This window comes from Bradyrhizobium sp. UFLA06-06 (assembly GCF_054820065.1).
This window is the reverse complement of record NZ_JADFUD010000002.1, coordinates 1-226,570: the sequence shown is the minus strand read 5'-3', so window position 1 is coordinate 226,570 and position 226,570 is coordinate 1. Positions and strand designations below refer to the sequence as shown.

213 protein-coding genes, 1 tRNA gene and 2 pseudogenes are annotated in these 226,570 nt (G+C 65.0%); 129 read left to right on the top strand and 87 right to left on the bottom strand.

The features are described from left to right. Positions 1-510: 510 nt before the first annotated feature. Positions 511-1,491, bottom strand: coding sequence for an NADPH:quinone oxidoreductase family protein (locus IF803_RS02875; RefSeq protein WP_461191198.1), 981 nt, complete (start codon positions 1,489-1,491; stop codon positions 511-513). A 374-nt stretch (positions 1,492-1,865) separates the two neighbouring features. Here IF803_RS02875 and IF803_RS02870 point away from each other — a divergent pair, with 374 nt between their 5' ends. The 7 genes from IF803_RS02870 to IF803_RS02840 all read left to right on the top strand — a co-directional run bounded on the left by IF803_RS02870 (position 1,866) and on the right by IF803_RS02840 (position 10,347). After that, entirely contained in the window at positions 1,866-2,639 is a 774-nt protein-coding gene (locus IF803_RS02870; RefSeq protein WP_016848416.1) for a motility protein A, read from the top strand. 28 nt (positions 2,640-2,667) lie between these two features. Continuing rightward, a complete protein-coding gene (locus tag IF803_RS02865) occupies positions 2,668-3,498 on the top strand; it encodes an OmpA/MotB family protein (RefSeq protein ID WP_016848417.1) in 831 nt (276 codons plus the stop codon). 112 nt (positions 3,499-3,610) lie between these two features. Then, positions 3,611-5,509 (top strand): potassium transporter Kup, encoded by a 1,899-nt coding sequence (locus IF803_RS02860; RefSeq protein ID WP_304499742.1) that lies wholly within the window; start codon positions 3,611-3,613, stop codon positions 5,507-5,509. A gap of 151 nt (positions 5,510-5,660) precedes the next feature. Beyond that, on the top strand, positions 5,661-7,586 hold the full coding sequence (locus IF803_RS02855) for a potassium transporter Kup (RefSeq protein ID WP_461191197.1): 1,926 nt from the start codon (positions 5,661-5,663) through the stop codon (positions 7,584-7,586). Positions 7,587-7,722: 136 nt separating this feature from the next. Next, positions 7,723-8,052: a rhodanese-like domain-containing protein gene (locus IF803_RS02850; protein ID WP_016848419.1), complete on the top strand. Its 330-nt coding sequence runs from the start codon at positions 7,723-7,725 to the stop codon at positions 8,050-8,052. 9 nt (positions 8,053-8,061) lie between these two features. After that, complete coding sequence (locus IF803_RS02845) at positions 8,062-9,231, top strand: aminotransferase (protein WP_461191196.1); 1,170 nt, start codon at positions 8,062-8,064, stop codon at positions 9,229-9,231. A gap of 6 nt (positions 9,232-9,237) precedes the next feature. Next, positions 9,238-10,347 carry a polyamine ABC transporter substrate-binding protein gene (locus tag IF803_RS02840; RefSeq protein WP_461191195.1) on the top strand — a complete coding sequence of 370 codons (1,110 nt, stop codon included), beginning with the start codon at positions 9,238-9,240 and terminating at the stop codon, positions 10,345-10,347. A 144-nt stretch (positions 10,348-10,491) separates the two neighbouring features. Here IF803_RS02840 and IF803_RS02835 read toward each other — a convergent pair whose 3' ends face one another. The 6 genes from IF803_RS02835 to IF803_RS02810 all read right to left on the bottom strand — a co-directional run bounded on the left by IF803_RS02835 (position 10,492) and on the right by IF803_RS02810 (position 15,235). Beyond that, a complete protein-coding gene (locus IF803_RS02835) occupies positions 10,492-11,427 on the bottom strand; it encodes a lipid A biosynthesis lauroyl acyltransferase (protein ID WP_304499746.1) in 936 nt (311 codons plus the stop codon). A 17-nt stretch (positions 11,428-11,444) separates the two neighbouring features. Continuing rightward, positions 11,445-12,722, bottom strand: a complete 1,278-nt coding sequence (locus IF803_RS02830; RefSeq protein ID WP_028344597.1) for a beta-ketoacyl-ACP synthase — start codon at positions 12,720-12,722, stop codon at positions 11,445-11,447. 27 nt (positions 12,723-12,749) lie between these two features. Continuing rightward, positions 12,750-13,934, bottom strand: a complete 1,185-nt coding sequence (locus tag IF803_RS02825) for a beta-ketoacyl-ACP synthase (protein WP_461191194.1) — start codon at positions 13,932-13,934, stop codon at positions 12,750-12,752. Beyond that, positions 13,927-14,403: a 3-hydroxyacyl-ACP dehydratase FabZ family protein gene (locus IF803_RS02820; protein WP_016848425.1), complete on the bottom strand. Its 477-nt coding sequence runs from the start codon at positions 14,401-14,403 to the stop codon at positions 13,927-13,929. The genes IF803_RS02825 and IF803_RS02820 overlap by 8 nt, the downstream gene beginning before the upstream one ends. Before the next feature lie 9 nt (positions 14,404-14,412). Further along, a complete protein-coding gene (locus tag IF803_RS02815) occupies positions 14,413-14,712 on the bottom strand; it encodes an acyl carrier protein (RefSeq protein ID WP_024582229.1) in 300 nt (99 codons plus the stop codon). Positions 14,713-14,893: 181 nt separating this feature from the next. After that, complete coding sequence (locus tag IF803_RS02810) at positions 14,894-15,235, bottom strand: hypothetical protein (protein WP_028334297.1); 342 nt, start codon at positions 15,233-15,235, stop codon at positions 14,894-14,896. A 435-nt stretch (positions 15,236-15,670) separates the two neighbouring features. On the opposite strand from IF803_RS02810, the gene IF803_RS02805 reads away from it, so the two are divergent. Next, complete coding sequence (locus tag IF803_RS02805; protein WP_028344600.1) at positions 15,671-16,297, top strand: ParB-like protein; 627 nt, start codon at positions 15,671-15,673, stop codon at positions 16,295-16,297. On the opposite strand, the gene IF803_RS02800 is transcribed toward IF803_RS02805, so the two are convergent. The 3 genes from IF803_RS02800 to IF803_RS02790 all read right to left on the bottom strand — a co-directional run bounded on the left by IF803_RS02800 (position 16,258) and on the right by IF803_RS02790 (position 19,204). Continuing rightward, positions 16,258-16,770 carry an MgtC/SapB family protein gene (locus tag IF803_RS02800; RefSeq protein ID WP_028344601.1) on the bottom strand — a complete coding sequence of 171 codons (513 nt, stop codon included), beginning with the start codon at positions 16,768-16,770 and terminating at the stop codon, positions 16,258-16,260. The two genes, IF803_RS02805 and IF803_RS02800, sit on opposite strands and share 40 nt — an antisense overlap. 8 nt (positions 16,771-16,778) lie before the next feature. Continuing rightward, positions 16,779-17,357, bottom strand: a complete 579-nt coding sequence (locus IF803_RS02795; protein WP_461191193.1) for a peroxidase-related enzyme — start codon at positions 17,355-17,357, stop codon at positions 16,779-16,781. Positions 17,358-17,455: 98 nt separating this feature from the next. Next, positions 17,456-19,204: an ATP-binding protein gene (locus IF803_RS02790; protein WP_028344602.1), complete on the bottom strand. Its 1,749-nt coding sequence runs from the start codon at positions 19,202-19,204 to the stop codon at positions 17,456-17,458. 493 nt (positions 19,205-19,697) lie between these two features. On the opposite strand from IF803_RS02790, the pseudogene IF803_RS02785 reads away from it, so the two are divergent. The 8 genes and pseudogenes from IF803_RS02785 to ggt form a co-directional block, all read left to right on the top strand. Beyond that, positions 19,698-21,488 (top strand): annotated as a pseudogene (locus tag IF803_RS02785) (putative bifunctional diguanylate cyclase/phosphodiesterase); the annotation flags it as partial. 183 nt (positions 21,489-21,671) lie between these two features. After that, positions 21,672-22,628 carry a catechol 2,3-dioxygenase gene (locus IF803_RS02780; protein WP_411779694.1) on the top strand — a complete coding sequence of 319 codons (957 nt, stop codon included), beginning with the start codon at positions 21,672-21,674 and terminating at the stop codon, positions 22,626-22,628. 149 nt (positions 22,629-22,777) lie between these two features. Beyond that, a complete protein-coding gene (locus tag IF803_RS02775) occupies positions 22,778-23,263 on the top strand; it encodes a DUF1801 domain-containing protein (protein WP_411779695.1) in 486 nt (161 codons plus the stop codon). Positions 23,264-23,478: 215 nt separating this feature from the next. Then, entirely contained in the window at positions 23,479-24,756 is a 1,278-nt protein-coding gene (soxC, locus tag IF803_RS02770) for a sulfite dehydrogenase (protein WP_461191192.1), read from the top strand. Between the two features lie 25 nt (positions 24,757-24,781). Beyond that, positions 24,782-25,288 (top strand): c-type cytochrome, encoded by a 507-nt coding sequence (locus tag IF803_RS02765; RefSeq protein WP_461191232.1) that lies wholly within the window; start codon positions 24,782-24,784, stop codon positions 25,286-25,288. Positions 25,289-25,426: 138 nt separating this feature from the next. Continuing rightward, positions 25,427-25,735 carry a BA14K family protein gene (locus tag IF803_RS02760; protein ID WP_461191191.1) on the top strand — a complete coding sequence of 103 codons (309 nt, stop codon included), beginning with the start codon at positions 25,427-25,429 and terminating at the stop codon, positions 25,733-25,735. A 134-nt stretch (positions 25,736-25,869) separates the two neighbouring features. Continuing rightward, positions 25,870-27,381, top strand: coding sequence for an amino acid permease (locus IF803_RS02755; protein WP_461191190.1), 1,512 nt, complete (start codon positions 25,870-25,872; stop codon positions 27,379-27,381). A gap of 83 nt (positions 27,382-27,464) precedes the next feature. Continuing rightward, positions 27,465-29,201, top strand: coding sequence for a gamma-glutamyltransferase (gene ggt, locus IF803_RS02750; RefSeq protein WP_461191189.1), 1,737 nt, complete (start codon positions 27,465-27,467; stop codon positions 29,199-29,201). A 118-nt stretch (positions 29,202-29,319) separates the two neighbouring features. On the opposite strand, the gene IF803_RS02745 is transcribed toward ggt, so the two are convergent. Then, positions 29,320-29,655: a hypothetical protein gene (locus IF803_RS02745; RefSeq protein WP_244435761.1), complete on the bottom strand. Its 336-nt coding sequence runs from the start codon at positions 29,653-29,655 to the stop codon at positions 29,320-29,322. A 558-nt stretch (positions 29,656-30,213) separates the two neighbouring features. Here IF803_RS02745 and IF803_RS02740 point away from each other — a divergent pair. The 3 genes from IF803_RS02740 (at position 30,214) to IF803_RS02730 (ending at position 33,531) form a co-directional block, all read left to right on the top strand. Beyond that, entirely contained in the window at positions 30,214-32,694 is a 2,481-nt protein-coding gene (locus IF803_RS02740) for a penicillin-binding protein 1A (protein ID WP_461191188.1), read from the top strand. 182 nt (positions 32,695-32,876) lie between these two features. Next, positions 32,877-32,950 (top strand) — tRNA-Gln (locus tag IF803_RS02735). Between the two features lie 173 nt (positions 32,951-33,123). Next, on the top strand, positions 33,124-33,531 hold the full coding sequence (locus IF803_RS02730; RefSeq protein WP_461191231.1) for a GNAT family N-acetyltransferase: 408 nt from the start codon (positions 33,124-33,126) through the stop codon (positions 33,529-33,531). A 10-nt stretch (positions 33,532-33,541) separates the two neighbouring features. Here IF803_RS02730 and IF803_RS02725 read toward each other — a convergent pair whose 3' ends face one another. The 3 genes from IF803_RS02725 to IF803_RS02715 all read right to left on the bottom strand — a co-directional run bounded on the left by IF803_RS02725 (position 33,542) and on the right by IF803_RS02715 (position 38,466). Then, positions 33,542-34,048: an invasion associated locus B family protein gene (locus tag IF803_RS02725; protein WP_461191230.1), complete on the bottom strand. Its 507-nt coding sequence runs from the start codon at positions 34,046-34,048 to the stop codon at positions 33,542-33,544. Positions 34,049-34,153: 105 nt separating this feature from the next. Continuing rightward, the gene (locus IF803_RS02720) at positions 34,154-37,300 is read right to left on the bottom strand and encodes an efflux RND transporter permease subunit (protein ID WP_461191187.1); all 3,147 of its coding nucleotides are present in this window, start codon (positions 37,298-37,300) and stop codon (positions 34,154-34,156) included. After that, positions 37,297-38,466: an efflux RND transporter periplasmic adaptor subunit gene (locus IF803_RS02715; protein WP_461191186.1), complete on the bottom strand. Its 1,170-nt coding sequence runs from the start codon at positions 38,464-38,466 to the stop codon at positions 37,297-37,299. Before IF803_RS02715 ends, IF803_RS02720 begins: the two co-directional genes overlap by 4 nt. A 182-nt stretch (positions 38,467-38,648) precedes the next feature. Here IF803_RS02715 and IF803_RS02710 point away from each other — a divergent pair, with 182 nt between their 5' ends. The 7 genes from IF803_RS02710 to IF803_RS02680 all read left to right on the top strand — a co-directional run bounded on the left by IF803_RS02710 (position 38,649) and on the right by IF803_RS02680 (position 45,332). Continuing rightward, positions 38,649-39,110 carry a MarR family winged helix-turn-helix transcriptional regulator gene (locus tag IF803_RS02710; RefSeq protein ID WP_016841339.1) on the top strand — a complete coding sequence of 154 codons (462 nt, stop codon included), beginning with the start codon at positions 38,649-38,651 and terminating at the stop codon, positions 39,108-39,110. A 126-nt stretch (positions 39,111-39,236) separates the two neighbouring features. Then, complete coding sequence (locus tag IF803_RS02705; RefSeq protein WP_028344615.1) at positions 39,237-39,476, top strand: hypothetical protein; 240 nt, start codon at positions 39,237-39,239, stop codon at positions 39,474-39,476. Between the two features lie 260 nt (positions 39,477-39,736). Continuing rightward, positions 39,737-42,304: a TonB-dependent receptor gene (locus IF803_RS02700; protein WP_461191185.1), complete on the top strand. Its 2,568-nt coding sequence runs from the start codon at positions 39,737-39,739 to the stop codon at positions 42,302-42,304. Positions 42,305-42,324: 20 nt separating this feature from the next. Further along, positions 42,325-43,014, top strand: coding sequence for a Fe2+-dependent dioxygenase (locus IF803_RS02695; protein ID WP_028334318.1), 690 nt, complete (start codon positions 42,325-42,327; stop codon positions 43,012-43,014). A gap of 3 nt (positions 43,015-43,017) precedes the next feature. Then, positions 43,018-44,058 (top strand): tonB-system energizer ExbB, encoded by a 1,041-nt coding sequence (exbB, locus tag IF803_RS02690; protein WP_461191184.1) that lies wholly within the window; start codon positions 43,018-43,020, stop codon positions 44,056-44,058. A 3-nt stretch (positions 44,059-44,061) separates the two neighbouring features. Next, complete coding sequence (gene exbD / locus IF803_RS02685) at positions 44,062-44,526, top strand: TonB system transport protein ExbD (protein WP_016847206.1); 465 nt, start codon at positions 44,062-44,064, stop codon at positions 44,524-44,526. A gap of 11 nt (positions 44,527-44,537) precedes the next feature. Next, on the top strand, positions 44,538-45,332 hold the full coding sequence (locus tag IF803_RS02680) for a cell envelope integrity TolA family protein (protein ID WP_069277763.1): 795 nt from the start codon (positions 44,538-44,540) through the stop codon (positions 45,330-45,332). Between the two features lie 52 nt (positions 45,333-45,384). On the opposite strand, the gene IF803_RS02675 is transcribed toward IF803_RS02680, so the two are convergent. The 4 genes from IF803_RS02675 to IF803_RS02660 form a co-directional block, all read right to left on the bottom strand. Then, positions 45,385-46,620: an ABC transporter substrate-binding protein gene (locus IF803_RS02675; protein ID WP_038384091.1), complete on the bottom strand. Its 1,236-nt coding sequence runs from the start codon at positions 46,618-46,620 to the stop codon at positions 45,385-45,387. Positions 46,621-46,816: 196 nt separating this feature from the next. Further along, entirely contained in the window at positions 46,817-47,224 is a 408-nt protein-coding gene (locus tag IF803_RS02670; RefSeq protein WP_461191229.1) for a hypothetical protein, read from the bottom strand. 103 nt (positions 47,225-47,327) lie between these two features. Next, complete coding sequence (locus tag IF803_RS02665) at positions 47,328-48,008, bottom strand: site-2 protease family protein (protein ID WP_461191183.1); 681 nt, start codon at positions 48,006-48,008, stop codon at positions 47,328-47,330. Positions 48,009-48,092: 84 nt separating this feature from the next. Next, positions 48,093-48,995, bottom strand: coding sequence for a DMT family transporter (locus IF803_RS02660; protein WP_461191182.1), 903 nt, complete (start codon positions 48,993-48,995; stop codon positions 48,093-48,095). Positions 48,996-49,087: 92 nt separating this feature from the next. Here IF803_RS02660 and IF803_RS02655 point away from each other — a divergent pair, with 92 nt between their 5' ends. Further along, the gene (locus IF803_RS02655; RefSeq protein WP_461191181.1) at positions 49,088-49,960 is read left to right on the top strand and encodes a LysR substrate-binding domain-containing protein; all 873 of its coding nucleotides are present in this window, start codon (positions 49,088-49,090) and stop codon (positions 49,958-49,960) included. Here IF803_RS02655 and IF803_RS02650 read toward each other — a convergent pair. The 4 genes from IF803_RS02650 to gntR all read right to left on the bottom strand — a co-directional run bounded on the left by IF803_RS02650 (position 49,957) and on the right by gntR (position 54,714). Then, entirely contained in the window at positions 49,957-50,703 is a 747-nt protein-coding gene (locus tag IF803_RS02650; RefSeq protein ID WP_304499760.1) for an SDR family NAD(P)-dependent oxidoreductase, read from the bottom strand. The two genes, IF803_RS02655 and IF803_RS02650, sit on opposite strands and share 4 nt — an antisense overlap. 83 nt (positions 50,704-50,786) lie before the next feature. Beyond that, complete coding sequence (locus IF803_RS02645; protein WP_461191180.1) at positions 50,787-51,521, bottom strand: SDR family oxidoreductase; 735 nt, start codon at positions 51,519-51,521, stop codon at positions 50,787-50,789. Positions 51,522-51,634: 113 nt separating this feature from the next. Next, on the bottom strand, positions 51,635-53,473 hold the full coding sequence (locus IF803_RS02640; protein ID WP_461191179.1) for an IlvD/Edd family dehydratase: 1,839 nt from the start codon (positions 53,471-53,473) through the stop codon (positions 51,635-51,637). 212 nt (positions 53,474-53,685) lie between these two features. Beyond that, positions 53,686-54,714, bottom strand: coding sequence for an HTH-type transcriptional regulator GntR (gene gntR, locus IF803_RS02635; protein WP_461191178.1), 1,029 nt, complete (start codon positions 54,712-54,714; stop codon positions 53,686-53,688). A gap of 206 nt (positions 54,715-54,920) precedes the next feature. On the opposite strand from gntR, the gene IF803_RS02630 reads away from it, so the two are divergent. The 15 genes from IF803_RS02630 to IF803_RS02560 all read left to right on the top strand — a co-directional run bounded on the left by IF803_RS02630 (position 54,921) and on the right by IF803_RS02560 (position 70,597). Next, entirely contained in the window at positions 54,921-55,988 is a 1,068-nt protein-coding gene (locus IF803_RS02630) for an ABC transporter ATP-binding protein (protein ID WP_028334988.1), read from the top strand. 76 nt (positions 55,989-56,064) lie between these two features. Next, on the top strand, positions 56,065-57,384 hold the full coding sequence (locus IF803_RS02625; RefSeq protein WP_057019733.1) for an ABC transporter substrate-binding protein: 1,320 nt from the start codon (positions 56,065-56,067) through the stop codon (positions 57,382-57,384). Positions 57,385-57,493: 109 nt separating this feature from the next. Further along, positions 57,494-58,453 (top strand): carbohydrate ABC transporter permease, encoded by a 960-nt coding sequence (locus IF803_RS02620; RefSeq protein ID WP_018271134.1) that lies wholly within the window; start codon positions 57,494-57,496, stop codon positions 58,451-58,453. Further along, complete coding sequence (locus IF803_RS02615; RefSeq protein WP_016847193.1) at positions 58,446-59,369, top strand: carbohydrate ABC transporter permease; 924 nt, start codon at positions 58,446-58,448, stop codon at positions 59,367-59,369. The genes IF803_RS02620 and IF803_RS02615 overlap by 8 nt, the downstream gene beginning before the upstream one ends. A gap of 55 nt (positions 59,370-59,424) precedes the next feature. Then, positions 59,425-60,411 (top strand): D-erythronate dehydrogenase, encoded by a 987-nt coding sequence (denD, locus tag IF803_RS02610; RefSeq protein ID WP_411779713.1) that lies wholly within the window; start codon positions 59,425-59,427, stop codon positions 60,409-60,411. Positions 60,412-60,541: 130 nt separating this feature from the next. After that, a complete protein-coding gene (locus IF803_RS02605; RefSeq protein WP_304499766.1) occupies positions 60,542-61,498 on the top strand; it encodes a sugar kinase in 957 nt (318 codons plus the stop codon). Next, positions 61,495-62,145, top strand: a complete 651-nt coding sequence (gene eda, locus IF803_RS02600; RefSeq protein ID WP_461191177.1) for a bifunctional 4-hydroxy-2-oxoglutarate aldolase/2-dehydro-3-deoxy-phosphogluconate aldolase — start codon at positions 61,495-61,497, stop codon at positions 62,143-62,145. Before IF803_RS02605 ends, eda begins: the two co-directional genes overlap by 4 nt. Before the next feature lie 138 nt (positions 62,146-62,283). Continuing rightward, positions 62,284-63,453, top strand: a complete 1,170-nt coding sequence (locus tag IF803_RS02595; RefSeq protein WP_304499767.1) for an acetyl-CoA acetyltransferase — start codon at positions 62,284-62,286, stop codon at positions 63,451-63,453. Position 63,454: 1 nt separating this feature from the next. Next, entirely contained in the window at positions 63,455-64,993 is a 1,539-nt protein-coding gene (locus IF803_RS02590) for a class I adenylate-forming enzyme family protein (RefSeq protein ID WP_461191176.1), read from the top strand. Positions 64,994-65,135: 142 nt separating this feature from the next. Next, positions 65,136-65,345: a hypothetical protein gene (locus tag IF803_RS02585; RefSeq protein ID WP_016847187.1), complete on the top strand. Its 210-nt coding sequence runs from the start codon at positions 65,136-65,138 to the stop codon at positions 65,343-65,345. 162 nt (positions 65,346-65,507) lie between these two features. Further along, a complete protein-coding gene (locus IF803_RS02580) occupies positions 65,508-66,707 on the top strand; it encodes a CaiB/BaiF CoA transferase family protein (RefSeq protein ID WP_461191175.1) in 1,200 nt (399 codons plus the stop codon). A gap of 11 nt (positions 66,708-66,718) precedes the next feature. Beyond that, entirely contained in the window at positions 66,719-67,885 is a 1,167-nt protein-coding gene (locus IF803_RS02575; RefSeq protein WP_028344637.1) for an acyl-CoA dehydrogenase family protein, read from the top strand. A gap of 111 nt (positions 67,886-67,996) precedes the next feature. Continuing rightward, complete coding sequence (locus tag IF803_RS02570; RefSeq protein WP_461191174.1) at positions 67,997-69,133, top strand: thiolase family protein; 1,137 nt, start codon at positions 67,997-67,999, stop codon at positions 69,131-69,133. After that, positions 69,130-69,489, top strand: coding sequence for a Zn-ribbon domain-containing OB-fold protein (locus IF803_RS02565; protein WP_461191173.1), 360 nt, complete (start codon positions 69,130-69,132; stop codon positions 69,487-69,489). The genes IF803_RS02570 and IF803_RS02565 overlap by 4 nt, the downstream gene beginning before the upstream one ends. A 580-nt stretch (positions 69,490-70,069) precedes the next feature. Further along, a complete protein-coding gene (locus IF803_RS02560; RefSeq protein WP_461191172.1) occupies positions 70,070-70,597 on the top strand; it encodes a carboxymuconolactone decarboxylase family protein in 528 nt (175 codons plus the stop codon). Between the two features lie 197 nt (positions 70,598-70,794). Here IF803_RS02560 and glsA read toward each other — a convergent pair whose 3' ends face one another. The 4 genes from glsA to IF803_RS02540 all read right to left on the bottom strand — a co-directional run bounded on the left by glsA (position 70,795) and on the right by IF803_RS02540 (position 76,411). Further along, complete coding sequence (glsA, locus tag IF803_RS02555) at positions 70,795-72,654, bottom strand: glutaminase A (protein WP_461191171.1); 1,860 nt, start codon at positions 72,652-72,654, stop codon at positions 70,795-70,797. A 22-nt stretch (positions 72,655-72,676) separates the two neighbouring features. Beyond that, positions 72,677-74,740 (bottom strand): TRAP transporter permease, encoded by a 2,064-nt coding sequence (locus IF803_RS02550; RefSeq protein ID WP_461191170.1) that lies wholly within the window; start codon positions 74,738-74,740, stop codon positions 72,677-72,679. Positions 74,741-74,872: 132 nt separating this feature from the next. Next, positions 74,873-76,036: a TAXI family TRAP transporter solute-binding subunit gene (locus tag IF803_RS02545; RefSeq protein WP_461191169.1), complete on the bottom strand. Its 1,164-nt coding sequence runs from the start codon at positions 76,034-76,036 to the stop codon at positions 74,873-74,875. A 153-nt stretch (positions 76,037-76,189) separates the two neighbouring features. Then, positions 76,190-76,411, bottom strand: coding sequence for an acyl-CoA carboxylase biotin carboxyl carrier protein subunit (locus IF803_RS02540; RefSeq protein ID WP_461191168.1), 222 nt, complete (start codon positions 76,409-76,411; stop codon positions 76,190-76,192). 129 nt (positions 76,412-76,540) lie between these two features. Here IF803_RS02540 and IF803_RS02535 point away from each other — a divergent pair, with 129 nt between their 5' ends. Together IF803_RS02535 and IF803_RS02530 are read left to right on the top strand one after the other, a co-directional pair. Continuing rightward, entirely contained in the window at positions 76,541-77,515 is a 975-nt protein-coding gene (locus IF803_RS02535; protein WP_028344644.1) for an IclR family transcriptional regulator, read from the top strand. After that, positions 77,445-79,004: an acyl-CoA carboxylase subunit beta gene (locus IF803_RS02530; RefSeq protein ID WP_461191167.1), complete on the top strand. Its 1,560-nt coding sequence runs from the start codon at positions 77,445-77,447 to the stop codon at positions 79,002-79,004. Before IF803_RS02535 ends, IF803_RS02530 begins: the two co-directional genes overlap by 71 nt. 116 nt (positions 79,005-79,120) lie before the next feature. Here the strand turns inward: IF803_RS02530 and IF803_RS02525 are convergent, their stop codons facing one another. Beyond that, the gene (locus IF803_RS02525; protein ID WP_461191166.1) at positions 79,121-80,284 is read right to left on the bottom strand and encodes a patatin-like phospholipase family protein; all 1,164 of its coding nucleotides are present in this window, start codon (positions 80,282-80,284) and stop codon (positions 79,121-79,123) included. A gap of 241 nt (positions 80,285-80,525) precedes the next feature. Between IF803_RS02525 and IF803_RS02520 the strand changes: the two genes are divergently transcribed. From IF803_RS02520 to IF803_RS02510, 3 genes are all read left to right on the top strand, one after another. After that, positions 80,526-81,311, top strand: coding sequence for an acetoacetate decarboxylase (locus tag IF803_RS02520; protein WP_461191165.1), 786 nt, complete (start codon positions 80,526-80,528; stop codon positions 81,309-81,311). A 142-nt stretch (positions 81,312-81,453) separates the two neighbouring features. Further along, on the top strand, positions 81,454-82,473 hold the full coding sequence (locus tag IF803_RS02515; protein WP_461191164.1) for a transporter: 1,020 nt from the start codon (positions 81,454-81,456) through the stop codon (positions 82,471-82,473). A gap of 48 nt (positions 82,474-82,521) precedes the next feature. Next, on the top strand, positions 82,522-83,838 hold the full coding sequence (locus tag IF803_RS02510) for a carbohydrate porin (protein ID WP_461191228.1): 1,317 nt from the start codon (positions 82,522-82,524) through the stop codon (positions 83,836-83,838). Positions 83,839-83,858: 20 nt separating this feature from the next. Here IF803_RS02510 and IF803_RS02505 read toward each other — a convergent pair whose 3' ends face one another. The 3 genes from IF803_RS02505 to IF803_RS02495 form a co-directional block, all read right to left on the bottom strand. Then, a complete protein-coding gene (locus IF803_RS02505; protein WP_461191163.1) occupies positions 83,859-85,163 on the bottom strand; it encodes an MFS transporter in 1,305 nt (434 codons plus the stop codon). A gap of 216 nt (positions 85,164-85,379) precedes the next feature. Further along, on the bottom strand, positions 85,380-86,576 hold the full coding sequence (locus IF803_RS02500; protein WP_461191162.1) for an acetyl-CoA C-acyltransferase: 1,197 nt from the start codon (positions 86,574-86,576) through the stop codon (positions 85,380-85,382). A 617-nt stretch (positions 86,577-87,193) separates the two neighbouring features. After that, positions 87,194-87,361: a hypothetical protein gene (locus IF803_RS02495; protein WP_162832415.1), complete on the bottom strand. Its 168-nt coding sequence runs from the start codon at positions 87,359-87,361 to the stop codon at positions 87,194-87,196. A 176-nt stretch (positions 87,362-87,537) separates the two neighbouring features. Between IF803_RS02495 and IF803_RS02490 the strand changes: the two genes are divergently transcribed. The 3 genes from IF803_RS02490 to IF803_RS02480 all read left to right on the top strand — a co-directional run bounded on the left by IF803_RS02490 (position 87,538) and on the right by IF803_RS02480 (position 91,218). Beyond that, entirely contained in the window at positions 87,538-88,200 is a 663-nt protein-coding gene (locus IF803_RS02490) for a hypothetical protein (protein WP_461191161.1), read from the top strand. Positions 88,201-88,419: 219 nt separating this feature from the next. Continuing rightward, a complete protein-coding gene (locus tag IF803_RS02485; RefSeq protein WP_461191160.1) occupies positions 88,420-89,676 on the top strand; it encodes an MFS transporter in 1,257 nt (418 codons plus the stop codon). A gap of 141 nt (positions 89,677-89,817) precedes the next feature. Further along, complete coding sequence (locus IF803_RS02480) at positions 89,818-91,218, top strand: sensor histidine kinase (RefSeq protein ID WP_461191159.1); 1,401 nt, start codon at positions 89,818-89,820, stop codon at positions 91,216-91,218. 10 nt (positions 91,219-91,228) lie between these two features. Here the strand turns inward: IF803_RS02480 and IF803_RS02475 are convergent, their stop codons facing one another. Then, a complete protein-coding gene (locus IF803_RS02475; RefSeq protein ID WP_028344655.1) occupies positions 91,229-91,999 on the bottom strand; it encodes an enoyl-CoA hydratase in 771 nt (256 codons plus the stop codon). Between the two features lie 242 nt (positions 92,000-92,241). Between IF803_RS02475 and IF803_RS02470 the strand changes: the two genes are divergently transcribed. After that, positions 92,242-92,793, top strand: a complete 552-nt coding sequence (locus tag IF803_RS02470) for a PaaI family thioesterase (protein WP_461191158.1) — start codon at positions 92,242-92,244, stop codon at positions 92,791-92,793. A 60-nt stretch (positions 92,794-92,853) separates the two neighbouring features. After that, positions 92,854-93,468: a TetR/AcrR family transcriptional regulator gene (locus tag IF803_RS02465; RefSeq protein ID WP_461191157.1), complete on the top strand. Its 615-nt coding sequence runs from the start codon at positions 92,854-92,856 to the stop codon at positions 93,466-93,468. 148 nt (positions 93,469-93,616) lie between these two features. On the opposite strand, the gene IF803_RS02460 is transcribed toward IF803_RS02465, so the two are convergent. Continuing rightward, complete coding sequence (locus tag IF803_RS02460) at positions 93,617-94,531, bottom strand: LysR family transcriptional regulator (RefSeq protein WP_028344657.1); 915 nt, start codon at positions 94,529-94,531, stop codon at positions 93,617-93,619. 121 nt (positions 94,532-94,652) lie between these two features. On the opposite strand from IF803_RS02460, the gene IF803_RS02455 reads away from it, so the two are divergent. The 9 genes from IF803_RS02455 (at position 94,653) to IF803_RS02415 (ending at position 104,400) form a co-directional block, all read left to right on the top strand. Then, positions 94,653-96,149, top strand: a complete 1,497-nt coding sequence (locus tag IF803_RS02455; RefSeq protein WP_461191156.1) for a CoA-acylating methylmalonate-semialdehyde dehydrogenase — start codon at positions 94,653-94,655, stop codon at positions 96,147-96,149. Between the two features lie 21 nt (positions 96,150-96,170). Then, on the top strand, positions 96,171-97,316 hold the full coding sequence (locus IF803_RS02450) for an isobutyryl-CoA dehydrogenase (RefSeq protein WP_461191155.1): 1,146 nt from the start codon (positions 96,171-96,173) through the stop codon (positions 97,314-97,316). After that, complete coding sequence (locus IF803_RS02445; RefSeq protein WP_461191154.1) at positions 97,313-98,395, top strand: enoyl-CoA hydratase/isomerase family protein; 1,083 nt, start codon at positions 97,313-97,315, stop codon at positions 98,393-98,395. Before IF803_RS02450 ends, IF803_RS02445 begins: the two co-directional genes overlap by 4 nt. 25 nt (positions 98,396-98,420) lie before the next feature. Then, positions 98,421-99,308, top strand: a complete 888-nt coding sequence (gene mmsB / locus IF803_RS02440; protein ID WP_461191153.1) for a 3-hydroxyisobutyrate dehydrogenase — start codon at positions 98,421-98,423, stop codon at positions 99,306-99,308. Between the two features lie 122 nt (positions 99,309-99,430). Next, complete coding sequence (locus IF803_RS02435; protein ID WP_461191152.1) at positions 99,431-101,155, top strand: AMP-binding protein; 1,725 nt, start codon at positions 99,431-99,433, stop codon at positions 101,153-101,155. A gap of 13 nt (positions 101,156-101,168) precedes the next feature. Beyond that, positions 101,169-101,648 (top strand): MaoC family dehydratase, encoded by a 480-nt coding sequence (locus IF803_RS02430; protein WP_016846543.1) that lies wholly within the window; start codon positions 101,169-101,171, stop codon positions 101,646-101,648. Between the two features lie 202 nt (positions 101,649-101,850). Then, positions 101,851-101,997 (top strand): hypothetical protein, encoded by a 147-nt coding sequence (locus tag IF803_RS02425; RefSeq protein ID WP_225159189.1) that lies wholly within the window; start codon positions 101,851-101,853, stop codon positions 101,995-101,997. Positions 101,998-102,265: 268 nt separating this feature from the next. Beyond that, a complete protein-coding gene (locus tag IF803_RS02420; RefSeq protein ID WP_461191151.1) occupies positions 102,266-103,183 on the top strand; it encodes an SDR family NAD(P)-dependent oxidoreductase in 918 nt (305 codons plus the stop codon). 2 nt (positions 103,184-103,185) lie between these two features. Further along, positions 103,186-104,400 carry a BaiN/RdsA family NAD(P)/FAD-dependent oxidoreductase gene (locus IF803_RS02415; RefSeq protein WP_461191150.1) on the top strand — a complete coding sequence of 405 codons (1,215 nt, stop codon included), beginning with the start codon at positions 103,186-103,188 and terminating at the stop codon, positions 104,398-104,400. 127 nt (positions 104,401-104,527) lie between these two features. On the opposite strand, the gene IF803_RS02410 is transcribed toward IF803_RS02415, so the two are convergent. Next, entirely contained in the window at positions 104,528-105,745 is a 1,218-nt protein-coding gene (locus IF803_RS02410; RefSeq protein ID WP_461191149.1) for an MFS transporter, read from the bottom strand. Between the two features lie 94 nt (positions 105,746-105,839). On the opposite strand from IF803_RS02410, the gene IF803_RS02405 reads away from it, so the two are divergent. Further along, entirely contained in the window at positions 105,840-106,742 is a 903-nt protein-coding gene (locus tag IF803_RS02405) for a LysR family transcriptional regulator (protein ID WP_461191148.1), read from the top strand. A 102-nt stretch (positions 106,743-106,844) separates the two neighbouring features. Here the strand turns inward: IF803_RS02405 and IF803_RS02400 are convergent, their stop codons facing one another. The 3 genes from IF803_RS02400 to IF803_RS02390 all read right to left on the bottom strand — a co-directional run bounded on the left by IF803_RS02400 (position 106,845) and on the right by IF803_RS02390 (position 110,374). Further along, entirely contained in the window at positions 106,845-107,924 is a 1,080-nt protein-coding gene (locus IF803_RS02400) for a D-TA family PLP-dependent enzyme (protein WP_461191147.1), read from the bottom strand. A gap of 127 nt (positions 107,925-108,051) precedes the next feature. Then, the gene (locus tag IF803_RS02395) at positions 108,052-109,869 is read right to left on the bottom strand and encodes an ABC-F family ATP-binding cassette domain-containing protein (RefSeq protein WP_461191146.1); all 1,818 of its coding nucleotides are present in this window, start codon (positions 109,867-109,869) and stop codon (positions 108,052-108,054) included. Positions 109,870-109,873: 4 nt separating this feature from the next. Further along, positions 109,874-110,374: a YaiI/YqxD family protein gene (locus IF803_RS02390; protein WP_461191145.1), complete on the bottom strand. Its 501-nt coding sequence runs from the start codon at positions 110,372-110,374 to the stop codon at positions 109,874-109,876. A gap of 135 nt (positions 110,375-110,509) precedes the next feature. Between IF803_RS02390 and IF803_RS02385 the strand changes: the two genes are divergently transcribed. Continuing rightward, positions 110,510-111,313, top strand: coding sequence for a hypothetical protein (locus IF803_RS02385; RefSeq protein ID WP_461191144.1), 804 nt, complete (start codon positions 110,510-110,512; stop codon positions 111,311-111,313). A gap of 157 nt (positions 111,314-111,470) precedes the next feature. On the opposite strand, the gene IF803_RS02380 is transcribed toward IF803_RS02385, so the two are convergent. Beyond that, on the bottom strand, positions 111,471-113,843 hold the full coding sequence (locus tag IF803_RS02380; RefSeq protein WP_461191143.1) for a xanthine dehydrogenase family protein molybdopterin-binding subunit: 2,373 nt from the start codon (positions 113,841-113,843) through the stop codon (positions 111,471-111,473). Between the two features lie 218 nt (positions 113,844-114,061). Here IF803_RS02380 and IF803_RS02375 point away from each other — a divergent pair, with 218 nt between their 5' ends. The 3 genes from IF803_RS02375 to IF803_RS02365 all read left to right on the top strand — a co-directional run bounded on the left by IF803_RS02375 (position 114,062) and on the right by IF803_RS02365 (position 117,037). Beyond that, the gene (locus IF803_RS02375; protein ID WP_461191142.1) at positions 114,062-115,105 is read left to right on the top strand and encodes a Ppx/GppA phosphatase family protein; all 1,044 of its coding nucleotides are present in this window, start codon (positions 114,062-114,064) and stop codon (positions 115,103-115,105) included. A gap of 165 nt (positions 115,106-115,270) precedes the next feature. After that, on the top strand, positions 115,271-115,972 hold the full coding sequence (locus IF803_RS02370; RefSeq protein ID WP_016840279.1) for an RlmE family RNA methyltransferase: 702 nt from the start codon (positions 115,271-115,273) through the stop codon (positions 115,970-115,972). Between the two features lie 246 nt (positions 115,973-116,218). Continuing rightward, the gene (locus IF803_RS02365) at positions 116,219-117,037 is read left to right on the top strand and encodes a Crp/Fnr family transcriptional regulator (RefSeq protein WP_461191141.1); all 819 of its coding nucleotides are present in this window, start codon (positions 116,219-116,221) and stop codon (positions 117,035-117,037) included. Positions 117,038-117,063: 26 nt separating this feature from the next. Here the strand turns inward: IF803_RS02365 and IF803_RS02360 are convergent, their stop codons facing one another. The 3 genes from IF803_RS02360 to IF803_RS02350 all read right to left on the bottom strand — a co-directional run bounded on the left by IF803_RS02360 (position 117,064) and on the right by IF803_RS02350 (position 120,086). Then, entirely contained in the window at positions 117,064-117,261 is a 198-nt protein-coding gene (locus IF803_RS02360; protein ID WP_028344673.1) for a hypothetical protein, read from the bottom strand. A gap of 118 nt (positions 117,262-117,379) precedes the next feature. Then, entirely contained in the window at positions 117,380-117,871 is a 492-nt protein-coding gene (locus IF803_RS02355) for a phasin family protein (protein ID WP_461191140.1), read from the bottom strand. 727 nt (positions 117,872-118,598) lie between these two features. After that, positions 118,599-120,086, bottom strand: a complete 1,488-nt coding sequence (locus tag IF803_RS02350) for a DHA2 family efflux MFS transporter permease subunit (protein WP_028344675.1) — start codon at positions 120,084-120,086, stop codon at positions 118,599-118,601. Between the two features lie 139 nt (positions 120,087-120,225). Between IF803_RS02350 and IF803_RS02345 the strand changes: the two genes are divergently transcribed. After that, positions 120,226-120,477, top strand: coding sequence for a hypothetical protein (locus tag IF803_RS02345; protein ID WP_461191139.1), 252 nt, complete (start codon positions 120,226-120,228; stop codon positions 120,475-120,477). A gap of 182 nt (positions 120,478-120,659) precedes the next feature. After that, positions 120,660-122,150, top strand: a complete 1,491-nt coding sequence (guaB, locus tag IF803_RS02340) for an IMP dehydrogenase (RefSeq protein WP_028344677.1) — start codon at positions 120,660-120,662, stop codon at positions 122,148-122,150. 178 nt (positions 122,151-122,328) lie between these two features. On the opposite strand, the gene IF803_RS02335 is transcribed toward guaB, so the two are convergent. From IF803_RS02335 to IF803_RS02310, 6 genes are all read right to left on the bottom strand, one after another. Then, complete coding sequence (locus tag IF803_RS02335) at positions 122,329-123,171, bottom strand: ABC transporter ATP-binding protein (protein ID WP_461191138.1); 843 nt, start codon at positions 123,169-123,171, stop codon at positions 122,329-122,331. Between the two features lie 75 nt (positions 123,172-123,246). Beyond that, complete coding sequence (locus IF803_RS02330; protein WP_461191137.1) at positions 123,247-124,590, bottom strand: ABC transporter substrate-binding protein; 1,344 nt, start codon at positions 124,588-124,590, stop codon at positions 123,247-123,249. A gap of 79 nt (positions 124,591-124,669) precedes the next feature. Continuing rightward, positions 124,670-125,797 (bottom strand): branched-chain amino acid ABC transporter permease, encoded by a 1,128-nt coding sequence (locus tag IF803_RS02325; RefSeq protein ID WP_028344680.1) that lies wholly within the window; start codon positions 125,795-125,797, stop codon positions 124,670-124,672. Between the two features lie 15 nt (positions 125,798-125,812). Then, on the bottom strand, positions 125,813-126,742 hold the full coding sequence (locus IF803_RS02320) for a branched-chain amino acid ABC transporter permease (protein ID WP_080687025.1): 930 nt from the start codon (positions 126,740-126,742) through the stop codon (positions 125,813-125,815). Positions 126,743-126,751: 9 nt separating this feature from the next. Beyond that, positions 126,752-127,537: an ABC transporter ATP-binding protein gene (locus IF803_RS02315; protein WP_461191136.1), complete on the bottom strand. Its 786-nt coding sequence runs from the start codon at positions 127,535-127,537 to the stop codon at positions 126,752-126,754. Beyond that, complete coding sequence (locus IF803_RS02310) at positions 127,534-129,504, bottom strand: AMP-binding protein (protein ID WP_461191135.1); 1,971 nt, start codon at positions 129,502-129,504, stop codon at positions 127,534-127,536. Before IF803_RS02310 ends, IF803_RS02315 begins: the two co-directional genes overlap by 4 nt. Before the next feature lie 697 nt (positions 129,505-130,201). Here IF803_RS02310 and IF803_RS02305 point away from each other — a divergent pair. Together IF803_RS02305 and IF803_RS02300 are read left to right on the top strand one after the other, a co-directional pair. After that, on the top strand, positions 130,202-131,224 hold the full coding sequence (locus IF803_RS02305; protein WP_461191134.1) for an NADP-dependent oxidoreductase: 1,023 nt from the start codon (positions 130,202-130,204) through the stop codon (positions 131,222-131,224). A 144-nt stretch (positions 131,225-131,368) separates the two neighbouring features. Continuing rightward, a complete protein-coding gene (locus IF803_RS02300) occupies positions 131,369-131,626 on the top strand; it encodes a hypothetical protein (protein ID WP_304500275.1) in 258 nt (85 codons plus the stop codon). 6 nt (positions 131,627-131,632) lie between these two features. On the opposite strand, the gene IF803_RS02295 is transcribed toward IF803_RS02300, so the two are convergent. Both IF803_RS02295 and IF803_RS02290 read right to left on the bottom strand, forming a co-directional pair. After that, complete coding sequence (locus IF803_RS02295) at positions 131,633-132,472, bottom strand: metallophosphoesterase family protein (protein ID WP_461191133.1); 840 nt, start codon at positions 132,470-132,472, stop codon at positions 131,633-131,635. Then, positions 132,454-132,756 (bottom strand): hypothetical protein, encoded by a 303-nt coding sequence (locus tag IF803_RS02290; RefSeq protein WP_461191132.1) that lies wholly within the window; start codon positions 132,754-132,756, stop codon positions 132,454-132,456. The genes IF803_RS02295 and IF803_RS02290 overlap by 19 nt, the downstream gene beginning before the upstream one ends. Positions 132,757-132,863: 107 nt before the next feature. Here IF803_RS02290 and IF803_RS02285 point away from each other — a divergent pair, with 107 nt between their 5' ends. Both IF803_RS02285 and IF803_RS02280 read left to right on the top strand, forming a co-directional pair. Beyond that, a complete protein-coding gene (locus IF803_RS02285) occupies positions 132,864-133,286 on the top strand; it encodes an MAPEG family protein (protein ID WP_411782176.1) in 423 nt (140 codons plus the stop codon). 22 nt (positions 133,287-133,308) lie between these two features. Beyond that, positions 133,309-134,607, top strand: a complete 1,299-nt coding sequence (locus IF803_RS02280; RefSeq protein ID WP_461191131.1) for an RsmB/NOP family class I SAM-dependent RNA methyltransferase — start codon at positions 133,309-133,311, stop codon at positions 134,605-134,607. A 116-nt stretch (positions 134,608-134,723) separates the two neighbouring features. Here IF803_RS02280 and IF803_RS02275 read toward each other — a convergent pair whose 3' ends face one another. Continuing rightward, positions 134,724-135,998, bottom strand: a complete 1,275-nt coding sequence (locus IF803_RS02275) for an MFS transporter (RefSeq protein WP_461191130.1) — start codon at positions 135,996-135,998, stop codon at positions 134,724-134,726. 114 nt (positions 135,999-136,112) lie between these two features. Here IF803_RS02275 and IF803_RS02270 point away from each other — a divergent pair, with 114 nt between their 5' ends. Continuing rightward, complete coding sequence (locus IF803_RS02270) at positions 136,113-136,565, top strand: winged helix-turn-helix transcriptional regulator (RefSeq protein WP_461191129.1); 453 nt, start codon at positions 136,113-136,115, stop codon at positions 136,563-136,565. A gap of 197 nt (positions 136,566-136,762) precedes the next feature. On the opposite strand, the gene IF803_RS02265 is transcribed toward IF803_RS02270, so the two are convergent. After that, the gene (locus IF803_RS02265; protein ID WP_461191128.1) at positions 136,763-137,095 is read right to left on the bottom strand and encodes a DHCW motif cupin fold protein; all 333 of its coding nucleotides are present in this window, start codon (positions 137,093-137,095) and stop codon (positions 136,763-136,765) included. A 189-nt stretch (positions 137,096-137,284) separates the two neighbouring features. Next, the gene (locus IF803_RS02260) at positions 137,285-137,656 is read right to left on the bottom strand and encodes a nuclear transport factor 2 family protein (RefSeq protein WP_461191127.1); all 372 of its coding nucleotides are present in this window, start codon (positions 137,654-137,656) and stop codon (positions 137,285-137,287) included. A gap of 137 nt (positions 137,657-137,793) precedes the next feature. Here IF803_RS02260 and guaA point away from each other — a divergent pair, with 137 nt between their 5' ends. From guaA to IF803_RS02245, 3 genes are all read left to right on the top strand, one after another. Further along, positions 137,794-139,404 carry a glutamine-hydrolyzing GMP synthase gene (guaA, locus tag IF803_RS02255; RefSeq protein ID WP_461191126.1) on the top strand — a complete coding sequence of 537 codons (1,611 nt, stop codon included), beginning with the start codon at positions 137,794-137,796 and terminating at the stop codon, positions 139,402-139,404. A 67-nt stretch (positions 139,405-139,471) separates the two neighbouring features. Continuing rightward, on the top strand, positions 139,472-140,107 hold the full coding sequence (locus tag IF803_RS02250) for a DUF6915 family protein (RefSeq protein ID WP_461191125.1): 636 nt from the start codon (positions 139,472-139,474) through the stop codon (positions 140,105-140,107). Next, positions 140,104-140,712, top strand: a complete 609-nt coding sequence (locus IF803_RS02245) for a hypothetical protein (RefSeq protein WP_461191124.1) — start codon at positions 140,104-140,106, stop codon at positions 140,710-140,712. Before IF803_RS02250 ends, IF803_RS02245 begins: the two co-directional genes overlap by 4 nt. Positions 140,713-141,660: 948 nt before the next feature. Here IF803_RS02245 and IF803_RS02240 read toward each other — a convergent pair. Continuing rightward, the gene (locus tag IF803_RS02240; protein WP_461191123.1) at positions 141,661-142,224 is read right to left on the bottom strand and encodes a TetR/AcrR family transcriptional regulator; all 564 of its coding nucleotides are present in this window, start codon (positions 142,222-142,224) and stop codon (positions 141,661-141,663) included. Between the two features lie 107 nt (positions 142,225-142,331). On the opposite strand from IF803_RS02240, the gene IF803_RS02235 reads away from it, so the two are divergent. After that, complete coding sequence (locus IF803_RS02235; protein WP_461191122.1) at positions 142,332-142,985, top strand: glutathione S-transferase; 654 nt, start codon at positions 142,332-142,334, stop codon at positions 142,983-142,985. 171 nt (positions 142,986-143,156) lie between these two features. Here the strand turns inward: IF803_RS02235 and IF803_RS02230 are convergent, their stop codons facing one another. Next, positions 143,157-143,756: an NADPH-dependent F420 reductase gene (locus IF803_RS02230; RefSeq protein WP_461191121.1), complete on the bottom strand. Its 600-nt coding sequence runs from the start codon at positions 143,754-143,756 to the stop codon at positions 143,157-143,159. A 41-nt stretch (positions 143,757-143,797) separates the two neighbouring features. Further along, positions 143,798-144,532, bottom strand: coding sequence for an SDR family NAD(P)-dependent oxidoreductase (locus tag IF803_RS02225; RefSeq protein WP_461191120.1), 735 nt, complete (start codon positions 144,530-144,532; stop codon positions 143,798-143,800). 315 nt (positions 144,533-144,847) lie between these two features. Here IF803_RS02225 and IF803_RS02220 point away from each other — a divergent pair, with 315 nt between their 5' ends. Beyond that, positions 144,848-145,744 (top strand): LysR family transcriptional regulator, encoded by an 897-nt coding sequence (locus IF803_RS02220; RefSeq protein ID WP_461191119.1) that lies wholly within the window; start codon positions 144,848-144,850, stop codon positions 145,742-145,744. 256 nt (positions 145,745-146,000) lie between these two features. On the opposite strand, the gene IF803_RS02215 is transcribed toward IF803_RS02220, so the two are convergent. Further along, the gene (locus IF803_RS02215; protein ID WP_461191118.1) at positions 146,001-146,237 is read right to left on the bottom strand and encodes a hypothetical protein; all 237 of its coding nucleotides are present in this window, start codon (positions 146,235-146,237) and stop codon (positions 146,001-146,003) included. A 395-nt stretch (positions 146,238-146,632) separates the two neighbouring features. Further along, a complete protein-coding gene (locus tag IF803_RS02210; RefSeq protein ID WP_461191117.1) occupies positions 146,633-147,778 on the bottom strand; it encodes an NAD(P)/FAD-dependent oxidoreductase in 1,146 nt (381 codons plus the stop codon). Positions 147,779-148,096: 318 nt separating this feature from the next. Here IF803_RS02210 and IF803_RS02205 point away from each other — a divergent pair, with 318 nt between their 5' ends. Next, entirely contained in the window at positions 148,097-149,335 is a 1,239-nt protein-coding gene (locus IF803_RS02205; protein WP_461191116.1) for a serine hydrolase domain-containing protein, read from the top strand. Positions 149,336-149,413: 78 nt separating this feature from the next. On the opposite strand, the gene IF803_RS02200 is transcribed toward IF803_RS02205, so the two are convergent. Next, positions 149,414-150,067, bottom strand: coding sequence for a glutathione S-transferase family protein (locus tag IF803_RS02200; protein ID WP_461191115.1), 654 nt, complete (start codon positions 150,065-150,067; stop codon positions 149,414-149,416). 662 nt (positions 150,068-150,729) lie between these two features. On the opposite strand from IF803_RS02200, the gene IF803_RS02195 reads away from it, so the two are divergent. From IF803_RS02195 to IF803_RS02175, 5 genes are all read left to right on the top strand, one after another. Continuing rightward, positions 150,730-151,266: a helix-turn-helix domain-containing protein gene (locus IF803_RS02195; protein WP_461191227.1), complete on the top strand. Its 537-nt coding sequence runs from the start codon at positions 150,730-150,732 to the stop codon at positions 151,264-151,266. Positions 151,267-151,442: 176 nt separating this feature from the next. Continuing rightward, the gene (locus tag IF803_RS02190; RefSeq protein WP_461191114.1) at positions 151,443-152,471 is read left to right on the top strand and encodes an adenosine deaminase; all 1,029 of its coding nucleotides are present in this window, start codon (positions 151,443-151,445) and stop codon (positions 152,469-152,471) included. After that, positions 152,468-153,637, top strand: coding sequence for an MFS transporter (locus IF803_RS02185; protein ID WP_461191113.1), 1,170 nt, complete (start codon positions 152,468-152,470; stop codon positions 153,635-153,637). The genes IF803_RS02190 and IF803_RS02185 overlap by 4 nt, the downstream gene beginning before the upstream one ends. A gap of 114 nt (positions 153,638-153,751) precedes the next feature. Further along, positions 153,752-154,225, top strand: a complete 474-nt coding sequence (locus IF803_RS02180) for a VOC family protein (protein WP_057019799.1) — start codon at positions 153,752-153,754, stop codon at positions 154,223-154,225. Between the two features lie 188 nt (positions 154,226-154,413). After that, positions 154,414-155,679, top strand: coding sequence for a serine hydrolase domain-containing protein (locus IF803_RS02175; protein WP_304499877.1), 1,266 nt, complete (start codon positions 154,414-154,416; stop codon positions 155,677-155,679). A 125-nt stretch (positions 155,680-155,804) separates the two neighbouring features. On the opposite strand, the gene IF803_RS02170 is transcribed toward IF803_RS02175, so the two are convergent. The 5 genes from IF803_RS02170 to IF803_RS02150 form a co-directional block, all read right to left on the bottom strand. After that, entirely contained in the window at positions 155,805-156,302 is a 498-nt protein-coding gene (locus tag IF803_RS02170; RefSeq protein WP_461191112.1) for a peptide deformylase, read from the bottom strand. A gap of 70 nt (positions 156,303-156,372) precedes the next feature. Then, positions 156,373-157,245 carry a bifunctional helix-turn-helix transcriptional regulator/GNAT family N-acetyltransferase gene (locus IF803_RS02165; protein WP_461191111.1) on the bottom strand — a complete coding sequence of 291 codons (873 nt, stop codon included), beginning with the start codon at positions 157,243-157,245 and terminating at the stop codon, positions 156,373-156,375. Between the two features lie 157 nt (positions 157,246-157,402). Beyond that, positions 157,403-157,870, bottom strand: a complete 468-nt coding sequence (locus tag IF803_RS02160; protein ID WP_304499880.1) for a carboxymuconolactone decarboxylase family protein — start codon at positions 157,868-157,870, stop codon at positions 157,403-157,405. A 241-nt stretch (positions 157,871-158,111) separates the two neighbouring features. Then, positions 158,112-160,208, bottom strand: coding sequence for a hypothetical protein (locus IF803_RS02155; RefSeq protein ID WP_461191110.1), 2,097 nt, complete (start codon positions 160,206-160,208; stop codon positions 158,112-158,114). A gap of 228 nt (positions 160,209-160,436) precedes the next feature. Beyond that, positions 160,437-161,378, bottom strand: a complete 942-nt coding sequence (locus IF803_RS02150) for a LysR family transcriptional regulator (protein ID WP_051448180.1) — start codon at positions 161,376-161,378, stop codon at positions 160,437-160,439. 69 nt (positions 161,379-161,447) lie between these two features. On the opposite strand from IF803_RS02150, the gene IF803_RS02145 reads away from it, so the two are divergent. Next, on the top strand, positions 161,448-162,698 hold the full coding sequence (locus IF803_RS02145; RefSeq protein WP_028344713.1) for an MFS transporter: 1,251 nt from the start codon (positions 161,448-161,450) through the stop codon (positions 162,696-162,698). A 32-nt stretch (positions 162,699-162,730) separates the two neighbouring features. On the opposite strand, the gene IF803_RS02140 is transcribed toward IF803_RS02145, so the two are convergent. Further along, the gene (locus IF803_RS02140; protein WP_461191109.1) at positions 162,731-163,591 is read right to left on the bottom strand and encodes a DMT family transporter; all 861 of its coding nucleotides are present in this window, start codon (positions 163,589-163,591) and stop codon (positions 162,731-162,733) included. Next, entirely contained in the window at positions 163,588-164,094 is a 507-nt protein-coding gene (locus IF803_RS02135; protein WP_411781864.1) for a MarR family winged helix-turn-helix transcriptional regulator, read from the bottom strand. The genes IF803_RS02140 and IF803_RS02135 overlap by 4 nt, the downstream gene beginning before the upstream one ends. A gap of 217 nt (positions 164,095-164,311) precedes the next feature. Between IF803_RS02135 and IF803_RS02130 the strand changes: the two genes are divergently transcribed. Further along, positions 164,312-165,109: a DUF899 domain-containing protein gene (locus IF803_RS02130; RefSeq protein ID WP_461191108.1), complete on the top strand. Its 798-nt coding sequence runs from the start codon at positions 164,312-164,314 to the stop codon at positions 165,107-165,109. Between the two features lie 33 nt (positions 165,110-165,142). On the opposite strand, the gene IF803_RS02125 is transcribed toward IF803_RS02130, so the two are convergent. Beyond that, positions 165,143-166,045: a LysR family transcriptional regulator gene (locus IF803_RS02125; RefSeq protein ID WP_461191107.1), complete on the bottom strand. Its 903-nt coding sequence runs from the start codon at positions 166,043-166,045 to the stop codon at positions 165,143-165,145. A gap of 103 nt (positions 166,046-166,148) precedes the next feature. Here IF803_RS02125 and IF803_RS02120 point away from each other — a divergent pair, with 103 nt between their 5' ends. Further along, positions 166,149-166,931, top strand: coding sequence for a GNAT family N-acetyltransferase (locus IF803_RS02120; RefSeq protein WP_461191106.1), 783 nt, complete (start codon positions 166,149-166,151; stop codon positions 166,929-166,931). After that, a complete protein-coding gene (locus IF803_RS02115; protein WP_461191105.1) occupies positions 166,928-168,118 on the top strand; it encodes an MFS transporter in 1,191 nt (396 codons plus the stop codon). The genes IF803_RS02120 and IF803_RS02115 overlap by 4 nt, the downstream gene beginning before the upstream one ends. A 20-nt stretch (positions 168,119-168,138) precedes the next feature. Here the strand turns inward: IF803_RS02115 and IF803_RS02110 are convergent, their stop codons facing one another. Further along, positions 168,139-169,578: an MFS transporter gene (locus IF803_RS02110; protein ID WP_461191104.1), complete on the bottom strand. Its 1,440-nt coding sequence runs from the start codon at positions 169,576-169,578 to the stop codon at positions 168,139-168,141. 125 nt (positions 169,579-169,703) lie between these two features. Here IF803_RS02110 and IF803_RS02105 point away from each other — a divergent pair, with 125 nt between their 5' ends. Continuing rightward, positions 169,704-170,645, top strand: a complete 942-nt coding sequence (locus IF803_RS02105) for a LysR family transcriptional regulator (RefSeq protein ID WP_461191103.1) — start codon at positions 169,704-169,706, stop codon at positions 170,643-170,645. Here the strand turns inward: IF803_RS02105 and IF803_RS02100 are convergent. Beyond that, entirely contained in the window at positions 170,623-171,531 is a 909-nt protein-coding gene (locus IF803_RS02100; RefSeq protein WP_461191102.1) for a LysR family transcriptional regulator, read from the bottom strand. The two genes, IF803_RS02105 and IF803_RS02100, sit on opposite strands and share 23 nt — an antisense overlap. Before the next feature lie 214 nt (positions 171,532-171,745). Here IF803_RS02100 and IF803_RS02095 point away from each other — a divergent pair, with 214 nt between their 5' ends. Beyond that, entirely contained in the window at positions 171,746-173,263 is a 1,518-nt protein-coding gene (locus IF803_RS02095) for an MFS transporter (RefSeq protein ID WP_461191101.1), read from the top strand. A 53-nt stretch (positions 173,264-173,316) separates the two neighbouring features. On the opposite strand, the gene IF803_RS02090 is transcribed toward IF803_RS02095, so the two are convergent. Together IF803_RS02090 and IF803_RS02085 are read right to left on the bottom strand one after the other, a co-directional pair. Continuing rightward, a complete protein-coding gene (locus IF803_RS02090) occupies positions 173,317-173,721 on the bottom strand; it encodes a cupin domain-containing protein (RefSeq protein WP_461191226.1) in 405 nt (134 codons plus the stop codon). 101 nt (positions 173,722-173,822) lie between these two features. Beyond that, positions 173,823-174,224, bottom strand: coding sequence for an Ohr family peroxiredoxin (locus tag IF803_RS02085; RefSeq protein WP_461191100.1), 402 nt, complete (start codon positions 174,222-174,224; stop codon positions 173,823-173,825). A gap of 148 nt (positions 174,225-174,372) precedes the next feature. On the opposite strand from IF803_RS02085, the gene IF803_RS02080 reads away from it, so the two are divergent. Then, positions 174,373-174,840: a MarR family winged helix-turn-helix transcriptional regulator gene (locus tag IF803_RS02080; RefSeq protein ID WP_028344726.1), complete on the top strand. Its 468-nt coding sequence runs from the start codon at positions 174,373-174,375 to the stop codon at positions 174,838-174,840. Positions 174,841-174,992: 152 nt separating this feature from the next. After that, positions 174,993-175,445: an EF-hand domain-containing protein gene (locus tag IF803_RS02075; RefSeq protein WP_461191099.1), complete on the top strand. Its 453-nt coding sequence runs from the start codon at positions 174,993-174,995 to the stop codon at positions 175,443-175,445. A 19-nt stretch (positions 175,446-175,464) separates the two neighbouring features. On the opposite strand, the gene IF803_RS02070 is transcribed toward IF803_RS02075, so the two are convergent. From IF803_RS02070 to IF803_RS02060, 3 genes are read right to left on the bottom strand one after another with little or no spacing between them, the layout of a single operon-like run. Continuing rightward, entirely contained in the window at positions 175,465-176,805 is a 1,341-nt protein-coding gene (locus IF803_RS02070) for an ATP-binding protein (protein WP_461191098.1), read from the bottom strand. After that, on the bottom strand, positions 176,802-177,524 hold the full coding sequence (locus IF803_RS02065) for a response regulator (protein ID WP_026192667.1): 723 nt from the start codon (positions 177,522-177,524) through the stop codon (positions 176,802-176,804). Before IF803_RS02065 ends, IF803_RS02070 begins: the two co-directional genes overlap by 4 nt. A gap of 20 nt (positions 177,525-177,544) precedes the next feature. Beyond that, positions 177,545-177,766 (bottom strand): hypothetical protein, encoded by a 222-nt coding sequence (locus tag IF803_RS02060; protein WP_461191097.1) that lies wholly within the window; start codon positions 177,764-177,766, stop codon positions 177,545-177,547. Between the two features lie 42 nt (positions 177,767-177,808). Between IF803_RS02060 and bamA the strand changes: the two are divergent. Together bamA and IF803_RS02050 are read left to right on the top strand one after the other, a co-directional pair. Further along, positions 177,809-180,224 (top strand): annotated as a pseudogene (gene bamA, locus IF803_RS02055) (outer membrane protein assembly factor BamA). A gap of 138 nt (positions 180,225-180,362) precedes the next feature. Then, positions 180,363-180,914: a carboxymuconolactone decarboxylase family protein gene (locus IF803_RS02050; RefSeq protein ID WP_028344729.1), complete on the top strand. Its 552-nt coding sequence runs from the start codon at positions 180,363-180,365 to the stop codon at positions 180,912-180,914. 8 nt (positions 180,915-180,922) lie between these two features. Here the strand turns inward: IF803_RS02050 and IF803_RS02045 are convergent, their stop codons facing one another. Next, the gene (locus tag IF803_RS02045) at positions 180,923-181,474 is read right to left on the bottom strand and encodes an AAA family ATPase (protein ID WP_461191096.1); all 552 of its coding nucleotides are present in this window, start codon (positions 181,472-181,474) and stop codon (positions 180,923-180,925) included. A gap of 228 nt (positions 181,475-181,702) precedes the next feature. Here IF803_RS02045 and IF803_RS02040 point away from each other — a divergent pair, with 228 nt between their 5' ends. From IF803_RS02040 to IF803_RS02030, 3 genes are all read left to right on the top strand, one after another. After that, positions 181,703-182,869 (top strand): ABC transporter substrate-binding protein, encoded by a 1,167-nt coding sequence (locus IF803_RS02040; protein WP_461191095.1) that lies wholly within the window; start codon positions 181,703-181,705, stop codon positions 182,867-182,869. A gap of 126 nt (positions 182,870-182,995) precedes the next feature. Continuing rightward, the gene (locus IF803_RS02035; RefSeq protein ID WP_461191094.1) at positions 182,996-184,213 is read left to right on the top strand and encodes an MFS transporter; all 1,218 of its coding nucleotides are present in this window, start codon (positions 182,996-182,998) and stop codon (positions 184,211-184,213) included. A 157-nt stretch (positions 184,214-184,370) separates the two neighbouring features. After that, positions 184,371-184,703 (top strand): hypothetical protein, encoded by a 333-nt coding sequence (locus tag IF803_RS02030; protein ID WP_461191093.1) that lies wholly within the window; start codon positions 184,371-184,373, stop codon positions 184,701-184,703. A 12-nt stretch (positions 184,704-184,715) separates the two neighbouring features. Here IF803_RS02030 and IF803_RS02025 read toward each other — a convergent pair whose 3' ends face one another. Then, the gene (locus IF803_RS02025) at positions 184,716-185,363 is read right to left on the bottom strand and encodes a Vgb family protein (RefSeq protein WP_461191092.1); all 648 of its coding nucleotides are present in this window, start codon (positions 185,361-185,363) and stop codon (positions 184,716-184,718) included. 134 nt (positions 185,364-185,497) lie between these two features. Beyond that, positions 185,498-186,718, bottom strand: coding sequence for a helix-turn-helix domain-containing protein (locus IF803_RS02020; protein ID WP_461191091.1), 1,221 nt, complete (start codon positions 186,716-186,718; stop codon positions 185,498-185,500). Between the two features lie 92 nt (positions 186,719-186,810). Here IF803_RS02020 and IF803_RS02015 point away from each other — a divergent pair, with 92 nt between their 5' ends. After that, a complete protein-coding gene (locus tag IF803_RS02015; RefSeq protein WP_461191090.1) occupies positions 186,811-187,059 on the top strand; it encodes a hypothetical protein in 249 nt (82 codons plus the stop codon). 5 nt (positions 187,060-187,064) lie between these two features. Here IF803_RS02015 and IF803_RS02010 read toward each other — a convergent pair whose 3' ends face one another. Then, complete coding sequence (locus IF803_RS02010) at positions 187,065-188,156, bottom strand: adenylate/guanylate cyclase domain-containing protein (protein ID WP_461191225.1); 1,092 nt, start codon at positions 188,154-188,156, stop codon at positions 187,065-187,067. A gap of 77 nt (positions 188,157-188,233) precedes the next feature. On the opposite strand from IF803_RS02010, the gene IF803_RS02005 reads away from it, so the two are divergent. Then, the gene (locus IF803_RS02005) at positions 188,234-188,692 is read left to right on the top strand and encodes an SRPBCC family protein (RefSeq protein WP_028344737.1); all 459 of its coding nucleotides are present in this window, start codon (positions 188,234-188,236) and stop codon (positions 188,690-188,692) included. 7 nt (positions 188,693-188,699) lie between these two features. Here IF803_RS02005 and IF803_RS02000 read toward each other — a convergent pair whose 3' ends face one another. Then, positions 188,700-189,341, bottom strand: a complete 642-nt coding sequence (locus IF803_RS02000) for an HD domain-containing protein (RefSeq protein WP_304499910.1) — start codon at positions 189,339-189,341, stop codon at positions 188,700-188,702. 205 nt (positions 189,342-189,546) lie between these two features. On the opposite strand from IF803_RS02000, the gene IF803_RS01995 reads away from it, so the two are divergent. Both IF803_RS01995 and IF803_RS01990 read left to right on the top strand, forming a co-directional pair. Then, positions 189,547-190,512 (top strand): GlxA family transcriptional regulator, encoded by a 966-nt coding sequence (locus IF803_RS01995; protein ID WP_461191089.1) that lies wholly within the window; start codon positions 189,547-189,549, stop codon positions 190,510-190,512. 86 nt (positions 190,513-190,598) lie between these two features. Further along, complete coding sequence (locus IF803_RS01990) at positions 190,599-191,165, top strand: histidine phosphatase family protein (protein ID WP_461191088.1); 567 nt, start codon at positions 190,599-190,601, stop codon at positions 191,163-191,165. Positions 191,166-191,186: 21 nt separating this feature from the next. On the opposite strand, the gene IF803_RS01985 is transcribed toward IF803_RS01990, so the two are convergent. After that, positions 191,187-191,540, bottom strand: coding sequence for an MmcQ/YjbR family DNA-binding protein (locus IF803_RS01985; RefSeq protein WP_461191224.1), 354 nt, complete (start codon positions 191,538-191,540; stop codon positions 191,187-191,189). A gap of 191 nt (positions 191,541-191,731) precedes the next feature. Between IF803_RS01985 and IF803_RS01980 the strand changes: the two genes are divergently transcribed. The 6 genes from IF803_RS01980 to IF803_RS01955 all read left to right on the top strand — a co-directional run bounded on the left by IF803_RS01980 (position 191,732) and on the right by IF803_RS01955 (position 195,659). Beyond that, entirely contained in the window at positions 191,732-192,364 is a 633-nt protein-coding gene (locus IF803_RS01980) for a PadR family transcriptional regulator (RefSeq protein WP_461191087.1), read from the top strand. A 26-nt stretch (positions 192,365-192,390) separates the two neighbouring features. Next, positions 192,391-193,035 carry an O-methyltransferase gene (locus IF803_RS01975; RefSeq protein ID WP_461191086.1) on the top strand — a complete coding sequence of 215 codons (645 nt, stop codon included), beginning with the start codon at positions 192,391-192,393 and terminating at the stop codon, positions 193,033-193,035. Positions 193,036-193,144: 109 nt separating this feature from the next. Continuing rightward, complete coding sequence (locus tag IF803_RS01970) at positions 193,145-193,840, top strand: GNAT family N-acetyltransferase (protein WP_461191085.1); 696 nt, start codon at positions 193,145-193,147, stop codon at positions 193,838-193,840. A gap of 100 nt (positions 193,841-193,940) precedes the next feature. Continuing rightward, a complete protein-coding gene (gene hchA / locus IF803_RS01965) occupies positions 193,941-194,816 on the top strand; it encodes a glyoxalase III HchA (protein WP_461191084.1) in 876 nt (291 codons plus the stop codon). 154 nt (positions 194,817-194,970) lie between these two features. Next, positions 194,971-195,435 carry an autoinducer binding domain-containing protein gene (locus IF803_RS01960; protein ID WP_461191083.1) on the top strand — a complete coding sequence of 155 codons (465 nt, stop codon included), beginning with the start codon at positions 194,971-194,973 and terminating at the stop codon, positions 195,433-195,435. Further along, a complete protein-coding gene (locus IF803_RS01955) occupies positions 195,435-195,659 on the top strand; it encodes a response regulator transcription factor (protein ID WP_461191082.1) in 225 nt (74 codons plus the stop codon). Before IF803_RS01960 ends, IF803_RS01955 begins: the two co-directional genes overlap by 1 nt. Positions 195,660-195,707: 48 nt before the next feature. On the opposite strand, the gene IF803_RS01950 is transcribed toward IF803_RS01955, so the two are convergent. Next, positions 195,708-196,649 carry a LysR family transcriptional regulator gene (locus tag IF803_RS01950; protein ID WP_259243987.1) on the bottom strand — a complete coding sequence of 314 codons (942 nt, stop codon included), beginning with the start codon at positions 196,647-196,649 and terminating at the stop codon, positions 195,708-195,710. 97 nt (positions 196,650-196,746) lie between these two features. Here IF803_RS01950 and IF803_RS01945 point away from each other — a divergent pair, with 97 nt between their 5' ends. Further along, complete coding sequence (locus IF803_RS01945; RefSeq protein ID WP_461191081.1) at positions 196,747-197,970, top strand: MFS transporter; 1,224 nt, start codon at positions 196,747-196,749, stop codon at positions 197,968-197,970. 62 nt (positions 197,971-198,032) lie between these two features. Continuing rightward, on the top strand, positions 198,033-198,377 hold the full coding sequence (locus IF803_RS01940) for a Lin0512 family protein (protein WP_038375046.1): 345 nt from the start codon (positions 198,033-198,035) through the stop codon (positions 198,375-198,377). A gap of 32 nt (positions 198,378-198,409) precedes the next feature. Here IF803_RS01940 and IF803_RS01935 read toward each other — a convergent pair whose 3' ends face one another. Continuing rightward, entirely contained in the window at positions 198,410-199,291 is an 882-nt protein-coding gene (locus tag IF803_RS01935; RefSeq protein ID WP_461191080.1) for an SDR family oxidoreductase, read from the bottom strand. Between the two features lie 79 nt (positions 199,292-199,370). On the opposite strand from IF803_RS01935, the gene IF803_RS01930 reads away from it, so the two are divergent. Then, a complete protein-coding gene (locus tag IF803_RS01930) occupies positions 199,371-200,075 on the top strand; it encodes a glutathione S-transferase family protein (protein ID WP_461191079.1) in 705 nt (234 codons plus the stop codon). On the opposite strand, the gene IF803_RS01925 is transcribed toward IF803_RS01930, so the two are convergent. Beyond that, on the bottom strand, positions 200,072-200,626 hold the full coding sequence (locus IF803_RS01925) for a disulfide bond formation protein B (RefSeq protein ID WP_461191078.1): 555 nt from the start codon (positions 200,624-200,626) through the stop codon (positions 200,072-200,074). The genes IF803_RS01930 and IF803_RS01925 overlap by 4 nt on opposite strands. Before the next feature lie 8 nt (positions 200,627-200,634). After that, the gene (locus IF803_RS01920; protein WP_196238255.1) at positions 200,635-200,793 is read right to left on the bottom strand and encodes a DUF5993 family protein; all 159 of its coding nucleotides are present in this window, start codon (positions 200,791-200,793) and stop codon (positions 200,635-200,637) included. A 140-nt stretch (positions 200,794-200,933) separates the two neighbouring features. Here IF803_RS01920 and IF803_RS01915 point away from each other — a divergent pair, with 140 nt between their 5' ends. The 4 genes from IF803_RS01915 (at position 200,934) to IF803_RS01900 (ending at position 205,403) form a co-directional block, all read left to right on the top strand. Beyond that, positions 200,934-202,262 (top strand): dicarboxylate/amino acid:cation symporter, encoded by a 1,329-nt coding sequence (locus IF803_RS01915; RefSeq protein ID WP_028344753.1) that lies wholly within the window; start codon positions 200,934-200,936, stop codon positions 202,260-202,262. A 416-nt stretch (positions 202,263-202,678) separates the two neighbouring features. Beyond that, entirely contained in the window at positions 202,679-203,323 is a 645-nt protein-coding gene (locus tag IF803_RS01910) for a glutathione S-transferase family protein (protein ID WP_461191077.1), read from the top strand. Between the two features lie 284 nt (positions 203,324-203,607). Then, on the top strand, positions 203,608-204,417 hold the full coding sequence (locus tag IF803_RS01905) for a phosphotransferase (protein WP_461191076.1): 810 nt from the start codon (positions 203,608-203,610) through the stop codon (positions 204,415-204,417). 173 nt (positions 204,418-204,590) lie between these two features. Further along, positions 204,591-205,403 (top strand): aminoglycoside phosphotransferase family protein, encoded by an 813-nt coding sequence (locus tag IF803_RS01900; RefSeq protein ID WP_461191075.1) that lies wholly within the window; start codon positions 204,591-204,593, stop codon positions 205,401-205,403. Positions 205,404-205,529: 126 nt separating this feature from the next. Here the strand turns inward: IF803_RS01900 and IF803_RS01895 are convergent, their stop codons facing one another. Further along, entirely contained in the window at positions 205,530-207,083 is a 1,554-nt protein-coding gene (locus IF803_RS01895) for a winged helix-turn-helix domain-containing tetratricopeptide repeat protein (RefSeq protein ID WP_461191074.1), read from the bottom strand. Positions 207,084-207,246: 163 nt separating this feature from the next. On the opposite strand from IF803_RS01895, the gene IF803_RS01890 reads away from it, so the two are divergent. From IF803_RS01890 to IF803_RS01880, 3 genes are all read left to right on the top strand, one after another. Further along, a complete protein-coding gene (locus IF803_RS01890; protein WP_461191073.1) occupies positions 207,247-208,287 on the top strand; it encodes an alpha/beta fold hydrolase in 1,041 nt (346 codons plus the stop codon). Positions 208,288-208,307: 20 nt separating this feature from the next. After that, on the top strand, positions 208,308-208,817 hold the full coding sequence (locus IF803_RS01885; RefSeq protein ID WP_461191072.1) for a cytochrome P460 family protein: 510 nt from the start codon (positions 208,308-208,310) through the stop codon (positions 208,815-208,817). Between the two features lie 333 nt (positions 208,818-209,150). After that, the gene (locus IF803_RS01880; RefSeq protein WP_225641127.1) at positions 209,151-209,519 is read left to right on the top strand and encodes an ArsC family reductase; all 369 of its coding nucleotides are present in this window, start codon (positions 209,151-209,153) and stop codon (positions 209,517-209,519) included. A 154-nt stretch (positions 209,520-209,673) separates the two neighbouring features. On the opposite strand, the gene IF803_RS01875 is transcribed toward IF803_RS01880, so the two are convergent. Both IF803_RS01875 and IF803_RS01870 read right to left on the bottom strand, forming a co-directional pair. Continuing rightward, positions 209,674-211,464: an adenylate/guanylate cyclase domain-containing protein gene (locus tag IF803_RS01875; protein WP_461191071.1), complete on the bottom strand. Its 1,791-nt coding sequence runs from the start codon at positions 211,462-211,464 to the stop codon at positions 209,674-209,676. Between the two features lie 250 nt (positions 211,465-211,714). Further along, entirely contained in the window at positions 211,715-212,332 is a 618-nt protein-coding gene (locus tag IF803_RS01870; protein ID WP_461191070.1) for a hypothetical protein, read from the bottom strand. Between the two features lie 504 nt (positions 212,333-212,836). Between IF803_RS01870 and IF803_RS01865 the strand changes: the two genes are divergently transcribed. The 7 genes from IF803_RS01865 (at position 212,837) to IF803_RS01835 (ending at position 219,304) form a co-directional block, all read left to right on the top strand. Then, entirely contained in the window at positions 212,837-213,592 is a 756-nt protein-coding gene (locus IF803_RS01865) for an ABC transporter ATP-binding protein (RefSeq protein ID WP_016839877.1), read from the top strand. Next, the gene (locus tag IF803_RS01860; protein ID WP_018271255.1) at positions 213,585-214,328 is read left to right on the top strand and encodes an ABC transporter ATP-binding protein; all 744 of its coding nucleotides are present in this window, start codon (positions 213,585-213,587) and stop codon (positions 214,326-214,328) included. Before IF803_RS01865 ends, IF803_RS01860 begins: the two co-directional genes overlap by 8 nt. A 40-nt stretch (positions 214,329-214,368) precedes the next feature. Beyond that, a complete protein-coding gene (locus IF803_RS01855; RefSeq protein WP_461191069.1) occupies positions 214,369-215,598 on the top strand; it encodes an ABC transporter substrate-binding protein in 1,230 nt (409 codons plus the stop codon). A gap of 64 nt (positions 215,599-215,662) precedes the next feature. Beyond that, positions 215,663-216,526: a branched-chain amino acid ABC transporter permease gene (locus tag IF803_RS01850; RefSeq protein ID WP_016839880.1), complete on the top strand. Its 864-nt coding sequence runs from the start codon at positions 215,663-215,665 to the stop codon at positions 216,524-216,526. A gap of 1 nt (position 216,527) precedes the next feature. Next, positions 216,528-217,496, top strand: a complete 969-nt coding sequence (locus tag IF803_RS01845) for a branched-chain amino acid ABC transporter permease (RefSeq protein WP_304499932.1) — start codon at positions 216,528-216,530, stop codon at positions 217,494-217,496. 145 nt (positions 217,497-217,641) lie between these two features. Then, positions 217,642-218,286 (top strand): DUF47 domain-containing protein, encoded by a 645-nt coding sequence (locus IF803_RS01840; RefSeq protein WP_461191068.1) that lies wholly within the window; start codon positions 217,642-217,644, stop codon positions 218,284-218,286. A gap of 13 nt (positions 218,287-218,299) precedes the next feature. Beyond that, positions 218,300-219,304, top strand: a complete 1,005-nt coding sequence (locus IF803_RS01835; protein WP_461191067.1) for an inorganic phosphate transporter — start codon at positions 218,300-218,302, stop codon at positions 219,302-219,304. 58 nt (positions 219,305-219,362) lie between these two features. On the opposite strand, the gene sugE is transcribed toward IF803_RS01835, so the two are convergent. Further along, positions 219,363-219,677 carry a quaternary ammonium compound efflux SMR transporter SugE gene (gene sugE / locus IF803_RS01830; protein WP_016839884.1) on the bottom strand — a complete coding sequence of 105 codons (315 nt, stop codon included), beginning with the start codon at positions 219,675-219,677 and terminating at the stop codon, positions 219,363-219,365. 153 nt (positions 219,678-219,830) lie between these two features. Between sugE and IF803_RS01825 the strand changes: the two genes are divergently transcribed. From IF803_RS01825 to IF803_RS01805, 5 genes are all read left to right on the top strand, one after another. After that, on the top strand, positions 219,831-221,450 hold the full coding sequence (locus tag IF803_RS01825; protein WP_028344765.1) for a peptide chain release factor 3: 1,620 nt from the start codon (positions 219,831-219,833) through the stop codon (positions 221,448-221,450). A gap of 238 nt (positions 221,451-221,688) precedes the next feature. Next, positions 221,689-222,300 (top strand): hypothetical protein, encoded by a 612-nt coding sequence (locus IF803_RS01820; RefSeq protein WP_461191066.1) that lies wholly within the window; start codon positions 221,689-221,691, stop codon positions 222,298-222,300. 193 nt (positions 222,301-222,493) lie between these two features. After that, positions 222,494-223,078, top strand: a complete 585-nt coding sequence (locus IF803_RS01815; RefSeq protein WP_028344769.1) for an NnrU family protein — start codon at positions 222,494-222,496, stop codon at positions 223,076-223,078. Positions 223,079-223,080: 2 nt separating this feature from the next. After that, the gene (gene panB, locus IF803_RS01810; RefSeq protein ID WP_028344770.1) at positions 223,081-223,902 is read left to right on the top strand and encodes a 3-methyl-2-oxobutanoate hydroxymethyltransferase; all 822 of its coding nucleotides are present in this window, start codon (positions 223,081-223,083) and stop codon (positions 223,900-223,902) included. Positions 223,903-223,912: 10 nt separating this feature from the next. Beyond that, a complete protein-coding gene (locus IF803_RS01805) occupies positions 223,913-225,511 on the top strand; it encodes a class I adenylate-forming enzyme family protein (RefSeq protein ID WP_461191065.1) in 1,599 nt (532 codons plus the stop codon). 289 nt (positions 225,512-225,800) lie between these two features. Here the strand turns inward: IF803_RS01805 and IF803_RS01800 are convergent. Continuing rightward, the coding region (locus tag IF803_RS01800) for an IS5 family transposase (protein ID WP_461191064.1) at positions 225,801-226,570 on the bottom strand (770 nt) is incomplete at its 5' end.

The window sequence follows — 226,570 nt, the reverse complement described above, 5'->3', positions numbered from 1 at the left end:
GCGCGACGACATGCATGTGAGGCGGACGGCGAAATCGTGTGGTCCTGACGCCCTAGCGGCAGGTGTCTTTTCGCATTGCGCGGTGCGCGTTGTGAAGACGGTGACAAACAAGCCCAGTCTCACCGGGGAGAGCACGTATAAGCCGTAACCCATCGCGCAGGGAAAGCCGGGTTGTTTCCGGTTACACCTGTGGTCCTACCTCCCGCGTTTTTTATTACGCGGGACCCATGGGTGCGATCGGCACCCGGCTTTCCCTGCGCCCTCTGCTTCCAGAGCGGCGAAACGAAAAGCAAAGCTCGGACGGTTCATGTCGCGAGAATGCGGTTGTTTGACTAACAGACCGCGCCACACATTCAGTGTCGTCCCTGCGAAAGCAGGGACCCATACGCCGCGGCGGATGTCGTGAACAGAGCTCGTCATTCCAGCGAAGCACACCAATCAGCGCTTGTGGTTATGGGTCCCTGCTTTCGCCGGGACGACAGCGAGGATGAGGCGATAGCGCTGCCTCTCTCACGATCCGATCCGCACCACCATCTTGCCGAGCGCGGCGCGGGTCTGCATCGTGGTGAAGGCCGCGCGAAAGTCCTCGAACGCGAACACCTTGCCGACCACGGGCGTCAGCCGGCCATCGTTCAGCCATGCCGACAATTGCGTCATCACGCGCGCCTGCGCTTCGGGCTCGCGGCGCGCGATCTGGGCGGCGTCGACGCCGATCAGGAGGCCGCCCTTCAGGAGCGGCAGATTGAACGGCAAAGCGGGGATGCTGCCGGCCGCGAAGCCGACCACGACATGGCGGCCGTTCCAGGCGATCGAGCGGAACGCCTGCAGCGAGACCTCGCCGCCGACCGGATCGAAGATCACGTCGGGGCCATGGCCGCCGGTCGCGTCCTTCAGCGCGTCGCGCCAGTCGGGCCTCGTGTAGTCGACGACCGCGTCGGCACCGAAGCTTGCGGCGAAGTGGCGCTTCTCCTCCGTCGAGGCCGCAGCGACGACACGCGCGCCGAGCAGCTTGCCGACTTGAATGGCGGCGATGCCGGTGCCGCCGGCGGCGCCGAGCACCAGCAGTTGCTCGCCGGCCTTGAGCGAGCCGCGTTCGCCGAGTGCATAGAGCGCGGTGAGGTAATTGGTGCGAAAGGCCGCGGCGGCCTCCATCGACAGTCCGTCGGGCATGATCTCGACGGCGTCGGGCGGCACCACGATATGCTCGGCCAGCGCGCCCGAGCGCGCCGCGCCCATCACCCGCATGCCCGGCGCGATGTCGGCGACGTCGCCCGCGACCGCATCGACCACACCGGCGAATTCCGCGCCCGGCGTGAAGGGCAGCGCATCCTTGGTCTGATAGCGGCCCCCGACCTTCAGCCCATCGACGAAGCCGATGCTCGCGGCGTGGACCCGGACGCGGATCTGTCCGGGGCCGGGTTCGGGGGTGCCGATCTCCCTCAGCCCGATCTGATCGATGGGTGCGTATTGCTCGACGACGACCGCCTTCATCCTGTCCTGCTCATTGGTTGGTTTCCTCGCGGGCCTTTTCCGTTCCGATTGAATCGGAACGGGGCCCTGGTTTCTTGTGTTGACGCGTTCTCTTCACGCGAGCCGGTAGCCAGCTTGTGCGAAAACGCTTCCGGCAATCCTATCCCATGTCCGTTGTTCTACGGGGAGGGGTTTTGTGCATGCGACGGCAGGCTCGCTTGCGGAAAGCCAGCATCTTCAACGACATCGCGAAAAGACCGGCGTTTACCCGTTGTTATCCCTACCAAATTCGGTAACGCGTCCTTAATCGCGTTAACGTTAGGGTTTTCCACGCGGCCCGCCTTGGGCTGCGCGCCGTCCAGGACGGGCAGGTTGCGTACGCGTTGGAGTCTCCTATGGATATCATGACTGGCGCCGGGCTGTTGGCTGGCATCATCGTCATCGCGGTGATGATGTTCATGGGCGGCGACCTGCACATGTTCATCTCCGAACACGCCATGATCATCATCTTCGGCGGCTCGATCGCAGCGACGATGATCCGTTTTCCGCTCGGCGTGATGCTGCACGGCCTGCCGCTCGGCGCCAAATTCGCCTTCACCATGAGCCGGCTGTCGGCCCGCGACCTCGTCGACGAACTCGCCCGCATCGCCGAGATCGCCCGCAAGCAGGGGCCGGTCGGCCTGGAAAAAGTCGAGACCGATGAGCCGTTCCTCGCCAAGGGCATCCGCTACGTCGCCGACGGTTACGACCTCGAATTCATCCGCGACAACATGGAACGCGACCGCGACAACTTCCTGATGCACCTCGACGAGGGCAGCAAGATCTATCGCGCGATCGGCGACTGCGCGCCGGCGTTCGGCATGATCGGCACGCTGATCGGCATGGTGCAGATGTTCGCCAACATGACCGACCCCTCCAAGCTCGGCCCGTTCATGGCGACCGCGCTGCTCGCGACGCTGTACGGCGCGCTGGTCGCCAATTTGTTCTGCCTGCCGATCGCCGACAAGCTGCATGGCAAGCTGCTCGACGAGGAGACCAACCGCACGCTGATCATCGACGGCATCCTGATGATCCGCGACTCCAAGAGCCCCGCGCTGGTGCGCGAGATGCTGCTGGCCTATCTGCCGGAGAAGCATCGCCAGGAGGAAGGCGAGCCGGTTCCGGCCTGACCGGACCGCGCTTTCGGGAAACGCAGCGATGGCCAAGAAAAAGCGCGGCGACGCCCATACCGGAGGTCACGGCTGGTTCGTGACCTTCGCCGACCTGATGGGCCTGATGATGAGCTTCTTCGTGATGCTCGTCGCGTTCTCCACCATGGACAACAACAAGCTGAAGATCGTCGCCGGCTCGATGCGCGATGCCTTCGGTGTGCAGACCAATGTGCGCTATTCCGGCATCGTCGAATCCGACGGCCTGCCGACCCGGCCGAAGCTGAAGAACGTCGAGCACATTTCGCCGGAGGACTCTTCGGCCAATCCGACGCCGGACGAGAAGGAGCGCAGCCAGATCAACGGCGCGCGGCTGAAGATCGACCGCGAATTCGCGCTCGCCTCGGCCTCGCTCCGCCAGGCGCTGCAGGACATGCCGGAGCTGACCGAGATCTCCAAGAACATCATGTTCGAGGAGACCAAGGAGGGGCTCAACCTCGAGATCGTCGACCAGGACGGCCGCTCGATGTTCGCCGACGGTTCAAGGGAGCCGTATGACCGCACCCGCCGGCTGATCCAGAAGCTGGCCGCGCCGCTGAAGGCGACGCCGCTGCGGGTCGCGATCGTGGGGCATACGGCCGCAGGCTTCGTGCCGGCGCGCAGCGATTATGACGGCTTCGACCTGTCCGCGGACCGCGCCAACGCGGTGCGGCAGATCCTGGAGCGGGAAGGGCTGCCGCCGTCGCATATTTTCGCGGTTTCCGGCAAGGCCGACGGCCAGCCGCTGTTTCCCGACGATCCGACGCTGCCGGCCAACCGTCGCGTGACCATCACCTTGATGCGCGAAAATCCGCCACTGCCGCCGGATCTGAAGCCGTAGCTCTGGGTTACCATACTACCGTCAACTACCATTGTTGCGCGGTTGACACGCGGAGCGGAAGCGTCGATAGCCGCGCGGATCAAATCAACCGATCGGGCGTTCCAACCTCGCCATGGCTGTCAGCGTCTCATCTACCGAAGCTCAGGAAGGGCAACCCACCTCCAGCTTCTGGGCCCTGACACTCGGCAGCATCGGGGTGGTGTTCGGCGACATCGGAACTTCGCCGCTCTACGCATTCCGCGAGGCGGTCGGCGGCGCCGCGCACGGCCAGCCGGTCACCCGCATCATGGTGCTGGGCGTGCTCAGCCTGATCCTGTGGGCGCTGTTCACCGTCGTCACCGCGAAATACGTGCTGCTGCTGCTGCGCGCCGACAACAATGGCGAGGGCGGCACGCTCTCGCTGATGGCGCTCGGCCAGCGCGCGATCGGTCGGCGCAGCTGGCCGCTGCTCGCGCTCGGCGTGGTCGGCGCCTCGATGTTCATCGGCGATTCCATGATCACGCCGGCGATCTCGGTGCTGTCGGCGGTCGAAGGCCTCAAGCTCGCCACCCCGCATCTCGAGCACTATGTGGTGCCGCTGACGATCCTGATCCTGGTCGTGCTGTTCTCGGTGCAGAGTTCTGGTACCGCGCGCGTCGCTTCCGCCTTCGGTCCGGTGATGGTGGTGTGGTTCGCCTCGCTGGCGGTGATGGGGCTCGTCCACATCATGGACGACCCGTCGGTGCTGGCGGCGATCAATCCCTATTACGCGCTCCAGTTCATGCTGACCCACGGCACCATCGGCCTGGTGACGTTGGGCGCGGTGTTCCTCGCGGTGACCGGCGGCGAGGCGCTGTATGCCGATCTCGGGCATTTCGGCCGCAAGCCGATCCAGTCCGGCTGGCTGTTCTTCGTGCTGCCCTCACTGCTGCTGAACTATTTCGGGCAGGGCGCGCTGGTGCTGTCCGATCCCAGCGCGATCGAGAACTCGTTCTACCGCATGGTGCCCGACGTGCTGCTGCTGCCGCTGGTCGGGCTCGCCACCGCCGCGACGGTGATCGCGAGCCAGGCGGTCATCACCGGCGCCTATTCGCTGATCAGCCAGGCGGTGCAGCTCGGGCTCTTGCCGCGCTTCGAGGTCCGCTACACCTCGGAGACTCATGCCGGCCAGATCTATCTGCCGCGGGTCAACCGGCTGCTGTTGATCGGCGTACTGCTGCTGGTGCTGCTGTTCCGCACCTCGAGCGGGCTTGCGTCGGCCTATGGCATCGCCGTCTCCACCACCATGGTCGCCGACGGCATCATGGGCTTCATCGTGATCTGGAAGCTGTGGAACTGGCGCGTGGCGTCGGCGGCGGCGTTGATCCTGCCGTTCGTGATCGTCGACATGACCTTCTTCAGCGCCAATCTCCTGAAGCTGTTCGAGGGCGCCTGGGTGCCGCTGCTGTTCGGCGCCGTCATGGCGACGATGATCTGGACCTGGCGCCGCGGCGCCGCCATCCTGGTCGCCAAGACCCGACGCATCGAGGTGCCGCTGCGCGACCTGATCCACAGTCTGGAGAAGCGGCCGCCGCATATCGTCAAGGGCACCGCGGTGTTCCTGACCAGCGATCCCAGTTTCGTGCCGACCGCGCTGCTGCACAATCTCAAGCACAACAAGGTGCTGCACGAGCACAATGTGATCCTGACCATCGAGACCGCACCGACGCCGCGCGTCGATCTGTCCGAGCGCGTCACCATGGAGAAGGTGAGCGACAAGTTCACCGCGGTGCGCCTGCGCTTCGGCTACATGGAATCGCCGAACGTGCCGAAGGCGCTGGCGGTCGCGCGCAAGCTCGGCTGGCAGTTCGACATCATGGCGACCTCGTTCTTCGTGTCGCGCCGCTCGCTGAAGCCGTCGGCCCAGTCCGGGATGCCGCAATGGCAGGACCATCTGTTCATCGCGATGAGCCGGTCCGCCAATGATGCCACCGACTATTTCCAGATCCCGACCGGCCGGGTGGTTGAAGTGGGTACCCAGGTAACTATCTGATCGGGCGCAGGATTCTGATATCAACCGTGATCCATGCGTGATGTGCATGGCGGAGGCCTGAATCCGGGCTAACCTATGCATTCCTGCCGGGAGTATAGCCCTGCGACCCGGCATTGTGCGGTGCGGCAGAAGACAGAGGCACAGCTTCCCCATGTCATCCGAGAGTGCGATCACCGCGGCGGAAACGCCGGCGGCAAACGGCAATGGCGAGGCGCATTCCACCGCCACCTTCAAGGCCCTGATGCTCGGCAGCATCGGTGTCGTCTATGGCGACATCGGCACCAGCCCGCTCTACGCGCTGCGCGAAGCCGTCGCGGCGGCCGCCGGCGGCGAGGGCGCGGTGACGGCGCATGCGGTGCTCGGCGTGCTCTCGCTGATCCTCTGGGCGCTGATCATCGTCGTCACGCTGAAATACGTCGTGATCCTGCTGCGCGCCGACAACAATGGCGAGGGCGGCACGCTGGCGCTGATGGCGCTGGCGCAGCGCGCGGCGACCAAGGGCGGCGCCGCGATCGTGCTGCTCGGCATCATCAGTGGCGCGCTGTTCTATGGCGACGCCGTCATCACGCCGGCGCTCTCGGTGCTGTCGGCAATCGAAGGCATTAAGCTCGTCACCTCGACATTCGATCCCTATGTCGTCCCGCTCACGGTGGTGATCCTGGTCGTGCTGTTCGCGGTGCAGTCGCGCGGCACCGCGCGCGTCGCGGCCTTCTTCGGGCCGGTGATGTGCGTGTGGTTCGCCCTGATCGCGGTCGCGGCGCTGCCGCAGATCGTGCGGCATCCCGAAGTGCTGTACGCGCTCAATCCGATCCTCGCGGTGTCGTTCATGCTGCATCACGGCGTGATCGGCTTCATCACGCTCGGTGCGGTCTTCCTCGCCGTGACCGGCGCCGAGGCGCTCTATGCCGACCTCGGCCATTTCGGCAAACGCCCGATCCAGACCGCGTGGCTGTTCATCGTGCTGCCGTCGCTGGCGCTGAACTATCTGGGGCAGGGCGCGCTCTTGATCGGCAATCCCAAGGGCATCGAGAACCCGTTCTTCCTGATGTTCCCGGACTGGGCCCTGATCCCCATGGTCGCGCTGGCGACCATGGCGACCGTGATCGCGAGCCAGGCCGTCATCACCGGCGCGTATTCGCTGACGCGGCAGGCGATCCAGCTCGGCCTGTTGCCCCGGTTCGAGATCCGCCACACCTCGGAAGCGCATTCCGGGCAGATCTACATGCCGCGTATCAACCGCTTCCTGTTCATCGCGGTCATCGTGCTGGTGCTGATGTTCCGCTCGTCGAGCGCGCTGGCCTCGGCCTACGGCATCTCGGTGACCGGCACCATGGTGGTGACGGCGATGATGGGTTTTGTCGTGATCTGGAAGGTCTGGCGCTGGTCGCCGATTGCGGCCGCCGCGCTGGTCGCGCCGTTCCTGTTCCTGGACATCACCTTCCTTGCCGCCAACCTGCTCAAGGTGTTCGAGGGCGGCTGGGTGCCGCTCGCGCTTGGCGGCGCGATGATCGTGGTGATGTACACTTGGCGGCGCGGCAGCCGGCTGTTGTTCGAGAAGTCGCGCAAGCTGGAATTCCCGCTCGCCGATCTCGTCGCGATGCTGGAGAAGCGGCCGCCGCAGCGCGTCACCGGCACCGCGGTGTTCCTGACCAGCGACCCCGTCAGCGCGCCGACCGCGCTGATGCACAGCCTCAAGCACTACAAGGTGCTGCACGAGAAGAACGTCATCCTGACCATCGAGACGGCGCCGACGCCGCGCATCGATCCGTCCGAGCGGGTGCGGATGGAGCAGCTGAGCGAGACCTTCTCCAAGGTGACGCTGAAGTTCGGCTTCATGGAGCAACCTAACGTGCCGAAGACGCTGGCGATCGCCCGCAAGCTCGGTTGGCAGTTCGACATCATGTCGACCTCGTTCTTCCTGTCCCGCCGTGCGCTGAAGCCGGCGGCGCATTCGGGCATGCCGAGCTGGCAGGACCATCTGTTCATCGCGCTGAGCCGCTCCTCGAACGACGCCACCGACTATTTCCAGATCCCGACAGGGCGGGTGGTCGAGGTCGGCACGCAGGTCACGATTTAGGGTCTGCGAACCAGCGTTTCGGCGTGGCATCTAACCCGTTTCGGACGCTTGATTTTCTCCGCGCAAGAGGCGACTTTGCGGCCCGGAACGGCGGGCCGCGCGACGCTCGCCAAGCTGATATCGGGAGGATATTTCCGTGGCGGACCACAAGGTGGAAGATTTGTTTCCGGACGAGGTGTCGAAGGGCATAGCGGAAGGCCGCTATCTGCTGGTCGACGTCCGTGAGCCGAACGAGGTCGCCGTCGAGGCCTATCCCGATGGCGTCGTGGTGCCGCTGTCGACGTTCGACCCGGCGGCGATTCCCGATCCGCAGGGCAAGCAGGTGGTGTTCGCCTGCCGCTCCGGCAAGCGCTCCGTGACGGCCTCGCTGGCCGCCCAGGCCGCGGGCCTGCCCTATGACAAGCACCTGGCGGGCGGCATCATCGGCTGGAAGGCGGCGGGACTGCCGACCAAGACCGGCGGCTGATCCCCTGACATGACCTCCATGAACAAGGTCTTCGCGGACCTTCCCGTCACCATCTTCGAGGCGATGTCGCAGGCCGCGCGCGACAACAACGCCATCAATCTCGGCCAGGGCTTTCCCGACGATCCCGGTCCGGAGGACATCCGCCGCGCCGCCGCGGACGCCTCGATCAACGGCTATAATCAATATCCGTCGATGATGGGCATCCCGGAGCTCCGTCAGGCGATCGCATCGCATTACGGCCACTGGCACGGGCTCAAGCTCGATCCGATGACCGAGGTGATGGTCACCTCCGGCGGCACCGAGGCGCTGACCTCCTCGATCCTCTCCGTGGTCGAGCCCGGTGACGAGGTGGTGTGCTTCCAGCCGGTCTATGATTCCTATCTGCCGATCATCCGCCAGGCCGGCGGCATTCCGCGGCTGCTGCGGCTCGAACCGCCGGAGTGGCGGCTGAGCGAGGAGATGCTGCGCAGCGTCTTCAACCACAAGACCAAGGCGGTGCTGTTCAACAATCCGCTCAATCCGGCGGCGGTGGTCTATCCGCGCGAGGACCTCGAACTGCTGGCGCGGTTCTGCCAGGAATTCGACGTGGTCGCGATCTGCGACGAGGTCTGGGAACACGTGGTGTTCGACGGCCGCGAGCACATCCCGCTGATCACGATCCCGGGCATGCGCGACCGCACCATCAAGGTCGGCAGCGCCGGCAAGATCTTCTCGCTGACCGGATGGAAGATCGGCTTCGTCTGCGCCGCGCCGCCGCTGCTGCGCGTCGCTGCGAAGGTGCACCAGTTCCTCACCTTCACGACGGCCCCCAATTTGCAGGCGGCGGTGGCATATGGCCTCGGCAAGCCCGACGACTATTTCCTCGACATGCGCAAGGACATGGCGCGGAGCCGTGACCGCCTGACCAAGGGATTGGAGAGCATCGGCTTTCCGGTGCTGAAGTCGCAGGGGACCTACTTCCTCACCGTGGACCTGTCGCCGCTCGGGCTCAACGAGACCGATGCCGAGTTCTGCTGGCGGATCGTGCAGGACTACAAGGTTGCGGCGATCCCGGTCTCGGCGTTCTACGAGCAGGATGCGGTGACGTCGGTCGTGCGTTTTTGCTTCGCCAAGAAAGACGCGACGCTCGATGCCGCGTTGGAGCGGTTGTCGGACGCCGTCCACCGCCGCAAGAGGTAGGCCAGAATGCGAGAGCAGAACCGTCGTCTCGTCAGCTTCGTCGGCGTGGTCGCGACGGTCCTGCTGCTCTCGGCCTCCGCCGACGCCGAGGAGCGCACGGTCAACTTCTACAACTGGTCGAACTACATGGCGCCGGGAGTCCTCGAGGACTTCACCAAGGAAACCGGCATCAAGGTCGTCTACGATACGTTCGACGCCAACGAGACGCTGGAGACGCGGCTGCTCGCCGGCAAGTCGGGCTATGACGTCGTGGTGCCGACCGGCTACTTCCTGCAGCGCCAGATCACCGCGAAGGTGTTCCTCAAGCTCGACAAGTCGAAGCTGCCGAACCTCGCCAATGCATGGCCCGTGGTGACGGAGCAGCTTGCGACTTACGATCCCGGCAATAGCTACGGCGCCAACTACATGTGGGGCACCACCGGCATCGGCTACAACGTCAAGATCGCGGAGAAGATTCTCGGTCCCGACGCGAAGATCGACAGCTGGGACATGGTGTTCAAGCCGGAGAACCTCGCCAAGTTCAAGGATTGCGGCATCCACATGCTGGATTCCGCGGACGACATCCTGCCGGCGGCGCTGAGCTATCTCGGCCTCGATCCGAACTCGACCAAGCAGGCTGACCTCGAGAAGGCCGCCGATCTCGTCATCAAGATCCGGCCCTATGTGCGCAAATTCCACTCGTCCGAATATCTCAGCGCGCTGGCCTCGGGCGAAATCTGCTTCGTGGTCGGATGGTCGGGCGACATCATGCAGGCGCGCAGCCGGGCGGCGGAAGCCAACACCGGCGTCGAGATCGGTTACACGATCCCGAAGGAGGGCGCGCAGATGTTCTTCGACAATCTGGCGATTCCGTCGGATGCGAAGAACGTCGCCGAGGCCTATGAGCTGATCAACTACTTGTACCGTCCCGAGGTCGCGGCGAAGAACTCGAACTTCCTGTCCTACGCCAACGGCAATCTGGCGAGCCAGAAGCTGATCGATCCGAAGATCTTCGCCGACAAGAACATCTATCCCGACGAAGCGATGCAGAAGAAGCTGTTCGTGATCACCGCGCGCGATCCGGCGACGCAGCGGATCATCAACCGGCTGTGGACGAGGGTGAAGACCGGGAAATAGGTTTATCAGTCATTGCGAGCCAACGGGTCGCGCGAACGCGCGCCCGACGACAGGCTCCGCGAAGCAATCCATCGCGTCGCACCTGCTGAAGCATGGATTGCTTCGTCGCTTCGCTCCTCGCAATGACGAGGTAGGGCTGCCAGCCTACCGCCAGCGCCGGTGCAGCCAGAGCCACTGATCCGGATATTCGCGGACCCAGCCCTCGACGACGTCGGTGATCGCCTGCATCGTGCCCTGGATATCGATCTGGCCGGATGCGTCGAACACCGGCTTGATTTCCTCGGTGACCTCGCCGCGGAAGCGGCCGTCGGGCAGGCGGATGATCCGCGTGCCGTGGATCGGGCAATCGATCTGCCGGCGCAGGCGCGCCAGCAGCGGATTCGCCGTGGTCTTGCGGCCGAAGAAGGTGACGGGAACGCCGTTGGTCAAATACTGATCGACCAGCATCGCGACGTGCTGGCCGTTCTTCAGCGCCTGCGCCAGCTTGAGCGGCGCGTCGCGGCCGGCCGGGACCAATGTGCCCAGGTTGACTGCGCGGATGCGCTCGATGGCGCGGTCGGCGGCTTCGATGTTCGGCCGCCGAAACAGGATGGTGGCGTCGAGCCCATGCGCTGCGGCGGCAATTGGAGAGAGCTCCCAGTTGCCGAGATGTGCGGCGAAGAACAGTGCCGGCTTGCCGTCGTCGCGCAACTGGTCGAACAGCTGCTTGCTGCGCGCCGAGAATTCGACGCGACCCGGCTTGTCGGGATTCTGGGGATCGTGGTCCCAGATGCGGTCGATGTGCGCGAATTCAGCGCCGATGCGTCCGAGGTTGTGCCAGACGCCCGTCAGGATCTCCTCGATCTCCTCCGGTGACTTTTCCGGGAAGGCGGCCTTGAGGTTCTCGCGGCCGATGCGATCCTCGCGCAGCCGGCGGCCGATGAAATGGGCGGCGCGGCCGAAGAACCTTGCGGTCTTCTCGGGATCGAAATAGCGCGTTGTACGCAGCAGGCCGATCGTCAGCCCGCCGATCGCCGCGTCGGTCACGGGCTTCGCGGCGTCACGCAGGTGCGCCCTGGTGCGAAGGAGCAGGCGTTTCATCTGATGACGCGAGGGCGCTAGGCCGGCTCGCGCGTCAGGATCAGTGAGGCGTTCTGCCCGCCGAACCCGAACGAGTTCGACATCACGGCGGTCACCTTGGCATCGCGCGCCTTGTTGCCGACTACGTCGAACGGGATCGCGGGATCAGGCACCTCGTAGTTGATCGTCGGCGGAATCCGCTGATGCTCGAGCGTGAGCAGCGAGAAGATCGCCTCGACTGCACCGGCGGCCGAGATGGTGTGGCCGACCATCGACTTGTTCGACGACACCGGAATGTTTTTGGTGTGTTCGCCAAACACGGCCGACGTCGCAAGATACTCCATCTTGTCGTTTTCCGGCGTCGAGGTCCCGTGCGCGTTGATGTGATCGATTTGCTCGGGCTCCATTCCAGCATCGGCGAGTGTCTTGCGCACGCAGCCGATCGCCGGCTTGCCGTCCGGGGCCGAGCGGGTGCGATGGAAGGAATCGGTGAGCTCGCCGCAGCCGGCGACGACGCCGAGGATGCGCGCGCCGCGGGCCATCGCGGCCTCGTAGCTCTCGAGCACCAGCGCGCCGGCGCCTTCGGCCATCACGAAGCCGTCGCGGTTCTTCGAGAACGGTTTCGAGGCGGCCTGCGGCGGATCGTTCTGGGTGGAGAGAGCCGACAGCAGCGAGAAGCGCACCATGGCTTCCGGGTTCACCGAGCCGTCGGTTGCGACGCACAGCGTCGCATCGGTTTCGCCGCGGCGGATCGCCTCGACGCCAAGCTGGATCGCGGTCGCACCGGACGCGCAAGCCGTCGACAGCGAAATCGGGGACCCTTTGGTGCCGAAGGTCTCGGCGAGGTTGAGCGCGACGGAGCCGAAGGTGAAGCGCCGGTGAAAGTGCGCGAACTTCCCGCCGCTGCAGGTCGCCAGGTATTCGATGATTCCAAAGTCCTTGGTTGGAACCTCGCGCGCGACTTCGAGCCGCTGCGGCCACTCGGTCTCGATCGGGGCGACTGCCAGAAACAGCGGGCCGGGAAAGTCGCCCTTGCTGCCGATGCCGGCTTGCTCGAGCGCTTCCTCGGTCGCGATCTCTGCCAGACGCTGCGACAGGCTGGTCGAGGAGAACGGGTCGACGGTGACGAAATCGACGGCGCCGGCCATCGTCGTCTTCATACTGTCGAGCGGGAAGCGTGTCACGGTCTTGATGCCGGACTCACCCGCGGTGAGGCGCTTCCAATTGTCGGTCTTGCCGCCGCCGAGCGACGTCACGATTCCCATGCCGGTCACGACGACGATCGGTCGGCCGAATTTATCGCGTGGTGCTGTCATGGTGTCCCCGTCGGTGCTTGCGCCGAATTACTTGACGGCCTCGACCAGTGCCATGCCTTCGCCCTGCCAGTGGCCGACCCCCAATACGACAATCTGGGTTGGCGCTTCGGTCTTTTCAACCTCCAGCCCGGTCGGGTCGTTGGCCGGATAGAGCGCGCCGCGCGAGATCGACAGCGCGGCCAGCGCGAGCCCGAGCGGGAACTGCGCCTCCATGGTGTGGCCAAAGGTCGTTCCGGTGGCGCGGACGGCAAAGCCGGCATGCTGGCTGAGGAATGCGCGCTCTTCGGCGGTCGCAGGCTCGGCGCCGGTCGCACCCGTGATCAGGATACCGCTGTCGCCGCTGACGCCGAGTTGCGGCCACAATGCTTGCAGCGATTTCGTCACGGCGCCCGGCTCCTTGCGTCGGGCAAGGTCGGCGACCACCTTGGTCAGCTTGGCGTACGGCTTTGCGCCGCGGGCCTCGGCATGTTCGCGCGATTCCATCACGAGGAAGGCGCCGGCGGAGCCAATGGCAAAGCCCGGGTTGTTCCTGCGGGCCCAGACCGAGCTATGCTGGTCCTTGAGGGCGAGATCGCCGAATGCATAAAGCATCAAGAGGTCGCCGCGATCGCCGTTATGAGCGGCACCGACCAAGGCGATGTCACTCTGGCCGGCTCCAATGCGCGCGACCGCGATCCGTGCCGCGTCGATGCTCGAGGCTTCCTCGCCCATGAAGGTGCGGGAGGTCCCGCACACGCCGTGAACGATCGCGATGTTGCCGGCGAGCAGGTTGGAGAGCTGCGCCAGGAACAGCGTCGGGCGCAGCTCGTTCATCAGCTTCTCGTTGAGCAGGGCGGGCGGCAGCTTGCCCTGCGCATCGGCGTTCATGATCGCCAGGTCGACATTGAGGTCACGCTCGCCGCCACCGGCTGCGATGATCATGTCCATCCGCGACAGGATTTCCTGATTGCCTTTGACGCCAGCGGAATCGAGCGCCAGCCCGGCGGCATAGGTACCGATCCGCTGCCACGTCTCCATCTGACGCTGATCGCCCTTCTTCGGGATCTGGGCGTCGAAGCTGACGGGGGCGATCGGATGGATCACGTATGGCGCGAGCCGCTTCTCGTCGGCATTGACGCGCCGGGCGCCGAGCGCCTCCCAATGCGCATCCAGCCCTTCGCCAAGCGAGGAGAGCAGGCCTACGCCGGTGATCCAGACTTCCTTCTCAGCCATGACTCATTGCCTGCTGCGGAAACCCGATCTTGGTGGCCATGGCATCCATGTGCACGCGCAAGTCCGGGCTGGGGAAGGGGATGTGACGGAAGGTCAGCTCGGCATTGCACTTGAGCTCCTTGCCGACGCGAACCTTCGCCGAGGTCACGGCGAAGCCTGAACCTTCGTGCTCGATCTTGGCCTCGATGGTCAGGAGCGAACCGGGGCTGACGAAGCCGCGCATCTTGGCTTCCTTGACCATGGCGAGGAAGGGCATGCGCTCGAACTTGGTCAGACCGAGGATCAGCCAGCCTGAGCTCTGGGCCATTGCTTCGGTCAGCAGCACGCCGGGCATGATCGGATAGCCCGGGAAGTGCCCCGCGAACACCGAATGGCTGTCGGGCGGGACATCCGCCTCGACGACAATGGTCCTTGCGTCGAGGTTGAGGTCGACGATCCGATCGATCAGCTGAAAGATCTCGAGCTGCATGATGGGCGATTACGAGCCCGTGCCCGTGCCCGCGTTCTTGGCTGCAACCAGCTCGTCGATGCGGTCGGCGAGATTCTTCAACACGAAATACTGCTCCGTCGTGGCCTTGCCGTCGTTGACCTCCTGGGTCCACTTTTCGAGCGGCATCTTGATCCCAAAGGCCTTGTCGATGGCAAACGCGATGTCGAGGAAGTCGAGGCTGTCGATCCCCAGATCGTCGATCGCGTGGCTCTCCGGCTTGATCGTGTCGCGCGGGATGTCGCAGGTCTCCGCGATAATGTTGGCGATCTGCTCGAATGTGGAGGACATCATTAAGCCTTTGATATATTGAAGGTAATTCCGGGTCGGCTCAGAGGAGGCGGGCGCGTTGCCCCGGAATGCCCGATTGCTGGTGCCGGAGTCGTGTGCCCGTATATCGGAGCAGGGCCGTTAGTTCAATGGAGCTTGGCCGGCCTCGCAAGGACGGTTTTTGGGTAGGGTTCCGGCCAGCCTAGCTGCGCGGCATCACCGTAATCTTCGCGCAATCCCGGCGGCCCATCAGCACGCAATCCTGGGTCTTGCGCAAATCGGCGATGCTCATGGCAAGCCAGATGCCGATCGCGGTGAGCGCCACCGTGAAGGCGAAGGCGGCGATGTTGGCGAGCATGCGCTGGCGGAAATCGTCCGGCTCCTCGCGCGGCTTCTCATAGCGAGAGAGATCGTTGGCAACGGAAGCCGGGCGAGTCGATCGGAGCGGCTCCTCGCGCTTGCCGGGCGGCTGCGCCGAGGTACGCGGCCGGAATTTGAGCACCACGTGCTCCGCATCCGAGGAAATTGGCCGCTGCGTCTTCACTGTTGTCAGTCCGGTCGCGTCGCCGGTTATGTTTAGCATGTTCGCTGCACTTCACACCTAAAATCTTGGTGCGCGCAGAGGTGGTATTCATGCTTCGATCACCTCCAGGAACTGGCTTGCCGTCGAGGTGACTGCTGCGGTGCGCGGGATGCTCGGCATTGCGATGACGAGGCCGATGTCGACACACGCGTTCGACCTTCGCGCACGCACAGTTTGCGCTGCAACGCCGTCATTGAGGTTGAGGCTGCGCGCCCCGGCATTGGCATCCTACGCATTGACGGCCGGGGGCATCGACAGCCCCGAGGCCGGACCATCCGGCCGTCGGCCCCACCGCTTCGTGAAGCCATTCCGGCACACCGGACTCTTTCACCCGCCTGCGGGCTCATGACATAGTGGAACCCGTTCCGGAGTGCCGGTCAAAAGGGAGCATAAATCATGGCCCACACGCGCGAGCCTTACGTCAAACCGGTCCCGATCATGTCGCTGCGGCCGACCCAGATGACGGTCGGCATGCAGGAGGTGACGGAGAAGCGGAAGCGCTGGCGCGAGCACAAGTCGGACAAGAAGCGCGCCGAACTGCTGGGCAAGCACATGATCCCGGTCGTCCATGGTCCCGACGATCGCTACTACGTGGTCGATCACCATCACATGGCGCGGGCGCTGCACGAGGAGGGCGTCAAGGACATCCTGGTCACGGTAATCGGCGATCTCACGATGGTCGAGCGTGACGTGTTCTGGGGCGTGATGGACAACAAGCGCTGGGTCTATCCCTACGATTCCAAGGGCGAGCGCCGCCACTTCAAGGACATTCCGAAATCGATCAAGGATCTCAGGGACGATCCTTTCCGCAGCCTCGCCGGCGAGATGCGCCGGGCGGGCGGTTTCGCCAAGGACACGACGCCGTTCAGCGAATTCCTGTGGGCCGATTTCCTGCGCCGCCACATCCCGCGCAAGACGGTGGAGAACAATTTCGCCAAGGCGCTGGAGAAGGGACTGGCGCTCGGTCGCAGCAAGGACGCGGTCTATTTGCCCGGCTGGTGCGGGCCGGCATCCGACGACTGATCTGCCGCGGCCTCCGGCCTGTGCTGATCCTCCTTGCCACCGAGCGCGTGGTGCAGCCACCGCTCGGTCCGCTTGCCGAAGGTCAACAGCAGGAACGCCAGCGCGACGGCGGTGACGACGATCGGCCAATGTCCGGCGCCGCAGACGATGCCGACGCAAGCGGCGAAGAATGCGCATGCGGCGCTGGTCAGGCCGCGGACCTGGAAGCGGTCGCCCTGCCGCACGATCACGCCGGCGCCGAGAAATCCGATGCCGGTCAGCACGCCCTGGATCACGCGGCTCACCGCGTCGGTGAACTTGCCGGGCTCGACGGCCTGCAATGCCAACAGCACGACCATGGCCGTCGAAAGGCTGACGAGACCCAGCGTCTTCAGGCCGATCGGCTTGCCGCGCAGGTCGCGGTCGAGCCCGATCGCGCAGCCGGCAAGGGTGGCCGCGCCGAGACGCAGGATGATCTCGCTCCAGTCCGCCAAGGCGTCCTCTATTTCGGCTGCCGGCCGAGCATGTAGAACTCGCCGTTCGGCCGCATGCCGGTGACGTTGGCGAGCCGGTTCGACAGCGCGAAGAACGCCGCAACCGCCGCGATGTCCCAGACGTCGTCGTCGCTGAAGCCGTGGGCGGCAAGCGCGGCGAAGTCCGCCTCCGAGACTTCCTCGGCCGCGCGGCTCACCTTCATGGCGAAGTCGAGCATCGCGCGCTGCCGTGGCGTGATATCGGCCTTGCGGTAGTTGACCGCGATCTGGTCGGCGATCTCGGGATTCTTGGCGCGGATGCGCAGGATCGCGCCGTGGGCGATCACGCAATACTGGCACTGATTGGCGGCGCTGGTCGCCACCACGATCATCTCGCGCTCGGCCTTCGAGAGGCCGGAGTCCTTTTCCATCAGCGCGTCGTGATAGGCGAAGAAGGCGCGAAACTCGTCCGGGCGGTAGGCCAAGGTGAGGAAGACGTTCGGCACGAAGCCGGATTTCTCCTGCACGGTCAGGATGCGGGCGCGAATGTCCTGGGGGAGCTTGTCGAGAGCGGGCGTCGGGAAGCGTTTTGCGGTCGGCTGCGTCATGAGATGGTTCCGGCGTGCCGCCTGGATGCGGCGTCACGCGAGACCATAGTGGATGACGCCTCGGGCGCAAGGCGCATCGGCACCCTGCGGCACTGACGTCAGCGCAGCGGCTTCTTCAGCAGCGAGAAACGGTCCGGATCGAGGCCGAGCGAGGGCTGCAGCATCGGCGCCTCGGCCGGCGCCATGGTGCGCGCCGGCGCCGGAGAGTTGAAGTTGGCGTCGCCGCTCGGGCTGTCGCGATGCGAGGTGGCGCCGCGCCAGCGCTCCAGCACGGCGCTGACGAAATGCATGTCATGGCCGGCGGCGACCGACGGCACCGTGGCGATGGTGGCCTCGCCGCGCGGCAGCTGGTGCGGCGGCACCTCCTTGAAGCGCAGCCGGGTCGGCAGCGCCACGCCTTCGCCGAACGCCAGCACCTCGCGGGTGCCGAGCGAGGGCACGAAGGACAGCAGGTTGGCAGCGGCGTCCGAGACGGCGGAGCGCAGCAGCGCCTGGTCGCGGTCGTTGGCGAGGCGCATCGTGAACAGCGTGTTGCACTGGGAGATGATGGTCGCGTCGAGCTCGGCCGGACGCTGGGTGATCAGACCGAGATAGACGCCGTATTTGCGGCCTTCCTTGGCAATGCGCGACACCGCCTTGCGGGTCGGCCCGAAGCCGATATTGCGGTCGGCGGACGCGTAGCGGTGCGCTTCCTCGCAGACGAACAGCATCGGCGAGACGCCGTCGCTCCACAGCCCGAAATCGAACGCCATGCGGCACAGCACCGACACCACGGAATCGACGACTTCGGCGGGGAAGCCGGCGAGCTGCATGATGGTCATCGGCTTGCCGTTGGCCGGCAGGCGGAACAGATGGCTGATCACCTCGGCCATGGTATCGCCGCCGACATTGGCATTGTCGAACATGAAGGCGTAGCGCGGATCGTTGCGCACCGCGTCGATGCGCGAGATCAGTTTGTGATAGATGATGCGCGAGGAGCGGTTCTCCAGCTTGCCCATGCGCTCGTCGATCAGCGAGATCAGGTCGACGAGGCGATAGGGCACCGGCGTATCGACGGTGTAGCCGACCTGCTTGGGGTCGATGCGCTTCAGCCCGAGACCGACCCGGTCGGAGTTCTGGTACTGGGTGTAGATGCCCTTCGCCATCGGAATCACTTCGGCGAGGATGTCGAGCTCCTCGGGCACGCCGGGCCGGCCGCCGAACAGCACGTCGACGATCTCTTCGAAGTTGAACAGCCAGAACGGCAGCTTCAGGTTTCGCGGGTTGAGCACCTGCGCGCGCTCGCCGAAGCAGCGGCCATATTCGTTGTGCACGTCGAGCAGGAAGATGCGCAGGTTCGGCCGCGACTTCAGGATCTCGTTGAGCAGCAGCGACACGCCGGTGGATTTGCCGACGCCGGTCGAGCCGAGCACCGCGAAGTGCTTGGAGAGCATCTCCTCGACGTCGACATAGGCGATCACAGAACGATCCTGCTGCAGCGTGCCGACATTGATCTGATCCGAGCCGCTCGGCGCATAGACCGTGCGCAGCTCCTGGTTCGTGATCAGATCGGTGCTGTCGCCGATGGTCGGATAATGGGTGACGCCGCGCTGGAATTTCGGGCGGTCGCCGCCCAGGATCTCGCCGAGCAGGTCGACCGAGGCGGTCGCCATGTATTCGTCGGATGCCGGCAGGTTCTCGCACGTCACTTCGGTGATCATGGCGACGATGACCGAACTCGCGCAGCGGATACTGACGAACCGGCCGACCGTTGCTCGCATCTCTGAAAGTTGCATCTGGCCGCCCGCCAGCAGCCCAACCCGGGCCTGCGAGCCGCGCACAGAGATCACACGTCCGAAGGGTGTCACAGTTCCAGCCTGGCTCGTTCTCAAAATCTAAATGTCCGGACCAATATGCCCGCCCGGGATTGGAAAAACCGTTAAATCGCCGGGGTTCTGCATCGGCTAAATCTACACCTTCCCGGTGACGATTTGTTTCTATCGTGCCGCGAGATGACGCCCCGTCATGTGCATCGGCGGCGGATTCGTCGCTTTCCGGCACAGCCGCGTTTGTTTCCCGGTTTTTCCGTTAACGCGGGATTCACCATCTCCGAGGAGTGCATCGGCAGCTCCGTAGGTTTGCGGGGAATTGGGCTCGATTTGTCATGCGCTGTGGCCCGGTATCGCGTAACCGATTGCTAACTGCGAGTTGTAACGACCTTTCCATTTGTGCTGCGTAACGATGCCGCGCCCGGGAGAGATCAGCGTGCGCATCGAACATCGCAATTCAGGAAATGCCGATGCTGGCTCGACCAAGGGGCTGGCGTTCTGTGCCGGCCTGTTGGTCGGCAGCCTGCTCGGAAGCGCCACCGCGCAATGGAGCGAGCGCGAAGGCCTGCTGATGGCGGCATTCGCGATCATGGCCGTGATCGTCTTCCTGTTGCTCAAGCGGCACGAAATCTCCGACGAGCGGCTCGCCACCGAACGTCGCAATCTCATGACCGCCGTGAACAACATTCCGCAGGGCCTCGTGCTCTACGACGCGTCGGCGCGCATCATCATCTGCAACCGTCCCTACATCGAGATGTTCGGGCTTTCGCCCGACGTCGCCAAGCCCGGCTGCACCATGCACCGGCTGATCGCGCACAGGCAGGAGACCGGCTCGTTCGACGGCGATGTCGACGACTTCTGCGACGCCATCATGGGCAACGTGAAGCTTGGCCGCGCCACGCGTCAGCTGACGCAGGCGCCGGGCGGGCGCGCGATCGAGATCGTCAACAAGCCGCTGCCGGAAGGCGGCTGGGTGGCGACCATCCAGGATATCACGGAGCGCACGCGCACCGAGAACAGGATCGCCCACATGGCGCACTATGATGCGCTGACCGACCTGCCGAACCGCGTGCTGTTCCGCGAGCGCCTGGAGCGGGCGCTGAAGGCGATCCGGCCGGATCAGCAGCTCGCGGTCATGTATATCGACATCGACGAGTTCAAGGCCGTCAACGACGCGCTCGGCCATCAGATCGGCGACGAATTGCTCAGGGCGATCGCCGACCGCCTGCGCACCTGCGTTGGGGACACCGACGTCGCGGCGCGGCTCGGCGGTGACGAGTTTGCCGTGATCCAGACCGTCGTCCGCGATCAGACCGAGACCATGCAGCTCCTTGCTGCGATCTATCAGGCGATCCGCCGGCCGATCGAGTGCAGCGGGCATTTGATCACCACCGACGCCAGCATCGGCATCGCCGTTGCGCCCGCCGACGGCCTCGACATCGATCAATTGCTGCGCAATGCCGACCTCGCGCTCTACGGAGCCAAGAGCGACGGCCGCCGCACCTACCGGTTCTTCGAGACCGGCATGGACGCACGTGCCAAGGCGCGGCGCAGCCTCGAGCTCGAGCTGCGCCAGGCGATCGCCGACGGCAGCTTCGAGCTGCATTATCAGCCGCTGCTCCATCTCGAGGAGGGCCAGGTCAGTTGCTGCGAGGCGCTGGTGCGCTGGCGTCATCCGGAACGCGGCACCATCTCGCCGGCGGATTTCATCCCGATCGCCGAGGACACCGGCCTGATCAACGATCTCGGTCACTGGGTGCTCAACACCGCGTGCCGCGAGGCGATGAACTGGCCGGAGCATGTTCATGTCGCGGTCAACGTGTCTCCGATCCAGTTCAAGAGCCAGACACTGGCACTCAACGTCGCCGCCGCGCTCGCCGCGACAGGTCTTGCACCTTCGCGACTTGAGCTCGAGATCACCGAGGCGGTGCTGATCCGCGACGACGAGGCTGCGCTCGATATCCTGCATCAGCTGCGCGAACTCGGCGTCCGTATCGCGCTCGACGATTTCGGCACCGGCTATTCCTCGCTGAGCTACCTGCAGCGCTTCCCGTTCGACAAGATCAAGATCGATCGCGCCTTCATCAAGGATCTCGCCGGGACCGGCGCGTCGTCCACGATCGTCCAGGCCGTCGTCAACATCGCCGCTGCCAGCGACATGACCACGACCGCGGAGGGCGTCGAGACCGAGCAGCAGCGCAACCTGCTGCGCATCCTCGGCTGCACCGAGATGCAGGGCTATCTGTTCAGCCGGCCGGTGTCATCGGCTGAAATCCGCAAGCTGCTCTCGTCGCATCGCGAGACCGCCGTCTCGGTCGCCTGACCGCCTGCCTCGACCGCTTTCACGAGGTGATTCCGGCGACGGAATGCCGTGCGAGCGCAATTGCCGTTGCCAGTAATTTTGTTGACGGGACCTAATCATTTGTACACTAGTACAAATCGACGCGCCGCTCACCTGTCCAACCGCAAGTCGTCGATCCGGCGTCGTCGCGGAGGGAGACCGCCCATGCAGCCGGAACCGATCTTCGATCTCGCGCATCTCGGGCACATGGAGCTTTTGACGCCGAAGCCGGACGAGAGCCTGAAATTCTTCGTCGACGTCATGGGCATGACCGTCAGCGGCCGCAAGGGCGAGTCGGTATATCTGCGCGGCTGGGACGATTACGAGCGCTATTCGCTGAAGCTGACGGCCTCGAAGACTTCAGGGATGGAGCACATGGCGCTGCGGGCGCGCAGCCCGCAGGCGCTCGAACGTCGCGTCGCCGCGCTGAAGGGCTCGGGCTTCGATATCGGCTGGATCGACGATGACATGGGGCAGGGGCCGGCATTCCGCTGCCGCGATCCCGATGGCCATGTCATCGAGCTCTATTACGAGACCGAGTGGTACGAGGCGCCGTCCGAGCTGAAGCCCGCGCTGAAAAATCAGGCGCAGCGCTTTCCGGCGCGCGGCGTCAATGTCCGCCGGCTCGACCATCTCAATTGCCTCGCGGTCGACATCAAGGCCAACCGTCTGTTCTTCGAAGACTACCTCGGCTGCCGCACCACCGAGCAGATCGTGCTCAACGACGGCACGGAAGCCGCGATGTGGATGACGATGTCGAACAAGAGCTACGACTTCGCCTATACGCGCGACCATTACGGCAAGCGCGGCCGGTTTCACCATGTCACCTACGCGCTCGACAGCCGTGAGGAGATCCTGCGGGCCGCGGATATTTTTCTCGAGCACGGGGTGCATATCGAGACCGGGCCGCACAAGCACGCGATCCAGCAGACCTTCTTCCTCTATGTCTATGAACCCGGCGGCAACCGCGTCGAGGTCGCCAACGCCGGCGCACGTCTGATCCTTGCGCCGGACTGGAAGCCGATCGTGTGGACCGAGGAAGAGCGCAAGAGGGGACAGGCGTGGGGGTTGAAGACGATCGAGTCGTTCCACACCCACGGTACGCCACCCGTGATCGACTAGATGCCGGATCGCCACACGAAAGCCGCCCGAGCGCGTCGATACGCCGCCGCGAACACGCGCGCTCGCTGACGACAACACCGACGCGCAGCCGATATGATCCGGCTCGCGAGGACGGACGCTGCGCAGCGCTGCGCGCGAGACGTGAACGGGTGAGAACGAGCACAAAGGCTGGCAAGACGCCAAAGACGTCGGCGAAGGGTGCGAAAAAGAGCGCCGTGAAGCGTGACACTGCAAAGCCGCGTCTGCTCGCAGGCGGCAATCCGCAGATCGCCAAGGGATATGGTGACGCTCCGGTGCAAGCCTATATCGCCGCGATGCCGGGGTGGAAGCGCGACGTCGGACGCAAGCTTGACGCGCTCATCGTGCGTACCGTCCCCGGCGTGCAGAAGGCGGTGAAGTGGAACTCGCCGCTCTACGGCATGGAAGGGGAAGGCTGGTTCCTCGGCATCCATGTCTTCACGCGCTACGTCAAGGTGGCGTTCTTTCGCGGCGCGTCGCTGCATCCGGTGCCGCCGGGCGAGTCCAGGCAGCAGCACACGCGCTATCTCGACATTCACGAGAACGACGAGCTCGACGAAGCCCAGCTCACCGCGTGGGTGAAGCAAGCCAGTCTATTGCCCGGCGAACGGATGTGAACGCAAGCAAAGACTGTCGAACAACGGCCATCACGCGCTGTCGATGCAGCTCTGCGCGATGAAGCATTGCCTCGCCTCAGCTGTTTGGTGTTAGGCTGCACCAGAGCACGATGAATCGTCATCGCGCTTTAGATTGTTGTCCTGGCATGATCTCTTCGGAAAACCGCTTCGCACTTTTCCGGATCATGCCCCGGTAACGTCAGAGGAAAACGTCGATGATCGAACACACGACGGACAAGCGCGTGCGAGAGGCGTCTCGCAGGCGATTCCTTCAGGCCGGTGCAGCACTGGCCGGTGGCACCGCGATATCGGGAGTTGCCGGTTCTACCGCGCTTGCCGAACAGGGGAATAATCTTCCGCCCAATGTGCCGGAATGGATGAAAGCGCCCGGTGACCCGATGGGTAGCCAGCCCTATGGCACGCCGTCGGCTCACGAGAAGGCCGTCGTCAAGAACATCTCGAAGACACTGCCGCAGTATATTTCCGCTTCGGGCCGCACGCCGTTGCAGGAGCTCGACGGCATCATCACGCCGAACGGTTTGTTCTACGAACGCCACCACGGCGGCGTGCCGACCATCGACCCGGCCGAGCACCGGCTGGTGCTGCATGGCATGGTCGATCGCCCGCTGGTGTTCACGATGGAGGACATCCGCCGCTTTCCGTCGCAGTCGCGCATCCACTTCCTCGAGTGCTCCGGCAATCCGGTCTACACCAAGCCCTACGGCAAGACGGCCTCCGACCTCGTCGGCCTCCTGAGCTGCGCGGAATGGACCGGCGTGCCGCTCAAGACGGTGCTGGACGAGGCGGGCCTGCAGGCGGGTGCCAAATGGATCGTGGCCGAAGGCGCCGACGCCGCTGCGTTGACGCGCTCGATCCCGATCGAGAAATGCCTCGACGACGCCATGCTGGTCTACAGCCAGAATGGCGAGCGGCTGCGCCCGCAGCAGGGCTATCCGCTACGCCTGTTGCTGCCCGGCTTCGAGGGCAACATGAATGTGAAGTGGCTGCGCCGGCTCAAGGTCGTCGCCGAGCCGGCCTATTCGCGCGAGGAGACCTCGAAATACACCGACCCGATGCCCGACGGCACGTCGCGCGAATTCACCTTCTATATGGAAGCCAAGTCGATCATCACGCGGCCGTCCGGCGGGCAGAAGCTGACGACGCAGGGCTTTCACGAGATTACCGGCATCGCCTGGAGCGGTCACGGCAAGGTCAAGAGCGTCGAGGTCTCGCTCGACGAGGGCAAAAGCTGGCAGCAGGCCGAATTGCAGGAGCCGGTGTTGACGCGCGCGCTCACGCGCTTCCGCTTGCCCTGGCATTGGGACGGCAAGCCCGCCGTGATTCAGAGCCGTGCCATCGACGAGACCGGCTACGTCCAGCCGACGCTGGCGGAATTGGTCAAGGTGCGCGGTCTCAACTCGTTCTACCACAACAACGCGATCTGGCCCTGGCGCATCGATGCGAATGGTGAGGTGACCAATGGCCAGGCGTGAGCTCAAGGCGGCGTTCCTTGCGAGTATGGTCGCGATGCTCGCCACTGCCGGGCAGGCCGAGGATCGCTTTGGCATCGGGCGTGCGGCAACGCCTGCCGAGATCGCCGGCTGGAACATCGATATCGGCCGTGACGGCTCCAACCTGCCGCCGGGCAGCGGCAGCGTCGAGCGCGGCCGCACGGTGTTCAGCGAGCAATGCGCGGCGTGCCATGGCGACAGCGGGCAGGGCGGCGTCGGCGACCGCCTGGTCGGCGGACAGGGCACGCTGGCGAGTCCCAAACCGATCCGCACCGTCGGCAGCTATTGGCCCTATGCGCCGACGCTGTTCGACTACATCCGCCGCGCGATGCCGCAGAACGCGCCGCAGTCGCTGAGCAATGAGGACGTCTACGCGGTGTCCGCCTACATCCTCAGCCTGAACGGCATCGTGCCGGCCAATGCGGTGCTCGACGCCAGGTCGCTCGCCACGATCAAGATGCCGAACCGCGACGGGTTCGTCTCCGACCCGCGGCCGGACGTGCATAACCATTGAGCGGCGGGCCACGGCCGGCTTGCTCGCAGCATCGTGAGGCCGTGGCCCCTGTGCCCGGAGGATTGCCGTCCCTATCTCCGCTTGGGGGCGGCTCGGCCGTCATCCGGCACACGTTTATTGATCGATAGGAGAGGCCGCATGACCAGGTCATGGGCAGTCGCAGCCGCCATGCTGCTCGTGGGAATGACGTTCACGCCGGTCGCGGCCCAGATGTCGGAGCCGGCATATTTCGACGCGCAAAATCCCGGGCGCAGCGCGATCAACGGCGGCGCCCTGACGCCATGGGGTGAGGCCCAGGAGGCCGCGCAGCGCGGGCGCAATCCGGCGAACGCCTACGGTGCCATGTCCGCGGCGGAGCCATCTTCCGCCTGCGCGCGTTACCGTTCATTCGATCCGGCGTCCGGCACCTTCCTTGGCCGCGACGGCCGCCGCCATCCCTGCCGATAAGGCCCTGCACCGCGCTTGGCGGTGGATAACGGCGCCGGCATTCGCCCGGCGCGCGAACGACTGGACGTTAGCCGCGTTATAGTCTGCCGATCGTGTTGGGTCCCGCCGGACCCGAGCGGCGGAGGACACCCGGCGTGACAGACGCTCTGGCCGGTTTCTGGGACCGAAAGTCGACCTCGGACCTGTTGCGGGAGGCGGCGCGGGCCGACGGCGACGCGGAGACGCCGGTCTTCAGGCGGTCGCTGTCGGCGTTGCAACTGGTCACGCTCGGCATCGGCGGCATCATCGGCGCCGGCATCTTCGTGCTGACGGGCCACGCGGCCGCCGCCAATGCCGGTCCCGCGGTCACGCTCTCCTTCATGATTGGTGCGGTGGCCTGCGCCTTCGCCGGCCTGTGCTACGCCGAGATGTCGTCGACGGTGCCGATCTGCGGCAGCGCCTACACCTATGCCTATGCCACGCTCGGCGAACTGATCGCCTGGATCATCGGCTGGGACCTGATCCTCGAATACGCGGTCGGCGCGATCGCGGTCTCGGTCGGGTGGTCCGGCTATTTCGTCAGTCTGATGCGCGATTTCGGCGTCAACCTGCCGCAGCAATTCACCTCGGCGCCGCTCGCCTACGACGTCAACACCGGCGCATGGTCGTCGACCGGTGCGGTCATCAACATCCCGGCGATGGCGATCATCGCCTTCGTGACCACGCTGCTGGTGGTCGGCATTCGCGAGTCCGCGCGCTTCACCAGCTTCGTCGTTGTGGTCAAGCTCGTCGTGATCGCGCTGTTTCTCGCCACCGCGGCTTCCTCGGTGACGCTGGCGAACTGGGTGACGGCGAGCAACCCGGAGGGCGCGCTGATCCCGCCGAATGCTGGTCCTGGCGTGTTCGGCTGGTCCGGCGTGGTCCGCGGCGCGGCGGTGGTGTTCTTCGCCTATATCGGCTTCGATGCGATCTCGACCGCGGCGCAGGAGGCGAAGACGCCGGAGCGCGACATGCCGATCGGTATTCTCGGCTCGCTCATGATCTGCGCCGCGCTCTATGTCGCGGTCGGATTCGTGCTGACCGGCATCGTGCCCTATGACCGGCTCAGCGTGCCCGATCCGATCGCCGTCGGCATCGATGCGGTCGGCATCGGCGGGCTCGGTCCGTTCATCAAGCTCGGCATCCTGTTCGGATTGACATCGGTGATCCTCATCATGCTGCTGGCGCAACCGCGGATCTTTCGCGCCATGGCGCATGACGGATTGCTGCCGGGCTTTGCCGCCAAAATCCACCCGCGCTTCCAGACACCCTATGTCTCGACCATCTTCGCCGGCACCATCGCCGCTGTTCTCGGCGGGCTGTTGCCGATCGGGCTGGTCGGCGAATTGGTCTCGATCGGCACGCTGTTCGCATTCACGGTGGTCTCGATCGGCACGCTGGTGCTGCGCGTGCGCGATCCGGAATTGCCGCGTCCGTTCAAGGCGCCGGCGATCTGGCTGGTGGCCCCGGCTGCCGCTGCAACCTCGCTGTTCCTGATGTTCGGCCTGCCGCTCGACACCTGGATCAGGCTCGCGGTGTGGCTACTGATCGGGCTTGTGATCTATGCGGCCTATGGCAGACGGCATAGCCGGCTGCGGGCGAGCGGTGGAGACCGCGCGGGCCTATAGTGCGCGCGCGTGCGGCCTGCTAGATGTACGCGTTGAGATAGCGCTGCAAGCCGCGACAGTCGGCGCAGGTCCCGGGAGGCTTCATGAAAAATCCAAATGCATGCGCGCGATGGATGGTCGCCGCGCTCGTCTCGGTCGGCATCGTGTCGGCAGCTCCCGGCCATGCGGCGTCGGTTGCGCCGGTCGCGGCCGAGAACGGCATGGTGGTTTCCGCGCAACATCTTGCCACGCAGGTCGGCGTCGAGGTGTTGAAGCGGGGCGGCAATGCGGTCGATGCGGCGGTCGCCGTCGGTTATGCGCTTGCAGTGGCCTATCCCGCCGCCGGCAATCTCGGTGGAGGCGGATTCATGACCATCCAGTTCGCCGACGGCCGCAAGACCTTCCTGGATTTCCGGGAGACCGCGCCGAAGGGCGCCACCGCCGACATGTATCTCGACAAGGAAGGCAAGATTGTCGCCGGCCTCTCCACCAAGGGCCATCTCGCCGTCGGCGTGCCCGGTTCGGTCGCGGGCATGGAATATGCGCGCGAGAAGTACGGCACCATGAAGCGCGCCGACGTGATCGCGCCGGCGCTGCAACTCGCAGAGGACGGTTTCGTGCTCGACCGCGGCGACATTCAGATGTTGGATTCTGCGGTCGACGATCTTCGCCAGGATCCGCCCTCGGCCGCGATCTTTCTCAACAACGGCAAGCCGTTCCAGGTCGGCGAACGGCTGGTGCAACACGAACTTGCCGAGACGCTGCGCGAGATCAGCAAGCGCGGCACGGACGGCTTCTACAAGGGCTGGGTCGGTGCGGCGATCGTCGCCGCGAGCCAGGCCGGCAAGGGCCTGCTGACGCAGGAGGATCTGGACAACTACAGGGTTCGCGAGCTGGCGCCGGTCGAATGTGACTATCGCGGTTACCACGTGGTCTCGGCGCCGCCGCCTAGTTCGGGCGGTGTGGTGATCTGCGAGATGCTCAACATCCTCGAAGGCTATCCGCTGAAGGAGCTCGGCTACCATTCGGCGCAGGCGGTGCACTACCAGATCGAGGCGATGCGCCACGCCTATGTCGATCGCAACAGCTACCTCGGCGATCCGGACTTCGTGAAGAATCCGCTCGAGCGGCTGCTCGACAAGACCTACGCCGCGAAGATCCGTGCCGCGATCGACCCGGCAAAGGCCGGCGTCTCCAGGGACATCAGGCCCGGCGTTCCGCCGCATGAGGGCAGCAACACCACGCATTATTCGATCGCCGACAAGGACGGCAATGCGGTGTCGGTCACCTACACGCTGAACGACTGGTTCGGCGCCAAGGTGACGGCGGCCAAGACCGGCGTGCTGCTCAATGACGAGATGGACGACTTCACCGCCAAGGTCGGCGTGCCGAACCTGTATGGGCTGGTGCAGGGGGAGGCCAACGCGATCGTCCCCGGCAAGCGTCCGCTGTCCTCGATGAGCCCGACCATCGTCTCCAAGGACGGCAAGCCGGTCATCGTGATGGGCACCCCGGGCGGCAGCCGCATCATCACTGCCGTGCTGCTGACGATGATCAATGCCATCGACTACGGCATGAACGCGCAGGAAGCCGTGGACATGCCGCGCTTCCACCAGCAATGGCTGCCGGAGGCGACCAACCTCGAGGACTTCACGCTGTCGCCGGACACGCGGAAGATCCTGGAGGGCATGGGCCACAAATTCGGGCCGCCGCAGCCGGCCAATCACCTCGCGGTCATCATCATCGGGGCGCCATCGCTGGACGGCAAGCCGGTCGGCAACAACCGCTTCTATGGCGCGAACGATCCGCGCCGCAATTCGGGGCTCGCTGCGGGGTATTGAGCGTGACGCCCAACGACAACCCGTAGCCCGGATGAGCGAAGCGATATCCGGGTCTTGTTGAGCTCCCGCATGTCGCTCCGCTCATGCGGGCTACCGCTCCAATTGATCCGCGCTGCGGTCAGGCGACGGCGGTCGACCTGCCGTCGTCGTGCCCGCTGGTCAGCAGCAGGCGCCGGCGGATCGCGTCTTCGACCAGGGCCAGGGATTGTTTGGCTTCGCGCGCCTCGGCTTCGGCGGCCTGGGCCCGGAATTCGGCCGCATCGAGCTGCTCCTGTTGGGACTCGATGCGCCGTCGGGCTTCCTCAAGCGCCCGCGACGCATCCCTCAATTTGCGCTCGGTGGCGGCGATGATTTCGAGCTGCGCCTGTTCGGCGGCCTCGGCGCGGGCCTCGCCGGCGCGGGCCCTGTCCTCGATGCTGCGGAACAAATCCGCCGCCTGATAGACGAGGTCCAAGGCTTCTGTGCCCATCGCCGATGTGGGTGGTCTTGGAAATCCAAGGACATTCGGATCGGCCGTAAAAGGCCGTCTAAATCCGCGCAGTGCCATCCAAATCAGCCCGTCGCGAGTCGGTGTATGCCAACAACTTGCGGTAGTTATAGTTAACAAATCCTTAATGTGGCCGGCGCGCCGGCGCTGTCCACCGGTTTCTGATGTCGCAGCACCCAAATCGGCGGGCGGATAGGGGAATCGATCCGTCCGGCCCGCGCTTTTCTTTCGTAACGTGCTCTCCGCGCAAGCGTAGCGAGACCGCAGCGCTATCAGGCGCGGCGCGCGAATCGCGCAGCGCTGCAGCGGAGATCGATGCAGCCTCCACGGGCACCGCCAGTCGGCGAGGTCTGCCGATTTGGCTGCGGGTGCGAACCGGGCTCTATGGCATAAGTTTGACGCCTGGCTTGCTTTAATTCTCCGGTGTTGAATTGCAGGTCCATGGAGCGACCGATATACCGGGCGGCCTAAGTGGCACGCAGCGCGCTCAGAACGAGCGACGTATTCGCCACGGAAATCTGGTCGATGAAATTTCTGTTGCGGTTCTTCGGGTTCCTGTTCACCGCAGGCACCATCCTGTTCCTGGCTGGTCTGGCCGCAGTCGCAGGGCTGTTCTGGCATTTCTCCAAGGACCTGCCCGACTATTCGCAGCTCCAGAACTACGAGCCGCCGGTGATGACCCGCGTGCATGCGGCCGACGGCTCGCTGCTCGGCGAATACGCCAAGGAGCGCAGGCTCTATCTGCCGATCCAGGCGGTGCCGAAGCTCGTGATCAACGCGTTCCTCGCCGCCGAGGACAAGAATTTCTACGAGCATGGCGGCATCGACTATACCGGCATGGCGCGCGCCGGCGTCTCCTACATCCAGAACTTCGGTTCCAACCGGCGGCCGCAGGGCGCCTCGACCATCACCCAGCAGGTCGCCAAGAACTTCCTTTTGACCAACGAGGTCTCGTTCACCCGCAAGATCAAGGAAGCCTTGCTGGCGATGCGAATCGAGCGGGCTTACTCCAAGGACAAGATCCTCGAGCTCTATCTCAACGAAATCTATCTCGGCCTTGGCGCCTACGGCATCGCGGCGGCCTCGCTGGTGTATTTCGACAAGTCCGTCAATGAACTGACGGTCGCGGAAGCGGCCTATCTGGCGGCGCTGCCGAAAATGCCGGCGAGCCTGCATCCGGTGCGCAACCGCGCGCGCGCGGTCGAACGCCGCAACTACGTGATCGACCGCCTGCAGGAGAACGGCTGGATCACCGCGGCCGACGCCGACAAGGCGCGCAAGGAGCCGCTGACCGTCACCAACCGCAGCAATGGCGCGCACACCTTCGCCGGCGAATATTTCTCGGAAGAAGTCCGCCGCGACATCTTCGAGCGCTATGGCGAGAAGAAGCTCTATGAAGGCGGCCTTTCGGTGCGCACCACGCTCGACCCCAAGGTCCAGGTGATGGCGCGCAAGGCCATGGTGGCTGGGCTCGTCAACTATGACGAGCAGCAGGGCTATCGCGGCGCGATCCAGAAGCTCGACCTGACCAGCGACTGGGGCGTGCCGCTCGCCGAGATCAAGTCGCTGTCCGACATCTCGCCGTGGCGGATGGCGGTGGTGCTGGAGAGCAACGATCAGTCGGCACGGATCGGTTTCCAGCCGGGCCGCGAACTCGGCGGCGCCATCAGCAAGCAGCGCGAGACCGGCATCGTCACGATGGACGGCGTGCGCTGGGCCAAGAGCAGGGGCAAGACGCCGACATCGGTGGCGCAGGTGCTGCAGCCCGGCGACGTGATCTACGCCGACCCGCTCTTCAGCAAGGACGGCCAGCGCGTCGAAGGCCAGTACCGGCTGCGTCAGATCCCCGAATTGTCGGGTGCGATGGTGGCGATGGATCCGCACACCGGCCGCGTGCTGGCGATGGTCGGCGGCTTCTCGTTCGACCAGAGCCAGTTTAACCGCGCGACCCAGGCCTATCGGCAGCCCGGCTCGACCTTCAAGCCGATCGTCTATTCGTCGGCGCTCGACAATGGTTACACCGGATCGACCATGATGATCGACGCCCCGATCGAGATCGACCAGGGGCAGGGCAACATCTGGCGGCCCGAAAACTTCTCCACCGGCAAGTATCAGGGCCAGGTGACGCTGCGCAACGCGCTGCGGCTGTCGCTCAACACGGTGACCGTCCGGCTGGCGCAGGAAATCGGCATGCCGCTGATCGGCGAGTATGCAAAGCGCTTCGGCGTCTATGACGAGTTGCCGAACTATCTTGCCTATGCGCTCGGCGCCGGCGAAACCACGGTGATGCGGATGGCCACGGCCTATTCGATGATCGCCAATGGCGGCGTCCGCGTGAAGCCGACCTTGATCGACCGCATCCAGGACCGCTACGGCCACACCATCTTCAAGCACGATCAGCGCGAATGCCGCGGCTGCGACGCGCCGGAGGGCTGGAAGAGCCAGCCGGAGCCGCAGCTCGTCGACCGCCGCGAGCGGGTGCTCGACGCGATGTCCGCCTACCAGATCACCTCGCTGATGGAGGGCGTGATTCAGGCCGGTACCGGCACCGCGCTGAAAGACGTCGGCAAGCCGCTCGCCGGCAAGACCGGCACCTCGAACGAGGCGAAGGATCTCTGGTTCGTCGGCTTCTCGCCGGACCTCGTGGTCGGTCTCTATGTCGGCTACGACAAGCCGCGCTCGCTCGGCCGCAACGCGCAGGCCGGCCACACCGCAGCGCCGATCGCGCGCGACTTCCTGAAGCTCGCGCTGGCCGACAAGCCCGCCACCCCGTTCAAGCAGCCGGTCGGCATCCGGCTGGTCCTGGTCGATGCCAAGACCGGCCAGCGCGCTGCGCCTGGCCAGAACAGGGGCGTGGTGCTCGAAGCCTTCAAGCCGGGTCAGGCGCCGCCGTTCAATGATCCCGGGATGGTCGCTGGCACCGATGTGATCGACGGCACCCAGCAGGGCATTTCGCCGGACGCCGATCGAGCCGTGATGCGGTCAGGGACGGGCGGGCTTTACTGAGGCTTGGTGGGCAAGGCCTTCTGGCCGCGATTTTCACGCCCATTCCCCGCCAACAATGCTTGCCAAGCGTGGGACCAAGCGGGTAGAAGGTCGCACTCGCGCGGGCGCTGATTTGGCAGGCGAACCCGCTGCACCGAGATGTCCAGTCATCCAGCTAAGCTGTTGATACCACGGGCAATTCTTGGGGAATGGTGTAACGGTAGCACAACAGACTCTGACTCTGTTTGTCTTGGTTCGAATCCAGGTTCCCCAGCCAATCTGCCTCGGTGGCGCGGTCATCCTTTGAAATCCCGACGAGATTGCCGGCGCGGCCCGCGCCTGATGCAGGACGCGGTGTGTGCCATCACGGCATGAGGGTGGATCAGTCCAGCGTAATCGCCCATGGTCCCGCACGTGTGGTCCGGCTCGTTGCGACAGAGGTTTAAGGTGATGGACGAAATTCTCTATGCCCGCGAAGCGTCGATCGGCGTCGACGAGTTCATCGAGGTGCTGCGCCAGTCGGGCCTCGGCGAGCGGCGACCGCTGGCGGATACCGACCGGATGGAGCGCATGATCGCCAATGCGAATCTGATCGTGACGGCGCGGAAGGCGGGCAAGTTGGTCGGCGTGTCGCGCGCGCTGACCGATTTCGCCTATTGCTGCTATTTGTCGGACCTTGCAGTCGATCGCCAGTACCAGGGACATGGCATCGGCAAGCGCCTGATCGCGGAAACGCGGCGTCTCGCCGGACCTGAATCGATGTGCCTGCTGTTGTCGGCGCCTGACTCGATCGGGTTCTACAAGACCATAGGCATGCCGCAGCCGGACAACGCGTTCCTCTACAAGCGGGAGCGATAACTGCGCGGGCCTACTTGATCTTGTCGTAGACCGTCGCGAAGTCGGCGAGCGGCATCGGGATAGAGATGGTTTCCTTGCCGAGATTCTGGAACGACACCTTGAGCTGCTTGCCCGATTTCAGCTGGGTCAGGACATCGGCGGCGATCGGCGTGTTGATGTAGCAGCCGCGCGCTTCGCAGGTCTGGATCGGCACGTCGACGGCCTTGCCGTCGTCGACCTGCAGCTTGGCGCCGACAGGCAGGTTCAGTCCGAGCGGAAGCTGGATCAGCGCAACCGGCGTGCGGGTGTCGCCGGGCACGCGGATATTGACCAGCACGATCAGCTGGCCGGTCTTGGTGAGCACCGCGGTCTGTTCCATCGCGCATTCGAGCGGGGCGTCGCGGCTCGCACTGGTGCAGCGCGCGACCCAGCCGGAATTGTTGGGGGCTGCTGCATCACCCTGAGGCGCGGCGGGAGCAGCTGCCGGAGCGGGCGCGTTCTTGTTCTTGGCCGTCTGGGCATGGCCAGCGTGGCCCATGCCGAACAAGGTCAACAGGACGAAGAGCGACTTTGCGACAATCTTCACGATACCGGCTCCGAAATGGACATCTTTCGGATGTGCCGGGATGCCGGCAAAGTCAAGTCACTCGGCGGCCTCCTTGACCGATCCATGCTCGCCGTCGTCAGCGTCGTGGTCGGCGGGCGGCGAGCGGCCCCAGTTTGCAAACGCGTTGGAGAGCTTGTCGAGATAGAGATAGACGACCGGCGTCGTGAACAGGGTCAGCGCCTGGCTGACGATCAGGCCGCCGACCATGGCATAGCCGAGCGGCTGGCGGATTTCCGAGCCGGTGCCGGTCCCGAGCATCAGCGGCACGCCGCCGAGCAAGGCGGCCATCGTCGTCATCATGATCGGGCGGAAACGGAGCAGGGCGGCCTGGCGGATCGCCGCCACCGGCTCCATGTGCTGGTCGCGCTCGGCCGCGATCGCGAAGTCGACCATCATGATGCCGTTCTTCTTCACGATGCCGATCAACAGGATGATGCCGATCAGCGCGATCAGCGAGAAGTCGAAGCCGGCCGCCATCAGGATCGCGAGCGCGCCGACGCCGGCCGACGGCAGCGTCGACAGAATCGTGATCGGGTGGATGTAGCTTTCGTAGAGAATGCCGAGGATCAGGTAGACGACCACGAGCGCCGCGAGGATCAACAGCGGCACGGTCGACAGCGATTGCTGGAACGCCTGCGCCGTGCCCTGGAAGCTCGAGCTCAGGGTCGGCGGCGCGCCAAGGTCGACCATCGCCTTCTGTACAGCTTCCGTCGCCTGGCCGAGCGCAACACCCTGCGCCAGGTTGAACGAGATGGTGATCGCCGGGAACTGGCCCTGGTGGCTGATCGAGAGCGGCCGGACCGGCACGCTGGTCCAGGTCGCGAATGTCGAGATCGGCACCTGTTCGCCGGTCAGCGGTGACTTGATGTAGATATTGTTCAGCGTGTCGATCGCGCCCTGCAGCTCCGGCAGCACCTCGAGGATCACGTGGTAGCTGTTGAGCTGGGTGAAGTACTGCGTCACCTGGCGCTGGCCGAACGCATCATAGAGCGTGTCGTCGATCAGCTGCGGCTGGATGCCGTAGCGCGAGGCGGTGTCGCGGTTGATCTTCAATTCGAGCGTGGTGCCGTTGGTCTGCTGGTCGGTGGCGACGTCGCGCAGCTGCGGCAGCGTCTGCATCTTGCCGAGAATCTTCGGCGCCCATTCGTTCAATTCGGCGAGGTTGGCATCCTGCAGCGTGAATTCGAACTGGGTGCGGGTCGGGCGGCCGCCGAGGCGGACGTCCTGCGCCGCCTGCATGAACAGCCGGGCACCCTCAACCTTCTCCAGCTTCGGCCGCAGCCGGGCGATGACCTGCTGTGCGTTGGCGTCGCGATCCTTCAGCGCCTTCAGCGTGATGTACATCGCGCCGTTATTGCCGGCACGGCCACTACCGCCGATCGCCATCGCCACCGTCGCCACTGCGGGATCCTGCATGACGATCTTGCCGAGCTCCTCCTGCTTGCGCTTCATGTCGGCAAAGGAGATGTCCTGGTTGGCTTCCGAGGTCGCGGTGATCAGGCCGACGTCCTGCTGCGGGAAGAAGCCCTTCGGGATGATGACGAACAGGTAGACCGACAGCGCCAGCGTCCCGAAGAAGATCATCAGCGTCGTGAACTTCCAGCGCAAGGCGAGGTCGAGCACGCTCTGATAGCCGCGCAGCATGGCGTCGAAGCCGCGCTCGCTGAGCTGGTAGAACCGACCGTGCTTCTCGTCATTGTGGGCGCGCAGGAAGCGCGAGGCCATCATCGGGGTCAGCGTCAGCGATACGAACATCGAGACGAAGATCGTCATCGCGAGCACGACCGCGAATTCGCGGAACAGGCGGCCGATGATGCCGCCCATCAGGAGCAGCGGGATCAGCACCGCGACCAGCGAGATGCTGATCGAAACGATGGTGAAGCCGATTTCCTGCGAGCCCTTGAAGGCGGCCGCCATCGGCTTCTCGCCCTCTTCGATGTAGCGGCTGATGTTCTCCAGCATCACGATGGCGTCGTCGACCACGAAACCGACCGCGATCGTCAGCGCCATCAGCGACAGATTGTCGAGCGTGTAGCCAAACACCCACATCAGCGCGCAGGCGCCGAGCAGCGCCAATGGCACCGTGACCGTCGGGATCACGGTCGCCCAGAAACTGCGCAGGAAGACGAAGATCACCATCACGACCAGGAAGATGGTCAGGAGCAGGGTGAACTGGACGTCCTCGACCGCCGCGCGGATCGTGGTGGTGCGGTCGCTGATCACGTCGATCTTGATCGCCGGCGGGATCGCAGCGACCAGCCGGGGCAGCGTCGCCTTGATCTTGTCGACGGTGTCGATGACGTTGGCGCCGGGCTGCTTGAAGATGACGAGGAACACGCCGCGCTTGCCGTTGGCCCAGGCGGCCTGCTTGGCGTCCTCAGGCCCGGTGACGGCCTGGCCGATGTCACGGATCCGCAGCGGCCCGCCATTGCGGTAGGCGATGATGACGTCGTTCCACGGGCTCGCCGTGAGCAACTGGTCGTTGGCGTAGATGGTATAGGCGCGGGTGGCGCCGTCGATATTGCCCTTCGGACTGTCGACGGTGGCGATGTTGATCGCGGCTCGGACGTCCTCCAGCGACAGGCCCTTGGCGACGAGCTTGGCAGGGTCGATCTGGACGCGAACCGACGGCTTCTGCTGGCCGCCGATGATGACCTGCGCAACGCCCGAGATCTGACTGATCTGCTGCGCCAGCTGGGCGTCGACGGCGTCGCTGACCGTCGTCAGCGGCAGCGTGTCCGATGTCGCCGACAGCAGCATGATCGGCGAGTCGGCCGGGTTGACTTTGCGATAGGTCGGCGGCGAGGGAAGGGTTTTCGGCAACTGGCCGCTGGCCGCGTTGATGGCGGCCTGCACGTCATTGGCGGCGCCGTCGATGCTGCGGTTGAGGTCGAACTGAATGGTGACCGCCGCCGTGCCGAGATAGCTTGTCGAGGTCATCTGCGCGATGCCGGGGATCTGCGCGAACTGGCGCTCCAGCGGCTGGGCGACCGAGGTCGCCATCGTTTCGGGGCTGGCGCCGGGCAGGGTCGCGGTGATCTGGATGGTGGGGAAGTCGACCTGCGGCAGCGGCGCGACCGGCAGCAGCGGATAGGCGACGAGGCCGACGAAGAGGATGCCCGCCATCAGCAGCGAGGTGCCGATGGGGAAGCGAATGAATGGTGCGGAAATTCCGGCGCTCATTCCTGCGTAACCTTCGACTGGGACGGATCCGAGCTCGCCACCGCCGTCGTCACCAGGGTTCCCGGCGAGACCTTGTACTGGCCCGCGGTGATCACCTGCTGTCCGGGCGACAGGCCCTCGTCGATCACCGACTTGCCGTCGATCGACTGGCTGACCTTGATCTTGCGAAGCTCGGCCTTGTTCTCCTGATTGACTGAATACGCGTAGAGGCCTTCGGTGCCATGCTGCACCGCGTCATCCGGGACGATGGTGGCATCCTTCAAGGTTCTGACCAGAAGCCGGGTCGAGACCGACTGGCCCGGCCACAGCGCGTGGTCCTTGTTATCAAACACCGCCTTCAGCCGGACAGTCCCGCTGGTGGTGTCGACCTGATTGTTGATCAGCGCCAGGGTTCCGGTGGACAGCACCCGCTTGCCGTCGGTGGTCAGGGCAATGGTCTTGGGCGGCGCCACGGCCAGCGCCGCCTTGATATCCGGCAGCTGGTCTTCCGGCGCGGTGAAGATCACGGTGATCGGCTCGATCTGGGTGATCGTGACAATGCCGGTCTGCGCCGAGGCATTGACGATGTTGCCGATATCGACCAGTCGCAGGCCGACAATCCCGTCGATCGGGGACTTGACGGTGGTGTAGTCCACCTGGGTCTGGGCGTTGAAGATGGCGGCCTCGTCAGCGGAGATCTGGGCGGTCAGCTGGGCCACCGTGGAGCGCTGGGTGTCGAGCTGCTGGCGCGTCGCGAACTCGCCGAGCTTGGTGTAACGCTGCAGGTCGAGATTGGCGTTGGCGAGATTGGCTTCGTCCTGGGCCTTCTTGGCCTTGGCCTGGTCGAGCGTCGCCTGATAGGGCCGCGGATCGATCTCGACCAGCGTGTCACCCGCCTTGACGAACTGGCCTTCCTTGAAGGCGATCCTGGTGATCTGGCCGTCGACCCGGGTGCGGACCTGGACGGTGTTGAATGCCTGCACGGTGCCGAGGCCGGTGAGATAGACCGGGAAGTCGGCCTTCTCGACCGGCGAAATCTTGACTGGAACGGCCGGGCGTTGAGCGGAGCGCTTCTGCGCGGCTTCGGCAGCCTGCTGGTTGCTCGTGTGTTTCTGCCAGCCGAAATAACCGGCGGCGCCGACCGCAGCGATCACTAAAACCCAACCGATGGTGCGTGACTTCGACATGCGGACTCTTGGGTTCGACGTAACAATAAAGGGTGATCGAAACGGTTCACAGAGCTTGCGGATATAATATGCGTGCACTTAATGTGTAAACACACCAAGGCTTGAGAATCCTAAACATTTGGAAAGGTTTAGGTCAGAAACGAGCAGAAACATTTCGTCTGGGAAACGCACCGAGGACCCCTATGTCGCTCGATCTCAAACGCCAGTTTATTGCGCAGCTCGTCGAGAGTTCCCGGCTGCTGCGCAATTATATCGATCATCGCGCCAAGGCGCGAGGCACCACGCGCGCGCAATGGATCGTGCTCTTCCGCCTGCGCGAGCAGGAGGGACTGTCTCAGGTCGATCTCGCCGACGTCCTCGAATTGCAGCCGATCTCGCTGGTGCGGCTGCTCGACCGCCTCGTCGAGCATGGCCTGCTCGAACGCCGTCCCGATCCCAGGGATCGCCGTGCCAATCGCCTGTTCCTGACCAGGAGCGGGCGCCGCCTCGTCGACGATCTCGACAGTCTGCGCGACGCGATCGCCGGCGACGTGTTGCGCGACGTCTCGGACAAGCATGTCGAAAGTGGCCTCGCCACGCTGCGCGAGGTCAAGGATCGCATCAAGGCGCTCGGCGAGGAGGCGGAGCGCATCGCCGCGAAATAGCGCGCCTCATCGCGCGCAGATCCTGCTCTCCATCGGTTCATCTGTTGCAGCTTGCGCGAGCCGGTTGAAACGTCGCGGGATGTCGTTCATATCGCGCAGCGACGATGCGAGAGGATGAGGGCCGCGATGGATGAGTTGAACGGGCGCATGATGGCATGCCAGATCCTGGTCACCGGATTGATCGCGCGCGTCGCCAACGAGCAGCGGGACCCGCTGCGTTTTCTCACCGACTTCCGCGACGAGATCAAAGCGGTCGTCAACGGCGTCAATATAGCCGGCCTCGAAAACAGCGACCGCGTGCGGCAGGTCGCGCAGCGGACGATCGACGAGCTGTTTTCGCTGATGAAGCCACCAAGCGCCGAGTGATCGGGCAGACGCAAGGACAGCGCCCCGCAAGCGGCCGCCAATGACGGGCAGTACCGATTTAGAACGATTATTAGAACGCTTAAAAACTACAGTTTAGAACGATTTCAAACCGTAGATTAGAATCGCTTTGAATTGGGGCGATTCAAGCCAACTGTTGCGCTCGTCGCATTGATAAAAAAAGTCACGCTCGATAACCGAAAGAGACAGTTCGTCGCAGCTTCATTTCGCGAGCGGGCTGACTTTTCTGGGGCGAGCAAGACATGAGCAATATGAAGGCGCCGAGATCGCTGCGCTTTGATGCAGCGATCGGTACGGCTGATGACACCGGTTATTCCGCCACGAAGGTCTCCGCAGTCGCGAGCCTGATCGCGGTGGCGTCGTTTTCGGGGGCCGAGGCGCAGCAATCCAACCTGCCGCCGGTGAATGTCGATGCGCCGGTCGCTCGCCCGCGGCCCGTGACGTCAAAGCCCACGTCGGACCAGGTCCGCGCCCGCAACGCGCTGCGCCGCGCCGCGCGCCGCAACAACCAGCAGGCACAGCAGGCGCCGGTGCCGTTTCCCAACGCCGGCGGTCTTCCCGCCGACCGCGATCCCTATGCGGATCCGGCCGCGCCGTACAAGGGCGACCGTCTGCAGTCGTCCGGGAAATATCCCGAGCCGATCCTGAACACGCCGAAATCGGTCACGGTGCTGACCAAGGACGTGCTCGAAGACAAGAACGCCACATCGCTGAAGTCGGCGATCCTGTCGACCGCCGGCGTCACGCTCGGCACGGGCGAGGGCGGCAATGCCTTCGGCGACCGTTTCTTCATCCGCGGCTTCGACGCGCGCAACGACATCTTCATCGACGGCGTGCGCGACTCCGGCGTCAGCGTCCGCGAGAACTTCTTCACCGAGCAGGTCGAGATCCTGCGCGGCCCGGGCTCGTCCTTTGCAGGCCGCGGCACCACCGGCGGCGCGATCAACATCGTCACCAAGCAGGCGACGACGCAGAACAGCTTCTACAACATGGACACCACGTTCGGCACCGATCGCACCAAGCGCGTGACGCTCGACGTCAACCAGGTGATCAGCCCGACGCTGGCGATCCGCGCCGGCGGCCTGTTCCAGGATGCCGGCGTCGCCGGCCGCAGCTATGTCACCGACGACCGCAACGGCGCGTTCGTCGCCGGCACGTGGAAGCCAGTCGACGCGGTGAAGATCACCGGCAACTACATCCACACCGAGCTCACCGGCATCCCGGATTTCGGCGTGCCGTACTACCGGCCGAGCACCGCGAGCACGGCCGGCGGTCCGTTCCCGGATTTCGGCGTCAACCGCAACAATTTCTACGGCTTCGTCAACCGCGACTTCTTCAGGACCGGGCAGGACATCGGCACCATCAACGCCGAGGTGCAGATCACGCCGGACCTCGTGGTCAGCAACAAGATCCGGGAATCTCGCTCGACCCAGAACTACATCGGCACGCTGCCGGAAGCGCCGACGCTGGCCGCCGGCGCCCCGTTCACGGCGTATACGCTGAGCGCCAATCCGCAAAGCCGCTACCAGGTCACCGACGTGTTCGCCAACCAGACCGAGGCGACCTACAAGTCGGTCGACGGCCTCGGCTTCAAGCACACGACGACGGCCGGCGTCGAATACGACAACGAGCGGTCCTCGATCGACAGATATCTCGGCCTGAGCTCGGAAATAACGACCGGCACATCGGCTTTCACGGGAAGCGGATCGCTCTCCGGCGTCAGCGTGTTCAATCCGCAATACACCAACATTCCGTTCCCGATTCCGTCGGGGCTGTCCGGGATGCCGACCAAGATCGGGATCGACACCACCAGCGGCTACATCATGGATACCGCGAACTATAATGACTTCGTGATCCTCAATGGCGGCATCCGCTATGACGACTACAAGATCAACACGTCCGGATATCTGACGTCGGGCAACAGGACGACGTTCGGCAGTCAGTCGGCCGACTTCGGGATGCCGAACTTCAATCTCGGCCTCACCTTGAAGCCGTTGCCAAACGGCAGCGTCTATGCGGCCTATGCGACCTCGTCCAACCCTGTCGGCGCCGAGTTCGACGGCACCAGCACTGCGTATGGCGGCTTGTCTCCCGTGCTGAACGGCGGCAATACCCAGATCTTCGGACCGGAAAAGAACAAGGCGATCGAAGTCGGCACCAAGTGGGAATTGTTCGATCGTCATCTGCTGGTGACGGCGGCGCTGTTCCAGACCGAGAAGGAAAATGCGCGCGAATCGCAGAACGTGAACAACGCAACCGCGGCCGCAGCGCTCGGCTGCTCCTATCCGACCGGGACGACCGGCAACATCTCCTGCATCACCGCGGGCGCGGCTTACCGCATCCGCGGCATCGATCTCGGCGTCGGCGGCAAGATCACCGACAAATGGAGCGTGTTCGGCGGTCTCGTGCTGATGCAGTCGGCAGTGACGAGGTCGCTCGCGCCGCCGGCCAACACCATCCTGTATTCCAGCAATGTCGGACTGCCGCTCGCCAACGTCGCGCACCAGTCGTTCAGCATGCTGACCAAGTACCAGCTCACCGACATGTGGGAGCTTGGCGGGCAGGCGGTGTACCGCTCGAAGGTCTATGGCGGCACGCTGCTCGCGGCCAACCAGGGCACCTCGATCCCGAGCTACTGGCGCTTCGACGCCTTTGCCGAAGCAAAGATCGACAAGCACTGGACGATGAAGCTGTTCGTCAACAACATCTTCGACAAGCGCTACTACGACGCGCTGTACCAGAGCGCAGCGCCATTCGTGCTCGAAGCGCCGGGACGCGCCGCGTATCTGGTTGTTTCTGCGCGTTACTGACGGAGGCTTCGCGGCGACAGATGCTGGTCTGTGTTCCCAACGTATTGAGCAAAGCTGATGTGGCGGACTTCCGCCGCATCATGGCGCAAGCCGAATGGGAGGACGGCCGCTCGACCGCCGGCGCCGCGTCCGCGATGGTCAAGCGCAACGAGCAGCTGCCGCCCGACAGCGAGGTCGCGCGGCAGCTCGGCAACCGCATCCTGTCGGCGCTGTCGGCGAGCCCGCGCTTCATCTCGGCGGCGATCCCGCTTAGAATCTTTCCACCCTTGTTCAACCGCTATGCCGCCAGCGACGGGCACCATTTCGGCCTGCACGTCGACAATGCGGTGCGCGGCGACAGGCTGACCGGGATGAGGATCCGCACCGACCTCTCGGTCACGCTGTTTTTATCGGAGCCGGAGGACTACGACGGCGGCGAGCTCGTCATCGAAGACCTCTACGGATCCCATGAAATCAAGCTGCCGGCAGGGGATCTCGTAGTTTATCCTGCTTCCAGTTTGCATCTGGTCACGCCGGTTACGCGGGGGACGCGGGTAGCGTCTTTTTTCTGGCTGCAGAGCATGGTACGGGATGCACACGCGCGCAGCCTGATCTTTGATCTCGATACAGCGATCCAGGCTCTGGTGGAGCGGCTGGGGCGCGATGACCCCGAAACGGTCAAATTGACCGGGATTTATCACAACCTGATCCGTCACTGGGCTGAAGTGTAACTGATGATGACATTCAAGTTCCCCGCTGCATCCGCCATGATCGCCTCGCTGGCGATGCTGATGCTGGCCGCGCCGTCTTCGGCGCAGCAGCAAACGGCGCCTGTAGCGCAGCCCGCGCCCGTGACCCGGCCTCAGCCCGCACCCGCGGCCCAGCCGGCGGCAGCCCAGCCTGCGGCGGCTGCCCAAGCCGCACCGGTGGCCGCCCAGCCGGCACAAGCGACGCCGCAGGCTCAGGCCGCGCCGGCCCCTGCCGCGGCGGCTCCGACGGCGAACGAGGCCTCCCTGGCTGCGCCCGCGAGCGGCGACGGCAAGTCGCTGAAGTCGACCTCGACCGGCCTGCACGAATTGTCGCCGTGGAATATGTTCTTGAACGCCGACATCATCGTGAAGGCGGTGATGCTCGGTCTCGCTTTCGCCTCGCTCGTGACCTGGACCGTGTTCATCGCCAAGATGGTCGAGCTGACGGTCGCGCAGCGCAAGCTGCGTGGCGCGCTGGCCAAGATCGCTGAATCGCGGTCGCTGGCCGAAGCGCAGTTCGCGCTCGGCGCCAAGGGCAGCGTGCTGTCGTCGTTCATCGCGGCTGCGATGCGCGAGGGGCGCCTGTCGGCGGGCATCTCGAGCGACAGCGGCATCAAGGAGCGCGCGGCGTCGAGCTTCGCCGAGATCGTACGCGCCGAAGCCCGCAAGATCCGCATCGGCATGGGCCTGCTCGCGACCATCGGCGCGACGTCGCCTTTCGTCGGTCTGTTCGGCACGGTCTGGGGCATCATGAACAGCTTCATCGGCATTTCGAAGTCGCAGACCACGAACCTTGCCGTGGTGGCGCCGGGCATCGCGGAAGCGCTGCTCGCGACCGCGATCGGCCTCGTCGCGGCGATCCCGGCCGTGATCATCTACAACCACTTCTCGCGGGTCACGAAGGTCTATCTCGAGCTCGTCAACCGCGCCTCGGGCGCCGCGGGACGGCTGTTGTCGCGCGACCTCGACCGCACCCATGGCGACGTTCCGCGCAGCGCGCATGCGCGCGCCGCGGCGGCGGAGTAGGCGATGGCGGTCTCGATCTCCGAAAACGATGGCGACGACGATTTCGCGGAATCCCACGAGATCAACGTCACGCCGTTCATCGACGTCATGCTGGTGCTGCTGATCATCTTCATGGTGGCGGCACCGCTTTCGACCGTCGATCTTCCGATCGATCTGCCGACCTCCAGCGCGACGCCGCAGAAGAAGCCGGACAAGCCGACCTATCTCAGCATCAAGCCGGATCTCACGCTGGCGATCGGGGAGAACGCGGTGAAGCGCGTCGACCTGGTCAATTCGCTGGATGCCATACCCGACATGAGCCGGGACAAATACGTGTTCCTGCGGGCCGATCGGATGGTACCCTATGGCGAGCTGATGGGCGTGATGGAGCTGCTGCGCGCCGGCGGCTACACGCATGTGAAGCTGGTCGCGCTCGAGGGCGTTCCGGGAGCGCCTGCGGCCGCGCAGGCCGATCCGGCCAAACCCTGACGGCGAACGCGATGTCCACCAACCCCGATCTCGACCTGCGGACCTCGAAGCGGCTCTGGGTGATCGCTGCCGTGACGGCGGTCGGGCTTCATCTGGGCGGTGCCGCACTGGCGCTGACCAATTTGCGCGGCGACGACGGCGACGAGGGGCTTGGCGCGGCCGGCGCGGAGTACGCCGTCGAGCTGGCTTCCGCGGATGCGACCGAAGAGGCCTTACCGCCCGGACCGCTGGCTGACGAGCAGCAGGCTGTGCAGGAAATGGCGCAGCAGAAGGCCGAGGTGAAGGACACCGACCTGCCTCAGGAAAAGCCGGTGGAGTCCGACGACCCCGATCGCATCGTGACGGAAGACACCGCCAAGAAGCAGAAGGAGGAGGAGGCCAAGGTCGCCAAGGTCGAGACCAACGCGCAGGAAGCGCAGCAGGCTTCGGAGGCGGCCGCGCCGACCAAGCTGGAGGACGCACGACAGTCGGAGACCACCAAGGCGCCCAACCCAGGCATCGGCAAGGACAAGCTGCTGCTGACCGCCAAGTGGGGCAAGAAGATCAGCGCTTATCTCGACCTGCACAAGAAATTCCCGGAGAAGGGCAAGGCCAAGGAGGCCAAGGTGAAGGTCGCCCTGGTGCTGAATCGCCTGGGCAAGGTGCTGTCGGTTGCCGTGCTGGAATCGTCCGGAGATGCCGCCTTTGACGATGCGGCGATCTCGATGGTCCACCGGTCCGATCCGGTCCCGGCGCCGCCGGCCGACCTGACCGACGATCAGTTCTCCTTCAGCCTCGACGTCAACTACAACAAGCCGAAGAAGTAGTTGTTGTCCCTCCGGGGCGCGACGAAGTCGCGAGCCCCGGAATGACGCTGTCTCAGCTCTTCTTCACCAGCGGGCAAACGCTCTTCTCGAGCGGCAGCCAGGCCTCATCCGCGGGGATGGTGGCGACCAGCTTGTAATAGTCCCACGGATATTTCGAGTCCGACGGCTTCTTCACCTCGAACAGATAGGCCGGGTGAATCTTGCGGCCGTCGACGCGGATCGAGCCCTTGCCGAACAGGGGATCGTCGGTTGGCAGCTCCTTCATCTTGGCGACCACGGCGCGGCCGTCATGCGGATTGCCGCCGAGCGCTTCCAGCGCCTTGAAATAGTGGATCAGCGACGAATAGACGCCGGCCTGCACCATGGTCGGCGGGTTCTTCTTGAAGCGCTCCATGAAGCGCTTGGTGAAGGCGCGGGTCTGGTCGTTCATGTCCCAGTAGAATGTCTCGGTGAAGTTTAGCCCCTGCGCGACGTTGAGGCCGAGCGCGTTGATGTCGGTGATGAACAGCAGCATGCCGGCGAGCCGCTGGCCGCCCGAGACGATACCGAATTCGGCCGCCTGCTTGATCGCGTTGGTGGTGTCGCCGCCGGCATTGGCGAGACCGACGATCTTGGCCTTCGAGCTCTGCGCCTGCAGCAGGAAGGACGAGAAGTCGGCATTGTTCAGCGGATGCTTGACGCTGCCGAGCACCTTGCCGCCATTCGCAGTGACCACCGCCGAGGTGTCGCGCTCGAGCGCCTGGCCGAATGCATAGTCCGCGGTGAGGAAGAACCAGGTGTCGCCGCCGGATTTCACCAGCGCCTTGCCGGTGCCGTTGGCGAGCATGTAGGTGTCATAGACCCAGTGCACCGTGTTCGGCGAGCACTGCGCGCCCGTGAGGTCGGACGAGGCGGAGCCCGAGTTCAGGTTGACGACGTTCTTCTCCTTCGAGAGGTTGGCAATCGCGAGCCCGACATTGGAGGCCGCGAGATCGACGAACACGTCGACCTTCTCGACATCGATCCACTGCTTGCCGATGTTGACCGCGACATCGGGCTTGTTCTGGTGATCAGCCGAGATCAGATCGATCTTCCAGCCCTTCGCCAGCAGCCCGGAATCCTCGATCGCCATCTGCGCCGCCACCGTCGAGCCGGGACCGCCGATATCCTGATAGAGGCCGGACTGATCGCCGAGCGCGCCGACCTTGGCGACCTTGTCCATCGTCTGCGCCGACGCACCGCCGCAGAACGCAAGACTCGTGGTCATGACCAAGGCCGTCGTGACCGAGGCTGCAATGGAACGCTTCATCTTCCCTCCAGTATGATTTTGTTTTTTTGAGTTCCGCATTATGCCCGGCATCGGGCGCATCGCCTAGAGCGCCGGCGCGATCGCTCGTGCGCGATATTCCACGCCACGGCGATTGCGCAACCGGTGACGCGCGACGGGATGCCGCGGTGTGCGGAGGTCGATCATCCAACGCGGATAGGGTGAAGCGCGGACGGCGCTATTTCCAGTAGTACCGGATCGCGACGTAGACCACGACGAGGCAGGCGAAGATCAGCGCCACCGGCATCGGGCGCCTGGCGTTCGGGTCGGAGGCGCTCGTCTTCTTGGCGGGCAGGCGGCGGAACGCCGTGACATTGCCGCTGTCAGCCACCGGCTCACGCGCGCGCGCCGGAACCTCCGGCGCTTTGCCCGCGCCGCCCATCTCGACATAGTAGGTGCGATACATTTGCTGGATGGTCGCCTCGCCGGCGTCGGCTTCGCTCATCTGTCCCAGCAGCTTGTTGTAAATGGCCAGGAAATTCTGCGCTTCGGGCGGCAAGGCGGAGGCGCCGTTCAGCTTGGCCATCATCTTCCAGGTCGCAAAGTCGGCCCGCGCGCGGGTGTCGGCGCGTCGTGCAATCAGCATATCGGCAGCTTTGATCACCATGGCCTCGAAGCGTTCCCGTCCTCAACGCACGACCCGGAAGAAAGGCTACCGGTTTTCCGGTCGGATCATACGCAGATCAAGGCTATGTGTTTCCGGTAATGAGGAGAAGGGCGTTGATTACATAGCCGGTCAGAGTTCGCAGTATCGTTGAAATAACATCAAGATTTAGGCCGACTTGCTGGCCGATCACCGGCAGCAGGATCAACAGCCCGATCAGGATCAGCATGCCGTAGGGCTCCAGCCGGGCGAGCGGGATCGCCAGCGGCCTTGGCAGCAGCCCGACCGCGACCCGGCCGCCGTCCAGCGGCGGGATCGGCATCATGTTGAAGATCGCGAGCACGATGTTGATCAGGAAGGCGTTTTTCAGGTTGTCCGCGGTCCATTTTGCGGCATCGGCCGGCACCAATGGCAGCGCGTGGAATGCCAGCGCCGCGGCGATCGCCAGGATGATGTTGGTGGCCGGACCGGCGAGCGCCACCCACACCATGTCGAGCTTGGGATGTTTGAGCTTGCGGAAGTTCACCGGCACCGGCTTGGCATAGCCGAACAGGAACGGCGAATGCGCGAACAGCAGCACCGCAGGCAGGATCAGCGTGCCGAATGGATCGATGTGCTTCAGCGGGTTGAAGCTGACGCGGCCGAGCTGCCAGGCGGTGTCGTCGCCGAGCCGATGCGCGACGAAGCCGTGCGCGGCTTCGTGAAACGTGATCGCAATGACCACCGGCAATACCCAGACGGAGATGTCATAGAGGGAAATGTTCAATGGCGTGCCGCCTCGGGTTCGCTGGGACCGGACCTCAGGCTAGCACGGATTCGCTGAAGGCCTTGCGGGCGAGCGTTGCCGCAGTCAGCGCATGTCGGGAGCGACCGCGTGCGCCAGGGGCGGCTGGGTGGTCGCGATCCAGATGCCAACGAAAACGGTGACGATGCCGGCCACCAGATTCCAGCTCAGCGGCTCGCCGAGCAGCGCTGCGCCGACCAGCGATGCCGCGATCGGATTGACGGTGACCGAGATCGCCACCCGGGTCGGCGTCGTCCGCTCCAGCGCGAGAGCCCAGAGATAGAAGGTGAGTGCGGCGCCGAACGCGCCAAGATAGATCGCGCCGAACCATTGCGGCGCGCCGAAATCGGCGACCGGCGCAAAACTGCCGCGCAGCAGCGACGCTGTCATGAGGACAACAGCCCCGGCGGCCATCGCGAGCGTGGTGAAGGGGATCGGGCCGGAGCGGCGGATATAGGGTTTTGACCAGATGCTGTAGAGCGCCATGCACAGCGCGGCCGCGACCATCAAGAGGTCGCCGCGCCAGGCGCCAGGTGGCGCCGTGGCGAGGCCGGAGAGCAGCGCCATCGAGACGCCAAGGATGGTGATCAGCACGCCTGCGGTTTTGCGCGCGGTGAGCGCTTCGGCGCCCAGCACCGCGCCGACCAGCATGGTCAGCAGCGGCAGCGTCGACAGCGCGAGTGCGCCGCGCGCGGCGGTGGTGAAGATCAGCGAGGCGTTGAACAGGACCGGAAATGCCGCAAAGAACAGCAGGCCGAGGCCGGCAACGCCGGGCCAGTCGTGCCGTGGCGGCCAGCTCCGGCGTTGCAGCAGTGCCAGCGGCAGCAGCAGCAAGACGCCGATGCCGAAGCGGAACGCGCCGATCGCCAGGGGATCGATGGCGCCGACCAGAAACCGCGTCGCCCCGATCGAAGTGCCGCCCAGCGCGCTCGATGCCACCGCCGCCAACACGCCCCAGATCTCGCCCATTCCGTTCGCCCCTTGGTTTTGCTTGCGCAATCTAGGGATGAGGACATAATCAGGGAATGGAATAGATTTGATCGACTAAATCACAGATCGTTATGAGTGCGCCCATCCTGGACCCGGATCTCCTGCAGGCCTTCGTCGCGGTGGCGGAGCATCGCTCCTTCACCCGCGCGGCCTCGGCGCTGAACCGGACCCAATCGGCCGTCAGCATGCAGGTGAAGCGGCTGGAAGAGCGGCTGCAGGCCGAACTGTTTCACCGCAGCACGTCAAGCGTCGATCTCAGTGCGGCAGGCGAGGGATTGCTCGGCTATGCCCGCCGCATTCTGAGCCTCAACGCGGAGGCGGTTGGCCGGGTGCGCGCGCATGGCACGGATGGACGGGTTCGCCTTGGCGTGATGGACGACTATGGGACGATGATCGTCCCGCCGCTGCTCAAGGAGTTCATCGCCAGCTATCCGCTGATCCATGTCGAGATGGAGACGGGGCTGACGTCGACGATGACCGATCGGCTCGGCGAACCCTATGACCTCGTGATCGCGATGCACCCCGAGGGACGCGGCGAGGGCGAGTTGCTGCGTACCGAGCAGGCGGTGTGGGCTGCGAGCGCCGCGCATCGCATCGAGGAGCTCGATCCGCTGCCGGTCGCGCTCTATCCGCAGGGCTGCCTGTTCCGGAGCTGGGCGATGCAGGCGCTGGACGAGGCGAACCGGCCGTGGCGGCTCGCCTTTGTCAGCCACAGCCTGTCCGCGGTCGAGGCGATCGCGGCGCAGGGCCTCGCCGTGACCGTGGTTAAGTCGGGGACGTTTCCGCAGACTCTGCGTCGGCTGACCGCGCGCGACGGCATGCCGAGGTTGCCGCGGGCCGAGATACGGCTGCATCGCGCGCAAAACCTGTCGCACGCGGCGTCACTCCTGGCCGATCATCTCGTCGCGGCGCTGCGGCAGCCGGCGAGGCGAGCGGCGATTTAATAGGTCGCGCGTCCGCCGGAGATGTCGAACACCGCGCCGGTGGAGAACGCGCAGTCCTCTGATGCCAGCCACGCCACCATCGAGGCGAGCTCCTCGACCTGCACGAAGCGGGCTTTCGGGATCTTCGACAGCATGAAGTCGATGTGCTGCTGGGTCATCTGGTCGAAGATCGCGGTCTTCGCCGCGGCCGGCGTCACCGCATTGACCAGGATGTCGTGCTGCGCGAGCTCCTTGCCGAGCGATTTGGTGAGCGCGATCAGGCCCGCCTTGGACGACGAATAATGCGCGGCGTTCGGATTGCCTTCCTTGCCGGCGATCGAGGCGATGTTGACGATGCGGCCGTATTTCTGGCCGATCATGGTCGGCACGATCGCCTTGCAGCAGATGAAGGGACCCTCGAGATTGATCCGCATCACCCTGCGCCAGTCGTCGAGATCGGTTTCCCATACCGGCTTGTTGGCTCCGGTGATACCGGCATTGTTGACGAGAATGTCGATCTTGCCGAACGCCCGCAGCGTTTGATCGCGCGCGGCGTCGACCGCGTCGGGATCGGTGACGTCGGTCTTGATCGCGATCACGTTCTCGCCGATCGCCCGCGCGGTCTTTTCGGCCAGCGGCTGGTCGAAATCCCAGATCGCGACCTTGGCGCCCGACGCGACAAAGCGCTCGGTGATGGCGCGGCCAAATCCCTGCGCGCCGCCGGTGACGACGGCGCAGCGGCCGTTGAGATCGATCTTGTTCATTGCTTTGTCCTTTGACGTTTCCTCAGATGCTGCCGCGGCGGAAGTCGGCTCCCTCGCGCCGCTCTTGCGGGGAGAGGTTAGAGCTAAAGCGTCCAGCCGCCGTCGATGACATGCGCGACACCTGTGGTGAACGAGCTTTCGTCGCTGGCAAGATAGACGGCGAGCGCGGCGATTTCCTCGGCGGTGCCGAGCCGGCCCATCGGCTGGCGCGCAACGAACATCTCGCGTCCCTGCGGGCCGGCAGCCGCCGCACGCTCAAGCATCGAAGGCGTCTCGATGGTGCCGGGGCAGATGCAGTTGCAGCGGATGCCCTTGGTGATGAAGTCGGCCGCGACCGAGCGCGTCAGTGCTGCGACCGCGGCCTTGGTGGCACTATAGACGTAGCGGTTCGGCGCCGCCTTCACCGCGCCGGCGGCGGAGGCGATGTTGACGATGGCGGCGCCGCCCTGCGCCAGCATGCCGGGCAGGAAAGCGCGCGTGGTGCGGTGCATCGACTTGACGTTGAGGTCGAAGGAGAAGTCCCAATCGTCGTCCGAGCATTCCAGCACCGTGCCGTGATGCACGAAGCCCGCGGCATTGAGCAGGATGTCGGTCTTGCCGGCGCGTTTTGCGATTGCCTCGACCGCTGCGGTGTCGCGCACGTCGAGCTTCGCAACCTCGGCGACGCCTTCCTGCTTGAGCAGCGCAAGCTTGCCTTCGTCGATATCGGTCGCGAACACGCTCGCGCCCTCGCGGGCAAAAGCCAGCGCGCAGGCGCGGCCGATGCCGACGGCCGCTGCGGTTACGAATGCGCGTTTGCCCTTCAGGCGGTCTGACATGCGTTTCTTCCTTCTTTGGCGATTTGCAGTGTCATGCGCGGGCTTGACCCGCGCATCCATCTTTCGAAGAACGATGGATTGCCGGGTCGAGCCCGGCAATGACGGTTTGCGTCCTAGTGATTGTCGCGCGCCACGCCGACCTTGCCGGCGATATCGTGGTAGCGCGTCGCGAGCTCGAGGCAGGCGCCGGTCGCGTGCTGGCCGACGGTCTGCCGGTAGAGCTCCTGCCACGGCGTCTGGTTGGCCGGATGCGGGAAGCCGCCCTTGGCCTTCAGCTCGGCGCGGCGGGTGCGCAGCTCATCCTCCGAGATCATGATGTTGGCGCTGCCCTTGTTGAGGTCGATGCGCACCTTGTCGCCGGTCCTCAGGATCGCGAGCCCGCCATCGGCGGCAGCCTCGGGCGAAGCGTTGAGGATCGAGGGCGAGCCCGAGGTGCCGGACTGCCTTCCGTCGCCGATGCAGGGCAGGGACAGGATGCCGCGTTTGATCAGCGCTGCCGGCGGCTGCATGTTCACGACCTCGGCGCCGCCGGGATAGCCGATCGGGCCGGTGCCGCGGACGAACAGGACGCAGTGCTCGTCGATGTCGAGCGCGGGATCCTCGATCCGCGCGTGATAATCCTCCGGCCCCTCGAACACGATGGCGCGGCCCTCGAAGGCATTGAGGTCCTTCGGGTTGGACAGATAGCGGTCGCGGAATTCCTTCGAGATCACGCTGGTCTTCATGATCGCGGAATCGAACAGATTGCCGCGCAGCACGATGAAGCCGGCGTCCTTCACCAGTGGCTTGTCGTAGCCCCAGATCACGTCGCCGTCGGGCTGCGGCGCTTCCTTGCAGTTCTCGCCCATGGTGCGGCCGTTGACGGTGAGGGCGCCTTCGTGGATGCGCTTGTGCTTGATCAGCTCGCGCACCACCGAGGGCACGCCGCCGGCGCGGTGATATTCCTCGCCGAGATAGAAGCCGGCCGGCTGCATGTTCACCAGCAGCGGAACGTCATGGCCGTATTTCTGCCAGTCGTCGATCGACAGCTCGACGCCGACATGGCGCGCCAGCGCGTTGATATGGATCGGTGCATTGGTCGAGCCGCCGATCGCGGAGTTGACCACGATGCAGTTCTCGAACGCCTCGCGCGTCAGGAAGTCCGACGGCTTGAGGTCCTCCCAGACCATGTCGACGATGCGTTTTCCCGTCTCGTAGGCGATCTGGCCGCGCTCGCGATACGGCGCCGGGATCGCCGCGCAGCCCGGCAGCGAGAAGCCGAGCGCTTCCGCGAGCGAATTCATGGTGGAGGCGGTGCCCATCGTGTTGCAGTGACCGACCGAGGGGGCCGAGGAGGCCACGATCTCGATGAATTGCTCATAGTCGATCTCGCCGGCGGCGAGCCGCTCGCGCGCCTTCCACACCACGGTGCCGGAGCCGGTGCGCTGGCCTTCGTGCCAGCCGTTCAGCATCGGGCCGCCCGATAGCACGATCGCCGGCAGGTTGACGGTCGCCGCCGCCATCATGCAGGCCGGCGTGGTCTTGTCGCAACCGGTGGTCAGCACCACGCCGTCGAGTGGATAGCCGAACAGCACCTCGACCAGGCCGAGATAGGCGAGGTTGCGGTCGAGCGCCGCGGTCGGGCGCTTGCCGGTCTCCTGGATCGGATGGGTGGGAAACTCCATGGCGATGCCGCCGGCGGCGCGGATGCCCTCGCGGACGCGGTGTGCGAGTTCGAGGTGATGCCGATTGCAGGGCGACAGGTCGTTGCCGGTCTGCGCGATGCCGATGATCGGCTTGCCCGACTGCAATTCCTCGCGCGTCAGGCCGTAATTGAGATAGCGCTCGAGATAGAGCGCGGTCATGCCCGGATTGTGCGGGTTGTCGAACCATTCCTGGGAGCGGAGCCTGCGGCCCTTGCCCTTGCTGGTCGCGCCTGCGGCGTCGTGCCCGTTGGTGGGGGGTTTTGTCATTGGTTTCTCCCGCAATGCAAACTCTGGTGGGCCCATTCAAGGGCTCTGGTTCAACGTCGTTGCTACCTTGCGCAAATCGTCGTGCATTACAAACCCGACCGATCACGCACAGGTGTTTCGTGTGATGGATTGGACCTTAGTTGAAGGGTCTTGGTTGCGCTATCATTTTATCATTTTTCGCGTCCGTTGTGACGGGCAGGTAGCGAGCGAAGTCAATTGCGTCGCGCCGAGCTTTGCCGTTCCATGACACTGTAGCCGAGATCGACGACGGGTTCGGCGGGTCGGTGCCCTTCCAGCGTTTCGATCACCATCACGGCAGCGTTTCTGCCCATTTCGTAGCGATTGGTGCGCACGCTGCTCAGCGTCGGCTCGCTCGACGCCATGAATTCGAGGTCGTTGAAGCCGACGATCGCCATCTGCTCCGGCACCGCCATGTGCCGGCGCTTGCATTCGAACAGCGCGCCGAGCGCAAGGTCGTCATTGACGCAGAACACGGCGTCGATGTCCGGGGCTTTGGCGAGCAGGTCGGCAAACAGCGTGCCGCCAAGCGTGACCGAGGTCGGGATCGCCGTTGTCACAATAAGCTGTGGATCGAACAGCGCGGCTTCCGTCATTGCGAAGCGATAGCCGTCGAGCCGCCGCTGCACCCGCGGGTCCATCCGCGCGCCGAGGAAGCCGATCCGCCGGTAGCCCTGCGCGAGCAGGTGGGCGATGGCCGCTTTTGCGGCGTCAAAATGCGAGAATCCGATCATCATGTCGATCGGGGAGGGACCGACCTCCATGATCTGGACGATCGGACAATCGACCGTCTCCATGATGCGGCGGGAATCGGCGGTCTGGTTGATGCCGGTAATGATCAGCCCGGCGGGCTTCTGTGCCAAAAACAGACGCAGCAGGCGCTCTTCCTGCAGGATGCTGTAGCGGGTGTTGGCGAGCTGAATGCTGTAGCGACTGCCGTCGAGCGCGTCATAGATGCCGCGCAGCACGTCGGAGAACACGTTGTTGGTCAGCGACGGGATCAGGACACCGATCACCTCGGTGCGCTGCGACGCAAGCGCGCGTGCCGCGAGATTGGGCACGTAACCGAGTTCTTTTGCCGCACTTTCGACCCGCGCGCGCTTGCCGGCCGAAAGTGCTTCCGGATTCCTGAAGAAACGTGAGGCCGTGATCGGACTGACACCGGCGAGCTTCGCGACTTCGGCGAGCCGGATCTTGCCTGGCGTGATGCGCTTTCGGGCCATTTGCCGCTCATATCACGACGTTCGTCGCAGACAAACTGATATTGACAGCGCTACCAAGCGGTTGCTAATCGAACGATTGCCAAAACCGGATAAACTGCGGACAATAACGCCAGTCCAACAGCGCCGCGCACCCAGCGCGGCCGGAACAAAACAGAGCGGTGGCGGCACTCGTCGTACGTCGTCGGGAACTTGAGGGAGGGAAGTGGATGTCGTCGGTCCAGATTCGCGACGTGCGGAAATCGTTCGGCAATTTCGAGGTCCTGCACGGCGTGTCGATCCCGATCGAGGACGGCGAGTTCGTCGTTCTGGTCGGCCCTTCCGGCTGCGGCAAGTCGACCCTGCTTCGCATGCTGGCGGGGCTTGAGAACATCACTTCGGGAACGATCTCGATCGGCGACCGCGTCGTCAACAATGTCCAGCCAAAAGAGCGCGACATTGCGATGGTGTTCCAGAACTACGCGCTCTACCCGCACATGACGGTCGCCGACAACATGGGCTTCTCGCTCAAGCTGCGCGGCGCCAAGCCCGAGGAGATCTCGACCGGCGTCAAGCGCGCTGCGGAAATCCTTGCGCTGACGCCGCTGCTCGAGCGCTATCCCCGCCAGCTCTCCGGCGGCCAGCGCCAGCGCGTCGCCATGGGCCGTGCCATCGTGCGCGATCCCCAGGTGTTCCTGTTCGACGAGCCGCTGTCGAACCTCGACGCCAAGCTGCGTGTTGCGATGCGCACCGAGATCAAGGAGCTGCACCAGCGGCTGAAGACCACGACCGTCTACGTCACCCACGACCAGATCGAGGCCATGACCATGGCCGACAAGATCGTCGTGATGCATGACGGCATCGTCGAGCAGATGGGCTCGCCGCTCGAGCTCTACGACACGCCGGCGAACCAGTTCGTGGCCGGTTTCATCGGCTCGCCGGCGATGAATTTCCTCAAGGGCAATGTGAAGGTGAACGGCGCCGCCTATTTCGAGGGACCGAACGGCGTCAAGCTGCCGCTGAAATCGGCGCCGGCCAATTCCGACGGCCAACCCGCGGTCTACGGCGTGCGGCCCGAGCATTTCACCATCGCCGATGACGGCGCCGAGGCCGAGATCGTGGTGGTCGAGCCGACCGGCTCGGAGACCCAGGTGTTCGCCAAGCTCGGCGGCGAGCAGGTCGTCGCCGTGTTCCGCGAGCGCCATCTGTTCAACCCGGGCGACAAGGTTCGGCTCAAGCCGGATCCGTCGCTGGTCCATCTGTTCGACGATTCGACGGGGAAACGACTGAACAGCTGACGGAGCGATCGATCTCAATGGCCGACCAACAGGCCAGATCAAAAACAACAAAAACACAATCATAGGGAGAAGGACGATGCACGATTTTACTCGCCGCTCGCTGCTTCAGGGCGGCACGGCGCTGGCTGCAACCGGCATGCTCACCGGGCCGGCGCTGTTCGACTTCGCCAAGGCCTGGGCGCAGAGCGCGCCCTGGAAGGCGGAGCCCGGCGCCAAGCTCACCGTGATGCGCTGGAAGCGCTTCGTGCCCGCGGAAGACGATGCATTCAACGCCATGGTCGCGGCCTTCAAGTCGGCAACCGGCACCGAGATGAACGTATTCAGCGAGTCCTTCGAGGACGTGCAGCCGAAGGCCTCGGTCGCCGCCAACACCGGCTCGGGTCTCGACCTCGCCTGGGGCCTGCACACGCTGCCGCAGCTGTTCCCGACCAAGGTTCTCAAGATGAACGACGTTGCCGACTATCTCGGCAACAAATATGGCGGCTGGACCGAAGCCGCGGCCAAGACCTGCAAGCAGGGCAATGACTGGCTCGGCATTCCCGTCGCGACCATCGGCGGCTATTTGACCTATCGCAAGTCGGCGGTCGAGAAGGCCGGCTTCAAGCAGGTGCCGTCCGATTTCCCGGCCTATCTCGAACTGTGCAAGGCGCTGAAGAAGAACAACACGCCGGCCGGCTTCGCGCTCGGCCACGCCACCGGCGACGCCAATGCCTGGGTGCACAACATCCTCTGGGGCCACAACGCCTGGACCGTCGACAAGGACGACAAGGTCATCATCAACTCGCCGGAGACGATGAAGGCGCTGGAATATGCCAAGGCGCTGTCGGAGACCTTCATTCCGGGTGTCGCGTCCTGGAACGACTCCTCCAACAACAAGGCCTTCCTGTCCGGCGAGCTGTTCCTGACCTCGAACGGCATCTCGATCTACGTCGCCGCCAAGGACGATCCGAGCAAGAAGGAGCTCGCCGAGGACATCGACCACGCATTGTGGCCGGTCGGCTCGATCGGCAAGCCGACCGAGTTGCAGCTCGCGGTTCCGATCCTCGCCTTCAACTTCTGCAAATATCCGAACGCGGCGAAGGCCTTCATCGCCTTCATGCTGGAGAAGGAGAATTTCGAGAAGTGGCTGTCGGGCGCGCGGGGTTATCTCACCCACACGCTCAATGCCTACGACTCGGCTCCGGTGTGGACCGCCGATCCGAAGAACGCGGTGTTCGGCCAGGCCTCGAAGCGCGCGCTGCCGGCCTCCGGCATCGGCACGCCCGGCGAGAAGGCCGCGACCGCGATCGCCGACTTCATCGTGGTCGACATGTTCGCGAACTACTGCACCGGTGCCAAGGACGGCAAGGCCGCGATGGCGGAAGCCGAACGGCAGCTGAAGCGCATCTATCGCTGATGTGATGGACGCGGGCGGTGGAGCGCCGCCGCCCGCGCCATCATTGGAATGCCATCATTGGAATATTGCGTAGTCATGCTCAATCCGTTGAGCAATCGGGACATCGCCTATGGCTGACATCGCCCTTGCGCCGCGACGTGCGAAGACCGAAATCCGCGAAGCGACCGCGTGGGATCAGCTCCGCCACAACAAGAACTGGCTCGGCTTCTGGTTCATGTTGCCGGCGATGGCGTTCCTGATCTTCTTCCTGGCCTATCCGCTGGGGCTCGGCATCTGGCTGTCCTTCACCGACACCCGCATCGGCCGCGTCGGTCATTTCATCGGCACCGAGAACTATGAATGGTTGTGGGACGACGCCATCTTCTGGCTGTCGGTATTCAACACGCTGCTCTACACCTTCATCGCGAGCGCCGTGAAGTTCGCGGTCGGGCTCTATCTGGCGCTGCTGCTCAACGAGCGCATGCCGTTCAAGGCGCTGTTGCGTGCCGCGGTGCTGATCCCCTTCATCGTGCCGACCGTGCTGTCGGCGCTGGCGTTCTGGTGGATCTTCGATTCCCAGTTCTCGATCATCTCCTGGTCGCTGAAGCATCTCGGCCTGATCACCCAGAACATCAATTTCCTCGGCGACACCACCTGGGCCCGGATCTGCGTGATCTTCGCCAATATCTGGCGCGGCGTGCCGTTCGTCGCGATCACGCTGCTGGCGGGCCTGCAGACCGTGCAGCCGTCGCTGTATGAGGCGGCGACGTTGGATGGCGCCTCGCGCTGGCAGATGTTCCGCTACATCACCTATCCCTTGCTGACGCCGATCATCGCCGTCGTGATGACGTTCTCGGTGCTGTTCACCTTCACCGACTTCCAGCTGATCTGGGCGATGACCCGCGGCGGCCCGGTCAACGCCACTCATTTGATGGCGACGCTGTCGTATCAGCGCGCGATCATCGCGGGGCAGCTGGGCGAGGGCGCCGCGATCTCGAGCGCGATGATCCCGTTCCTGCTCGCCGCGATCATGGTGTCATGGTTCGGCCTGCAACGCAGGAAGTGGCAGCAGGGAGAGAGCAATGACTGATCTTCCCGCCTCCAAGGTCGACCTCAAGAGCATCCTGTCGACGCCTTCGCGCGTCGACAACAGCGAGGGCATGAGCTACCTGCAGTCGGTGCCGCGGCGGATCGTGACGCTCTACATCCCGCTGTCGATCATCGTGATCATCCTGCTGTTCCCGTTCTATTGGATGGGGCTGACGGCGATCAAGCCGGATGAGCAGCTGCTCGATCTCGACAAGTACAATCCGTTCTGGACCTGGAATCCGACCTTCAAGCACATCCACAAGCTGCTGTTCGAGAGCTACTATCCGCACTGGCTCTGGAACACGATGTATGTGGCGGTGGGCGCCACCGTGCTGTCGATCATCGCGAGCGTGCTCGCGGCCTATGCGATCGTGCGACTGCGCTACAAGGGTGCCAACGTCGTCGGCGGCCTGATCTTCCTGGCCTATCTGGTGCCGCCGTCGATCCTGTTCATCCCGCTCGCGACCGTCGTGTTTCAGTACGGCCTGTTCGACTCGCCCCTGGCGCTGATCCTGACCTATCCGACGATCCTGATCCCGTTCTCGACCTGGCTGTTGATGGGCTATTTCAAGACCATCCCATTCGAGCTCGAGGAATGCGCGTTGATCGACGGTGCCAGCCGCTGGCAGATCCTGATCAAGATCGTGCTGCCGCTCGCCGTCCCCGGACTGATCTCGGCCTTCATCTTCTGCTTCACGCTGTGCTGGAACGAGTTCATTTATGCGCTGACGTTTCTGCAATCGACCCCCAACAAGACCGTGCCGGTCGCCATCGTCAACGAATTCGTTGACGGTGACATCTATCGCTGGGGGTCCCTGATGGCAGGGGCGCTATGCGGCTCGCTGCCGCTGGTTATTCTTTACGCGTTCTTCGTAGAGCATTATGTCTCGGCGATGACGGGTGCCGTGAAGGAATGAGCGCGCAAGGCCCGCAGCTGAATTCGAACAACAAGACAAGAAAAGGAGCAGGGTCGTGCACATTCTGATTCTGGGCGCCGCCGGCATGGTCGGCCGCAAGCTGACCGAGCGTCTCTTGCGCGAGGGCCGCCTCGGCAAGCAGGAGATCACCCGGATGACGCTGCAGGACGTGGTCGCTCCGGCCAAGCCCGCGAATGCCTCGATCCCGGTCAATGTGGTCGCATCCGATTTCGCCGACGCCGGCGCCGCGGCGCCCTTGATCGCCGAGCGTCCCGAGGTGATCTTCCATCTCGCCGCGATCGTCTCGGGCGAGGCCGAGGCCGAGTTCGACAAGGGCTACCGGATCAACCTCGACGGCACTCGCTATCTGATCGACGCGATCCGTGCCGTCGGCGGCGGCTACAAGCCGCGGCTGGTGTTCACGTCCTCGATCGCGGTGTTTGGCGCGCCGTTCCCCGAGAAGATCGGCGACGAATTCTTCCATACGCCGCTGACGAGCTACGGTACCCAGAAGTCGATTTGCGAGCTCCTGATCAACGATTACACCCGCAAGGGTCTGCTCGACGGGATCTCGATCCGCCTGCCGACAATTTGCGTGCGTCCGGGCAAGCCGAACAAGGCGGCGTCCGGCTTCTTCTCGAACATCATCCGCGAGCCGCTGGCGGGCGAGGAGGCGGTGCTGCCGGTCTCCGAGGACGTCCGGCACTGGCACGCCTCGCCGAAATCGGCGGTCGGCTTTCTGATCCACGCCGGCACGATGGATCTCAATGCGATGGGGCCGCGGCGCAATCTCAGCATGCCCGGGATGTCCGTCACCGTCGGCGAGCAGATCGCGTCGCTGGAGCGCGTCGCCGGCAAGAACGTCACCGCGCGGATCAAGCGGGTGCCCGATCCGACCATCATCAGCATCGTCTCGGGCTGGCCGCGCGATTTCGCCACCGACCGCGCGCTGAAGCTCGGCTTCACCACGGCCGAGAAGACGTTCGACGACATCATCCGGATCCATATCGAGGACGAACTCGGCGGCAAGTTCGCCGCCTGAGCGGCGTCCGGGCTAAAGCATGATCCGGAGAAGTGCGAAGCGGTTTTCCGAGAAGATCATGCTCAGACAAGGGGCTAAGGCGCGATGATGATGCAACCATGCTTCATCGCGCTTTAGCGCGGCGCTTGAGATGACCAGAGTTGCCAGCATCGGCGAATGCATGATCGAGCTGCGCCAGGCCCCTGGCGGCCAGCTCGGCGGGTTGTATTCGCGCTCCTTTGGCGGCGACACGCTCAACACCGCGGTCTATCTGTCCCGGCTCGGCATCCACGTCGATTACTTCACGGCGCTCGGCGATGATGCGCTGAGCGATGAGATGATCGCGGGCTGGGCGAGTGAAGGCATCGGCACCAAGCATGTCGCGCGATCGGCGGGCAAGCTGCCCGGCCTCTATCTGATCCAGACCGACGACAAGGGCGAGCGGCGCTTCTTCCACTGGCGTGACAGCGCCGCCGCCCGCGACCTGATGGATCTGCCCGAAACGGAAGACATCCTGAACTCGCTCGCGACCTATGACGTCGTCTATCTCTCGGCGATCACGCTCTCGATCCTGCGCGAGGATGGGCGGGAGCGATTGCTGGCGGCGCTGAAGCGGGCGCGGCTGCTGGGGACGCGGTTTGCGTTCGACACCAATTTCCGCGCCCGCGGCTGGCCGGACCTGAACGTCGCGCGGAAGGTCTTCAGCAGCGCGTTTGAGACGGCCGATATCGTGCTTGCCTCGACCGAGGATCTGGCGCCGCTTTACCCCGGCGAGAGCAACACGGCGCTGCTGGCGGGCATCTCGAGCCCCGAGGTGGTGCTGAAGCTCGCCGAGCCGGCCTGCATCGTGCGCTCGGCCGGCGGAACGCGCGAGGTGAAGGCGGAGCAGCTCACCAAGCCGGTGGTCGATACCACCGCGGCCGGCGACAGCTTTGCCGCCGCCTATCTTGCCGCGCGGCTCGGCGGCGCCGAGCCGGAGGAGGCCGCGCGTGCCGGCCATCGGCTGGCCGGTGTCGTGGTGTGCTATCCCGGCGCGATCATTCCGCGCTACGCCATGCCGCCGAAAAAGGCGCTTCGTCTCCCATCATCCCGCAAGGCCTCGCAATGACAACGACATCGAAGCAGGACCAGATCGCCGAGCTGATCCGCCAGGCCACCGTGATCCCGGTGCTGACCATCGAGCGGCTCGAGGACGCGGTGCCGCTGGCGAAGGCGCTGGTCGCCGGCGGCGTGCGGACGCTCGAGGTGACGCTGCGGACGGCGGTCGCCGTCGATGCGGCCAAGGCCATCATCGCCGGTGTGCCGGAGGCGATCGTCGGGATCGGCACGATCCTTAGTGGTGACGACCTGGCGCGCGCCGAGGCGCTGGGCGCCAAATTCGGCATCAGCCCGGGTGCGACACCCGAGCTGTTGACGGCGGCAGCCGTCAGCCGGCTGCCCTTCGCGCCGGGGATCGCGACCGCCTCCGAGCTGATGCAGGCGCTGGCCCACGGCTTCGACGTCGTCAAATTCTTTCCGGCCGAGCAGGCGGGCGGTATCAAGGCACTGCGGGCTCTGGCCGGGCCATTTCCGCAGGTCAGGGTGTGCCCGACCGGCGGGGTCAGTGCGGCCAATGCGGCGACCTGGCTGGCCGAGCCCAATGTGCTGGCGGTCGGCGGTTCCTGGCTGTGCCCGGCGGCCGATATCCGCGCCGGCAATTGGGCCGGCATAACCGCCATGTGCGCGACGGCGATGAAAACGCTGAAAGCCGGCTAGAACTCCGCTCCGATAGAAACGGGGTTCTAGATTCTGGTTTTGACGCGTTTTCTTCACGCGAACCGGTGTCCACTTCGCTCGAAAACGCTCTCGAGATACGCTACATAACTCCCCGAACAGGAACAGGGAGATACAGCCATGACCGCCAGCATCGTGGGTTGGGCGCACACGCCATTCGGAAAGTTCGACGCGGAGACCGTCGAGGGTCTCGTGGTCAAGGTTGCCAACGAGGCGCTGGCTGACGCCGGCATCGCCGCGTCCGATGTCGACGAGATCATGCTCGGCCATTTCAACGCCGGCTTCTCGCCCCAGGATTTCACGGCCTCGCTGGTGCTGCAGGCCAATCCGGCGCTGCGCTTCAAGCCGACCACCCGCGTCGAGAATGCCTGCGCCACCGGATCGGCCGCCGTGCATCAGGGCATCCGCGCCATCGAAGCCGGCGCCGCGAAGATCGTGCTGGTGGTCGGCGTCGAGCAGATGACGAAGACGCCGGGCCCGGAGATCGGCAAGAACCTGCTCAAGGCGTCATATCTGCCCGAGGACGGCGACACGGTCGGCGGCTTCGCCGGCGTGTTCGGCAAGATCGCGCAGGCCTACTTCCAGAAATACGGCGACCAGTCGGATGCGCTCGCGATGATCGCCGCCAAGAACCACAAGAACGGCGTCGCCAATCCCTATGCGCAGATGCGCAAGGATTTCGGCTTCGAGTTCTGCCGCGCCGAGAGCGACAAGAACCCGTTCGTCGCCGGACCCTTGAAGCGTACCGACTGCTCGCTGGTCTCGGACGGCGCCGCAGCGCTGGTGCTGACCGACGCCGAGACGGCCAGGACCATGGGCAAGGCGGTGAACATTCGCGCCACCGCGCATGCGCAGGATTTCCTGCCGATGTCCAAGCGCGACATCCTGCAGTTCGAAGGCTGCACCACCGCCTGGCAGCGCGCGCTGCAGAAGGCCGGCCTGCAGCTCTCCGACCTGTCCTTCGTCGAGACCCATGACTGCTTCACCGTCGCCGAGCTGATCGAATATGAAGCGATGGGCCTGACGCCGAAGGGACAGGGCGCGCGCGCGATCATGGAAGGCTGGACCCAGAAGGACGGCAAGCTGCCGGTCAATCCGTCCGGCGGCCTCAAGGCCAAGGGCCACCCGATCGGCGCGACCGGCGTCTCCATGCATGTGATGAGCGCGATGCAGCTCACGGGGCAAGCGCCCGAGGGCATGCAGCTCAAGAACCCGCAGATCGGCGGCATCTTCAACATGGGCGGCGCCGCGGTCGCCAACTACGTCTCGATCCTCGAGCCGGCGAAGTAGCTTGAACATCGCCGAATGGCTGGCGGCGACGGCACGGGCGCGTCCCGACGCGCCGGCGCTGCTGACCGGCTTCGATCTCGACGCCGACTACGCCACCTTTGCCCGCCGCGCCGCCTCGATCGGGGCGGCGCTGGCGCGTGATCACGGCATTGCCGCCGACGACCGCGTCGCGCTGTTTGCGTCGAACTGCACGCAATATCTCGAATGCCTCTACGGCATCTGGTGGATCGGCGCGGCCGCGATCCCGATCAACGCCAAGCTGCACGGCCGCGAGGCGGCGTGGATCTGCGGCAATGGCGGCGCCAAGCTCGCCTTCGTCTCCGACGACACGATGGGCGCGTTGAACGAGGCGAAGGACGACTGCCCCGCCGGCATGACCACGCTTTCGGTCGACAGCGACGCCTACAAGGCGATGCGAAGCGGCGAGGGGCCACCCGCGCCGCTGCCGCGCGAAAACAACGATCTCGCCTGGCTGTTCTACACATCGGGCACCACCGGTCGCCCGAAGGGCGTGATGCTCAGCCACGGCAATCTGGTCGCGATGTCGCTGTGCTATCTCGCCGACGTCGATCCGGCGACGCCGCACGATGCCTCGCTCTATGCCGCGCCGATTTCGCATGGCGCCGGCCTCTACAATTTCCCGCACGTCCGGATGGGCGGCCGCCACGTCGTGCCGGAGTCCGGCGGCTTCGATCCGGACGAGGTGCTCAACCTCGGCCGCCAGCTCGACAATGTCGTGATGTTCGCGGCCCCCACGATGGTGCGCCGCCTGGTCGATGCCGCCAAGAAGCGCGGCGAGAACGGCGCGGGGCTGCGCACCATCATCTATGGCGGCGGTCCGATGTACACGGCCGACATCATCGATGCGATCGCGACGATGGGCCAGCGCTTCGTGCAGATCTACGGCCAGGGCGAGTCGCCGATGACCATCACGGCGCTGTCGCGCGACTGGCACCGCGCGAGCGACCATCCGCGCTATCTCGAACGGCTGGCTTCGGTCGGGCTGGCGCAGAGCGTCGTCACCGTGCGCATCACCGACAAGGACGGCAACCCGCTGCAAGCCGGGGAGACCGGCGAGATCGAGGTCAAGGGCGCGACCGTGATGCTCGGCTACTGGAACAATCCGAAGGCCAATGCCGAGACGCTGAAGGACGGCTGGCTGCGCACCGGCGATGTCGGCCGGCTCGACGCCGACGGTTTCCTCACGCTGTCGGACCGCTCCAAGGACGTGATCATCTCCGGCGGCACCAACATCTATCCGCGTGAGGTCGAGGAAGCCCTGCTGACCCATCCCGATATCCGCGAGGTCTCGGCCGTCGGCGTGCCGGATCCGGAGTGGGGCGAGATCGTCGTCGCCTGCGTCGTGCTGGCGGACGGCGCTACCGCCGACGACGGCACGCTCGACGCGCATTGCCTTGCCTCGATCGCCCGCTTCAAGCGGCCGAAGCGTTATGTCTATCTCGATGCACTGCCGAAGAACAATTATGGCAAGGTGCTGAAGACCGCGCTGCGGGAGATGCTGGCCAAAGGCATGGGCTAAATCGCGGCGAGGCTGGGTTGAATCGAAAATATCGAAAACAACCCCATGCACAGTAGGGATTGGGTCACTAGAGCGGTTAAGGGATAGGCCGGGACCTCCCGCCGCGCTAAGCTGCCCGTGCTTGTCACCGGGAGAACGGACCATGGGAATCGAGACGTCTCTGTCGCTGTCGGAAGTGAACGATCGTATCGCGATCCTCCGGGACAATATCAGGCAGCTGATCGAGCAGGCCGCGGGCGCAGCCGGCGCCGAAGTCGAGGAGCGCATCGCCGAGCGGCTCGAGCAGCAGAATGCGGAACTGGAAAGGCTCCTGAAGGCGCGCGAGGTGATGACGGGGCAGTCGCCGGCATAAGGGCGGCGGCGAATACGCTTCGTTTAGCCCATCCGCGTTCCGCCGTACGGAAGCGTTCCGGCCGCCGCCATGCATACGCCCATACGCCCGGCGCAGCTTGATCTCTTTGAAAAGCTCCCGTTACTAGCTCCATAACCACGACATCCGGGAGCGAACAGGACGATGGGACCACTGCAGGGTATCAAGGTCGTCGACATGACGACCGTGCTGATGGGACCCTACGCCACGCAGATGCTTGGCGATTACGGCGCCGACGTCATCAAGGTGGAATCGCCCGATGGCGACGTGACGCGGCAGATCGGTCCGACGCGGCATCCCGGCATGGGACCGGTGTTCCTCAACACCAACCGCAGCAAGCGCTCGGTTTGCCTCGATCTGAAGAAGCCGGCGGGGCGCGAAGCGGTGCTGCGGCTGATCGCGCAGGCCGACGTGCTGGTCTACAATGTGCGCCCGCAGGCGATGGCGCGGCTGCAGCTCGGCTATGACGTCGTTTCCAAGGTCAATCCGCGGCTGATCTATGCCGGCGTGTTCGGCTTTGGCCAGGAGGGACCTTATGCCGCCAAGCCCGCCTATGACGACCTGATCCAGGGCGCGACCGCGCTGCCGGCGCTGATGGCGCAAACCTCGGACGGCGTGCCGCGCTATGTGCCAAACGCGCTGGTCGATCGCATCGTCGGCCTCACTGCGGTCGGCGCGATCTGCGCGAGCCTCGTGCATCGCGACCGCACCGGGCAGGGCCAGCGCGTCGACATTCCGATGTTCGAGACCATGGCCGGCTTCGTCATGGGCGACCACATGGGCGGCTTGACCTACGACCCACCGCTCGACAAGGGCGGCTATGCGCGCCATCTGTCGCCGGACCGGCGGCCGTACAAGACGCTCGACGGCTATATCTGCGTCATCGTCTACAACGACAAGCAGTGGGAGAATTTCTTCAAGGCGACCGGCCGCGACGATCTGCGCAGCGATCCGAAATTCGCGACCTTCGCCGGCCGTGCCACCAATATCGATGTCGTCTACGCCGAGCTCGCGCGTATTCTCCAGACCAAGACCACAGCCGAGTGGAACGAAATCCTCGAAAAGGCCGACGTGCCCGTGATGCCGATGCACGATCTCGAGAGCCTGCTCGAGGACCCGCATATGGTCGCGACCGGCGTCTTCCCCGTGGTCGATCACCCGACCGAGGGCCGGATCCGCAGCATGACGCCGTCGGCGCGCTGGTCGGAGACCAGGGTTGAGCCAAGCCGGCTGGCGCCGCGGCTCGGCGAGCACAGTGCGGAGATTTTGCAGGAGGCAGGTTTCTCCACCGAGGAGATCGCGGCGATGGTGCGCGACGGCGCGGCCAAAGCGGTGCAGGCATAGGAGCACGACAGATGGATTTCGCACTCTCCGCCAACCAGGAATCGATCCGCGATGCCGTCGCCAAGATCTGCTCGCGCTTTGACGAGGCCTACTGGCTGAAGAAGGACAAGGAGGGCGGCTATCCGGCCGACTTCCACCGCGCGCTGGCCGATGCCGGCTGGCTCGGCATCTGCATTCCCGAGGAGTATGGCGGCTCCGGGCTCGGCATCACCGATGCCGCGATCATGATGCGCACGATCTCCGAATCCGGCGCCGGCATGTCCGGCGCGTCCGCGGTGCATATGAACGTGTTCGGGCTCAATCCGGTGGTGGTGTTCGGCACCAAGGAACAGTGCCAGCGCATGCTGCCGCCGATCATCGACGGCCGCGACAAGTCCTGCTTCGCGGTGACCGAGCCCAATACCGGCCTCAACACCACGCAGCTCAAGACCCGCGCGGTGCGCCAGGGCGACAAATACATCGTCAACGGCCAGAAGGTGTGGATCTCGACCGCGCAGGTCGCCAACAAGATCCTGCTGCTCGCGCGCACCACGCCGCTGGAGGAGGTGCGCAGCCCGACCCATGGCCTCAGCCTGTTCTACACCGATTTCGACCGCAAGCGCGTCACCGTGCACGAGATCGAGAAGATGGGCCGCAAGCCGGTCGATTCCAACGAGCTGTTCTTCGAGAATTTCGAGATCCCGGTCGAGGACCGCATCGGCGAGGAGGGCCGCGGCTTCGAATACATCCTGCACGGCATGAATCCCGAACGCATCCTGATCGCGGCCGAAGCGGTCGGTCTCGGCCAGATCGCGCTGAAGCGGGCGTCGGAATATGCCAAGGGCCGCATCGTGTTCAACCGGCCGATCGGCATGAACCAGGCGATCCAGCACCCGCTGGCGAAGTGCTGGATGGAGCTGGAGGCTGCCTGGCTGATGGTGTTGCGCGCCGGCTGGCAGTATGACCAGAACCTGCCCTGCGGCCCCGCGGCGAACTCCGCAAAGTATCTCGCGGCGGAAGCCGGCTTCCATGCCTGCGAACAGGCGGTGATGACCCATGGCGGCTTCGGCTACGCCAAGGAGTATCACGTCGAGCGCTACTTGCGGGAATCGCTGATCCCGCGCATCGCGCCGATCAGCCCGCAGCTGATCCTCAGCTTCATCGGCGAGAAGGTGCTCGGCCTTCCGAAGTCGTATTGATGTTAACCCGTCATTCCGGGGCGCATCAAAGATGCGAACCCGGAATCTCGAGATTCCGGGTCTGGTCCTTCGGACCATCCCGGAATGACGCTCTGAAAGAGGTACGCTGACATGAGCTTCGTCACCGGCGTCGGCCTCACGTCCTACGGCAAGCATCAGGGCCTGTCCTCGCTCGACCTGATGAGCAACGCTGCCGAGCTTGCGATCTCGGATGCCGGGCTGAAGCGCTCCGACATCGACGGCATCCTGTGCGGCTACTCCACGGTCTCGCCGCACATCATGCTGGCCACGGTATTCGCCGAGCACTTCGGCATTCGCCCGTCTTACGCGCACGCCGTGCAGGTCGGCGGCGCCACCGGGCTTGCGATGACCATGCTGGCGCATCACCTGGTCGACGCCGGCGTCGCAAAGCACGTGCTGGTGGTCGGCGGCGAGAACCGGCTGACCGGGCAGAGCCGCGACGCCTCAATCCAGGCGCTGGCGCAGGTCGGGCATCCCGATTACGAGGTGACGCTGGGGCCGACGATCCCGGCCTATTACGGCCTGGTCGCGACGCGCTACATGCATGAATACGCCCTCACGCAGGAAGACCTTGCCGAGTTCGCGGTGCTGATGCGCAAGCACGCGCTGACGCATCCCGGCGCGCAATTCCACGACCCAATCACGGTTGCCGACGTGATGGCCTCCAAGCCGGTGGCGATGCCGCTCAAGCTGCTCGATTGCTGTCCGGTGTCGGACGGCGGCGCGGCGTGCGTGATCAGCCGCGAGCCGACCGGCGAGCGGCGGGTCCGCGTCCGCGGCTGTGCGCAGGCGCATACCCATCAGCATATCACCGCCGCGCCCGCGCTCAGCGAGCTCGGCGCCGAGATTTCGATCGCGAAGGCGAAAGACGTGTCGGGCATCGCGATCTCGGACGTGCGCTACGCTGCGGTCTATGACAGCTTCACGATCACGCTCGCGATGCTGCTGGAGGATCTCGGCCTCGCCGGACGCGGCGAGGCGGCGGCGCGGGTGCGCGCCGGCTACTTCAATCAGGATGGCGAAATGCCGCTCAACACCCATGGTGGCCTGCTCAGCTATGGCCATTGCGGCGTCGGCGGCGCGATGGCGCATCTGGTCGAAACCCATCTGCAGATGACCGGCAGGGCCGAAAATCGTCAGGTGCGCGACGCCTCGGTGGCGCTGCTGCACGGCGATGGCGGGGTGCTGTCGTCGCATGTCAGCATGTTCCTGGAGCGCGTGCGATGAACGGACTGATCGCGGACTGGACCCAGGGCACTGAAGCCATCGTCTACCAGACCTGCAACGCTTGCGCCGCGCGGCAATATTTCCGCCGCAGCTTTTGCGCCGCCTGCGGTTCGCCCGATCTTGCCGAGCATCGCGCGAGCGGGGCAGGGATCGTGTATGCGACCTCGCTGGTCTGCCGCGCCGCGACGCCGGAGACGCGGGCGCATGTGCCGTACAACATCGTGCTTGTCGATGCCGACGAGGGCTTTCGCATGATGGCCCATGGCGACAACGACCTCGCCATCGGCGACAAGGTCGCGGCGCGCTTCACGCAATTCGCGGGACGGCTGGTTCCGTATTTCGCAAAGGCGAAATGAGGGGCTGAACGATCCAGTCAGAACGCAAGACCAAGCTGAACTGGTTCGCTCTTGCCCCTCATAGTTTGCGGATAACTTGTTTGGGCATGATCTTTCGGAAAACCGCTACACACTTTTCCGGATCATGCCTCAGTGCCAATAAAAGATGAAGCTGGCGATGACGAGCATCGCCGTCACCGCCAGCATTTGCGCAAGCGCTTCCGAGGCCGCCCTCTTGGTGGCTTCCTTCATGCGTTTGCCCTAGACTTGGGCGTGACTCATCGTTGCGCGAATTGCGCGCAAGACGGCCAGATTTTTTACTCGGAACACCCCGCGTCGAGCATTCGCTTTTGACGAGTCCCCACTCAGCGAATATCGACTGTGACAAGGTTGTCTGGGAATGCGGCGGCAATTTGACTCGCGCGTGTTGCTCCTGCGACAGCAGCCCGTACAGAGCGTTTTCGAGCGAAGTGGATACCGGTTCGCGTGAAGAAAACGCGTCAAAACAGGGATCTAGAGCCCCGTTCCGATTTCATCGGAACGGAAAAGGCTCTAGTGTTTCGGAACCCGACAGAAACGACAGCAAGATCAAGGTTAGGAAATGGCCCGTATCGATTACTCCGATCCCGCGAAGGCAAGCCCGCGTACCCGCGAGATCCTCGACAAGAACCGCAACGCCAACATCTTTCGCATGATGGCGCATTCGCCAAGCTACTTTGAACAGTACTGCCGGCTCGGCGGCGCGATCCGCCACAAGGGCGAACTCGATCCCGTCGTCCGCGAGCTTGCGATCACGCGCACCGGCATTCTCTGCGAGGCGCCCTACGAGATCGTCGCGCACAAGCGCATCGGCAAGAATGTCGGCGTCACCGACGAGCAGAACGCTGCGCTCGAGGACTGGCAGTCCGCGACCTGCTTCAACGAGGTGCAGCGCACGGCGCTCGCCTTCACCGACGAGATCGTCAAGCTGAAGAAGCCGACCGACGCGACCTTCAAGACGATCGCGGCGAAGCTGACGCCGGCCGCGCTGATCGAGCTGCAGCTCTCGGTCGGATTCTACATCATGACGTCGAAATTTCTCGAAACCTTCGAGATCGACATGCAGCCGGTGACGGAAGTGGTGAGCTAGGCGCGAGCACTCGAGCCTGTCTCCACTTGCATTGTTGCCAGCTTTGCTGGACTAGGGCTTACCATACGTCATGGCCGGGCTTGACCCGGCCATCCACGTCTTTCGTCAATGGGAGACCAAGACGTGGATGCCCGGGTCAAGCCCGGGCATGACGGGTTGCGAGAGCGAGACGAGCTCACAACCTCCGACGACAAGACCTACCCCGACGTCAGCAGATCGACCTTGGCATTCGCGAGAATCAGCCGTTCGGCGAGGATTTGCGCGAGGTTGCGCATGATCCGCTCGCCGGCGCGCGGATGTTGCTCGCGGAAGCGCTCGAAATCCTCGATCGTCACTTCGTAGGTGGTCGCCGACATGTCGGCGACCACGTCCGCGATCCGCTTCGGCTCCAACAGCGCCATCTCGCCGAACGCCATGCCGGCTGTCAGCGTCGCGAGCCGGATGCCGTCGGGCAGGGTGACGTGGACCACTCCGCTGCGCAAAAAGTACAGTGAGGTCGCCTCACTGCCCGCGGCGATGATCTGCTCATTGGGCTGGTAGGTCCTGACAGTGCAGAGCGGGGTGAGGTCGGCGATCTCCTGTTCGCTCAATCCGGCGAGCAGCGGCTGCTCGGAAAGTTCTGTCGTCTCGAGGAAGTCGATCGAGCCGCCATAGCGGTAGACGATCTGGTCCTCGGCCCACTCGATCGCAGTGTCGAGCAGGTAGAAATCCCTGATATTGCCGAGCCGCCTGGTCCACTCGCTGATCGTCGCCCATGCGCGCGAGGTCCGCTTGATGCCGGACAGGATCACGGTGACGCCGAGTTCGGCGAGCTCCTGGAACGCTTCGGCCACCAGCCTTGCGCCCGCGCGGGTCGTCGCGGTGACGCGGCGCAAATCGAAGATCACGAATTCCGGCCGCGGGCTGCCGGCGAGGCGGCGCGAGACATAGTCGACATTGGAGAGCGACAGCGTGCCGACCAGCTCGATCACGCGCACCTCCTGGAAGTGCTTTGCCAGGATCTCCTGCTCCTGCGGCCGGCGCACCCGCCGCGACGGGTTCTTGCCGATATTGTAGTCGGCGATGATGCTGTGGCGCGCGTCGTCGCTGCGGTTCAGCATATGCAGGTCGTAATGCGCCGACAGTGTCTCGCACACCTTGATGCCGCGCACGCTGTTGCCGTGCTTGTCGAGTTTTGGCGAATAGCTGCCGAGCCCGAGCCGCGCGGGCAGCGCCGCCAGAATGCCGCCGCCGACGCCGCTCTTGGCGGGGATGCCGACGCGGTAGATCCATTCGCCGGCGTAGTCGTACATGCCCGACGAGGTCATCACCGACAGCGTGCGCGCGATGGCGTAGGGCGTCACCACCTGCTCCTCGGTCAACGGGTTGATGCCGCGATTGGCGAGCGTCGCCGCCATCACGGCGGTGTCGCGCGCGGTGACCAGGATGGAGCATTGCCGGAAATAGACGTCGAGCACCGCTGGTACGTTCTCGGTGATCACGCTGTTGGTGCGCAGGAGATAACCGATCGCCCGGTTGCGGTCGCCGGTGGCGCTCTCGGAGGCGTAGACCGCCTCGTCGACGTCGAGCTCACGGCCGGCGAAGCGGCCGAGCGCATGGCGGATATAGTCGAACGCGCCGTCGCCCTTGTCGGCGTGGAGCAGGCCGGAGCAGGCGATCGCGCCGGCATTGACCATCGCATTGAAGGGATGGTTCTCGGCATTGAGCCGGATCGAATTGAAGGGGTCGCCGGACGGCTCGACGCCAATCACGCTTTCCACCCGCTCGGCACCCAGCGTGTCCAGCGCCAGCGCGAACACGAACGGCTTCGACATCGACTGGATGGTGAACGGCACCCTGGTGTCGCCGACCTCGTAGACGTGGCCGTCGAGCGTCGCCAGGCTGATGCCAAAATGGGCAGGGTCGGCCTTGCCGAGCTCGGGGATGTAGTCGGCAACCGCGCCGGCGGCCTCCGGCAGGAAGTCTGCGTAACACGTGTGCAGAAACCGCAGCAGCGGCGGCTTCGAGCTGGACCAGGCCGTGGTGGTGGCGGTGACGGGAGGAGGCGATCGTTTCATCGCCTCCTGTTGTGCAACGCAATCAGGGCGCGCGCAACTGGTTCGGAACCAGCGCCTGACGGCGGACCAGCAGCAAGGCGACCAGCACCGTCGGGGCGAGGATCGCGAGCCCTAACAGCGACACCTGCAGCTGCGACAGCGGGTTGATGCCGCCGCCGGGCGTCGCGAGCACGAAGCCGCCGATCACCAGCAGCACCCGGAGCGGCCATTCCAGGGCACCGGCGCCGCGGAGGTCGCCGACGAAGGCCTGGTAGCCCTGGATGCCGCCGCAGATGAACAGGGTGCCGCACGCCGCGAGCGCCATCAGGCCGAGGCCAGCGAGATAGGGGCTCGGCCCCTGCATCACCAGCGCCGGGTTCAGCACGAAGAAGAACGGGATGAAATAGATGATGCTGCCGACCCACATCGATTCCCACCCGGTCTTCATCGCGGGTGAGCCGGCAATGCCGGCCGCGGCGAAGGAGGCGATCGCGACCGGCGGCGTGATCGACGACAGCATGCCCCAATAGAAGATGAACATGTGCACCGCCATCCGGTTGAGCCCGAGCTTCTCCAGCGCGGGCGCGACCAGGATGGCGAGGAAGATGTAGCAGGCGGTGGTGGTCAGCCCGAGGCCGAGGATCAGGCTGGTGAAGGCGCACATCGCGAGCAGCAGGAACGCGTTGTCGCCGGCAAGCGTCAACAGATCGTTGGCAAGGCTCGAGACCACGCCGGTCATCGAGAACGCCCCGATCAGGAGACCGCAACCGGCGAGGATGCCGACCAGCTCGACGAAGGTGCGGCCGTTGACCTCGAGGAATTTTCCGATCGTCCCGAGCGTCCAGCGGGTCTCCTTGGAGAAGATCTGATTCAGCACCAGCAGCAGCGCGGTGGCGTAGAACGGCGCGTGGCTTTCGCGCTTGAAATACAGCAGCATCACGATCAATAGCGCGATCACGAAGACGTAATACCAGCCGTTCTTGATCGTATCCATCACGCGCGGCAGCTCGGCGCGCGGAATGCCCTTCAGCCCGTGGCGCGCGGCGTAGGAGTCCACCTGCATGAACAGGCCGACATAGTAGAGCGCCGCAGGGATGATCGCGGCCACCGCGACCTCCGCGTAGCTGATATTGAGGAACTGCGCGATCACGAACGCGGTGGCTCCCATGACCGGCGGCGCCAGCACGGCGCCGGTGGAGGCGCAGGCCTCGATCGCGCCGGCATAGGAGGCGCGGAAGCCGCTCTTCTTCATGACCGGGATCGTCATGGTGCCGGCGGTCAGCACGTTGGAGACGATCGAGCCCGACATCATGCCGAGCAGGCCGGAGGCGAAGATGCAGACCTTGGCGGCGCCGCCGCGGAACGTGCCGCACAGCGCGAAGGCGAGGTTGATGAAGAATTTTCCGGCGCCGGTCATCATCAGCGCGGTGCCGAACACCAAAAAGCCGATCACGGTGTCGGCGAAGGCCTGGATCGGAATGCCGAGCAGGCTCTCGCCCGACAGCACGTGGTAGGCCGTGGTCTGGTCGAGCGTGAGCTGCGAGCCGCGGAACGGCCCGAGCCAGCTGGCCTCGGCGAACAGCGGATAGACAGTGAAGGGCAGCACGCTGAGCAAGAGGCTCCAGCCGCCGGTTCGGCGCAGCGCCTCCATCAGCATCACCCACATCACGAGGCCGGCGATGATGACGTTCCGCGGGGCGCCGTCGGACTCCCAGCCATATTGCGCCGCCTTGCGCACGTTCAGCATCAGCCAGATCGAGGCGGCGAAGGTCGCGACGGCAAGCGCGAGATCATACCAGGGAATGCGGTTCAGCGGCGCGCGCTCCGATCCGGGGAAGATCAGGAACGTGAAGGGCAGCATCAGCGCGATCAGGAGATAGAAATACTCGGTATTGAGCTGGGTGTAGTCGATGAAGAAGCGCAGCGAGAATTGCTGGTTGATGCAGAGCAGGATGGTCGCGGCAGTTGCGACCACCAGCGCCCAGCGCCACACGCCGCGCAAGGTGCGCACGCGCGTGACCTCGGCCTCCTGCAGATTGTCGAGGCCGGCATGCGGATCTTCAAACTCGATTCTTTTCGCAGGCGCAGCCGCGGCGTTCTCGGGCATTACGCATCCCCCAAATGTTGTCCGTTTTTGCCCGTAGCCTAGAGCATGATCCGCAAAAGTGCGAAGCGGTTTTGCTCAAACGAGCTGAAGCGCGATGACGACTAACCCGATCTCATCGCGCGTTGGCGGGTCTCACTCAAAGCCGTTGGGCATATTGGCTTTCGCAAGCGCGGCCGCGCGTGCCTTCATCCAACCATCGAGGAAGGCCTTGTCATCCGACGGCGGATTCGACTTGCCGTAATCCGTCCATGCGGCGGCGAGCACCTCCTGGCGCTTGTAGAGCGCGTTGTTGTGCGCCTCCTGATCGTCGCTCCAGTGGCCGGCTTCCTTGAGCGCCTTCACCGCGCCGGGATGCACGGGGACGACCCAGTTCTTGGTCTGCCGGTCGGCGCCGAGCCCGGCGGCGCCGGGCGCCGAATCCTTATAGGCGTCGTAGTTGACGATCATCGCCTTGGTGATCGCATAGATCTGGTCGGCCGGCTGCGCGGCATAGGCGACGAAGATCGGATAGGGGTAATTGCCGAGCTGGATCGGCTTGTCCGGCGAGATGCCGGCGCCGCATGTTGCAGTTTGCGGGAAGAAGAACGAGCCGACCTTTTTCACCCGTGCCCAGCCTTCCTTGTCGTCGGCGGGCAGCGGCGGCCACATCAGGCCGCGCGGCGAGGTCTCGGCTTCCTTGGCCGGGCCGGTGATCGTGGTGCCGAAGGCGGCATCGGTGTCGTTGTTGATCAGGCCTTTCCACATCGCGCCGTAGCTTGCGAACTCGACGATCTTGACGTCCTTCTGGGTGAGGCCGCCGAACGCGAGCATCGCGAGCGAGTTCTGGTTCAGCGCCGGCGAGCCGACCACGAAGCCGACGCGCTTGCCGCGAAGGTCCTTCATTTCCTTGACGCCGGCATCGGCTGCCACGCCGAGCGCGCCGCAATTGCAGTCCACCGACGACAGCATGAGCTGCAGCGGCTGCGGGCCCCATTCCTTGGCGCCGAACTCGAACACGCCTTCCTGCGCGAAATAGGTACCCGATCCCATCGCCGAGGAGACCGCGCGCTTGGCGCGCAACGGCGCGAGCCGCGCGACGTCGTTGCCGGCCGGCAGCACGCGGACGTCGGTGCCGTATTTGTCCTTCATCATCTTGCCGACGCCGACCGCGATGTTGAAGCCGGCGGTGCCGGTGTCGTAGGCGGTCACCGCCATGGTCGGCGGCAGCTTGATGTCCTCGGCCGAGGCGGGCAGGGCAGCGAAGATCGAAATGCCGGCAAGAGCGGCAGGCGCGAGCGCCATCAGCCGATGGATCATAATTCCTCCCTTTGTTTCGCTGTGCGAAACTTTTCCGGGCGGGATGATTGCATCGTGATCCGGCGATGGCAACGCTACCTCCGGCGCAAGCCGGCGATTTCGGCCGCTGCATCACCGGACAGATTGTCGCGGCCGGACGGCAAGGACGGGATCTCAGGTCTCGACGATCGCGACCGCCTGGCCTTCGGCGATAACATCGTCGACCTTGACCAGAATCGACTTGATTTTGCCTGCTGCCGTCGACGTGACCGGTATTTCCATCTTCATCGCTTCGACGAACGCAATCTCGTCGCCATTGCCGATGCTGCTGCCGGTCTCGACAGGAAGCGCGCAAACGCGCCCGGCAACTTCGGTCACAACCTTGATCTCTGGCATTCCACTCTCCGATACCGTCTTGCGGAAATTTCATCCGGCGAACGGCTTTTTGTTGTGGCGGCAGATTGCCTGAGGTAGCTTCTTCTGCAAGTGGAATTTTATTCCGCAGGACGGAATGGAGCCAAACAGATGGGAAGGCGCTCGGAACGGCTTAGCAGGCAGGGAATGCTCGCCAGCGAGACAGGCGATGGCGATGTCATCCAGGTGGTGTCGCGCGCCTTTGACGTGTTGCGGTGCTTCGAGGGACACGAGGCCCGGCTCGGCAATCTCGAGATCTCGAACCGCTGCGGCCTGCCGCGTTCGACGGTGTCGCGATTGACGCACACGCTGACGCGGATGGGACAGCTGGTCTATCTGCCGCGCGACCAGAAGTACCGCATCGGCCCGAGCGCGGTCGCGATGAGCACCACGATGATGAAGGGGCTACAGCTGCGCAATCTGATCCGGCTGCGCCTGCAGGATGTCGCCGATCAGTTGCCCGGCACGGTGGGCTTCGTCATCCCCGACCGCTTTCATCTGGTCTATCTGGAGTTCGCCCGCGCGGCCAACGCGCTCGGCCTGCATGAGGCCACCGGCAGCCGGATCTCGATGGCGACCACCGCGGCCGGCCACGCCTACACGGCCGCGCTCGATCCCGCGATCGGCGACGCGCTGATCGCGGAGATGGAAGGCGAATTGCCCGAAAGCGCCAAGATGCTGACGCCGCGCATCGAGGCCAACCGCCGGCATTTGCAGGAGCATGGCTACGTCGTCGCCTGCGGCCTGTGGAGCCCGCACATCAACGGCGTCGCGGTGCCGCTGTGGTCGCCGCAGTATCAGACCTATGTGGTCACCACGATCGGCCTGCTCTCGGCGATGTATGACGAGGCGCGGCTGCACCGCGAGGTCGCGCCGCAAATGGTCGAACTCGCCGCCGCGCTCGGCAGCCTGCTCGAAGGCGCCGACGGCGACATCTTCAGCAATCGGATCGAGCGCAAGACGCTTCCGGTGACCGCCCATAACAACAACAAAATCCTCAAGACGGGAGCAGTGAATGAACTGGAAGCCGGAACTCGACGACCTCGCCCGCCGCGAAGCGTTCGCGCGGGAGATGGGAGGCGTTGACAAGGTCAAGCGGCAACGCGACCAGGGCCGGCTCACGGTTCGTGAGCGTATCGACAAGCTCGTCGACCAGAACAGCTTCCACGAGGTCGGTGCCATCTCCGGCATCGCCGAATATGACGAGAGCAACGAACTCAAGCATCTGACGCCGGCGAACTGCGTGTTCGGCCGCGCCAGGGTCGACAGCCGCACCGTGGTCGTGGTCGGCGACGACTTCACCGTGCGCGGCGGCTCGGCGGATGCATCGATTTCCGCCAAGCCGTTGATGGCGGAGGAGATGGCGCACGACTTCCGCCTGCCGATCGTTCGCGTGATCGAGGGCTCCGGCGGCGGCGGCTCGGTGAAGACGATCGAGACCAGGGGCGCGGCCAATCTGCCCGGCGGCGTCGGCGGTACGCGCTGGTACTGGTACACGACCGCCAATTTGGCACGCGTGCCGGTGGTCGGTCTCGGGCTCGGCTCGGTCGCGGGCCTTGGTGCCGCGCGGCTCGCCGCCACGCATTACTCTGTCATGACCAAGAGCTCCGCGATGTTCGTCGCCGGCCCGCCGGTGGTGAAGCGCCTGGGGCAGGATCTGACCAAGCAAGAGCTCGGCGGCGCCGACATCCAGACTCGCGCCGGCGCGATCGATCAGGCCGTCGAGACCGAAGAGGAGGCGTTCGACTACGCACGGCGCTTCCTGTCCTATCTGCCGTCGTCGGTCTACGACCTGCCGCCGACCGTTCCCTGCACCGACGATCCGGAGCGTGCCGAGGAGTCGCTGCTCACCGCCGTGCCGCGCAACCGCCGGCAGGTCTACAAGATGCGGCCGATCATCGATGCCGTCGTCGACAAGGGCTCGTTCTTCGAGGTCGCCAGCAATTTCGGCCGCCCGATCATCACCGGATTGGCGCGGATCGAGGGCCGGGCGGTGCTGCTGCTCGCCAGCGATCCCTTCCACTATGGCGGCTCGTGGACCGCGGACGCCTGCCAGAAGGTGGTGCGCTGGGTCGACTTCGCCGAGACCTTCCATCTGCCGGTGGTCTATCTGATGGACTGCCCCGGCTTCATGATCGGGCTCGAGGCGGAGAAGACGGCGACCATCCGCCACGGCGTGCGGGCGATGGCGGCGGTCAACCAGAGCACGGTGCCGTGGTGCACCATCATCATCCGCAACGCCTTTGGCGTCGCCGGCGTGGTGCATCAGCCGGCCAACCGCTTCTCGATGCGCTATGCGTGGCCGTCGGCCTATTGGGGCTCGCTGCCGCTCGAGGGCGGCATCGAGGCGGCCTATCGCGCCGAGATCGATGCGGCCGCTGATCCCGCCGCCAAGCTGCGCGAGATCGAGGATCGCCTCAACAAGCTGCGCTCACCGTTCCGCTCGGCGGAGAAGTTCTGGGTCGAGGAGGTGATCGACCCGCGCAAGACGCGCTCGCTGCTCTGCGAGTTCGCGCGCCTCGCCGAACCGATCCGCAAGGCCGGGCCGCCGAGCAACATGTCGACGCGGCCGTAAGGGCTCTCCAGCCGTCATTGCGAGGAGCGTAGCGACGAAGCAATCCACACCTCCGCAAGCGGTGACATGGATTGCTTCGCTTCGCTCGCAATGACGGTGAAGGAGCGACCGCGCCTCTACTCGGCTTCCCGATGCACGTCGTGGATCACGATGCCCATGCCGCTCTCGGGCATCTTGATCCATTCGCGCCGCTTCAGCGAGCGCTTGGTGTCCTCGTGCCCGCTTACCCAGTGCTCGCGCATCGAGGTGCCGGAGAATTCGTGGTCCTTGGCGTCGCCTTCATAGGCCTTCTGCTGATAGATCAGCTGCAATAGCGTGATGCCGGGCAGCCGGGCGTTTGCCTTCTTGAGCTGGCGCTCCTCGTCCGAGAGCTGATCGTCGGGGATTTTTCCCAGCGCGTTGTGCAGGGCGGTGCGCAGATTGTAGGTCTTGCGATAGACGTCGGTGTTGTAGCGGGTACGCGACGAATACATGATGTCCTTGTGCCGGGCCATCACGTCCTGGATGTCGCGCGGCAGCGCGCCGCGCGCCGAGAACAGGTCGACCTGGAACACCAGCGAGTTCATGTTGTCTTCCTGGTCGAGCAGATGCTGCAGCGGCGTGTTGGAGACGATGCCGCCGTCCCAGAAATGATCGGTGCCGACCTTCACCATCGGCAGCGCCGGCGGCAACGCGCCGCTCGCCATGATGTGCTCGGGAATGATCTCGTCATGGGCATTGTCGAAATAGATGAAGTTGCCGGACAGCACGTTCACCGCACCGACCGCGAAGCGCATTGTCTTGGAATTGATGCGGTCGAAATCGACCAGCTCGAGCAGGGACTCGCGCAGCGGCGTGGTGTCGTAGTAGCTGGTGGCGGTACGCGCGCCGGCCAGGCTGAACCACGGATTGGTCTGATGCGGGGTGAAGAAGCCGGGCTGCCCGAGCGTCGTCGTCAGCCATGAGCTGGTGAGATTGCGTGCCTTGCGGAAGATGTCGCCGTCCGGCGTGTAGTGCCAGATCTTGCGGCTGGTGATGCGGTCCCAGAATGTGTGCAGCCGCTCCAGCCGCTTTTCGGGCGGATTGCCGGCGATGATCGCCGAGTTGATTGCGCCGATCGAGACGCCGCACACCCAGTCGGGCTCGATGTTGGATTCATGCAGCGCCTGATAGACGCCGGCCTGATAGGCGCCGAGTGCGCCGCCGCCCTGCAGAACCAGGGCCACACGATCGCAGCCTTCGGGACGCCAGCCCGGCGTCGCGTGATCGATATCGTCGAAATGCGGGGTTCGCGCGTCCATATCAGACACTCCAAAAATTCGCGGCGAGAATTCAGCGCGCCGATGACGCGGTGATGACAATTGCGGCGCCCACGCTCGGCGCATCCGGCATGCCTGCCTGCATGGTTAGCATTGGCCTCGGCAGCGCGACGCGGGTCACGCAAGCGCAACCGCGGTCACGCACCTGACGGAAATCCCTCACATCGCTGTCAATCTCGGCCGTTAGCTTCCGGCCAAATTTTTCAAACGGGGGGTTATTGCGATGCGCAGGGAAGATCTGCTCAAGCTTCCGTCCATGCCGGCCGCCGGCCCGAGCTATCCTGCCGGTCCTTATCGCTTCATCGATCGCGAATTCCTCGTCATCACTTATGAGACCGATCCGGAGTTGATCCGCGCCGGTCTGCCCGAGCCGCTGGAGCCGATCGAGCAGGCGATCGTGCACTACGAATGGATCAAGATGCCCGACAGCTCCGGCTTCGGCAGCTACACCGAGTCCGGCCTCGTGATCCCCGCGCGCCTGCGTGGCGAAGAGGTCAACTTCGTCTGTCAGATGTATCTCGACGATGATCCGCCGATCGCGGCCGGCCGCGAGATCTGGGGCTTTCCGAAGAAATACGCCCATCCCAAGCTCGAGATCGTCAAGGACACGCTGACCGGTACGCTGGAATATGCCGGCCAGCTCGTCGCGATGGGCACGATGGGCTACAAGCACGAGAGCATGGCGGGCAATGGCGACGTCACGCGCGCCACGCTTTCGAAGACGCAAGTTAATCTGAAGATGATCCCCGGCGTCGACGGCCATCTCGAGGTCTGCCAGCTGGTCGCGATCAACCTGACCGACATCGTCGTCAAGGGCTCCTGGATCGGACCGGGCCGGCTGCATTTGGTGCCGCATGTCAATGCACCGGTCGCCGATTTCCCGGTCAAGCGTGTCGTCGGCGCGCATCACTTCCTCGCCGATCTGACGCTGCCGTTCGGCCGCGTCGTGCACGACTACAACAAGGAGGCCTCGGAGTTGGCGGCGCCGACAGGCCTGGCCGCGGAGTAGGGCGGTCGCTGACATAAAACTGTAACAGGCGCGTCCTCCTATGTTGCGACGAAGGGACGCGCTTGCTCGGCGTTGCGCGTGGGCGAGGTCTTGAACATGTCATTTCGCGCGGTTGCGTTATCGATTGCCTTGGGGGCCGGCCATGCTGGCTGATCCACCTCCCGCTCCGGTCGGGTCGCTGCTGACCCGCGAGGCGGTCCCCGGTCTGGTCTGGGCGTTTCGCCTGCATCACGACGGCCGCGCCGAGTCGCTTCCGATCGATGCGCCGATCGAGCCGAGCCACGACGGAAGGCTGTGGCTGCACTTCAACCTGACCGACGTCCGGACCCGGGCATGGCTCGCCAACATGCACATCCCGCAGCTCGCGCGGGACCTCTTGCTGTCGAACGACAATTTCCAGCAGATCCACGTCGTCGACAATTGCGTCTACGGCGTCTTTTCCGACCTGGTGCGGGATGTCGAAGCCGCCACCCGCGAGACCGGCTTCCTGCGCTTTGCGATGACCGAGCGTCTCCTGATCAGCGGCCGCCATCAGGCGCTGTGTTCCGCCGATGCGACGCGCCGCGTGCTCGAGGGCGGCCATCGCGTCGGCAGCGTCGCGGCGCTGCTGGAGAAGATCGTTGACGAGATCGCCGACACCATGGACCGCATGGCGGACAAGATCGGCACCGATATCGATGCGATCGAGGAGCGGGTGCTGGCCGAGGATACCGGATCGGAGCTGCGCAAGAATCTGAGCCGGATGCGCCGCACCTGCGTGCGCCTGCATCGCCAGCTCGCGGGCCTGCGTGTGCTGTTCCACCGGCTCGAGCAGAAGAACACCGACGATCTCAGCCCGGCGCTGCGGCTGCAGGCCGGCAAGCTCGCGCAGCGGCTCGACGGTCTCGACCACGACATCGTCGAACTGCACGAGCGCAGCCGCCTGCTGGAGGAGGAGCTGCGCTTCAAGCTCGAGGAGGAGAGCAACAAGCATCTCCACGCGTTGTCCGTCGTCACCATGATGCTGCTGCCGCCGACGCTCGTCACCGGCATCTTCGGCATGAACACCAAGGGATTGCCGCTGACCGATGTCGATAGCGGATTTTTGGTGGCCGCAGGCCTGCTGGTCGGGTCGGCGCTGCTGGCCTATCTGCTGATGCGGCGGCTCGGCATCGTCAAATAGCGCGAGCGCACCGCGGCATTCCCGATGTGCAGAGTTCTTTCCCGCGCGATGTTGGTGGCCGCGGCCCTCGCGCTCGGCGCGCCGGCGCATGCGGAAGACAAGGCCGTGGCCGATCGGATCGCGGATACCCGCGCTGCGCTCGAGGAGGCCGGCTACCAGTTCAGCCTGACCTATATCGGTGAGGGGTTTTCCAACGTCTCCGGCGGTGTCAGCAACGGCGCGGCCTATACCGGCCGTCTCGATCTCGGCACCACCATCGACCTCGAGAAGGCGATGGGCTGGAACGGCGCGACCTTCCACGCCAACATGTACCAGATCCACGGCGACGGGCTGTCGCGGAGCTATGTCGGCAACCTGTTCCTGGTGTCCGGCGTCGAGTCGCTGCCGGCGACGCGGCTCTATGAATTCTGGATCGAGCAGAAGCTGCTCGGCGGCAAACTTTCGGTGCGCGTCGGCCAGCAGGGCTCGGACGTCGAGTTCATCGACAGCCAGTACGACGACATCTTCATCAATTCGGCGCTGGGCTGGCCCGGCATTGTCGGCACCATTCTGCCGGCCGGCGGACCGTCGCCGCCACTTGCCGTGCCCGGCATCCGGTTCAAGGCCAATCTGTCCGACCGCATCACCGCCTATCTCGCACTGTTCGACGGTTCGGCTTCGCCGCCGCAGGGGACGGACGATCCGCAGATCTTGAACGCCCACGGGTTGAATTTCCGCGTCAACGATCCGCCGTGGTGGATCGGCCAGCTGAAATACAAGTTCGAGATCGGCGAGAGCAGGCTGCCGGCGACCATCACCGGCGGCACCTGGTATCACATGGGCTCGTTCGCCGACCAGCGCTTCTCGGCTGACGGGCTGTCGCTCGCCGATCCCGACAGCTCCGGCGACACGCGATGGCTGCGGCGGGACAACGGCATCTTCATGGTCTATGAGCAGCTGCTTGCGCGCGCCAGGCCGGACGCGGACAAGGGCGTCGCGTTCTTCATGCGCGCCTCGGTCAGCCCGTCGGACCGCAACCTGATCAGCACCTATGTCGACGGCGGCTTCCTGTTCACCGGCTTCAGCGAGACGTATCCGGACGATCGGTTCGGCATCGCCGCGATCTATGCCAGGATTTCGGACGCCGCGCGCGCGCTCGACCGCGACACCCAGATCTTCACGGGCACGCCGTATCCGATCCGCGACTACGAGGCGATCCTCGAGATCACCTACCAGCACGTGGTGAACCCGAATTTCACCATGCAGCCGATGTTTCAATACATCGCCCATCCCAGCGGCGGCGCCGTCGATCCCAACGATCCGACGCAAACGCATCGGATCAAGGACAGCGTGGTGTTCGGGATGCGCACCATCCTGTCGTACTGACCATCGCGCGGGAAGCGGCCTCAGGCCGCGACCGGCTTCGGCTCCGCCACCGATTTCGGCTGCGGCCGCGCGATCGCGAGCGCGATCAGTGCGGCAAAGATGCACAGCGCACCGGCAATGAAGAACGCCGGCAGGTAGCTCTGATAGATCGTGCGCGACAGTCCGGCGCCGAACGCGGCGGCACCTGCGCCGAGCTGGTGGCCGGCAAAGATCCATCCGAACACCAGATTGGCGCGCTCGGCGCCGAAGCGCTGCGCGGTGAGGCGCACCGTCGGCGGCACCGTCGCGATCCAGTCGAGGCCATAGAACATCGCGAACAGCGACAACCCGTAGAACGTGAAGTCGGAGAACGGCAGGAACAGCAGCGACAGCCCGCGCAGGCCGTAATACCAGAACAGCAGATAGCGGTTGTCGTAGCGGTCCGACAGCCAGCCCGAGACGATGGTGCCGAAGAAATCGAAGATCCCCATCGCGGCAAGCAGGCTTGCCGCCTGCACCTGCGGGATGCCGTAGTCGAGGCACATCGGGATCAAATGAACCTGGACCAGGCCGTTGGTCGAGGCGCCGCAGACGAAGAAGGTCGCGAACAAGATCCAGAACACCGACGACTTCGCTGAGTCGCGCAGCGTGCCGAGCGCTGCGGCCACGATCGGCGCATTGGCCGGCGGCGGCGCGGGAAGCGGCGCGGTGCCCTCGTCGCCGAACGGACGCAGGCCGACGTCGCTCGGCCGGTCGCGCATCACCATCAGCACGGCAAAGGCGGCGACGCCGAGCATGACGCAGACCAGCCCAAGCGCGACACGCCAGCCGTAGCGCTCGGTCAGCGTCGCGAGCAGGGGCAGGAAGGCGAGCTGTCCCGTCGCGACGCTTGCGGTGAGGATACCGACCACGAGGCCGCGTCGCGCCACGAACCAGCGCGCCGCGATGGTTGCGCCGAGCACCAGCGCGGTCATCCCGGTGCCGATGCCGATCACGACACCCCACAGCAGGATGAGCTGCCAGACCTGGGTCATGGCGAGCGAGGCCAATAGCCCGGAGACCACGATCAGCTGCGCCGCCAGCGTCACGTTGCGCAGGCCGTAGCGGTTCATCAGCGCGGCGGCGAACGGCGCCATCAGCCCGAACAGGATGAAGCGGATCGACAGCGCCAAGGAAATCTCGGCGGTGGACCAGCCGAATTCCTTCTGCAGCGGCACGATGAACACGCCGGGCGCGCCGACGGTGCCGGCCGAGATCAGCGCGGCCAGGAAGGTGACGGCGACCATCACCCAGCCGTAATGGATGTTGCGGCGGGCGAGGGTGGAAGCAAGCCAGTTCGAGATCATTGTGTTCCAGATCGATTGCGGTGAAAGCTTTGCGTGATGCGCAATATGGCACGGGGGCGCCATGGCTAAAATGCCATAGTTCCCTCGTTTTCGGACTCTGTATAACCTCATCCTGAGGAGCCCGCAGAGCGGGCGTCTCGAAGGATGCAGGCCGGGAACCGGGCCTCATGGTTCGAGACGTGCTTCGCACTCCTCACCATGAGGGCAGGCAGTGGATCAGCGCGCGACCCGCTCCACGGCGATCGCGGTGGCTTCGCCGCCGCCGATGCACAGCGCGGCAACGCCGCGCTTCAGGTTCTGCGCCTCCAGCGCGTGCAGCAGCGTCACGATCAGCCGTGCGCCGGTGGCGCCGATCGGATGGCCGAGCGCGCAGGCGCCGCCGTTGATGTTCAGCCTGTCCCTGGGAATGCCGAGGTCGCGCTGCGCCGCCATCGCGACTACCGCAAACGCCTCGTTGATCTCGAACAGGTCGACATCGCCGACGCTCCAGCCGACCTTGTCGAGCAGTTTTCTGATCGCCGGGATCGGCGCTGTCGTGAACCACTGCGGCTCCTGGCTGTGGGTGGCGTGGCCCTTGATCTCGGCCAGAACCGGCAGTCCATCGCGATCGGCGAGCGAGCGCCGGCTGAGGATCAGCGCCGCGGCGCCGTCGGCATTGGCGGAGGAGGCGGCCGGCGTGATGGTGCCGCCCGCTCGGAACGCCGGCTTCAGGCCGGGGATTTTCGCCGGATCGACCTTCAGCGGGTGCTCGTCATTGGCGACGATGCGCGGGCCGGCCTTCTCGGCGAGCGTGATCGGCGCGATCTCGGCCTTGAAGGCGCCGCCCTCGACCGCCTTGCGGGCACGGCTCAGCGTCTCTATCGCGAACGCGTCCTGGTCGGCGCGGGTGAACTGATAGGCCTCCGCGGTTGCCTCGCCGAAATCGCCCATCGAGCGGCCGGTCTCGTAGGCGTCCTCGAGCCCGTCCATCATCATGTGGTCGATGATGCGATCGTGGCCGGCGCGATAGCCGCCGCGCGCCTTCTGCAACAGATACGGCGCATTGCTCATGCTCTCCATGCCGCCGGACAGCACGATCTCGGCCGAGCCGGCCTTGATTATGTCGTGGGCCAGCATGGTCGCCTTCATGCCGGAACCGCAGACCTTGTTGACGGTCGTGGCGCCGGTGGCATCCGGCAGTTTGGCGCCGCGCGCGGCCTGGCGGGCAGGGGCCTGGCCCTGGCCGGCGGGCAGCACATTGCCCATGAACACCTCGTCGATGCGCTCGGGCGCGAGTTTTGCGCGCTCCAGCGCAGCCCCGATCACATGCGAGCCGAGCTTGTGTGCCGGCAGCGGCGAGAGCTCGCCCATGAAGCGGCCGAGCGGGGTGCGGGCGGCGGAGAGGATGACGACGGGATCGGTGCTGGTTGCCATGGCAAAAGTCCCTTTTTATGTCGGGGATTTGATTGAATTATCGTCATCATATGATGCGATGCAAAAAATGCAACTGCGGCTCTCATGACAAAATGTCGTGTTCGCATGAGTTGGGGGCTGGAATCGTTCCGCAATCACGAATGTCGTCCTGGCGAAAGCCAGGACCCATACCCACCGCATTCAGTGATGAACCGGATCGTGGCCCCAAGGTCGCGCAACAATGGAGATTGGGGCAATGGGTGCTGGCTTTCGCCAGGATGACGGCGATGGATGGCCCTCGATTCATGATGACTCCGGGGAGAATGGGAGCACGCGAGTCTCCACCGGTGTCGTCGCTGCGAAAGCAGGGACCCATACGCCGCGGCGGAGGTCGTTGAAGGGACTCGTCGTTCCAACATCGCGCAACGATCAACATCGGTGGTTATGGGTCCCTGCTTTCGCAGGGACGACACCGAGTGTTTGGCGCCCCTTGTGAGTCACACGTCCGCATTCTCGCGGCATGAATCGCCCGAACGTACACCGAGTTTCTCTTCTCGCGAGGCCTTGCGCCGTCGGGCAAATCAATGATTGAGAATTTCGCCGGGCGGCGGCGCGTCCGAGCTTGTCTGCGACCTGATCTAATCCGACCGCCAGGCGCCGAGCAGAAATCGTCGCTTCGGCGCGGAGCCCGCTTGTTTCTGCACGTCCGGCAGGTCGACGGCATGGCGCTTCATCAGCAGCCGGATTGCGATCGCGATGATCACAAAGGGCGTGAGGTAGATCGCGAAAACTTCGAAGGCGTTCATGTCGTCCTCCGCGGCTTCGGAACAGGCATGCTAGCACGATCATCGCGCGCGCGGGCAGCTAAAACTGTACCGGCGCCGCTGAGTTGGCGTTAACCGAATTCCGAACGCCGATCAATTCAAGGTTGCGGAATACGGGTCTGTTTACCGATCCGGCGCTAGGGCTGGCGGATCGTGCAATGGAAAGTCCCGCCGCAATGTCCGTGATCGCCGTCGAGCAGCCGTCCGTCCGCATTCCGCTCTCCGTCAAGATCGGCTTCAGCGCCTTCATGGCCGTCCTGGTGCCGGTGTACACCTACTGCTACGGGCCGACCAACTTCCTGTATTTCTGCGACGTCTGCCTGATCCTCACCTTGATCGGGGTCTGGACCGAGAGCGCGCTGTTGATTTCGATGTGCGCCGTCGGACTCCTTGTGCCGCAAACATTTTGGGTGATCGATTTTCTCGCCCATGTCGCCGGCTACTCGCTCACCGGAATGACCGACTACATGTTCGACCAGAATCTCTCGCTGTTCCTGCGGTTCCTGTCGGGCTTCCACGGCTGGCTGCCGTTCCTGCTCCTGTTCCTGATCTGGCGGCTCGGCTATGACCAGCGCGCGCTGATCGCCTGGAGCGTGCTGGCGTGGGCGGTGCTGCTGATCTGCTACTTTGTGATGCCGGGACCGCGGCCGGACCCGGGCATGACTCCGGTCAACATCAACTACGTCTTCGGCACCAGCGACAGGGCGGCGCAAGGCTTCGTGCCGCCGCTGGTATGGCTGGCTGGCCTGATGATCGGCCTGCCGCTGCTCGCTTTCATACCCACCCATTTCATGCTGCGGCGCGCCGTGCCGCCGGTGTAGGGCCTGCGACTCGCGAGGCTGCGCCATCCCGTCGCTGCGGATACCATCGCGCATGGCCGCATGCGGCGGCTTCGATTGACACCCATCGCCTCGGCGCTACGCTGCCGGAACAGGGCATTTTCCCAAGCGACTCAAGACAGATTCAAAGCGCCGCAAGCACGACCAAGAACCAAGACCCAGAAGAACAACGAAAAAGGGCAGGACACGCGTCATCGCGTCTTGAGCGGGACCCCGCGGACCTCCGCGCTCGCGCCATTTCGCATCCGCAGCTATCGCTTTCAATGGCCGTCCGATCTGCTCACCTCCTGGGCGTTCGAGGTCGAGACGCTGGTGCTCGGCTGGTACATCATGGTCGAGACCGGCTCGGTGCTGCTGCTGACCGTGCTGGCGTCGCTGCAATATGTCGGCACGCTGGTCGCGCCGGTCGTCGGTATGATCGGCGACCGCATGGGGCACCGCGATCTCCTCGCCGTGATGCGCTTTGCCTATACGGCGCTCGCCGGCACCATCATGACGCTGGCGCTGACCGAGCATCTCGCCCCGCTGAACGTCATGATCATCGTCGCGATCATGGGCGTGATCCGCCCGTCGGATCTCGGCGTGCGCGGCGCGCTGCTCGCCGACATCATGCCGCCGGAGCAGCTGGTCGGCGCTATCAGCCTGGCGCGCACCACGCAGGACTCGGCGCGTATCGCAGGAGCCCTGACCGGGGCCGGATTGTTCGCGGCGCTCGGCATCGGCTATGTCTATGTCGGGATCGCCGGCTTCTATTTCGTCGCCGCCATCCTGATGCTCTGCATGAGCCGCCCGAAGTCGCATGGCGCGACCGATCTCGCGGCCGACGCGCCGGGTTCAAAGCTGCTGCGCGACCTCAAGGAGGGCATTGTCTATGCCTGGAGCGGCCCGGGCATGCGCGCCGCGCTCTGCGTCGCGTTCCTCGCCAACCTCACCGCGTTTCCGCTCACCAACGGGCTCTTGCCCTATGTCGCGCGCGACATCTTCCATACCGACCAGACCGGGCTCGGCTATCTCTCGGCAAGCTTTGCGGTGGGCTCGCTGATCGGCTCGATCACGCTTAGCATGGCCGGCGGGGTACGCATCGCACGGCTTCTGATCGGCGCGACGCTCGCCTGGTACGCCATGCTCCTGGTGTTCGTCGAGCTCCGGACCATGCCGGTCGCGATGGCCTGCCTGCTGCTCGCCGGCATCGCGCAGAGCATGTCGATGATCTCGGCCGCCGTGATGCTGATGCGCAATGCCAGCGCGCATCTGCGCGGCCGCGTCATGGGCGTGCGCATGATGGTGATCTACGGCCTGCCGCTCGGGCTGCTCGCCGCCGGCAGCCTGATCGACCTGATCGGCTACACCGCGACCGGCACGCTGCTCGCCGCAGCCGGATTCATCGCCATGCTGGCGATCGCGCTGCACTGGCGCGCCGACCTCTGGCCGACCCACGCCCCGGCGAACGCGCGGTGAGGGGCGCGGCGCGATGCCGCGCCGCGGTCGGCGATGCGCCAAAAGGACGCGACAGCGCAGGCAAGCTGTCGTAGATCATTTTCCACGCTCCCATTCCAGCACCAAGACCTTTCATACTTTAGTACCGTAATGCTCCGTCTTTTGACCCGCCTTGGACTGCGCTTCGACGACACCGTCGAGGAGCGCCGATTTGTCGACCAGTACGTGAGGGGCAATATCGGCTGGACCCAGGTCGCGATGCTGCTCGGCGCCTTCACCTATGCCGGATATGCGTTCTGGGATTGGGTGCTCTATCCCGACGTCGTGGCGACCACGCTGGCGATCCGCGGCGGGGTCGCCGTGCTGGTCTTGCTGCCGCTCACCGCCTTGCTCTCGGTGCCCGCGATGAAGCCGTGGGCCGAGACGATCTTTCTGGTCTATTGCGTCGTTCCAGGCTGCGTGCTGCCGAGCGTCTACCTCGTGCTGCCCTCGGGATTCACCTATGCGGCGCCCGGCGTGATGATGGTGATCCTGTTCGTCTCGACCATGCTGCCGCTGCGGATCGGGCCGCTGGCGGTGTTCTGTCTCACGACATGGATTGCCCTGTGCATCGCTGAATCGCTCGGGCCCGCGCTGCCGCCGGGCTTGCGCTTCATCAATCATTCCCTTGTCATCAACGCCTATGCGTTGTCGCTTTACGCCGTCGCCGCCCGCGAGTTCCGGGCGCGCCAGCAATTTCGAACGGCGCAGGCGCTGAAGCAGGAGAAGGAGCGCTCGGAAGCCTCGTTGCGCGATTTGCACGCGACGCAATCGCACCTCGTGCAGGCCGAGAAGCTGGCCTCGCTCGGGCAGCTCGTCGCCGGTGTCGCGCATGAGGTCAGCACGCCGCTTGGCCTCGCGCTGACCACGTCAACGACCATGGAGGCGGACCTTCGCGCGATGAGCGAGGTGCTGAACGGCACCGCCGTCCGCCGCTCCGACCTGACAAGGGGCATTGCACGGATCGAGAACGGGCTTCGACTGACCTCGGAAAACCTGCATCGTGCATCCGAGATGGTGCACAGCTTCAAGCAGGTCGCCATCCATCAAGCCGACGAGGAGCGTCACACGTTCGAGCTCGGCGGATGGCTCTCTGATCTGATCTCAAAGCTCGGGCCGCTGCTGTCCCGTCAGGGATTGGTCGTCGAAGTCACGTGCCCGCAGGGCATCATCCTCAACAGCTATCCCGGCGCGCTGGCGCAGGTGATCAGCAACCTGGCGTTCAACGCGGCGGCGCATGCCTATCCTGATGGCCGCGGCGGATGCTTCACCATGACGGTGACGCAGCCGGATCAGGCGCTCGCCCGGATCGCTTGCGCCGACCAAGGCGTCGGCATCCGCGAGGATTTGCAGGCAAGGGTGTTCGATCCGTTTTTCACCACCGGGCGGGAGCGGGGCAATATCGGGCTCGGTTTGCACATCGCCTTCAATACCGTGGTGTCGTCGCTCAGCGGCCGGATCGCGCTGGAGAGCGAGCCGGGCCGCGGCACGCTGGTCCTGATCGAGATCCCCGTCTCGAGCTGAGCGCGGCGGCCTACCGCTTGCGGTCCAAAAATCCCTGCAGCAGCCGCTGCGGCTCGCCGGTCAGGAACGATTTTCCGAACACGCCGACGCTGAGGTTGACCGACTCGGTCAGCGGCAGCTCTTCCCACTGCCGCAGCAGGTCCTTCTGGATCCGTAGCGCCTCGGGGCCGCATTCCAGCAGCGCCTTGACGGTGTGCTCGACGGCGTCGTCGAGGCCGCCGGGCTTTGCCACGGTGTCGACCAGACCCCAGGCGAGCGCGGTTTGAGCGTCGATGTTCTCCGCGGTCATCATCAGCCAGCGGGCGCGGCCCCAGCCGATCAGGCGCGGCAGCAGCGCGGCGTGGATCACCGAGGGGATGCCGACGCGCACCTCGGGCATGCCGAACATCGCGTCATGTGCGGCGACGCGGACGTCGCAGGCGGCAGCGACCTCGAGGCCGCCGCCGAGGCACCAGCCGGGCAGGCGGGCGATCACCGGCGCCGGGAATTTGCGCACGGCCTCGCAGAGGTCGCGCAGCCGGCTGATGAATGCTTCGGCGGATGTCTGGTCGAGCGTCGCCATTTCCTTGATGTCGGCGCCGCCGATCATGCTGCGCTCGCTTTCGCCGGCGAGGATCACGACGCGGATGCCGCGGTCGGCGGCCAGCTGCTCAAAGCCCTCGCGCACGCCGTTGGTGACGGCTGAACTCACGATGTTCAGCTTGCCGGCGTTGCAGATCGTGAGGCGGACGACGCCTCTGGAGTCGCGGTCGATGCCGCAGTGGGGATTGAGCATGTCCATGGAAAAAGTCCCGGCGTAGGAATGGATCGACAAGTCATTCCGGGAAGGTGCGCAAGCACCAGACCCGAAATCTCGAGATTCCACAATTCGCAATTGCGAATTGGGGTTCGACGCTTGCGTCGCCCCGGAATGACTTGGGCCATGTCCCGGACAAAGCGTGGCTCTGTCAAGGGACCGGCGCGGCGGTTGCGCCGAGGGATGCGGATCTATAGAATTATATTAATCATATAAATGGAGCCGTTATGACCGCCGCCGAGAGCATCGATCTTCATTCGCCCGATCTGCTGCGAGCCCGCGTGGTGGAATGGCAGGCGCCCGGACCGGTGGCGAAGGCGGCGGCGCCGATGTCCGGAATCGAGGCGATGCGCGCGATCCGCGACGGCCGGTTGCCGCCGCCGCCGATGGCCAAGCTGATCGGCTTCCGCATGGCGGTGGTCGACGAGGGCCGTATCGTGATGGATCTCGAGCCGCATGAGAGCCTCGAGAACACCATCGGCCTGCTGCACGGCGCGACCGCCGCGGCGCTGCTCGATACCGCGATGGGCTGCGCGATCTCGACCATGCTGCCGGCGGGGCAGACCTCGGTGACCCTCGACCTCAAGCTGACCTATCTGCGGCCGCTGTCGGCACGTTCGGGCACCATCAGCGCCGAAGGCAAGGTGATCAAGCTCGGCCGCCAGACCAGCTACACCGAGGGCTTCGTCCGCGACGGCAGGGGCAATCTTGCGGTGCACGCGACCGCGACATTTTCGATGCTCGGCGGGGAACCCAAAATGGCTGACAAGGCGAAATAACTGCAGCATTCCGGCCGCAAATCTGCTATTATATGATTAGAAACATTCCATGAGACCGGCATGCGCTACTCGAAAGAACACAAGCAGGAGACCCACGCGCGGATCGTGAAGAAGGCCGCGACGCGGCTGCGCGAGCGGGGCGCCCACGGCATCGGCGTCGCCGACCTGATGAAGGACGCCGGCCTGACCCATGGTGGCTTCTACGCGCATTTCGACTCGCGCGAGGCGCTGGTGATCGAGGCCTTCAGCTACGCGATGGACCGCGCCATCGAGCGCTGGCGCAAGGTGGCCGCGGACACGCCGCCGGAGAAGCGGCTTTCAACCATCATCGACGGCTATCTTTCGGCGGTGCACCGCGACGATCCCGGCCAGGGCTGCGCGATCCCGGCGCTCGGCGCCGAGATCGCCCGCGAGAGCCCAAAGACCCGCAAGGCGTTTGCCCTCAAGCTCGACCAGATGATCGACATGATGGCCGACCAGATCATCGACGTGCCGCGCAAGGCCGCCCGCAAGCAGGCGATGGCAACGCTGGCGACCATGATGGGCACCATCGTGATGTCGCGCATCGCCGGAAGCGGCGAAATGTCCGACGAGATCCTGGGCGCGGGCCGCGAGGCGGTGCTGGGGCGCGCCGCCGCGGCCAGGGCGCCGGCGAAGAAAGCCAAGGTGAATTAGCCGCGATCTTTCCCCATCGTCGTCCCGGCGAAGGCCGGGACCCCATTACCCCAAATGGTCGTGGTGGCGCGGCGCTGGGGCCGCAGCGCGGTTCAACAACGCAATGCTGTGGTTATGGGTCCCGGCCTTCGCCGGGACGACGGAGAGATTACACCCCGCTGAACAGCGCGCGCTCGGCTTCCACCGTCTCGTAGATGTAATCCGCCACGGCGCGGATGCGGGCGAGGTCCTTGCTGTCGGCGTGCATCAAAAGCCAGAAGGTGCGGGAGATCCGCACCTCGTCCGGCAGCACCGGCTGCAACTCGGGGTGGGCGGTCGCCATGAAGTGCGGCAGCACGGCGATGCCGAAGCCGGCGATGGTGGCGTTGAGCTGGGCGATCAGATTGGCGCTGCGGAATTTCGCGGAGATCTTTGGCGAGACCTGCGGCAGATAGTCGAGCTCCGGCGTGAACAGGAGCTCCTCGATGTAGCCGACGAAACGATGTCGCGGCAGGTCGGCGCGTGCGGCGATGGTCGGCGCCTGGGCGAGATAGGCGGGTGCGGCATAAAGCCCGAGCGTGTAGTCCAGGAGCTTGCGGCCGACGATGCGGCCTTCCTTCGGCATCGTCAGGCTGATCGCGATGTCGGCCTCGCGCTTGGAGAGCGAGAACAGCCGCGCGGTGGCGACGAGCTGCAGATCGAGATCGGGATACCGCTCGGTGAACTTGACCAGCCGCGAGGCCAGAAAGTGACTGCCGAAGCCGTCGGGCGCGCCGATCCGCACCGTGCCGGTGAGATGGGCGCGCGAGCCGCCGACCGCCTCCTGATTGGCGACGATGGTGGATTCCATCGCTTCCGCGCTGTCGGCGACGCGCTGGCCGGCCTCGGTGAGGAGATAGCCGGTCTTGCGCCGATCAAACAGTTTTGCGGAAAGGTGGCGCTCCAGCCGGTCGACACGGCGGATCACTGTGGCATGATCGACGCCGAGCTGCTTGGCGGCAGCCGAAACCGACCCGCCGCGCACGATAGCGAGCACGAAACGGAAGTCGTCCCAGTCGATTGTGCCGCCGCCTTGATCCAGCATTTCCGCACATCTATGGTGCAATTTATCGGACTTGAATCCCATAAAATGCAGGGTCAATAGGGTTTGTAAAGCGATCCCGCCGCGAGGAGCGGCGATTCAGGTGCTTCAGGGAGGTTTTTCCATGCGCTCAATCGGACATTTCATCGGTGGCAAGGAGGTCAAGGGCACGTCGGGCCGCACGGCTGACGTCTTCGAGCCGATGACCGGCGAGGTCCAGGCCAAGGTGGCGCTGGCCTCCAAGGCCGAGCTCCGCGCCGCGGTCGAGAACGCCAAGGCCGCGCAGCCGGAATGGGCCGCCACCAACCCGCAGCGCCGCGCCCGCGTCATGATGCGGTTCCTCGAGTTGGTGCAGCGCGACTACGACAAGCTCGCGGAGCTATTGGCGCGCGAGCACGGCAAGACCGTTCCCGACGCCAAGGGCGACATCCAGCGCGGCCTCGAGGTCGCCGAGTTCGCCTGCGGCATCCCGCATTTGATGAAAGGCGAATACACCGAGGGCGCCGGCCCCGGCATCGACATCTATTCGATGCGCCAGCCGCTCGGCGTGGTCGCCGGCATCACGCCGTTCAATTTCCCGGCGATGATCCCGATGTGGAAGTTCGCGCCGGCGATCGCCTGCGGCAACGCGTTCATCCTCAAGCCGTCGGAGCGCGATCCTGGCGTGCCGATGGCGCTGGCCCAGCTGATGATCGAAGCCGGGCTGCCGGCCGGCATCCTCAACGTCGTCAACGGCGACAAGGAGGCGGTCGACGCCATCCTCGACGATCCCGATATCAAGGCGATCGGCTTCGTCGGCTCGACCCCGATCGCGCAATACATCTACGAGCGCGCCGCGCAGACCGGCAAGCGCTGCCAGTGCTTCGGCGGCGCCAAGAACCACGCCATCATCATGCCTGACGCCGACATGGACCAGACCGTCGATGCGCTGATCGGCGCCGGCTACGGCTCCGCCGGCGAGCGCTGCATGGCCGTGTCGGTCGCGGTGCCGGTCGGCAAGACCGCCGCCGACCGCCTGATGGAGAAGCTGATCCCGCGCGTCGAGTCGCTCAAGATCGGCACCTCGGTCGATCCGTCGGCCGATTACGGCCCGCTGGTGACCCGCGAGGCGGTCGAGAAGGTCAAGAGCTACATCGACATCGGCATCAAGGAAGGCGCGACGCTCGCGGTCGACGGCCGCGGCTTCAAGATGCAGGGCTACGAAAAGGGCTTCTATCTCGGCGGTTCGCTGTTCGACAACGTCACCAAGGACATGCGGATCTACAAGGAAGAGATCTTCGGCCCGGTGCTCTCGGTGGTGCGCGCCCACGACTATCACGAGGCGCTGGCGCTGCCGTCCGACCATGACTACGGCAACGGTGTCGCGATCTTCACCCGCGACGGCGACGCCGCGCGCGACTTCGCCGCCAAGGTCAATGTCGGCATGGTCGGCATCAACGTGCCGATCCCGGTGCCGATCGCCTACTACACCTTCGGCGGCTGGAAGAAGTCCGGCTTCGGCGACCTCAACCAGCACGGTCCGGACTCGATCCGCTTCTACACCAAGACCAAGACGGTGACCTCGCGTTGGCCGTCCGGCGTCAAGGAAGGCGCGGAGTTCTCGATCCCGACGATGAAGTAAACTCGTCCCGAGAGGCGAAGCATGCAGTTCGCTCTCAACGAGGACCAGATCGCGGTTCGCGACATGGCGCGGGCGTTTGCGGCGGAGAAGATCGCGCCGCACGCGCTCGAATGGGACGAGAAGAAGCACTTTCCGGTCGACGTGATGCGCGAGGCGGCAGGCCTCGGCATCGGCGGCATCTATATCAAGGACGATGTCGGCGGCTCGGCGATGACGCGGTTCGACGCCGCGCTGATCTTCGAGGCGCTGGCGACGGGCTGCCCGACCACGTCGGCCTTCATCTCGATCCACAACATGGCGTCCTGGATGATCGATGCCTACGGCAACGACACCCAGCGCCACACATGGCTGCCGAAGCTCTGCACCATGGAGCTGATCGCCAGCTACTGCCTGACCGAGCCGGGCGCCGGCTCCGACGCCGCTGCGCTGCGCACCCGCGCGGTGCTCGACGGCGATCACTATGTGCTCAATGGCCAGAAGCAGTTCATCTCCGGTGCCGGCAGCACCGACCTGCTGGTGGCGATGGTGCGCACCGGCGGCGACGGTCCCGGCGGCGTCTCGACGCTTGTCGTCGACGGCAACACGCCGGGCGTGTCGTTCGGCAACAATGAGCGCAAGATGGGCTGGAATGCGCAGCCGACCCGCGCTGTCATGTTCGAGAATGCGCGCGTGCCGGTCGCGAACCGGCTCGGCGAGGAGGGCATTGGCTTCAAGATCGCGATGGCCGGGCTCGACGGCGGCCGGCTCAACATCGCGGCGTGCTCGCTCGGCGGCGCGCAGGCGGCGCTCGACAAGGCGCTGGCCTACATGAAGGACCGCAAGGCGTTTGGCAAACGGCTCGACGAATTCCAGGCGCTGCAGTTCAAGATCGCCGACATGGCGACCGAGCTCGAGGCCGCGCGCACCTTCCTGTGGCGCGCGGCCGCCGCGCTCGACCGCAAGGATTCTGACGCTTCCATGCTGTGCGCGATGGCAAAACGGTTCGGCACCGATGTCGGCTTCGAGGTCGCCAACCAGGCGCTGCAGCTGCACGGCGGCTACGGCTATCTCAGCGAGTACGGCGTCGAGAAGATCGTGCGCGATCTGCGTGTCCACCAGATCCTCGAAGGCACCAATGAAATCATGCGGCTGATCGTGTCGCGCAAGTTGATCGAGGGCGCGCGATGAACGATGCGGCGGCAGCCGAGGGCGATCTGATCGCGCGCAAGGAAGGTTCTGCCGGCATCATCCGGCTCAACCGGCCGAAGGCGATCAATGCCGTGACGCTGGAGATGTTCCATGACATCGACAGGGCGCTCGACCTGTTCGAAGCCGATCGCGATGTCGCTGTCGTCGTGCTGGAGGGCGCCGGCGACCGCGGCCTGTGCGCCGGCGGCGATATCCGCGCGCTCTGGGAAAGCTCCAAGGCCAAGGGCGATCTCGGCAAGATCCTGTGGCGCGACGAATACATCCTCAACGCGCGGATCAAGAAATTCCCAAAACCTTATGTCGCCTTCATGGACGGCATCGTGATGGGCGGCGGCGTCGGGCTGTCGGCGCATGGCCGCCACCGCGTGGTGACGGAGCGGACCAAGCTCGCGATGCCCGAGGTCGGGCTCGGCTTTTTCCCTGACGTCGGCGGCACCTATCTGCTGTCGCGTTCGCCCGGCGAGATCGGCACATATTTCGGGCTCACCGGCACCACGATGAACGGTCCCGATGCGATCTACGCCAAATTCGCCGACGCCGTGGTGCCGAGCGCGAATCTGCCGGCGTTGCGCGAGGCGCTGACCAAGGTTCCGCCGGGCACGAATTCGGCCGAGATCGACCGGCTGATCGGAGGCTTCGCCACCGGCGAGACGGCTGGCCCTGTCGCCGCGATGCAGGCCAGGATCGACGGCTGGTTCGCACGCGGCCGGATGGAGGACGTCGTCGCCGCGCTGACGGCCGACGGATCCGACATGGCACAGGACACGCTGAAGATGCTCGGCGAGAAGTCGCCGCGCGGCATGGTGGTGACGCTGAAACTGCTGCGGCTGGCGCGCGCGACCGCGACGCTGGAAGAGTGCCTGGTGCGCGAATATCGCGCGGCGCTCGAAGTGTTCGCCAGCGACGATTTCCGCGAGGGCGTGCGTGCCGCCGTGATCGACAAGGATCGCAATCCGACATGGTCGCCGACCCGGATCGAACAGGTGACGCCGGAGATGCTCGCGCCTTACTTCGCCGAGATCGGCGCCGACGAACTGAAATTTCCCGACAGCAAATAGAAACGTCGCAAGCGGAGGACTTCCCATGGCAAACGTAGCATTCATCGGGCTCGGCAATATGGGCGGGCCGATGGCGGCCAATCTGGTCAAGGCCGGCCACAAGGTGACCGCGTTCGATCTGGTCGCGGCATCCCGCGATCAGGCCAAGAGCGACGGTGCCGCGATCGCCGAGAGCGGCGTCGGCGCGGTGAAGGGCGCCGATGTCGTCATCACCATGCTGCCGGCCGGCAAGCATGTGCTCGGCGTCTGGAACGAGGTGCTTCCGGCGATGGCCAAGGGCGCGCTGATCATCGACTGCTCGACCATCGACGTCGAAAGCGCCAAGCAGGCGCATGCGCTGGCCGCCAAGCACGGCATGGCCTCGGTCGATGCCCCGGTCTCCGGCGGCACCGGCGGCGCCAAGGGCGCGACGCTGACCTTCATGTGCGGCGGTGAGGACAAAGCCTTCGCGGCGGCCCAGCCGATGCTCGCCAACATGGGCAAGAAGATCGTGCATTGCGGCGCGGGCGGTGCGGGGCAGGCGGCCAAGATCTGCAACAACATGATCCTCGGCATTTCCATGATCGCGGTCGGCGAGGCCTTCGTGCTCGCTGAGAAGCTCGGCCTGTCGCACCAGGCGCTGTTCGACGTCGCCTCGACCTCGTCGGGGCAGTGCTGGTCGCTGACCACCTATTGCCCGGTTCCCGGCCCGGTGCCGACGTCGCCGGCCAACAACGACTACAAGCCGGGCTTTGCTTCCAACCTGATGGTCAAGGACCTGACCTTGGCGCAGGACGCCGCCAATGCGGCCGGCGCGGTTACGCCGCTCGGCAAGCACGCGCAGGAGATCTATAAAACCTTCGACGCGTCGGGCCACGGCGGGGTCGACTTTTCCGGAATTATCCAGCACGTTAGGGCCCTTGCCCCGAAGTAAATCGCCGTCATCCTGAGGTGCGAGCGGAGCGAGCCTCGAAGGATGGAAAGACGGTGTCTATGGCCATCCTTCGAGACGCCGCGCTTCGCGCGGCTCCTCAGGATGACGTCAGGTGAAGCCGGATGACCACATTTCAGGACGCACGCGCCTTTCTGCTCGAGCACCGCACCGACTACGATGCCGCGGTGAAGGGATTTCGCTGGCCCGATCCGGTGCCGTTCAACTGGGCACTCGACTGGTTCGACGCCGAACTGGCTGATAATGCCGACAGCCGCGACCGGCCGGCGCTGTGGATCGTCGATGCCGCCAGCGGCAACGAGACCAAGCTTTCCTTCGCCGAGCTGTCGCGCCGCTCAAACCAGGTTGCAAATTTCCTGCGCGCGCAGGGGCTGAAGCGTGGCGATCATCTGTTGCTGCTGCTCGGCAATGTGGTGCCGCTGTGGGAGACCATGCTGGCGGCGATGAAGCTCGGCGTGGTCGTGATCCCCGCGACCACGCTCTTGACTGCGGATGAACTGCGCGACCGGCTCGACCGCGGCAAGGCGAGGGCGGTGGTTGCCACGCAGGATCAGGTCGCGAAGTTCGCAGGCCTCGGCAGCGACAAGCTCGTCCGCATCGTGGTCGGCGCGACGCAGGTGCAGGACGGCTGGCTGCCGTTCGAGGATGCCGCCAAGCAGTCCGACGCATTCGCGCCCGATGGCCCGACCAAGGCCGACGACCCGATGCTACTCTATTTCACCTCGGGCACCACGGCAAAGCCGAAGCTGGTGCGGCACAGCCAGCGCAGCTATCCGGTCGGCCATCTCTCGACCATGTACTGGATCGGCCTGCAGCCCGGCGACATCCATCTCAACATCTCCTCGCCCGGCTGGGCCAAGCATGCCTGGAGCTGCTTCTTCGCGCCGTGGAATGCCGGCGCAACGATCTTTATCGCGAACCAGCCACGCTTCGAGGCGAAAGGATTGCTCTCGATCATCGGCCGCTGCGGCGTCACCACGCTGTGTGCGCCGCCGACGGTGTGGCGGATGTTCATTCAGGAAGATCTCGCGAGCTTCAAGGTCTCGCTGCGCGAGGTGTGCGGCGCCGGCGAGCCGCTCAATCCCGAGATCATCGACCAGGTCAAATCGGCCTGGGGGCTGACTATCCGCGACGGCTACGGCCAGACCGAAACCACCGCGCTGGCCGGCAACTCGCCGGGACAGAAGGTGAAGGTCGGCTCGATGGGCCGGCCGCTGCCGGGCTATCGCGTGCAGGTCACCGACAATGACGGCCACGCCGCGAAGGAAGGCGAGGTGACCTTGCTGCTCGGTGCTGCCCGGCCGGCGGGCCTGATGCAGGGCTATCAGGGCGACGACGGCAAGCTCATCGGCACCGACGGCAAGATCTATCGCAGCGGCGACGTCGTGTTCACCGATGACGAGGGCTATCTCACCTTCGTCGGCCGCACCGACGACGTGTTCAAATCCTCCGACTACCGCATCTCGCCGTTCGAGCTGGAAAGCGTGCTGCTGGAACATGATGCGGTGGCCGAGGCCGCGGTGGTGCCGAGCCCGGACCCGATCCGGCTCGCGGTCCCCAAGGCCTATGTGCTGCTGGTGTCGGGTGTCGAGCGCACGCCGGAGACCGCGCTGTCGATCTTCCAACATTTGCACACGCGGCTCGCACCGTTTAAACGCATCCGCAAGATCGAGCTGGTCACCGAATTGCCCAAGACGATTTCTGGAAAAATCCGTCGCGTGCAGTTGCGCCGGCTCGAACATGAAGATGTCAGAAGCGATGCGTTGCGCGGGGTCGAGTTCCGCGAGGAAGAATTTCCGGAGCTGCAGAAGGTGCGGACCTCCGGTTAGCAGAGGTTAGTTAATGAACGAAGTCTGGAAGAAGCCGCCGGTGTCGCTGGAAACCTACCAGGGCATGGTCGGCAAGGAGATCGGCGTGTCCTCGTGGCACCTGCTGGATCAGGGCCGCATCGACACCTATGCCGACGTGATCGAGGATCACCAGTTCATCCATGTCGATCCTGAGCGCGCCAGGAAGGAGACCGCCTTCGGCACCACGATCGCCCATGGCTTCCTCACGATGTCGCTGATGTCGATCATGTCCTACGAGGTGATGCCGGTGCTCGAGGGCACCGCGATGGGCGTCAATTACGGCTTCGACAAGCTGCGCTTCATCTCGCCGGTGCGCTCCGGAAAACGCGTTCGCGGCCGCTTCGTGCTGGCCGAAGCCACGCTACGCAAGCCGAAGGAGTTGTTGTCGCGCACCAACGTCACGGTCGAGATCGAAGGCGAGGAAAAGCCCGCGCTGGTCGCCGACTGGCTCGGCCTGATCTATTTCAGCTAACGGTCACGAGACGCGGTTGTGTTGCAACCGCGAAGGGTTGCGCCACCTCTCCCGCAAGCAAGCGGGGGGGGGAGGTGGAGCGAGCCACCCCGATCGGTTTTTTATGCGATGCGCTGCTCTGGCCTATGTAGCGCATTGACGGCTGTGTTCCCTGGTGTCCATGATGCCCGCTTTAGGCGGTGCGGTCCCGGGAGTGGCAGCCATGGTGCAAAACATCGTCGCCGGAATTGTCGTAGTCGCCTTGATTGTGATTGGCGCGATTAGCTACGCTCAAGAGCATCACGAGTGCTGGAGCGGGCATCTGCTCAAAAGCCTGAAACCCTGCGGGTCGATGACCCCTTCGGTCTAGCGCGCCCGCTGGCCGTGCCTGGCTGCCCGGCCGGGCTTGACCCGGCCATTCATCGCTGCTCAAAAGTCCCCAACCTTTTCATGCCGCTCGGGCATGTACCCTCTCCCCTTGTGGGAGAGGGTGGCGAAATCGAGCGGAGCGAGATGAAGCCGGGTGAGGGGTCTCTCTCCGCGTGCTCATCCGTGGAGAGAACCCCTCATCCGGCGCGCTCGCGCGCGCCACCTTCTCCCACAAGGGCAGAAGGGAAGTCAGAGCAGGAATGACAAGCATGGCAATCAGGTTTGACGGACGCGTCGCTATCGTCACCGGCGCGGGCAATGGTCTCGGACGGGCGCATGCGCTGGGGCTCGCCAGCCGCGGCGCCAAGGTGGTGGTCAACGATTTCGGCGGCGCGCGCGACGGCACCGGTGGGTCGCTGTCGCCGGCCGAGACCGTGGTCGAGGAGATCCGGAAAGCCGGCGGCACCGCGACGGCCGACGGCGCCGACGTCTCGAACTTCGAGCAGGTCACCGCGATGGTCGAGCGCGCCACCAAGGAATGGGGCAGCGTCGATCTCTTGTGCGCCAATGCCGGCATCCTGCGCGACAAGTCGTTCACCAAGCTCGAGGTTGCCGACTGGGCCAAGGTGCTCGACGTGCATCTCACCGGCACATTCTACTGCTGCAAGGCGGTGTGGGCCGGCATGCGCGAGCGCAATTACGGCCGCATCGTGCTGACGACCTCGTCGTCCGGCCTGTTCGGCAATTTCGGCCAGGCCAATTACGGCGCGGCGAAGGCCGGCATGGTCGGCCTGATGAACGTGCTCGCCGAAGAGGGCCGCAAGAATAACATCAAGGTCAACACCATCTCGCCGACGGCTGCGACCCGCATGACCGAGGAATTGCTGCCGCCGCAGGCGCTGGCGCTGATGAAGCCGGAAGCGATCACGCCTGCGGTCGAATTCCTCCTCTCGGAGGACGCGCCGACCCGCACCATCATGGGCGCCGGCGCCGGCTCGTTTGCCGTGATCCGCGTGCTGGAGACCGAAGGCGTCAACCTGCCGCAGTCCGAATGGACGCCGGACGGCGTCGCGGCGCACTTCAATGCGATCAGCGACATGTCGACCGCGAAGGCGCTGCAGGGCGCGTTCGAGCAGACCCAGAAGTATGTCGCCCAGGCCGCCGCGCGGGCCGGGATCAAGCTCTGAGCATGACCGTCGCCGTCGTCGGAGCCGGACCTGCCGGCCTGATGGCGGCGGAGGTGCTCGCGCAAGGTGGCGCACAGGTCACTGTCTACGACGCGATGCCGTCGGCCGGCCGCAAATTCCTGATGGCCGGCCGTGGCGGGCTCAATCTCACCCACTCCGAACCGCTGCCGGATTTCCTTGCGCGCTATCGCGAGGCGCTGCCGCGTCTGAAGGCTGCGGTCGAGGCATTTCCGCCCGACGCATTACGGGCCTGGAGCGAGGCGCTGGGGCAGCCGACATTTGTCGGCAGCAGCGGCCGGGTGTTTCCCGTGGCGTTCAAGGCATCGCCCCTGCTGCGCGCCTGGCTGCGGCGGCTCGATGCCGCGGGCGTGCAATTTGCATTCCGGCATCGCTGGGTTGGATGGGACGCGCGCGGCGCACTGCTGTTCGAGACGCCGGACGGCCCGCGCGTGGTCAAGGCCGATGCGACCGTGCTGGCACTCGGCGGCGCGAGCTGGCCGCGGCTCGGCTCCGACGGCGCGTGGGCGGATATCCTTGCCGCAAAGGGCGTTGCCGTGGCGCCGATCAAGCCAGCCAATTCCGGCTTCACGGTTGCCTGGTCGGATATCTTCCGCGACAGGTTCGAGGGCCAGCCGCTCAAGGGCGTCGCGCTCACGATTGGTCCGCATACGGTGCGCGGCGAGGCGATCGTCACCCGCGCCGGCATCGAGGGCGGCGCCATCTATGCGCTGTCGGCGGAATTGCGCGAGGCGGTGCTCGCGAAGGGAACGGCGACACTGACGGTGGCGTTGCGGCCCGATGCCGCGCGCGACGAACTGGTCGAGCGTCTGTCGGCGCCGAAGGGCAAGCAATCCTTGTCCAATTTCCTGCGCAAGGCCGCGCAGCTCTCGCCGGTCGGCATCGGGCTGTTGCAGGAGGCGGCCGTCGCCGCCGGCCGTTCGCTGGCCGCGGTGCCACCGGCCGAATTGGCCGAGCTGATCAATGCGGTGCCGATCAAGGTGTCAGGCGTGGCGCCGATCGTACGCGCGATCTCGAGCGCCGGCGGCATCAGGTTGGACGAACTCGACGCGCATTTCATGCTGCGGCGGCTGCCCGGCGTTTTCGCCGCCGGTGAGATGCTCGATTGGGAAGCGCCGACCGGCGGCTATCTGTTGCAGGCGTCGTTTGCAACGGGCGTGGCAGCTGGGAAGGGAGTGTTGAATTGGCTCAATTCGTAGGATGGGTAGAGCGCAGCGAAACCCATCGACTTTCTACCGCGCGGAGACATGATGGGTTTCGCGGAGTTTATCATCGGGCCGCGCTTTGCGCGGACCCGTTGGCTCTACCCATCCTACGCGATGCCACTCACTCCGATCCCGTCTTCGTCGCAATGTCCGTGATTAGGCCGAGCACGCCGAACACCGCAGCCACCGCACACACCGCGGTCCATCCACCAAAGCTCCACGCCGCGGATGCCGCGGCCGCGCCGACCGCGCCGCCGATGAAGAACAGCGCCACGAACAGGCCGTTGATCCGGCCGCGCGCCTCGGGGCGCAGCAGGTTGACGGCGCGGCGGCCGAGCGTCTGGTCGGTGGTGATGCCGAGATCGAGCAGGATGGTGCCGAGGCTCAGCACGACGAGTGCTGCGATCCGCGACTCCAGCACACCGGCCCAAGCGCAGAGCGCGAGCGATGCCGATATCAGGAGGTGCGAGCCGATCAGCATCGGCCGTGCCAGGCCACGGTCGCCCCAGCGACCGGCCAGCGGTGTCGCGACAGCGCCGGCAACGCCGATCAGCGCGAACAGCGCGATCCCCCTGGCGTCGAGCTTGAACGGCGCATCCGGCAGGCGCAGCGCCACGGCGGCCCAGAACGCAGTGAACGAGGCCATCACCAGCGCCGCGGTCCAGGAGCGAACGCGCAGTACCGGCTCCTCGCGCAGCAGTGTCGGGAACGAACGCAGCAGCGCGCCGTAGCTGACCTTCGCCGCTGGCTGCAGCGTCGGCAGGGTGCGCGCCAGTGCTGCGGCGAGCACCGTCATCAGCACGGCTGAGGTGACATAGTAGCCGCGCCAGTTCCAGCTGTCCGCGATCAGGCTCGCCATCGGCCGCGACAGCAGGATGCCGATCATCAGGCCGCTCATGACGTCGCCGATCGCCTGTCCCCGGCGCTCCGGCGGCACCATCGACGCCACCAGCGGCACCACCATCTGGATCGCGGCGCAGGAGGCGCCGAGGATGAAGGTGGCGGCGAGCAGGATCAGCGGCGTCGGCGCCATCGCGGTGCCGATCGCCGCCACGATGGCGCAGGCCAGCGTCCGCAGGATAAGCCGCTTGTTCTCGACGAGGTCGACCAGCGGCACCAGCAGCAGCAGCCCGAGCGCGTAGCCGAGCAGGGTCAGCGTCGAGATTAGGCCGGCCTGCAGCGCAGTCATGCCGAGCGAGCGGCCCATCAGGCCGACGAGGATCTGTGGCGCAAAGAGATTGGTGACGACGGTGCCGGTCGTGATGGCGCCGATCCAGATCAGGGGACGCACGGCGACGGTGCGCGCCGGGGAGAGTTTGGTGGCTTCGGAGATTGTCATGGAGCCTCGCGATGGAGTGGCGAGGCCCTCCTTTAAGGGATCGGTCTAATATGCTACAATTCAAATAAGATGATGAAGAATATGCGAGATTGTTATGAACACCCATGACCTCGTGGCGTTCGTCGCCGTGGTCGAGACCGGATCGATCGTCGCGGCCTCGGCGCGGCTGAACCTGACCCAGCCCGGCGTGACGCGGCGGATCCAGAATCTCGAGGACATGCTCGGCGCGCAGCTGCTCGACCGGCTCTCCAAGCCGCTGAAGCCGACGGCGGCGGGAATCGAGGCCTATGAGCAAGGCCGCCGGCTGCTGCGCATGCTCGACGACCTCAAGTCAGGCGTCGCCAATGACGGTGTGGTGCGCGGCGAGTTCAGGCTCGGCCTGACGCCGTTCTTGTCGGAGGCGGGGCTCACCGGTCCGCTCGACGCAGTGCGCGGCGAATTTCCGGCGCTGGCGGTGCGCGTCGTCTCGGGCTGGTCGCCCAACCACATGGAGCGGGTCAGCCGCAACGAGCTCGATGCCGCGGCGATCTGCCTGCCGGACGGCACCGCGCCGCCCGACGATCTCGAGGCCTCCGATCTCGGCGCGCAGCCGGTGGTGTTCGTCGTCGCGCGCGACATGAAGACGCCGAAGTCGGTCGATCTCGAATGGCTGTCGCGGACCGGATGGGTGATCAACCAGGACGGCTGCGGCTTCCGCCAGACGCTGAAGCGCCATTTCGATGCGGCGCATCTGCCGTTCAACATCGCGGTCGAGGCGCTCGACAGCGAGCTGCGCCTGTCGCTGGTGGCGCGCGGGCTCGGCATCGGCCTCGTGACGCCGGTGGCGCTGAAGCGAAGCCCGATCCGCAGCCGGCTCAAGGCCGTGAAGATCGCGGATTTCAATCCGGCAGTCCGCGCCTGGATCGTGCATCGCCCGCCCGCCGGCCGCCTGGCCGGGCCGATCGAGGTGTTTCGCTCGGCGCTGGATCGCGAGCTGCAGGCGCTGATGCGGGGGTAATGCGTAGGATGGGTAGAGCGAAGCGAAACCCATCACCTTTCTGCGCGGAAGCATGATGGGTTTCGCTGCGCTCTACCCATCCTACGAGGTCGCGGGATGCGGCTAGCGCAGCTTGCCCCGGGCGGTCACCGGCAACGCACCGATGATCTCGTCACCGCGCACCATCACGACCTCGTCCATCATGTTGACGACGACACAAACATGATTGGGCACGATCCGCACCACGTCGCCGACATTGGGCCGGGTGTTGCTGCGGGAGAGATCGAGGAAGCCGTGCTCCTCGGCGAAGCGCGCGATCCTGGCCTCGGGATGTTCGAGGATCAGGCCGTGGCCTTCGAGGCCGCCGGTGTCAGAGGTCAGCGTCTTGGAGCCGGCGTCGAGGATGCCGCGCTCGGGGCCGGCGCGGCTGACGACGGTGGAGTAGATGTGCAGCGCGCAATCGTCCCAGGTGGCGACGCCGGCCGCGACCTGCATGCGGTCGTTGTAGATGTAGGTGCCGAAGCGATGCTCGGTGCCGCCCCTCAGCTTGCCGAGATTCTTCAGGTTCGGCGTGCCGCCGGTGGAGACGATTGTCGCGTCGAGGCCGTGGGCGCGCACGCCGGCCAGCGCCTCGTCGTAGAATTTCTGCGCATCGGCCCAGCCGGTCTCGGTCGGGTACAGCATGAAGCCCGCGAAGGTGAGGCCCTTGGAGGCCGCGATCTCGCGCGCCAGCGCGATCGCCTCGGCCGGGGTCTCGACGCCGGCGCGCTTGCGGCCGGTGTCGCATTCGACCACGACCGAGAGCGGGCGGCCGGAGGCGGCGGCGGCCTTCGGCAGATCGCCGACGACGACGGAATTGTCGGCGGCGACGGTGACGTTGGCCCTTGCTTGCAGCGCGCCGAGCCGTGCCATCTTCTCGTCACCGAGCAGATTGTAGCTGATCAGGATGTTGTCGATGCCAGCGTCCGCCATGATCTCGGCCTCGCCGAGCTTCTGGCACGTGATACCTTTGGCGCCGGCCTTGATCTGCAGCTGCGCCAGCATCGGGTTCTTGTGGGTCTTGATGTGCGGACGGTTGGCGACGCCGGCCTCGTCGCAGGCCTTCTGGATGCGCGCGATGTTGCGCTCGACCCGGTCCATGTCGATCACGGCGCAGGGCGTGCCGTATTCCTTGGCGATCTTGGCGGCGAGGGGCGTGGTCATCGGGGTGGCTCCAGTTTGACGTTCTCGTCATTGCGAGCGAAGCGAAGCAATCCATTTCACCGCCTATGCGGCACCATGGATTGCTTCGTCGCTCCGCTCCTCGCAATGACGGCAAGAATCACTGTGTTCATGCCTGTTCGATCTCTTCGCGCAGCACTTCGAGTTCGAGCCAGCGGTCCTCGGCGGCGGCGAGTTCTTGCTGCGCCTTTGCGATCGCGGCCGAGGCGGCGTCGAATGTCTTGCGATCCCTTGTATAGAGATCGGGATCGTCGAGCAGCTTCTGCTGCTTGGCGATCTCGGTGTGCAGCTTGTCGATGGTCTTCGGCAAGGTTTCCAGCGCGTGCTTCTCGTTGAAGCTCAGCCGGCGCCTCGGTGCCGCTTCGGGCGCCGCGGCCCTGGCTTCCTTCTTCTCGTCGGTCGCGGCATCCGCCTTCACCGTCTCGCGCTTCACGTCGGCGCGACGCTGCGCCAGCATGTCGGAATAGCCGCCGGCATATTCGATCCAGCGCCCCTGGCCTTCGGGCACGATCACCGACGTTACCACGCGGTCGAGGAAATCACGGTCGTGGCTGATCAGGATCACCGTGCCCTCGTAATCGCCGAGCATGTCCTCGAGCACGTCGAGGGTTTCGAGATCGAGGTCGTTGGTCGGCTCGTCCAGGATCAAGAGGTTGGACGGCTTGGCCAGCGCGCGCGCCAGCATCAGGCGGCCGCGCTCGCCGCCGGAGAGCGCCTCCAGCGGCGTGCCGCGCTGCTCCTGCGCGAACAGGAAGTCCTTCATGTAGCCGATGACGTGCTTCGACTTGTCGCCGACCATGACGTGATCGCCGCGGCCGCCGGTCAGCGCCTCGGCCAGCGTCAGCTTCGGGTCGAGGCTTTCGCGATGCTGGTCGAGCGTCGCCATTTCGATATTGGCCCCGAGCCGCACCGAACCGGAGTCGGGCGGATCGTTGCCGATCAGCAGATGCACCAGCGTGGTCTTGCCGGCGCCGTTGGGACCTACGATGCCGAGCCGGTCGCCGCGCTGGATCCGGGTCGAGAAGCCGTCGACGATCCTGCGCTCGCCGAACGCCTTCGCGATGTTCTTGGCCTCGATCACCAGCCGGCCGGACTTTTCGGCCTCGGTGGCGGCGAGCGTGGCATTGCCGGTGGCGCCGCGATAGTTGCGGCGCTGGTCGCGCAGCGCGAAGAGATTGCCGAGCCGCTTGACGTTGCGCTTGCGGCGTCCGGAGACGCCGTAGCGCAGCCAGTGCTCCTCGTTGACGATCTTGCGGTCGAGCTTGTGCTGCTCGCGCTCTTCCTCCGCCAGCACCTCGTCACGCCACGCCTCGAAGGCGCCGAAGCCGCGGTCGATCTGCCTGATCTGGCCGCGGTCGAGCCAGGCCGTGGTGCGCGACAAATTGGTGAGGAAGCGGCGGTCATGGCTGATCAGCACCAGCGCGCAGCGCCGGCTTTCCAGTTCGCCCTCGAGCCATTCGATGGTCGGCAGGTCGAGATGGTTGGTCGGCTCGTCCAGCAGCAGGATATCGGGCGAGGGCGCCAGCACGCGGGCCAGCGCCGCACGGCGCGCCTCACCGCCGGAGACATGCGCCGGATCTTCCTCGCCGCTGAGGCCGAGCTGTTCGAGCAGATAGCGCGCCTGGTAGTGGTCGTCGCCGGGGCCGAGGCCGGCCTCGACATAGGCGAGCGTCGTCTTGTGGTCGCCGAAGTCCGGCTCCTGCGGAAGATAGCGGATGGTCGCGCCGGGCTGCACGAAGCGGCTGCCCGCGTCCGGCTCGACCAGGCCGGCCGCGATCCGCAGCAGCGTCGACTTGCCGGAGCCGTTGCGGCCGATCAGGCAGACGCGCTCGCCGGCGGAGACCGAGAGCTCGACGCCGGTGAGCAGCGGCGTGCCGCCGAAGGTCAGGCTGATGTCCTTGAGCTGGATGAGAGGAGGCGGAGCCATCGCGCTAACCCTGCTGGCTCGCCTGCGCCTGCTCGGCGCGGCGGCGCAGGATGCGGCGGATGGTCTGGTCGAGCGTCGACAGGAAGGTCGAGCGGTCGCGCGGCGAGTATGATTTCGGCCCGCCGGTGATCTCGCCCGACGAGCGCAGATCGGTCATCAGATTGCGCACCGCGAGCGTCATGCCGATCGACTGTTCGGTGAACGGCTTGCCGTTCGGCGCGATCACATCGGCGCCGGCTTTGACGCAGCGGCTCGCCAGCGGAATGTCCGCAGTGATCACGATGTCGCCCTCACGCGCGCGTTCCGCGATCCAGTCGTCGGCCGCATCCATGCCGGAACCTGCGGCGATGCGCTCGATCAGCGGATCCTGCGGCACGCGGATGAAATTGCCCGCGACCATGCTGACGGGCACGCCGTGCCGGATCGCGACGCGATAGATCTCGTCCTTCACCGGGCAGGCGTCGGCGTCGACATAGATGCGGGTGGGGGCAGGGGTTTCAGTCATCGATTCCTGGGTTGGCAGGCGCAGCCTGCGTGTACTCCATCGGGCGGAAAATTGCGAGCAAAACGAGAGGCTTGTCACGCTGACCGGTTCGACTACGATTGCCTGAGAAAAACAACGGAAATAAGGGGAAACCCCATGGATTCGAAGACGGCTTCGCTGACCTACCGCGTCTCGGCGTACAACACCTCGAAACTGTCGGAGAACAAGATCCACGACGACACGGTGGCGCGGAAGTTCGGCTTTTCCGGCGGGCTGGTCCCCGGCGTCGATGTGATGGCCTACATGATGCACCTGCCGGTCGAGAAATGGGGCCGCGATTTCCTCGAACGCGGTCTGATCGAGGCCCGCTTCGTGAAGCCGGTCTATGACGGCGAGATCGCGGAATTGACCGGACAGGAGACCGGCAATGGGCTCACGATCGAGCTCCACAGCCGCGGCGAGCTCTGCGCCACCGGCACCGCATCGCTGCCGGCATCCGCGCCGAAATTTGTGCTCGACGACTACAAGCAGGTCGCCGCGGTCGCCGAGCGCAAGCCGGTCAGCGCGTCGTCCTATGAAGAGGGCAAGTGGCTCGGCACCATCCCGCGCGACTGGTCGGGCGATGCCGCGAAGGAATATCTCGCCGATATCAGGGAGACCGACCCGATCTATCTACGCGAAGGTCTCGGCCATCCCGGCCTGCTGCCGCGGGTGATGAACAAGGTCCTGGTCGACAATGCGGTCCTCGGGCCCTGGATCCATGTCGGCACCCGCATGCAGCTGCTGTCGGCCGGCAAGATCGGCGACGAGCTGACCGCGCGCGCCAAGGTGACCGGCAATTACGACAAGAAGGGCCACCGCTTCGTCGAGCTCGATGCGCTGGTGCTCGGCAACGGTGTGCCGCTCGCACATTGCTGGCACATCGCGATCACCCAGCCGCGCGAGCAGGCTGCGGCCTAGGGAAGGGGCACGTCGTCTCCACGCCACAGGTGTCATACCCCGCGCATGCGGGGTATCCAGTACGCCGCGGCCCCTCGGCTCTATCGCTGGCGTCTCTGGAATACTGGATCACCCGCTTTCGCGGGTGATGACAGTGATGTGGTGGTGGCAGGTTGCCTTACGCCGCCTTCGCCTTGGCATCCTGGATCGCGCGCCAGACGCGTTCCGGCGTCAGCGGCATGTTGATGTGCCTGATGCCGTACTCCGACAGCGCGTCGACCACGGCGTTGACGATGCAAACGAGGCTGCCGGCGCAGCCGGCCTCGCCGCAGCCCTTGGTGCCGAGCGGGTTGGATTTCGCCGGCGAGGGATGATCGCCGACCAGCATCGACGGCACGTCGCCGGCACGTGGCAGCGCGTAGTCCATGAACGAGCCGGTGATCGGCTGGCCGGAGGCGTCGTAGCTGACTTCCTCCATCAGCGCCTGGCCGATGCCCTGCGCGACGCCGCCGTGGAGCTGGCCCGCGACGATCATCGGATTGACCACGACGCCGAAATCGTTGACCGCGGAGTAGCGCACGATCCGCGTCACGCCGGTGTCGGGATCGATCTCGACCTCGGCGACGTGGCAGCCGTTCGGGAAGGTCGACGCCGTCTCCTTGGTGGCGTGATCGACGTCGAGCGTCTCCGGCGTGCCCTCGGGCATCTTGCCCGCACGCATCCGCTCGGCGAGCTCCATGATGCCGATCGAGCGGTCGGTGCCGGCGATGGTGAAGCGGCCGGCGCCGAATTCGATGTCGGCCTCGGAAGCCTCCAGCATATGCGCGGCCGCCTTCTTGCCCTTCTCGACCACCAGCGCGGAAGCCTCGACGATCGCCTGGCCAGTCGCGGTAATCGAGCGCGAGCCGCCGGTGCCGTTGCCGAAGCGGACGAGGTCGCTGTCGCCCTGTTCGAGCGTGATCTTCTCGAAGGGTACCCCGAGCTGGTCGGACAGCACCTGCGCGAACGGGGTGGCGTGGCCCTGGCCGTAATCCAGCGTGCCGGTGGTGAGCTTCACCGAGCCGTCGGGCTCGAAGCTGATCTTGCCGAGCTCGCCGCTCGGCGGCGCGGTGACCTCGAGATAGGAGCCGACGGCGATGCCGCGCAGCTTGCCGCTCTTCTTGCTCTCCTTCTTGCGCTTGGCGAAGTTCTCGTAATCGGAGATCTCGAGCGCCTTCTGGAACACGCCGGCGAAATCGCCGCTGTCATAGGTGACGCCGGAGGCCGCCGGGAAGGGCAGCTGCGACGGCTTGATGAAGTTGCGCTTGCGCAGCGTGAAGCGGTTGATGCCCATCTCGTCGGCGGCGGCATCGATCAGCCGTTCCATGTAGTAATTGGCCTCGGGCCGGCCGGCGCCGCGATAGGCGCCCATCAGCGTGGTGTTGGTCAGGACCGTCTTGATGTCGACGCCGAGCAGCGGCGTGCGATAGACGCTGGCGAGATTCTTGCCGGTGTTGAGCGACAGCGGCCCCGGCGCGACGCCGGTGATGTAGGCGCCGAGATTGCCGTAGCCGGACAGCCGCACCGCGAGGAACTTGCCGTCGGCATCGAGCGCGAGCTCGGCATGGATCAGCTGCGCGCGGCCCTGGCTGTCGGAGAGGAAGCTGGTCGAGCGCTCGTCCAGCCACTTCACCGGGCGGCCGAGCTCGCGCGCCGCATGCGCGATGCAGGTGTATTCGGGATAGTTGAGGTTCTTCATCCCGAACGAGCCGCCGACATTGCCGGTGAGGATGCGGACCTTGTCGGCGGGCACGTTGAGCAGGCGCGCCAGGATCGCCTTGTTGCCCGAGACGCCCTGGGTCGGTACCTGCAGCGTGAAGCGTTCGGTTTTCTTGTCGTAGTGGGCGAGGGCGACGCGCGGCTCCATCGAGACCACGGCGACGCGGGTGTTGACGATGTCGAGCTTGGTGACGTGCGCCGCGCCGGCGAACGCCGCCTCGATCTTGGCGGTGTCGCCATAGTGATAGTCGAGCGCGACGTTATCGGGGATGTCGTCATAGAGCTGCGGCGCGCCGGGTTTGGCGGCTTCAGCCGCGTCGGTCACCGCCGGCAGCGGTTCGATATCGACCTCCACGGCCTCGGCCGCGTCGCGCGCCTGCGCCGCGGTCTCCGCGACCACGAAGGCTACGGGATCGCCGACGAAGCGCACCTTGTCGGTCACGAGCGCGGGGCGGTTGGTCTGCTTGAGCGGCGAGCCGTCGCGGTTCTTCAGCGGCAGGCCGCAGGTGAAGGGGTTGTAGCCGGCGGCCGCAAGGTCGGCGCCGGTCCAAACCCCGAGCACGCCCGGCATCGCCTTGGCGGCCGCCGTATCGATGCCCTTGATGAGTCCATGGGCATGGGAGGAGCGAACCATCCAGCAATACGCCTGGCCCGGCAGGGAGAAATCGTCGGTGTATTTGCCCTTGCCACGCACCAGGGTGTCGTCCTCCTTTCGTCGAACAGGCTGTCCGACACCGTATTTTTGCAGTGCGATAGCGTTTTCGAGAGAGGCAGGCGGCGTGTGATCTTGCATCGAAAATGACCTGAAATGCCCGGATTTGCTGGAGTTTGGGGGCGTTGAGGAGATAACGTACGCCCCCCTTAACGACAACGCCCGATTGGGCATGGACCCAATGTGAACGGAGTTGCGTAGGGCTTTGACGCTGCTAAAGTTTCCGTGAACGACAATTATTCGGCGGGCCCAAGGATCCTCCTGGATCCACCTCGGGGTCCTGCGGAAAGACAGTTTTGATGAACGACCATGTGCGGCTTTGCGACGGCCCCCCGGCCAGCGAAGCCCCGCCAGGGTTGGTTGCGGCAGCGGCGGAAAGTGGCGTCTACGCCGCGCTCGACCTTGGCACCAACAATTGCCGGCTGTTGATCGCCTGTCCCACCGGCGACGGGTTCCGCGTGGTCGATTCCTTCTCGCGGATCATCCGGCTAGGCGAGGGCATCGCCGCCACCGGCTCGATCAGCGAGGCCGCGATCGAGCGTGCGATCGCCGCGCTTGCCATCTGCAGCGACAAGATCCGCTATCGCAAGGCGCGCCGGCTGCGACTGATCGCAACCGAGGCCTGCCGCGCCGCCGGCAACGCCGAGAGCTTTCGCGCGCGTGTCGCGGCCGAGACCGGCATCAAGCTCGAGGTGATCGATCGTGAGACCGAGGCGACGCTCGCCGTGATCGGCTGCTCGCCGCTGCTCGATCCGAAGGGGCGGGGCGCCATCCTGTTCGATATCGGCGGCGGCTCGACCGAGCTGGTGCGGATCGAGCGCGAGCCCAACGCGCCCGACGCGCCGCCACGCATCAAGGCGTGGATGTCGATCCCGCTCGGCGTCGTCACGCTGGCCGAACATTTCGGCGGCAGGAACGTCACCCGGGATCTGTATGCGCAGATGATCGACGAGGTCGCGCGGCACGTCGCGCCGTTCGCGGCCGAGCACGGCAAGGATCTGCGCGACATGCACATGCTCGGCACATCGGGTACCGTGACCACGCTCGCCGGCGTGTTCCTCAATCTGTCGCGCTATGACCGCCGCCGCATCGACGGCATCTGGATGAACGATTGCGACGTCACCGCGACGATCCAGAGGCTGCTCGGCATGAGCTATGAGGCGCGCGTCAACAACAACTGCATCAGCGTCGAGCGCGCCGATCTGGTGCTCGCCGGCTGCGCGATCCTCGATGCGATCCGCAATGCGTTCCCGATGCCGCGGCTCCGCGTCGCCGATCGCGGCCTGCGCGAGGGCATGCTGGTCGAGATGATGCGCGAGGACGGCGCGCTGCGGGCGTGCTAGAGCTTCTCTTGCCTCGCCCCGCTTGCGGGGAGAGGCCGGATTGCATGTCAATGCAATCCGGGTGAGGGGACTCTCCACGAGCGCATCTCTCACCTTCATTGCGGAACCAGCCCCTCACCCCAACCCTCTCCCCGCAAGAGCGGGGCGAGGGAGTAGAGAAGCAGTATGGCGAAAGACACCACCGGGCGGCTGCACGTCACGGTCAAGAGCGGCGGCAAGCGCAAGCTGTCGTCAAAACTCTGGCTCGAGCGCCAGCTCAACGATCCCTATGTCGCCAAGGCCAAGGCGATGGGCTACCGCTCTCGCGCGGCGTTCAAGCTCACCGAGATCGACGACAAATATCGCCTGCTCAAGCCGGGCATGACGGTGGTCGACCTTGGTGCGGCGCCCGGCGGCTGGAGCCAGATCGCGGCCAAGCGCACCGGTGCCGCCGACGGCAAGGGCAAGGTGGTCGCGATCGATCTGCTGGAAATGGGCGAGATCCCCGGCGTCACCTTCGCGCAGCTCGACTTCCTCGACCATGACGCGCCGGAAAAACTGATCGCGATGATGGGCGGCCGCGCCGACATCGTGATGTCCGACATGGCCGCCAACACCACCGGCCATCGCAAGACCGATCAGCTCCGCATCATCGGCCTGGTCGAGACCGCCGCGCATTTCGCCGGCGAGGTGCTCAATCCCGGCGGCACGTTCCTGGCAAAGGTGTTCCAGAGCGGCGCCGACGCCGAGCTGGTGGCGCAGCTGAAGCGCGATTTCGCCACCGTCCGCCACGTCAAGCCGGCCGCCAGCCGGCAGGATTCGTCGGAGCGTTATGTCCTGGCGACGGGATTCCGCGGACAGCAACAGCCGTCATCGCGCGGGGAGTAGCAACGACGCGTTCGCCGAAGCCTCCGCGAAGGCGATCCATGATTAGCGGCCGGCGGGAGCGCCGCCACGGTACGCGAGCGCGTCGCGGTCTGACCTGAATCCATTGGAACTCTTCTCGTTACGGCGTATTCTACCTTTCCGGCGCGGTCAGTTCGTTGCGTATTTCGGCCTGGCGCCACGGCAGGTTTGTGCAGCGAGCCGCGCCTCCGTCTTGCGGAGCCTTCCGTGATGGAACGCAGGTCGAGCATGGGTAATCGCCTTTTGGCGGCCTTGCCGCCCGCCGATCTTGATTTGCTTGCGCCTCATCTCCGCAAGGTATCGCTCGAACGCGACGCCGTGCTGGTGCGGTCAGGCGACCTCGTCGAACAGATCTATTTTCCCTGCACGGCACTGATCGCGTTCGTCATGGACATGCCGAACGGACAGGCCGTTGCGACGACAATGATCGGCAACGAGGGCGCCGTCGGCATCCTGTCGACACTCAGGTCGATTGGCTCGCCGATGACCGCGGTGGTTCGCGTCGCGGGCACGACGTGGCAGATTTCGCCGGCACGATTTCACGCCGCACTCGCGCACAGTCACGCGCTTGCCAGTGCGGTGCAGCTCCATATGCGGTCGTTGCTGGTCCAGTTCCAGCATATCGCGGCGTGCAATGCGCTCCATTCCGTGGAGGCCCGCCTGGCCCGGTGGTTGTTGCAGGTTCACGATCAGATCGGTGACGACACGCTGCCGCTGACGCAGGAGACGCTGTCGGAATTGCTGGGTGTGCGACGAACGACTGTGACCCATGTCGTGCACAAGCTTCGCGCCTCGGGCGCAATCCGCTCCAACCGGCGGAGCTCGATCGAGGTCGACAGGCCGCGGCTCGAAACTGCGGCCTGCGAGTGCTACGAGATCATGCGCGGCAGGATCGACCGCATCGTGTCCGCGGAGGGGATCAAGTCGTCCGGTCGCGGCGCGCCGCCACATGGACCTCCGCGTTCGCACGCCCGGCCGTGGACCAATGGCGACAAGGTTCATGCACATGCGCGCGGCGCGGGTGCTGAGCGATCACGAAGCCATTGAATGCGGTTGCAACGCGGACGCAGGTGTCAGGACGCCTTGCGCAATTCCTGCTCGGGTTCGTGCACCCACGCCTCCCTGGCGAACCATTCGTGATTGGTCCGACAGCTCGTGCAATAGCTGCGCGAAAAGAACACGGTGCTGCGCCGGAACGTCTCGCGGTCGGATTTCATGCCGGTATTGATCGCACGTCCCGTCCGCGGGCATTTGATCATGATGACGCCCACCTCGGTCCTCCTCCAATGTCAGGGATTGCTGGTCCCGCGCACCGTCGGCTGGACCGCGGCCCTTCTGATCGGAGACGCTTGGTCCAGCCGGCCTGGGAGCGGGGGGGGGGGCGGCTCCTCAGGAAGGTGTTTTCAGGGCCTTTGCAAAGCTTTTCTTGATCGGCTCGGAGGTCTCGGTCGCGACTTTCTTCGCGATCTCCCAGAGCTCCTTGTTCTGCGCGGTCGTCACTTCGAAAGCCTTGCGGCCGTGATCGGCCGAAAGCTGGATGGCTTCCGACAGCGACCTGGTGCCGGCGAGCTCGGATATGAAAGCGAGGGCCGAACTGGTGTTGATATGCGAGATATCGATCACCTTGGCTGCGTAGTCCGCGGCGCCCTTGGCGTTGACCGCGTATGCTTCCTTGAGCAGGACAGAGATTTCCTCCGAAGCTTCCTTGGCCTTCTCGAACTGTTCTCGGGCACGCCTCGCATTTTGTTCGGCGATACCCTGAAAGGCCTGAGGCAACGCGAACAGGGGCAGGCCAAAGCCGCCGGCTTTCGGATTATCGCTCACTTCATTCGTATGGACGTCACTCACTGGCTCTGATCCTTTCAAGCGAAACCAGATCAAGGAAAATCCGCGCCTCGCGGTGCACGGACGCTGGGGAAGCGCACCTGGAGCGCTTCCTTCCACATGGCTTTTTGCTGAATGCCGGGTCACCGCGTGCCCGCTTGAGCCGACTATGCAGGATCGGCAGCGTAGCTTCCGTTCGCTTTCTGACTCTCGCGGAGATTTTTTTCCGGGACGAAGCGGCGGCGATTCATCGAACACATCTCGACCGCTTGCGCCAGGAGAGCCTGGCCGGCGCGGTCCCGGTCGCGACACGCGCACGAAGGCAATTCAGCGCAACCGGTTGGAACCTCGGCGCGCGGCCGGAGTCGATTCCGTTGCTCCCGGCCAATGCCCCCCAAGCCCACCGGGAGAAAACCCCCACTGGGTTGGCGGCCTTGGTGTAGCGTCAGTTTCGCGCACCGGGGCCGTTTCGTGCCGGACTGGAAAATTGGATACCGCGGGCGCATATTTCTGACATGGCGACCATTGTTCAATGCAATTGCGGCGCCGAGTACAGACGCACCGAAGAGAAGTTCTTGGTGCCGCATACGGGTGATGCGATCTGCACGGTCTGCGGAGCAGCGTTGGAATCGTGGCTGGAAGCGACCCACGTTCCCACATACGAACTTATCGAACGTCCGGATCGAGGACAGCCAGGCGGAATGACCGGCCACCCCTGATGGCCTGGTCGTGACCTGACGACGGCTCGCGGTGTCCGTGCCTCGGGAACGGCTCGTTCGATCGACTAGCCGAGCCGCTGATCGCGCGCGTTCTGGGTGTCCTCGGTGGCGACCTTGACGGCTTCGGTCGCGGCGCGCTTCTCGGCGCCCTTGCGGCTCGAGATGTCGATCGCCTTGCGGCCGGCGATCTCGTTGCCGGCCTCAGCCGGCATCTGCCAGAAGAACCAGGCCGAAGCCGCCGAGATCAGCGAGACCACGATGAAGGCCGGCGCAAACACGTCGGCCGAGAGCTCGGTCTGGTGATGCAGCGCCAGCGTGGTTTCAACCGAGAACGCGCCGACTGCGACGCCGGCGGACACCGCGAGCTGCTGGTTGACGCTGACGAGGGTGGTGGCCCGGCTCATCTGCGGCGCCTCGACCTCGGCATAGGCCACGGTGTTGATCGCGGTGAACTGCAGCGAGCGGAAGAAGCCGCCGACCACCAGGATGGTGAAGATCAGCATCAGCGGCGTCGAGATCGTGAACAGGGCGCAGGCGGCGAGGAAGGCCGAACTGACCACCGCGTTGACGGTCATCATGTTGCGGAAGCCGAAGGCGCGGATGATGCGCGCCGCCAGCGTCTTCATGCCCATGGCGCCGACCGCCGACGCAAAGGTGACGAGACCGGACTGGAACGGCGACAGGCCGAAGCCGACCTGCATCAACAGCGGCAGCAGGAACGGCAGCGCGCCGATGCCGAGCCGGAACATGAAGCCGCCGACGATCGACGCGCGCATGGTCGGCAGCCGCAGCAAGCCGAAATCGAGCACCGGCGAACCGGTCCGCCGCGCGTGGATGACGTAAAGCGTCATCGATACCGTGCCGACCCCGACCAGCGCGGCGACGATCGGCCACGGCAGCAAATTAAGCCCGGCCACCGACAGCCCGAAGGCGATGCCGGCGAGGCCGATCCCGGCCAGCACCAGTCCCACGAGATCGAAGCGCTCGGGATCCTCGCTCTTGATCGGGTCGATGTATTTCAGCGCCAGGAAGATGCCGAGCAGCCCGATCGGGATGTTGATCAGGAAGATCCAGTGCCAGGAGAAATAGGTGGTGATGAAGCCGCCGAGCGGCGGCCCGATCACCGGGCCGATCAGCGCCGGGACCGTCACCCAGGCCATCGCGTTGACCAGCGCGCTCTTGTCGACCGAGCGCAGCAGCACCAGCCGCCCGACCGGGGTCATCATCGCCCCGCCGAGGCCCTGCAGGATGCGGGCGAACACGAAATCGGTCACCGAGGACGACAGCGCGCAGCCGATCGAGCCCAGCATGAACACGCCGACGGCGCCGGCAAACACGATGCGGGCGCCGAAGCGGTCCGCGGTCCAGCCGCTCGCCGGGATGAACACCGCGAGCGACAGCAGGTAGGAGGTGATCGCCAGTTTCAGCGTCAGCGGGCTGGTGCCGATATCGGCGGCGATCGCGGGCAGCGAGGTCGCGATCACCGTGGAGTCCATGTTCTCCATAAACAGGGCGGTGGCCACGATGAGCGGGATCAGGCGTTGCTTGTTCATCAAAATAGGACAGCTGTGCTGAAAAGGCGGGCGAGCGGGCCATATCATCCTGCTCTCGGCCACGCTATTGCGGAACCGGCCAAACGCCCTAAATCCTGCGTGACGCTGGTATGCATCCGCCCGTGTCCAAAGGTTCGCCGTGATCTACGTCCTTGCCGCTCTCCTGCCGCCGATCGGACTGCTCCTGAACGGACAGCCGTTTTCGGCCATCTTTAATCTGGTCCTGATCGTGTTTTGCGCGGTTTTCGGGCTGTTTTTCCACGTGTTGCTGCTGGCGCCGTCGGCCCATGCCGTGATCGCGGTCCACATGAAGCGCGAGGACCGGCGCCATCGCGAAATGGTCGAGGCGATCCGCCGCCATGGGCCGCCGCCGGGTTACCGGGCGCCCTGAACCGGCCCCTAAAAAGGCCTGTGCATGGCTGGCAAACACTTTGATTCGTCATCCCGCCATGCTATCGACCAGCGTCAACCCCACCGATGGGCGCCGATTCGACGGTGACGCAGCGAGCGTCGCCGCAGGCGGCGTTCATCCGTAAGACCATCGCGGCTGGGCCGCAGATAAAGGAGTTGGCAATGGCCACGGGATTTCCGGCTATCCGCGAAGCCTTCACGTTCGACGATGTGCTGCTGAAGCCCGGTTTGTCCGACGTGCTTCCCTCGGAAGTCGATATTCGCTCGCGCGTCACCCGCGCAATCTCGCTCAACATCCCGATCATGGCGTCCGCGATGGACACCGTCACCGAGGCGCGGATGGCGATCGCGATGGCGCAGGCCGGCGGTCTCGGCGTCATCCACCGCAACTTCGATCCGGAAGGCCAGGCCGCGCAGGTGCGGCAGGTCAAGAAGTTCGAGTCCGGCATGGTGGTCAATCCGCTGACCATCGGCCCCGACGCCACGCTGGCCGACGCGCTGACCTTGATGAAGGAGAACGGCATCTCGGGCATTCCGGTCGTCACCGGTGCCGCCAAGAACGTGCCGGGCAAGCTGGTCGGCATCCTGACCAACCGCGACGTGCGCTTCGCCAGCGATCCCCGGCAGAAGGTCTCGGAGCTGATGACGCACGAGAACCTCGTCACGGTGCGCGAGGGCGTCGGCCAGGACGAGGCGAAGCGGATGCTGCACAAGCATCGCATCGAGAAGCTGCTCGTCGTCGACGACCAGTATCGCTGTGTCGGCCTGATCACCGTGAAGGACATCGAGAAGGCGGTTGCCCATCCGCTCGCCTGCAAGGACGAGCACGGCCGCCTGCGGGTCGCCGCCGCCACCACGGTCGGCGAGACCGGCTATGAACGCACCGAGCGGCTGATCGATGCCGGCGTCGACGTCGTCGTGGTCGACACCGCGCACGGGCACTCGCGCCATGTGCTCAACGCCGTCAACCGCATCAAGCGGCTCTCCAACGCCGTGCAGGTGGTGGCCGGCAACGTCGCGACCGAGGGCGGCGCGCAGGCGCTGATCGATGCCGGCGCCGACTGCATCAAGGTCGGCATCGGCCCGGGCTCGATCTGCACCACGCGCATCGTCGCCGGCGTCGGCGTGCCGCAGCTCACCGCGATCATGGACGCGGTGGCCGCGGCGAAGAAGGCCGACGTGCCCGTGATCGCCGACGGCGGCATCAAATATTCCGGCGACCTCGCCAAGGCGCTCGCTGCCGGTGCCGACATCGCCATGGTCGGCTCGCTGCTCGCTGGCACCGACGAGACGCCGGGCGAAGTCTTCCTGTGGCAGGGCCGCTCCTACAAGGCCTATCGCGGCATGGGCTCGGTCGGCGCGATGGCGCGCGGCTCGGCCGACCGCTACTTCCAGCAGGACATCAAGGACACGCTGAAGCTGGTCCCTGAAGGCATCGAGGGCCAGGTGCCGTACAAGGGTCCGGTCGGCAATGTGATGCACCAGCTCGCCGGCGGCCTGCGCGCCGCGATGGGCTATGTCGGCGCCAAGGACATCAAGGATTTCCACGACAAGGCCGAATTCGTCCGCATCACCGGCGCCGGCCTGCGCGAGAGCCACGTCCACGACGTCACCATCACGCGCGAAGCCCCGAACTATCCGGGCGGGGTGTAAGCCCAAGCACCGTCACTCCGGGGCGGTCCGACGGACCGAACCCGGAGGCTCGGGATTCCGGGATGCCATTATCTGCTAGAGCGTTTTCGAGCGAAGTGGACACCGGTTCGCGTGAAGAAAACGCGTCAAAACAAGAATCTAGAGCTTCGGTTCTGATTCAATCAGAACCGAAAATGCTCTAGGCGAGCCAGCGCTTGCGTCGCTTGTAGTGCTTCACATCGCGGTATGATTTTCGCTTCTCTCCGGCGACGCCAAGATAGAACTCCTTGACGTCCTCATTTGCGGCGAGCGCGTGCGCTTCGCCGTCCATCACCACGCGGCCGTTTTCGAGGATGTAGCCGTGGCTCGCATATCTGAGCGCCATATTGGTGTTCTGCTCGGCGAGAAGAAACGATACGCCTTCCCTGGCGTGGAGATCCTTCACGATCTCGAAGATCTCTTCGACGATCTGCGGCGCGAGGCCCATCGATGGTTCGTCGAGCAGGATCAACTTCGGGCGCGACATCAGCGCGCGGCCAATCACGCACATCTGCTGTTCGCCGCCCGACGTATAGCCGGCGGTGGAATTGCGTCGCTCTTTGAGGCGGGGGAAATAAGCGTAGACACGTTCAAGGTCCTGCGCGATCGCGAGCTTGCCGTCCGTCCGCGTAAAGGCGCCGGTCAGGATGTTCTCCTCGACCGTCAGATGAGGGAAGGCACGCCGACCCTCCATCACCTGGATACAGCCGCGTCGCACCACCTCGTTTGGCGACAGGGACTTCACCTCGACGCCGTTGAACAGGATCGAGCCCTTGGTGACCTCGCCGCGCTCTGCGTGCAGCAGATTGGAGACCGCCTTCAGCGTCGTCGTCTTGCCGGCGCCGTTGGCGCCGAGAAGCGCAACAATGCCGCCTCGCGGGACCTCCAGCGAGACGCCCTTCAGCACGAGAATGACGTGATCGTAGACAACCTCGATATTGTTGACCGACAGGATCAGAGCTGCCGCGTCCGTCGCAGCGGTGACGACCTTGGCGATTGACATGCGCAGACCTCCAAACCGAGCAGGGGCTGGGATCCGGGGGCAGGCGATCCTGCCTCCCGGATCACTCGCACGGGGTCAGGTTTCTTTCGCGCAGTCGCGCGGCTTGATCTTCTTCTCCGCGGCATACTTCGCGGACACATCGGCGACGAGCGGCTCGATGAGCGATTCGTCAGCCGTGTACCAGTCGGAGATCACTTTCCAACCCTTGCCATCCCATTGCTGGACGCGCCCGTAGCGCGCGCCTTCGTGGTCGGAGCAGGAAATGCTGACCGGCTTCAACATTCCCTCAAAGCCGAGCTCCTTGATTCGTGCATCTGTGAGTATCAGGTTCTCAAGCCCCCAACGGACCTGCTCGCCCGTCAGCGGTTGCTTGCCGAATTTTTCTTGCGCCTTGCGGATCGCCTCTACGCCGAGCATGGCATTCGTGATGCCGCGGTTGTAGAGGACTTCGCCGATCTTGCCAGGTTCTGTCGAACCCTTTCCCTTGGCGTAGACGTACTTCTCTATGTCGGCGTGCGCGGGGAATTTCCCTGCACCATGCTGAAGCATCAACGATTTGTAACCGCTGGCTTGGTCGCCGGCCGGCGTCACATCCGGCTCCGCGCCTGACCACCAAACACCGATCATCTTGTCGCGCGGATAGGCGACGGCGGCCGCCTCCTTGATTGCCGTGCTGTTCATGACGCCCCAGCCCCAGACCAGGACATAGTCCGGCCGATGCTGGCGGATCGCCAGCCACTGCGACTTCTGTTCGACGCCGGGATGCGTGACGGGAATCGGCGTGAACTCAAAGCCGTACTTCTGCGCCAGCACCTGCAGCATCGGAATTGGTTCTTTGCCATAGGGGCTGTCATGGTACAGCAGCGAAATCTTCTTGCCCTTCAGCTTGTCGAAGCCGCCGAGTTCCTTGGCGACGTGCTGGATGGCGATATCGGCCGCGGACCAATAAGTGCCGAGCAATGGAAAATTATATGCGAACACCGCGCCGTTCTTGGAATCGGCACGGCCATACCCCATCGTAATGATCGGGATCTTGTCAGCCGCGGTCTTTTCGGTGAGTGCGAAGGTGATCCCGGTCGACAGCGGATTGATGAAGGCCGCGCCGGTTGGTCCTTTGCTCTTGAGACGCTCGTAACACTCGACTCCCTTGTCGGTCGCGTAACCCGTCTCGCATTCCTCGATCATGATCTTGACGCCGTTGATGCCGCCGTCACGTTCATTGATCAGGTTGTAATAGTCTACCACGCCGTTTGCGTAGGGCGCGCCGTTCACAGCGTACGGTCCGGTCCGGTAAGACAGAATTGGGATGAACTGTTCGTTTTGCGCTGCGGCCGGTGCGCTAAGCGCCGCGCCGGCCAAGGCGGTCGCGAGTATCAGTAACCTGCGTGCAATACTTGCCATATTGATGTCCTCCTTCATAAAGCGCTGTTTCCCGTCTTCCTTCCTCTTCGTTGTCGGCGGCCGCCATCCGCATTGCGATCAAGGCACGATCGCTCCCTCAATACGGAAACGGCCAAAGTCTGAGCTTCTCCTTGCCGATCGAGATCAGCCGGGCGAAGCCATGGGGTTCCTTGATGAGCAGATAGCAGATCAAGGACCCGAAGATGATGAACTGGAGATGAGTGATCGTTTGCGTCGACAGTGGCAGGCCAAGCTTGGTCGGAATCACATTCAGCATGATCGGCACGATGAGGATGAAAGCTGCTCCGATGAACGAACCCATGATCGAGCCGAGCCCGCCGATGATGACCATGAACAGAAGCTCAAGCGAGCGGTCGATCGAGAACGCAAGCGGCTCCCATGAACCGAGGTAGACGAACGCCCAGAGCGCACCCGCCACCCCGATGATGAACGAAGAGACCGCGAAAGCCGTTAGTTTGGCATAGAGCGGCCTGATGCCGATCAGCTCGGCGGCGATATCCATGTCGCGGATCGCCATCCACTGCCTGCCGAGATTGCCGCGCACGAGATTTTTCGCCAACACCGCCATCACGGTCACGAAGAGCAGGCACAGCAGGTAACGCTCGACCGGCGAGCGAACGACCATACCGAAGAAATCCAGTTCCGGCGCATTCACTGATCCCGACGGGGCGTAGTTGGTGAACCACGGGATCCGCAGGAACGCCCAATCGAAGAAGAATTGCGCGGCGAGCGTTGCGACCGCCAGGTAGAGACCCTTGATCCGCAGACTGGGAATGCCGAACAGGATTCCGGCACCCGCCGCCATGAACCCGCCAAGCAGAATGGATGCCAGCACGGGCAACGGTGGGATCGCGATCGCGAAGCCAAGCCAGGCAAGCGGGATATGAACGCCGGTCGCCAGCTTGTAGGCGGAATAGGCGCCGATGGCCATGAACGCGCCGCTGCCGAGCGAGATCTGGCCGCAATAGCCGACGAGAATGTTTGTCCCGATGGCGGCGAGCGCCAGGATGAGGAAGGGAAGCAGGATGGCCCACAACAGATAGTCGGTGCCGAACGGCCAGATCCGGAAGGTGGCCAGCAGCGGCACGCCAATGAAAGCAATTCCGAGCAAGACAGCGAGGGCAATACGATCCTGCCGGATCGGGAAGATCGCCATATCCTCCGCATAGGTCGCCTTGAACTGGCCGGCTTCGCGATAGAGCACGATGACCTCCTTGCCTCAGACGCGTTCGATGATGCGTTCGCCGAACAGGCCCTGCGGCCGCAAGAGCAGCACCGCCAACGCCAGCACGTAGGCAAACCAATATTCGATGCCGCCGCCGATGGATGGCCCGAGGTATACCTCTGCGAGCTTCTCACCCGCCCCGACAATGAGCCCGCCGACGATCGCTCCGGGAATCGAGGTGAGGCCGCCGATGATCAGGACCGGCAAAGCCTTCAGCGCGAGAAACGTGATGGAGAACTGCACGCCAAGCTTGGTCCCCCACACGGTCGCCGCGACGAGCGCAACGAGGCCGGCAACGAGCCAGACCACGAACCAAATCCAACTGATTGGAATCCCGATCGAGTGCGCGGCTAAATGGTCGTCGGCCACGGCTCTGAGCGCGCGACCGGTCTTGGTACGCTGAAAGAAGACCGCGAGGCCGGCGACCAGGACGCCCGCGATCAATGCGCCCCAGACATCCAGCTTGTTGACCAGAATCCCGCCCGGGAACAGGCCGTCAAACAAGAACCAGGCGTCGGTCGGAAACAGCCGCAACGGGTAGACATCCGATCCGAAGATCATCTCCGCGGCGCCCTCGATGACGAATGTCACGCCGATCGTCGACATGAACAGCGTCAAGCCGTCCTGATTGACCAGAGGTCCGATCACGAACCGCTCGATCAGCCAGGCGGTTGCCGCCATGATCACGGCGGCAAAGCCGATAGCGAGGATGACCGCGACCCAAAGGGGAAGGCCGTTGGCGACCAGGAGGTCGAGGGCGCGAACCAGCGCCAATCCCGCGAGCAACACCATTGCTCCCTGCGCGTAGTTGAATACGCCGGATGCCTTGAAGATCAGCACGAAGCCGAGCGCGACCAGCGAATAGAGCACGCCGGACATCAATCCGCCGATAAGGACCTCGAGAAACTGACCCAGTGCGATCATGGACGCACCTCAATGCGCGACGCCAAGATATGCGTCGATCACGGCTTGACTTCTCTTCACTTCATCAGGCGTGCCGTCGGCGATCTTCACGCCGTGATCAAGCACCGCTACGCGGTCCGACAGATCCATGACCACGGCCATGTCGTGCTCGATCAGGGCAATGGTCGTGCCGTAATGGTTGTTCACATCGATGATGAACCGCGACATGTCTTCCTTCTCCTCCAGGTTCATGCCTGCCATCGGCTCGTCGAGGAGCAGAAGGTCGGGCTCCATCGCCAGGGCGCGACCGAGTTCGACACGCTTCTGCAAGCCGTATGGCAGACGCCCGACCGGTACCTTGCGGATTGTCTCGATCTCCAGGAAGTCGATGATCTCCTCGACCTTGCGCCGATGCTCGATCTCCTCTGTGAGGGCAGGGCCATAGCGCAGCAGCTGCCACAACAGCCCCCGGCGCACCTTCAAGGTGCGGCCTGCCATGATGTTGTCGAGCGCGCTCATCCCCTTGAACAGGGCGACATTCTGAAAGGTGCGCGCGATGCCGCCGCGCGCCGCCTCGAAGGGCTGCATTTTGGACCGGGTGCTTCCCTTGAAGGTGATGGCGCCATGGTTGGGATGATAGAAACCGTTGACGACGTTCAGCATTGAGGTTTTGCCGGCGCCGTTGGGGCCGATGATGGCGCGAATTTCGCCTTTTTTGACGTTGAACGAGACGTCCCGCAGCGCCTTGACGCCGCCGAAGGCCAGTGCCACGCCCTCGACCTGCAGCAGGATTTCGTTGGCGTTTGGCGCTCTCATGCTGCTCTTCCCAGCGATTCTGCCGGACCGATGATTTGCATGTCGCGAATCTTGACCCGTGCCGCGATCGTGCCCTTCCGGCCATCCTCAAACGTCACTTCCGTGGAAATGTCGGCGTCATGCGCTCCGTTGTAGAGTGCCGTGACCAACGACGCATAGCGTTCGGCAATGAAGCGACGGCGCACTTTCTGCGTGCGGGTCAGCTCGCCGTCATCCGCGTCGAGCTCCTTGTGCAGAATGAGGAAGCGGCGAATCTGGGCGCCCGCAAGCACCGTTTCCCCGGCCAGGGAGCGGTTCACCGCAGCAACGTCCTTGGCGACCATGTCGTAGACCAGCGGATGCCCGGCAAGCTCCTGATAGGACCCGTAGGCGACGTTGTTGCGTTCCGCCCAATTCGCGACCGCGACCGGGTCGATGTTGAGCATGGCGCATACGAACTCTCTCGAGTCACCGAACGTGATCGCTTCCTTAATATTGGGATAGAACTTCAGCTTGTTCTCAAGGTACTTGGGAGCAAACATCGTGCCGTCAGCCAATCGACCGACGTCCTTCGCACGATCGATGATCTTCAGATGCCCGGTCTTCTCGTCGAAAAAGCCCGCATCGCCGGTCCTGACATATCCATCGGACGTCATCGCTTCCGCGGTCTTTGCCTGATCCTTGAAATATCCGAGGAACATGCCGGGCGAGCGAAACTGCACTTCGCCCGATTCCGCGATGCGGATGTCGACGTTGGGCGCCGGCGGACCAACCGTATCCGAATAGATCTCGCCATCGGGCTGACACGTTACATAGAGGAACGCTTCGGTTTGGCCGTAGAGCTGTTTCAGGTTCAGTCCGATCGCGCGGTAGAACGCGAACAGATCCGGACCGATAGCTTCACCTCCGGTGTATGCAACGCGTACCTGAGACAGGCCAAGAACGTTCTTGAGAGGCTCGTAGACCAGCCAGCGCCCGAGCGCATAGAGCAATCGGCCTGACAGCGGCACCGGACGTCCCGTCAAGACTTGCTCGCCATACCGCCGCGCGACGTCCAGAAAGTAGCTGAACAATCGCCGCTTGATCGGCGCTGCGTCCTCCATCCGGACCATCAGCCGCGTCAGCATGGCCTCGAAACCGCGTGGCGGGGCCAGGTAGAAGGTTGGTCCTATCTCATGACGATCCTGCTCGATTGTGTTGCTGCTCTCCGGGCACGCCATGCAGAATCCGGCCACCATGCCTTGGGCATAGCTGACGTAATGATCGCCCGCCCAAGCCAGCGGCAGATAGGCCAGCACCACGTCCTTGTCGGTCAACTTGTCGAACCGCGTCGTGTCGGTTGCAGCATCGATGCAGCCTCGCGCCGACAGCATGACGCCCTTGGGCGCGCCGGTCGTTCCCGAGGTATAGAGGATGACCGCGATGTCCGAACCGTTGCCGGCCCGAATGGAATCATCGATCCGTTCGCCAAGCGCGGGATCGGCTGCAAGCGCGGCGCGGCCGTCATTGATGATATCGCCGATTGCGATCAGTCGACCGTGGTCGTAGCCGTCGATTCCGCGCGGTTCGTCGTAGATAATCCTGTTCAGTTGCGGCAGTCGGTCGGACACCGACAGGACCTTGTCGACCTGCTCCTGGTCCTGCGCAGCGACCAGCGTCGCCTCGGCGTGAGCGAGAACAAAAGCAAGCTCATCAGCCACTGCATCGGAGTAGACTGGAACGGGGATTGCGCGCAGCGTCTGCGCTGCCATCATGGTCCAGTAAAGCTTGGGCCGATTGGAGCCGACGACCGCGATTGTCTCGCCTGGTCGCAAGCCAAGCCGATGCAAGCCGGCAGCGTAGCTACGTATGATTTCGGCAACCTCAGCCCAGGTCCAGCTCTGCCAGATACCAAGATCCTTGTGCCGGAACGCTGGCCGCGTGCCAAATTGTGCCGTGTTTCGCAGCAGCAATTTGGGAAACGTGTCATACGATCCGCCGCCGGCCATGTCGGTCTCGATCCAAAAACCGAAGCGTTGGTTCGCTCCTGTTATGGTGATGCCTGCTCCATTTTTGGGTAGCAGACATGCGAGTGCCGCATGAGCCGAGATTACAGCGAATCGCAAGTCCGACAAGGGCCAGATTGATGGATCGCGTTTTTGCCGCGGGCGCGCGCGGCAGAGATAGGTCTACCGGCTGCCAATTCGCCGAAGGTGAATCCGGTCGCCACCAGACGGACATTGCGGCGCGAAGACGCTGGTCGGTTCTCAAGAGGTAACCCCAATGCTTCCGGGAGCCTCACGTCCGTCGGGCGGTCCCGGGAAGCGGACCGGAGTCCTGCGCCACCCAGGTGTCGAGGGCGACCGGAAACCGATTGCCGATTTGCTGCGCGGCCGCCCTCGTTGCGACCCATGGAGGGCCGCCTGACCGCTTTGCCGGATGGCGAGGTCGGATGAGGCGACTTGACTATGGTCGCTTCGTTTGCCGGTGGCGCGCCGTGACAAACTGCCGCCACAAGGGGGCCCTGCGAACCGCCCCCGACATGACAGTATCGCGTTGGCGCTAATGTGCCTGGCATGACAGCCGTCATTTCAAACAACATTTCAAACAGTGCTGCGCGAAAGAGCAAATCCATCTCCCTTGCGGGGAGCTGAATTGCATGACTACGTGTCCGCCACGAACCAATCACCTCAAGAGGAAATCAACATGTCCCAAGGAAAGCGCATCGTCCTGGCTTCGCGCCCGCACGGCGAGCCCACGTCGGCCAATTTCAGGCTCGAGGACTACACGCCGCCGACGCCGGGCGCGGGCGAGGTGCTGCTGCGCACCATCTGGCTGTCGCTCGATCCCTATATGCGCGGCCGCATGGCCGACGGTCCGTCCTATGCCGCACCGGTGCCGGTCGGCGGCGTGATGGAAGGCGGCACGGTGAGCGAGGTGATCGCCTCCAACAATCCCAGCTTTGCCAAGGGCGATATCGTGCTGTCGCGCGCGGGCTGGCAGACGCATGTGCTGTCCGACGGCAAGGGCCTCGCCAAGATCGATCCGAAGATCGCGCCGATCTCGACCGCGGTCGGCGTGCTCGGCATGCCCGGCATGACCGCCTATACGGGACTGCTCGAAATCGGCAAGCCGCAGGCGGGCGAGACGGTGGTGGTCGCGGCCGCGTCCGGCGCGGTCGGCTCGGCGGTCGGCCAGATCGCCAAGATCAAGGGCGCGCGGGCGATCGGCATTGCCGGCGGCAAGGACAAGTGCGCCTACGTCAAGAACGAGCTCGGCTTCGACGAGTGCCTCGACCATCGCGATCCCAATCTCGCGGCCAAGCTGAAGGAAGCCTGCCCGAAAGGCATCGACGTCTATTTCGAGAATGTCGGCGGCGCGGTGTTCGACGCGGTGTTTCCGCTGCTCAACGCGTTCGCGCGGATCCCGGTCTGCGGCCTGATCGCGCATTACAACGACACCGAAGCGCACGCCCCGAAATGGGCCGGCGCGATGATGCGCAACATCCTGACCAAGCGGCTGACCTTCCGCGGCTTCATCGTCAGCGACTTCGCCGCCATGCATGGCGACTTCCTCCGCGACATGTCGCAGTGGGTGCGCGAGGGCAAGGTCAAGTACAAGGAGTTCGTGACCGAGGGCCTGGACAGCGCGCCGGATGCCTTCATGGGCCTGCTCAAGGGCGCCAATTTCGGCAAGCAGTTGGTCCGGGTCGGGCCGGACAAGGCCTGAGTTACAAGCCCCGGAAGCTCCTATTCCGCGCAACAAAGTATCAAAAGCGCCACAATGGCGGGGATTTGGGGGCCTTATGGCCCCCATTTGCTTGACGGAGACCCGCAGCAGTTGATTCAATATGGCTATATTTCAGGTGTAGCCATGATTTTTGAACTTATTGTTTTCGGGGTCATTCTCCTCGCCGTCGGCTATTGGGCGACGATGTTCGTCATGGGCCGCCGCGACGACGTCTTGCATGGAAGATTCGTCGAGGAGCAGCCGGACACGACACCGGTCCGCATCATGCCGCACGTACCTCGCGTACGGCCCGCGCCGGCGGCACCACCGCCCGACAAGGACTCGCTGCAGGCGCTGCTCACCGTGATCAAGCAGGACCTGCACGACGCGGCGCGGAGCTGACGCGGCTCAGGCCGCCGGCTCCTTGCCGAGCAGCATCTCCAGGTCGACATCGACCTGGCCCTTCGCCCTGACGTGGCGGACCTCGAAACTGTCGGGCTGGAAGCGGTACTCGACGAGACCAACTTCCTTGATGCCGATCACCTCCTGCCGCGCGTCGGAGATGACGAAGCCGGCCGAGGGCGCCCAGATGTGTCTGACATGCTCGAACGTGTAGTCGCGACGCTGGTGCACATGGCCGCTGCCGACCAGACGCCAATCGACCTTGCCGAACATCTCGATCAGGCGGCGGCGCGCCGGCTGCGGGACGAAGCGGATCGCGGTCTCGGCGCGCTCGGCATCGTAGGGCAGGTCGAGGTAGAGCGGCTTGTGCAGGAACAGCGCGACCGGCCTGCCGACGGCCTTGTCGAGCGCGCCTGCGAGCCAGTCGAACTGCTCGGCCTCGCTGTCGAGGCCGGTGTTCATGATCAGCGAATTCAGCCCGATGAAGCACCAGCCGGCGGCGTCGAAATGCCAGCGGTCCTCGCCGAGCACCGAGGTGAAGGCGCCGCGCGTCTCCTCGGTCGGCGGTTGCGTCGGCGGCGCGCCGACCGCGGTCGGATTGTCGCCGATGTCGTGATTGCCCGGCAGATAGAGGCAATCGACCGGCAGCGCGTTGTGCAGCTCCTTGGCGAACGCCAAGTCGTCGCGGCTGGTCGGCCCGTCGAACGAGACGTCGCCGGAGTTGAGCACGAGATCGGGACGTGTCGCGTCGATGTGCTCGCTGACGCGATGAAAGTTGTCGATGAGCGGCCTGAAGCGGCGCGCGAGATGGGTGTCGGAGATTTGTGTCAGGCGAAATTGGGGCATGCATCGCTCCTTTGGGCCGGAGCATAGGTCGGCGCGAAGTCGGAACGATGACGATTTTGCCGTCTTGTTCGATGCCTCGTTTGAAGCCCTGTTTGATGTGTTGTTTGGTCTTGCACCTTGGCGGTCGCTGGATCGCCAGTTGCCGCACCGACGCCGGCGAGCCCCGCCGTCACCATGCCGAGCACGCCGCTGCCCGGGGCCGCGCTGTCGAGGATCGGGGTGATGATGCTGATCGCGTCACACATGAGGGGCTGAAACCGCCATTGGTCCTGGGAGTTGGTCATCCGGGCTCGGGTGATGTTTCAACGGGTTACCGCGCACGCTTCATTGTCTTGGGGGCGAGTGGCGGCTAAGAGGGCGGCCGGGCGCCCGCGGCTGAGGGAGATTTTTGATGTCGGTTCAAATGGTTCTGTTGCCGGTCTTCATCCAGATCGGGCTCGCCTTCGCGCTGTTGTTCGCCATGGCGACGACGCGTACAAGGGCGCTGACGAGCGGCGAGACCAAGATCGCCGACATCGCGCTGCGCGAGCCGAATTGGCCGGCCCAGGCCACCAAGTTCGGCAACTGCTTCGCCAACCAGTTCGAGCTGCCGATCCTGTTCTATGTCCTGATCGCTATTGCGCTGCCGCTGCGCCGTGCCGATCTGTTCATCGTGCTGATGTCCTGGGTGTTCGTGGTGACGCGGTTTGCCCATGCCAGCGTGTTCGTCACCTCCAACGACGTGCGGCCGCGCTCGCTCGCCTGGTTCGCCGGCGCGCTGGTGCTGGCGGCCATGTGGCTGTACTTCGCGCTCAGACTGCTGCTGCTGATCTGATGCGCCCAACCGAAAGAGATCAATGACCCCCGCTGCCCGGCTTTCCGCCGCGATCGAGCTGATCGCCACCATCGACGCACAGCGCATTCCCGCGGCGAAAGCGCTGAAGGAATGGGGCACCGCGCACCGTTATGCCGGCTCCGGCGATCGCGCCGCGATCTCCGGCCTGATCTGGGACGTGCTGCGCCGGCAATCCTCCGCGGCCTATTTGATGGATGACGCCAGCGCCCGGTCGCGCCTGCTCGGCATGCTCAAGCTCGAACGCGGCATGGACATTGCCACGATCCAGGCGCTGTGCGACGGCGGCCGGTTCGCGCCGGATCCGCTGACCGCGACCGAGGAGGCGGCGCTAGCCTCGCGCTCGCTCGAGGAGGCGCCGGCGCATGTCGCGGGCGACTATCCGGACTGGCTCGATCCGCATCTGGCAAAGGTGTTCGGCGACGACCGCGCGGCGGAAGCGACCGCGATGGCGAGCCGCGCGCCGCTCGATCTGCGCGTCAACACGCTGCGCGGCAAGCGCGAGAAGGTGCTGCCGCGGCTGTCGCATCTCGGCGCCAGGGAAACGCCGTGGTCGCCGCTCGGCCTGCGCATCGAGCTCGGCGCCGACGCGCGCAATCCCGGCATCCATGCAGAGGAGGATTTCATCAAGGGCGCCATCGAGGTCCAGGACGAGGGCTCGCAGCTCGCCGCGCTGTTCTCGGCAGCCAAGCCGGGCGAGCAGGTGATCGACCTCTGCGCCGGCGCCGGCGGCAAGACGCTGGCGGTGGCGGCGATGATGCAAGGCAAGGGCCGGCTGATCGCGACCGACAGCGACAAGCGGCAGCTCGCGCCGATCCATGAGCGGCTGTCGCGCGCCGGCGTGCACAATTGCGATGTGCGCACACCGCGCGGCGAGGAGGAGGTGCTGTCCGACATCAAGGCGTCCGCCGACCTCGTGCTGATCGACGCGCCGTGCACCGGCACCGGGACCTGGCGCCGCAATCCCGACGCCAAATGGCGCATGCGCCCCGGCGCGCTGGAGGTGCGGCTGAAGGATCAGGCCGAGGTGCTGGAGCGCGCCGCCCCGCTGGTGAAGGGCGGCGGCCGGATCGCCTACATCACCTGCTCGGTGCTCACGGAAGAGAACGGCGAGCAGGTCAGGGCCTTCATCGCGCGGCATCCGGAGTTTTCCGTGCAGCCGCCGGAGCAGACCGCAGCGGCGCTGTGGGACAAGGCCGAAGCCTTTGCCGAGGCCGCGCTGCTGTCGGCGGAGGGCCTGCTGATGACGCCGCGTCGCAGCGGCACGGATGGGTTCTTCGTCTCGGTGTTGAAGAAGGCGTGAGGCAATGTCGCTTCCTCCGCCGTCATTGCGAGGAGCGTAGCGACGAAGCAATCCATGGCTCCGCACGTGCGGCACGATGGATTGCTTCGCTTCGCTCGCAATGACGGGTTGAGTACCTACGCTTCGGAGCACACGCCGACCGGTACTGGCGTCTTGCTCACCACGATCACCCAGTACAGCAGCGCGCAGGCGCTGATCGCGGCACCCAGCACGCAGACGCCGGGCCAGCCGGCGGCCGCATAGGCCATCGTCGAGGTAATTGCGCCAAATCCTGTTCCGATCGAATAGAACACCATGTAGCCGCCGACCAGCCGGCTCGCCGCGTCGGGGCGCGCGGCGACGATCAGGCTCTGGTTGGTGACATGGATCGCCTGCACCGCGAAGTCGATCATCAGGACGCCGGCCACGACCAGCCACAGCGAGGTATTGAGGCAGGCGATCGGCACCCAGCCGGCGAGCATCAGCAGCAGCGACAAGCCGGTGGTGCGCTGCCCCCAGCCGCGGTCGGCGAGCTGGCCGGAATTGCGCGCCGCCAGCGCACCGGCGAGGCCGGCGATCCCGAGCATCCCGATCGTGGTGTGCGACAATGAGAACGGGGGTGCCGCGAGCGGCAGCACGACCGAGCTCCAGAACACGCTGAAGCTTGCGAAGATCAGAAGCGCGAACACCGCGCGTTCGCGCAGGACCTGCTCCTCGACGAACAGCGCGACCGTCGAGCGCAGCAGCTTTGCGTAGGACGATCCGGCCATCGGCTGCGGCGCGTGCCGCGGCAGCGCGCGTGCCAATAGCGCCGCCAGCACCAGTGTCAGCGCGGCCGAGGTGAGGTAGACCACGCGCCAGCCGCCGAGATCGGCCAGTGCGCCGGCGGCAAAACGTGCCAGCAGAATGCCCGAAACCACGCCGCTGGTGACGGTGCCGATGGTGCGGCCGCGGTCGGCCGGTGCGGCCAGCGTCGCGGCGTAGGCGACCAGGACCTGGATCACGACGGCAAGCAGCCCGACCAGCACCATGCCGACAAGCAGCACCGCGGCGTTCGGCGCGGTGCCGACGATGGTGAGCGCGAGCGCCGACAGCACGGTCTGGCCGACGATCAGCCTGCGGCGGTCCCAGAGGTCGCCGAGCGGCACGATCAGCATCAGGCCGAAGGCGTAGCCGACCTGGGTCAGCGTCACGACGCCGCCGATCACCGCCGGCGTGATGGAGAGATCCTGCGCCATGGTGTCCAGCAGGGGTTGCGCAAAATAGATGTTGGCGACGCTGAGGCCGCAGGCGACGGCGAACAGCAGCACGACGGCGGGCGACAGAGCGCGAGCCGTGGTGTCGCCGGGCTTGTCGTTTGTCTTGTGATGGTCCTCGGCCGGCCGGGCCTCAGCCATGGTCTGGTTCGTCATCTTGCCTCCGCTGCAATTCGCAATCTGGTCTTATCATGAGACCAGTTGCGCCGGACGCTGTCTAGTCCTATTTTAAGACCAGTTCAGAATCGTGATCGAGGGAGGCGGAGCGCGATGAAACGGACCGCATTTGCAAAAGCGGAATGCCCGGTGGCGCGCGCGCTGGATGCGATCGGCGACTGGTGGTCGCTGTTGATCGTGCGCGACGCGTTCGACGGCCTGCGCCGGTTCGGCGACTTCCAGAAGAATCTCGGCATCGCCAAGGGCATGCTGACGACGCGGCTGCGCACGCTGGTTGCAACAGGCGTACTCGAGCAGGTCGCGGCCTCCGACGGCAGCGCCTATCAGGAATATGTGCTGACCAAGCGAGGCCACGACCTGTTCCCGATCGTGGTTGGTCTCAGGCAATGGGGCGAGGCGCATCTCTACGCGCGCGGCGAGCCACATTCGGTGCTGCTCGACCAGGCCGGGCAGGGGGTCGGGCAGCTCGTGCTGCCGTCGAAGAGCGGCCAGCCGCTGGGCTGGGCGGATACCAAGGTGAGGAAGGTCGCGGCGCGGAGGCGGTGAGCGTGGATGCTTTTGCTAACTTCGCCCCCCAAATTCCGGCGTCATCCTGAGGTGCGCGCGGAGCGGTGCGCGAGCAGCGCTCGGCGAGCCTCGAAGGATGGGGATGGAGCCGGGCTGTCGCCCTTCGAGACGGTCGCTTCGCGACCTCCTCAGGGTGACGGGACGGAACAGGGCTACCGCGCGCAGGCCCTCGCCGTTCAATCCACAATGAACAGCGTCGCGCCCGTCGTTGTCGACGAACGGTGCGCGGCGTCGCCGAAGTCGGAGACCTGGTAGCTCATGCCCGGCTTCAGCGTGAATCTGCGGCCGTCGCGCAGCTCGGTGTCGAGCTCGCCCGTGACGACAAAGAGTACATGGCCGCGATCGCACCAGTGATCGGCGAGATAATCAGGCGAATACTCGACCATTCGCACCCGCAGCTCGCCGATGTTGAGCGTGCGCCACAGCGCCTGTCCGGTCTCGCCGGGATGCACTGAAGGCTCGACGTTGCTCCAGTCGGTGACGGTGAAGGGCAGGGTGGGAATTTTCATGGGCTGGATCCTGACGTCGCGTCTTCCGCCTCTGCATCCTATACACCGGCGTCATCCTGAGGTGCGCGTCGAGCGGTGCGGCAGCAACGCTCGGCGAGCCTCGAAGGATGGGATGGAGCCGGGCCGTCGCCCTTCGAGACGGTCGCTTCGCGACCTCCTCAGGGTGACGGATTACTGCATGCCGCAACCTCAACCCACCGGATGGTTCGCCGAGCCCTGCCGGATCTTCCCCTCGGCATCCAGCCGCAGATACTCGCAGATCTTCTTGCCGCGTTCGTTCTGGTAGAACACGACGACGCTGTCGGGCGAGACGTAGAGGTCGATCAGCTCGAAATGCAGCTCGGGCAATTTCGCCAGCGCCGCGCTCCAATAGGCCCGCAAGCTCGCCTTGCCGCGCACCGTGCCTGTTGGGCCGAAGCCGAGCGCCGGGATGCGGTCCGAGGTCATCTCGGCATCCTCGGCATACATCGCCAGCACCCGCTCGAGGTCGCGCGCGTTCCAGGCGGCGATCCAGTCGCGACCGAGCGCTGTGAGGCGCGACGGGTCGTGAAAATCCGACATTGGTTTCCTCCATGTGGCTTATGGCCAAATTAGGTCAATAATACTGACCTACATCGATTTGTCCATGCCCAAAGAAGAATGTGGGCGCCCCTTCGAGCGCGGTTGCGGGGGCGGGCGCCGTCGCGTATCTGCTTGCCATGACAGCCCAGCACACAGCCCAAGACACAGCTCAAGCGCCGTCGACGCCCTCCGTGGCCTCGGCGCATGACAAGATTCTGATTGTCGATTTCGGCAGCCAGGTGACGCAACTGATTGCCCGCCGCGTCCGCGAGATGGGCGTCTATTCCGAGATCGTGCCGTTCCAGAAGGCGGAGGCCGCCTTCAAGGAGATGAAGCCGAAGGCGGTGATCCTCTCCGGCGGTCCGGAGTCGGTCCACGAGACCGGCTCGCCGCGCGCGCCGCAGCTGATCTTCGAGTCGGGCGTTCCCGTGCTCGGCATCTGCTACGGCCAGATGACGCTCGCGGCCCAGCTCGGCGGCGAGGTCGAGGGCGGGCACCATCGCGAGTTCGGCCGCGCCGATGTCGAGGTGAAGACCGACAGCCAGCTGTTCGACGGCATCTGGGGCCACGGCGAAAAGCACCAGGTGTGGATGAGCCATGGCGACCGCATCACAAAAATGCCGCCCGGCTTCTCGGTGGCCGGCACCTCGCCGAATGCGCCGTTCGCGATCATCCAGGACGAGACGCGCAAATATTACGGCCTGATGTTCCATCCCGAGGTGGTGCACACGCCCGATGGCGCCAAGCTGTTGCGCAACTTCGTGCGCAAGGTCGCAGGGCTCACCGGCGACTGGACCATGCGCGCGTTCCGCGAGGAGGCGATCGAGAAGATCCGCGCCCAGGTCGGCACGGGCAAGGTGATCTGCGGCCTCTCGGGCGGCGTCGATTCCGCCGTGGCGGCGGTCTTGATCCATGAGGCGATCGGCGATCAGCTGACCTGCGTGTTCGTCGATCATGGCCTGCTGCGGCTCGACGAGGCCAAGACCGTCGTCGACCTGTTCCGCAACCACTACAACATCCCGCTGGTCCATGTGGACGCGTCGAAGGAGTTTCTGGGCGAGCTCGGGGGCGTCATCGACCCCGAGGTGAAGCGCAAAACCATCGGGCGGCTCTTCATCGACGTGTTCGAGGCCGAGGCGAAGAAGATCGGCGGCGCCGCATTCCTGGCGCAGGGCACGCTCTATCCCGATGTGATCGAGAGCGTCTCGTTCACCGGCGGCCCGTCGGTCACCATCAAGTCGCACCACAATGTCGGCGGCCTTCCGGCGCGCATGAACATGAAGCTCGTCGAGCCGCTGCGCGAATTGTTCAAGGACGAGGTGCGCGTGCTCGGCCGCGAGCTCGGCCTGCCCGAAGTGTTCGTCGGCCGCCACCCGTTCCCGGGCCCCGGCCTCGCCATCCGCTGCCCCGGCGACATCACCAGGGAAAAGCTCGACATCCTGCGCAATGCCGACGCCGTCTATATCGACCAGATCCGCAAGCACGGGCTCTATGATGCGATCTGGCAGGCCTTCGCCGTGCTGCTGCCGGTGAAGACCGTCGGCGTGATGGGCGACGGCCGCACCTACGAATACGTCGTCGGCCTCCGCGCCGTCACCTCGACCGACGGCATGACCGCGGACTTCTATCAGTTCGACATGAAGTTCTTAGGCGAGACCGCGACGCGCATCATCAACGAGGTGAAGGGCGTGAACCGGGTGGTGTACGACGTGACGTCGAAGCCGCCGGGGACGATTGAGTGGGAGTAGGGTCGTCGGCCGCCGAACGGCAGTGAACCTAGTCGACGTTCCCTACCTGAGGTCCGCATATTCTGCCATGAGACCTTATCAACACGCTATCAGCAGTGCTCGGGCGCTCGGAGGGCGATGGCAAGACTATTTGGCTGTTCACGAGTTTCTGGACAGCACGAAGGCCGCGTGTGCAGACATGCGGCATCGCATGATCCTGCACAGTGTCGACTTCGGTACGGCGATTGCAAGGACCGCCTTTCCAGATCGCGACGACGTCGACCAGCTCGTGCGCCAGCATGTTGTTGAAGACCTCGGCGAAAGCCGGACGCTTTCCGATTGGTTGAGATATTGCCGGCGACCACATTTGCCGCGATTTTATCCCGAGGCACTTCCAATCGATAACGAGCGCATCATCGCCGACGAGACTTCGCGTAGCGGCATCTCCCACGACGCGCCTGTTCGACAGGTCTGTGCGTTGCTTTTGATGCCGTTGACCTTCGCCTCCGATTTCGGAGCAGACGCACTCTGCGTTCTCGGGAATTCGTTCGGTCCAGGTCTCGTTCGCCGCTTGATCGGACCGCCGATTGACGTCGATGGAAAAGTTTTCGATCCCGCGCTCAGCGCCGAGCGGATAATCTTCGGCTGGTATCGCGCCGTGCCGCCTATGGTCGCCGTCGTTCACACATTGCGATCGCGGCAACAACTCGAGGTCGAGCAATGAAGCTTGGAACAGTGTTGCCAGACGGGGTTTTGCGACTTGGTCCGTGGGAGGTCAAAGATCACCCGGCGTTCCTGCGTCTCGATGGGTTGGTGCGGGAAGCCGCTTCCCAGCTTGTCGGGCTGAGGCAGGATCCGATTGCTGTTGCTTCATCGCCTAATCGCTTTGATGATGCACACACCTATGATTGGCGAGCAGTTCGATGCGGTGATTTCATCAGCGAGAATGGCTCATACTATCCTGGCGTTGATCTAGATCGGGACATCGCAACAGCTTCGCGCCAAGCCAAGACTGCGTATGCCGTCCTTCGTGCGCTCGACGCGGCAGGATGGCGCGACCTATTCGCGAAGGCATTCGACATCAGGATGCCCGATCAAACATTGTCAATTGTCGTGCAAAACGGGCTCACTTGGCTCGTCCTCAGCGCCAACAACGTGACTGAAGACGAGTGCGATCCCGTCTTCGCAATCTGGGAGGATGCGGAGATGAGCTATTTCGCCGAAGCGAAAGAGCGGTTCGACTGGGCTATCCGCAATCCAGTTCCCCTGGAGTTTCTTGGCGAAAACGACAAGCCAAGTTGGCGCCAAGCGATGGATTGGAAGGACTAGCGCGCCGCTTCCCGCCGGACTGCGCCGCACGACAGAACTGCCTCGCCGCAAATCAAATCTCGCCTCGCAATCTGCGACAAATCACCCCGACGGGCAACTCACCAAAACCTGTCAATCCCGAGATAAGAAAATATTCCGCTTGGCGTTTGACCCAACTCAGATGTTCAATATGCGCATCCCACCCGACACGAGGGGCGGATCGCGGTCGTCACGAACGTGGTGTGGGATGCGGTGGACGCTGAGTGCGCGACTGACGAGTGCGCATGAAGTGGACGGCGAAGTCGTGTGGTCCTGACGCCCTAGTGGTAGGTGTCTTCCGCGAGATGCGAAGCATCTTCGCGAAACGGTGACAAAAAAGCCAAGTCTCGCCGGGGAGAGCACGAAGTAAGCCGCACAACCATCGCGCAGGGAAGGCCGGATGTTTCCGGTTACACCTGTGGTCCTACCCCCGAGCTTCCTACCCATTGCTCGGGGCCCATGGGTGCGATCGGCACCCGGTCTTCCCTGCGCCCTCTGATCGAAGAGGGTGAAACCAACAGCAAAGCTCGGACGATTGTCGTCGCGAGAACGCGTTGTCATATCTGACGCTGTTTGAAACCGTTGAACCGAACTGCGCGCTGCCCATCCGGCGCGGCCAGGGCGTCTCCCCGCTGTTCGAACGGCGCACATCTGCCGATCACTGCTCCTTCTTGAACAAATCCTGGAGGATGAGCGGGTCCCAAACGCGGCCGCGTGCGTGCACCAGCGAGCGTAGCCCGGATGAGCCAACGGTTCGCGCGAACGCGCGCCCGATGACCGGCTCCGCGACACCCGGGGCACTTCCTGTCAGCGTGTCGCGTGGTGTCCCGCATATCGCTTCGCTCATGCGGGCTACTTGCTACCATGGCTTGGAACGATCGAGTGGGAGCAGGGCGTCGCCGCCTCATCTCGATCTGACATTCGGGCCATCTATGCCGGCAGAAGACCCGCGGCGCGATAGCTGTCGATCATCGAGTCGTAGAGCGAAATATCGGAGCGGCTTCGGGCGATGAGCTGCGCGCCGGCGACGGCGGCGAAGATGGCGCGGGCCCGCTGTTCACTCTTTCTCGAACTGACCAGGCCCGCAGCCACCAACAACTTGCTCAGCCACGCCACGTTGACGTCGGCAAAGGTCTGGACCTCCTTCTTCACTGCGTCCGGCAGGTCGTCGACTTCCGCGGACATGAAGCTGCAGAGGCACATGCGGTTGTTGCTCTCGAGCGCTTTGCGAAACACGTCGGGATATCGACGCAGGCAGCGGACAGGATCGGCTGTTTCTGCCAGCATCGCCTCGAGTTGGACGGCAGTGTCCTCCCAGTAGCGCCGCGCGACGGCCACGCCGAGATCGGCCTTGCTCGGGAAATGGTGATAGATGCTGGCGGCTTTGATCCCGACTTCGTCCGCCAGATCGCGGAAATTCAAGCCGCCATAGCCGCGCGCCTGCGCGGTCCGCTTTGCTGCCGCAAGGATGGCCTCCCGAGAGCTTGAACTCACTTCGTCGCCTCACTGCTTCGTTATCTACCAAGTGACAGATAGGCGTTGACCGGCCGGATTTGAAGGCTAGTTTGAACCTACCAAGTGACAGGTAGACAGGAGTCGTGATGAAGATTTACGATTGGCCAACTGGCCCATATCCGGCCCGCGTTCGCATCGCTTTGGCCGAGAAGAACCTGCGGTCGCAAGTGGAGTTCGTATTGGTCGATCTCTACAAGGGCGAGCACAAGAAACCCGAATTCCTCGCCAAGAACTACTCCGGCACCCTGCCGGTGCTCGAACTCGACGACGGGACCTTCATTGGCGAGTGCACGGCCATCACCGAGTACCTTGACGCGCTCGATGGCGCGCCGACGCTGACCGGCAGGACGCCTCGCGAAAAGGGCGTGATCCACATGATGAGCAAGCGCGCCGAACTGGAACTGCTCGATGCCATCAGTGTCTATTTCCACCACGCCACGCCGGGTCTTGGGCCTCATGTCGAGATCTATCAGAACCCCGAATGGGGATTCCGTCAGCGCGACAAGGCCCTCAGGGGGATGCACTACTTTGACGGCATTCTGAAAGGACAGCCGTTCGTCGCCGGCGACGCATTCACGATGGCCGATATCACCCTCATAGGCGGCTTGATCTTCGCGGGGCTCGTGAAGGTGCCGGTGCCGATGGAGTGCGAGGCTCTTTTGGCATGGTATGCAGCGATGCAGGAGCGTCCCAGCGTCAAGAACCGGATAACGATGTCCGAGCCGATCAAGGCATCTTGATCGAGATCGTCGTTTGCGAACACCGCTCTCGTGCGACTTGCGCGAGAGCGGATCGGCAAGATCGCAAGCGTAGCCCGGATGAGCACAGCGACATCCGGGGTTTTCCGATCGGCGCTCCGCGTCTTGTCCCGCATGTCGCTCCGCTCATGCGGGCTACGGATCGGAAATCCGTTACTGCTCCTTCTTGAACAAATCCTGGAAGATGAGCGGGCCCCAAATGCGGCCGCGTGCGTGCACCAGCGCGCCACCCTCGTTGAGCTTTCCCAGCCTGACGGGTGCGAACCCGAGTTGCTTCGCCAAGGCGGCCACAGGCGCGATCGCGTCCTCGTCGTCACCAGCCAGAAAGACCACCCGGTGGCCGCCCTCGACGATCGGATCGGCAGCCAGCTTGGCCGCAACCAGGTGATTGAACCCTTTGACGAGGTTGGCGCCGGTGAACGCCTTCGCGACGAAGGCGGAGGACGGGAGGCCGTCCAGCTCTTCAGGGACTGGAAACGCATTCATCGCGTCGATGACCGTCTTGCCTTTCCAGCTCGGCAGGGCCTTCGCAACCTCGCGATGCTCCCCGAACGGGACCGCCAGGATGATTGTGTCGGCCTCGAGTGCTTCCCGCAACGACTTGGCGACGACCGTGGGTCCAATCGCCCGAGCCTGCGGCGCCAACGCCTCGGGCGGCCGGCGGCTCGCGACGGTCACGTCGATGTTCTTACGGGCGAAGGCGTGGGCGAGGGCCTGGCCCACCTTACCGAATCCTACAATTGCATAGCTCATGATACTTCTCCGATCCGTGTTGATATTGATTCCCCGGCCTTTCAGATCGCCGAGAAGCCGCCGTCGACAGACAACTCCACCCCGTTCACGAAGCTCGAATCGTCTGAAGCAAGAAACAGCGCGGCCGCCGCAATTTCCTCGGGACGACCCATCTTTCCCCGCGGGATCAGGGATTCGAACATCCGCTTCGCCTCCCCGGTGAGGACCTGGTCCTGCATCGGTGTGGCGATCGGCCCCGGGCTCAGCACGTTCACCCGGATATTCCTGCCCTTCAGTTCGTTGAGCCACGTGCGTGCGAATGAGCGCAACGCCGCCTTGCTCGCCGCATACACGCCGTAACCAGGAAAGCCTTTCACCGACGCAACCGACCCGGTCATGAAGATCGATCCGCCATCGCTGAACAGCGGCAACGCCTTCTGAACCGTAAACAGCGTGCCGCGCGTATTCAGGTCGAAGGCCGCATCGAAATGCTGCTCGGTAATCTCGCCGAGTGGGACGGCTTCGCCGATGCCGGCGCTTGCGTACAGGACGTCGATCTTGCCCTTTTGCCGCTTGACCGTATCGAACAGGCGGTCGAGGTCGTCGAGATTGGCCGCGTCGCCGCGCACGCCGGTCACGTTGCGGCCGATCAGCCTGACGGCGTCGTCGAGCGCCTCCTGCCTTCGGCCCGTGATGAAAACATAGGCGCCTTCTTCAACGAACCGCCGGGCGCTCGCCAGCGCCATGCCGCTCGATCCACCCGTGATGACTGCAACCTTACCCTCAAGCTTTCCCATGACTTCTCCTTTCGTCGTGTCGGACAGCGTCTCTGGTCCCATTTGCGAGATGGCCCCGAGAACCTCGACGTAGCTCCGCCGGCGTCAGGCGTTGAGTGTGGAAGCGTGCACATCGGTGGTGCGAAATCGATCCGGCTGGACGACGGACGTCAGCCACGACGATCGGTGTCCGCCGTTCGGAATTAGGCCGCGCTTGTCGGCGTGGCTATTCGGCTTGGGCTATGATGATCGCCCGTGCTACCCACACACGAGATGCTGTCCGACGTATCGGACACGGGCTTTGGAAGGCGCACCCCAGCGGTGCTGGATTGCACCATGATCGACTGGGATGACGTTCGCTACTTTCTCGCCGTCGCGCGCGGAGGCTCGGTGCGGGCTGCCGCCGAGCGCCTCGGGGTGAACCACTCGACCGTGCTGCGACGGGTCGCCCAATTGGAGGAACGGCTCGGGGCGCAGATGTTCGAAAAGCTGCCTTCGGGCTACCGCCTGACGGCTGCGGGGGAGGAGGTCCTCGAGCTCGCGGAACAGATGGAAGCGTCGTCGCACCAGCTGGAGACGCGCGTCTTCGGCCGCGACCAGGGCGTGCGCGGGCGTCTGCGGGTGACGCTGGCACCGCCCCTCGCGACACACCTGCTGATGCCGGACTTCGCCGATTTCGCGCGTCTGCATCCGGACATCGAAATGGAAATCTTGTCATCCGGCGAGCTGGCAAATCTGACCAACCGGGAGGCCGACGTCGCGATCCGCGTCGTCTACGACCGCAAAACCCTGCCGCTCAATCTTCACGGCCTGAAGGGACCGGAGCTGTTCGGAGGCATCTACATATCCCGCGATCGACTGGCCGCGTGGCGTGCGGGCGCGCCTGATCCCGTCAGGTGGATCGTCATCAGCATTCACGGAATCCCGGACTGGGCCCACGAGGGCGAGGTTCGCGCCGCCGAGGTTCCGTTCAGGGCCACAGATGCCGAGGCACAGATCGTCGCGGTGCGGCAGGGGCTCGGGATGACGACGCTGCCGTGCTTCGTCGGAGATGCCGACCCCCTGCTGGTGAGGGTGCCGGGCACCGACCTGCACATGTACGGGACGCTCTGGCTTCTCACACAGGGGGAGACACGCAAGACGAAGCGGGTGCGGCTCTTCACCGAGTTCGTATCCCGCAGGCTCGCCGCGTACGCGCCGCTTCTCGCGGGACTGTCCGCATCGCGCGACTGACGCGCGGCGGGAGTCAAGACGAAGAAACGTTCTGCAACGACAAATCAACTCATTGGGCGCAATGAGAACGATCGAGCAAGCGTAGCCCGGATGAGCGAAGCGATATCCGGGGCATTGCCTATCCGCGTGTCGCGCGGTGTCCCGCATATCGCTGCGCTCATGCGGGCTACTCCCTGTTTCGCTGGATGTCGCGACGGCGCAGCGCGTCGGTCAAGCGGCTAGGGGGCAGCCCGACCGATCGATGCGCGCGGCGCGATCAATATGGACCGGGCTCGCAGGGGACGTTGTTGCCGGTCCAGGGCGCAGTGGCGAATGAGCCGACGCGCGGCGCCGGAATGCAGGCGCGACCGTCGACATAGACGGGCTCGGTCGGCGCGGCGGCGCTCGCCTCCGCGACGTGGCGGGACACGGCGTGGGTCTCACGCGCCATTGCCGGCGACGCGATCATGGCGACCGCGATCAAGGAAGCCGACAGGAGTTTGACGTTCGTCATGGAGTTTCTCCGTTTTGTTTATGGGGCCAAGGAGTCTGGCCTCGTCAGATATTTGTGCGCAGCAACGGCGGACTTAAATGCAATCATCACTCACGCCGGCTCAACGCTGCGTGAGCAATGAGATCCTCGCCGTTGTGTCGCGCGATGCGGGCCATCACCGACAGGCCGGATGAACGAAGCGTAATCCATCACGTCTTCGCGTGATGATCGTGAGGGCGCGTTACGTCCGCGTTGGCACTCCGACGGGTTCAGCAAGCGTAGCCCGGATGAGCGAAGCGATATCCGGGGGCGTGTCGTGGTGTCCCGCACATCGCTGCGCTCATGCGGGCTACCCGCCGGCGAACCCGTCCTGCGTGCCTAGGAACTTTCGGACGCAAACGCCGCACAAAACTCCGTCACGGCGCGAGCTCGGGTCTGACCTCGCCGAGCAGCGCCATGCCGCCGAGCCGGCCGAGTTCGTCCGAACATTTTGCGCTCTTGCCGTAGCAGCAGAAGGCGACCGTGACGCGCTCCGAAAGCGGTCCGATGCAGGGCAGTCCGCTGTCGCCGAAGGTGGTCATGCACGGCATGACGCGACGTTCCTCGAAAGCGAGGTCGCGAATGCGGTCAAGGATCTGTCCTTGAAGCCGATCGGCGACTTCAATCGATCCGCCCGAGCGGAACCAGTCCTTGATATCGGCCTCGCTGTCGAGCGGAAGATCGACCGGATCGCCGCCGAGCTTCAGCCAGGTCTGGCCGTCCGGATAGGGGATCGGCGGCAGGATGTAGGGATTGTCGCCCTTGGGCCCGAGACAACGCATCGACGGCATTCCGGCCAGGCGTTGAACCTCCGCCGCACCAAGTCGGAACAGCGCCGCGGTCCGCCCATAGACCGTGAAGCCCAGCGAGCGGCCGAGCAGCGATTGGGTGTGCCCGCCCGCCGCAACCAGAACGCGCTCGGCCTCGACGCTGCCCGATCGCGTCCGGATCGTGACGCCGGAGCCGCTTTCCGAAATCCCCAGCGCGGGTTCGTCGATGATCCGGGCGCCGGCGCGCTCCGCCGCGATCGTCTGCGCGCGGACCAGGCGGCGCGGGCTGATGTATCCGGCATTGCGCGGCTCGAAGTAACCCTGCATTCCCGCCGTCGATTTCAGAAACGGAAAGCGCTCCGCGAGCTCCGCATCATGATAGGCTTCACACCGGATCCCGTCTTCGGCGCAGATCCTGCCGATCGAAGCAACATCGGTGGTTTCGCTGTGGCCAATGTGAAGCCCACCGGCTTCCCTATAGAACTCCACGCCGCTCTCCGCTGAAATCTCGCCGTAGCGCGAAATCGCAGCACGGTTCGCTTGCCGCCAGAACGGCCCCGGATCGTAACTCCGCGTGATGCGGCCCTCGTCATAGTGGCTGCCGAACACGCCGCCATGGCGCGAAAAATCCGCCGGCTCATCGGGCCCGATCAGCGCAACATCGTGGCCCATCTTGCTCAGATGCCGCGCAGCCGCCGACCCGATCAGGCCGCGTCCGATCACTGCAAGTTTGATCGCTTGATTGGTGCTCACGAATAAGTCCTGCGCTCTGCCTGCATCAGCGGTGTGAAATCGACCATGTCATTTCCGATGCTCTGGCAGCAAGCATAATCCAGCCGAGCGCGCAGCAGGACTGGCGAAGCGTGATCCGCCGCATCTTGAAGCCAAGCGCGAGGCGGCGGGTTGCGCGTCGCTAACCGCCCTGCGATATCAGCCAGACTTTTCGCGACTGCCGGAACGCCGGCGCAAGCCCGTGCCTGATGACGCTGCTTTCCGCACGAACGTTCCACCGCCCCAACTTGAAACAAACAGTCACGGTGATTTCACTCGCGCTGAACGGAGTTGTATGAGATGATGCAACCAAAGGTCAACATCGTGCATCTTCATCGGCAGGAGGGCGAAATGAGCGACCAGATGATCGACGCGACGACAAGTCCGGCACAGATCATTCAGCAGGCGGCCAAAAAATATCTGGGCATCAGCAATGCCCCTGGCTGCTGCATCGCGGTCTATGACGAAAAGTCGTTCGGCACCAAGGGCTACGTCTATCCCAAGGGACTGTCAGGCGTGGCCGGCTCTTCGCCCGCGCCATTCAGTGTCACGACCGACACGGTGTTCGAGATCGGATCGGTGACCAAGGTGTTCACCAGCACATTGCTGGCGGTGGCGGTCAAGGCGGGTGGGCCTTCTCTTGACGACACCATCGGCCCTTATCTGAACCTCTTCAGCGCGAAGGCGGTGGGAACGCCGGTGCTGGACGCCATCCAGCTCGTGCAATTCGCCACCCATACCTCCGGCATGCCGGAGCAGCCAGGGGACGGCTTGACCGGCTACAGCGAGCAGCTGTTTGCGGACGAGCCGCCCTCCAGTGAACTCATCAACTGGTGGAATCAATATGATACGCCGCCGCAGGGCTGCTGGCAGTATTCCAATATCGGTTTCGTGACCCTGGGCTTTGCGGTCACGCAGATGTTTGCGAAAGACAAGGGCCATAACTACAACGAGATCCTGGCCGAATACGTCACCGGTCCGCTCGGCATGAAGCAAACGGGAGCCGTCGTCAATTCATCATGGAAGATCGCGCAGGGATGTATCGGGCATTGGAGCAAGAGCTCTGAGCCGCCATACCAGATCGTTTTCGACCGCAACACGCAGACCGGCGGCACAGCCTTTGATCTGAAAACCACCGGCGACGATATGATCAGGTTTCTCGCGGCGCAGATCGCGGCCCCGAACGGGCCGCTCGGGTCGCAGATCGCGCTCACGCAGCAGAACCAGGGGACATTCCCCGTTTGCGGGGAGAAGACCAGCGTCACCATGGGCCTCGCCTGGCAGATCACCACGGACACGCAGGGCCATACCGTTTTCACAAAGAACGGCGCGACGAGCAGGGGCGGATTCGAAGCGATCGTGATCGTCGTGCCGGAACTGCAATGCGGTGTCGCGGTGCTGAGCAACCAGTATTTCGATGCGTCGGGCGTGCACCCTGCGGGGATCGGACCCGGCCGCACCGCACTAGAGATTATTTCGCAGCTCCATCCAGGATTCGAGCTGACCGAACCGTTGCCAGAGCACGATCCATTCGACTAGCAAACTGGCTCGGACTGGCGCAGCGATGTCCGGCGGCTTTGCCGTCTGCGCGAAGGCCTGTCCCTGATGTCGCCAACCTCAGCCGGTCGGTCGCTTACCCGTGTTGACCGCCAGCTGAGCCTCGAAAGCGCGCTGGTAAGCCGGCCGGGCTTCGCCGCGGGCGACATAGGCGGACAGGCTCGGATATTCGTCGAGAATGCCGGATGCTCTCAGCCTGAGCAGCACCGACACCATCATCAGGTCGCCCGCACTGAACGCGCCGTCGAGCCAGTCGGCGTCGCCGAGGCGGGGGGAGAGTTGTTTCAGCCGCTCGCGGATGCGATCCATGACCAGAGGCAGCCGCTCTTTGGTCCAGGGCTTGTCGCTCTCCAGAATCCTGGCGGTCATGAGTTCGAGGATCGGCGGTTCCACCGTGTTGACCGCGGCAAACATCCAGGTGATTGCGCGGGCGCGGGCATTGGCATCGCCCGGCAGCAAGCTCGCATGACGCTCGGCGATATGCAGCACGATTGAGCCTGTCTCGAACAGCGCGAGATCACCTTCCTCATAGGTCGGAATCTGGCCGAAGGGATGCAGCGCCAGATGCGCCGGCTCCTTCATCGCCTGGAACGAAACAAGGCGGACCTCGTAAGGTTGGCCGACTTCCTCGAGCGCCCAGCGAACGCGGGTATCCCGCGCCAGTCCCTTGCCGCCATCGGGCGACCGTTCGAAGGCGGTAATGATGGGGGGCATCGTTTCTCTCCATGTCCTTGCGTCCCGAGGACGAGCGGGCGGCGCGCGCCCCGACAGCCGATTCCGGAATCTTTTGGCCAAGCATAGCCCGGATGGAGCGCAGCGAAATCCGGGACCGGTCCTGCCAAAGGCGAGAACCCCGGATTTCGCTGCGCTCCATCCGGGCTACAGGCTCGCGCATGCGTGTCACGCAGTCGAGTTTCCCCGACGCAATTCAATTCCTCTCGCGCTGCCTGCGACGGGCAAATCAGCGGCTCGCGCAACACACTCAGTGTCGTCCCTGCGAAAGCAGGGACCCATAACCACCGATGGTCATTGTTGAGCGATGCCAGAACGACGAGTCCTGTTCCCAACCCCGGCCGCGGCGTATGGGTCCCTGCTTTCGCAGGGACGACAGCGTGCTTGCGGAACGGTTGCGGCCACCGCATCGCGCGGCCGGACCGGACAGGAATCTTCATCGTGATGGCGGTGTGCGGTTTCGCCAACCACCCTATGCAAAAAAAGGAAGACTGCCGTGACCGGGCTCGTGAGATGCCTGTGGTTCGACCAGCGCCAGGCGCGCGGCTGCGGAGTGTACGCCGCAGCCGCTCCTGGTAGCGGTGTCCGCGGAGCATGTCTTCGCTGACCCGCGCCACGAGTTGCAGAACAAAGTCGGGTGAATGATGGGTGATCAAGGCCGCGGGTTGCGAAGAATGCGATTGCTTCGTCAGATGAAGCAAAGCCACCTCGCTGAATTGATGGGTGTGGATCAGGCGACCGTGTCGCGCTGGGAGCGCGGCATTCTCGATCTGTCCGAAAGCCAGTGGATCTCGGCGCGCCGATTGCTCATGGGTCCGTGCGAGCCGGCCCAGGATGCCGCCCTGAAGCGTCTCGTCGAATCCTCGACGCGCAAGGTCCATCTGGTGTGCGACCTGACGCACCGGCTGCTTGCCGCATCGGCGCCCAGGCAGGCCGAATGGCGAACCGGCTTGTCCGAATTCCTGGGCAAATCGCTACGTGTCTATGCCTCTCCGGAAATCCTCGCGGCCGACACCGCGCTCAATGATCTCGGCTGGTATGATGGGCAGCTCGGCTCGCTCGAGGTCAATACGGGTCCGAACTCCGATGCGGACCTCGTGATCCTTCCGGGGCGCATGCTGTGGGAGCGCATCATGCTCGCCGACGGTGCCCCCGCACGGCTGGTCACCACCATTGCCTGAAGCAGGGGGAGGCTGCCTGAGCCGGATAACGTTCGCATATTTTATGCGTGGCGACCTTTCGACAAAGGCTGCTAGGTCGGGCTCGTACGGCAGATGAGCTTTGGCCCGCGCATCCGTTTGGATGCGCCGGAATAAGCCCTGAAGCGGAACACGCCCGAGGCCAGAAATCGCGTTCAATGAATTCCGTTCCGTTGTTTGACATCAAGGCCGTTCCGAAGGCCGAGCTTCACGTGCATGTCGAGGGAACACTGGAGCCGGGCATGCTGCTCGATTTTGCCCGCCGGAACGATGTGGCGATCCCGTACCGCTCGATGACCGATATCCTCTCGGCGTACCGCTTCTCCGGTCTCCAGTCATTTCTGGAAATCTACTGGGCCGGCCTGACCATGCTTCGGACGGAGCGCGACTTCTATGAGCTGACGCGCGCGTACCTGACCCGCGCGCGGGAAGACAATGTCGTTCATGCGGAAATCTACGTCACCCCGGCCGACCATACCGAGCGCGGCGTGCCGTTCGATGCTGTCATGGACGGCATCAGCGCCGCTTATGCAGACGAGCGACGCGATATCACTGGAGGCATGATCCTGTGCGTTCGCCGGCATAAGCCTGTTGAAGAGGCTTTCGCCGCGATCGAGGCGGCACGCCGCCGGCGCGACGGCGTGCTGGCCCTCGGACTCGGTGGACCGGAAAAAGGCTACCCGCCCGGACCCTTCGACGAGGTCTTCGCCCACGCTCGCGCGCTTGGCTGGAAGACGACCGCGCATGCCGGTGAGGAAGGGCCGCCGCACTATGTGACCGAAGCGATCGACAGGCTGCGCGTCGACCGCATCGATCACGGCGTCCAATGCGAGGCCGATCCGGCACTGATGCGGCGCCTTGCCGACGAGGGGACGCCGCTCACGGTATGCCCGCTGTCGAATGTGGCGCTGCGGATCTTCCCCGATCTCCAACGTCACAATCTGCGCCGGCTGCTCCACGCCGGCCTCTGCGTCACGGTCAACTCCGACGACCCGGCGTATTTCGGAGGTCACGTCAACGAGAACTTCGTCCGCGCGGCAGCGGCGTTAGGCCTGACTGCCGAGGAACAATTGAGCCTCGCCGACAACAGCCTCAAGGCTGCGTTCATGGATGAAGCGCGGCGTCAGGCCTATCGGCGCGTCATCAGGGACATCAGGCCGCCCCGTCCAGACCGGTCACCTGCATGACGACTGACAGTCCCGGGCTCCGCGTCTGGCTCGCCGTCATCGTGCTCGGCGTTGCTTCGTTCACGATGGTCACGACCGAGTTCGCGCCGGTCGGGCTGTTGTCCCAGATCGCCCTCGATCTTGGTCGAGACCAGGCCGCGGTCGGGCTCACGGTCACGCTCTATGCCTGGATCGGCGCTGCCAGCGGCCTGTTGTCCGCGGTTCTGCTGCAGCGTTTTCCCCGCAAGCCGCTGCTCGTTGTTCTGATGCTGGTGCTGTCCGCGAGCAATCTTGCGGCGATGCTCTCCGACAGTTTCGCTGGGTTGTTGCTGGCGCGGGCGGTCGGTGCCGTCGTTCACGGCTTCTTCTGGGCGATGGCGGCCGCGATCGCAACGCAGATTGCGCCGTCTCATCGCATGGGTGTTGCGACAGCGATCGTGTTCGGCGGAATCTCGATGGCAACCGTCATCGGCGTGCCGCTGGTCAACCTCATCGGACAGAACAGCGGATGGCGCGCGGCATTCGGCGTGATCGGCGGCGTCGGATTGTGCACGTCCGTCCTGATGGTCGGGGTTCTTCCGCGGCTCCGGGCCGGATCGCCGGCAGGATGGCAAGCGCTGGCAGCGGTGGTTCGCCGACAGGACCTGCGCAGAATCTATGCCGTAACGGCGTTCATGGCGGCGGCGAATTTCGCAGCCTACACCTTCATCGAACCTTTCCTCGGCGAGATCGCGGATGTGCCGTCCTTCATGATCGGCGTGATGCTGTTCGGTTTTGGCGGAGCAGGATTTGTCGGCAACATCCTGACCGGTGTTCTGATCGATCGCTTCATGACATCCGTCATCACGTGGGGACTGCTTGCCCTCGCGGGCGCGCTCGTCGGGCTTGGATGGTTTGGCCCGCAACTGGGGACCGGCACGGCCGTTACCTTGCTCGTCGTCTGGGGCGCCGCCGTCGCGGCGCTGTTCGCGGGCCTTCAGACCTGGATCTTGCGTGCGGCCGGTTCCATGGCAATGTCCGCGGCCGCGATCCACTCGGCCGTCATCAATTCGGCGATCGGCGTCGGAGCCATTCTTGGTGCCCGGATGCTGAATCTCTCGGATCTATCCGGAGTGATGCTGATGGCGGGAGTGATCGTCATCGTGCCGCTCCTGATCATGCGCGTGGGCCGAAGTGGCGAAACATGATCCGCAATGGCGAAACACGTTGTGGAACGATAACCTGCGCCGCGTCGAACCAGGACCATAATCACGCATTATGATCGCTCCATCCCGCTCGATCATCCCTGCAAGGAGACTGCCATGACCGATCTCGTCACATGCCTCTGGTTCGATCAGGGCCGGGCGCGCGAGGCGGCGGAGTTTTACGCCGCGACGTTTCCCGACAGCCATGTCGGCGCAGGCCATCAATCTCCGATACCGGGCATCGGGCAGGGCGAGGAGCTGACGGTCGAGTTCACCGTGCTCGGCCGGCGCTTCGTGGGGCTGAACGGAGGCTCCAACTACACGCCGAACGAGGCGGTCAGTTTCATGGTGCTCACCGACAGCCAGGAGGAGACCGACCGCTACTGGAATGCGGTCACGTCCAATGGCGGCAAGGAATTGCCGTGCGGCTGGTGCCGGGATCGCTGGGGTTTTGCCTGGCAGATCACGCCGCGGCGGCTGCTCGAGCTCGTCAACAGCGCCGACCGCGCCGCCGGCAAGCGCGCGATGGAGGCGATGATGACGATGAAGAACATCGACATCGCCGCGATCGAGCGCGCGGCGGCGGGGTAATCCGCGTGCCGGAATGATCTGGCCCGGGCTCGATAGTCAAGTGTCCGATCGAGCTGGTATCTGCGGCGCGCGGCCATTCGCGTTGCGGCGTGCGCTCGCCGCGACGGTCACCCCGGCGCAAACGCGGGATGTGCCTGGTGCTGTCGCGTGATACGAAATTCGCATTCGCAGCTCTGGAGACAGCCCTGATGTCCGTCGCAGCCGCCGCCGCCAATCAACAGCAAAATCTCACCGCCGCCGAATCCGATCCGCAAACGCTTGGCTGGATGCAGGGCTTTCCGCCGCCGCAGGACAGGACCATCACCTTCCAGAACGGCTCGTTCCGCAGCTTCCCCGAATTGCGCTGGGCCTGGAGCAACATCCGCCAGCTGGTGCCGACCGTGAATGTCTGGCGCGGGGCAGGGCCGGCGTCGGTGCTGCCGCGCGAAGACCATGATATCGGCGCGTCGGCATCGGTGACGATGGACGGCCGCCCGATGACCTTCGCGCGCATGCTCGAGGAGACCTATGCCGACGGCATCGCCGTGCTGCACCGGGGCAAGCTGATCTACGAGCGCTATTTCGGCGCGTTGAAGCCGCACAAGCCGCACATCGCGATGTCGGTGACCAAATCGTTCACCGGCACGCTCGCCGGCATCCTGATCGCCGAGGGCAAGATCGATCCGCAGGCGCCGATCACCGATTACGTGCCGGAGTTGAGGGCAAGCGCATTCGGCGATGCCCGCGTGCACGAGGCGATGGATATGACCACCGGCCTCAAATACACCGAGGTCTATACCGACAAGAATTCCGACGTGTGGGGGCTGCGACGGGCCAACGGCATGGCGCCGATCGAGCCGGGCTATGAGGGCGCGACCAATATCTTTGATTTCCTCTGCGCGCAGCAGAAGCAGGGCGAGCACGGCAAGGCATTCGCCTACAAGACCGTCAACACCGACGTGCTGGCCTGGATCTGCCGCCGTGCCAGCAGCATGACGCTGTCGGACCTGCTCTCCGAGCGGATATGGGCCCCGATGGGCGCCGAGGAGGATGCGCATTATCACGTCGATCGCATCGGCACCGAAAGCGGCGGCGGCGGATTGTCGACGACGCTGCGCGATCTTGCCCGGTTCGGCGAGACGATCCGCAACCACGGCCGCTTCAACGGCCGCCAGATCGTACCGTCTCAAGTGGTCGAGGATATCGCGCGCGGCGGCGATCCCGAGAAATTCAAGCCGGCCGGCTACACCACGCTGCCAGGGGCGTCCTACCGCAATCAATGGTGGGTGACGCACAATGCGCACGGCGCCTTCATGGCGCGCGGTGTTTATGGCCAGGGCCTCTATATCGATCCGAAGGCCGACATGGTGATCGCGCGCTACGCCTCGCACCCGGCCGCCGGGAATGCCGCGAACGATCCCGTGACGCTGCCGGCCTACATGGCGCTGGCCAAGGATCTGATGGCGGGAGGGTAGGACGAAGGCAGGTTGGTTCGCTCGCGCAAGACGCGTAGCCCGGATGAGCGCAGCGATATCCGGGGCTTTTCCGTCTGCTGATCGCGGCTTTGTCCCGCATGTCGCTTCGCTCATGCGGGCTACGATCACGTCCGCGAGATTTTGTCGTATCGCTTGATCAGGCGCTCCCGCTTCAGGCGGGACAGCCGCCTGATCCAGAACACGCCGTCGAGCTGATCGATCTCGTGCTGATGGCACACCGCGCGCAGGCCATCGGATTCCTCCGTCTGCATGTTGCCGTCGAGATCCTGATAGCGGATGCGGACGCGGGCGTGGCGCTCGACCTCGTCATTGACCCCGGGCATCGAGACGCTGCCCTCCTTGTGCAGGATCATCTCCGGCGAGGTCCGGATGATCTCCGGATTGACATAGGTCAGGGGCCCCTCGCGGGCATCGAGCTCGAGCACCACGACGCGCAGGGACACGCCGATATGCGGCGCGGTGATGCCGATGCCCGGCGCCGCGCGCATGGTCTCGAGCAGGTCCTGCGCCAGTTCGCGCAGCGCCTCGTCGAACATGGTCACCGGCTCGGCCGGCAATGCAAGGCACGGATCGGGATAGCGCACGATGGGGCGAATGGTCATGCCCGTGTCTTAGGCCAGCGCATCGCGCCGGACAACATGCTGATGCCAGGCACCGCGCGCGGCGCGCCGTTCAGAGATGCTTTTCGAAGAACAGATCGGGGTAGGGGTCGTCATTGAAGCGCGGGATCTCGGTCCAGCCCGTCCTGCGATAGAGCTGGCCGGCTTCCGGCAGCGCGCTGTTGGTGTCGAGCCGCAACACCGCGATGCCGAGCTCGCGTGCGGCCTGCTCGGCGGCGTCCATCAGGCGGCGGCCAAGGCCGAGGCCGCGCGCGCCAGGTGCGACCCAGAGCCGCTTGATCTCCGCGAACTCGCCGCTGCTGCCCTTCAGCCCGACGCAGCCGATCGGCAGCCCGTCCGACATCGCCACGATGAAGCTGCCGCGCGGGCGCACCATGTCCTTGGCCTCGGGGTCGCGCGACAGCCTGACGTCAAAGCCTCTCTCGAAGCGCCGCGCGAGCTCGGCGTAATATTCGCCCAGGCAGTAGCGCGCCTCGTCGCTGCGCGGATCCATCTCATCGAGGGCGGTGCCGTCGCGGCCAAGCGCCGAGGCGATCAGGTCCATCGCCGCCAGCAGCGCCTCGCGTTGGCTGTGGTGGGCGAGAAAGTCCTTGGCCTGCCGGTTGGAGATCGCCTCATAGGCGCTGAACTCGCGCTTACCCGCCGCCGTCAGCCGTGCGATGCGGCGGCGCGCATCGTCGCTATGCGCCGTGGTCTCGATCAGTTCCTCGTCCTCGAGGCTGCGCAGCAGGCGGCTCATCAGGCCGGAATCGAGGCCGAGATAATCCCTGATCTCGCCGACATCGGCGCGGCCATGCCCGATCGCGTTCAGCACGCGCGCCGCGCCGAGCGGCCGGCCGCGCCCGAGGAACGAGGTGTCGAGCGCGCCGACGGCGGAGGTCACGGCACGGTTGAAGCGGCGGACGCGGGAAACGGGGTCGAGCATATATCTGACTTTAGTCAGATATCGTCGCCACGTCAATTGGCCGGCGATCCGGACCGAATGAAGCCTTAGCGCCTAAGTGCTGCGATAGCCTACGCGCATTAGCCTGGGACGCAGCGGAACGAAGTCGCCGCTGCGTCGTCTCGTGTCGTTTCGGCGGTCACGCCGCGGCCATCTTGGCCTTGATCACTTGCGGATCGACGAAGCCGCCAAAGCCGACCGCGATCCGGTTCCAGCCGTTGATGATGTTGATCAGCAAGGTCACCTTAACCTGCTCCTCCGGCGTGAAATGCGCCTTCAGCGTCTCGTAGGCCGCGACATGGGTATGCTGCTCGCAGATCCGCGTCAGGGCTTCGGTCCAGCCGAGCGCGGCGCGCTCGCGGTCGGTGTAGCAGGGCGCTTCGCGCCAGGCCGACAGCAGGTAGATGCGCTGCTCGGTCTCACCCTCATCGCGGGCGAACGTCGTGTGCAAATTGATGCAATTGGCGCAGCCGTTGATCTCTGACGCGCGGATCTTCACGAGCTCGGCGAGCTTCGGCTCGAGGGTGGAGGTGATCGCAAGTGACGCGTCGAACCAGATCTTCATGATCTTGGGGGCGGCGGCGAGCGGATCAAGTCTGACAGTCATGGTCGGTTTCCCTGGTTTGGTTGACGACATCATGACGAACGAGGAACGGCGAATGTGACATGCCGGCGCGATATTTTTATCTGCCGCGGCAGCGGCGGCTCTTACAGGAAGCCGGCGATCGGGCGGATGGTCTCGTCGGCCAGCGTTTTGACCGCCTTGGCCGGAAGGCCGGCAGGCACGCGCGGTCATCCTGCGCACTGTTGCGATTGGAATGACGCGATGATCGCGATCATCAGCGGCGCTACTGGGGCGCGAGATCGCTCGCCGCTTGCCGGAGTTCTTGCAGCAGCTCTGTTTCCCATTGCGAAGGATCCGTCAGGAACCGCGCGAGATTGTCGAAACAATAATATCCGAACTCCGACTTCGATCGGGCGGCGGACGTCGCGGCTGCACGCGCCAGCAATCGCGCGGCATACTGCTGCGCCGTCATCAGGCTCGCCGCGTGCTCGGCCATCTTCGCCATGCGCCAGAGACCCGAGTGGTCGATGGCATTGCCGAGATCGCCGAAATAGAACCCTTCCGCGAGCTCCAGGCGAGCGCTCGCGCTGCCAGCGTTCTCCAGCATTAACGGGGCGATCTTCTCGAAGAAGAAGTTCTCGTGATCGGTATCGACCAGTCCGTAGTAGCGTAGTAGGACGTCGTTGCTCGACTTGTCGAGACGCGCGAGACACCACGCGGCGTAGCCGAACAGTGCGGTCGGAATCTCGTCTCCGTAGGGGTCGTACCAGGCGTTGGTGTGCGGTCCGATGTGCGTGCATGCCGCGTCGATCAGCCTTCGGATCGCAGGCGCGGCGCCGGGGCAATGCCTGGTGACATGGGTGAAGAACTTCTTCTCGTTGAGCCACTTGCCGTCGCAACGGAACACCGCCTGCAGGTGGTTGTCGTGCGGCCGCTCGTTGATATCGGGACCGATCTGCGCCGTCAGCGCATCGATGGCCGCGATACAGTCGGGCTCGCTCATCGAGGCGAGATCGACGGTGTAGGTGCTGAACCGCTTGGCGAGCGTCTCGGCCTTCTTGGCCAGCGCGGCATCCTTGTCCTCTTCTTGCGACTCGGGTGCAGCGGGCCTGAAATGATCCTCCGTTACGGGCACGACCCGGACGCGGTGTGTCGGATTGTGCGGCGCGCCGGAGACTGTCACCATCCCCTCCGCGAACCGCATATCGAGGCGCCGGTCGGGCAGGGGTGTCGCCTTCGACCAGCCGCGGGCGCGCGCCAGCCAAGGACGGTCGTCCATCCCGAACCGCTCCAGCATGATCTTGGGCGAAACCGTCCCGTCCACACCGACGCAGGCGACGAACTCATGCCGCTTCAACCAGAAAGCCTGACTATCGGGTTGCCAGCCGATCACGTCGCGCTCGGAGAGTTCGAAGTCGCGGAGATTGCTGCTGACATTGGCGTAGTGGCTGTTCAGATCCGGCCACAGATCGGGGTGCGATTTCGCGTTGATCTCGTTGGTCGTCAGCGTGGCCTCGCGATCGAGCAACCGCGACACCTTGCGGTAGATCTCGCCGCGTCGTGGCGGCAATCCCTGGTTCCGCCTGTCGAGGTCGAGCTGGGTCGTGTCGGGCAACCCTTCGGCCTGCATCCACATCGGCGCGACGGAGTGCAGCCGCCGCAGCGGAAAGGCCTGCCAGATCTCGACGGCAAAGCTGAAATACTCCCGCTGCGCCGCGGTGTCTCTGCTGAGCAATCGCGAGAGAATGGAAGCCTCCTCGGTGATCATGGGAAGCCGGGAATTGTCTCCGCGCAGCCAATAGCGGCCGCACGGGCTCGAGCGGATCAGAAACGACCTCGCCCGCGATCCCTCGCAGCTCGACACCTCGTGATGGCCCGTCTGCGGATCGATGCGCAGCAGCAGTGCAACGATTCCGTTGTCGTGCCGGAACGCCGAAACCAGGATTCGGCCATCCTGGTCCAGAACCGGCGGGCACAGCGAGTTGCCGCTCGGCATGCCCTGAACCGAGCGGATGCTCGCCCTGCGCTCGAGGTCGATGACATGCAGGTCGGTCGTGTGCACGGCGTGATAAAGCAGCAGATAGACGAACCGGCCATCCTTGCTCTCGAGAAATCCGTAGCTCAGATAGTCGTCGCGCGCGTCCTTTCCGTCGTGTCCGCGCGCCCAGGGCGTTTGCAGCCGATCGACGAGTTGGCGACGCGCGAGATCATGGAAGACGAATCCCGCGTCGGTGTTGAAGAACCACGCGATGCCGTCCGGCAGCAGCCCGGCATTCCGCGCGGGCCGCTTGCCGAGGGCAGGACGCATGATCCAGTCATCCTGGCCGTCGACCTGGATTGCGAAGTACTCGGTGTTGCCGATTTTGCGGATGGAATTCACGATCGGGTAACCCTGCGAAGCCGCCCCGTGTCCCGAGGTGCTTCATTATGCGCGAGCCGGACAACATCCGATTAATGCGACCGGGAAACATGAGGTTGACCGGCCGGCGACCGCCGGCGCGGACAACTTGCCGCATGCCTCTTGCTGTACGCTGACGAGCCGGTCAGGCGCGCGCCAGCACCAGCACTCAGATATCGTCGCGGCGTCAATTGGCCGGCGCGATCGCGGTCATGGCTTGCCGATCGGCTCGAACACCGTATCGGGCAATTGCTGCCTGATGAAGTCGACGAAGGCGCGCTGCGCCAGCGACCGGTACCGGTTGCTCGGCCAGGCGATCCACACGCTGCCGCGCGACACCATGTAGTCGGTCAGCACGGCAACCAGATCGCCGCGCGCGATACAGGAACGCGCAAGGATCACCGGCAGTTGTCCGATCCCGATGCCTGAGCGGATCGCTGCGAGCACGCCATCGGAGTTGTTGAAGGTCACGGAGTCCGTCGCCATTGCGCCGGCGAACTCGCCGCAGAAGCTCCACGGGTAGATCTGGCCCGTCGTCGGTACGCGGAAGCTGACACCGCGATGGACCGCCAGATCGTTCGGCGTCTCGGGCTGCGGCATCCGCCGGAAATAATCCGGCGTGCCGCAGATCACGAAATGCTGCGGTCCGATCCGGCTCGCGATCAGCGACGAATCGGTAAGCTCGCCGGTTCGTAGGGCGACATCGATGGCTTCACCGACCATGTCGACGAGGCGGTCCTCGAGTTGGACATCGAGCGCGACGTCGGGAAAGCGCCGCGCGAATTCGGCGAGCCGCGGGACCAGCAACTGGCCGATGTTGTGCGGCAACGAGACCTTGAGCCGTCCGCGCGGCGCGCCCCCTTGCTCTGCGAGCACCTGTTCGGCCTCGTCGAGCTCGGCCAGGATGTTGCGGGCGCGCCGGAAGAATTCGGCGCCGGGGCCGGTCAGCGTCACCTTGCGCGTGGTGCGGTTGAGCAGGCGCACGCCAAGCCGCGCTTCGAGACGGCCGACGGCCTTGCCGACGGCGGAGCCGGAGAGGCCGAGAATCCGGCCCGCGGCGGCAAATCCGCCTTGCTCGGCGGCGTGAACGAACGCCGCGACGCCGGCCAGGGTCTCGTAATTGCGGAAATTTTGTCCGTTCTGAAGTGCCATGGCGGCGCATTCTAATGCTAGAAGCGTCAATGTCTATTCCGCGGCTCCTTGTTCACTTCGAGCCGAGCCATGCAGCAATACCTCCATCATCCATCCGTCGACCGCACTCCACCGACCAGCCTCAGGCGCGCCGTGCTCCTGCCGGGACTGGTTGCGATGTTCGGCTTGGCCAGTCTCGGTGCGCCGCTCGCGGTGCTGCCGGTGCGCGTCGATGCCGATCTCGGCTTCGGTCCGCTCGTTGCCGGCGCCGTGCTGGCTGCCGAGGGTCTCGCGACCTTGTTGACGCGCCCGCTGGTCGGCCGCTTTGCCGACCGCCGGGGCGCACGCGACGCGACGATGCTCGGGCTTTTCGGCGCGGTTGCCTCGGGTGCGTTCTACCTGCTCGCAGGGCTGCTGCCAGTGTCGGCGTTCGCGGCGCTTGGGCTGATGGTGACAGGCCGCGTCGCGATGGGCATCGGCCAGGGCTTCTTGTTTTCGGGCGGCACCGCCTGGGCGGTGATCCTTGCTGGACCGGCGCATCAGGGCAGGGCGATGTCATGGGTCGGGCTGTTGTTCTTCGCCGGCATTTCGGCCGGTGCGCTGCTAGGAGGGCTTGCGGGAGACATCGCGCATCTCCTCACCGCGCTGTTGCCGCCGCAGCTTGCTCCGGACAGCTTCCTGGTCGCGGCCGCCATCACGATGCTCGTGCCGCTCGGCGGTCTTCCGCTCGTGCTGATCGCGCAACGGAGTGCGCCATCGCCGCATGGTGCGGTGGCCGTGCCGCTGACGGCAATCCTCAGGGCGATCTGGCGGCCGACGCTGGGCTTCGGCCTCGCCGTGATGAGCTACATCGGCACGACCAGCTTTGTCGTACTCGCGTTCCTGCATCGCGGCTGGCACGGAGGCTCGACCGCGCTGTTCGTTTTCCTGGCGGCGTTTGCGCTGGCCCGGCCCGTGTTCAGCGGCGTGTGCGATCGCGCCACGGGTCCGCGTCCGGTCCTGTTTGCGCTCGCGGCGCTGGCCGGCGGCATGCTGATCCTGGGGCTTGCGCCCGACGAGCAGACCGCCATTGCGGGTGCGATCGTCGCGGGCTGCGGCATGTCGATGACGTATCCGCTGCTGGCGCTTCCGGTGGTGCGCGCCGTTCCCGCAACGCAGATTGCGTCCGGCATCGGGCTGTTCGATGCCGCCTACGATGTTGCGACGCTGATCACGCCGCCGCTGGCAGGCTTGATCGCTGCGACCGTCGGCTACGCCGCGATCTTTCTCGTCCTCGCGGGCATCAGCCTGCTCGCGATGATCCCGGCGGCTGCGGCATGGCGCCGTCGGCCAGCCGTTTGAACCCGCAAGCTGCGCGCCGACCGCGGAATATTCTAGGCCCGCGCCAGCACCAGCACGTTGCCGGCAAGGATCGCGGCGGCGCCGGCGAGCACCGGCCAGCCGAGCGCAAGGTGCTCGAACAGCGCCGACAGCACGAGCGCGACGAGCGGCACCAGCGCGAGCGTATAGGCCGCGCGCCCGGGACCGAGCCGGCGCACCAGCTCGAAATAGAGCATGAAGGTGATGCAGGAGGCGGCAATCCCAAGATAGAGGAAGCTCGCCACGTAGGAGAGCGAGATGTCGGCGGCAAACGGCGTGCCGGTCGCGACGGCCCACAGCGCGCTTGCTGCGGCTCCGACGAACGCGCCCCAGCCGAGCACGGAGACGACGGGCAGTCCGGCGCGCTGGTTGCGCGCACCGACCGTTGTCCCGGCGCCGGTTGCGATCGCCGCGGTGAGCGCCCAGGCGAAACCCGCAAGCGGCGTGGCTCCGTGCGCGGCCGCGCCGGGCAGGAAGATGATCGCCAGTCCAAGAATGCCGCACAGCGCGCCCGATACGAAGCCGGAGGAGATCGGCACGCCGAGCGCGGCGCGCGCGATCACGGCCGCGAACAGCGACGATGTCGACAGGACGAGTGCCGCAAGCCCGCTCGGCATCCGTGCCGTCGCCTCATAAAAGGCGATGAAAGCAATGGCGAAGAACAGCAGGCCCTGCAATGCGACCGCCGGTCGATCCCTTCGCGGGATCGTGAGCGGCACGCCGCGCAGCCGGCCGTAGCCGAGCAGGATGACGCCCGCGAGCACCATGCGCAGTGCGACCGACCACGGCGCGGGCGTCACGCCGGCCTGCATCGCCGTTGCCAGCGCGCCGCCGCCCCAGAGCAGCGCGGTCAGCGCGAACAGCAGGGCCGTCATGGCGCGTCGGCGTCATCGCGCAGTGCGCGCCAGCCCTCGGCATCGATCCGCGCGCTTTCTCCCTCAAGCCGGGTGAGGGCGGAATCCAGTGTCGTTCGCTCGCTCTCCGAGAGCCGCGCCAGCAGCCGCGTCTCGATCGCGCTGCCGAGTGCGGCGATCCGGTTGAACGCGGCCCGGCCGCTGCGGGTAATGCTGACGGCGGCGAAGCGCCGGTCGGTCTTGCCGGGCCGCCGCACCGCGAAGCCGAGCTCGACGAGTTGGCCAATGCCGCGGCTGACCGCAAACGGGTCGAGGGCGCAGGCGCGGCCGATCTCGGAGGCGTTGGCGGCGTCGCGCTCGGCGATGACGGCGAGGATACGCCAGCCGGCCTGGCTTAATCCGAACGTCTCGCCGTAGAAACGCTCGAGCGGTCGGGCGACCTGCGCCGCGACCAGGAACAGGCGGTAGGGCAGCCAGGCACTGAGCTTCAGCCCATCGTCGGACGCAGGCGCAGTCTGTTTCATGGGGTGAGAGGCTCGCACAGATAGTTGCAAAGTGCAAGCATATCGCAAAGACAGGTTGCGACCCGGATCGCATGCGTGAAAATCCCGACACACTTGTCACTCCCACTCACCGCTGCCGCGGCGTCAGATTGGGGCATGACCAACGGCGAACGGCGGGCGGCGATGGAACCGCGCTGAGGTCCCGGAGTTCGTCCAAATCGGAGATGGAGAGACCATCATGAATAAATCAGCTGAAAACGATCGCGGCGAACTGGCGGCGATGCAGACACCGCCGGTGGTGTCGCGGGAGGCGTGGGAGGCGGCGCGCCTGGAGATGCTGGTGAAGGAGAAGGCCCAGCTGCGGGCACGCGACGCGCTTGCGGCGGAGCGGCGGCGAATGCCCTGGATGGCGGTCGAGAAGCCGTATGTCTTCGAAGGACCGAACGGCAAGGCGAGCCTGCTCGACCTGTTCGAGGGCCGCCGGCAGCTGATCATCTACCGCGCCTTCTTCGAGCCCGGCGTGTTCGGCTGGCCGGACCACGGCTGCCGCGGCTGTTCGCTCGGCGCCGACCAGGTCAGTCATCTCTCCCATCTGAACCAGCGCGACACCACGCTCGCTTACGCCTCGCGCGCGCCGCAGGCCGACATCGCGCGGCTGAAGGCGCGGATGGAGTGGGACATGCCGTGGTACACGATCACCGACAGTTTTGACGCCGACTTCGGCGTCGCCGAGTGGCACGGCCACAACGTGTTCATCCGCGACGGCGAGCGGATCTTCCGGACCTATTTCGTCAACAGCCGCGGTGACGAAGCGATGGGTACGGTGTGGAGCTATCTCGACATCACGCCGCTCGGCCGCCAGGAACTCTGGGAGGACTCGCCGAAGGGTTATCCGCAAGGCCCGACCTACAAATGGTGGAACTGGCACGACAATTACGACGCCGAGGCCACGCCGAACGCAAAATGGGCGGCGGTGACCGATGCCGGCGAGGCCGCGTTCCGGAAGATCGCGGAGCAGGAGCGCAAGGCGACGTAAGGGGTAGAGCAGGGAGGACGCACGGCGTCCTCCCTAGCGGCCCTCGTTCTTTGCGGCCGAGAGTGCCTTCAGCGCCGACAAGGTCTGCCGCAGCCCGCGATCGAGGCGCTTGTCGCGGCGGATCACCACCGCGAGCCGGCGGTAGAGCTTTGGTGACAGCGATCGGACGATCAGGTCGCGCTGCTTGGTGCTGGCGGGAACGGCCATGCCGGGCAGCACCGCGCAGCCTAGCCCGGCGCGCACCATCTCCTTGATCGCCTCGACGCTGCCGAGCGACATCAACGGTTTCAACGACACGCCGCCGCGCGCCAGCCACTCGTCCGCGGTGCGCCGGGTGTTGCCGCCCGGCTCGAACAGCAGCACCGGCCTGGTCGCCAACACCTCCGGCGTGATCCGCGCCGGCAGTATCATGTCGCGGGGCGCGATCAGCACGAACTCGTCGTTCACGACCGGCGTGATCTCGAAGCTGCGTCCCGACACCGGCAGTGTGACAAGCGCGATGTCGATGGTGTTGTCCTCGACCGCTCTTGCGATCTCTGCGGTGTTGCCGGTCGTGACCGTGATCTCCAGCGAGGGCAGCGCGGCGCGCAGCTCCTTCAGGATCGGCGGCAGCAGGAAGATACAGGCGGTCGCGCCGGTACCGAGCCGCACGCGGCCTGCCGTTCCGGTCGTCTGCTGTACAACGGCGTCGACCGCCGATGCCACCGCCGCATTGATCTGCTGTGCGTGCGAGAGCAGCGCGACGCCAGCGGCCGTCGGTCTCGCCCGTCGTCCGACCCGCTCGATCAAGGTCGCATTGAGGCTGCGCTCGAGCTGGCGCACCTGCAGGCTCACCGCGGGCTGCGTGAGTTGCAGCCGCTCGGCCGCCGCCGAGAAGCTGCCGCAGTCGATCACGACAGCGAAGCTTTCGAGATAATCGAGGTTGAGGTTCTTCATCAAAGTATCTCTTATGCCGCGCATAAGCTGTCAAAGCTTCACTTATATAACGCCGCGGCGCATAGTCCGGCAAGCGACGGCTTCGGCAGACCGGGAGCAGGCATTGTCCGGCCTCAAGTCCATTGGCGGTGTCATCGTCGAGCTGGGGCGCTATCTTGCGGTCTCTTCGCATTCGCGCATCCGCCGCCGGCAGGCGCTGCGTGAGCTCGACGATCGCCTGCTGGCGGATGTCGGACTGTCGCGCAGCGATGTGGAGATGAGCCCGTGGTGCCTGCAGCATGCGCCGACGCGCCGTCGAAGCACAGGGATGATGCCGCAACACGAGGCAAGGATGAGCGACAACGAAGACACCGTGATCCGCGACGCCACAGAGGTCGACATGGCGGAGGTGCAGCGCATCTACGCGCAGCACGTGCTCAACGGGCTGGCGACCTTCGAGGAAGTGCCGCCGACACTCGACGAGATGCTCGGGCGCCGCGCCGCCGTGCTGGCCGCGGGGCTGCCGTATCTCGTGGCCGATATTGACGGACGGGTGGCCGGCTACTCCTACGCGACGGCGTACCGGCCACGGCCGGCCTATCGCAACACCATTGAAGACTCGGTCTACGTGTCGGAAGCCCTGCGTGGCCGCCGCGTCGGCGCGGCGCTGCTGCGGGCGCTGATCGAACGGTCGGAGGCGGGACCCTGGCGGCAAATGATCGCCGTGATCGGCAACAGCGGCAACGCCGGATCGATCGCGCTGCACCGACGCATGGGCTTCGAGATGGTCGGGACGCTGAGGTCGGTGGGCTTCAAGCTCGGGCAATGGGTCGACACCGTGCTGATGCAGCGGCCGCTGGGGCCGGGCGCTGCCACGCTGCCGTCAGACAGGGAAACGGCCCGGTGATCGCACGCCGGGTCGTGATTGCCCTCGGGCTGGCTCAACTGATCTCGTGGGGCGCGACCTACTATCTGATCGGCGGATTCGGCGAGCAGATCGCCGCGGATCTGGGCTGGAGCCGCGACATCGTCTACGGCGGATTTGCCGCGGCGCTGTTGGTGATGGGGGTGACGTCTCCCCTTGCCGGGAGGTGGGTGGACAGAAGCGGTGGCCGGCAGGTCATGGTCGCGGGCGCCGTGATCAATGCGCTCGGCTGCGCCGGTCTCGCGGTCTCGCACCAGATCGGTAGCCATTTCGCATCCTGGATCGTTCTTGGCCTCGGCATGCGGCTGACGCTGTACGATGCCGCCTTCGCTGCGCTGGCCCGGATCGGCGGGCCGGAGGCGCGCCGCGCGATGTCCGGGATCACCTTGCTTGGTGGCTTGGCCGCCACCGTGTTCTGGCCGCTCGGCCATACGCTCTCGGACCATTTCGGCTGGCGCATCGCGGTGCTGGCCTATGCCGGCATTGCGCTATTGACGATCCCGCTGCATCTGCTGATTCCGAACCAGCGATTTGCCGGCGTGCCGGGCTCCGCGGTGGCATCGAGGCAACCGCGCGCGGTGGGGCGGCGGCAGCTTGCAGCGGCGAGCGGGCTCTATGCCGTGATCATGACCGGCGCGAACTTCCTGAACGCCGGCATGTCCGCACACATGATCGCGGTGCTCACCGGCCTCGGACTCACCGTCACCATTGCGGTGTGGATCGCTACGCTGCGGGGGATCGGGCAATCCGCCGCGCGTCTCTGCGAAGTCCTGTTCGGCGGACGGATCGATCCACTCGGGCTCAACCTGATGGCCTGCCTGATCATGCCGCTCTCCTTCATCGCCGGCCTGTTCAGCGGATCAGCGCGGGAGATGGGGATCGCGTTCGCGCTGCTCTACGGCGCCTGCAACGGCATTCTGACCATCACCAAGGGAACGCTGCCGCTCATCCTGTTCGATCATCGCAGCTATGGCACGCTGGTCGGCCGGCTCATTGTCCCGAGCTTCATCCTGCCGGCGGCGGCGCCGCTGATCTATGCAATCGTGATCGACCGGTTCGGCGATGCGAGCGCGCTCTATCTCTCCACCGGTCTCGCCCTGGTGACGCTGCTTGCCGCCATCCTGCTCAGGCTGCTGTTTCCGCCACCGCTCGCGGCCGCGAAGCAATAGCCGTGTCGGCGGTGTCGATCTCAACCCGCTGCCGGCTCGCGCGGCAGCCACAGCGACAGCCAGCCGCCGAGCGCCAGCAGCGCGACATTGCAGCCGAGCGCGATCGTGAAGGCGTGCGCGTAATCGTCGGCCCGCGGATGCGGCCCGAGCAGGCTATAGAAGACACCACCGATCACCGCGACGCCGAGTGCGGCGCCGATCTGGAAGGTCGAGATCATCATCCCCGATGCCAACCCGGCATGGCGCGGATCGATGCTGCCGATCACGGCCTTGATCACCGACGGCATCACGGTGCCGAAGCCGAGCCCGCCGCAGATCAGGCCGAATTCCAGGCTTTGCGGAAGCACGCCGCCGACCGACAGCATCACGACACTGAAGCCGATGACCTGGAGCGCAAAGCCCAGCGTCAGCGTGCGCGGGCCGAGCCATTGCATCACCAGCGACGACACCAGCGAGCTGACGAAGAAACCGGCGGCAAAGGGCAGGGTGGCGAGGCCTGCTTCCAGCGGAGATTGGTGCAGGCCACTTTGCAGGTAGACCGCGAAAGTCAAATAGAACGAGGACAGCATGTAGAAGGCCAGCGCCATCAGCAGCCCGATCACGAAATCGCTGTTGCGCAGCAGATGCAGCGCGACCAGCGGGTCGCCGCCACGGGCTTCGAGCCGCGCCTCGAAGCGGACGAAGCCGGCGAGCATCAGCGGCGAGACCAGCAACATCGCGACGATCCAGACAGGCCAGCCGGATTCCCGGCCCTCGATCAGCGGGTAAACCAGGAGGCCGAGCGTGAGCGACAGCAGGATGACGCCGCCGACGTCGAGCCGCTGCGCGTGCGCGGCGCGCGAGTCGGCGAGGTACAGCAGGCCGCCGACGAAGGCGGCGAGGCCAATCGGCACGTTGATCAGGAAGATGGCCTGCCAGGCCAGTCCGAACGGATGCGCCGACACGAGCACGCCGCCCAGCAGCTGGCCGCAGATATTGGCAAGTCCGAAGGTCGCGCCATAGAAGCCGAGCGCGCGGCCCTGTTCGGCCGCCGGAAACAGCACGCGGATCGAGGCGAGCACCTGCGGGGCCATCACGGTGGCGGTGAGGCCCTGCAGGATCCGTCCGGCGACCAGCATGGCCGGTGACCACGCGATGCCGCACAGCACGGATGCGATCGTGAAGCCAGCGACGCCGGTCAGGAACATCTGCCGCCGCCCCAAGAGGTCGCCGAGCCGGCCGCCGGTGATCAGGAACACGGCGTAGGTCGCGGCATAGGCCGAGATCACGAACTGCACCTCGCTCGAGGTGGCGCCGAGATTGTCGCGAATGGCCGGCAGCGCGAGGTTGACGACATTGAAATCGAGGATCGGCAGGAAGGCGCCGGTGAGCAGCACCGGCAGCGCCAGCCATCGCCGCGGGTCGACCGTCGCCGGCCGCGCGGCGTGCAATTGCAACGTCTCGGTGGTCTCGCTTGTCACTGCCAGCTCCTCTCGGCAATCGCCGGCGCCCTCACGAGGGGTGTCCGTCGGCTGAACTTTTCGGGAAGATGGCCTGTTTGTCCGTGATAAGGTATTCGTCAACTCTGCTAATTGAGTTTGCAAAAATGAACAGCCCGCTTGACTGGAATGACCTTCGCCTTGTCCTCGCGGTCGCGCGGGAAGGCAGCCTCTCGGGGGCGGCGCGCCGGCTCGGCGTCACGCATTCCACCGTGTTTCGCCGCCTCGGCACGATCGAGGATGCGATCGGAACGCGGCTGTTCGAGCGCTTCCGCGACGGCTACGCGCCGACACCGGCCGGCGAGATCGCGGCGGCGTCGGCAGCCCGGCTCGAGGACGAGGTGCTTGCGCTCGAGCGCAAGCTGGCGGGACGAGACCTCAGGCCGTCGGGGCCGGTGCGGATCACGACGACGGACACGCTCGGCGCGGTGCTGATGCGGCATCTGCCGGCGATGCGCGCCGCGCATCCGGAGATCCAGCCGGAGATCATCATCTCGAATGCGATGGCGAACCTGACGCGCCGCGAGGCCGAGATCGCGATCCGCCCGACACCGGCGCCTTCCGAACTGCTGGTCGGACGGCGCATTGCCGATATTGCCCATGCGGTCTACGGATCGCGCGCCTATCTCGCCCGCCGCGGTGACAGGGATCTGTCGCTGCACGACTGGATCGGGCTCGACGATGCGCTGGCGGGGACCGTCATCGCTGGCTGGATGCGCGAGAACCTGCGTTCGGCGCGGACCACATGCCGGGTCGACGCGCTTCCGGCGCTGCGCGATGCCGCGGCAGCGGGGCTGGGGCTTGCCCTGCTGCCCTGCTATGTCGGCGATCTCGCGCCCGCGCTGCGCCGCCTGACGCCGAAAGCACTCGCGGAGCCGCGCTCGGCGCTGTGGCTATTGACCCATGACGATCTCAAGCGCACCGCGCGCATCCGCGCGACGCTCGATTTTCTCGCCAGCGCGCTCACCTCGGAGCGCGCGCTGTTCGAGGGAAAGCGCGCCGCTAGTCGGCCGGCGCGCAGATCGCTCAGGAGCCGACAACTTCCGTGACAGTATGGATTTCCTCTGCCGCGCGGTTCGCAGGCATCCGATGGTGCTCGCGAAAGGCACCAACGATCGTCTTCAGGACCGCCCGTGATTTTGCGTCTGACAGCGCCGACAGCAGCATGATCTCGGACGGCGGAAGGGCAGGCAGGCCGAGCCGCCGGCTGACCTCGATCGTCCCGGCCGGGGCGAGCCGGCTGGAGAACACCGAAGTCGCGAGGCCTGCGGCGACCGCGTCGGCGACGGCAAAGGATCCGCAGCCAAGGAAGCTTTCCGTCCACGGGATGCCCGCCGCCGCCAGCGCGCGCGTCGCGATGTTGAGCACGCCGCAGGACGGCGAGGAGGCGGCGAGCCGCAGCGGCTCGCCCGCGCGATGGACGAAGTCCAGCGTGGCGAACCAGCCATAGTGATCCGTCGCCAGCATCTCGCCGTCGCGGCGGTCGTCCTCGCGGCGGATGATGGCGGCGTCGATCTCGCCGCGATCGAAGGCATCGAGCAGGTCGCGGGAGTCCTCGAGCCGGACCTCGATGGTGAGCGCCGGATCGTGCGCGTGCAGCCGCGCCAGCAAGGTCGGAACCTCCGCGCCTCCGACATGGGTGGCGATGCCGAGCGAGAAGCGACGCGGGCGCACGGGCGACAGCGCCGCGACGGCGCGATCATGCGCGGCGAGCAATTCCTGCGCGGGGGCGAGGAAAGCCGCGCCCTGCGCCGACAGGCGTACCAGGCGCGGTGTCCGTTCGATCAGCCTGTGGCCGAGCTGGCTTTCCAGCCGCTTCAACTTGACACTGATCGCGCCCTGCGTGGTGCCGAGCGTTTCGGCGGCGCGCGTAAAGCTCTTGAGATCGGCGATGGTCACGAATGTCTTCACGGCGTCGACGTCGAGCGTGGTCATGTCAGTCATCCGGATTTGTTGTCTCTGAAATATCTAGTCATCCAATTCACCAATGCTCAAGCCGTGACTAGCTTTGCGCTGTGAAGCGCTGCGGCCACCCGATTCCTGCCGTTGCTGCCTCAATACATCGTGAGTCGATCGACCGACGCTGCTGCCAGCACCCTGGCAACAGCGTGCGGTATGCCGTTGGCTTGCCACAACAAAAGGCCTGATCATGTCTACTGAACTGAGCCGCCGCGGCGCTGTTGTGCTGTCCGCCGTATGCCTTGCCTGCCTGATGTTCGGATTGGAGATTTCCAGCATCCCCGCGATCCTGCCGACGCTGGAGCGGGTGCTGCATGCCGACTTCAAGGCGCTGCAATGGATCATGAACGCCTACACGATCGCGGTCACCACGGTGCTGATGGCGATCGGGACGGTGGCGGACCGCTACGGACGCAAGCGCATCTTCCTGGTCGCGATCGCGGCGTTCGGCATCACCTCGCTGATCTGCGGCATCGCCTCGAGCGTCGAAATGCTGATCCTCGCCCGGTTCTTGCAGGGCCTCAGCGGCGGCGCGCTCTTGATCTGCCAGATCGCCGTGCTCTCGCACGAATTCCAGGGCGGCCGGGTGCGCGCCGTGGCCTGGGGCTGGTGGGGCGTCATCTTCGGCATCGGCCTCGGCTTCGGCCCGATCATCGGCGGCGCCGTCGTCGCGGTGCTGAGCTGGGAGTGGGTATTCCTCGTCCACGTGCTGTTCGCGGCCGTTGCGTTCGTGCTCACGATCGGCGGCGTGCATGAATCGAAGGATCCTAAGGCGAGCAGCCTGGACGTCGCTGGTATCGTGACGATGTCGCTCGCCGTGTTCTGTCTCGCCTTCTACATCACGCAGGGGCAGGATCTCGGCTTTGCCAGCTCGAAGGGGCTTGCGATTCTCGGCGTCTCCGCCGTGAGCTTCATCGCATTCCTGGTTGCCGAGAAGATCAGCCGGCGGCCGATGTTCGACTTTTCAGTGTTTCGGATTCCAGCTTTCTCCGGCTCGATCGTCGGCTCGGCGGCGATGAACCTCAGCTACTGGCCGTTCATGATCTACCTGCCGATCTGGTTCCACGCCGGCCTCGGCTATGACAGCGTGTCCGCGGGTCTTGCGCTGCTTGCCTATACGCTGCCGACTCTGGTGATGCCGCCCTTCGCCGAGCGACTGTCGCTGCGCTATCAGCCCGGCCTGATCATCCCGGTGGGGCTGTTCACGATCGGCGCCGGATTCATGCTGATGAAATTCGGCAGCGCCGCCGCGCAGCCGGACTGGTTGACGATGCTGCCGGGCTGCCTGCTCGCCGGCATCGGTCTCGGCATCACCAACACGCCGGTCACCAACACGACGACCGGCTCGGTCTCGAGCGACCGCGCCGGCATGGCCTCGGGCATCGACATGAGCGCGCGAATGGTTTCGCTTTCAGTCAACATCGCGCTGATGGGCTTTATCCTGGCGAGCGGCGTGCTGGCGCATCTGAAGGCGGTGCTGCCGGCGCTGGACGGCGCGCAACTTCGGGCAATCGCCGAGCGGATCGCGGCCGGCGACATCGCATCCGCGCCGGAGCTGACCGGCCCGGTCGTGCATCAGGCGCTCGCGAGCGGCTTCGGCTGGGTGATGCTCTATGGTGGCATCGGGGTGTGGATCATGGCCGCGCTCAGCTTCCTGATCTTCAACGCGCGGCCGGTGCGGCAGGCCGAGGCTCACGGCACGAAGTGAACACGATGTCGCGCCGTGCCTGCCCAGACGCAGGGGCGGGCAGGCGGTATCGGTCACTTCACGAGGGTCAGCAGCGGCTTGTCCTTCTCGACAATATAGGTCGCAAGCTCGCTGGCGGTGACGTCGCCGACATTCCTCGCGGCATGGACCGTGCCGGTGGGAATGAACAGCACGTCGCCGGCCTTCAGCCTCGCCGGCGGCCTGCCGTCGACGTCGTATTCGAGCGTGCCGGCGAGCACATAGATGATTTCTTCGCCCGGATGCGTATGGCGGCCGAATGCCTCGCCCGGCGCGATGTCGACACGCACCTGCACGGCTTCACGCCCGCCGGCGCTGAGGTCGTGGCGCTGCAGGTCGGTTCGCGTGAATCCCGCCGCTTGCTGCGCCTGTGCGCTCGGTATGGTCAGGAGGCTGGCGGTGAACAAGGCCGTCCTCGCGAGGAGGCGCGTTGCCTTCATCAGCTTGCTGGTCATCTTGAACTCCAGGATTGGCTTGCGTCCCTGTCCGATCGCGAGCCGGCAAGCGGCCGGCCCGCATCGGAGATCGTCATGTGCTCGTTTCAGACGAGGGTGGTCGTGACATCGATGTTGCCGTGAACCGCCTTGGAGTAGGGGCAGATGCCGTGCGCGGCTTCGATCAGCTCCTGCGCAACCTCGCGCTCGACGCCGGGGACGTGGACGTTGAGGCGTGCGCTCAGGAAGAAGGCGCTGCCGGCCTGGTTCAGATCGATCTCGGCGTCGACCTCGGGCTCGCTCGCGAGCTTGACCTTGCGCTGACCGGCGGCAAGCTGGATCGCGCCGATGTAGCAGGCCGACCAGGCGGCCGCGAACAGGTTTTCCGCGGCGGGGTGCGGCTGCGGCAGCTTGACGTCGAGGAAGCCGTCGCGCGAGCGGGCGGCGCCGTTCGGGCCGGCGGTGACGTGGGTCTTTCCGGTGAGGAGAACCTTTGCATTGGCGGTCATGGCGAGCTCCTTTGGGATGAATATAGATCGTATCCGATCTAATCGTGTACGCGTTGAAATAGGCCACGGGCTTGATCGTGTCAAGCACTTCCGATTTAATCGGATGCGATTTATATTGACCGCGACATCACAACCTCCGGAGACGTCCGTGACCCGCTCCTCCAAGGCCGAGACCAAGGGCCGAAAACTCTCGAATTTTCTGTGCTTTGCGGTCTATTCGGCCAATCTGGCCTTCGGCCGCGCCTACAAGCCGATCCTGGACGCGGTCGGCCTGACCTACACCCAATACATCGCCATGGTGGCGCTGTCGGAGGCGGACGAGCAGACCGTCAGCGCGCTCGGCGAGAAGCTGTTTCTGGAATCCAACACGCTGACGCCGATCCTCAAGAAGCTCGAGCAGAGCGGCTATATCAGCCGCGCCCGCGATCCCGCCGATGAGCGGCAGGTTCGCGTGAGCCTGACGCCGGCCGGCCGACGCCTGCTCGACAAGGACATCAATGTGTCCCTGGTCGAAGCCACCGGGCTCGGCGACGAATTTCCCGTCGTGCAGAAGACCGTTGCGAGGCTGCGCGACAATCTGCTGCGCAACACGCGCGCCGATCCGAAGAAGGGCTGATCCTGCGGGCCAAATTGTAACGCGCTGTATCCGCGCGGCGCCCTTCCGCATTTTCGCCACGGCGCGACCGACAACTCCGCGCCGCTTCGGGATGACGCGGGGGAGAGATCGACTTGCGCAGACAGTTGCTGTCCATCTGCGGGATGATTGCCATGATGAGCGGGCTTTCCGCGCCATTTCCATTCGCAGCGGCGCAGCCGGCTCCATCAGATCAAGGGCCGCCGCGTCCGCAATCCGGCGGAGACCGCTCACCGGCGAGCGCGGCCGAGATCTGGGACGACAATCACGACGGCGTCTACACCTGCGACGAATGGAAGGCCTATCTCGGCCGGCTGTTCGATCGCGCCGACCGCAATCACGACGGGCGACTCACGCCCGCCGAGTTCGAAGCGGTTCGCCGCGCCGGCAGCGCGCTCGCCGATGCGGATTTCGGCTATTTCGACGAGGACCGGGACGGCAAGGTCACGCACGGGGAGTTCGTCGACAAGCCGAACGAGTTCATCCTGCAATTCGACAAGAACGGCGACTGCCGCGTCACGCCGGACGAACTGAAGCAATCCGGGTCCGATCAAAAGCGGCCGGGCGGCAGGGGCAAGCGATTCTGAACCTGATCCTGAACCTTCCCTAGCCAACGAGCTCAGGAACTGGGGGGCGAGACGCGCTCGCCCCGCTCCGATCCGATCCAGGGTGCACGGGCCCCGGCAATTTGATGCGGACAAGAAGGCCGTGCGGCGCGTTGTCGTGCAGGGACAGCTCGCCGCCATGCCCGCACACCATGGCCTGAGCGATCGAAAGGCCAAGTCCGAACCCGCTTTTCTCGTCCATGGTGCGGGCCTCGTCGCCCCGGACGAATGGCTTCAGCATTTCGGCCCGGCGATGCTCCGGAATCCCCGGACCGTCGTCCGAGACGTCGATGATGGCCTGATCGGCTGACGCGGTCAGCTTGATCTCGACTTCGCTACCGAAGCGCAGGGCGTTCTCCACCAAATTGGTCACGGTGCGGCTGATCTCGCTCGGGCGGATCAGGAGCGAAGCCCTGGTCGGGCCTTGGTAGCGCACGACGTGACCGCAATCGGAGAATTGCTCGCAGATCGTCTGCAGCAGGGCAGCGACGTTCACAAGCGTCGGCTTCGCCGCGCTGCCGCCGCTCAGGAATGACAGCACGGACTCCAGCATGGCCTGCATCTGGTCGAGGTCGTGCAGGGTCTCCGCGCGCTGGGCGTCGTTCTCGATGTATTCGGACCTGAGCCTTAGCCGGGTGATCGGCGTGCGCAGGTCGTGACTGATGGCGGCGAGCATGCGCGTGCGGTCATTCATCAGCGTGGTGATGCGTTCGCGCATGCGATTGAGCGCAACCGCTGCGGCGCGGATTTCCTCCGGGCCGGTCTCCGGAAGCGGCGCGGCGGCCTGGCTGATGCTGAAATTCTCGGCGGCGCGGGCGAACGCGGAGAGCGGCGCGCTGAGCGCGCGGCCGGCCCACACGCCGAGCAGCGTGACGCTGACGAACAGGAACAGGAATGTGCTGACCCAGAACCCGCCGAAGAAGGGCGGCATTTTCGTCGGGCCGATCGTCGCTTCGAACAGGGCTCCGTCCGGCAACCGAACCGCCGCCGGCGCGGTCTTCGAGGAAAACTCATCGACGTCGTCGACGCCAGGTGCCTCGGACGAAGCCTCATCGGACGAGCCCGGACCTGCGTCGCGCAGAGTAAGGTGCAGCCGGGGAAAGGCGCGATCGGCAGCGCGCAACAGCGTTGCGCGATCGGCCGCAGGGGCCTCGGCCAGAAGCCTGGCAACCAGCCGGAACTGATGGACCGGCCTGTCCGCGAACGATCTCGGCTTCTGGCTGACGAAATAGACCCCGATCAGCGCATGGATAAGCACCAGCGAAAGCAGGATCAGCGCGGCGATCTGGCCACTGATCCGGTGGAAGCTGAAAAGCGCGGCAATCCTGCGGGTCCAGCTCATGCGTCCTCCACATGCGGCGTGAAGATGTAGCCGCCGGTGCGCACCGTCCGGATCACCGACGATCCTTCGCTCGTATCGAGCTTGCGGCGAAGCCGGCTGACCAGCACGTCGATGCTGCGCCCGAACGGACTGGCCGGCCGGCTGCGCGTCATGGTCAAGAGGCCATCCCGCGTCAGGATCCGGCCGGGCCGCTCGCAGAACACCTGCAGCAGGTCGAACTCCGCGCTCGTCAACGGGACCTGGGCGCCGTCGGGATCGCGCAGTTCGCGCAGGCGCAGATCGATGGTCCAGTCCTGGAAGCGCAGGCGCGCGGCGCTCTGACCCGAGCGCCCGGCAAGGCCGGCCTGCGCCTGGCGGCGCAGCACGGCGTTGATCCGCGCCAGCAGCTCGCGCGGATTGAACGGCTTGGCGAGATAATCATCCGCGCCCATCTCGAGCCCGAGGATCCGGTCGAGGTCCTCGCCCTTTGCCGTGAGCATGATGATCGGGATCGTCGAATCGCCGCGCAGGCGCCGACACAGGGTTAGTCCATCCTCTCCGGGCAGCATCAGATCGAGGACGACGAGATCGAGCGAATGCCCGGCAAGGTAACGATCCATTTCCCTGCCGTTCGAGGCGGTGGCCACCAGGCAGGATTGGTCGCGCAGGTAGCGGGCAATCAAATCTCTGGTCTGCAGATCGTCCTCGACGATCAGGATCTTTGGAGTGTTTGCAAGCATGATCCGCGACTGGGTCCTCATCATAACGTCATTGGCGCGCGTTCCAGCGCGCTCAGCCACCAATTGACCAGCATACGCGTCGCTTGTGGGCGGCATTGCGCCTTTTCGTAAGCATAGTGTTTCTGAACTGTAAGCGTCGCTCGCAGCCCGAAACCTTCGGCGATCCCGGCGGCGTCGCGTCGCGCTAACAGTCCCAAACCACTGGAAATAATCCCGCAATCCTGCAGCCACACCGCAGCCATCACCATCCCGTCACAACGGGCTTGTTGTTCGCGAGGTGTGGAATGAAGACGTGGCGGGGCTTTGTCGCGGCGATCGTGCTGTCGGGCTTTTCGATCCCGGGGACACCGGTGACATGGCCATTGTTGGCTCCGGTGGCGGCCCAATCGGTTGATGCGATCACGGTCGAAGGCAACCGGAGGGTAGAGGCGGAGACCATCCGCTCCTATTTCAGGCCCGGGCCCGGTGGCCGTCTCGATCAGGCTGCCGTCGACGACGGCCTCAAGGAGCTGGTCGGGACCGGGTTGTTCCAGGACGTCAAGATCAATCAGGCGGGCGGCCGGATTCTCGTTTTGGTGATCGAGAATCCGGTGATCGACCGTGTCGCGTTCGAGGGCAACAAGAAGATCAAGGACGAGCAGCTCTCGGCCGAAATGCAGTCCAAGCCGCGGGGTACCCTGTCGCGGCCGATGGTGCAGTCGGATGCACTGCGGATCGCTGAGATTTATCGGCGCTCAGGCCGCTACGACGTGCACGTCACGCCGGAAATCATCGAACGCTCGAATAATCGCGTCGATCTCGTCTTCACCGTCGACGAGGGAGCGAAGACCGGCATCAAGACCATCGAGTTCATGGGCAATAACAGTTTCTCGGCCGCGCGCCTGAAGGACGTGATCAAGACCCACGAGACGAACCTCCTGAGCTTTCTCGGCAATGCCGACATCTACGACCCGGATCGGGTCGAGGCCGATCGTGACCTGATCCGCCGCTTCTACCTGAAGCACGGCTACGCGGACGTCCAGGTCGTGGCTGCACTCGCCGAGTATGATCCGGAGCGCAAGGGCTTTCAGGTGACGTTCAAGATCGATGAGGGGCAGCAGTACCGCGTCGCGACGGTCAGTTTCCGCTCGAACATAGCGGGCTTCGATCCGACGACGCTGCGTTCATTGTCGCGCGTCGGCGAAGGCTCGCTCTACAACTGTCTCTTATACACATCTGACGCTGCCGACGAACATGTGTATAAGAGACAGGCACTATATCGAGCGGATCGACATTCGCGGCAACGGCCGCACCCGAGACTACGTGATCCGGCGCGAGTTCGATCTCTCCGAGGGCGATGCGTATAACCGGGCGCTGGTCGATCGCGCCGAGCGGCGGCTGAAGAATCTCGACTACTTCAAGACCGTCAAGATCACCACCGAGCCCGGCTCGACGAGCGATCGCGTTGTGTTGGTCGTCGACCTGGAGGAAAAGTCGACCGGCGACTTCTCCGTGTCGGGCGGTTATTCCACGACGGACGGCGCGCTTGCCGAAGTGAGTATCTCTGAGCGAAATCTGCTCGGCCGTGGCCTGTTCGCCAAGGCAACGGTCAGCTACGGCCAGTACTCGCGCGGCCTGTCGCTGTCCTTTGTCGAGCCGTATTTGCTCGACTATCGCGTGGCGCTCGGGCTCGATGCGTATTACAAGGAGCAGCTGCCGACGGACTACACGACCTATGGCGTGAAGACGATCGGGTTCTCGCCGCGGCTCGGCCTGGCCTTGCGCGAAGACCTGACCCTCCAGCTGCGCTATTCGCTCTATCAGCAGGAAATCTCGCTCGATAGCGCCTACGCGAACTGCAACAACAATCCGTCCAACCCATCGCTCGCGTTCAATCCGACACCCGCCTACATCCAGAGTGTGCTCGGCGGCGTCGATCCCACGAACTCGGTCTCGTCAGGGCTTTATGGATATGGCTGCTATGGCGACGGAGAATCCACCTTGCCGGTGCGCAAGGAGCTGGCCGCAGGGGCGACCTGGACCTCGCAGATCGGCTACACGCTGAGCTACAACACCCTCGACAACAACAAGAACCCGACCGACGGCCTGCTGATCGACTTCAAGCAGGATTTTGCCGGCGTCGGCGGCGACGTGACATATTTGAAGAGCGCGGTCGACGCGAAATACTATACGCCGCTGGTGTCCGACCTGATCGGGCTGATCCACCTGCAGGGCGGCCTGCTCACCAAGGTCGGCGACAACGATCTGCGCATGCTGGACCATTTCCAGATGGGGCCGAATCTCGTGCGCGGCTTTGCCACCAACGGCATCGGCCCGCGCGACATCACCTATGCGAGCTTAGGTGCGGTCGGGGATGCGCTCGGCGGCACCAAATATTGGGGCGCGTCGATGGAGCTGCAGATGCCGTTCTGGTTCCTGCCCTCCGAGGTTGGGCTGAAGGGGGCTGTCTATGCGGACGCCGGCTCGCTCTGGGGTTATGAAGGCCCGACGTCGTGGGCCGCAACCGGCGAGGTGAATACGGCTGCTTGCAAATGCGGCCTCCAATACGACGATGGGAACGTGGTGCGAACCTCGGTCGGTGTCGGCCTGATCTGGGCATCGCCGTTCGGCCCGCTGCGCTTCGATTACGCCGTGCCGATCACGAAGGGCAAATACGATATCGTGCAGGAGTTCCGGTTCGGAGGCGGGACGTCGTTCTGAGGTGACAATCGTCGTGCCTGCGGCGCGCGTCCTCGCCGGCGCCGACCTGGCGCGATATTTGCCATGCCGTCCTGCCGCTTGCGGTATCAGGCGAAGCGGGGCAGGCTGCATTGGTTCAATTTCGATCCGAGGCAATCCATGTCACGCGTGTCAATCAAGACCAAGGACGACCTGCCGGGCGAGCTCAAGCCGCTGTGGGACAAGATGACCACCTATGGCGCGTTCGAGAACCAGGCCGGCGTCATGGCGCAGCGCCCGCCGATCTTCAAGCACATGTGGTCGCTGCTGGTGGATCTCGCCGACGAGGCGGTGGTCTCGAAGCGGCATCTCGAGCTCGCGCTGGTGACGGTCTCGCTGCTCAACAAGTGCGACTATTGCGTGTCGCACCATGCGCCGAAGCTCGCGATCCAGGGGGTGTCGGAGGCGGGTGCCGAACGGCTGCTCGACTATCAGGATCATCCCGAGCTCGATGTGCTCGACAAGCTCGTGGTCGAATATGCGATCGCCGTCACCAACAACTGGAACAAGACCCGCGACGAGATCTTCGCACGCCTGCGCGAACATTTCTCGGAAGCGCAGATCGTCGAGCTGACCTGGCGGATCGCGCTGTGCGGCGCCTTCAACCGCTTCAACGACATCTTGCAGCTCGACGTGGAGCAGGGCGTTCCGCATCGCGAGGCCGCGGAGTGACGGTTTGATCAGGCCGTCGGTGTGACGCAGCCGCCGAGCGTCGTGAGCACGAAATCGGCGCGCTCTGCGGGCGATGTCTTCGGCAGGCCGATGACGTCGTAGCCGAGCGTCGGCAGCGTCTCCATCAGCCGCCGATGCTCCGCCACCGCCATCTCGAAGCCGTGCCGACGCTCGGAATCGGTGACGTAGATCTCGGGCCACGGCGGCGTCATGAACACGCGCCGGTGGTAGCGATGTGCGGCGCAGATCGGGTGCAGCACCGGCTCGCCTGTCAATGCCTGTAGCGCCGACGCCGCGTCGACGACGCCGCGATCGAAGAACACCCATCCGGAATGGGCCTTGGCCATCTCGACATCTTGCAGTGCGACGTCAACGGCGCGACGCAGGAAGGCCGTTGCATCGACCCACGGCAGGGCCTTGCCGCCGGACGCAAGCTCATCGGCGATGATGCGGCGGCCGGGCTCCGCGACGACCGGATAGCCGCGGGCGCGCAGTTCGGTGAGCAAGGTCGATTTTCCGCCGCCGGAGCAGCCGGAGATCAGGACGAAGCGGTTTTGCAAAGGGCGTCCTTTCGTCGATCGTCACACCGCATGATCGAGCACGCCGCGAACGCGGGTCGCTCGATAGACCAGAAATCTTGAGGAGGAAGGAGCGCGGAAATATCTCGACGCGCGGAGTGAGCATAGCCTCGAATGTGACGCAAATGGGGGCGCGCTTGACGAATTCTTCAGTGCCACGCCGATAAGATCGATCAAACTGGATGCTTCCTGTCTGAAGGAAAGACGCACATGGCATCACGCTCGATCACCTGCATGACGCTCGCGCTTCTGCTCTGCGGTGCGGCGCTTCAGTCGGCGCGCGCCGCTGAACCCGGCGAAGCGATCCGGGTCGGCGCGGTGCTGCCGTTTTCCGGCGGGGTCGAGCTTTATGGCCAGCAGGCGAAACTTGGGCTCGATCTCGCCGCCAGGGACATCAACGCGGCGGGCGGCATTCTGGGCCGGCCGGTCGAGGTTATCTATGTCGACGACAAGACACGGCCGGGTTCGGCCGCTGAGGCGATGCGCTCGCTGGTCGAAAAGCAGAACGTGCTGGCGACGGTCGGTCCGATCACGTCGCAAAACCTGAATGCGCTGGTGCCGATTGCCGAGAGCTCGAAGACGCCGCTGCTCTACGCCACCAATTACGAGGGCGGCAAATGCAGCCGCTATCTGTTTTCGTTCGGCGCGGTGCCGAACCAGGAGCTCGGCCAGCTGCTGCCCTACATGACCCGGACGTTCGGCAACACCTACTTCCTGCTCGGCGCCGACCGGGTTTGGCCGCATCAGATGTTCGGCATCGCGCAGCCCCTGATCGAGAAGCTCGGCGGCAAGGTTGTCGCGACGAAATACACGCTGGGGACCGAGACCGACTTTTCGCCGCTGATCAAGGAGATCGCGGCGAGCAAGGCCAAGGTGCTGTTGTTCGCGCTGAAGGGCGACGGGATGGATTTCATCCGGCAGGCCGACGAAGCCGGATTGCTAAAGGAAATCACCGTCGCTTTCCTCGGACTGTCCGAGGTCGATCTCGGCATCTTCCGCGGCAAGGGACAGAACATGGTGACGGTGGTGCCGGCGGTCGCGGCGAGCGAGGATCCTGCCGTCAAGGCGTTCGTCGCGAAGGCCCGCGCCGCCGCAGAGCCGGGTGTCGCGGTGTCGAACTATGTGATCACGCATTACAACACGCTGATTGCGCTGAAGGCGGCGGCCGAGAAGGCCGGCAAGCTCGACAAGGGGGCGATCATCGACGCGATGGCGGGCCTCGCCGTTCCGTCGCCGACCGGCCCTGTCACGCTCGGTCAGGATCATCACGCGGCGATGAACATGTTCATCGCCAAGACGCAAGGTTCCGAGCTTGTGCAGGTCCGTGCGCTCGGCGAGATCGCGCCGGAGCCGGGGTGCAGTCTGGCTGGCCGCTGACCAATATCTCGGTAGCCACGCTAGACGCCATGCTCGCAAAAAAGTGAGCTGGCGCGCTCGTCAGCTGTCGGTTTCGCGTCGTCCCGCTCGTCTTCCAGACAGAATGAGCTGCATGGGAGTTCCGGAATGAGCAATTTGACCTATCGCTGGGTGATCGTCGCGGCCGGTGGCCTGCTCGGCTGCGTCGCGATCGGCGGCATGTTTTCGCTGCCGGTGTTCCTCCAGCCCATGGCGCGCGAGACCGGCTGGTCGGTGACCGGCATCTCCAGCGCGATGACGATCGGCTTCCTCGCGATGGCCTTCACCAGCATGATCTGGGGCACGCTGTCCGACCGGTTCGGGCCGCTCCCGGTGGTGCTGACCGGATCGGTCGTGCTGGCGGCAAGCCTCGCGCTGGCCAGCCAGGCGACATCGCTGCTGGCCTTTCAGTTCGTGTTCGGCGCGCTGGTCGGCGCGGCCACGGCGGCGATCTTCGCCCCGATGATGGCCTGCGTCACCGGCTGGTTCGACACCCATCGCAGCCTCGCCGTCTCGCTGGTGTCGGCCGGCATGGGCATGGCGCCGATGACGATGTCGCCGCTCGCGGCCTGGCTGATCTCCCACCACGACTGGCGCACCGCGATGCTGATCGTCTCGGGCGTGGTCGGCGCGATCATGATCCCGGTCTCGTTCCTGGTGCGCCGTCCGCCGGCGCTGCAGGGCGACCACGTTGAAGCGGTCACCGAGAACGGCGAACCGCCGATGTCGCTGGCGCAGGCGCTGCGCTCGCCGCAATTCATCATCCTGATCGCGACCAATTTCTTCTGCTGCGCCACCCATTCGGGCCCGATCATCCATACCGTGAGTTACGCGGTCACTTGCGGCATTCCGATGGTTGCTGCGGTGACGATCTACAGCGTCGAAGGGCTCGCCGGGATGGGCGGCCGCATCGCCTTCGGCCTGCTCGGCGACCGCTTCGGCGCCAAGCGCGTGCTGGTGCTCGGCCTGCTGGCGCAGGCGTTCGGCGCGCTCGGCTACGTCTTCGTGCGCGAGCTCGCCGCATTCTACGCGGTCGCGGCGATCTTCGGCTTCATCTATGCCGGCACCATGCCGCTGTATTCCGTGCTGATCCGCGAGAATTTTCCGCTGCGGATGATGGGCACGGTAATTGGCGGCACCGCGATGGCCGGCAGCCTCGGCATGGCGACCGGTCCGTTGGCCGGCGGCCTGATCTACGACACCTTTGCGGGCTACACGTGGCTCTATGTCGGCTCCTGGGCGGTCGGCATCGGCGCGTTCCTGATCATGATGACCTTCCGCCCGATGCCGGCGGCGCGGCCCGTGGCGGTGCCGGCGCCGGCATGAGGTTTGACCTAGGTCATGCAGCGCGCCGCTCGGACAGACGCATTGTTCTTGCCGAGCGGCGGGCAAAGGGGCAACGTTGTGGCGTCATGCATCGGTCGGGCGTCCACGGCTGAATGCCATGATTGTTGGCACCACGCCAGACGCATGAGAGCCCACTATGTACCGTGATCTCCAATGGTCCCCGGCCGAAAAGAAGATTGCGCGCAAGGCCTATGATTCTGCGGTGGAGTGTGCACTCGCCAAGGTGATGGTCGAATTCAAGAGCAGGGCCGTTGCGGCAGCGACGCCGTCGGAGATGTGGGAAGTTGGCGCCTATCTGCACCAGCAAAGGAGGGAGCTCGATGAGATGTTCGACTATCGATACTCGCAGCTTCCGCTTGTCTTCGCGCGGCTCATCCGAGAACAGCATCTCGACGAGGCGCTGCTCGCGGGTTTGTCGGACGAGAAGCGCCAGATGATCCGCTCTATTCTTTCTCTGGCCGGAAGGTGATCGCAAATCGCTTCACGCGCGGCTGCGCTTCGGCCGCCGGATGGCACGCACCTTGTTGTTGGCGGAGCCGCTTCCGCAGAAGAAGCGGTCGCCGCCGTCGGACTCCAGCCCGGAGATGAACGTGCCCTGCGGCATCTCCAGCTTTTCCATGACTTCACCGGTCTGCGGGTCGATGCGTCGCACGTCGCTTTCATCGCCTTCCCAGGTGCCGTGCCAGAGTTCGCCATCGACCCAGGAGACGCCGGTGACGAACCGGTTGCTTTCGATGGTGCGCAGAACCTTGCCGGTCTCCGGATCGATCTGAACGATGGTGCGATCGCGATACTGGCCGACCCACAGCGAGCCCTCGGCCCAGGCGAGACCCGAGTCGCGGCCGCCGCCGGGCGAGGGGATGGTGGACACTACGCGCCCGCTGTTCGGCTCGATCTTCAGAATGCGGTCCTCGGCGATCTGATAGAGGTGCTTGCCGTCGAAGGCAGTGCCGGCATGGGCCGCGATATCGAGGGTGCGCGTGGTATTGCCGCTGTCGGGATCGAAGGCCACCAGGCGATCGCCGGCCGCGAACCAGACCTGCTCGCCGTCGAAGCTGACGCCGCCGACGTTCTCGACGCCGTCGAAGGGACCGTATTCCCGGATGATCTCGGCCGTGGCCTTTTTCATGCTGCGCTCCTGTCGCCTCGAGCTTCGGTTCTGATTGAATCAGAATCGAGGCTCCGGATTTCCTGTTTTGACGCGTTTTCTTCACGCGAACCGGCATCCGCTTCGCTCGAAAACGCTCTGATGTCGCCCTGATGCTAGCCATTCGGCAGCGGGGCAGGGAGTAACAACGTCGTCGTGAATCCCGGTACCGGCGGGGTCATCCAGCGCCGGGCGCGGGCACGGCCGACCGACTGCACCTTGCCGGTAGCGGCCAATGTGTCGAGCGCACGCTGCACGGTGCGCTGGCTCGCCCCCAGCGCGACCGACAGCGCCGAGCTCGACCAGGCCTCGCCGTCAGCGAGAAAGGCCAGCACCGCCGCATGCTCCTCCTCGACCGGCAGCGCCAAAACGCTCACCTCGCGCCGGCCATGCGGCTGGAGCACAAAGCCGTCCGGCGTCGCGCTGAGATCGGCCAGCGGCCGCAGCGCTCGGCGCAGCCGTCCGATCTCGACCCGCAGCCGCGCCCGGTGTGATTCATCGGCGTGCTTGCCGCGAAACGCCCGCGCGATCAGCGTGCCGCGGGACACGTCCTGCGGCCACGCTTCGCCCAGCGCGCGGGCGAGCGCGAACAGCACCGGCCGTCGGGTCAGCGAGACCGTCGTGCCGATATCGCGCACTACATAGCGGCAGGCATCGACGACGAGCGCCTTCGACGCCATCAGGGCTTCGACCTCCTCGAGCAGCAGCGGCCGCTCGCTGCCGCGCGCGATCAGGCGCGCCGCGGGCGTGGCGAGCATGCGCGCGGTGCTCTCGACCTCGGCCGCGAGCTCGGCGATGCCGGCGCGGCGCGCGGCGTCCCTTGCGCGGGCCAGCGCTTCGCGTGCCGGCTTGGTCCGCAGCCGCCGCATCGCGATTCCGGCGACGACCAGTTCATGGCCGACCCGCAGCGCCGGCGGGAACGGCGCCGGGTCGAGGCCAGCAAGCATGCGCTCGGCGGCATCGAGGCTCCCGATCAGCAGCAGGCGGCGGATTTCGAGATAGCCGGCATGGGCGGCGTTGAGTGCATCGCCGCGTGTCGCGAGCGTTGCGCGCGCCGCGGCGAGGCTCTTGCCGGGAAAGGAAAGGTCGCGCGACACCAGCGCGATCTCGGCCTCCACCACCACGCAGCGCGCCCGCGCGACGGCTTCGCGCGGGCCGAATGCGCGGCCGGCGCGCCGCAACAGCTCCTTGGCGCGGGCGAAATCGCCGAGCCGGGCCATCGCGATGCCGCGCAGCGCCAGCGCCGGCGCATCGTCGCGCAGGGCCACCCGTTTCAGTGCGCCGAGGGGATCACCCGCCGCGAGCGCGCGCGCCGCAGCCGTTATCAGCGAGTCCATTCGAATCCCGACACACTTGTCACTCTCACCCTCCGAGGCCCGGTCCTAACCTAGCACATGACGACATGGATCATCTCCAGAGAGATCGAACGATGACCGGTATTGAAACACGCGAAGATTGGGTGAGGAGGCGGCTCAGCGGACGCGGGCCCATCGTGGCGCGCTTTCTGTCGCTGGCGGCGGCGCCGACCTTCGCCGTGATGGCGCTGATTGCCGCGATGGCGCCGGCCGACATGATCTGCAGCGCGATGCAGAGGCCGCTGTCATTGCAGGGCATGGTCCCGATGTACGCGCTGATGAGCGCATTTCATCTGGCGCCATGGCTGCGCCTGTTCAGATGACCGGCTCACCCTTCCGGCAAAGTGAAGACCGCGCATGGCCGCGCGATGCCGCGCAATTCATGACTGCCGAGCGCGACCAGTGGCGTCTCGGTCTCGGCGGCGAGGGCGCCCGAAACCAGCACGGGCTGCTCCAGCGGCTTGCACAGCCCTTCGAGCCGGCTCACCAGATTGACCGCGGCACCGATCGCGGTGAAGTCGAGGCGGTCGGCGGCGCCGATATTGCCCCAGTGCACCTCGCCGAGATGCAGCGCCGCGCCGAATGGCAACGGCGGCAAGCCCTGCTTGCGTCGCTCTACGTCGAGATGGGCCATGCCGACGCGCGCCGCCGACACCGCGCGCAATGCCGCCTCGGATGCGCTGCGCGCGCTGGTCGTGACCGGAAAGATCGCAAGCAGGCCGTCGCCGATGAATTTCAGCACCTCGCCGCCGAAGGCGTGGATGGCGCCGGCGATGCGGTCGAACCAGGCATCGAGCGCCGCGATCACCTCGGCAGGCGGATGGCTTTCCGACAGCGCGGTGAAGCCGCGGAGGTCGGCGAACAGCAGTGCTGCCCGGATAGTTTCGCCGGTGTTGCGCCGCAATGGCGATGCCAGCACGCGCGCCGCGCTGCGCCGGCCGAGATAGGCCTCCAGCGCCGCCGTCAGTGTCGCGCGCGCCGCGAGCGCGGCGAGCGGCGCGGCCATGAACCGCGCCGCCTCGCGCAATTGGTCCGCCTCGGCAGGTGTGAACGCGCGTGTCCCGATCCAGCCGAGGGTCGGGCCATCCGGCCGCGTTCCGATCGTGCCCTCGTGGATCGGGCCGGGCGCGAGAGTTCCGAGCCAGCGCCGGCCGGCGTTGCCGGATCCCACCATATCGGGCATCGCAAAAGGTTGTTCCGGCGCGAATCCGAGCGCTTCGATGACCTCGCCATTGTCGGCACGCCACAGCCAGGTTCGTCTTGCAATCAGGGGGTGCGGAACCTCGAGCGTCAGAGCGCCGCCGGCAAGCGGCAGGCCATCCGTGATAAGATGGCTACCGAGGTCCGCCAACAACCGGTTGGCGCCCGCGGTCTCGGCGGCGGCGTCGACCAGCCAGCTCAACGTCGAGGACAATTGCATCACGCCATCATGGGGTTGACGCACCACTCTTGTCACGAATTATCCCTGAGCACCGACCGTCAATGGAGCATGGATCGATGACTGAAGCCTTCATCGTTCAACGCGAGATCCAGATCGCAGCCCCGGCTGCAACCGTGTTCGCCTTCCTGACCGATCCGCAGAAGATCGTGAGCTGGATGGGGCTGGAAGCTGCGACCGAGACGCATCCCGGGGGCCTCTACTTCCTCAAGGGGCTCGGCAGCGATCGCAGCCGCGCCGCGCGCGGCGCGTTCCGCGAGGTCGTGCCGGTGCATCGTCTGGCCTACAGCTTCGGCTGGGAGGGCAGCGAGGAAGTGCCGCCGGGATCGAGCCTGATCGAGATCGACCTGATGGAGCAGGACAACGGCACGCTGCTCCGCATGACTCATAGCGGCCTGCCGAACGCCGCGCAGTGCGAGAGCCACGACAAGGGTTGGGCACACTATATGAGCCGGCTCTCGCACGCGGCCGCCGGTCGGGATCCCGGCCCCGACCACGGTCCCGCCAATCGCCATTGACGTCGCGTCATGTCGGCCATTTCGAGCCGAGGATGATCGAGCAGAAGTTCATCCTGGTGTAGTTCATGTCCTTCAGCGCCAGCACGTCGGCCTTGACGTTGCCGAATGTCGTCAGCGGCTTCTTGATGGTGCTGGCGGCGAAATGATCGATGATGTTCTCCTTGAAGTTCGCCTCGCGCGGATGGTGCGCGCAGACGTGGTCGCGGTGCTCGTGCGAGAAATCGTCGTAGGCGATGCCGAGCACGTCCATCTCGACGCCGGCGGTGACCAGCGCAATGGTCGGACGCATATGCTCGGGGACACCGGGCGTGGTGTGCAGGGCGATTGAGGTCCAGACGTCCTCGACGTCGCGCTCCGGAACGCCATAGCTCTTGAGGAAGTCGCGCGCGGCGTTGGCGCCGTCGACCTCGAAGCGCAGATTGGGGCTCGCATGAGCGGCGGTGAGGCCCATGTCGTGAAACATGGCGCCGATATAGAGCAGCTCGGGATCGAATTTCAGCCTGTGGCGGTTGCCGGTCAGCGCGCCCCAGAAAAACACGCGGCGGCTGTGATTGTAGAGCAGGTCGTCCTCGGTATCGCGCACCAGCTGGGTGGCGGCGCGGGCCATCGCGCTGTCGGGTACGCGGATGCCGGCGATGATCTCGGTCATTTCAAGACGCTCCTTGATGTGGCAAGACGATGCTGTGGCGTGCGAACACGCGAGCCCGGCGCTCGTCTCTGCGGTGTGTGCGGATCGCCGGGTGGCGCGATCCGTGGTGTGTTTGTCGCCGGTTTTGGCCCGATCCCGCAACGATCGCGCGCCGCCGGATCGGGCCAACCAGACGTCGTTTCGCGCCAGCGGGCAGGGAGAAGGTATGGCGGTTCAGAGGGTCGCGATCGCGATTCACGAAGGGGTTCAGGCGCTCGACGTCGCGGGTCCCGTCGACGTGTTCGCGGAGACGAACGGCTTTGTGCCGGCGGGCGATGGCTATGAGACCGTGCTGGTCGGGGCCGGCTGCGAACCGCTGCGCGCGTCGAACGGCATGAAGATATCGGCCGACCTCAGCTTCGCCGAGGCACAGGAGAAGGTCGATATCCTGCTCGTCGCCGGCGGGCCGGCATTGCCCGACGCCGCGCCGGACCCCGAACTGACGCGGTGGCTGCGCGGGGCGCCCGCGCGCGCCGCGCTCTACGGTTCGATCTGCACCGGCGCCTTCGCGCTCGGCCATGCCGGGCTGCTCGACGGCCACAAGGTGACGACGCATTGGCAGAATGCGCAGCGGCTGGCGGCGCGCTTTCCAGCGGCCGAGGTGATCTTCGACCGCATCTACATTCGCGACGGACATCTGATGACCTCGGCCGGCGTGACCGCGGGGATCGATCTCGGGCTCGCGCTGGTCGCCGAGCGGCACGGGCCGCAGGTTGCGGTCGCGGTGGCCAAGCGGCTGGTCGTGGTGGCGCAGCGCCAGGGCGGGCAGTCGCAATTCAGTCCCTATCTCACCGCGCCGGTCGATGAGGATTCGCCGATTGCGCGCGCGCAGGCGCATGTCATGCAGCATGTCGGCGAGCGTCACACGCTGCTGTCGCTGGCGGAGGCCGTCGGCATGAGCGTGCGGAATTTCGGCCGCGCCTTTGCGCAGGAGACCGGCATCACGCCGCACGAATTCGTCGAGCGGGCGCGGGTCGACGCCGCGCGCCGGCTGCTCGAGGGCTCAGACCGGCCGCTGAAGGCGGTTGCTTTCGACTGCGGCTTCGGCTCGGCCGACCGGATGCGGATCGTGTTCAGCGAGCGGCTCGGCGTGTCCCCCGCGCAGTACCGCGCGAGTTTTCGCAAATTGTGACGCCGTTCATGACGCCGGCGCTTCATTAGGGATAGGATCGACGGCGCCGCCGTTTCCCGCCGCACATGTTCTCCCGCGAGGCCGCCATGGACGCGCTCACGCTCTTCATCATCCGTCACGCCGAAAAGCCTGATGATGGCTGGCCGGGGCCCGGCTTCGCCGCGGACGGTGTGTCCGATACCGAGTCGCTTGTCCTCCGCGGCTGGCAGCGCGCCGGCGCTTGGGCTGCATTGTTTGGCACCGACCTCGCCAAGGGCGACTATGCCAAGCCTGACGCGATCTATGCCGCGACGCCCGGCACCACGCCCAACCGGGGCCCGAGCAGCCGTCCCGCCGAGACGATCTCGGCGCTGGCGGCGCGTCTTGGCGCGACGCCCAACGAAGATTTCGGCAAAGGTCATGAACCGGCGCTGATCAAGGCGCTGCTGGCGCTCAATGGCGTCGTGCTGCTGTGCTGGGAGCACAAGGCTATCATCGCCGACGTCCTTCCGTTGATACCAGTCAGCAGGGGCAAGCCGCCCACCAAATGGGACGCCAGCCGGTTCGACGTCGTGCTGCGCTTCCATCGCGCCAAGGGCGAAGACAAGTTCACCTTCAAGGAGCTGTTTCCGAAATTGCTGTCGGGCGATTCCGACAAGCCGCTGGACGGCTAAATAGCGTCGCAGCTTGGCCGATCAGCCGAGCCCGAGCGCCTTGCGCGACTTCCGCGTCAGCTTTTCGACGATGAGCGCATGCGCTTGGTCGAGATAGGCCTTGAGCTCCGCATCGGGCAGGGCGTCGTTCCTCACCAGTTGCACCCATGTGGCGCGCGCCAGATACGGCGCGGGCCGCGCCAGGCTCTGCTCGATCAGCAGTTGGTAGGCCATGTTCGAGGTCTTGAACATGAAGCCGCCGGTGCTCTCGATGTAGCCGCCGGCCAGCGCGAACATCTTGCCGCCGACCTTGAACACCGACGTGCCTTCCCATTGCACCACCTTGGTGGCGGCGGGCAGGCGCAGGCAATGGGCTTCGAAGGTCTTGGGACGCATGAGTCGCAGGGCTGGAAGGCGTTCAAAGCCATAGGCCAGCCGCATGAAGGTCGGCAAGCCCCGGACTGAGCCCGGCCAGCCCTCGGCCAGCACCAGCCGCCGCTTCGTCCCCGACGTCTCACGAAAACGTGGGTTGCCCCGTTGCATCTGTAGATATATCGTAAGATATGTTTTCAGTAAGGAGCGCACAAATGAGACGATCGATGTTTCGCGACCGGGACGACGACGGATTCCGGTTTGGGTTTTTCGCCATGGGCCGGCACGGCAGGGGCGGCCACCGCTTTGGCCGCGGCGGCCATGGCTTTTTCGGGCGAGGTGGCGGCGGTGACTTTCCGGGATCGCGGCGGCTTTCGTCGCAGGATCTGCAACTGGTCATCCTCGCGCTGCTCGGCGAGCAGCCGGCACACGGCTACGAGCTGATCAAGCGGATCGAAGAGCGGTCGGACGGCTTCTACAGCCCGAGCCCGGGCGTGATCTATCCGGCGCTGACATTCCTCGAGGAGATCGGCCATGCCAGCGTCACCCAGGACGCGGCGCGCAAGCTCTACAGCATCACCGAGCAGGGCAGGGCGTATCTCGCCGAGAACCGCGCGACCGCAGACACCATTCTCGAGGCGCTGTCGCGGATCGGCCGCCGCATGGAGGAAGTGCGCGAAGCCTTCGCCGGCGTGAGCGATCTCGATGGCGAGGCGTCCGACGAGGTGCACCGCGCCCGTCACGCGCTGAAGAGCGCGCTGCGCCAGAAGCGCGGCTGCGATGCCGCCGAGGCGCGGCGGATCGCAAAGATCCTCGACCGCGCGGCCGCCGAGATCCTGCAGCAATGACGCCGTCGCAGCAAAGGAGACCCTTCATGTACAACGCCGAACCGCACAGCGCGATCCGTGATGCGCGCGTCACGGCCGTCATCGAGCGCCTGCAGACCACCCGCCGGGCGCCGGTGCGCGGCAACCCGATGCAGAGCGGCAGCCGCGACCCGCACGACTATGTCGAGCAGGGATTCTCGATCCACCCGGAGCAGGGCGAGCTGATCTATCTGTTGTGCCGCGGCTTGCGCGCCAAACGCGTCGCCGAGTTCGCGACCTCGGTCGGAATGTCGACGCTCTATTTCGCCGCCGCGATGCGCGACAATGGCGGCGGCACCGTGATCGGGTCGGAGATCGTGCCGGCCAAGGTCGCAGCGGCGAAGCGCAATCTCGCAGACGCCGGCCTTGCCGATTACGCCGACATCCGCGAGGGCGATGCGCGCAAGACGCTGCGCGATCTCGGCGGTCCCGTCGACTTCATCCTGATCGACGGCTGGCCGGGCGACAAGGGGCCGACGCTGGCGCGTCAGGTGATCGAGATCGTCGCGCCGCAGCTGCGCGTCGGCGGCTATGTCATGAACGACAATGCCGAGGCGGATTTCCTGGAGTTCGTGCGCGATCCCGACAATGGCTTCGTGTCGATCACGCTGCCGCTCAAGGGTGGCACCGAGCTCTCCCTGAAGGTGGCGTAGCGGGGGTTCGCCTGCTGGCGTGATTGTGAGCCGCAACCACAACACGCCATGCTGGATTTTGCCGGCGCTTCTTGCTCTGCTCCAAAAAAAATCAGGAGCGAAGCGCCGCATGTCCGAAGCCCCGCCGATTCATCCGCTCGATCGCCCAATCTGGAGCGCGCTGACCACGAGACAACGCGAGCTGGCGGAAGGCGGCGCTGACGCGCGCCGCTTTCCTCTCGCGATCGCACCCTTCGCCGACATGGTCGACATGTCGCCAAAGAGCTTTGCCGCGCTCGGTGCGCTGCTGGCGGGACCTGAGATCGCGGTGCTGTTCACGCCCGATCCTGTCCCGGTGCCGCCGGAGTTCAAGGTGCTGCTGGCCGAGACCGGCGAGCAGATGATCGGCGCGCCCCCTGACCATTCTGTGCCCGGCGTCGAGATCGTCACGCTCGGCGCTGCCGACGTTCCCGCGATGATGGCGTTGACGGAGCTGACAAAGCCCGGACCGTTCAGTGCGCGGACGCATGAGCTCGGCAACTTTTTCGGCATCCGCATCAATGGCGAACTGGTCGCGATGACCGGCGAACGGATGAAGCCGGGGAACTACACCGAGATGACCGCCGTCTGCGTGCATCCGGAGCATCGCGGCCGCGGCTACGCGCAGGCGCTGCTGTCGGCGGTCGCCCGCCAGATCGTGGCGCGCGACGAAATTCCATTCCTGCACGTCTTCACCAGCAACGTCTCGGCGATCGCGCTCTATCGCCGCCAGGGCATGGAGATCCGCCGCCGCCTGCACATCACGGTGTTGCAGAAACAGGGATAGGGATGCTCGGCAAACTGGGTTGAGGGAAATCCCTCATTCCTCATCGCCGATCTCGTGCTTACCTTTGCCGGATCGCAACACGATGAGAGAGGATATCTCGATGTCCGAGCAATCCCAGGACAAGCGTCCCGTAGCCGATCCGGCGGAGAACAACGCTTTCTTTCCGTCGCCTTTCTCGCTTGGGCAATTCACCTCGGCCAAGTCGGATCTCTCCGGCGCGGACTATCCCAACGCCTACAGGGGTGGCCGCTGGAAAATTCTGATGATCGCCGCGGACGAGCGCTATCTGCTGTTGCAGAACGGAACGATGTTCTCGACCGGCAACCATCCCGTCGAGACCTTGTTGCCGATGTATCACCTCGACAAGGCGGGCTTCGAATTCGACATCGCGACCGTGTCGGGCAATCCCGTCAAATTCGAGCTCTGGGCGTTTCCGAAGGAGGACGACGCGGTCAAGAGCATCTACCAGAAATATCTCGCCAGGCTGAAGCAGCCACTGAAGCTCTCCGACGTGATCGAAAAAAAGCTCGGCAAGGATTCCGACTATATCGCGGTGTTCATTCCCGGCGGCCATGGTGCGCTGATCGGCTTGCCCGAAAGCACCGACGTGAAGGCCACCCTGAAATGGGCGCTCGACAACGACAAGCACATCATCTCGCTTTGCCATGGCCCGGCGGCGCTGCTGGCGTCCGCGGTCGGCGAAGCCAAGGGCAACTATCCCTTCAAGGGCTACAAGATCTGTGCATTTCCCGACGCCATCGATCGGACGACGCCTGATATCGGCTACATGCCGGGCGCGCTGACCTGGGCCTTCGGCGAACAGTTGCAGGCGCTCGGCGTCGAGATCCTGAACAAGGACATCACCGGCAAGACCCATCAGGATCGCAAGCTGATCACCGGTGACAGCCCGTTCGCCGCCAACAATGTCGGCAAGGCGGCCGCAAAGGCTCTGCTCGATACGCTCGGCGGGCGCTGAGCGGTCGGCGGCTCGACCTCCGGGCGGCGCGAACCTCGCCGCGCCTCCGGCGGCGGGCCAATGTCGCGCGCCTTGCAGGCCGACCTCGCTTGAGGGAAAATCCTCAACGCGCTGGGCCGCGCCTCCGGCCTCCCGCAAGACACGATGGCACCGCATGGACCGCTACATCGAAGCCGTGGTTGCGATCGAGGGTAGCGGAAGTTTGCCCGCGATCCAGGCGGCGGTGCGGTCTGCGAGCGTTCCGCTCGGCTACGACCGGTTCGTGATGTTCTCGGCGTCGCCGGCACGTGATGACCTGGTTGACCGGATCTACTGGGTCGAAGGCGACTGGTTCGGAAGGGGCGTGACGGTCGATGCCGAAACCTATGTCCGGCATTGCCCGGTGACGCGCAATTTTCTCAATGTGGACGAGGCGTTTTTCTGGACCAAGGTGATGTCGGCGCGCGGAGAGAAGTACCGTGTGGTGCGCACGCCGCGCGGGCCCGGTTTCCACGGACTGCAGGTTCCGGTGTTCGGGCGCACCGGCCTTGAAGGCGCGATGAGCTTCGCCGGGACGCGGATCGATGCGTCACCGCGGACGCGTGCGGCGCAGCGGCCTTCCGCGCCGCCCGCGGGCTGATGGAAGCGCACGAGCCGAACGGTGCGTCGAGCCTGTCGCCGCGCGAGCGCGAGGTGCTGCGCTGGATCTCCGCCGGACGGCGCCAGGCCGACATCGCGGCATCGCTCGGCCTGTCGGAACGCACGGTCGAGAACCATTTGCGGCGCGCGCGGCTTCGGCTCGGTGTCGCCACGACCGCGCAAGCCATCCGGCTCGCGATCCGCAGCGGCGAGATCGAGGACTGAGACGCTTGCGGTCGGCCGCCACAGAGCCCGGCGAGCGATCGCTGCGGCTCAATGTCTCTTCGCCGTCTTCGCCCTGACCTTCGGCGTATGCGTTCCCGCAGCGATCCGCGTCAACGCGTCCGCGAACGCGCGTGCGGCGGGACCGAGCGGTTCATCGAGCCGGTGGGCGAGATAGGCCTCCATTGCAAGCGCGGCGTTGCGGCCGAGCGCGCCGGTTTCGACCCGCACAAGGCGGCGCTCCTTCAGGTCGCGCGCCACCTGCCAGAGCGGCAGCCGGCCCCAGCCGAGCCCGGCCAGGATCATGGCGTGCTTGGTGTCCTGATTGCTCACTCTGCAAATCTGCGGCGAGAGCACGCCGAAGCTGCGGCCTTCCGACAGCGGGGTTGGATCCGACAGCACGATCTGCAGATGATCGGCGAGATCCGCCACGCTCTTGCGGCCGCGGCGCGCGAGCGGATGGCTTGCGGAGGCGACGGCGACGATCTGCACCGCGCAGATCGCATCGAGCGCGAGGCGGGGATCGCGAAAATCCTCACCGACCGTGACCGCGAGCGCGCTGCGCCGTTCGGTCAAGCCGGTGATCGGACCGCCCATCGGTTCGACCGCGAGCCGCACGCTGACGGACGGATAGGCCGCCCGCATTTCCGTCAGCGCCGCGCCGACCGCGGCGATCGGAAACAGCGTGTCGACGACGAGCGAGAGTTCCGATTCCACCCCGTCGCCCAGGCCGCGCGCCCGGGCCCGCATCGCGTCGACACGGAGCAGCAGATCGCGCGCGTTGCCCAGCAGTGCCGTGCCCTCGGCCGTCAGCGCCGGGCGATGGCTGGAGCGGTCGAACAGCGTGAGGCCGAGCTCGGCCTCGAGGTTGGCGATGGCATGGCTGACCGCGGATTGCACCCGCGCCAGCTTGGCCGCGGCGGCGCGAAAGCTGCCGCTCTCGGCGATGGCGACAAAGGTGCGGATCTGATCGAGCGTGAGGTTATCGAGCATGATCTATGAAATCGATCAATTGGATGCAAAACTATCACTCCTGTCGATGGTCGGGAAACGCTATCTCTATGCCCTGAGCCAGGGGCGGAGTGGACGCATGACGATCGAGACGGCCGTGATGCAGCCGAGCGAGGCGAAGCGATGGGCCACGGTCGCCATCGTGATCGGTTGCGGTATCGGCGCGGCGCTGCAGGTCGGCAAGGTTCCGATTGCCGCCTCGATGCTGCAACAGAGCCTCGGCATCGACCTTGCCACGGTCGGAACGATCGCCGGCATCTTTGCGGTCCTGGGGCTTGTCGGCAGCGTGCCGGCGGGCGTGGTGATCGCCGCGGTTGGCGCGCGCAGGGTGCTGCTGTGCGGCCTTGCGGCCATCACGCTGGGGGCGGCCTCGGGCGCGCTCGCGCCACAGCTCGCGGTGCTATTGGCATCGCGCCTGCTGGAAGGGCTCGGCTTCCTGCTGGTGATGGTCGCGGCTCCTGCGTTGCTCGATCGTGTCGTCGATGTCAGCGCGCGTGACGTCACCATGGCGGTGTGGAGCTGCGTGATGCCGTTCGGGATCGCGCTGGCGCTGGTCGCCGGCCCGATCTTCGATGGCTGGCGCGCGATCTGGTGGGCCAGCGCTGCCTTTGTCGCTGTGCTGTTGATCCTTGCGAGCCTCATCGCGCCTGAAGTGGCATCGCGGACCGGTGCGGCGCGGAGTGGTCTGATGCAGGAAGCCACCGCGCTGGCGCGGCGCCGCACCCCGGCGCTTCTGATGGTGCTGTTTGCGCTCTACAGCCTGATGTTCTTTGCGTTGTTCAGCTTCCTGCCGATCCTGTTGTCCGAGCGGCTCGGCGTGTCCAGCCAAGGCGCCGGCGCGCTCAGTGCATTGGCCGCGGCCGGCAACGTCGTCGGCAATCTCGCCGCCGGTCATCTGCTGGCGCGCGGCGTCAGCCGCAACCTGCTGATCGCCGTGGCGGCATTCGTGATGGGCGCGTCCGCGCTCGGAATTTTCCTGCCGGCGCTCGGCGGGTGGGGAGCATTCTGGCTGTGCCTGCTGTTCTCCGCGATCGGCGGCCTGATCCCGGCGACGTTGCTTGCAACCGCACCCGCCGCAGCGCGTTCGGCGGCGATGGTGCCGGTCATGATGGGCCTGTTGATGACGGGCAGCAATTTCGGCCAGGTCACCGGTCCGATCGCGGTCGGCGCTGTGGTCTCGGCATGGGGCTGGGGCGCGGCTTGCGCGATGGTGGTGGCCGCGGCGATCCTTGCCAGTCTCGCTGCGTGGATGTTGGCGCGCGGCGATCACAAGCGCGTAAGCGAGGCGACGGACCCGGCTTGACGCCGCGCGCGCAGGGGCCGAAGGAGTGAAGGTCTCTCACGCCAACGACAACAGGAACCTTCATGACACGCGTGCGCTGTATCACCGAAATGGGCATGGGCGTCGACGTCCACGGCCGCGACGCCACCAAGGCCGCCAAGCGGGCCGTCTCGGATGCCATCCGCCATTCCAGCCTCGGCTTCTTCCGCATGCTCGGCAAGACCGCCAACGACATGTTCGTCGACGTCACGATCGCCGTGCCGAATCCCGAAGATGTCGATACCGCAGCGGTCGCGAAGGAATTGCCCTATGGCACCAAGACCGTGAAGGCGATCGCGGGCGGGCTTGAGATTGCGTCCGATCTCGGCAACGACCCGATCCTGATCGCGAACGCCGCCGTCATCGTCAGCTTCGACGACGGCAAGTGACGGAAGCGCGTCAGGCGATCGGCATGCATACGCTATTCGCCGCCTCTGAAATAGTCGGGCTTGCCGGTCGTCCACGTCTCGCCCCAATGCTGGCCGCCGCCGTCGACGGTCAGCGTTTCGCCGGTGATGAACTTGCCGGAGGGCGCGGCGAGGTAGACGGCGGCCTCCGCAATGTCCCAGGGCGTGCCCGGGCGCATCATCGGATTGGAGCGCGGATAGGCGGCGCGTGCCGCTTCGCTGTAGACGTTCCAGCCCTCGGTCTCGATCGCGCCCGGCGCGATGCAGTTGATGCGGATGTTCAGCGGCGCCCATTCGACCGCGAGCGCGCGCGACAGGCCGATCACACCGGAGCGTGCCGCGATCGAGTGCGCAATCCCGTAGAGGCCGTGCGTCGTGACCACGACGATGTTGACGATGCTGCCGGGATGCTTGCGGTCGCGCCAGCGCTGCGCCGCGGCCTGCATCATGTACCAGGTACCGTTGAGGTTGGTGTTGATGACCGCATTCCAGCCCTTGATCGAGACGTCGATCGCGGGTTGCGGGAACTGGCCGCCGGCGCTGTTGACGAGATGATCGACACGGCCGTGCTCGGTCCACAGCGCCTCGAACATCGCATTGACCGCGTCGGGATCCTTGATGTCGGCGACATGCGCGGACGCCTTGAGCCCGCGATGGCCGAGACGATCGACCAGTGCGTCGAGCCTGTCGGCATTGCGGCCGGCGACCACGATATGCGCGCCGAGCCGGGCGAACAGCCACGCGATGGCGCGGCCGATACCGCCTGCGCCGCCGGACACCACGACCACCTGACCGGCGAGCGCATCGGCCGCGAACACGGTCGGGTGCGTTGCGAGTTCGTCGTCGGAGAGGCCAAGCGTTGCGCTCGTTGTTGCGCCTGTCTGTTGATCGTTCATGGCCGGTTGCAGACCTTGCGGCTTTCACTGAGCTCCGTACATTAGCCGTCCAACAACAACCCTGCAAAGAATGTCTGATATGACCGACTTGTCTGCCTTTCCCATCACAAAACGCTGGCCCGCCCAGCATCCGGACCGCCTGCAGCTCTATTCGTTGCCGACGCCGAACGGCGTGAAGGTCTCGATCATGCTGGAGGAGATCGGGCTGCCCTACGAGGTCCATCTCGTCGACTTCAACAGGGATGACCAGAAGACGCCGGAGTTCCTGTCGCTGAACCCGAACGGCAAGATCCCGGCGATCCTCGATCCCAACGGTCCGGGCGGCAAGCCGCTGCCATTGTTCGAATCCGGCGCCATCCTGCAATATCTCGCCGACAAGACCGGCAAGCTGTTGCCGGTGGACGTCGCGCGCCGCTATCAGGCCATCCAGTGGGTGCATTTCCAGATGGGCGGCATCGGGCCGATGTTCGGCCAGGTCGGGTTCTTCCACAAATTCGCCGGCAAGGATTACGAGGACAAGCGGCCGTTGCAGCGCTACATCGCCGAGTCCAAGCGCCTGCTCGGCGTGATGGAGACGCATCTCGCCGGACGGCAGTGGTTCATGGACGATGAATACAGCATCGCCGACATCTCGATGCTCGGCTGGGTGCGCAACCTGATCGGCTTCTACGGCGCGCGCGAGCTCGTCGAATTCGACCAGTTCACGCAGGTCGCGGCCTGGCTGGAGCGCGGTCTCAAGCGGCCGGCGGTGGAGCGCGGCTTGAATATTCCGAAGCGCCCCTAACGCGCCGACGTCAGCAGCTCATAGACGACGGGATTGTCGGCACAGGCGGCAAAGCCGCACTCGAGCAGGGTGGATAGCACATTCAGCGCCGTCAGCCCGATCACCAGCCACACCGCACCTTGCGCGAACCTGCCGGGCGAGTTGCCCGGCGCCGCGCGGTGCTCGAACTGGCGGTCGAACAGCAGCATCGCCGCGAGCAGCACGATCGCGGCGACGAAGCCGATCAGCGCCCACGTATAATAGTGATAGCCGAGCAGCGCCGAGCCGTAACCGGCATCGCCGGGGAGGATGTGCAGCAACACCTGCCGGGTCGAGACCGTGGCGCCGAGAACGGCCGTCAGCAGCGACAACGCATAATGACTTGGCCGTGGCCCGAAGCGGATATTGAGGATCGGCCCGATCGCCAGCAGGGCGAACAGGATGCGCTGCAACAGACAGAGCGGGCAGGGCACCTCGTGGAGCAGCAGCTGCGCGGCAAAGGCGGCGGCCAGCACCAGCGCCAGCCCATAGAGCGCGACGGCATTGAGGGTGACGGCCTGCGTGTCGTTCATGGCCGGCCTCAGAACGACAAGGTGAGACGGTCGGTGGCGTGGTGCAGCAAGGTCGCGGCGCAGGCGATCAGGATCACCGCGAACAGGCCGATCGCGACGGGGCGTGGGCCACGCCAGGCCACCAGCATGGCGATGGTGATGGCGAGAAACAATGCAGTGAATTCCATTCCCAGCCTCCCGATGCGAGCCGGCCGCAGTCTATGACAGATTCGTGTGCACTCGCGACGCCACGAATGGGCATTGTCGCTTGCGCGCGGCTCCGCCAAGATGGCATCACCAGTTGAGTTCATCCTAGCCGGGGCATCTCATGACCACAGCCGCGATCAAGCCCGTTGCCCGTCCCCATCATCAGCCCTGGTACAAGATCCTCTACGTCCAGGTGCTGATCGCAATCGTGGCAGGTGTCCTGATCGGATATTTCTATCCGAATCTCGGCAAGGAATTGAAGCCGCTGGGCGACGGCTTCATCGCACTGATCAAGATGATGATCGCGCCGGTCATCTTCTGCACCGTGGTGCACGGCATCTCCTCGATGGGCGATCTCAAGCGCGTCGGCCGGGTCGGGTTGAAGACGCTGATCTATTTCGAGGCGGTGTCGACGGTGGCGCTTGCGGTCGGTCTTCTGGTCGGCGAGCTGCTGCAGCCCGGCCACGGCTTCAACATCGATCCTTCCACGATCGATCCGAAATCGGTCTCCAACTACGTCACGCAGGCCAAAGAGCAGGGCATCGTCGCCCATCTGATGGCGATCATTCCGGACAGCTATCTCGGCGCGGTCGCGCGCGGCGACCTGTTGCAGGTGCTGCTGATCTCGATCCTCTCGGGCTTCGCCATCGCTCTCATGGGCAAGGTCGGCGAGCCGATTGCGTCCGCGATCGACACGGCCGCCAAGATGTTCTTCGGCATCATCCGGATCATCGTCCGCGTCGCGCCGCTCGGCGCATTCGGCGCGATGGCCTTCACGGTCGGCGCCTACGGTCTCGGCTCGCTGTTGAATCTGGCGGCGCTGATCGCGACCTTCTATCTCACCAGCATCCTGTTCGTGCTGATCGTGCTGGGCGCCATCGCACGGCTCGCCGGCTTCTCGATCATCCGCTTCATCGCCTACATCAAGGACGAGCTCCTGATCGTGCTCGGCACATCGTCGTCGGAGACGGTGCTGCCGCAGATGATCCAGAAGATGGAGCATCTCGGCGCCTCGCGCTCGGTGGTCGGCCTCGTGGTGCCGACCGGCTACAGCTTCAATCTCGACGGCACCAACATCTACATGACGTTGGCGACGCTGTTCCTGGCGCAGGCCACCAACACGCATCTGACGATCTGGCAGGAGCTCGGCATTCTGGGCATTGCCATGATCACCTCGAAGGGCGCTTCCGGCGTCACCGGCGCGGGCTTCATCACGCTCGCCGCGACGCTGTCGATCGTGCCCGACATTCCGATCCAGTCGATCGCGATCCTGGTCGGCATCGACAAGTTCATGAGCGAGTGCCGCGCGCTCACCAACCTGATCGGCAACGGCGTCGCCTGCGTCGTGATCAGCCTGTCGGAGGGCGAGCTCGACAAGCAGGCGCTGCACGAGACGATGGCGCATCCGCTCGAGCTCGGCGAGGCGCTGGAGCCGGGCGGCTCCGGATAGAGCAATATGAAGTGGTGGGGCCGTCGCAGGGGACGCTGCCAAAATATCGAAAACAACCCCATGCAAAGTAGCCGGCGGCGGCCGGCGTTCGAGCAGGCAACTTGACACGTCGGGCAACTCAGGGGTATTCTTCTAATATTCCGAAATTGCGCAAGTGTCGCTTCGTCCCAAGGCTGTCGCATATGGCATTTGCGGGCTTCTGCAACTGACGCTTCCACGTCGCGGGCGGGAGAGGGAACGCGTCTTGTTCGCGGCCGCAGCCTGGGTCGTGAACCCATAAAGTCGGAAGCGTGCGCACGGTAGGATGACGACTATGCGCCAAGCCTTGAGCAAATGATGCGCCATCGATCGTCCGTTGCGCGACCGGCTTACCTCTGCGAGTTCGTACATCCAGCCCAATCCAGGAACGCTTAACTATGCTCACCGTCTATGGCGAAGGTCGTGGCTTCCGTGTTGTCTGGCTGCTCGAGGAATTGGGATTGGCTTATCGGCTGCGCCCGGTCGATCTGCTCGCAGCCGGCGGGGTTGATCGCGATTTCCTCGCGATCAACCCCGCCGGCTTCATTCCTGCACTGCAGGACGGCGAGACGATCATGGTCGAATCGATCGCGATTCTTGAGTACCTGCTCGCCCGCCACGGCTCAGGTTCGGTTGCCGTCGCCCCGGACGATCCCGCCTTCGCTTCCTATCTGCAATTTCTCCACTTGGGCGAGGCCGGGCTCGCCGGGCCGATGAACGCCGTCATTGTCGGTCGCCAACTGGCGCCCGAAGCCGAGCGAGATGCCCGGGTTACCTGCTGGGCTCTCGAGACCTTCGAGAGCCGGCTGGGGTTGGTTATCCGCCGTCTCGCGGATTGCCCCTATCTCGCCGGTGACCGATTCACGACTGCCGATATCTCGGTGAGCTACGCCCTCCTGCTCGGCATGCGAACCGGCAACTACGTCCCCGGTCCGACCGAGCGGGACTATCTCGCTCGCACGACGGCACGCCCCGCCTATGTCCGAGCGATGGAAAGCTGCGAGGCCACCAAGGCTTGGGCGGCGAGATCGCCGGGATTGTAGTGCTCGCTTCAATCCGGCTGTGGCTCCGCCCTTGCGAGTCTACTGCCTGGGCCGTGTATTCATTAGGCAGCTGGCGCCTGATGTCCGCTTGCCCCCCCAACAGCGGCGGAAAAGCGGACATCTCCCGAGATCGCCGAAGGGCCGCAACCGGACTTGGGACCATTTAGCGGAGTGCACGAGGTCTCTGCAGGTTGAAACGCGATCACCGTGTCCGGCGGCCCCGCGACGGGAGGGGTTCCTCTTTGCTCGCCGCCGGTGTTTCCTCTGCACGGCGGAGAACGGGCATGCGGGGATCGCTGGGAGAGAAGATCGGCCAAGGCGTCTTCGCTGATGTCCACGCCTGGGCACCCGGTCAGGTCGTCAAGTTGTCCAAGCCAGGTATCCCGCAGTGGGTTGTCCGGCATGAGACGCAAATGACCCGGGCGGTCTTCGCCGCCGGCGGCCCAGCGCCGGAGGTGCTCGGCGAAGTCACCCTGGACGGCCGCTTTGGCATCGTGCTGCCGCGGTTCGATGGGCCGACCCTGACGCAGGCTACGCGCACCGGCGCCATCACGCGTGAACAAGCGGGCGCAATCCTTGCGACGCTCTGCCTTGCCGTTCACAAGACGCGACCGCCGCCGGATGCACTCTCGCTGCGCGAGGCGATGGACGCCAGATTGCGGTTCGGCGGCAGCGTGCTTCCGGAGCGCATCACCACCGGCGTCCTCGCGCTGATCGAGCACCTCGCGCCCGATGACGTGCTGTGCCATTCCGATCTTCACCCCGGCAACGTGATTATGACGGCGCAGGGTCCGAGACTGATCGACTGGCTCGGCGCGGCTCGTGCGCCCGCCGCCTACGAGATTGCACAGTGCCATGTCCTGATTGCCGAGCTTGACCCGGAACACGCCGACGATCCGGAGCGGGCCACGGTCAATTCGGTTCTGCAGGCGGAGTATGCGCGGCTGGCCGGGATAGCTCCTGCGGCGCTAACGGCGGCGATGCAGCCCTATTTGCCGATCGTCCGCGTCTTCCTCCTGCTCGGCGGGGCCATGCCTGACATGCGGGAGCGGCTGATCCAGCGCGTCGAGGCGGCCCTGCGCTCGGCGGGGTGATTACTCTCGGTTATCCCGTCTACGCGCTGCGCCGGGCCAACATACGCGCTCGGCCGCCGAAGCTTCAGCGAAGGCGGCATGTCCGGCCATAGCCGTTCGAAGAACGGCGTCGCTTCGCACCGCCCATGACGAATGACCATAGGGTGAGGGTCACAGCAACACGGGGGCTAAAGATGCAGGGATCGCTGGGGGAAAAGATCGGTGAAGGCGCCTACTCCGAAGCCTACGCCTGGGCGCCGGGGCAAGTCGTCAAACTGTTCAAGCCCGGCTTGCCGCGGCGGATGCCCTGGTTCGAGGTGCGCATGATCCGCGCCGTCCACGCCGTCGGCGCGCCGGTGCCGGAGGTGTTCGGCGAGGTGACCCTGGACGGACGGTTCGGCATCGTGCTGCGTCGCCTCGACGGACCGACCCTGCTGCAGCTAACGCGAACCGGCGTGGTGACGTTCGAACAGGCCGGCGCGATCATCGCGGCTCTTGCCATGTCCATTCACAAGACGCCCCTGCCGCCGGAGGTCCTCTCCATGCGCGAGTATATGGAGGCTCAGTTGGGGCACGACGACGGCAAGCTCCCGAAGCACATCGCTACTGAAATCCTCGCGCTGATCGATCGCTTGCCGCCGGGCGACGGGCTTTGCCATACCGACCTGAGCCCCGGTAACGTGATCATGACAGCGGAAGGCCCAAAGCTGGTCGACTGGGTCAGCGCGATGTGCGGGCCCGCCGTCCTCGAGCTTGGGTTCTTGCGCGTGATCCTGTCCGAGCTCGGGCCGGAAGTCGCCGACAATCCGGAGCGGCCGCGCGCGACCAATGCGGCGGCGCAATCCGAATATGCTCGGCTGGCCGGCATGTCTCTCGCGGAGCTAACGGCGGCAATGGAGCCGTATTTACCCATCGTCCGCACCTTCGCCGTTCTCGGCAACGCGGTGCCTTCGCTGCGGGAGCGGCTGATCCAGCGTATCGAAGCGGCTCTGCGCTCGGAAGACTGAATTGTTTTGGTCGCCCGCGCGAGCGCTACGAACTCTCCGATGAGGAATGGACTGCCATCACGCCGATGTTGCCAACCAAGCCGCGCCGTATCACGGGTGAATGGTCGTCGCGTCCTCCGCGCGGCGTCAGTCGGGGACGCCGGCCGCCTTCAGCGTCTCGCGGTAGGTCGCGGACATCGATTCCACGGGAAACGGGATCCGCGACAGGAAGCCGGAGATCGTGAACTCCGGGTCGATCTTGAGCAGCTCGCGCGCGATCTGGGCCGCGCGCGCGGTGTCGCCGGTCTTGACCAGCGCCACGATCAGGACGCGCAGCGCCACCGCGAAGCGGCGGTTCTGCGCCAGCGCCTTGTCGGCCCACATCACCGCCTCAGTGAAATTCTGGTCGAGCACCGCGCAGATCGCCAGCGCCGCGGCGGCGAACCAGCCGCGCGGGTCGCGCGGGTTCAGCCGTTGCGCACGCTCGATCATGGCGCGGCCGGCTTTCTGATTGCCGCGCATCGCCTCGATCCAGCCGCCGAGCACCAGCGCCATCGCCGAGTTCGGATTGATCGCAAGCGAGCGCTCGAACAGGTCGCGCGCGGGCTCGATCTCGTCGGCCATGTTCCAGATCGCGAACGCAGCCATCCACAGCACCTGCGGGTCACCGGGCGCGAGCTCGACCGCGCGCCAGGCCTGCGCGACTGCGCGTTCGCGGTAGGCATCGTTCGGCTTCAGCCAGCCCTGGACATGGCGCATCGCATGACAATAGGCCGAGGCCGCCAGCGCGGGCGCGTAGGTGGGGTCGAGCGCCAGCGCCTGATCGAGGCAATCGAGTGCCGCTGCCATGCTCTCGGGCGTGAACTCGTATCGCAGGCTATAGGCGCGCAGCAGCAGATCGTAGGCGTCGAGCCTGTCGGGCGGCGCTGCCCGCACCCGCTCGGCTTCCGCGACGAGCAGGGTCGGCTCGATCGCGCCGACCACGTTCTCGGTGATGCGGTCCTGCAGGTCGAACACGTCGGTGGCGGCGCCATCGAAGCGGTCGGCCCACAGATGTGCGCCGGAGACGGCGTCGATCAGCTGCCCGGTGATGCGCAGCCGATCGCCGCCGCGGCGGACGCTGCCCTCGAGCACATAGCCGACGCCGAGATCGCGGCCGACCTGGCGGATATCGACCGCCTTGCCCTTGTAGGTGAAGGCGGAGTTACGCGCGATCACGGTGAGGCGGCTGCAACGCGCGAGCGCGGTGGTGATGTCCTCGGCGATTCCGTCGGCGAAATAATCCTGTTCGGGATCGCCGCTCATATTGGTGAAGGGCAGCACCGCGATCGACGGGCCCTCGCTCGGCCGCGGCGGGCTGGCATTGTCTGCAACCGGACGATCGGGCGCGGTGTCCTCCCTGACATCGCCGACAAAGCGGAGACCCTTGCGGGGCAGGGTGCGGATCAGCCGCTGCTCCTCGCCATTGTCGCCGATCGCGGTCCGCGCGGCATTGATCCGGCTCGACAGCGTCGCTTCCGAGACGATCCGGCCGTGCCAGACCGCGGCCAGCACCTCGTCGCGGCTGACCACCCGATCGCGGGCGCGGATCAGGAACTCGATGAGGTCGAAGACCTGCGGCTCGACGGCCACCAGGGCGTCGCCACGGCGCAGCTCACGGCGCTCGGAATCGAGGGTCAAGTCGTTGAAATGGTAGGTCAAATCGAAAAGTCCAGCGGCCGGCGGCTGAATCGGTGGCGGAACCTAGCACAGGCGGCCCGGAGCCAAAATCACGACGGTCTGAAGGACAAATCCACGTCCTCTGAAAGCGGACAGGGGCGGTCTCTGCAATATTCCATCCCGACACCAGACGCAGGAGATCGCCATGTCGCAGTCCATAAATCAGCAACGCCGCCGCTTCCTTGGCATCGCCGGCGGGATCCTTGCCGCTTCCAGGCTCGGCTTCATCGGTTCGGCTCAGGCCCAGTCCAAGCCAGCGCTGCCTGCGATCAAGGCCGGCGCCCACACCTCGATCGGTCCCGTCAAGCAGATCAATGCCGGCGTGCTTGATACCGGTTATGTCGAGATGGGTCCTGCGTCCGGTCCCGCGGTGATCCTGCTGCACGGCTGGCCCTACGACATCCACAGCTATGCCGACGTCGCGCCGGCGCTGGCCGAGGCCGGCTACCGCGTGATCGTGCCGCATCTGCGCGGCTATGGCACGACGCGCTTCCTCTCCAGCGACACGATGCGCAGCGGCCAGCCGGTCGCGGTCGCCGCCGACATCATCGCGCTGATGGACGCGTTGAAGATCGAGAAGGCTGTGCTCGGCGGCTATGATTGGGGCGCGCGCACCGCCAATATCATGGCGGCGCTCTGGCCCGAGCGCTGCAAGGCCATGGTGTCGGTGAGCGGCTATCTGATCGGCAGCCAGGCGGCCGGCAAGATGCCGCTGCCGCCGAAGGCCGAGCTGCAATGGTGGTACCAGTTCTATTTCGCGACCGAGCGCGGCCGCGAGGGCTATGCCAAGAACCGGCACGATTTTAACAAGCTGATCTGGCAGCTGGCGTCGCCGCAGTGGAAGTTCGATGACGCCACCTACGACCGCAGCGCGGCGGCCTTCGAGAATCCTGATCACGTCGATATCGTGATCCATAATTACCGCTGGCGGCTTGGTCTCGCCGAGGGCGAGGCGAAGTACGACGCGTTCGAGAAGACGCTCGCCCAGGCGCCTGTCATCGCGATCCCGACCATTACGATGGAGGGCGATGCCAACGGTGCGCCGCATCCGGAGCCCGCGGCCTATGCCAAGAAATTCTCCGGCCACTATGAGCATCGGCTCCTGACCGGCGGCATCGGTCACAATCTGCCGCAGGAAGCGCCGCAGGCCTTCACCCAGGCCATCATCGACGTCAGCAAGGTCTGAGACAGAGCGGATCACGGATCATGAGACAGGTCTTGAAATGGGCAGCTGCCGCGATCGCGGCAGCCTGCATCAGCGCGGCATTGCCGTTTGCCGTCGGGCATGCCGACGATGCGGCACTGGCGTCGCCGATCTTCGGCGTGAAGATTCCTGACGGCTATCGCGACTGGAAGCTGATCGCGGTCGGCGAGGAGACCGGACTCGACGAGCTTCGCAGCGTGCTCGGCAACGCGACCGCCGTGAAGGCCTATCAGGACGGCGCCGCGCGTTTCCCCGACGGCACCGTGCTGGTCAAGCTGGCCTGGAAGCGCAAGCCGGTTGCAGGCCTCGACGGCGCCTTCATCACGGGGCCCGCGACCACGGTCCAGGTGATGGTCAAGGACGCCGCCAAATATGCCGCGACCGGAGGCTGGGGTTTTGGCCGCTTCATCGCCGGCAAGCCGGTCGACACCGCGCAGCACGAGACGTGTTTCGCCTGTCATGAGGCACACGCGAGCGATCACGATTTCGTCTTTACACACTACGCGCACTGAGTGCGATCAACCGCCCTCATCGTCGTCCTGGCGAAAGCCAGGACCCATTACCCCAAATCTCAGTCATTGCGCGACGCTGGGGCCGCGATCCCATTCACAATCAACTGCGGTGGTTATGGGTCCTGGCTTTCGCCAGGACGACGGCGGTGTTTCTGGCGAGCGCCATGCACTGATCACGGAGATGCCGCGGCGTACTGGGTCCCCCGGTCGAGCCGGGGGACGACACCGAGTATGGCACTACGCCTTCTTCACGTCCTCGCGGCGCGGTCTGATCTGGCGTTGCCGTTGCAGTGAGGCTAGTTTCCCCGCCGCAATCGCATGCGAGGAACGGCTTTGACCATCACCATCTACGGTATCAAGAACTGCGACACCATGAAGAAGGCGCGCAGCTGGCTCGACGATCACGGTGTCGCCTACGACTTCCACGACTACAAGACGGCCGGGATCGCCAAGGACAAGCTCAAGCAGTGGAGCGACGAGGTCGGCTGGGAGACGCTGCTCAACCGCGCCGGCACGACCTTCAAGAAGCTGCCCGATGCCGACAAGGAAGGCTTGAACGAGCGCAAGGCCCTGGCACTGATGGCCGAGCAACCCTCGATGATCAAGCGTCCGGTGCTCGATCTCGGACCGAAGCGCGTCGTCGGCTTCAAGCCGGATATCTATGCCAAGGAAGTGCCGGCGAAGGCGCGCAAGAAGGGCTGACGCGTTCGGCGCGAACCCCGGTTTGGGAATTTGAATCACAGGGGTGGGGCAATCGCAACGCTTCCAACCCGGCTTCCCGGCGCTTACTCGCAGAAGCGGACATCAACTTGCCAATAGTCCCCGCCGAGACCGTCGAAAATGACCCACTCCGACATCACCCCGTCGGTACCCCGGCCAAGTGAAACCCTTTTACCGCGCGCTTGGCACCTGCGAGAAACACCGGATTGTCGCTCACTGAAAAGCTCTTGAAGCGTTTGATAGTAAACGTCGGATTCAGCGCAAGCCCCACTTGCACGGCAGCCCACGCCTCTTCCTGCTTACCGAGAAGCGCGAGCGCAGCAGCCAGCCCAAAATGCGAGGTGGGATGATTACGGTTAGCCTCGATGCTGCGGCGGAACCAGCCGAGTGCTTCGGCGTCCGCGCTAACCTGCAACTTGGCGAAGCCGACCATCATCGACCACTGGAAGCTGAGTATATCGCGAGGAGAGAGACGAAATGCTTCACTGACATGAGTCTCGGTCTCTGCTCCGCGCCCTATAAAATACTTGGCCCAGCCGATCAGCGCGTGCGCCTCAGCTATATTTCGATCCAGCGCCAATGCTCGTTCGCACTCAGCAACGCCCTGAGCGGCTCGGCAACTACACATGAGCACGCCGCCCAACGCTAAGTGGGCAAGGGCGTGATTCGGAGCGAGTGACAGCACTTTTCCCAGCGCGGCCTCGGCCGCAACAAGATGCGCGGTTCGTTGGTCGGTAAAGAAGCTACTTCCAACGACAAGATCGACAAAAGCAATGCCGACCATCGCCTCTATATTTCCAGGATCGAGGAATAGCGCCCTTTCAAAAAAAGTCCGCGCTTGTTCCATATGTTCAGGCGTCCACCCCTTGTTCCACGAAGCTTTACCTTGGAAGCACAGATCCATGGAACCGCGATGCACAGAGCGTTCTGACCGCTGGGCCTCGAATTCCGTCAGGTGAGCATTTAGCGCATTGGCGAGATGGGACACGATCTCGTCCTGCATATCGAAAAAATCGGTGATCGGTTTGTCAAAACGATCGGCCCAAAGATGTGCCCCGGTCTCTGCGTCCACGAGCTGTACGTTCACCCGAAGTCGCTTGCCGCTTCGCTGTACCGAGCCTTCAAGCGCATAGCGAACGTTCAACTCACGACCGATCTGCCTGAGATCGATCACCTTACCTTTGTAGGTGAATGCAGTGTGTCGGCCGATAACAAATGAGCCACTGATACGTGACAAATCCGTAGTCAGGCTCTCGGTCACACCATCGACGAAGTAGTCCTGCTCTGGATCGCCACTGAGGTTGGCGAAAGGCAACACAACGATAGAAAGATGTGGTCGTGCAAGTGCGATTGATACCGCGCGCGGAGAGCTCGTTGCTCGGCTGGAGTCATCCAGCGCCACGGCATAGGCCCGAACCGGACGGCCGATGTTTTTGAGGCTCTGCTCGCCCAAATCGGTGAACCTATCCCGGATCTTGCCTTGGACTTGATCGTAGACAGCCGAGGAGATGCAGATGCCGCCGGGTGTTGCGATGCTCTCGAGCCGTGCCGCTATATTGACTCCATCGCCAAAGATGTCGTGGGGTTCGACGATTACATCACCAATGTTGACGCCCACCCGAAAAGCGATACGTCTGTCCTCCGGGTCGCCGCTGGTCAATTCGCGCACGTGCGCTTGGAATTGCATCGCTGCCCGAACCGCATCGACGGCGCTTGGAAACTCTGCCAAGAGCCCGTCGCCGGTGTTCTTCACGATGCGACCACCGTATTCTGCGATTGCTGGCTCGACGCCGTCGGCGAGAAGCGTCATCAGTTTGGCGTGCGTAGCCTCTTCGTCTTCGTGCATTAGTCGCGAATAGCCGGACACGTCGAGCGCCAGTATTGCCGATAACCTGCGCTCGATCCGAACTGGCCGCTGTGGTGCCATGGTCAACAACTCCTGTCCGGCACATTTGTACGCTTGGTCTTCTGCAGTACCAACGCGCAATACCCCCGAGAGGATGATTTCGCCCGTCGCTCCATCGAAACGACAGCTGGGCTGACCTTGTTTGCGGAGAGTATTCCGAGAGACGTTGGGGATTTCGCCTTATGGCCCATCGCGTCATTTGCTGTGGCTGCGCAAAGGCGGCCGGTATCGGCGCAAAGCCAACATCGTGCACGGTTTATAAGTACACGGTCTAAATCAGCTCGACCGAATCCTGGCTTGCTGGACGATCTGCGGGCACGAACCTGCGGTCGATCACGGCCCGGATCGTGACGACAGGCACGGCATTCGCCGTCACGCCCATCAGATTGTGCAGCCGAAATCCGCCCTCGATGCTGATTGCCTTGTACGAGCCGATGATGTGCTCGACGGCGTCGCCGCGGCCGAACGGCAGCAGCAAGCGTTCATAGGAGACGTCCTTGCCGTCGGCGTCGGCGACCTCCGCGACCGTATAGGTCGGACGCTTGTGCGCCAGGCAGGCGCGATAGGACAGGATGACGCCGGCATAGCGCTCCGGGCCGATCGCATCGTCAAGATAGCGGTTGGTTCGCAGCCGCGGTTCGACGTGCTCGTTGCCATAGACCGTCGTCAGCCGCGCGCCTTGCTGCGTGATCAGGAAGCGGGCGGCCTCGCCACTGCCGACCACGTCAAAGCTCATCATGTCGGCGCGCTCGTCGGCGCTGCCCTCGGTATGGAAGTCGCACAACAGGGGAAGCGCGTCCGGCAGGCGCAGCGCGCGCAGCCAGGCATTCAGCAGCACCCGCTGCGTGATCGACTTGACTACCGATGGATCGGCACTTCTGAATTGCATCCGCTAGCCGAATTCAAGCACATCCCCGAACGGGATGCGGCCAAGGACAAGTTCATCGATGTGCGGGATGGTTTGGCTGCGGGCATAAAGTCGCAGCCACGTGCAGTGGACATCACGTTGCGGGATCGATTTGACGACCGAAGAACTGGCGCGCTCGAAATGCAAGGCTCTAGCCATTCATCATGCAATGGCCGGAGCTTCGTCGAGGCGCGGAAATATTCTATGAAAGTGGGAGTCCGGAGCAAAACACCGTTAACGACCGCTTTCCCGAGGCGCAAAGCGCGCCGAAATGCCATTCGACTAAGGATCAACCGGAACCGGTCACGCGGATGCCGCACTGCACAGCTTTCCACCTTGCGTAACCGCCGCAGATGACGGCATATTCCGGCCCGGAGGCGACAGGCCCCGGACGGTTTCCAAGACGGATCGGACGCCTGTCGGACACGAAAAAAGCTGGCCACGCGGGCGAGGGGCTTCGCAGCGATGGCGTATGGGGGAATCTATTTGGCCGATGAGTTCATCCTCGAAACCAGCGGATTGACCAAGGAATTCGCGGGTTTCTTCGCCGTTCGCGACGTCGCGTTGAAAGTGCGTCGGGGCAGTATCCATGCGTTGATCGGGCCGAACGGCGCCGGCAAGACGACCTGTTTCAATCTGCTGACCAAATTCCTGAAGCCGTCGGCAGGCCAGATTCGCTACAAGGGCCACGACATCACCGCGATGCCGCCGGCCGACGTTGCGCGCCTCGGGCTGGTCCGTTCGTTTCAGATTTCGGCGGTATTTCCGCATCTGACCGCGCTCGAGAACGTTCGCGTGGCGCTGCAGCGGCAACACGGTTCGTCGTTCGATTTCTGGCGTTCGAAAAGCGTGCTCGACCGCTTCAATCCGCGCGCCCACGAGCTCCTGAACGACGTCGGCTTGAGCGAATTCGCCAACACGCCGGCGGTCGAGATGCCGTACGGCCGCAAGCGCGCACTTGAAATTGCAACGACGCTCGCGCTCGACCCCGAGATGATGCTGCTCGACGAGCCGATGGCCGGCATGGGCCACGAGGACATCGACAAGATCGCGGCGCTGATCAAGCGGATCTCCGCGAAATACACCATCCTGATGGTCGAACATAACCTCTCGGTGGTGGCCAACCTCTCTGACATCATCACCGTGCTGACGCGCGGGCAGGTGCTGGCGGAGGGCAACTACGCCGACCTCTCCAAGGACGAGCGCGTGAAGGAAGCCTATCTGGGAGCGGGTCATGGCTGAGGCAAAACTGGCGGAGAAGCCCGTGGCTGCGGCCGGCGCCGACGTGCTGACGGTCAAGGATCTGCAGGCCTGGTACGGCGAATCCCACATCCTGCACGGCATCAATTTCAACGTGAAGGCCGGCGAGGTGGTGACGCTGCTCGGCCGCAACGGCGCCGGCAAGACCACCACGTTGAAGTCGGTGATGGGCGTCATCGGCAAGCGCTCCGGCTCGATCCGCTTCGACAATCAGGAAATCATCCGCGCCACCTCGGACCGGATTGCGCGGCTCGGCATCGCATTCTGTCCCGAGGAGCGCGGCATTTTCGCCAGCCTCGACGTGCGCGAGAACCTGCTGCTGCCGCCGGTGGTGCGCCCGGGCGGCCTGCCGCTCGACCAGATCTTCACGCTGTTTCCCAACCTGAAGGAGCGCCTCACCAGCCAGGGCACCAAGCTCTCGGGCGGCGAGCAGCAGATGCTGGCGATTGCGCGCATCCTGCGGACCGGCGCGCGCTTCCTGATGCTGGACGAGCCGACCGAAGGCTTGGCGCCGGTCATCATTCAGCAGATCGGGCACACCATTGCGCGCCTGAAGTCGCAGGGATTCACCATCCTGTTGGTCGAACAGAATTTCCGTTTCGCCTCGACCGTTGCGGACCGCTACTACATTGTCGAGCACGGCAAGGTGATCGACGGCTTCGCCAATTCCGAGCTGTCGGCCAACATGGACAAGCTCCATACCTATCTCGGCGTCTGATATCGCCAGAACCAGAAAATTTAAGACGAGGGAATACGACATGAAGAACAAGATTTCGGCGCTCCTGCTCGGCACCGCGATGGTGCTCTCGGCTGCAAGCGTCGCCTCCGCTCAGGAAAAGCTCGACAAGACGGTCAAGATCGGCGTGCTGTCGGATCAGTCCGGTCTCTACGCCGACCTCGCCGGTCCCGGCTCGGTGCTGGCGGCGCAGATGGCGGCCGAGGATTCCGGCCTCAAGGCGAAGGGCTGGACCATCGACGTGATCTCCGGCGACCACCAGAACAAGCCCGATATCGGCACCACCATCGCGCGCCAGTGGTTCGACGTCGACAAGGTCGACACCATCGCCGACGTGCCGAATTCCGGCGTCGCGCTCGCGGTCAACAACGTCGTGAAGGAAAAGAACGGCGTCTACATCAATTCGGGCGCCGCCACTTCGGATCTCACCAACGCGCAGTGCTCGCCGAATACGGTGCACTGGACCTACGACACCTACATGCTCGCCCACGCCACCGGCCAGGCGCTGGTGAAGGCGGGCGGGGACACCTGGTTCTTCCTCACCGCGGATTACGCGTTCGGCGCGGCGCTCGAGCGCGACACCACGGCCGTCGTCACCGCCAATGGCGGCAAGGTGGTCGGCGGCGTCAAGCATCCGCTCAACACCGCTGACTTCTCCTCCTTCCTGCTGCAGGCGCAGGCCTCCAAGGCCAAGATCATCGGCCTCGCCAATGCCGGCGGCGACACCACCAACTCGATCAAGCAGGCGGCGGAGTTCGGCATCGTCAAGGGCGGCCAGAAGCTCGCGGCGCTGCTGCTGTTCCTCACCGACGTCAAGGCGATCGGGCTCGAGACCGCGCAGGGCCTCAACTTCACCGAGACGTTCTACTGGGACCTCAACGACAAGACCCGCGCCTTCTCCAAGCGCTTCTCGGAGCGGATGAAGAACAGCGCGCCCCCGACCATGGTGCAGGCCGGCGTCTATGCGGGCCTCATCCATTACTTCAAGGCGCTGGAAGCGCTCGGCGGCAATCCGCATGACGGCGCCAAGGTGGTCGCGAAGATGAAGACGATCCCGACCGACGATCCGCTGTTCGGCAAGGGCGAGGTCGAGGCCAACGGCCGCGTCACCCACGACGCCTATCTGTTCGAGGTGAAGAAGCCCTCGGAGTCCAAGGGACCGTGGGACTTCTACAAGCTGGTCGGCACCGTGCCGGGCAACCAGGCCTTCACGCCGCTCGACAAGAGCACCTGCGCGCTTCTGAAGAAGTGACGATCATGCCCGCCGGCCATGCGCGTGGCCGGCGGGCTTCATCTATCTAGCGAAAGCTCATTCGATGCAGGCTCTCTACGCACAGCTTCTGGTGGGACTGATCAACGGCTCGTTCTACGCGCTGCTCAGTCTGGGGCTCGCCGTCATCTTCGGCATGCTCAACATCATCAATTTCGCGCATGGCGCGCTCTACATGATGGGCGCCTTCGTGGCGTATTTCCTGCTCAACCTGGGCGGCATCAATTACTGGTGGGCGCTGATCATCGCACCCGTCGTGGTCGGCATCTTCGGCATGATCCTCGAGCGGACCATGCTGCAATGGCTGACCGGCCTCGATCATCTCTACGGACTGCTGCTGACCTTCGGCATCGCGCTGATCGTGCAGGGCGTGTTCCAGAACTATTTCGGCTCCTCGGGCCTGCCTTACTCGATCCCGGATCAGCTCAAGGGCGGCGTCAATCTCGGCTTCATGTTCCTGCCGATCTATCGCGGCTGGGTCGTCATCTTCTCGCTCGTGGTGTGCCTTGCGACCTGGTTCCTGATCGAGAAGACGCAGCTCGGCGCCTACCTGCGCGCCGCGACCGAGAACCCGACGCTGGTGCGCGCATTCGGCATCAACGTGCCGCGCATGATCACGCTGACCTACGGGCTCGGCGTCGGTCTCGCCGCACTCGCCGGCGTGCTGTCGGCGCCGATCAACCAGGTCCGCCCGCTGATGGGCGCCGATCTCATCATCGTGGTGTTCGCGGTGGTCGTGATCGGCGGCATGGGCTCGATCATGGGCTCGATCATCACCGGCTTCGCGCTCGGCGTGATCGAGGGACTGACCAAGTATTTTTATCCCGAGGCCTCCAACACCGTGGTGTTTGTCCTGATGGTGGTGGTGTTGCTGGTGAAGCCAACGGGACTGACGGGACGGGCGGCTTGATATGTCAGCATTGACCGACGATACACTTCCGATCACGCCGCGCGCGATGCGCGACGAGATGATCGTATTCGCCGCGATGGCGCTGCTGCTGGCGATCGTGCCGTGGACGGGGATCTACCCGTTCTTCGTCATGCAGGCGCTGTGCTTCGCGCTGCTCGCCTGCGCTTTCAACCTCCTGATCGGCTATGGCGGCCTGCTGTCGTTCGGCCACGCGATGTTCCTCGGCACCGCCGGCTACGTCTCGGCGCATGCGCTGAAGGTGTGGGGGCTGTCGCCCGAGCTCGGCATCCTGGTCGGCACCGCGGCCGCGGCCTTGCTCGGCCTGGTCACCGGCTTCATCTCGATCCGCCGCCAGGGCATCTATTTCTCGATGATCACGCTGGCGCTGTCGCAGCTGCTCTACTTCATCTACCTGCAGGCGCCGTTCACCCATGGTGAGGACGGCATCCAGGGCATCCCGCAGGGCCACCTGCTCGGGATCTTCGACCTGTCGAAGCCGCTGGTGCTCTATTACGTCGTGCTGGTCGGCTTCCTCGCCGGCTTCCTGCTGATCTACCGCACCATCAACTCGCCGTTCGGCGAGGTGCTGAAGTCGATCCGCGAGAACGAGCCGCGCGCGATCTCGCTCGGCTACAAGACCGACCAGTACAAGATGCTGGCCTACATCCTGTCGGGCACGCTGGCGGGCTTTGCCGGCTCGCTGAAGGTGTTCGTGGCGCAGAACGCCTCGCTCACCGACGTGCACTGGTCGATGTCCGGTGAAATCGTGCTGATGACGCTGGTCGGCGGTCTCGGTACCATCTTCGGCCCGGTGGTCGGCGCCTTCGTGATCATCGCCATGCAGCAATATCTCGCCGGTTTCGGCCAGTGGGTAACGGTGATCCAGGGCGTGATCTTCGTGGCCTGCGTGCTGCTGTTCCGGCGCGGCTTGGTCGGTGAGCTGGCCCATTTGTTGCGGCGGTCGCTGTAGGGCAGGTCTCGGCGATTTTCGGCCGACATAGCGGTGGACGACCGTCCGTTTGGGCGGTCGATCCCGGTGCTTTCCCCGCCAGATGCTCTATGACAGTTCTGTGACAGCCGCTAAAAGGGCTGTCCCGGAATGATGGAACTGAGACATGCTGCGGTGGTTTCGCGCTTTCCTGCCCAAGGAAGAGCGCTTTTTCGACCTGTTCGCCCGCCACGCCCAGACCTCCGTGCAGTGCGCATTGGCGTTGCAGGACATGCTGAAGGGCGGGGAGGAGACGCCCGTCTTTTGCCAGCGCGTCAATCAATTCGAGAACGACGCCGATAGCGTCACCCGCGAGGTCCTGACCGCGGTTCGCCGCACCTTCATCACCCCGTTCGATCGCGGCGATATCAAAAACCTGATCACCTCGATGGACGACGCCGTCGACCAGATGCAGGCGACCGCAAAGGCGGTCATGCTGTTCGAGGTGCGCGAGTTCGAGCCGCCGATGCGCGAGATCGGCACGCTTATCGTGGAATGCGCCAATCTGGTGGTCCGCGCGCTGCCCTTGCTGCAGGCGATCGGCCAGAACGTCTCGATGCTGACCCAGATCACCGAGGAACTGACCAAGCTCGAGGGCCGGGTCGACGATCTCCATGATATCGGGCTCAAGGAGCTGTTCCTGAAGCACCGCAACGCCAACACGATGGACTTCATCGTCGGCGCGGAGATCTACGACCATCTCGAGAAGGTGGCTGACCGTTTCGACGACGTCGCCAACGAGATCAACTCGATCGTGATCGAGCAAGTGTAGAGCGGGGCATCACGTGGACGCCACGCTGGGTCTTCCAATTCTGACCATCCTGATCGCGGTCGCGCTGCTGTTCGACTTCCTGAACGGCCTGCACGATGCCGCGAACTCGATCGCGACCATCGTCTCGACCCGCGTGCTGCGGCCGCAATACGCGGTGTTCTGGGCCGCGTTCTTCAACTTCGTCGCGTTCCTGGTATTCGGCCTGCACGTTGCCAATACCATCGGCACCGGGATCATCGAGCCGTCGGTGGTGGATGCGACCGTGATCTTCGCAGCATTGGTCGGCGCGATCGTCTGGAACGTGATCACCTGGGCGCTGGGCATTCCGTCATCGAGCTCGCACGCGCTGATCGGCGGCCTGGTCGGCGCCGGCATGGCGAAGGCGGGCATTTCGGCGGCGGTGTGGAGCGGGCTCTCCAAGACCTTGCTCGCGATCGTGCTGTCGCCGCTGGTCGGCTTCCTGCTGGCGCTGGTGCTGGTCGCGGTCGTGTCCTGGCTCTCGGTGCGCTCGACGCCGTTCGCGGTCGATCGCGCCTTCCGCATCCTGCAGTTCGCTTCGGCGTCGCTCTATTCGCTCGGCCATGGCGGCAACGACGCGCAGAAGACCATGGGCATCATTGCCGTGCTGCTCTATTCACAGGGCCATCTCGGCGACACCTTCGAGATTCCGTTCTGGGTGGTGCTGGCCTGCCAGAGCGCGATGGCGCTGGGCACGCTGATGGGCGGCTGGCGGATCGTCCGCACCATGGGGCTGCGGATCACCAAGCTGACGCCGATGCAGGGTTTTTGCGCCGAAACCGGCGGCGCCGCGACGCTGTTCATGGCGACCTATCTCGGGGTTCCCGTATCGACCACGCACACCATCACCGGCGCCATTGTCGGCGTCGGCGCCGCACGGCGGCTCTCCGCCGTGCGCTGGAATGTGGCGAGCTCGATCGTTTACGCCTGGGTGATCACGATCCCGGCGTCGGCTGCGGTCGCAGCCGCGAGCTATTGGGCGGTGCAGATTCTGAAGTAGCGTTTTCGAGCGAAGTGGAAGCCGGTTCGCGTTAGGAAAACGCGACCCAAGGAAGTCATCAGCCGACCAGCTTCAGCCCGACGATGCCGGCAACGATCAGCCCGATGCTGGCCAGCCGCATCGCGGTCGCGGGTTCACCGAGCAGGATGATGCCGAGCGCCGCGGTGCCGACCGCGCCGATCCCGGTCCAGACCGCGTAGGCGGTTCCAATCGGCAGCGTCTTGAGCGCGAGGCCGAGCAGGATCACGCTGCCGGCCATCGCCGCCAGCGTCAGCACCGACGGCACCAGCCGCGAGAAACCTTCGGTATATTTCAGCCCGATCGCCCAGCCGATCTCGAGCAGGCCAGCGGTGAACAGAATGGTCCAAGCCATCACGAACCCTCCAGATAAGGCAGGGTCGTCCCCGCGAATGGTATGGTGAGGAGAAGGTCGTCCTTCCGGTGCCTATATGGGGAAGGTGCGGCCGTTCCGCATTGCGACAAAACGCCCTTGATTGCGCCCGTTTTCCCTGCCAAATGCCCCGCCATGTCCGACATTTCAGTTTCAGCCGAATCGCCGTCCCGCTCGCCGCTTTCAGAGGAAGTGGCGCGACGGCGCACCTTTGCGATCATCTCGCACCCGGACGCCGGCAAGACCACGCTGACGGAAAAGCTGCTGCTGTTCGGCGGCGCCATCAATCTCGCGGGCCAGGTCAAGGCCAAGGGCGAGCGGCGCAACACGCGCTCGGACTGGATGAAGATCGAGCGCGAGCGCGGCATTTCGGTCGTCACCTCGGTGATGACCTTCGAGTTCAACGACCTCGTGTTCAACCTCTTGGACACGCCGGGCCACGAGGACTTTTCGGAAGATACCTATCGCACGCTGACCGCGGTCGATTCCGCGGTCATGGTGATCGACGCCGCGAAGGGCATCGAGGCGCGCACGCGAAAACTGTTCGAGGTGTGCCGGCTGCGCGACATCCCGATCATCACCTTCATCAACAAGATGGACCGCGAGAGCCGCGACACGTTCGAGCTCCTGGACGAGATCGAGAAGACGCTGGCGCTCGACACCACGCCGATGACCTGGCCGGTCGGCCGCGGCCGCGACTTCCTCGGCACCTATGACGTCGTCAACGGCGGCGTGCGGCTGCTCGAGGGCGGCGGCGCCAAGACCGGCGCCACCGAGCAGATCGACATCGCCGATCTCGGCAAGCGCAATCCCAATCTCGACGTCGCCGAGGTCAAGGACGAGCTCGCGCTGGCGTCGGAGGCCTGCAAGCCGTTCGAGCTCGCGGCGTTCCGCGAAGGCCATCTGACGCCGGTCTATTTCGGCAGCGCGCTGCGCAATTTCGGCGTCGGCGATTTGCTGGAAGGCCTCGGCAAGTTCGCTCCGGCGCCGCGCGCGCAGGATTCGGATCTGCGCAAGGTCGAAGCCGCCGAGCCGCGCATGAGCGCCTTCGTGTTCAAGATCCAGGCCAACATGGATCCGAACCACCGCGACCGCATCGCCTTCGCCCGGCTGTGCTCGGGCAAGCTCAGCCGCGGCATGAAGGCCAAGCTGGTGCGCACCGGCAAGAACATGAGCCTGTCGAGCCCGCAGTTCTTCTTCGCGCAGGACCGCTCGGTCGCCGACGAGGCCTTTGCCGGCGACGTCGTCGGCATTCCGAACCACGGCACGCTGCGGATCGGTGACACCCTGACCGAGGGCGAGGATCTGACCTTCGTCGGCGTGCCGAGCTTCGCGCCGGAAATCGTCCGCCGCGTCCGGCTCACCGATGCGATGAAGGCCAAGAAGCTGAAGGAAGCCTTGCAGCAGATGTCGGAGGAGGGCGTCGTGCAGGTGTTCCGCCCGCGCGACGGCGCGCCGGCGCTGGTCGGGGTGGTCGGCCCGCTGCAGCTCGACGTGCTGAAGGCGCGGCTCGATGCCGAATATTCGCTGCCGGTCGAGTTCGAGATCTCTGAATTCTCGCTGGCGCGCTGGATCTCGTCCGACGACCGCAAGCAGCTCGACGCGTTCATCGCCGCCAACAATTCCGGCATCGCCGACGACGTCGACGGCGATCCCGTGTTCATGGCCAAGAACGAGTTCTATCTCGGCTACACCCGCGAGCGCGCCGAGGGCATCACCTTCTCCAACGTCAAGGACGTGAAGAAGAAGGCGTAGCGCGGCATACGCATCGCGCCGCATCTTCGGTGTCGTCCCCCGGCTCGACCGGGGGACCCAGTACGCCGCGGCCTGTCCGTTACCCGCTGCCGCCTCTGGAATACTGGATCGCCCGGTCGAGCCGGGCGATGACAGCGAGGTTGTGGCGCGAAAAGCGCGAGGACGTGAACCGGCCCCCGCTTGATGCCCTCCGGCTGCGGCACCATTTTCCCCGGAAGCGCAATCCGGGTCCATCTGCATGCTCCGACGCGTCGCCATCTGCCTCGCTTTTGCCGTGCTGGCCTTTGCCCTCGCGGGCTTGGCCTCTGCGCGGCAGCGGCATCAGACCAACCCGGTGCCGTTCGCCCACACACCCTGCAGCGTGCTCGACAGCGGACCCTGCATCCCATCCTATTGCAGCGTGTTCAACCACGGGCCGTGCCTGCCCGAGATCGATTATCCGTACGGCGAAAATCTCCAGCTCACGATCCTCACGGTGCCGCCGCAGGACCAGGCCGAGAAGTACCGCAAGCCGGATCATGATCTCGATACCATCGGCGATCTCTTCGCTGCGCTGCGCGCCTGCTGGGCGCCGCCGCCGCCGGACGACGCGCGCGAGGGCATGCAGATGTCGGTGCGCTTCAGCTTCAAGCGGACCGGCGAGATGATCGGCACGCCGCGCCTGACATTTTCGACGCGGGGCATCCCGTCCGACACCCGCACCACCTACCTCAACGCGATCAATTCCTCACTGGATGCCTGCCTGCCGCTGAAATTCACCGGCGGATTGGGCGGGGCGCTGGCCGGCCGTCCGATCATGATCCGCTATGTCGACAACCGCGAGCTGGCCAAATCGGCCGACAAGCCTTGATGGCACCGTCATTCCGGGGCGATGCGAAGCATCGAACCCGGAATCTGGAGGTTGGCTTGCGCGCCCGATTACCTCGAGATTCCGGGTTCGCGCTTTCAGCGCGCCCCGGAATGACGGTGTAGAGTGCAGCGCATTGCTTTTCGCGGCCCGAAGGTGATACGCGAAGGCATTGATCGATCAGGGGAGGAACATCGTGGGACTGCTCGTCATGATCCTGGGTCTCGTGCTGTTCCTCGGCGTCCATGTGCTGACGAGCCTGCGCGAGATGCGTGCCGGCCTGATCAAGGCGATGGGCGAGGGCGTCTACAAGATCGCCTATTCGCTCGCCTCCGCGGCCGGGCTCGTGCTGATCATCTGGGGCTTTGCGCATTATCGCGCGACCGGATGGATCGACGTCTGGACGCCGCCGACCGCGTTCAAGCACATCGCCGTGGCGCTGATGCTGCCCGCCGTCATCCTCGTCGTCGCCTCCTATGTCCGCGGCCGCATCTACACGACGCTGAAGCATCCGATGCTCGCCGGCGTGAAGCTGTGGGCGTTCGCGCATCTGCTCGCCAATGGCGACCTCGGCTCGATCATCCTGTTCGGCTCGTTTCTCGGCTGGGCGGTCTATGACCGCATCTCGCTGAAGCGCCGTGCGGATGCCGGCGCGCCGCCGATTCCGGTGGGCGGCCCAACCAACGACCTGATCGCGATCGCGGTCGGTGTCATCGTCTATCTGGCGCTGGCGTTTGCGTTCCACCCGGTCGTGATCGGCGTGCCTGTCATGGGAGCCTGACTATGTCTGTTCAATCCGCCATCAAGCGCAAGACCGCGCCCGATCTGCGCGCCCGCAAGAACGGCGAGCCGATCGTGATGCTGACGTCCTATCATGCGCACACCGCGGCGCTGGTCGACCGTCATTGCGACGCCATCCTGGTCGGCGATTCCCTCGGCAACGTCATGCACGGCTTCGAGACGACGGTGCCGGTGACCCTCGACATGATGATCCTGCAGGGCCGCGCGGTGATGCGCGGCTCGCAAGCCGCGCTCGTCGTGGTGGATATGCCGTTCGGCTCCTATGAGGGTTCGAAGGAGCAGGCGTTCCAGTCCGCGGTGCGGATCATGAAGGAGACGCTATGCGGCGCGGTCAAGCTCGAGGGCGGCGCGCGGATGGCGGAGACGGTGGCGTTCCTGTCCGACCGCGGCATTCCGGTGATGGGCCATATCGGTCTGACGCCGCAGTCGATCAACACGCTCGGCTCGTTCCGCGCGCAGGGCCGCGAGGAGGAGAACTGGGCACCGATCGAGAACGACGCCAGGGCGATCGCGGAGGCGGGCGCGTTCTCGATCGTCGTCGAGGCGGTCGCCGAACCGCTGGCGCGCAAGATCACGCAGTCGATCGCCGTGCCCACCATCGGCATCGGCGCCAGCGCGGCCTGCGACGGCCAGGTGCTGGTGCTGGAGGACATGCTCGGCCTGTCGCCGCGGGCGCCGAAATTCGTGCGCCGCTATGGCAATCTCGGTCCGATGATCGAGGAGGCGATCGCCGGCTATGCGCGCGACGTGAAGAGCCGCGCATTCCCTGGGCCGGAGCACGTCTACGGCATGAAGAAGAGCTGACGGGGCAGACATGGACTGGTCGCAGCACGCAATTCCGCCGATGCGGCTCGAGCCGCGCTTCGGCGACCGCGTCGTGCCGGCTTTCCCGGAGCGGCCCGGCAGCCTGTGGGCGATGATCGCGGACGCCGTTGCGCAGAACGGCGACGGCGAGGCGCTGGTCTGCGGCGCGACGCGCCTGAGCTGGCGCGAGGTCGCGGAGAAATCGGCCAAGGTCGCGGCGGGCTTTGCCAAACTCGGCCTTGCGCCCGGCGACCGCGTCGCGATCCTGCTCGGCAACCGTATCGAATTCGTGCTGACGATGTTCGCCGCGGCGCATGCCGGGCTGGTCACGGTGCTGCTCTCGACGCGCCAGCAGAAGCCCGAGATCGCCTATGTGCTGAACGATTGCGGCGCCACTCTTCTGGTCCATGAGGCCAGGCTTGCCGACCGCGTCCCCGATGCGGCCGACATTCCCGGCCTCAAGCATCGCATCTCCGTCAGCGACGACGGCGCATCGCAATTCGCTGGCCTCGCCGACAACGCGCAGGCCCAGGCGCCGGCACAGGTGCGGGAAGAGGACACCGCGATGATCCTCTACACCTCGGGCACCACCGGCCGGCCGAAGGGCGCCATGCTCGCTCATTGCAACATCATCCACTCCTCGATGGTGTTCGCCTCGTGCCTCAAGCTGACCAGGGCTGATCGCTCGATCGCGGCGGTCCCGCTCGCGCATGTCACCGGCGCGGTCGCCAACATCACCACGATGGCACGCTGCGCCGGCGCGCTGATCGTTATGCCGGAGTTCAAGGCCTCGGAATATCTGAAGGTCGCGGCGCGCGAGCGCGTCACCTACACGGTGATGGTGCCGGCGATGTACAATCTCTGCCTGATGCAGCCGGATTTCGACAGCTACGACCTGTCGAGCTGGCGGATCGGCGGCTTCGGCGGCGCGCCGATGCCGGTCGCAACCATCGAAAAACTCGACGCCAAGATTCCCGGGCTGAAGCTTGCGAATTGCTACGGCGCGACCGAGACCACGTCGCCCTCGACGCTGATGCCGGGCGAACTGACCGCCGCCCATATCGACAGCGTCGGCCTGCCGTGCCCCGGCGCCGAGATCATCGTGATGGGCGCCGACGGCCGCGAACTGCCGCGCGGCGAGATCGGCGAGCTCTGGATCCGCAGCGCCTCGGTCATCAAGGGCTACTGGAACAATCCGAAGGCGACCGCGGAGAGTTTCACGGCCGGCTTCTGGCATTCCGGCGATCTCGGTTCGATCGATACGAAGAACTTCATCCGCGTGTTCGACCGCCAGAAGGACATGATCAACCGCGGCGGCCTGAAGATCTATTCCGCCGAGGTCGAGTCCGTCCTGGCCGGCCATCCCGCCGTGGTCGAGAGCGCGATCATCGCAAAACCGTGCCCGGTGCTCGGCGAGCGCGTGCACGCCGTGATCGTGACCCGCACGGACGTGAATACGGAGAACCTGCGCGCCTGGTGCGCCGAGCGGCTCTCGGACTACAAGGTGCCGGAGACCATGGCGCTGACATCAGACCCGCTGCCGCGCAACGCCAACGGCAAGGTGATCAAGCGCCAGATCAGGGAGAGCTTGTCGGCGGGGGCGCCGTAGTGCGACGCCAACGTGCCCTCCGCTAACTCGGTGCACCTCTCCCGCTTGCGGGGGGAGGTCGGCGCGCGCAGCGCGGCGGGTGGGGGCTCTCGCGCCAATGGGACTCTATCTCTGCTCCGACTCGCGGAGACCCCCCCACCCCAACCCTCCCCCGCTTGCGAGGGCTTTGCGCAATTGGGCGTGCGCGGGTGCAGGCCAGTGTCAGGCATTTTTTTGCGTGGCTTCTGGGGGCGCGCGGGAGTGGACAGCTTCGTTTGGGCGGCCGATTGACGGCATTGCGGAGCGGCGGTCACAGCGCAACACCCGTTGGACGCAGCATTGCCCATCGTTTGAGGTTCATGGCGAGGCAGAGAAGATGCAGATGGGTCTGATTGCGTGCCAAGCCCAGATAGCGAGCGCGCGCCCAGCCATAGACGCCCTTGAGGCGCGCGAAGACCTGCTCGACCGGGGCGCGGCGCCGTCCCACGGCGTCGTTGAAGCGCTTCTGACGCGCGGTCAGGGGATGATGCTTGTTGGGCCGGAACATCAGCCGCGGCTTGATGCCCCGGGCCGCGAGGAGGGCGCGGCGCTCGTGCTTGTCATAGGCCTGGTCGGCGTAGACCGCCTTCTCGTCGCCGCAGATCAACTCGTCGGCCGGCACCGTGTCGTTGACCGCGGCGTCGGTCAGCTTGCTGCGACGGATGATCGCCGAGCCCTGGTCGACGCCGACATGCGCCTTGTAGCCGAAGTACCGCTTGCCACCCTTCTTGGTCCATCGCGCATCCGCATCCCGCTCGCTGTTGACCAGCTTGCTCGGCGCACGCCCGTCCGGGCCGAGCGGCAGCGGGTCTTTCGGCGGCTTCGGCGGCTTCACCGCCGCCGGGATCAGGCTCGCATCGATCAATGTGCCCCGGCGCAGCACCAGCCCGCGCGCGTCGATCTGGCGCAGGATCTCGCCGAACAGCCTCTCCTCCAGATCGGCCTGCTGCAAAGCTTCGCGGAAGCGCCAGATCGTCGTGTGGTCGGGCGTCTCGTCACCGAGCACAAAGCCGCAGAATTCGCGGAACGAGGCCCGATCAT

What these genes read in the sequence shown, in the direction of transcription:
- IF803_RS02380 (WP_461191143.1), bottom strand. Translation starts at nt 113,843, where the DNA reads ATGCAAGATCACACGCCGCCTGCCTCTCTCGAAAACGCTATCGCACTG.
- IF803_RS02425 (WP_225159189.1), top strand. Translation starts at nt 101,851, where the DNA reads ATGGTGCAAAACATCGTCGCCGGAATTGTCGTAGTCGCCTTGATTGTG.
- IF803_RS02435 (WP_461191152.1), top strand. Translation starts at nt 99,431, where the DNA reads ATGACCACATTTCAGGACGCACGCGCCTTTCTGCTCGAGCACCGCACC.
- IF803_RS02150 (WP_051448180.1), bottom strand. Translation starts at nt 161,378, where the DNA reads ATGGCACTTCAGAACGGACAAAATTTCCGCAATTACGAGACCCTGGCC.
- IF803_RS02670 (WP_461191229.1), bottom strand. Translation starts at nt 47,224, where the DNA reads ATGCTGATTGCACGACGCGCCGACACCCGCGCGCGGGCCGACTTTGCG.
- IF803_RS02395 (WP_461191146.1), bottom strand. Translation starts at nt 109,869, where the DNA reads ATGGCTCCGCCTCCTCTCATCCAGCTCAAGGACATCAGCCTGACCTTC.
- IF803_RS02060 (WP_461191097.1), bottom strand. Translation starts at nt 177,766, where the DNA reads ATGGCTGCGGTGTGGCTGCAGGATTGCGGGATTATTTCCAGTGGTTTG.
- IF803_RS01845 (WP_304499932.1), top strand. Translation starts at nt 216,528, where the DNA reads ATGTCAGCATTGACCGACGATACACTTCCGATCACGCCGCGCGCGATG.
- IF803_RS02815 (WP_024582229.1), bottom strand. Translation starts at nt 14,712, where the DNA reads ATGTCCTCCACATTCGAGCAGATCGCCAACATTATCGCGGAGACCTGC.
- IF803_RS02265 (WP_461191128.1), bottom strand. Translation starts at nt 137,095, where the DNA reads ATGAAAATTCCCACCCTGCCCTTCACCGTCACCGACTGGAGCAACGTC.
- IF803_RS02225 (WP_461191120.1), bottom strand. Translation starts at nt 144,532, where the DNA reads ATGGGAAAGCTTGAGGGTAAGGTTGCAGTCATCACGGGTGGATCGAGC.
- glsA (WP_461191171.1), bottom strand. Translation starts at nt 72,654, where the DNA reads ATGAAACGATCGCCTCCTCCCGTCACCGCCACCACCACGGCCTGGTCC.
- IF803_RS02235 (WP_461191122.1), top strand. Translation starts at nt 142,332, where the DNA reads ATGAAGATTTACGATTGGCCAACTGGCCCATATCCGGCCCGCGTTCGC.
- IF803_RS02760 (WP_461191191.1), top strand. Translation starts at nt 25,427, where the DNA reads ATGACCAGGTCATGGGCAGTCGCAGCCGCCATGCTGCTCGTGGGAATG.
- IF803_RS02190 (WP_461191114.1), top strand. Translation starts at nt 151,443, where the DNA reads ATGAATTCCGTTCCGTTGTTTGACATCAAGGCCGTTCCGAAGGCCGAG.
- IF803_RS01950 (WP_259243987.1), bottom strand. Translation starts at nt 196,649, where the DNA reads ATGCTCGATAACCTCACGCTCGATCAGATCCGCACCTTTGTCGCCATC.
- IF803_RS02535 (WP_028344644.1), top strand. Translation starts at nt 76,541, where the DNA reads ATGGGAAGGCGCTCGGAACGGCTTAGCAGGCAGGGAATGCTCGCCAGC.
- IF803_RS02195 (WP_461191227.1), top strand. Translation starts at nt 150,730, where the DNA reads ATGGGTGATCAAGGCCGCGGGTTGCGAAGAATGCGATTGCTTCGTCAG.
- IF803_RS02230 (WP_461191121.1), bottom strand. Translation starts at nt 143,756, where the DNA reads ATGAGCTATGCAATTGTAGGATTCGGTAAGGTGGGCCAGGCCCTCGCC.
- IF803_RS02695 (WP_028334318.1), top strand. Translation starts at nt 42,325, where the DNA reads ATGCTGGTCTGTGTTCCCAACGTATTGAGCAAAGCTGATGTGGCGGAC.
- IF803_RS02420 (WP_461191151.1), top strand. Translation starts at nt 102,266, where the DNA reads ATGGCAATCAGGTTTGACGGACGCGTCGCTATCGTCACCGGCGCGGGC.
- IF803_RS02500 (WP_461191162.1), bottom strand. Translation starts at nt 86,576, where the DNA reads ATGGCAACCAGCACCGATCCCGTCGTCATCCTCTCCGCCGCCCGCACC.
- IF803_RS02250 (WP_461191125.1), top strand. Translation starts at nt 139,472, where the DNA reads ATGAGACCTTATCAACACGCTATCAGCAGTGCTCGGGCGCTCGGAGGG.
- IF803_RS02825 (WP_461191194.1), bottom strand. Translation starts at nt 13,934, where the DNA reads ATGGCTGAGAAGGAAGTCTGGATCACCGGCGTAGGCCTGCTCTCCTCG.
- IF803_RS02050 (WP_028344729.1), top strand. Translation starts at nt 180,363, where the DNA reads ATGTCACGCGTGTCAATCAAGACCAAGGACGACCTGCCGGGCGAGCTC.
- IF803_RS02390 (WP_461191145.1), bottom strand. Translation starts at nt 110,374, where the DNA reads ATGACTGAAACCCCTGCCCCCACCCGCATCTATGTCGACGCCGACGCC.
- IF803_RS02830 (WP_028344597.1), bottom strand. Translation starts at nt 12,722, where the DNA reads ATGACAGCACCACGCGATAAATTCGGCCGACCGATCGTCGTCGTGACC.
- IF803_RS01905 (WP_461191076.1), top strand. Translation starts at nt 203,608, where the DNA reads ATGCGGGGATCGCTGGGAGAGAAGATCGGCCAAGGCGTCTTCGCTGAT.
- IF803_RS02400 (WP_461191147.1), bottom strand. Translation starts at nt 107,924, where the DNA reads ATGACCACGCCCCTCGCCGCCAAGATCGCCAAGGAATACGGCACGCCC.
- IF803_RS02510 (WP_461191228.1), top strand. Translation starts at nt 82,522, where the DNA reads ATGTTGGTGGCCGCGGCCCTCGCGCTCGGCGCGCCGGCGCATGCGGAA.
- IF803_RS02385 (WP_461191144.1), top strand. Translation starts at nt 110,510, where the DNA reads ATGGATTCGAAGACGGCTTCGCTGACCTACCGCGTCTCGGCGTACAAC.
- IF803_RS02855 (WP_461191197.1), top strand. Translation starts at nt 5,661, where the DNA reads ATGTCATCCGAGAGTGCGATCACCGCGGCGGAAACGCCGGCGGCAAAC.
- IF803_RS02705 (WP_028344615.1), top strand. Translation starts at nt 39,237, where the DNA reads ATGGATGAGTTGAACGGGCGCATGATGGCATGCCAGATCCTGGTCACC.
- IF803_RS02455 (WP_461191156.1), top strand. Translation starts at nt 94,653, where the DNA reads ATGCGCTCAATCGGACATTTCATCGGTGGCAAGGAGGTCAAGGGCACG.
- IF803_RS02450 (WP_461191155.1), top strand. Translation starts at nt 96,171, where the DNA reads ATGCAGTTCGCTCTCAACGAGGACCAGATCGCGGTTCGCGACATGGCG.
- IF803_RS02165 (WP_461191111.1), bottom strand. Translation starts at nt 157,245, where the DNA reads ATGCTCGACCCCGTTTCCCGCGTCCGCCGCTTCAACCGTGCCGTGACC.
- IF803_RS02215 (WP_461191118.1), bottom strand. Translation starts at nt 146,237, where the DNA reads ATGACGAACGTCAAACTCCTGTCGGCTTCCTTGATCGCGGTCGCCATG.
- IF803_RS02570 (WP_461191174.1), top strand. Translation starts at nt 67,997, where the DNA reads ATGAGCTTCGTCACCGGCGTCGGCCTCACGTCCTACGGCAAGCATCAG.
- IF803_RS02290 (WP_461191132.1), bottom strand. Translation starts at nt 132,756, where the DNA reads ATGACCAACTCCCAGGACCAATGGCGGTTTCAGCCCCTCATGTGTGAC.
- IF803_RS02545 (WP_461191169.1), bottom strand. Translation starts at nt 76,036, where the DNA reads ATGATCCATCGGCTGATGGCGCTCGCGCCTGCCGCTCTTGCCGGCATT.
- IF803_RS02870 (WP_016848416.1), top strand. Translation starts at nt 1,866, where the DNA reads ATGGATATCATGACTGGCGCCGGGCTGTTGGCTGGCATCATCGTCATC.
- IF803_RS02410 (WP_461191149.1), bottom strand. Translation starts at nt 105,745, where the DNA reads ATGACAATCTCCGAAGCCACCAAACTCTCCCCGGCGCGCACCGTCGCC.
- IF803_RS02175 (WP_304499877.1), top strand. Translation starts at nt 154,414, where the DNA reads ATGTCCGTCGCAGCCGCCGCCGCCAATCAACAGCAAAATCTCACCGCC.
- exbD (WP_016847206.1), top strand. Translation starts at nt 44,062, where the DNA reads ATGGCGGTCTCGATCTCCGAAAACGATGGCGACGACGATTTCGCGGAA.
- IF803_RS02125 (WP_461191107.1), bottom strand. Translation starts at nt 166,045, where the DNA reads ATGAAGAACCTCAACCTCGATTATCTCGAAAGCTTCGCTGTCGTGATC.
- mmsB (WP_461191153.1), top strand. Translation starts at nt 98,421, where the DNA reads ATGGCAAACGTAGCATTCATCGGGCTCGGCAATATGGGCGGGCCGATG.
- IF803_RS02700 (WP_461191185.1), top strand. Translation starts at nt 39,737, where the DNA reads ATGAGCAATATGAAGGCGCCGAGATCGCTGCGCTTTGATGCAGCGATC.
- IF803_RS02070 (WP_461191098.1), bottom strand. Translation starts at nt 176,805, where the DNA reads ATGAGCTGGACCCGCAGGATTGCCGCGCTTTTCAGCTTCCACCGGATC.
- IF803_RS01990 (WP_461191088.1), top strand. Translation starts at nt 190,599, where the DNA reads ATGGACGCGCTCACGCTCTTCATCATCCGTCACGCCGAAAAGCCTGAT.
- IF803_RS01910 (WP_461191077.1), top strand. Translation starts at nt 202,679, where the DNA reads ATGCTCACCGTCTATGGCGAAGGTCGTGGCTTCCGTGTTGTCTGGCTG.
- IF803_RS02170 (WP_461191112.1), bottom strand. Translation starts at nt 156,302, where the DNA reads ATGACCATTCGCCCCATCGTGCGCTATCCCGATCCGTGCCTTGCATTG.
- IF803_RS02040 (WP_461191095.1), top strand. Translation starts at nt 181,703, where the DNA reads ATGGCATCACGCTCGATCACCTGCATGACGCTCGCGCTTCTGCTCTGC.
- IF803_RS02350 (WP_028344675.1), bottom strand. Translation starts at nt 120,086, where the DNA reads ATGAACAAGCAACGCCTGATCCCGCTCATCGTGGCCACCGCCCTGTTT.
- guaA (WP_461191126.1), top strand. Translation starts at nt 137,794, where the DNA reads ATGACAGCCCAGCACACAGCCCAAGACACAGCTCAAGCGCCGTCGACG.
- IF803_RS02005 (WP_028344737.1), top strand. Translation starts at nt 188,234, where the DNA reads ATGACTGAAGCCTTCATCGTTCAACGCGAGATCCAGATCGCAGCCCCG.
- IF803_RS02550 (WP_461191170.1), bottom strand. Translation starts at nt 74,740, where the DNA reads ATGCCCGAGAACGCCGCGGCTGCGCCTGCGAAAAGAATCGAGTTTGAA.
- IF803_RS02650 (WP_304499760.1), bottom strand. Translation starts at nt 50,703, where the DNA reads ATGAACAAGATCGATCTCAACGGCCGCTGCGCCGTCGTCACCGGCGGC.
- IF803_RS01945 (WP_461191081.1), top strand. Translation starts at nt 196,747, where the DNA reads ATGACGATCGAGACGGCCGTGATGCAGCCGAGCGAGGCGAAGCGATGG.
- IF803_RS02335 (WP_461191138.1), bottom strand. Translation starts at nt 123,171, where the DNA reads ATGTCAATCGCCAAGGTCGTCACCGCTGCGACGGACGCGGCAGCTCTG.
- IF803_RS02405 (WP_461191148.1), top strand. Translation starts at nt 105,840, where the DNA reads ATGAACACCCATGACCTCGTGGCGTTCGTCGCCGTGGTCGAGACCGGA.
- IF803_RS01820 (WP_461191066.1), top strand. Translation starts at nt 221,689, where the DNA reads ATGCTCCGACGCGTCGCCATCTGCCTCGCTTTTGCCGTGCTGGCCTTT.
- IF803_RS02185 (WP_461191113.1), top strand. Translation starts at nt 152,468, where the DNA reads ATGACGACTGACAGTCCCGGGCTCCGCGTCTGGCTCGCCGTCATCGTG.
- IF803_RS02740 (WP_461191188.1), top strand. Translation starts at nt 30,214, where the DNA reads ATGAAATTTCTGTTGCGGTTCTTCGGGTTCCTGTTCACCGCAGGCACC.
- IF803_RS02275 (WP_461191130.1), bottom strand. Translation starts at nt 135,998, where the DNA reads ATGACGAACCAGACCATGGCTGAGGCCCGGCCGGCCGAGGACCATCAC.
- IF803_RS02285 (WP_411782176.1), top strand. Translation starts at nt 132,864, where the DNA reads ATGTCGGTTCAAATGGTTCTGTTGCCGGTCTTCATCCAGATCGGGCTC.
- IF803_RS01980 (WP_461191087.1), top strand. Translation starts at nt 191,732, where the DNA reads ATGAGACGATCGATGTTTCGCGACCGGGACGACGACGGATTCCGGTTT.
- IF803_RS02370 (WP_016840279.1), top strand. Translation starts at nt 115,271, where the DNA reads ATGGCGAAAGACACCACCGGGCGGCTGCACGTCACGGTCAAGAGCGGC.
- IF803_RS02090 (WP_461191226.1), bottom strand. Translation starts at nt 173,721, where the DNA reads ATGAAGGCAACGCGCCTCCTCGCGAGGACGGCCTTGTTCACCGCCAGC.
- IF803_RS02010 (WP_461191225.1), bottom strand. Translation starts at nt 188,156, where the DNA reads ATGCAATTGTCCTCGACGTTGAGCTGGCTGGTCGACGCCGCCGCCGAG.
- IF803_RS02460 (WP_028344657.1), bottom strand. Translation starts at nt 94,531, where the DNA reads ATGCTGGATCAAGGCGGCGGCACAATCGACTGGGACGACTTCCGTTTC.
- IF803_RS02135 (WP_411781864.1), bottom strand. Translation starts at nt 164,094, where the DNA reads ATGAAACAGACTGCGCCTGCGTCCGACGATGGGCTGAAGCTCAGTGCC.
- IF803_RS02505 (WP_461191163.1), bottom strand. Translation starts at nt 85,163, where the DNA reads ATGATCTCGAACTGGCTTGCTTCCACCCTCGCCCGCCGCAACATCCAT.
- IF803_RS02715 (WP_461191186.1), bottom strand. Translation starts at nt 38,466, where the DNA reads ATGTCGAAGTCACGCACCATCGGTTGGGTTTTAGTGATCGCTGCGGTC.
- IF803_RS02725 (WP_461191230.1), bottom strand. Translation starts at nt 34,048, where the DNA reads ATGGGCCACGCTGGCCATGCCCAGACGGCCAAGAACAAGAACGCGCCC.
- IF803_RS02805 (WP_028344600.1), top strand. Translation starts at nt 15,671, where the DNA reads ATGGCCCACACGCGCGAGCCTTACGTCAAACCGGTCCCGATCATGTCG.
- IF803_RS02730 (WP_461191231.1), top strand. Translation starts at nt 33,124, where the DNA reads ATGGACGAAATTCTCTATGCCCGCGAAGCGTCGATCGGCGTCGACGAG.
- IF803_RS02475 (WP_028344655.1), bottom strand. Translation starts at nt 91,999, where the DNA reads ATGGACATGCTCAATCCCCACTGCGGCATCGACCGCGACTCCAGAGGC.
- IF803_RS02320 (WP_080687025.1), bottom strand. Translation starts at nt 126,742, where the DNA reads ATGATCGCACTGGGTCAGTTTCTCGAGGTCCTTATCGGCGGATTGATG.
- IF803_RS02580 (WP_461191175.1), top strand. Translation starts at nt 65,508, where the DNA reads ATGGGACCACTGCAGGGTATCAAGGTCGTCGACATGACGACCGTGCTG.
- IF803_RS02515 (WP_461191164.1), top strand. Translation starts at nt 81,454, where the DNA reads ATGCTGGCTGATCCACCTCCCGCTCCGGTCGGGTCGCTGCTGACCCGC.
- IF803_RS02520 (WP_461191165.1), top strand. Translation starts at nt 80,526, where the DNA reads ATGCGCAGGGAAGATCTGCTCAAGCTTCCGTCCATGCCGGCCGCCGGC.
- IF803_RS02295 (WP_461191133.1), bottom strand. Translation starts at nt 132,472, where the DNA reads ATGCCCCAATTTCGCCTGACACAAATCTCCGACACCCATCTCGCGCGC.
- IF803_RS02065 (WP_026192667.1), bottom strand. Translation starts at nt 177,524, where the DNA reads ATGCTTGCAAACACTCCAAAGATCCTGATCGTCGAGGACGATCTGCAG.
- IF803_RS02765 (WP_461191232.1), top strand. Translation starts at nt 24,782, where the DNA reads ATGGTCGCGATGCTCGCCACTGCCGGGCAGGCCGAGGATCGCTTTGGC.
- IF803_RS02675 (WP_038384091.1), bottom strand. Translation starts at nt 46,620, where the DNA reads ATGAAGCGTTCCATTGCAGCCTCGGTCACGACGGCCTTGGTCATGACC.
- IF803_RS02565 (WP_461191173.1), top strand. Translation starts at nt 69,130, where the DNA reads ATGAACGGACTGATCGCGGACTGGACCCAGGGCACTGAAGCCATCGTC.
- gntR (WP_461191178.1), bottom strand. Translation starts at nt 54,714, where the DNA reads ATGGCCCGAAAGCGCATCACGCCAGGCAAGATCCGGCTCGCCGAAGTC.
- IF803_RS01935 (WP_461191080.1), bottom strand. Translation starts at nt 199,291, where the DNA reads ATGAACGATCAACAGACAGGCGCAACAACGAGCGCAACGCTTGGCCTC.
- IF803_RS02085 (WP_461191100.1), bottom strand. Translation starts at nt 174,224, where the DNA reads ATGACCGCCAATGCAAAGGTTCTCCTCACCGGAAAGACCCACGTCACC.
- IF803_RS01860 (WP_018271255.1), top strand. Translation starts at nt 213,585, where the DNA reads ATGGCTGAGGCAAAACTGGCGGAGAAGCCCGTGGCTGCGGCCGGCGCC.
- IF803_RS02540 (WP_461191168.1), bottom strand. Translation starts at nt 76,411, where the DNA reads ATGCCAGAGATCAAGGTTGTGACCGAAGTTGCCGGGCGCGTTTGCGCG.
- IF803_RS01900 (WP_461191075.1), top strand. Translation starts at nt 204,591, where the DNA reads ATGCAGGGATCGCTGGGGGAAAAGATCGGTGAAGGCGCCTACTCCGAA.
- IF803_RS02840 (WP_461191195.1), top strand. Translation starts at nt 9,238, where the DNA reads ATGCGAGAGCAGAACCGTCGTCTCGTCAGCTTCGTCGGCGTGGTCGCG.
- IF803_RS01960 (WP_461191083.1), top strand. Translation starts at nt 194,971, where the DNA reads ATGGACCGCTACATCGAAGCCGTGGTTGCGATCGAGGGTAGCGGAAGT.
- soxC (WP_461191192.1), top strand. Translation starts at nt 23,479, where the DNA reads ATGATCGAACACACGACGGACAAGCGCGTGCGAGAGGCGTCTCGCAGG.
- IF803_RS01915 (WP_028344753.1), top strand. Translation starts at nt 200,934, where the DNA reads ATGACCACAGCCGCGATCAAGCCCGTTGCCCGTCCCCATCATCAGCCC.
- hchA (WP_461191084.1), top strand. Translation starts at nt 193,941, where the DNA reads ATGTCCGAGCAATCCCAGGACAAGCGTCCCGTAGCCGATCCGGCGGAG.
- IF803_RS02305 (WP_461191134.1), top strand. Translation starts at nt 130,202, where the DNA reads ATGTCCCAAGGAAAGCGCATCGTCCTGGCTTCGCGCCCGCACGGCGAG.
- sugE (WP_016839884.1), bottom strand. Translation starts at nt 219,677, where the DNA reads ATGGCTTGGACCATTCTGTTCACCGCTGGCCTGCTCGAGATCGGCTGG.
- IF803_RS01885 (WP_461191072.1), top strand. Translation starts at nt 208,308, where the DNA reads ATGAGACAGGTCTTGAAATGGGCAGCTGCCGCGATCGCGGCAGCCTGC.
- IF803_RS02530 (WP_461191167.1), top strand. Translation starts at nt 77,445, where the DNA reads ATGAACTGGAAGCCGGAACTCGACGACCTCGCCCGCCGCGAAGCGTTC.
- IF803_RS01955 (WP_461191082.1), top strand. Translation starts at nt 195,435, where the DNA reads ATGGAAGCGCACGAGCCGAACGGTGCGTCGAGCCTGTCGCCGCGCGAG.
- IF803_RS02415 (WP_461191150.1), top strand. Translation starts at nt 103,186, where the DNA reads ATGACCGTCGCCGTCGTCGGAGCCGGACCTGCCGGCCTGATGGCGGCG.
- ggt (WP_461191189.1), top strand. Translation starts at nt 27,465, where the DNA reads ATGAAAAATCCAAATGCATGCGCGCGATGGATGGTCGCCGCGCTCGTC.
- IF803_RS01940 (WP_038375046.1), top strand. Translation starts at nt 198,033, where the DNA reads ATGACACGCGTGCGCTGTATCACCGAAATGGGCATGGGCGTCGACGTC.
- IF803_RS02655 (WP_461191181.1), top strand. Translation starts at nt 49,088, where the DNA reads ATGAGTGCGCCCATCCTGGACCCGGATCTCCTGCAGGCCTTCGTCGCG.
- IF803_RS01840 (WP_461191068.1), top strand. Translation starts at nt 217,642, where the DNA reads ATGCTGCGGTGGTTTCGCGCTTTCCTGCCCAAGGAAGAGCGCTTTTTC.
- IF803_RS02300 (WP_304500275.1), top strand. Translation starts at nt 131,369, where the DNA reads ATGATTTTTGAACTTATTGTTTTCGGGGTCATTCTCCTCGCCGTCGGC.
- eda (WP_461191177.1), top strand. Translation starts at nt 61,495, where the DNA reads ATGACAACGACATCGAAGCAGGACCAGATCGCCGAGCTGATCCGCCAG.
- IF803_RS02630 (WP_028334988.1), top strand. Translation starts at nt 54,921, where the DNA reads ATGTCGTCGGTCCAGATTCGCGACGTGCGGAAATCGTTCGGCAATTTC.
- IF803_RS02270 (WP_461191129.1), top strand. Translation starts at nt 136,113, where the DNA reads ATGAAACGGACCGCATTTGCAAAAGCGGAATGCCCGGTGGCGCGCGCG.
- IF803_RS02625 (WP_057019733.1), top strand. Translation starts at nt 56,065, where the DNA reads ATGCACGATTTTACTCGCCGCTCGCTGCTTCAGGGCGGCACGGCGCTG.
- IF803_RS01890 (WP_461191073.1), top strand. Translation starts at nt 207,247, where the DNA reads ATGTCGCAGTCCATAAATCAGCAACGCCGCCGCTTCCTTGGCATCGCC.
- IF803_RS02025 (WP_461191092.1), bottom strand. Translation starts at nt 185,363, where the DNA reads ATGAAAAAGGCCACGGCCGAGATCATCCGGGAATACGGTCCCTTCGAC.
- IF803_RS02860 (WP_304499742.1), top strand. Translation starts at nt 3,611, where the DNA reads ATGGCTGTCAGCGTCTCATCTACCGAAGCTCAGGAAGGGCAACCCACC.
- IF803_RS02640 (WP_461191179.1), bottom strand. Translation starts at nt 53,473, where the DNA reads ATGACAAAACCCCCCACCAACGGGCACGACGCCGCAGGCGCGACCAGC.
- IF803_RS02720 (WP_461191187.1), bottom strand. Translation starts at nt 37,300, where the DNA reads ATGAGCGCCGGAATTTCCGCACCATTCATTCGCTTCCCCATCGGCACC.
- IF803_RS02490 (WP_461191161.1), top strand. Translation starts at nt 87,538, where the DNA reads ATGGAAAGTCCCGCCGCAATGTCCGTGATCGCCGTCGAGCAGCCGTCC.
- IF803_RS01920 (WP_196238255.1), bottom strand. Translation starts at nt 200,793, where the DNA reads ATGGAATTCACTGCATTGTTTCTCGCCATCACCATCGCCATGCTGGTG.
- IF803_RS02430 (WP_016846543.1), top strand. Translation starts at nt 101,169, where the DNA reads ATGAACGAAGTCTGGAAGAAGCCGCCGGTGTCGCTGGAAACCTACCAG.
- IF803_RS02145 (WP_028344713.1), top strand. Translation starts at nt 161,448, where the DNA reads ATGCAGCAATACCTCCATCATCCATCCGTCGACCGCACTCCACCGACC.
- IF803_RS02260 (WP_461191127.1), bottom strand. Translation starts at nt 137,656, where the DNA reads ATGTCGGATTTTCACGACCCGTCGCGCCTCACAGCGCTCGGTCGCGAC.
- IF803_RS02615 (WP_016847193.1), top strand. Translation starts at nt 58,446, where the DNA reads ATGACTGATCTTCCCGCCTCCAAGGTCGACCTCAAGAGCATCCTGTCG.
- IF803_RS02645 (WP_461191180.1), bottom strand. Translation starts at nt 51,521, where the DNA reads ATGTCAGACCGCCTGAAGGGCAAACGCGCATTCGTAACCGCAGCGGCC.
- IF803_RS02710 (WP_016841339.1), top strand. Translation starts at nt 38,649, where the DNA reads ATGTCGCTCGATCTCAAACGCCAGTTTATTGCGCAGCTCGTCGAGAGT.
- IF803_RS01930 (WP_461191079.1), top strand. Translation starts at nt 199,371, where the DNA reads ATGACCGACTTGTCTGCCTTTCCCATCACAAAACGCTGGCCCGCCCAG.
- IF803_RS01825 (WP_028344765.1), top strand. Translation starts at nt 219,831, where the DNA reads ATGTCCGACATTTCAGTTTCAGCCGAATCGCCGTCCCGCTCGCCGCTT.
- IF803_RS02835 (WP_304499746.1), bottom strand. Translation starts at nt 11,427, where the DNA reads ATGAAACGCCTGCTCCTTCGCACCAGGGCGCACCTGCGTGACGCCGCG.
- IF803_RS01985 (WP_461191224.1), bottom strand. Translation starts at nt 191,540, where the DNA reads ATGCGTCCCAAGACCTTCGAAGCCCATTGCCTGCGCCTGCCCGCCGCC.
- IF803_RS02525 (WP_461191166.1), bottom strand. Translation starts at nt 80,284, where the DNA reads ATGGACGCGCGAACCCCGCATTTCGACGATATCGATCACGCGACGCCG.
- panB (WP_028344770.1), top strand. Translation starts at nt 223,081, where the DNA reads ATGTCTGTTCAATCCGCCATCAAGCGCAAGACCGCGCCCGATCTGCGC.
- IF803_RS02220 (WP_461191119.1), top strand. Translation starts at nt 144,848, where the DNA reads ATGATCGACTGGGATGACGTTCGCTACTTTCTCGCCGTCGCGCGCGGA.
- IF803_RS01870 (WP_461191070.1), bottom strand. Translation starts at nt 212,332, where the DNA reads ATGCAATTCAGAAGTGCCGATCCATCGGTAGTCAAGTCGATCACGCAG.
- IF803_RS01855 (WP_461191069.1), top strand. Translation starts at nt 214,369, where the DNA reads ATGAAGAACAAGATTTCGGCGCTCCTGCTCGGCACCGCGATGGTGCTC.
- IF803_RS01850 (WP_016839880.1), top strand. Translation starts at nt 215,663, where the DNA reads ATGCAGGCTCTCTACGCACAGCTTCTGGTGGGACTGATCAACGGCTCG.
- IF803_RS02365 (WP_461191141.1), top strand. Translation starts at nt 116,219, where the DNA reads ATGGGTAATCGCCTTTTGGCGGCCTTGCCGCCCGCCGATCTTGATTTG.
- IF803_RS02795 (WP_461191193.1), bottom strand. Translation starts at nt 17,357, where the DNA reads ATGACGCAGCCGACCGCAAAACGCTTCCCGACGCCCGCTCTCGACAAG.
- IF803_RS02620 (WP_018271134.1), top strand. Translation starts at nt 57,494, where the DNA reads ATGGCTGACATCGCCCTTGCGCCGCGACGTGCGAAGACCGAAATCCGC.
- exbB (WP_461191184.1), top strand. Translation starts at nt 43,018, where the DNA reads ATGATGACATTCAAGTTCCCCGCTGCATCCGCCATGATCGCCTCGCTG.
- IF803_RS02445 (WP_461191154.1), top strand. Translation starts at nt 97,313, where the DNA reads ATGAACGATGCGGCGGCAGCCGAGGGCGATCTGATCGCGCGCAAGGAA.
- IF803_RS02495 (WP_162832415.1), bottom strand. Translation starts at nt 87,361, where the DNA reads ATGAACGCCTTCGAAGTTTTCGCGATCTACCTCACGCCCTTTGTGATC.
- IF803_RS02465 (WP_461191157.1), top strand. Translation starts at nt 92,854, where the DNA reads ATGCGCTACTCGAAAGAACACAAGCAGGAGACCCACGCGCGGATCGTG.
- IF803_RS02160 (WP_304499880.1), bottom strand. Translation starts at nt 157,870, where the DNA reads ATGACTGTCAGACTTGATCCGCTCGCCGCCGCCCCCAAGATCATGAAG.
- IF803_RS01975 (WP_461191086.1), top strand. Translation starts at nt 192,391, where the DNA reads ATGTACAACGCCGAACCGCACAGCGCGATCCGTGATGCGCGCGTCACG.
- IF803_RS02030 (WP_461191093.1), top strand. Translation starts at nt 184,371, where the DNA reads ATGTACCGTGATCTCCAATGGTCCCCGGCCGAAAAGAAGATTGCGCGC.
- IF803_RS02315 (WP_461191136.1), bottom strand. Translation starts at nt 127,537, where the DNA reads ATGAGAGCGCCAAACGCCAACGAAATCCTGCTGCAGGTCGAGGGCGTG.
- IF803_RS01995 (WP_461191089.1), top strand. Translation starts at nt 189,547, where the DNA reads ATGGCGGTTCAGAGGGTCGCGATCGCGATTCACGAAGGGGTTCAGGCG.
- IF803_RS02310 (WP_461191135.1), bottom strand. Translation starts at nt 129,504, where the DNA reads ATGGCCGGCGGCGGATCGTATGACACGTTTCCCAAATTGCTGCTGCGA.
- IF803_RS02015 (WP_461191090.1), top strand. Translation starts at nt 186,811, where the DNA reads ATGACCGGTATTGAAACACGCGAAGATTGGGTGAGGAGGCGGCTCAGC.
- IF803_RS02000 (WP_304499910.1), bottom strand. Translation starts at nt 189,341, where the DNA reads ATGACCGAGATCATCGCCGGCATCCGCGTACCCGACAGCGCGATGGCC.
- IF803_RS01925 (WP_461191078.1), bottom strand. Translation starts at nt 200,626, where the DNA reads ATGAACGACACGCAGGCCGTCACCCTCAATGCCGTCGCGCTCTATGGG.
- IF803_RS01805 (WP_461191065.1), top strand. Translation starts at nt 223,913, where the DNA reads ATGGACTGGTCGCAGCACGCAATTCCGCCGATGCGGCTCGAGCCGCGC.
- IF803_RS02330 (WP_461191137.1), bottom strand. Translation starts at nt 124,590, where the DNA reads ATGAAGGAGGACATCAATATGGCAAGTATTGCACGCAGGTTACTGATA.
- IF803_RS02095 (WP_461191101.1), top strand. Translation starts at nt 171,746, where the DNA reads ATGTCTACTGAACTGAGCCGCCGCGGCGCTGTTGTGCTGTCCGCCGTA.
- IF803_RS02020 (WP_461191091.1), bottom strand. Translation starts at nt 186,718, where the DNA reads ATGGACTCGCTGATAACGGCTGCGGCGCGCGCGCTCGCGGCGGGTGAT.
- IF803_RS02105 (WP_461191103.1), top strand. Translation starts at nt 169,704, where the DNA reads ATGAACAGCCCGCTTGACTGGAATGACCTTCGCCTTGTCCTCGCGGTC.
- IF803_RS02245 (WP_461191124.1), top strand. Translation starts at nt 140,104, where the DNA reads ATGAAGCTTGGAACAGTGTTGCCAGACGGGGTTTTGCGACTTGGTCCG.
- IF803_RS02075 (WP_461191099.1), top strand. Translation starts at nt 174,993, where the DNA reads ATGATGAGCGGGCTTTCCGCGCCATTTCCATTCGCAGCGGCGCAGCCG.
- IF803_RS02585 (WP_016847187.1), top strand. Translation starts at nt 65,136, where the DNA reads ATGGGAATCGAGACGTCTCTGTCGCTGTCGGAAGTGAACGATCGTATC.
- IF803_RS02575 (WP_028344637.1), top strand. Translation starts at nt 66,719, where the DNA reads ATGGATTTCGCACTCTCCGCCAACCAGGAATCGATCCGCGATGCCGTC.
- IF803_RS02680 (WP_069277763.1), top strand. Translation starts at nt 44,538, where the DNA reads ATGTCCACCAACCCCGATCTCGACCTGCGGACCTCGAAGCGGCTCTGG.
- IF803_RS02865 (WP_016848417.1), top strand. Translation starts at nt 2,668, where the DNA reads ATGGCCAAGAAAAAGCGCGGCGACGCCCATACCGGAGGTCACGGCTGG.
- IF803_RS02035 (WP_461191094.1), top strand. Translation starts at nt 182,996, where the DNA reads ATGAGCAATTTGACCTATCGCTGGGTGATCGTCGCGGCCGGTGGCCTG.
- IF803_RS01875 (WP_461191071.1), bottom strand. Translation starts at nt 211,464, where the DNA reads ATGGCACCACAGCGGCCAGTTCGGATCGAGCGCAGGTTATCGGCAATA.
- IF803_RS02875 (WP_461191198.1), bottom strand. Translation starts at nt 1,491, where the DNA reads ATGAAGGCGGTCGTCGTCGAGCAATACGCACCCATCGATCAGATCGGG.
- IF803_RS02180 (WP_057019799.1), top strand. Translation starts at nt 153,752, where the DNA reads ATGACCGATCTCGTCACATGCCTCTGGTTCGATCAGGGCCGGGCGCGC.
- IF803_RS01970 (WP_461191085.1), top strand. Translation starts at nt 193,145, where the DNA reads ATGTCCGAAGCCCCGCCGATTCATCCGCTCGATCGCCCAATCTGGAGC.
- IF803_RS02595 (WP_304499767.1), top strand. Translation starts at nt 62,284, where the DNA reads ATGACCGCCAGCATCGTGGGTTGGGCGCACACGCCATTCGGAAAGTTC.
- IF803_RS02140 (WP_461191109.1), bottom strand. Translation starts at nt 163,591, where the DNA reads ATGACGGCCCTGCTGTTCGCGCTGACCGCGCTGCTCTGGGGCGGCGGC.
- IF803_RS02560 (WP_461191172.1), top strand. Translation starts at nt 70,070, where the DNA reads ATGGCCCGTATCGATTACTCCGATCCCGCGAAGGCAAGCCCGCGTACC.
- guaB (WP_028344677.1), top strand. Translation starts at nt 120,660, where the DNA reads ATGGCCACGGGATTTCCGGCTATCCGCGAAGCCTTCACGTTCGACGAT.
- IF803_RS02130 (WP_461191108.1), top strand. Translation starts at nt 164,312, where the DNA reads ATGAATAAATCAGCTGAAAACGATCGCGGCGAACTGGCGGCGATGCAG.
- IF803_RS02100 (WP_461191102.1), bottom strand. Translation starts at nt 171,531, where the DNA reads ATGACCACGCTCGACGTCGACGCCGTGAAGACATTCGTGACCATCGCC.
- IF803_RS02605 (WP_304499766.1), top strand. Translation starts at nt 60,542, where the DNA reads ATGACCAGAGTTGCCAGCATCGGCGAATGCATGATCGAGCTGCGCCAG.
- IF803_RS02200 (WP_461191115.1), bottom strand. Translation starts at nt 150,067, where the DNA reads ATGCCCCCCATCATTACCGCCTTCGAACGGTCGCCCGATGGCGGCAAG.
- IF803_RS02845 (WP_461191196.1), top strand. Translation starts at nt 8,062, where the DNA reads ATGACCTCCATGAACAAGGTCTTCGCGGACCTTCCCGTCACCATCTTC.
- IF803_RS02280 (WP_461191131.1), top strand. Translation starts at nt 133,309, where the DNA reads ATGACCCCCGCTGCCCGGCTTTCCGCCGCGATCGAGCTGATCGCCACC.
- IF803_RS02820 (WP_016848425.1), bottom strand. Translation starts at nt 14,403, where the DNA reads ATGCAGCTCGAGATCTTTCAGCTGATCGATCGGATCGTCGACCTCAAC.
- IF803_RS02205 (WP_461191116.1), top strand. Translation starts at nt 148,097, where the DNA reads ATGATGCAACCAAAGGTCAACATCGTGCATCTTCATCGGCAGGAGGGC.
- IF803_RS02660 (WP_461191182.1), bottom strand. Translation starts at nt 48,995, where the DNA reads ATGGGCGAGATCTGGGGCGTGTTGGCGGCGGTGGCATCGAGCGCGCTG.
- IF803_RS02780 (WP_411779694.1), top strand. Translation starts at nt 21,672, where the DNA reads ATGCAGCCGGAACCGATCTTCGATCTCGCGCATCTCGGGCACATGGAG.
- IF803_RS02470 (WP_461191158.1), top strand. Translation starts at nt 92,242, where the DNA reads ATGACCGCCGCCGAGAGCATCGATCTTCATTCGCCCGATCTGCTGCGA.
- IF803_RS02375 (WP_461191142.1), top strand. Translation starts at nt 114,062, where the DNA reads ATGAACGACCATGTGCGGCTTTGCGACGGCCCCCCGGCCAGCGAAGCC.